The organism is Desulfovibrio litoralis DSM 11393 (assembly GCF_900143255.1).
GTDB lineage: Bacteria > Desulfobacterota > Desulfovibrionia > Desulfovibrionales > Desulfovibrionaceae > Frigididesulfovibrio_A > Frigididesulfovibrio_A litoralis.
Genome location: NZ_FRDI01000003.1, coordinates 1 through 230,686, shown reverse-complemented (window position 1 = coordinate 230,686; position 230,686 = coordinate 1). Strand labels below are relative to the sequence as shown.

The 230,686-nt window shown below is 36.9% G+C and carries 221 protein-coding genes, 3 tRNA genes, 1 other RNA gene and 1 riboswitch (1 of these 226 cut by a window edge); of the genes, 133 read left to right on the top strand and 92 right to left on the bottom strand.

Annotated features, from left to right (window positions below):
• Positions 1-861: the beginning of a UbiD family decarboxylase gene (locus BT999_RS03440; RefSeq protein ID WP_072696371.1), read on the bottom strand. Its footprint begins 1,005 nt before the window's first position; 861 of the gene's 1,866 nt are visible here — the first part of the coding sequence; the start codon lies at positions 859-861; the stop codon falls past the left edge of the window.
• Between the two features lie 49 nt (positions 862-910).
• Between BT999_RS03440 and BT999_RS03435 the strand changes: the two genes are divergently transcribed.
• The 3 genes from BT999_RS03435 to BT999_RS03425 all read left to right on the top strand — a co-directional run bounded on the left by BT999_RS03435 (position 911) and on the right by BT999_RS03425 (position 5,077).
• Entirely contained in the window at positions 911-2,107 is a 1,197-nt protein-coding gene (locus BT999_RS03435; RefSeq protein ID WP_072696370.1) for a lycopene cyclase family protein, read from the top strand.
• A 350-nt stretch (positions 2,108-2,457) separates the two neighbouring features.
• Positions 2,458-4,359, top strand: a complete 1,902-nt coding sequence (dnaK, locus tag BT999_RS03430; RefSeq protein WP_072696369.1) for a molecular chaperone DnaK — start codon at positions 2,458-2,460, stop codon at positions 4,357-4,359.
• Positions 4,360-4,507: 148 nt separating this feature from the next.
• On the top strand, positions 4,508-5,077 hold the full coding sequence (locus tag BT999_RS03425) for a hypothetical protein (RefSeq protein WP_072696368.1): 570 nt from the start codon (positions 4,508-4,510) through the stop codon (positions 5,075-5,077).
• A gap of 176 nt (positions 5,078-5,253) precedes the next feature.
• On the opposite strand, the gene era is transcribed toward BT999_RS03425, so the two are convergent.
• From era to fabD, 8 genes are all read right to left on the bottom strand, one after another.
• Positions 5,254-6,186, bottom strand: coding sequence for a GTPase Era (era, locus tag BT999_RS03420; protein ID WP_072696367.1), 933 nt, complete (start codon positions 6,184-6,186; stop codon positions 5,254-5,256).
• A 131-nt stretch (positions 6,187-6,317) separates the two neighbouring features.
• The gene (gene murI / locus BT999_RS03415) at positions 6,318-7,178 is read right to left on the bottom strand and encodes a glutamate racemase (RefSeq protein ID WP_072696366.1); all 861 of its coding nucleotides are present in this window, start codon (positions 7,176-7,178) and stop codon (positions 6,318-6,320) included.
• A gap of 13 nt (positions 7,179-7,191) precedes the next feature.
• Positions 7,192-7,863 carry a hypothetical protein gene (locus tag BT999_RS03410; protein ID WP_072696365.1) on the bottom strand — a complete coding sequence of 224 codons (672 nt, stop codon included), beginning with the start codon at positions 7,861-7,863 and terminating at the stop codon, positions 7,192-7,194.
• Between the two features lie 204 nt (positions 7,864-8,067).
• Positions 8,068-9,192, bottom strand: coding sequence for a pyridoxal-phosphate-dependent aminotransferase family protein (locus tag BT999_RS03405; protein ID WP_072696364.1), 1,125 nt, complete (start codon positions 9,190-9,192; stop codon positions 8,068-8,070).
• 97 nt (positions 9,193-9,289) lie between these two features.
• Complete coding sequence (locus BT999_RS03400) at positions 9,290-9,925, bottom strand: MBL fold metallo-hydrolase (protein WP_072696363.1); 636 nt, start codon at positions 9,923-9,925, stop codon at positions 9,290-9,292.
• Positions 9,926-9,996: 71 nt separating this feature from the next.
• Complete coding sequence (gene murA / locus BT999_RS03395; protein ID WP_072696362.1) at positions 9,997-11,247, bottom strand: UDP-N-acetylglucosamine 1-carboxyvinyltransferase; 1,251 nt, start codon at positions 11,245-11,247, stop codon at positions 9,997-9,999.
• Positions 11,248-11,600: 353 nt separating this feature from the next.
• Positions 11,601-12,299, bottom strand: a complete 699-nt coding sequence (locus BT999_RS03390; RefSeq protein WP_072696361.1) for an ABC transporter ATP-binding protein — start codon at positions 12,297-12,299, stop codon at positions 11,601-11,603.
• 75 nt (positions 12,300-12,374) lie between these two features.
• Positions 12,375-13,328 carry an ACP S-malonyltransferase gene (fabD, locus tag BT999_RS03385; protein WP_072696360.1) on the bottom strand — a complete coding sequence of 318 codons (954 nt, stop codon included), beginning with the start codon at positions 13,326-13,328 and terminating at the stop codon, positions 12,375-12,377.
• Between the two features lie 128 nt (positions 13,329-13,456).
• On the opposite strand from fabD, the gene BT999_RS03380 reads away from it, so the two are divergent.
• From BT999_RS03380 to BT999_RS03315, 14 genes are all read left to right on the top strand, one after another.
• Complete coding sequence (locus tag BT999_RS03380) at positions 13,457-14,149, top strand: 16S rRNA (guanine(527)-N(7))-methyltransferase RsmG (RefSeq protein WP_084650574.1); 693 nt, start codon at positions 13,457-13,459, stop codon at positions 14,147-14,149.
• Between the two features lie 88 nt (positions 14,150-14,237).
• Complete coding sequence (locus BT999_RS03375; protein WP_072696359.1) at positions 14,238-14,648, top strand: CoA-binding protein; 411 nt, start codon at positions 14,238-14,240, stop codon at positions 14,646-14,648.
• Positions 14,649-14,675: 27 nt separating this feature from the next.
• Positions 14,676-15,125 carry a YkgJ family cysteine cluster protein gene (locus BT999_RS03370; protein WP_072696358.1) on the top strand — a complete coding sequence of 150 codons (450 nt, stop codon included), beginning with the start codon at positions 14,676-14,678 and terminating at the stop codon, positions 15,123-15,125.
• A gap of 41 nt (positions 15,126-15,166) precedes the next feature.
• A complete protein-coding gene (locus BT999_RS03365; protein ID WP_072696357.1) occupies positions 15,167-16,030 on the top strand; it encodes a J domain-containing protein in 864 nt (287 codons plus the stop codon).
• A gap of 138 nt (positions 16,031-16,168) precedes the next feature.
• Positions 16,169-16,975 (top strand): ABC transporter substrate-binding protein, encoded by an 807-nt coding sequence (locus BT999_RS03360; RefSeq protein WP_072696356.1) that lies wholly within the window; start codon positions 16,169-16,171, stop codon positions 16,973-16,975.
• A 167-nt stretch (positions 16,976-17,142) separates the two neighbouring features.
• Positions 17,143-17,919 carry an amino acid ABC transporter permease gene (locus BT999_RS03355; RefSeq protein ID WP_072696355.1) on the top strand — a complete coding sequence of 259 codons (777 nt, stop codon included), beginning with the start codon at positions 17,143-17,145 and terminating at the stop codon, positions 17,917-17,919.
• A gap of 48 nt (positions 17,920-17,967) precedes the next feature.
• Positions 17,968-18,762, top strand: a complete 795-nt coding sequence (locus BT999_RS03350; RefSeq protein WP_072696647.1) for an amino acid ABC transporter ATP-binding protein — start codon at positions 17,968-17,970, stop codon at positions 18,760-18,762.
• Between the two features lie 149 nt (positions 18,763-18,911).
• Entirely contained in the window at positions 18,912-19,640 is a 729-nt protein-coding gene (locus tag BT999_RS03345; protein WP_072696646.1) for an amino acid ABC transporter permease, read from the top strand.
• 36 nt (positions 19,641-19,676) lie between these two features.
• Positions 19,677-20,717: a hypothetical protein gene (locus BT999_RS03340; RefSeq protein WP_072696354.1), complete on the top strand. Its 1,041-nt coding sequence runs from the start codon at positions 19,677-19,679 to the stop codon at positions 20,715-20,717.
• Complete coding sequence (locus BT999_RS03335; RefSeq protein ID WP_072696353.1) at positions 20,717-21,385, top strand: HAD family hydrolase; 669 nt, start codon at positions 20,717-20,719, stop codon at positions 21,383-21,385. Before BT999_RS03340 ends, BT999_RS03335 begins: the two co-directional genes overlap by 1 nt.
• Before the next feature lie 90 nt (positions 21,386-21,475).
• Entirely contained in the window at positions 21,476-22,438 is a 963-nt protein-coding gene (locus BT999_RS03330; RefSeq protein WP_084650573.1) for a bifunctional riboflavin kinase/FAD synthetase, read from the top strand.
• 54 nt (positions 22,439-22,492) lie between these two features.
• Positions 22,493-22,921: a Holliday junction resolvase RuvX gene (gene ruvX, locus BT999_RS03325; protein ID WP_072696352.1), complete on the top strand. Its 429-nt coding sequence runs from the start codon at positions 22,493-22,495 to the stop codon at positions 22,919-22,921.
• On the top strand, positions 22,918-24,546 hold the full coding sequence (gene mltG, locus BT999_RS12645) for an endolytic transglycosylase MltG (RefSeq protein WP_072696351.1): 1,629 nt from the start codon (positions 22,918-22,920) through the stop codon (positions 24,544-24,546). The genes ruvX and mltG overlap by 4 nt, the downstream gene beginning before the upstream one ends.
• 149 nt (positions 24,547-24,695) lie before the next feature.
• Positions 24,696-26,942 (top strand): ATP-binding protein, encoded by a 2,247-nt coding sequence (locus tag BT999_RS03315; protein ID WP_072696350.1) that lies wholly within the window; start codon positions 24,696-24,698, stop codon positions 26,940-26,942.
• A gap of 91 nt (positions 26,943-27,033) precedes the next feature.
• Here the strand turns inward: BT999_RS03315 and BT999_RS03310 are convergent, their stop codons facing one another.
• The gene (locus tag BT999_RS03310) at positions 27,034-27,228 is read right to left on the bottom strand and encodes a hypothetical protein (protein WP_072696349.1); all 195 of its coding nucleotides are present in this window, start codon (positions 27,226-27,228) and stop codon (positions 27,034-27,036) included.
• A gap of 426 nt (positions 27,229-27,654) precedes the next feature.
• Here BT999_RS03310 and BT999_RS03305 point away from each other — a divergent pair, with 426 nt between their 5' ends.
• The 7 genes from BT999_RS03305 to BT999_RS03275 all read left to right on the top strand — a co-directional run bounded on the left by BT999_RS03305 (position 27,655) and on the right by BT999_RS03275 (position 38,211).
• Complete coding sequence (locus tag BT999_RS03305; RefSeq protein WP_072696348.1) at positions 27,655-29,187, top strand: amino acid permease; 1,533 nt, start codon at positions 27,655-27,657, stop codon at positions 29,185-29,187.
• A gap of 84 nt (positions 29,188-29,271) precedes the next feature.
• A complete protein-coding gene (gene arcA, locus BT999_RS03300) occupies positions 29,272-30,522 on the top strand; it encodes an arginine deiminase (RefSeq protein WP_072696347.1) in 1,251 nt (416 codons plus the stop codon).
• Between the two features lie 100 nt (positions 30,523-30,622).
• Positions 30,623-31,120, top strand: coding sequence for a DUF1269 domain-containing protein (locus BT999_RS03295; protein ID WP_072696346.1), 498 nt, complete (start codon positions 30,623-30,625; stop codon positions 31,118-31,120).
• A gap of 110 nt (positions 31,121-31,230) precedes the next feature.
• Positions 31,231-32,187: a cation diffusion facilitator family transporter gene (locus BT999_RS03290; RefSeq protein ID WP_072696345.1), complete on the top strand. Its 957-nt coding sequence runs from the start codon at positions 31,231-31,233 to the stop codon at positions 32,185-32,187.
• A 73-nt stretch (positions 32,188-32,260) separates the two neighbouring features.
• Positions 32,261-33,844 carry a basic amino acid/polyamine antiporter gene (locus BT999_RS03285; protein WP_072696344.1) on the top strand — a complete coding sequence of 528 codons (1,584 nt, stop codon included), beginning with the start codon at positions 32,261-32,263 and terminating at the stop codon, positions 33,842-33,844.
• A gap of 95 nt (positions 33,845-33,939) precedes the next feature.
• Positions 33,940-35,076: an efflux RND transporter periplasmic adaptor subunit gene (locus BT999_RS03280; protein ID WP_084650571.1), complete on the top strand. Its 1,137-nt coding sequence runs from the start codon at positions 33,940-33,942 to the stop codon at positions 35,074-35,076.
• A gap of 24 nt (positions 35,077-35,100) precedes the next feature.
• Positions 35,101-38,211, top strand: a complete 3,111-nt coding sequence (locus tag BT999_RS03275) for an efflux RND transporter permease subunit (protein ID WP_072696343.1) — start codon at positions 35,101-35,103, stop codon at positions 38,209-38,211.
• Between the two features lie 103 nt (positions 38,212-38,314).
• Here the strand turns inward: BT999_RS03275 and BT999_RS03270 are convergent, their stop codons facing one another.
• Positions 38,315-39,892 carry an alpha/beta hydrolase gene (locus BT999_RS03270; RefSeq protein ID WP_072696342.1) on the bottom strand — a complete coding sequence of 526 codons (1,578 nt, stop codon included), beginning with the start codon at positions 39,890-39,892 and terminating at the stop codon, positions 38,315-38,317.
• A 507-nt stretch (positions 39,893-40,399) separates the two neighbouring features.
• Here BT999_RS03270 and BT999_RS03265 point away from each other — a divergent pair.
• The 8 genes from BT999_RS03265 to rplT all read left to right on the top strand — a co-directional run bounded on the left by BT999_RS03265 (position 40,400) and on the right by rplT (position 48,355).
• Positions 40,400-42,778, top strand: a complete 2,379-nt coding sequence (locus BT999_RS03265) for a DUF3536 domain-containing protein (protein WP_072696341.1) — start codon at positions 40,400-40,402, stop codon at positions 42,776-42,778.
• A 44-nt stretch (positions 42,779-42,822) separates the two neighbouring features.
• The gene (locus tag BT999_RS03260) at positions 42,823-43,842 is read left to right on the top strand and encodes a DHH family phosphoesterase (protein WP_072696340.1); all 1,020 of its coding nucleotides are present in this window, start codon (positions 42,823-42,825) and stop codon (positions 43,840-43,842) included.
• A 121-nt stretch (positions 43,843-43,963) separates the two neighbouring features.
• The gene (locus BT999_RS03255; RefSeq protein ID WP_072696339.1) at positions 43,964-44,719 is read left to right on the top strand and encodes a hypothetical protein; all 756 of its coding nucleotides are present in this window, start codon (positions 43,964-43,966) and stop codon (positions 44,717-44,719) included.
• A gap of 121 nt (positions 44,720-44,840) precedes the next feature.
• Positions 44,841-44,915: transfer RNA gene (locus tag BT999_RS03250), tRNA-Val, on the top strand.
• A gap of 110 nt (positions 44,916-45,025) precedes the next feature.
• Complete coding sequence (thrS, locus tag BT999_RS03245; protein ID WP_072696338.1) at positions 45,026-46,960, top strand: threonine--tRNA ligase; 1,935 nt, start codon at positions 45,026-45,028, stop codon at positions 46,958-46,960.
• Positions 46,947-47,501: a translation initiation factor IF-3 gene (gene infC, locus BT999_RS03240; RefSeq protein ID WP_072696337.1), complete on the top strand. Its 555-nt coding sequence runs from the start codon at positions 46,947-46,949 to the stop codon at positions 47,499-47,501. The genes thrS and infC overlap by 14 nt, the downstream gene beginning before the upstream one ends.
• A 143-nt stretch (positions 47,502-47,644) precedes the next feature.
• Positions 47,645-47,842, top strand: coding sequence for a 50S ribosomal protein L35 (rpmI, locus tag BT999_RS03235; protein WP_072696336.1), 198 nt, complete (start codon positions 47,645-47,647; stop codon positions 47,840-47,842).
• Between the two features lie 159 nt (positions 47,843-48,001).
• The gene (rplT, locus tag BT999_RS03230; RefSeq protein ID WP_072696335.1) at positions 48,002-48,355 is read left to right on the top strand and encodes a 50S ribosomal protein L20; all 354 of its coding nucleotides are present in this window, start codon (positions 48,002-48,004) and stop codon (positions 48,353-48,355) included.
• A 280-nt stretch (positions 48,356-48,635) separates the two neighbouring features.
• Here the strand turns inward: rplT and BT999_RS03225 are convergent, their stop codons facing one another.
• The 5 genes from BT999_RS03225 to ispE all read right to left on the bottom strand — a co-directional run bounded on the left by BT999_RS03225 (position 48,636) and on the right by ispE (position 52,509).
• Complete coding sequence (locus tag BT999_RS03225; protein ID WP_072696334.1) at positions 48,636-49,343, bottom strand: cell division ATP-binding protein FtsE; 708 nt, start codon at positions 49,341-49,343, stop codon at positions 48,636-48,638.
• 173 nt (positions 49,344-49,516) lie between these two features.
• Positions 49,517-50,125, bottom strand: a complete 609-nt coding sequence (locus tag BT999_RS03220; RefSeq protein ID WP_072696333.1) for a 50S ribosomal protein L25/general stress protein Ctc — start codon at positions 50,123-50,125, stop codon at positions 49,517-49,519.
• A gap of 83 nt (positions 50,126-50,208) precedes the next feature.
• Positions 50,209-51,147 carry a ribose-phosphate diphosphokinase gene (locus tag BT999_RS03215; protein ID WP_072696332.1) on the bottom strand — a complete coding sequence of 313 codons (939 nt, stop codon included), beginning with the start codon at positions 51,145-51,147 and terminating at the stop codon, positions 50,209-50,211.
• Between the two features lie 236 nt (positions 51,148-51,383).
• A tRNA-Gln gene (locus BT999_RS03210) sits at positions 51,384-51,460 on the bottom strand.
• 2 nt (positions 51,461-51,462) lie between these two features.
• The gene (gene ispE / locus BT999_RS03205) at positions 51,463-52,509 is read right to left on the bottom strand and encodes a 4-(cytidine 5'-diphospho)-2-C-methyl-D-erythritol kinase (RefSeq protein ID WP_072696331.1); all 1,047 of its coding nucleotides are present in this window, start codon (positions 52,507-52,509) and stop codon (positions 51,463-51,465) included.
• A 112-nt stretch (positions 52,510-52,621) separates the two neighbouring features.
• Here ispE and BT999_RS03200 point away from each other — a divergent pair, with 112 nt between their 5' ends.
• The 10 genes from BT999_RS03200 to BT999_RS03155 all read left to right on the top strand — a co-directional run bounded on the left by BT999_RS03200 (position 52,622) and on the right by BT999_RS03155 (position 61,940).
• Positions 52,622-53,614, top strand: coding sequence for an NAD(P)H-dependent glycerol-3-phosphate dehydrogenase (locus BT999_RS03200; RefSeq protein WP_072696330.1), 993 nt, complete (start codon positions 52,622-52,624; stop codon positions 53,612-53,614).
• Positions 53,615-53,643: 29 nt separating this feature from the next.
• Positions 53,644-54,477 (top strand): pyrroline-5-carboxylate reductase, encoded by an 834-nt coding sequence (gene proC, locus BT999_RS03195; protein WP_072696329.1) that lies wholly within the window; start codon positions 53,644-53,646, stop codon positions 54,475-54,477.
• A gap of 55 nt (positions 54,478-54,532) precedes the next feature.
• Entirely contained in the window at positions 54,533-54,970 is a 438-nt protein-coding gene (locus tag BT999_RS03190) for a Fur family transcriptional regulator (protein ID WP_072696328.1), read from the top strand.
• 3 nt (positions 54,971-54,973) lie between these two features.
• A complete protein-coding gene (locus tag BT999_RS03185) occupies positions 54,974-56,728 on the top strand; it encodes an ASKHA domain-containing protein (RefSeq protein ID WP_072696327.1) in 1,755 nt (584 codons plus the stop codon).
• 274 nt (positions 56,729-57,002) lie between these two features.
• Positions 57,003-57,425: a C40 family peptidase gene (locus BT999_RS03180; RefSeq protein WP_178139306.1), complete on the top strand. Its 423-nt coding sequence runs from the start codon at positions 57,003-57,005 to the stop codon at positions 57,423-57,425.
• Positions 57,426-57,452: 27 nt separating this feature from the next.
• The gene (locus BT999_RS03175) at positions 57,453-58,475 is read left to right on the top strand and encodes an asparaginase (RefSeq protein ID WP_072696325.1); all 1,023 of its coding nucleotides are present in this window, start codon (positions 57,453-57,455) and stop codon (positions 58,473-58,475) included.
• A gap of 35 nt (positions 58,476-58,510) precedes the next feature.
• The gene (locus tag BT999_RS03170) at positions 58,511-59,176 is read left to right on the top strand and encodes an LOG family protein (RefSeq protein ID WP_072696324.1); all 666 of its coding nucleotides are present in this window, start codon (positions 58,511-58,513) and stop codon (positions 59,174-59,176) included.
• 5 nt (positions 59,177-59,181) lie between these two features.
• Positions 59,182-59,697 carry a nucleoside deaminase gene (locus BT999_RS03165; RefSeq protein WP_072696323.1) on the top strand — a complete coding sequence of 172 codons (516 nt, stop codon included), beginning with the start codon at positions 59,182-59,184 and terminating at the stop codon, positions 59,695-59,697.
• 151 nt (positions 59,698-59,848) lie between these two features.
• Positions 59,849-60,928, top strand: coding sequence for a hypothetical protein (locus BT999_RS03160; protein ID WP_072696322.1), 1,080 nt, complete (start codon positions 59,849-59,851; stop codon positions 60,926-60,928).
• Positions 60,929-61,100: 172 nt separating this feature from the next.
• Positions 61,101-61,940 (top strand): hemolysin family protein, encoded by an 840-nt coding sequence (locus BT999_RS03155; protein WP_072696321.1) that lies wholly within the window; start codon positions 61,101-61,103, stop codon positions 61,938-61,940.
• 12 nt (positions 61,941-61,952) lie between these two features.
• On the opposite strand, the gene BT999_RS03150 is transcribed toward BT999_RS03155, so the two are convergent.
• The gene (locus tag BT999_RS03150) at positions 61,953-63,755 is read right to left on the bottom strand and encodes a sigma-54 interaction domain-containing protein (protein ID WP_072696320.1); all 1,803 of its coding nucleotides are present in this window, start codon (positions 63,753-63,755) and stop codon (positions 61,953-61,955) included.
• Between the two features lie 336 nt (positions 63,756-64,091).
• Here BT999_RS03150 and dpaL point away from each other — a divergent pair, with 336 nt between their 5' ends.
• The 5 genes from dpaL to BT999_RS03125 all read left to right on the top strand — a co-directional run bounded on the left by dpaL (position 64,092) and on the right by BT999_RS03125 (position 70,221).
• Complete coding sequence (gene dpaL / locus BT999_RS03145) at positions 64,092-65,309, top strand: diaminopropionate ammonia-lyase (RefSeq protein WP_072696319.1); 1,218 nt, start codon at positions 64,092-64,094, stop codon at positions 65,307-65,309.
• 40 nt (positions 65,310-65,349) lie between these two features.
• Positions 65,350-66,537, top strand: coding sequence for a YgeY family selenium metabolism-linked hydrolase (locus BT999_RS03140; protein WP_072696318.1), 1,188 nt, complete (start codon positions 65,350-65,352; stop codon positions 66,535-66,537).
• A gap of 7 nt (positions 66,538-66,544) precedes the next feature.
• A complete protein-coding gene (locus BT999_RS03135) occupies positions 66,545-68,005 on the top strand; it encodes a sodium:solute symporter family protein (RefSeq protein WP_245790979.1) in 1,461 nt (486 codons plus the stop codon).
• Positions 68,006-68,007: 2 nt separating this feature from the next.
• A complete protein-coding gene (locus tag BT999_RS03130; protein ID WP_072696317.1) occupies positions 68,008-69,600 on the top strand; it encodes an N-acyl-D-amino-acid deacylase family protein in 1,593 nt (530 codons plus the stop codon).
• A gap of 195 nt (positions 69,601-69,795) precedes the next feature.
• Positions 69,796-70,221, top strand: a complete 426-nt coding sequence (locus BT999_RS03125; protein ID WP_072696316.1) for a hypothetical protein — start codon at positions 69,796-69,798, stop codon at positions 70,219-70,221.
• 117 nt (positions 70,222-70,338) lie between these two features.
• Here BT999_RS03125 and rplS read toward each other — a convergent pair whose 3' ends face one another.
• The 4 genes from rplS to hslV form a co-directional block, all read right to left on the bottom strand.
• Complete coding sequence (rplS, locus tag BT999_RS03120) at positions 70,339-70,686, bottom strand: 50S ribosomal protein L19 (RefSeq protein WP_072696315.1); 348 nt, start codon at positions 70,684-70,686, stop codon at positions 70,339-70,341.
• Positions 70,687-70,721: 35 nt separating this feature from the next.
• A complete protein-coding gene (gene trmD, locus BT999_RS03115; protein WP_072696314.1) occupies positions 70,722-72,167 on the bottom strand; it encodes a tRNA (guanosine(37)-N1)-methyltransferase TrmD in 1,446 nt (481 codons plus the stop codon).
• Positions 72,168-72,324: 157 nt separating this feature from the next.
• The gene (locus BT999_RS03110) at positions 72,325-72,702 is read right to left on the bottom strand and encodes a cupin domain-containing protein (protein WP_072696313.1); all 378 of its coding nucleotides are present in this window, start codon (positions 72,700-72,702) and stop codon (positions 72,325-72,327) included.
• 42 nt (positions 72,703-72,744) lie between these two features.
• Positions 72,745-73,314: an ATP-dependent protease subunit HslV gene (gene hslV, locus BT999_RS03105; protein ID WP_072696312.1), complete on the bottom strand. Its 570-nt coding sequence runs from the start codon at positions 73,312-73,314 to the stop codon at positions 72,745-72,747.
• Positions 73,315-73,845: 531 nt separating this feature from the next.
• Here hslV and BT999_RS12490 point away from each other — a divergent pair.
• From BT999_RS12490 to BT999_RS03085, 4 genes are all read left to right on the top strand, one after another.
• A complete protein-coding gene (locus BT999_RS12490; RefSeq protein WP_178139305.1) occupies positions 73,846-74,010 on the top strand; it encodes a hypothetical protein in 165 nt (54 codons plus the stop codon).
• Between the two features lie 160 nt (positions 74,011-74,170).
• The gene (gene topA / locus BT999_RS03095) at positions 74,171-76,405 is read left to right on the top strand and encodes a type I DNA topoisomerase (protein WP_072696310.1); all 2,235 of its coding nucleotides are present in this window, start codon (positions 74,171-74,173) and stop codon (positions 76,403-76,405) included.
• 436 nt (positions 76,406-76,841) lie between these two features.
• Positions 76,842-78,260 (top strand): TolC family outer membrane protein, encoded by a 1,419-nt coding sequence (locus BT999_RS03090; RefSeq protein ID WP_072696642.1) that lies wholly within the window; start codon positions 76,842-76,844, stop codon positions 78,258-78,260.
• A gap of 129 nt (positions 78,261-78,389) precedes the next feature.
• Positions 78,390-79,106 carry a hypothetical protein gene (locus BT999_RS03085; RefSeq protein WP_072696309.1) on the top strand — a complete coding sequence of 239 codons (717 nt, stop codon included), beginning with the start codon at positions 78,390-78,392 and terminating at the stop codon, positions 79,104-79,106.
• Between the two features lie 58 nt (positions 79,107-79,164).
• Here BT999_RS03085 and ndk read toward each other — a convergent pair whose 3' ends face one another.
• The 8 genes from ndk to argH all read right to left on the bottom strand — a co-directional run bounded on the left by ndk (position 79,165) and on the right by argH (position 90,429).
• Complete coding sequence (gene ndk / locus BT999_RS03080; protein ID WP_072696308.1) at positions 79,165-79,581, bottom strand: nucleoside-diphosphate kinase; 417 nt, start codon at positions 79,579-79,581, stop codon at positions 79,165-79,167.
• 49 nt (positions 79,582-79,630) lie between these two features.
• Complete coding sequence (locus BT999_RS03075) at positions 79,631-81,118, bottom strand: TrkH family potassium uptake protein (RefSeq protein WP_072696307.1); 1,488 nt, start codon at positions 81,116-81,118, stop codon at positions 79,631-79,633.
• Positions 81,119-81,174: 56 nt separating this feature from the next.
• Positions 81,175-82,467, bottom strand: coding sequence for a M24 family metallopeptidase (locus BT999_RS03070; protein WP_084650569.1), 1,293 nt, complete (start codon positions 82,465-82,467; stop codon positions 81,175-81,177).
• Positions 82,468-82,500: 33 nt separating this feature from the next.
• On the bottom strand, positions 82,501-83,904 hold the full coding sequence (locus BT999_RS03065) for an MATE family efflux transporter (protein ID WP_072696306.1): 1,404 nt from the start codon (positions 83,902-83,904) through the stop codon (positions 82,501-82,503).
• 273 nt (positions 83,905-84,177) lie between these two features.
• Positions 84,178-86,361: a flagellar hook protein FlgE gene (locus BT999_RS12485; protein WP_072696305.1), complete on the bottom strand. Its 2,184-nt coding sequence runs from the start codon at positions 86,359-86,361 to the stop codon at positions 84,178-84,180.
• A 67-nt stretch (positions 86,362-86,428) separates the two neighbouring features.
• On the bottom strand, positions 86,429-87,133 hold the full coding sequence (locus BT999_RS03055) for a flagellar hook assembly protein FlgD (protein ID WP_072696304.1): 705 nt from the start codon (positions 87,131-87,133) through the stop codon (positions 86,429-86,431).
• A 33-nt stretch (positions 87,134-87,166) separates the two neighbouring features.
• Positions 87,167-88,870 carry a flagellar hook-length control protein FliK gene (locus BT999_RS03050; RefSeq protein WP_072696303.1) on the bottom strand — a complete coding sequence of 568 codons (1,704 nt, stop codon included), beginning with the start codon at positions 88,868-88,870 and terminating at the stop codon, positions 87,167-87,169.
• Between the two features lie 179 nt (positions 88,871-89,049).
• The gene (gene argH / locus BT999_RS03045; RefSeq protein WP_072696302.1) at positions 89,050-90,429 is read right to left on the bottom strand and encodes an argininosuccinate lyase; all 1,380 of its coding nucleotides are present in this window, start codon (positions 90,427-90,429) and stop codon (positions 89,050-89,052) included.
• A gap of 116 nt (positions 90,430-90,545) precedes the next feature.
• Between argH and BT999_RS03040 the strand changes: the two genes are divergently transcribed.
• Entirely contained in the window at positions 90,546-91,136 is a 591-nt protein-coding gene (locus tag BT999_RS03040; protein WP_072696301.1) for an HD domain-containing protein, read from the top strand.
• Between the two features lie 46 nt (positions 91,137-91,182).
• On the opposite strand, the gene BT999_RS12375 is transcribed toward BT999_RS03040, so the two are convergent.
• The 5 genes from BT999_RS12375 to BT999_RS03015 all read right to left on the bottom strand — a co-directional run bounded on the left by BT999_RS12375 (position 91,183) and on the right by BT999_RS03015 (position 94,859).
• On the bottom strand, positions 91,183-91,551 hold the full coding sequence (locus tag BT999_RS12375; RefSeq protein WP_143145485.1) for a hypothetical protein: 369 nt from the start codon (positions 91,549-91,551) through the stop codon (positions 91,183-91,185).
• A gap of 483 nt (positions 91,552-92,034) precedes the next feature.
• Positions 92,035-93,048 (bottom strand): class 1 fructose-bisphosphatase, encoded by a 1,014-nt coding sequence (gene fbp / locus BT999_RS03030; protein ID WP_072696299.1) that lies wholly within the window; start codon positions 93,046-93,048, stop codon positions 92,035-92,037.
• 100 nt (positions 93,049-93,148) lie between these two features.
• A complete protein-coding gene (locus tag BT999_RS03025; RefSeq protein ID WP_072696298.1) occupies positions 93,149-93,496 on the bottom strand; it encodes an Hpt domain-containing protein in 348 nt (115 codons plus the stop codon).
• A 183-nt stretch (positions 93,497-93,679) separates the two neighbouring features.
• The gene (locus tag BT999_RS03020; RefSeq protein ID WP_072696297.1) at positions 93,680-94,186 is read right to left on the bottom strand and encodes a hypothetical protein; all 507 of its coding nucleotides are present in this window, start codon (positions 94,184-94,186) and stop codon (positions 93,680-93,682) included.
• 49 nt (positions 94,187-94,235) lie between these two features.
• The gene (locus BT999_RS03015) at positions 94,236-94,859 is read right to left on the bottom strand and encodes an XTP/dITP diphosphatase (protein ID WP_072696296.1); all 624 of its coding nucleotides are present in this window, start codon (positions 94,857-94,859) and stop codon (positions 94,236-94,238) included.
• A 526-nt stretch (positions 94,860-95,385) separates the two neighbouring features.
• Between BT999_RS03015 and BT999_RS03010 the strand changes: the two genes are divergently transcribed.
• Genes BT999_RS03010 through BT999_RS03000 form a run of 3 tightly spaced genes read left to right on the top strand, consistent with a single transcriptional unit; the run spans position 95,386 to position 97,751 of the window.
• Positions 95,386-96,408 (top strand): ketoacyl-ACP synthase III, encoded by a 1,023-nt coding sequence (locus BT999_RS03010; protein ID WP_072696640.1) that lies wholly within the window; start codon positions 95,386-95,388, stop codon positions 96,406-96,408.
• Positions 96,409-96,420: 12 nt separating this feature from the next.
• Entirely contained in the window at positions 96,421-96,708 is a 288-nt protein-coding gene (locus tag BT999_RS03005) for a DUF503 domain-containing protein (RefSeq protein ID WP_072696295.1), read from the top strand.
• Positions 96,709-96,755: 47 nt separating this feature from the next.
• Positions 96,756-97,751 carry a DHH family phosphoesterase gene (locus tag BT999_RS03000; RefSeq protein WP_072696294.1) on the top strand — a complete coding sequence of 332 codons (996 nt, stop codon included), beginning with the start codon at positions 96,756-96,758 and terminating at the stop codon, positions 97,749-97,751.
• An 83-nt stretch (positions 97,752-97,834) separates the two neighbouring features.
• Here the strand turns inward: BT999_RS03000 and galE are convergent, their stop codons facing one another.
• The 8 genes from galE to BT999_RS02960 all read right to left on the bottom strand — a co-directional run bounded on the left by galE (position 97,835) and on the right by BT999_RS02960 (position 107,461).
• Positions 97,835-98,812, bottom strand: a complete 978-nt coding sequence (gene galE, locus BT999_RS02995) for a UDP-glucose 4-epimerase GalE (RefSeq protein WP_072696293.1) — start codon at positions 98,810-98,812, stop codon at positions 97,835-97,837.
• Between the two features lie 53 nt (positions 98,813-98,865).
• Positions 98,866-99,315, bottom strand: coding sequence for a hypothetical protein (locus tag BT999_RS02990; protein WP_072696292.1), 450 nt, complete (start codon positions 99,313-99,315; stop codon positions 98,866-98,868).
• Between the two features lie 315 nt (positions 99,316-99,630).
• Positions 99,631-99,816: a rubredoxin gene (locus BT999_RS02985; protein ID WP_072696291.1), complete on the bottom strand. Its 186-nt coding sequence runs from the start codon at positions 99,814-99,816 to the stop codon at positions 99,631-99,633.
• Positions 99,817-99,841: 25 nt separating this feature from the next.
• Entirely contained in the window at positions 99,842-100,420 is a 579-nt protein-coding gene (gene rbr, locus BT999_RS02980) for a rubrerythrin (protein ID WP_072696290.1), read from the bottom strand.
• 757 nt (positions 100,421-101,177) lie between these two features.
• The gene (gene pgm / locus BT999_RS02975) at positions 101,178-102,839 is read right to left on the bottom strand and encodes a phosphoglucomutase (alpha-D-glucose-1,6-bisphosphate-dependent) (protein WP_072696289.1); all 1,662 of its coding nucleotides are present in this window, start codon (positions 102,837-102,839) and stop codon (positions 101,178-101,180) included.
• A gap of 32 nt (positions 102,840-102,871) precedes the next feature.
• A complete protein-coding gene (locus tag BT999_RS02970) occupies positions 102,872-105,055 on the bottom strand; it encodes a hypothetical protein (RefSeq protein ID WP_072696288.1) in 2,184 nt (727 codons plus the stop codon).
• Between the two features lie 143 nt (positions 105,056-105,198).
• The gene (locus BT999_RS02965; RefSeq protein WP_072696287.1) at positions 105,199-106,191 is read right to left on the bottom strand and encodes a hypothetical protein; all 993 of its coding nucleotides are present in this window, start codon (positions 106,189-106,191) and stop codon (positions 105,199-105,201) included.
• 70 nt (positions 106,192-106,261) lie between these two features.
• A complete protein-coding gene (locus tag BT999_RS02960) occupies positions 106,262-107,461 on the bottom strand; it encodes a hypothetical protein (protein ID WP_072696286.1) in 1,200 nt (399 codons plus the stop codon).
• A gap of 409 nt (positions 107,462-107,870) precedes the next feature.
• Here BT999_RS02960 and BT999_RS02955 point away from each other — a divergent pair, with 409 nt between their 5' ends.
• Positions 107,871-108,815 (top strand): DnaJ C-terminal domain-containing protein, encoded by a 945-nt coding sequence (locus BT999_RS02955; protein WP_072696285.1) that lies wholly within the window; start codon positions 107,871-107,873, stop codon positions 108,813-108,815.
• Between the two features lie 31 nt (positions 108,816-108,846).
• Complete coding sequence (gene clpB / locus BT999_RS02950) at positions 108,847-111,444, top strand: ATP-dependent chaperone ClpB (protein ID WP_072696284.1); 2,598 nt, start codon at positions 108,847-108,849, stop codon at positions 111,442-111,444.
• 104 nt (positions 111,445-111,548) lie between these two features.
• Here clpB and BT999_RS02945 read toward each other — a convergent pair whose 3' ends face one another.
• Together BT999_RS02945 and BT999_RS02940 are read right to left on the bottom strand one after the other, a co-directional pair.
• Complete coding sequence (locus BT999_RS02945; RefSeq protein WP_072696283.1) at positions 111,549-111,830, bottom strand: hypothetical protein; 282 nt, start codon at positions 111,828-111,830, stop codon at positions 111,549-111,551.
• Between the two features lie 208 nt (positions 111,831-112,038).
• Positions 112,039-112,114 (bottom strand) — tRNA-Ile (locus BT999_RS02940).
• Positions 112,115-112,325: 211 nt separating this feature from the next.
• On the opposite strand from BT999_RS02940, the gene BT999_RS02935 reads away from it, so the two are divergent.
• The 23 genes from BT999_RS02935 (at position 112,326) to BT999_RS02825 (ending at position 134,557) form a co-directional block, all read left to right on the top strand.
• Entirely contained in the window at positions 112,326-113,165 is an 840-nt protein-coding gene (locus BT999_RS02935; protein ID WP_072696282.1) for a Nif3-like dinuclear metal center hexameric protein, read from the top strand.
• A 23-nt stretch (positions 113,166-113,188) separates the two neighbouring features.
• Positions 113,189-113,920 carry a zinc ribbon domain-containing protein gene (locus tag BT999_RS02930; protein ID WP_072696281.1) on the top strand — a complete coding sequence of 244 codons (732 nt, stop codon included), beginning with the start codon at positions 113,189-113,191 and terminating at the stop codon, positions 113,918-113,920.
• A 67-nt stretch (positions 113,921-113,987) separates the two neighbouring features.
• Positions 113,988-114,347: RNase P RNA component class A (rnpB, locus tag BT999_RS02925), an RNA gene on the top strand.
• 167 nt (positions 114,348-114,514) lie between these two features.
• Positions 114,515-115,261 (top strand): SAM-dependent methyltransferase, encoded by a 747-nt coding sequence (locus tag BT999_RS02920; protein ID WP_072696280.1) that lies wholly within the window; start codon positions 114,515-114,517, stop codon positions 115,259-115,261.
• 240 nt (positions 115,262-115,501) lie between these two features.
• Positions 115,502-116,620: an ATP-binding protein gene (locus BT999_RS02915; RefSeq protein ID WP_072696279.1), complete on the top strand. Its 1,119-nt coding sequence runs from the start codon at positions 115,502-115,504 to the stop codon at positions 116,618-116,620.
• 325 nt (positions 116,621-116,945) lie between these two features.
• On the top strand, positions 116,946-117,923 hold the full coding sequence (locus BT999_RS02910) for a 3-dehydroquinate synthase II family protein (protein WP_072696278.1): 978 nt from the start codon (positions 116,946-116,948) through the stop codon (positions 117,921-117,923).
• A gap of 1 nt (position 117,924) precedes the next feature.
• Positions 117,925-119,247: a prephenate dehydratase gene (gene pheA / locus BT999_RS02905; RefSeq protein ID WP_178139304.1), complete on the top strand. Its 1,323-nt coding sequence runs from the start codon at positions 117,925-117,927 to the stop codon at positions 119,245-119,247.
• 32 nt (positions 119,248-119,279) lie between these two features.
• On the top strand, positions 119,280-119,765 hold the full coding sequence (gene moaC, locus BT999_RS02900) for a cyclic pyranopterin monophosphate synthase MoaC (protein ID WP_072696277.1): 486 nt from the start codon (positions 119,280-119,282) through the stop codon (positions 119,763-119,765).
• Positions 119,766-120,020: 255 nt separating this feature from the next.
• On the top strand, positions 120,021-121,061 hold the full coding sequence (locus tag BT999_RS02895; RefSeq protein WP_072696276.1) for a rod shape-determining protein: 1,041 nt from the start codon (positions 120,021-120,023) through the stop codon (positions 121,059-121,061).
• Complete coding sequence (gene mreC / locus BT999_RS02890; protein WP_084650568.1) at positions 121,057-122,007, top strand: rod shape-determining protein MreC; 951 nt, start codon at positions 121,057-121,059, stop codon at positions 122,005-122,007. The genes BT999_RS02895 and mreC overlap by 5 nt, the downstream gene beginning before the upstream one ends.
• 3 nt (positions 122,008-122,010) lie before the next feature.
• Positions 122,011-122,502 (top strand): hypothetical protein, encoded by a 492-nt coding sequence (locus BT999_RS02885; RefSeq protein ID WP_072696274.1) that lies wholly within the window; start codon positions 122,011-122,013, stop codon positions 122,500-122,502.
• Position 122,503: 1 nt separating this feature from the next.
• The gene (mrdA, locus tag BT999_RS02880; RefSeq protein ID WP_072696273.1) at positions 122,504-124,378 is read left to right on the top strand and encodes a penicillin-binding protein 2; all 1,875 of its coding nucleotides are present in this window, start codon (positions 122,504-122,506) and stop codon (positions 124,376-124,378) included.
• A gap of 126 nt (positions 124,379-124,504) precedes the next feature.
• The gene (gene rodA, locus BT999_RS02875; RefSeq protein WP_072696272.1) at positions 124,505-125,614 is read left to right on the top strand and encodes a rod shape-determining protein RodA; all 1,110 of its coding nucleotides are present in this window, start codon (positions 124,505-124,507) and stop codon (positions 125,612-125,614) included.
• A gap of 177 nt (positions 125,615-125,791) precedes the next feature.
• Positions 125,792-126,190: a polymer-forming cytoskeletal protein gene (locus tag BT999_RS02870; RefSeq protein WP_072696271.1), complete on the top strand. Its 399-nt coding sequence runs from the start codon at positions 125,792-125,794 to the stop codon at positions 126,188-126,190.
• A gap of 192 nt (positions 126,191-126,382) precedes the next feature.
• Positions 126,383-126,832 carry a F0F1 ATP synthase subunit B gene (locus BT999_RS02865; RefSeq protein ID WP_084650566.1) on the top strand — a complete coding sequence of 150 codons (450 nt, stop codon included), beginning with the start codon at positions 126,383-126,385 and terminating at the stop codon, positions 126,830-126,832.
• A gap of 32 nt (positions 126,833-126,864) precedes the next feature.
• On the top strand, positions 126,865-127,434 hold the full coding sequence (locus tag BT999_RS02860; protein WP_072696270.1) for a F0F1 ATP synthase subunit B: 570 nt from the start codon (positions 126,865-126,867) through the stop codon (positions 127,432-127,434).
• Positions 127,431-127,982: an ATP synthase F1 subunit delta gene (gene atpH / locus BT999_RS02855; protein ID WP_072696269.1), complete on the top strand. Its 552-nt coding sequence runs from the start codon at positions 127,431-127,433 to the stop codon at positions 127,980-127,982. The genes BT999_RS02860 and atpH overlap by 4 nt, the downstream gene beginning before the upstream one ends.
• 4 nt (positions 127,983-127,986) lie before the next feature.
• Positions 127,987-129,495: a F0F1 ATP synthase subunit alpha gene (atpA, locus tag BT999_RS02850; protein WP_072696268.1), complete on the top strand. Its 1,509-nt coding sequence runs from the start codon at positions 127,987-127,989 to the stop codon at positions 129,493-129,495.
• A gap of 17 nt (positions 129,496-129,512) precedes the next feature.
• Complete coding sequence (locus BT999_RS02845) at positions 129,513-130,409, top strand: F0F1 ATP synthase subunit gamma (RefSeq protein ID WP_072696267.1); 897 nt, start codon at positions 129,513-129,515, stop codon at positions 130,407-130,409.
• A gap of 18 nt (positions 130,410-130,427) precedes the next feature.
• Complete coding sequence (gene atpD / locus BT999_RS02840; RefSeq protein ID WP_072696266.1) at positions 130,428-131,840, top strand: F0F1 ATP synthase subunit beta; 1,413 nt, start codon at positions 130,428-130,430, stop codon at positions 131,838-131,840.
• A gap of 12 nt (positions 131,841-131,852) precedes the next feature.
• Positions 131,853-132,260 (top strand): F0F1 ATP synthase subunit epsilon, encoded by a 408-nt coding sequence (locus BT999_RS02835; protein ID WP_072696265.1) that lies wholly within the window; start codon positions 131,853-131,855, stop codon positions 132,258-132,260.
• Between the two features lie 171 nt (positions 132,261-132,431).
• The gene (locus BT999_RS02830; RefSeq protein ID WP_084650565.1) at positions 132,432-133,421 is read left to right on the top strand and encodes an ArsR/SmtB family transcription factor; all 990 of its coding nucleotides are present in this window, start codon (positions 132,432-132,434) and stop codon (positions 133,419-133,421) included.
• Positions 133,422-133,456: 35 nt separating this feature from the next.
• Positions 133,457-134,557, top strand: a complete 1,101-nt coding sequence (locus tag BT999_RS02825; RefSeq protein ID WP_072696264.1) for a pyridoxal-phosphate-dependent aminotransferase family protein — start codon at positions 133,457-133,459, stop codon at positions 134,555-134,557.
• Between the two features lie 67 nt (positions 134,558-134,624).
• Here the strand turns inward: BT999_RS02825 and BT999_RS02820 are convergent, their stop codons facing one another.
• From BT999_RS02820 to gap, 3 genes are all read right to left on the bottom strand, one after another.
• Complete coding sequence (locus BT999_RS02820; protein ID WP_072696263.1) at positions 134,625-135,287, bottom strand: energy-coupling factor ABC transporter ATP-binding protein; 663 nt, start codon at positions 135,285-135,287, stop codon at positions 134,625-134,627.
• Positions 135,288-135,338: 51 nt separating this feature from the next.
• Positions 135,339-136,730: a Trk system potassium transporter TrkA gene (trkA, locus tag BT999_RS02815; RefSeq protein ID WP_072696262.1), complete on the bottom strand. Its 1,392-nt coding sequence runs from the start codon at positions 136,728-136,730 to the stop codon at positions 135,339-135,341.
• 243 nt (positions 136,731-136,973) lie between these two features.
• On the bottom strand, positions 136,974-137,990 hold the full coding sequence (gene gap / locus BT999_RS02810; RefSeq protein WP_072696261.1) for a type I glyceraldehyde-3-phosphate dehydrogenase: 1,017 nt from the start codon (positions 137,988-137,990) through the stop codon (positions 136,974-136,976).
• A gap of 410 nt (positions 137,991-138,400) precedes the next feature.
• Here gap and BT999_RS02805 point away from each other — a divergent pair, with 410 nt between their 5' ends.
• The 5 genes from BT999_RS02805 (at position 138,401) to BT999_RS02785 (ending at position 141,050) form a co-directional block, all read left to right on the top strand.
• Entirely contained in the window at positions 138,401-138,670 is a 270-nt protein-coding gene (locus tag BT999_RS02805; RefSeq protein WP_072696260.1) for an AtpZ/AtpI family protein, read from the top strand.
• Between the two features lie 89 nt (positions 138,671-138,759).
• Positions 138,760-139,212, top strand: coding sequence for a hypothetical protein (locus BT999_RS02800; RefSeq protein ID WP_072696259.1), 453 nt, complete (start codon positions 138,760-138,762; stop codon positions 139,210-139,212).
• 15 nt (positions 139,213-139,227) lie between these two features.
• The gene (gene atpB / locus BT999_RS02795) at positions 139,228-139,929 is read left to right on the top strand and encodes a F0F1 ATP synthase subunit A (RefSeq protein ID WP_072696258.1); all 702 of its coding nucleotides are present in this window, start codon (positions 139,228-139,230) and stop codon (positions 139,927-139,929) included.
• Positions 139,930-139,988: 59 nt separating this feature from the next.
• A complete protein-coding gene (gene atpE, locus BT999_RS02790; protein WP_072696257.1) occupies positions 139,989-140,330 on the top strand; it encodes an ATP synthase F0 subunit C in 342 nt (113 codons plus the stop codon).
• Positions 140,331-140,405: 75 nt separating this feature from the next.
• The gene (locus BT999_RS02785; RefSeq protein ID WP_072696256.1) at positions 140,406-141,050 is read left to right on the top strand and encodes a redox-sensing transcriptional repressor Rex; all 645 of its coding nucleotides are present in this window, start codon (positions 140,406-140,408) and stop codon (positions 141,048-141,050) included.
• Positions 141,051-141,066: 16 nt separating this feature from the next.
• Here BT999_RS02785 and BT999_RS02780 read toward each other — a convergent pair whose 3' ends face one another.
• A complete protein-coding gene (locus tag BT999_RS02780; RefSeq protein ID WP_072696255.1) occupies positions 141,067-142,662 on the bottom strand; it encodes an ABC transporter substrate-binding protein in 1,596 nt (531 codons plus the stop codon).
• Between the two features lie 598 nt (positions 142,663-143,260).
• On the opposite strand from BT999_RS02780, the gene BT999_RS02775 reads away from it, so the two are divergent.
• From BT999_RS02775 to BT999_RS02765, 3 genes are read left to right on the top strand one after another with little or no spacing between them, the layout of a single operon-like run.
• The gene (locus BT999_RS02775; RefSeq protein ID WP_072696254.1) at positions 143,261-143,473 is read left to right on the top strand and encodes a PLDc N-terminal domain-containing protein; all 213 of its coding nucleotides are present in this window, start codon (positions 143,261-143,263) and stop codon (positions 143,471-143,473) included.
• Positions 143,474-143,509: 36 nt separating this feature from the next.
• A complete protein-coding gene (gene ybgF, locus BT999_RS02770; RefSeq protein WP_072696253.1) occupies positions 143,510-144,349 on the top strand; it encodes a tol-pal system protein YbgF in 840 nt (279 codons plus the stop codon).
• A gap of 54 nt (positions 144,350-144,403) precedes the next feature.
• The gene (locus BT999_RS02765; RefSeq protein ID WP_072696252.1) at positions 144,404-144,877 is read left to right on the top strand and encodes an NIL domain-containing protein; all 474 of its coding nucleotides are present in this window, start codon (positions 144,404-144,406) and stop codon (positions 144,875-144,877) included.
• Positions 144,878-144,958: 81 nt separating this feature from the next.
• Here BT999_RS02765 and BT999_RS02760 read toward each other — a convergent pair whose 3' ends face one another.
• Together BT999_RS02760 and cutA are read right to left on the bottom strand one after the other, a co-directional pair.
• Positions 144,959-145,894, bottom strand: coding sequence for a PfkB family carbohydrate kinase (locus tag BT999_RS02760; protein WP_072696251.1), 936 nt, complete (start codon positions 145,892-145,894; stop codon positions 144,959-144,961).
• Between the two features lie 48 nt (positions 145,895-145,942).
• Positions 145,943-146,257, bottom strand: a complete 315-nt coding sequence (gene cutA, locus BT999_RS02755) for a divalent-cation tolerance protein CutA (RefSeq protein WP_072696250.1) — start codon at positions 146,255-146,257, stop codon at positions 145,943-145,945.
• Between the two features lie 117 nt (positions 146,258-146,374).
• On the opposite strand from cutA, the gene BT999_RS02750 reads away from it, so the two are divergent.
• Positions 146,375-147,724 carry a sugar transferase gene (locus BT999_RS02750; RefSeq protein WP_072696249.1) on the top strand — a complete coding sequence of 450 codons (1,350 nt, stop codon included), beginning with the start codon at positions 146,375-146,377 and terminating at the stop codon, positions 147,722-147,724.
• Between the two features lie 512 nt (positions 147,725-148,236).
• A complete protein-coding gene (locus tag BT999_RS02745) occupies positions 148,237-149,133 on the top strand; it encodes a flagellin N-terminal helical domain-containing protein (protein ID WP_072696248.1) in 897 nt (298 codons plus the stop codon).
• A gap of 262 nt (positions 149,134-149,395) precedes the next feature.
• Here BT999_RS02745 and larC read toward each other — a convergent pair whose 3' ends face one another.
• Positions 149,396-150,220 (bottom strand): nickel pincer cofactor biosynthesis protein LarC, encoded by an 825-nt coding sequence (gene larC, locus BT999_RS02735; RefSeq protein ID WP_072696246.1) that lies wholly within the window; start codon positions 150,218-150,220, stop codon positions 149,396-149,398.
• Positions 150,221-150,444: 224 nt separating this feature from the next.
• Here larC and BT999_RS02730 point away from each other — a divergent pair, with 224 nt between their 5' ends.
• The 5 genes from BT999_RS02730 to BT999_RS02710 all read left to right on the top strand — a co-directional run bounded on the left by BT999_RS02730 (position 150,445) and on the right by BT999_RS02710 (position 154,984).
• Positions 150,445-150,828 (top strand): desulfoferrodoxin, encoded by a 384-nt coding sequence (locus tag BT999_RS02730; protein WP_072696245.1) that lies wholly within the window; start codon positions 150,445-150,447, stop codon positions 150,826-150,828.
• 34 nt (positions 150,829-150,862) lie between these two features.
• Positions 150,863-151,021, top strand: coding sequence for a rubredoxin (gene rd, locus BT999_RS02725; protein WP_072696244.1), 159 nt, complete (start codon positions 150,863-150,865; stop codon positions 151,019-151,021).
• Positions 151,022-151,123: 102 nt separating this feature from the next.
• Positions 151,124-152,332, top strand: a complete 1,209-nt coding sequence (locus tag BT999_RS02720) for an FprA family A-type flavoprotein (RefSeq protein WP_072696243.1) — start codon at positions 151,124-151,126, stop codon at positions 152,330-152,332.
• Between the two features lie 164 nt (positions 152,333-152,496).
• On the top strand, positions 152,497-153,243 hold the full coding sequence (locus tag BT999_RS02715) for a class I SAM-dependent methyltransferase (RefSeq protein ID WP_072696242.1): 747 nt from the start codon (positions 152,497-152,499) through the stop codon (positions 153,241-153,243).
• A gap of 4 nt (positions 153,244-153,247) precedes the next feature.
• The gene (locus tag BT999_RS02710; protein ID WP_072696241.1) at positions 153,248-154,984 is read left to right on the top strand and encodes a YcaO-like family protein; all 1,737 of its coding nucleotides are present in this window, start codon (positions 153,248-153,250) and stop codon (positions 154,982-154,984) included.
• Positions 154,985-155,048: 64 nt separating this feature from the next.
• Here the strand turns inward: BT999_RS02710 and BT999_RS12480 are convergent, their stop codons facing one another.
• The 5 genes from BT999_RS12480 to BT999_RS02690 form a co-directional block, all read right to left on the bottom strand.
• Complete coding sequence (locus BT999_RS12480; RefSeq protein ID WP_178139303.1) at positions 155,049-155,225, bottom strand: hypothetical protein; 177 nt, start codon at positions 155,223-155,225, stop codon at positions 155,049-155,051.
• 135 nt (positions 155,226-155,360) lie between these two features.
• The gene (locus BT999_RS12695) at positions 155,361-155,486 is read right to left on the bottom strand and encodes a hypothetical protein (protein WP_281246530.1); all 126 of its coding nucleotides are present in this window, start codon (positions 155,484-155,486) and stop codon (positions 155,361-155,363) included.
• A 2-nt stretch (positions 155,487-155,488) separates the two neighbouring features.
• Positions 155,489-155,977 carry an ImmA/IrrE family metallo-endopeptidase gene (locus BT999_RS02700; protein ID WP_072696239.1) on the bottom strand — a complete coding sequence of 163 codons (489 nt, stop codon included), beginning with the start codon at positions 155,975-155,977 and terminating at the stop codon, positions 155,489-155,491.
• Between the two features lie 183 nt (positions 155,978-156,160).
• A complete protein-coding gene (locus BT999_RS02695; protein ID WP_072696238.1) occupies positions 156,161-157,453 on the bottom strand; it encodes a homoserine dehydrogenase in 1,293 nt (430 codons plus the stop codon).
• Positions 157,450-158,631, bottom strand: a complete 1,182-nt coding sequence (locus tag BT999_RS02690) for an aminotransferase class I/II-fold pyridoxal phosphate-dependent enzyme (RefSeq protein ID WP_072696237.1) — start codon at positions 158,629-158,631, stop codon at positions 157,450-157,452. The genes BT999_RS02695 and BT999_RS02690 overlap by 4 nt, the downstream gene beginning before the upstream one ends.
• Before the next feature lie 201 nt (positions 158,632-158,832).
• Between BT999_RS02690 and aroL the strand changes: the two genes are divergently transcribed.
• The 3 genes from aroL to BT999_RS02675 all read left to right on the top strand — a co-directional run bounded on the left by aroL (position 158,833) and on the right by BT999_RS02675 (position 161,588).
• Positions 158,833-159,381, top strand: coding sequence for a shikimate kinase AroL (aroL, locus tag BT999_RS02685; RefSeq protein ID WP_178139302.1), 549 nt, complete (start codon positions 158,833-158,835; stop codon positions 159,379-159,381).
• Between the two features lie 101 nt (positions 159,382-159,482).
• Positions 159,483-160,541, top strand: coding sequence for a chorismate synthase (aroC, locus tag BT999_RS02680; protein WP_072696235.1), 1,059 nt, complete (start codon positions 159,483-159,485; stop codon positions 160,539-160,541).
• 51 nt (positions 160,542-160,592) lie between these two features.
• Positions 160,593-161,588 (top strand): tyrosine recombinase XerC, encoded by a 996-nt coding sequence (locus BT999_RS02675; protein ID WP_072696234.1) that lies wholly within the window; start codon positions 160,593-160,595, stop codon positions 161,586-161,588.
• A gap of 10 nt (positions 161,589-161,598) precedes the next feature.
• On the opposite strand, the gene BT999_RS02670 is transcribed toward BT999_RS02675, so the two are convergent.
• From BT999_RS02670 to BT999_RS02635, 8 genes are all read right to left on the bottom strand, one after another.
• The gene (locus BT999_RS02670) at positions 161,599-161,820 is read right to left on the bottom strand and encodes a DUF4911 domain-containing protein (RefSeq protein ID WP_072696233.1); all 222 of its coding nucleotides are present in this window, start codon (positions 161,818-161,820) and stop codon (positions 161,599-161,601) included.
• A 6-nt stretch (positions 161,821-161,826) separates the two neighbouring features.
• Positions 161,827-162,648 carry a MinD/ParA family protein gene (locus BT999_RS02665; RefSeq protein ID WP_072696232.1) on the bottom strand — a complete coding sequence of 274 codons (822 nt, stop codon included), beginning with the start codon at positions 162,646-162,648 and terminating at the stop codon, positions 161,827-161,829.
• 12 nt (positions 162,649-162,660) lie between these two features.
• A complete protein-coding gene (locus tag BT999_RS02660) occupies positions 162,661-163,590 on the bottom strand; it encodes a GGDEF domain-containing protein (protein ID WP_072696231.1) in 930 nt (309 codons plus the stop codon).
• A protein-coding gene (gene prfB, locus BT999_RS02655; RefSeq protein WP_143145483.1) for a peptide chain release factor 2 occupies positions 163,574-164,684 on the bottom strand; the annotation gives its coding sequence in 2 pieces (ribosomal slippage) (positions 163,574-164,608 and positions 164,610-164,684; 1,110 coding nt in all). Before prfB ends, BT999_RS02660 begins: the two co-directional genes overlap by 17 nt.
• A gap of 38 nt (positions 164,685-164,722) precedes the next feature.
• A complete protein-coding gene (lnt, locus tag BT999_RS02650) occupies positions 164,723-166,402 on the bottom strand; it encodes an apolipoprotein N-acyltransferase (RefSeq protein WP_072696229.1) in 1,680 nt (559 codons plus the stop codon).
• A gap of 85 nt (positions 166,403-166,487) precedes the next feature.
• Positions 166,488-168,125, bottom strand: coding sequence for a DNA repair protein RecN (locus BT999_RS02645; protein ID WP_072696228.1), 1,638 nt, complete (start codon positions 168,123-168,125; stop codon positions 166,488-166,490).
• A gap of 29 nt (positions 168,126-168,154) precedes the next feature.
• Complete coding sequence (locus tag BT999_RS02640) at positions 168,155-168,547, bottom strand: EF-hand domain-containing protein (protein ID WP_072696227.1); 393 nt, start codon at positions 168,545-168,547, stop codon at positions 168,155-168,157.
• A 35-nt stretch (positions 168,548-168,582) separates the two neighbouring features.
• Positions 168,583-169,176 carry a hypothetical protein gene (locus BT999_RS02635; RefSeq protein ID WP_072696226.1) on the bottom strand — a complete coding sequence of 198 codons (594 nt, stop codon included), beginning with the start codon at positions 169,174-169,176 and terminating at the stop codon, positions 168,583-168,585.
• A gap of 282 nt (positions 169,177-169,458) precedes the next feature.
• Here BT999_RS02635 and rfbB point away from each other — a divergent pair, with 282 nt between their 5' ends.
• The 9 genes from rfbB (at position 169,459) to BT999_RS02590 (ending at position 178,676) form a co-directional block, all read left to right on the top strand.
• Positions 169,459-170,496, top strand: a complete 1,038-nt coding sequence (rfbB, locus tag BT999_RS02630; RefSeq protein ID WP_072696225.1) for a dTDP-glucose 4,6-dehydratase — start codon at positions 169,459-169,461, stop codon at positions 170,494-170,496.
• Positions 170,496-171,407 carry a dTDP-4-dehydrorhamnose reductase gene (gene rfbD, locus BT999_RS02625; protein WP_072696224.1) on the top strand — a complete coding sequence of 304 codons (912 nt, stop codon included), beginning with the start codon at positions 170,496-170,498 and terminating at the stop codon, positions 171,405-171,407. Before rfbB ends, rfbD begins: the two co-directional genes overlap by 1 nt.
• 127 nt (positions 171,408-171,534) lie before the next feature.
• Positions 171,535-171,723, top strand: a riboswitch (cobalamin riboswitch).
• A 310-nt stretch (positions 171,724-172,033) separates the two neighbouring features.
• The gene (locus BT999_RS02620) at positions 172,034-172,876 is read left to right on the top strand and encodes a sirohydrochlorin cobaltochelatase (protein ID WP_178139301.1); all 843 of its coding nucleotides are present in this window, start codon (positions 172,034-172,036) and stop codon (positions 172,874-172,876) included.
• A gap of 139 nt (positions 172,877-173,015) precedes the next feature.
• Positions 173,016-174,131, top strand: a complete 1,116-nt coding sequence (locus BT999_RS02615; RefSeq protein ID WP_084650562.1) for a FecCD family ABC transporter permease — start codon at positions 173,016-173,018, stop codon at positions 174,129-174,131.
• Complete coding sequence (locus BT999_RS02610) at positions 174,124-175,029, top strand: ABC transporter ATP-binding protein (protein ID WP_072696222.1); 906 nt, start codon at positions 174,124-174,126, stop codon at positions 175,027-175,029. The genes BT999_RS02615 and BT999_RS02610 overlap by 8 nt, the downstream gene beginning before the upstream one ends.
• Positions 175,022-176,047 (top strand): ABC transporter substrate-binding protein, encoded by a 1,026-nt coding sequence (locus BT999_RS02605; RefSeq protein WP_072696221.1) that lies wholly within the window; start codon positions 175,022-175,024, stop codon positions 176,045-176,047. Before BT999_RS02610 ends, BT999_RS02605 begins: the two co-directional genes overlap by 8 nt.
• Positions 176,044-176,805, top strand: coding sequence for a precorrin-2 C(20)-methyltransferase (gene cobI, locus BT999_RS02600; protein ID WP_072696219.1), 762 nt, complete (start codon positions 176,044-176,046; stop codon positions 176,803-176,805). The genes BT999_RS02605 and cobI overlap by 4 nt, the downstream gene beginning before the upstream one ends.
• Before the next feature lie 87 nt (positions 176,806-176,892).
• Entirely contained in the window at positions 176,893-178,050 is a 1,158-nt protein-coding gene (locus BT999_RS02595) for an MFS transporter (RefSeq protein ID WP_072696217.1), read from the top strand.
• 29 nt (positions 178,051-178,079) lie between these two features.
• A complete protein-coding gene (locus BT999_RS02590) occupies positions 178,080-178,676 on the top strand; it encodes a hypothetical protein (RefSeq protein WP_072696215.1) in 597 nt (198 codons plus the stop codon).
• A gap of 36 nt (positions 178,677-178,712) precedes the next feature.
• Here BT999_RS02590 and BT999_RS02585 read toward each other — a convergent pair whose 3' ends face one another.
• Positions 178,713-179,510 (bottom strand): DVU0298 family protein, encoded by a 798-nt coding sequence (locus tag BT999_RS02585; protein ID WP_072696213.1) that lies wholly within the window; start codon positions 179,508-179,510, stop codon positions 178,713-178,715.
• 17 nt (positions 179,511-179,527) lie between these two features.
• Positions 179,528-180,895 (bottom strand): alanine/glycine:cation symporter family protein, encoded by a 1,368-nt coding sequence (locus BT999_RS02580; RefSeq protein WP_072696211.1) that lies wholly within the window; start codon positions 180,893-180,895, stop codon positions 179,528-179,530.
• 222 nt (positions 180,896-181,117) lie between these two features.
• Between BT999_RS02580 and BT999_RS02575 the strand changes: the two genes are divergently transcribed.
• From BT999_RS02575 to BT999_RS02550, 6 genes are all read left to right on the top strand, one after another.
• A complete protein-coding gene (locus BT999_RS02575; protein ID WP_072696209.1) occupies positions 181,118-181,708 on the top strand; it encodes a peptidylprolyl isomerase in 591 nt (196 codons plus the stop codon).
• A 130-nt stretch (positions 181,709-181,838) separates the two neighbouring features.
• Positions 181,839-182,510 carry an adenylate kinase gene (locus BT999_RS02570; RefSeq protein WP_072696207.1) on the top strand — a complete coding sequence of 224 codons (672 nt, stop codon included), beginning with the start codon at positions 181,839-181,841 and terminating at the stop codon, positions 182,508-182,510.
• A 308-nt stretch (positions 182,511-182,818) separates the two neighbouring features.
• Positions 182,819-183,844 carry an SDR family oxidoreductase gene (locus BT999_RS02565; RefSeq protein ID WP_072696205.1) on the top strand — a complete coding sequence of 342 codons (1,026 nt, stop codon included), beginning with the start codon at positions 182,819-182,821 and terminating at the stop codon, positions 183,842-183,844.
• Positions 183,845-183,855: 11 nt separating this feature from the next.
• Positions 183,856-184,317 (top strand): acyltransferase, encoded by a 462-nt coding sequence (locus tag BT999_RS02560; RefSeq protein ID WP_072696203.1) that lies wholly within the window; start codon positions 183,856-183,858, stop codon positions 184,315-184,317.
• An 8-nt stretch (positions 184,318-184,325) separates the two neighbouring features.
• A complete protein-coding gene (locus tag BT999_RS02555; protein ID WP_072696201.1) occupies positions 184,326-185,420 on the top strand; it encodes a DegT/DnrJ/EryC1/StrS family aminotransferase in 1,095 nt (364 codons plus the stop codon).
• Entirely contained in the window at positions 185,401-186,384 is a 984-nt protein-coding gene (locus BT999_RS02550) for a glycosyltransferase family 2 protein (protein WP_072696199.1), read from the top strand. Before BT999_RS02555 ends, BT999_RS02550 begins: the two co-directional genes overlap by 20 nt.
• On the opposite strand, the gene BT999_RS02545 is transcribed toward BT999_RS02550, so the two are convergent.
• The 17 genes from BT999_RS02545 to BT999_RS02465 all read right to left on the bottom strand — a co-directional run bounded on the left by BT999_RS02545 (position 186,381) and on the right by BT999_RS02465 (position 200,434).
• The gene (locus tag BT999_RS02545; RefSeq protein ID WP_072696197.1) at positions 186,381-187,619 is read right to left on the bottom strand and encodes an efflux RND transporter periplasmic adaptor subunit; all 1,239 of its coding nucleotides are present in this window, start codon (positions 187,617-187,619) and stop codon (positions 186,381-186,383) included. The two genes, BT999_RS02550 and BT999_RS02545, sit on opposite strands and share 4 nt — an antisense overlap.
• 71 nt (positions 187,620-187,690) lie before the next feature.
• Positions 187,691-188,458, bottom strand: coding sequence for an exodeoxyribonuclease III (locus BT999_RS02540; RefSeq protein WP_072696195.1), 768 nt, complete (start codon positions 188,456-188,458; stop codon positions 187,691-187,693).
• Between the two features lie 37 nt (positions 188,459-188,495).
• The gene (gene obgE, locus BT999_RS02535) at positions 188,496-189,653 is read right to left on the bottom strand and encodes a GTPase ObgE (protein ID WP_072696193.1); all 1,158 of its coding nucleotides are present in this window, start codon (positions 189,651-189,653) and stop codon (positions 188,496-188,498) included.
• 338 nt (positions 189,654-189,991) lie between these two features.
• On the bottom strand, positions 189,992-190,258 hold the full coding sequence (gene rpmA / locus BT999_RS02530) for a 50S ribosomal protein L27 (protein WP_072696191.1): 267 nt from the start codon (positions 190,256-190,258) through the stop codon (positions 189,992-189,994).
• 48 nt (positions 190,259-190,306) lie between these two features.
• Entirely contained in the window at positions 190,307-190,615 is a 309-nt protein-coding gene (rplU, locus tag BT999_RS02525; protein WP_072696189.1) for a 50S ribosomal protein L21, read from the bottom strand.
• A 132-nt stretch (positions 190,616-190,747) separates the two neighbouring features.
• Positions 190,748-191,437 (bottom strand): aspartate/glutamate racemase family protein, encoded by a 690-nt coding sequence (locus BT999_RS02520; protein WP_072696187.1) that lies wholly within the window; start codon positions 191,435-191,437, stop codon positions 190,748-190,750.
• Positions 191,438-191,454: 17 nt separating this feature from the next.
• Complete coding sequence (gene rfbA, locus BT999_RS02515; RefSeq protein ID WP_072696185.1) at positions 191,455-192,339, bottom strand: glucose-1-phosphate thymidylyltransferase RfbA; 885 nt, start codon at positions 192,337-192,339, stop codon at positions 191,455-191,457.
• A gap of 41 nt (positions 192,340-192,380) precedes the next feature.
• On the bottom strand, positions 192,381-193,172 hold the full coding sequence (locus BT999_RS02510; RefSeq protein ID WP_072696183.1) for an MlaA family lipoprotein: 792 nt from the start codon (positions 193,170-193,172) through the stop codon (positions 192,381-192,383).
• 18 nt (positions 193,173-193,190) lie between these two features.
• Positions 193,191-193,844: an MlaC/ttg2D family ABC transporter substrate-binding protein gene (locus BT999_RS02505; RefSeq protein WP_072696181.1), complete on the bottom strand. Its 654-nt coding sequence runs from the start codon at positions 193,842-193,844 to the stop codon at positions 193,191-193,193.
• Positions 193,844-194,302 carry an outer membrane lipid asymmetry maintenance protein MlaD gene (gene mlaD, locus BT999_RS02500; protein ID WP_072696179.1) on the bottom strand — a complete coding sequence of 153 codons (459 nt, stop codon included), beginning with the start codon at positions 194,300-194,302 and terminating at the stop codon, positions 193,844-193,846. The genes BT999_RS02505 and mlaD overlap by 1 nt, the downstream gene beginning before the upstream one ends.
• Positions 194,303-194,331: 29 nt before the next feature.
• On the bottom strand, positions 194,332-195,186 hold the full coding sequence (locus BT999_RS02495) for an ABC transporter ATP-binding protein (RefSeq protein WP_072696177.1): 855 nt from the start codon (positions 195,184-195,186) through the stop codon (positions 194,332-194,334).
• Between the two features lie 9 nt (positions 195,187-195,195).
• Complete coding sequence (locus tag BT999_RS02490) at positions 195,196-195,993, bottom strand: MlaE family ABC transporter permease (protein ID WP_072696175.1); 798 nt, start codon at positions 195,991-195,993, stop codon at positions 195,196-195,198.
• A gap of 53 nt (positions 195,994-196,046) precedes the next feature.
• Complete coding sequence (locus BT999_RS02485) at positions 196,047-197,060, bottom strand: polyprenyl synthetase family protein (RefSeq protein WP_245790977.1); 1,014 nt, start codon at positions 197,058-197,060, stop codon at positions 196,047-196,049.
• Between the two features lie 50 nt (positions 197,061-197,110).
• Positions 197,111-197,374, bottom strand: a complete 264-nt coding sequence (gene xseB / locus BT999_RS02480; RefSeq protein ID WP_072696173.1) for an exodeoxyribonuclease VII small subunit — start codon at positions 197,372-197,374, stop codon at positions 197,111-197,113.
• A gap of 15 nt (positions 197,375-197,389) precedes the next feature.
• On the bottom strand, positions 197,390-198,340 hold the full coding sequence (locus BT999_RS02475) for a M23 family metallopeptidase (protein WP_072696171.1): 951 nt from the start codon (positions 198,338-198,340) through the stop codon (positions 197,390-197,392).
• A gap of 47 nt (positions 198,341-198,387) precedes the next feature.
• A complete protein-coding gene (gene xseA / locus BT999_RS02470; RefSeq protein ID WP_072696170.1) occupies positions 198,388-199,773 on the bottom strand; it encodes an exodeoxyribonuclease VII large subunit in 1,386 nt (461 codons plus the stop codon).
• Positions 199,774-199,819: 46 nt separating this feature from the next.
• Positions 199,820-200,434 carry a protein-L-isoaspartate(D-aspartate) O-methyltransferase gene (locus BT999_RS02465; RefSeq protein WP_072696634.1) on the bottom strand — a complete coding sequence of 205 codons (615 nt, stop codon included), beginning with the start codon at positions 200,432-200,434 and terminating at the stop codon, positions 199,820-199,822.
• A gap of 349 nt (positions 200,435-200,783) precedes the next feature.
• Between BT999_RS02465 and BT999_RS02460 the strand changes: the two genes are divergently transcribed.
• The 10 genes from BT999_RS02460 to BT999_RS02415 all read left to right on the top strand — a co-directional run bounded on the left by BT999_RS02460 (position 200,784) and on the right by BT999_RS02415 (position 208,904).
• Positions 200,784-202,265: a M23 family metallopeptidase gene (locus BT999_RS02460; RefSeq protein WP_072696168.1), complete on the top strand. Its 1,482-nt coding sequence runs from the start codon at positions 200,784-200,786 to the stop codon at positions 202,263-202,265.
• 151 nt (positions 202,266-202,416) lie between these two features.
• Positions 202,417-203,199 (top strand): DUF4198 domain-containing protein, encoded by a 783-nt coding sequence (locus tag BT999_RS02455; RefSeq protein ID WP_072696166.1) that lies wholly within the window; start codon positions 202,417-202,419, stop codon positions 203,197-203,199.
• Positions 203,199-203,756 carry a hypothetical protein gene (locus tag BT999_RS02450; protein WP_072696164.1) on the top strand — a complete coding sequence of 186 codons (558 nt, stop codon included), beginning with the start codon at positions 203,199-203,201 and terminating at the stop codon, positions 203,754-203,756. Before BT999_RS02455 ends, BT999_RS02450 begins: the two co-directional genes overlap by 1 nt.
• Before the next feature lie 53 nt (positions 203,757-203,809).
• On the top strand, positions 203,810-204,487 hold the full coding sequence (gene cbiM, locus BT999_RS02445; protein WP_072696162.1) for a cobalt transporter CbiM: 678 nt from the start codon (positions 203,810-203,812) through the stop codon (positions 204,485-204,487).
• Positions 204,488-204,519: 32 nt separating this feature from the next.
• Positions 204,520-205,311, top strand: a complete 792-nt coding sequence (locus BT999_RS02440; protein ID WP_072696160.1) for an energy-coupling factor transporter transmembrane component T family protein — start codon at positions 204,520-204,522, stop codon at positions 205,309-205,311.
• Positions 205,295-206,116 carry an energy-coupling factor ABC transporter ATP-binding protein gene (locus BT999_RS02435; protein ID WP_072696158.1) on the top strand — a complete coding sequence of 274 codons (822 nt, stop codon included), beginning with the start codon at positions 205,295-205,297 and terminating at the stop codon, positions 206,114-206,116. Before BT999_RS02440 ends, BT999_RS02435 begins: the two co-directional genes overlap by 17 nt.
• A gap of 45 nt (positions 206,117-206,161) precedes the next feature.
• Positions 206,162-206,941 (top strand): hypothetical protein, encoded by a 780-nt coding sequence (locus BT999_RS02430; RefSeq protein WP_143145481.1) that lies wholly within the window; start codon positions 206,162-206,164, stop codon positions 206,939-206,941.
• A gap of 27 nt (positions 206,942-206,968) precedes the next feature.
• A complete protein-coding gene (locus tag BT999_RS12265; RefSeq protein ID WP_084650559.1) occupies positions 206,969-207,769 on the top strand; it encodes a MogA/MoaB family molybdenum cofactor biosynthesis protein in 801 nt (266 codons plus the stop codon).
• 37 nt (positions 207,770-207,806) lie between these two features.
• On the top strand, positions 207,807-208,289 hold the full coding sequence (locus BT999_RS02420) for a NanQ anomerase/TabA/YiaL family protein (RefSeq protein ID WP_072696154.1): 483 nt from the start codon (positions 207,807-207,809) through the stop codon (positions 208,287-208,289).
• Between the two features lie 63 nt (positions 208,290-208,352).
• A complete protein-coding gene (locus BT999_RS02415) occupies positions 208,353-208,904 on the top strand; it encodes a DUF6144 family protein (protein WP_218587506.1) in 552 nt (183 codons plus the stop codon).
• A gap of 135 nt (positions 208,905-209,039) precedes the next feature.
• Here the strand turns inward: BT999_RS02415 and BT999_RS12260 are convergent, their stop codons facing one another.
• The gene (locus BT999_RS12260) at positions 209,040-210,536 is read right to left on the bottom strand and encodes an RNA methyltransferase (protein WP_084650558.1); all 1,497 of its coding nucleotides are present in this window, start codon (positions 210,534-210,536) and stop codon (positions 209,040-209,042) included.
• A 171-nt stretch (positions 210,537-210,707) separates the two neighbouring features.
• On the opposite strand from BT999_RS12260, the gene BT999_RS02405 reads away from it, so the two are divergent.
• Positions 210,708-212,510, top strand: coding sequence for a LysM peptidoglycan-binding domain-containing protein (locus tag BT999_RS02405; protein WP_072696153.1), 1,803 nt, complete (start codon positions 210,708-210,710; stop codon positions 212,508-212,510).
• A gap of 59 nt (positions 212,511-212,569) precedes the next feature.
• Here the strand turns inward: BT999_RS02405 and BT999_RS02400 are convergent, their stop codons facing one another.
• From BT999_RS02400 to BT999_RS02390, 3 genes are all read right to left on the bottom strand, one after another.
• Complete coding sequence (locus BT999_RS02400; RefSeq protein WP_342741864.1) at positions 212,570-212,827, bottom strand: response regulator; 258 nt, start codon at positions 212,825-212,827, stop codon at positions 212,570-212,572.
• 224 nt (positions 212,828-213,051) lie between these two features.
• Positions 213,052-215,832, bottom strand: coding sequence for a response regulator (locus BT999_RS02395; protein WP_072696151.1), 2,781 nt, complete (start codon positions 215,830-215,832; stop codon positions 213,052-213,054).
• A 99-nt stretch (positions 215,833-215,931) separates the two neighbouring features.
• A complete protein-coding gene (locus BT999_RS02390) occupies positions 215,932-216,687 on the bottom strand; it encodes a transporter substrate-binding domain-containing protein (protein ID WP_072696150.1) in 756 nt (251 codons plus the stop codon).
• A gap of 285 nt (positions 216,688-216,972) precedes the next feature.
• Between BT999_RS02390 and BT999_RS02385 the strand changes: the two genes are divergently transcribed.
• Together BT999_RS02385 and BT999_RS02380 are read left to right on the top strand one after the other, a co-directional pair.
• Positions 216,973-217,887, top strand: coding sequence for a phosphoglycerate dehydrogenase (locus tag BT999_RS02385; protein ID WP_072696149.1), 915 nt, complete (start codon positions 216,973-216,975; stop codon positions 217,885-217,887).
• A 3-nt stretch (positions 217,888-217,890) separates the two neighbouring features.
• Entirely contained in the window at positions 217,891-218,526 is a 636-nt protein-coding gene (locus tag BT999_RS02380; RefSeq protein ID WP_072696148.1) for an HAD family hydrolase, read from the top strand.
• A 150-nt stretch (positions 218,527-218,676) separates the two neighbouring features.
• On the opposite strand, the gene BT999_RS02375 is transcribed toward BT999_RS02380, so the two are convergent.
• The 5 genes from BT999_RS02375 to BT999_RS02355 form a co-directional block, all read right to left on the bottom strand.
• A complete protein-coding gene (locus tag BT999_RS02375; protein ID WP_072696147.1) occupies positions 218,677-221,577 on the bottom strand; it encodes an insulinase family protein in 2,901 nt (966 codons plus the stop codon).
• 29 nt (positions 221,578-221,606) lie between these two features.
• A complete protein-coding gene (locus tag BT999_RS02370) occupies positions 221,607-222,311 on the bottom strand; it encodes an ABC transporter permease (protein WP_072696146.1) in 705 nt (234 codons plus the stop codon).
• A 173-nt stretch (positions 222,312-222,484) separates the two neighbouring features.
• Complete coding sequence (locus tag BT999_RS02365) at positions 222,485-222,736, bottom strand: hypothetical protein (RefSeq protein ID WP_072696143.1); 252 nt, start codon at positions 222,734-222,736, stop codon at positions 222,485-222,487.
• A 125-nt stretch (positions 222,737-222,861) separates the two neighbouring features.
• Positions 222,862-223,266, bottom strand: coding sequence for a hypothetical protein (locus BT999_RS02360; RefSeq protein WP_072696142.1), 405 nt, complete (start codon positions 223,264-223,266; stop codon positions 222,862-222,864).
• Positions 223,266-223,523, bottom strand: coding sequence for a hypothetical protein (locus tag BT999_RS02355; RefSeq protein ID WP_072696141.1), 258 nt, complete (start codon positions 223,521-223,523; stop codon positions 223,266-223,268). The genes BT999_RS02360 and BT999_RS02355 overlap by 1 nt, the downstream gene beginning before the upstream one ends.
• Before the next feature lie 457 nt (positions 223,524-223,980).
• On the opposite strand from BT999_RS02355, the gene BT999_RS02350 reads away from it, so the two are divergent.
• The 7 genes from BT999_RS02350 to BT999_RS02320 all read left to right on the top strand — a co-directional run bounded on the left by BT999_RS02350 (position 223,981) and on the right by BT999_RS02320 (position 230,530).
• Positions 223,981-224,733 carry a S24 family peptidase gene (locus BT999_RS02350; protein WP_072696140.1) on the top strand — a complete coding sequence of 251 codons (753 nt, stop codon included), beginning with the start codon at positions 223,981-223,983 and terminating at the stop codon, positions 224,731-224,733.
• Positions 224,734-224,755: 22 nt separating this feature from the next.
• Positions 224,756-224,986: a hypothetical protein gene (locus BT999_RS02345; protein WP_072696139.1), complete on the top strand. Its 231-nt coding sequence runs from the start codon at positions 224,756-224,758 to the stop codon at positions 224,984-224,986.
• Between the two features lie 38 nt (positions 224,987-225,024).
• Positions 225,025-226,599 carry a cobyrinic acid a,c-diamide synthase CobB gene (locus BT999_RS02340; protein WP_072696137.1) on the top strand — a complete coding sequence of 525 codons (1,575 nt, stop codon included), beginning with the start codon at positions 225,025-225,027 and terminating at the stop codon, positions 226,597-226,599.
• A gap of 65 nt (positions 226,600-226,664) precedes the next feature.
• A complete protein-coding gene (locus tag BT999_RS02335) occupies positions 226,665-227,324 on the top strand; it encodes a precorrin-8X methylmutase (RefSeq protein ID WP_072696136.1) in 660 nt (219 codons plus the stop codon).
• A gap of 174 nt (positions 227,325-227,498) precedes the next feature.
• A complete protein-coding gene (locus BT999_RS02330) occupies positions 227,499-227,972 on the top strand; it encodes a hypothetical protein (protein ID WP_072696134.1) in 474 nt (157 codons plus the stop codon).
• A gap of 80 nt (positions 227,973-228,052) precedes the next feature.
• Positions 228,053-228,979: a cysteine synthase A gene (gene cysK, locus BT999_RS02325; RefSeq protein WP_072696133.1), complete on the top strand. Its 927-nt coding sequence runs from the start codon at positions 228,053-228,055 to the stop codon at positions 228,977-228,979.
• Positions 228,980-229,279: 300 nt separating this feature from the next.
• Positions 229,280-230,530 carry a molybdopterin molybdotransferase MoeA gene (locus BT999_RS02320; protein WP_072696132.1) on the top strand — a complete coding sequence of 417 codons (1,251 nt, stop codon included), beginning with the start codon at positions 229,280-229,282 and terminating at the stop codon, positions 230,528-230,530.
• Positions 230,531-230,686 lie beyond the last annotated feature (156 nt).

Sequence of the window (230,686 nt, the reverse complement as noted above, 5' to 3'; positions counted from 1 at the left end):
GGGGCCTTCGGGTTTAAGCATATTAGGCTTAATATAGCCGGTAATGGCAAAATCGGCTTCGGCAGGGATAGCTAATTCGCTAATAACCGTTCCATCTTTTTTAACGCTCCCGCCTTTAATTAAATCAATACGCCTTCCCGCTAACGCACCGGCAAATAAAAGTTCAGGCATTCCTTCGGGGAGTGGCATCACGGCGGCTACGGTTAAGGCAGGTGGACCACCCACAAAAATATTTATCCCTAAATTTTTATTTAAGGCTAAGGCTTCGGCATGATGACAACCAAGCCCCCGATGAATTTGGTAATGTAGCCCAATTTCTTTATCTTGTTCTAAATATTTACTGTTTAGTTGAATGCGATACATGCCTAAATTTGAGTTGTATATTCCGGGATTTTTTATGCTTTCGGAATAAACTTGTGGCAGGGTAATATAAGCCCCTCCGTCTTTCTTCCAAGATAGCAGTTGAGGCAATTTTGAAATTGTTGTAGAATTTTCGGTAACAGCTCCATCGTTTACAAAGCGTGGGCGAGTAGCCCATAAGGCTCTAGGTAGGGCTTTATATTGTAAGGGATTACGCAATAAATCTCTGGGGTCAAGCTTGAGTTTTAATAAAGCCTTTAAACCTTTTAAACTAGAGCGAAAGATAAAGCGTACCCGTTCTTTACTGCCAAATAAATTAGCGAGCATAGGAAACTGACAACCTTTTACGTTAGTAAAAAGTAAGGCGGGAGAACCTTTTTTTAAGGCTAAGCGTTGAATTAAGCCTAACTCTAAATAAGGGTCAACTTCTATATCAATACGTTTTAATTGACCATTTGCCTCTAAATCGTTTACACATTCTGTTAAATTACGGTGTAGCATTTATTTTTCCTATCATACTTTATAAAAAATATATTTCTCGATTAAATTTATGTTAAAAAATCAAACTTATGATGTTGTAATTATTGGAGCAGGACCGTCAGGGGCAACTCTCGCTCGTTTGTTGGATTCTAAATATTCTATATTATTGATAGATGCTCGTAACTTGACAACTGATTTTGAAAATATCAAGCAAAGCCAAGATATACAAGCTAAATGTTGTGGTGGTTTACTCGCACCGGATGCTCAAACGTGGTTGAATAAATTCAATTTAATTGTTCCTGAAAAAGTGAAAGATATTTATCAACCTGAATTTGTTAATACTATTGATTTAAGTACACACTCTGTACATAGTTATAAAAAGAATTATATTAATTTAGATAGAACTTTATTTGAAACTTGGCTTTTATCTTTATTGCCTGAAAACGTTCAGTGTTTGTTTAATAGTCGTTTACATGGATTAAAACATTTTAACACTAATGATCATTTCACTCAGTTAAGCATAAAAACACCAGCGGGTATTCAAGAAATAAAGACACGCATTGTAGTCGGAGCAGACGGAGCTTTTTCTGCCGTACGCCGAATGCTTGGCAAGGGAATTTCACAGAAAGATTGTTATCTTGCGATTCAGGATAAATATAAAGTTTTGGGATATTCCGATAAAAATTTGACTAAAACCCATTGGGCGGCTTTTGATGAAAGTTTAACTGATTTTTATGGTTGGGCTATTCCGAAAAAAGACAGCTATCTTGTTGGGCTTGCTCTGCCTTTAGATGCGAGTAAAAATATTTTGGCGACTAAGTTATTGGAACAAAAAGATGTAAAAAATAACGATAAAACATCTAATAGCCTAGCTCATAGGAAGTTGAATATATTTACCCAAAGGCTTATTGAACAAGGTTTAACGTTATCAAGTATAGAATATGATAAGGTCGAACGAGAGGGAGCTTTAGTCGTTCGCCCTAGTTTAAACCAAGTTTATTTAGGTAGAGATAATTGTTTTTTGATTGGCGAAGCCGCCGGGTTTATTAGCCCAAGTTCGGCCGAAGGTTTTAGTTATGCCTTTGCTTCGGCTTTTTATCTGGCTGAAGTCTTTAATAAAACTTTTGATCCTATAAAGGCTGAACAAAGTTACCGACGCAAAATCTTTTCATTAAAAGCCAATATCGCTTGGAAAAATCTAAAGGGCATAGGCATGTATAACCAAACCTTGCGGAATATGGCTTTAAAAGTCGGTTTAGGGTTTTAATAAGCTTTTAAAACAGGTATAAAAATACTGGTATTTAAAAAAAATATAAAAAAAATATATTTTAGCTCTGGACGAATTGAAAAAGCTGATTAATTTGTATTACAGAATGTGTTGAGCAATAAAAAATAATGCTTTAAGTCAACACTTCAAATACCAATTTATTCTCAAATACTTTGTATAATATTAAGTTTTTTCGCCACATTATTTAGCCTAAACAAAAGTGGCAATAACAAGTTTTTGGAATAATAACAGGTGTAGCTTATAGAATATATTTTAGATTTAAGTCTAAGAGTATATTATTTATGTTGAAAAAATAATTTTTATGTTAAATTTTAGGAGGACCTTATTATATGGGTAAAATTATTGGAATAGACCTTGGAACAACTAACTCTTGTGTTTTTGTAATGGAAGGCAAAGAAGCCAAATGCGTCCCTAACCCTGAGGGTGGGCGTACAACTCCTTCTGTTGTTGCTTTTACTGATAAAGAAAGATTAGTCGGTGATATTGCTAAGCGTCAGGCGGTTACTAACCCTGAACGTACTGTTTTTGCAATTAAGCGTTTAATGGGGCGTAATGCCGATGCTCCTGAGGTAAAACGTTGGGGTGAACATTCCCCGTATCGTATAGTTGGCGGTGCTAACGGCGAAGCTTGTGTAGAAATTCAAGGGCGTAAATATACGCCGGCTGAAATTTCTGCTATGATTTTAGCTAAGCTTAAAGCTGATGCTGAAGCTTATTTAGGCGAAACAGTAACCGAAGCTGTTATTACTGTTCCTGCTTATTTTAACGATTCTCAGCGTCAAGCGACAAAAGACGCCGGGAAAATCGCCGGGTTAGATGTTAAACGTATTATTAACGAACCTACTGCCGCTTCTTTGGCTTATGGTTTTGATAAAAAAGCTAATGAAAAAATCGCTGTATTCGACTTAGGTGGTGGTACTTTTGATATTTCCATTCTTGAAGTCGGCGATAACGTTGTTGAAGTTCGTGCTACTAACGGAGACACCTTCCTTGGTGGTGAAGACTTTGACCAACGCATCATTGATTGGATTATTACCGAGTTTAAAAAAGATAACGCAGGTATTGACTTATCAAAAGACCGTATGGCTTTACAGCGTTTAAAAGAAGCCGCCGAAAAAGCCAAAAAAGACCTTTCAACTTCTATGGAAGCAGAAATTAATCTTCCGTTTATTACGGCTGATAACACAGGTCCTAAACACTTAATGCTTAAACTTACTCGTGCTAAATTAGAAGATTTAGTAAGTGATTTGGTAAACCGCACTATCGAGCCATGTAAAAAAGCTTTAGCTGACGCTGGGTTAAGCACTTCACAAATCGATGAAGTTGTTTTAGTCGGTGGTATGACTCGTATGCCTTTAGTTCAGAAAAAGGTTTCAGAATTTTTTGGTAAAGAGCCAAACCGTTCAGTAAACCCTGATGAAGTTGTTGCTATGGGTGCTGCTATTCAAGGTGGTATTTTAGCCGGTGATGTTAAAGATGTTCTTCTTCTTGACGTTACCCCTCTTTCTCTTGGTATTGAAACCTTGGGTGGAGTAATGAGCCGTTTAATTGAACGTAACACTACCATTCCTACTCGTAAGAGCCAGACTTTTACCACTGCCGCTGATAATCAACCTTCAGTATCTATTCATGTTATGCAGGGTGAAAGACCAATGGCTAATGATAACATGACCTTAGGACGCTTTGACTTAACCGGTATTCCGCCGGCTCCAAGAGGCGTTCCGCAAGTTGAAGTTACCTTTGATATTGACGCTAACGGTATTGTTAACGTTTCTGCTAAAGACTTAGGTTCAGGAAAAGAACAAACTATTCGTATCACTGCGACTTCTGGTCTGTCTGATGATGAAATCAATCGTCTTGTAAAAGAAGCTGAGTCTCATGCCGACGAAGATAAGAAAAAACGTGAGTTAATTGAAGTGCGTAACCAAGCTGATACTTTGATTTATTCATCTGAACGTTCTTTGGCTGATCTTGGTGATAAGGCTGATGCCACTTTAAAAGCTGAGATTGAAGCAAAAAGCACTGCTCTTAAAGATGCTATGACAAAAGATGATGTTGATGCGATTAAAACCGCTATGGACGAACTCTCTAAAGTATCACACAAGTTAGCAGAACAGCTTTATGCTCAAAAAACAGAAGCTGGCGGTCAACAAGCCGGTGCAGCTGGTGCAGGAGCGGACAACAAAAAAGACGACGATGTTGTTGATGCTGACTTTACTGAAGTAAAGTAGTTTGAACGTAAACTGAATCTTTAATTAGATTAATATATAAAAGCTTCCGGAGTAAAATTTACTTCGGAAGCTTTTTTGTGTGGCGAAAGAAAAATATTTATAGTATGACCAAAGATAAACTGTTTTAAATATTGATTGAGGTATTATTATGAAATGTTGTAATCACACAACTATTGATGCCGTTGCTGCATGTAAGAGTTGCGGAAGAGGCTTGTGTTCTGAGTGTGCAGATGTATATGATATTCCAACTTGCCCAAAATGTTTTGCAAAACAAAAAGAGCAAGAGCTTTGTGAATGCAAGGATAATATTTCCAACACTTGTCAAGACATGAAATATGGTTCTATGCGTGCTCTTTTGTCTATTGTGTGGCATGGAATATTTCTCTCTTGGGGGTTATTGATCCTTTTTAATGCATTATATCACGGTAAAGTTGTTAATGGAGATGTCATCGGGAACATTATGATGGCTTGGGGTTTTGGTGGCTTACCTTGGGCTTTTAGTACTATATTGAAACGAGATGATAGTATAGAGGCTCAAGTCCGTAGAGCGACAGAGACTGCTGGGGAGGGTTGTGTAGGACTGGTATTTAAACTATTTTTTGGCATTGTGATTGGTGCCGTCGCATCGCCAATATTGTTCATTTATAATATTTATAAGTATTCAACTTGCAAGAAAAAAACATTGGAAGCTAAAGTTCAGTTAGATAATATGTCTTAGTTACAATGTGCAAATGAATTATCTTGTGTAATATAAAAGAGAAACCCCCCTTGTAATATCTATGATACACAAGGGGGTTTAATATTATTATCAATATAATTGGTGAAATAGTTATGTCAATTATTGATGCAACTTACCATCAATTTTAACGGGTTATATTTGTAGTATTAATATCTTTACATTTCGTGAGGGTTGCCAAGTCCGATAGAGTGTAAAAAGTTTAAGTCTTCTTGCCAATCTTCTCTTACTTTTACGAAGAGTTCGAGGTGGACTTTTTGGTCAATTAAAGTGGAAATTTCTTCTCTGGCGAATTGTCCGACTTTTTTTAAGTTTTGTCCGCCTTTTCCTATAACCATCGCTTTATGTGTTCCACGCGCAACATAAATTACGGCGTTAATAAAGGTAATTTTTCTTTGTTTATCTTCTTCCCAATTTTCTATATCGACGGTTGTGGAATAGGGCAGTTCTTGGCGTAAAGTATTAAACAGTTTTTCTCTGATAATTTCAGCCGCCATAAAACGTATAGGCAAAGTAGAGAGTTGGTCAGTCGGAAATTGAGGCGGTGCAATCGGAAGATGTTTCTTGATAAATTCCAAGAGAGCTTCTAAGCCGTTTCCGGTTAATGCTGAAATAGGAAAAACTTCGGCGTTAGGCCAGATTTGAGTAATTTTTTCTAATAAAGGCAGCATTTTTGACTTGTCTGCAAACATATCGATTTTATTGATAACAACCGCAACTGGGCGAGTTTCTTCGGCGATAGGCTTAAGCATTGGCTCAATATCTTTATCTAAAAACTCTGGGCGACGTATGTATAAATCACCATCAAGCATAGCAACAAGCACATCAGCACTCGCCATAGCCTGCCAAGCGGCTTGTAATAAAATACGGTTCATTTTTCCACGCAACTTATGAATTCCCGGTGTATCCATAAAAATAACTTGGGAATCTGGCTCTGATAAAATACCGGTAATTTGGTTACGTGTTGTTTGTGGTTTTGAGGTAACTATAGCAACTTTTTGACCTAAATAGGCGTTTAAAAGTGTTGATTTTCCGGCGTTTGGCGGTCCCATTAACGCTACCCAACCGCAACGATGTTTTTGTTCTGACATTAAGGCTCCTTAAATTTCTTTGGCTGTAAATTTATATTAATTAGTTATAATTATTGCGTGAATAATTCACGTATCGTGTTGTTTCTAGTGTTTTACTTGCTTGTTGCAAGGCGATTATAAGCGTTGTCTTTTTAAATATCAACCAGCGTAACATTTTTGCTGTTTAATTCAACTCCTAAAAAGCGTGAACCAATACGGGCAAAACGTTCCGTATCATCTGTGGTAAGAAAAGAGTAAGTTCCGCTTTGAGGGGGGCTTTGTTTGAGATAATTTTTAGACAAGTTGTTGTCTTCCAATGCTTTTTTTAAGGCTTGAGCACTTATTAAAGCCGAGTCGACTAACTTTACTTGCTCGCCGACGGCTTTTGCCACAGCCTTTTTTAAAAGCGGAAAATGCGTGCAACCAAGGACTATTGTGTCCGGTATGTTTGCTTTTACACTAAATATTTTGTCTAAATAACGTTTGGCAACAGCCTCGGCAATTTCGCCTTCGTGCCAACCTTCTTCGGCGAGCGACACAAAAAGAGGACAAGCAAGACCGTTAATTTTTGCCGTAGCGTTAATTTGTTTAATTGCTTGTTGATAAGCCCCGCTTCGGATTGTTCCTTCGGTTGCCAAAACACAAATATTTCCGTTTTTTGAAACTTGACAGGCGGCTTCGGCCCCTGGTTGAATAACTCCGATAACAGGTAAATCAGGATAGGTTTTTTGTAAATTTGTTAAAGCGGCGGCAGTCGCCGTGTTGCAGGCAATCACCAACGCTTTGATATTATATTCCAATAATTTTTGAGCGGCTCTTAGTGCATACCTGTTAACAGTTTCCGCACTTTTTGTGCCATAAGGCAGGCGAGCCGTATCGCCCAAATAGATAATATCTTCATCGGGTAAGAGGTCTTGCACAGCTTTAAATACGGTTAAACCACCAACTCCGGAGTCAAAAATACCAATAGCTTGATTGTTTGAAAGGCTTGTTTTGTTTGAAGTTGAGTGCAATGGGATAACCTTTTTATAAGTTCTGAATAAATTTTATTTTTTCGCTAAGTGTGTTAAGTGTTTTTATTTCTTTGGGTGGAGCGTTTTCGTCTTGGCTTTCTTGGGTTTGTTGCAAGTTAGGGACTGTGTTTTCTTCGCTTGGTGTTGAAATTGGTTCTAAACTGTTTTGAGTTTCGGTTAACTCATTTTTTTCTGGTGGGCTTGTTTTTTCTTGTTCTTCTAAAGGCTTTTGTTCTACTTGTAAAGGCTTGGGCGGAGGTCCAAAAGAAATTTCTTGTTTACTAGCGGGAGAAAGTTCAAAATTTCTTACATGCTGTAGTGGGAAAATTTGCATTGAACCATCAGGCAAGGTAACTTCCAAGGTGTTGTTGTTCGTGGTTTGATATTTGTTACACGCTAAAGACAAAACACCACCGCTGATAAAACGGATATTTAAGATTCGACCTTGAGCTTGGTGTGCTGCTTGGCTTTGTGGATTATAGTTTTGTGGTCTGGTGGCTTCTACTGTTACAACTGTTTTAAACGAGCTCAGCATAAGCTTACACCAATGATGTATGGCTTTTTTACGATTTTCGGGAGTATCATGCTTTTTACATAGTGCGACTTTTTGGCTGTCGGGAGAGGGAACAAAGCCCTTTATCCAGCCTGTTGACGCATCTTCTCCGCAAATAAAACAAGGGAGCATTCAATTCCTCCAATAGTATTTTATACTTTAATCGTATCTTTTTGAAAAAGCTTAATATATATCTTTAAATATGTGGTATTTTATTTCAAGAAAATTTAGTCATCGTTAAAAATCAGCCCATGTCAAAAAGCGTTTAAGTTTGAATAAAATGAAGGAACTTAAGCCGATTTTTTATAAACATGGGCTGACTTTCAATTTTTTTCTTTAAGATAAAACAGTTTTTAATGCGTTACAAAGAGTGTTAATGTTCTCTGTTCTGGCGGTATGCCCCATAAGACCAATACGCCAGATTTGACCGGCTAATGGTCCGAGCCCTGCACCAATTTCAATATTGTATTCATCTAAAAGACGTTTGCGGATATTGGCTTCGCTTTTTGCGTCGATAATTTTTTTAGGAATTTTAACGGCGTTTAGCATTGGCAGGCGAGCCTCAGGCGTAACAAGCATTTCCAAACCTAAAGCATCAAGTTTTGTTACAAGTTCGTTATGAGCTTTTTTATGGCGTTCATAAACAGTTGGTAAACCTTCGTTTAATATCTCGCTTAAAGCGGCGTCTAAGGCATAAAGCATATTAATCGGTGCGGTGTGGTGATAGCTTCGGTTTTGTCCTTCCCAGTAATTAATGATCATGGTTAAATCAAGATACCAGTTAGGAACTTTGGTTTTACGATTTTTCAAAGTTTCAACGGCACGAGCGGAAAAAGAAACAGGCGATAAACCCGGAGGGCAAGAAAGACACTTTTGAGTGCCTGAGTAAATAGCGTCTATTTTCCATTCATCAGTTAAAACAGGCATTCCGCCAAGGCTGGTTACTGCATCAACGAGAAATAAAGCTCCGCTTTTAGCTACGAGTTCACCAATTTCTTTAACAGGGTTGCAAACACCTGTTGATGTTTCGGCATGCACAACGGCAACGACTTTATAATTATTTTTTTTCAAAGCTTCTTCAACTTTATCAAGAAGAACAGGAGTTCCCCATTCAAACTCTAAAGCGTCAACCTCTGCACCAAGGCGAGAGGCAAGGTCTTGCATTCTTTTTCCAAAAACTCCGTTGATGAGGATTAAAACTTTGTCTTTTGGCTCTAAGAGGTTGACAAAACAAGTTTCCATACCCGCTGATCCGGTTCCTGACATAGGCATGGTCAGGTGGTTTTTTGTGCTCATAACAGTTTTAAGCTGTTCTTTTATTTCGTCCATAATACGAATGAAGTAAGGGTCGAGGTGTCCGAGAGTGGGCATTGCCAAGGCTTTATAAACAGCATCAGGCACGCAGGAAGGTCCGGGACCCATTAACAAGGTGGGTTTGATTCCTGATAATAAATTTTGCATTTTACACTCCTTAATAAAAATTGTTTAAAGTTAATATCTAATTCATTTTTTGCGAAAATGATTTCAAGTTTGGTTTAAATAACAAAGAAGCTTTGTTTTATATTCTTGCAAATTGTCCGTAATAAGGGTTATTTAGTTTTTCATCGCCAATATTTGTCGGGTCGCCATGTCCAGGATAAACATCGGTATTATCGGGTAGAGCAAATAAGACTTCTTTAATGCTCTGTCTTAAAACTTTAGAGCTTCCACCCGGAAAGTCAGTTCGTCCAACCGAGCGATAAAATAACACATCGCCAGTAAAAACGATATTCCACTTAGGAAAATAATAAGACAGGCTACCGGGAGTATGCCCCGGTGTGAGTAAAACTTTACATTCGGTGTTTAAAAGGGTTCTGTTTCCCTCACCTATATATTCAACTTTATATGGTTCTACTTTTTCAAAACCGTAAGCTCCGCCTAAACCCAATTCACTTTCTAATAAAACCGCATCTAATTGCCCGGCTAAAATAGGTACATTAAATTCTTTTTGTAGGGCGGCGTTGGCGTAACAATGATCAAAGTGTAGGTGAGTATTTAAAATACAGGTTAATTCAAGTTTTTTTTCTTTAATTACACTGCTGATTTGTTCAGCGTTTCCACCGGCGTCTATTGCGATTGCTTTTCCTTGGTGAGACAATAAATAGCAATTTACGTCCAAAGGGCCGACGGTTAAAGTTTCTAATTCAAAAGACATAAAATACTCCGTTATAACTTTATAAACACTAAAAAGTTTAAGCTAACTAACTAATTTGTTCAGTTAATTTTTTATTCAGGGACTCTTTTAATTTTTGCACCAACGGCGTTTAATTTCTTTTCTATTTGTTCATAGCCACGGTCTAAGTGATAAATGCGTTGTACTTCGGTTGTGCCTTTTGCGGAAAGACCGGCTAAAACTAAAGTAGCACTCGCTCGTAAATCAGAAGCCATAACCGGGGCACCATATAAACTTTTTACTCCGTGGATAACGGCTTGGTTGCCTGATAGCTTGATTTCTGCTCCCATACGCAAAAGTTCCGAAACGTGCATAAAACGGTTTTCAAAAATAGTTTCTTCAACCGTGCTTGTTCCATCAGCCAAACACATGAGACCCATGAGTTGAGCTTGCATATCGGTCGGGAAGCCGGGGAAAGGGCGGGTTATAATATCAACGGGTTTTAGTGTCTGTGTGGATTTAACAAAAACATCGTTGTCTCTTTTTTCTATATGCAAACCCATTTTGACAAGCTTGTCGATAACGGCGTGTAATTCATTGTATGGGCAGTTTTTTAAAAGTAATTCACCGCCTGTCATTCCGGCGGCAACCATAAAAGTTCCTGCTTCAATGCGATCAGGCATAACTGAATAAGTTGTGGTGTTTAGAGATGAAACTCCTTCAATCACAATTTCGTCTCCGCCATGTCCCGTAATTTTTGCCCCGGCACTGTTTAAAAAGTTTGCAAGGTCAGTAATCTCAGGTTCTCTGGCGGCATTTCGCAAGATTGTTGTTCCCTCGGCGAGAGAAGCAGCCATTATTAAATTTTCCGTTCCACCAACTGTTGGAAAATCAAAAGTAATATCCGCTCCTTTGAGTTTTTTACAGCGTCCGATGATATAGCCTGAGCTTAACTCAAAGACAGCACCCATTTTTTCCAAGGCTGAAAGGTGTAAATCTAAAGGACGTGCCCCAATTGCACAGCCACCCGGCAAAGCAACTTTGGCTTCGCCTCTTCTGGCGAGTAAGGGACCTAAAACCAACGCTGATGCACGCATTGTTTTAACCAATTCATAAGGGGCTTCCGTGCTTAGCGATTTGGGTTCTATTTTTACGCGGTTGTTGGTAAACTCACAGGCTATTCCTAAAATTGCCAATAATTTCAAGGTTGTGTTGATGTCGCGTAAACGTGGAACATTATGAAAAGTTACGGGAACTTCAAAAAGTATACTTGAGAGTAAAATAGGTAAAGCCGCGTTTTTAGAGCCGCTTATTTCAATAGTGCCTTTTAAGGGAGTACCGCCCTCTATAACTAGTTTTTCCATAGTTGTGTCCGTTTGTTTTTTATGATTCAATAAATAAGACCATTGCAAAACTCTGTTTTGCTTACTTTTGTCATCATTTTATGCTCTGTATGCACATAGCATAAAACGTCTTAAGTCACAAAACCCACTCATTTTACAGGAAAATTAAATTTTCCTTATTCGTGGTTTTTGGAGTGTCTTTCTGACGAAAGCCACTTTGAGCCTATTGTGCAATAGTCTCTAAATATTATATTGAATAAATTAAAGTTATTAACGAAAAAATATTTTATACTTTCTTATTATGCAATTCTCTTTGCCGGATGTAAAGAAAATCTGAAAAAATAATCTACGATTTTTATAATCTGAGCGGTTTTTTAAGCTGAGTTTCTGATATTTATTTCATCTTTTGTAATCAAACCGTCTGCCATAAAAATATGTCTTTTTGCCCAAGAGGCGGTTTCGGGGTCGTGAGTAACAACAACGATTGTTTTTCCGGTTTTGTTTATATCGTTTAAAAGTTGTAAAATTTCTTTACTGGTTTTTGAATCAAGTTGTCCTGTGGGTTCATCAGCTAAAATTAGAGGCGGGTTATTTAATAAGGCTCTTGCCATAGCGACTCTTTGTTGTTGTCCGCCCGAAAGTCTGTTGGGTTTAAAGTCCATACGATCTCCGAGACCGACTTTTTCTAATAAATCTTTAGCTCGCTCAAGACTTTCTTTTTGTGGTCTTGAGTTATAAATTCCGGGTAATAAAACATTTTCCAAGGCTGTGGCATAAGGAATAAGATAAAAGTTTTGAAAAACAAAACCCACAAAATTATTACGCAATCGGCTTTGTTCATCATCTGAAAGCGTTGAGCTGTTTTGTCCGTTTAAAAACAAAGAGCCTGAACTTGGACGGTCTAAAAGTCCGAGTATGTGTAAAAGCGTAGATTTTCCGCCCCCGGAACTTCCTTGAATGGCGACAAACTCACCGGCATCAATATTGAGATTAATGCCTTTTAAAATGGTGATTTCATGGTCAAACTGAGTAAAGGTGCGTGTTATATCTTTTGCTTCGATTAAAGTAGGCATAATTTTATCTTATTTTTTAAGTTATAAATTACTTGTGGTTAGGGCTTATTTAAAGATAAACTCCCAACCACTTTTTTATTGATTTGTTTTTAAATAAGCGTCCAAACTTTCGCTTGAACCGACAGAACAAGAGGTATAGCTAGTATTCTCTAAGTTTTTGGCGTCTAAAATTTGGCTTGTCATCTTGCTTAAAACGGCTTTTGGAGCAAATTCCAACCACTGTGTAACACCTGATTGCCATTGATTTTGAATGATGTCTATCCAACGCACAGGTCCGGTCATCTGCATTTTTAGAGCACTTTTTATTTGATCATGATCAGTGAGAGCTTGTGCTAAAACGTTGCTCCAAAGTGGAATTTTAGCATTATTAAAGCTAAGTTTATCAATGGCTTTGTTGAGTTCGTTAGAGGCTTCTTGCATTAATGGGCTATGAAAAGCTCCGCTTACTGCGAGCGGAATACTTCTTCCTTTTGCGGCTTTTGCCAACTCTCCGATAGCTTCAACGGCTTCTTTTTCACCGCTGACAACATATTGCATTGGAGTATTGTAGTTGGCGATATGTATAAATTTTCCGCTTTGTGTTTTCGCCTGTTCAACCAAGTTTTCAACTTCGGCTTGAGGTAATTTTACGATAGCCGCCATTGCACCTTTGCCACTCGGGTCGGCTTCTGTCATTAATTTTCCTCTTAGGCTGACGAGCTGTAAAACTTGTTGGCTGTTTAACGCTCCGCAAGCAACCAAGGCACTATATTCTCCGAGGCTGTGTCCTGCTGTGCAACAAGGTTTTAGTTTTGAAGACCCATAGAGCCAAAGACCTAAGGTTACAACAGTGAGTGCCGGTTGAAGATTTTGGGTTTTGGCTTGTTCTTCGGCGTTTGCGTCCCAATAAATATTGCGTAATTCAATTCCACTGATTTTTTCGGCTTCTTTCCATAAGTTCATAATTTCAGTAGATTTTTCGGCAAGTTCACGCCCCATATTGGGTTCTTGCGAACCTTGTCCGGCGAAGATTAAAGCTGTTTTTGTCATTTATGTAAAACTCCGTATTTTTTAATTTGTAAAAAAAGAAATATTATTATAGTTCAATGTAAACGAAGAGGCAAGAGTTTAAGTGTTATGATATTATTCGAGAATAAAGCTTAATAAAGGTGTTTTTAATGTTTAAACCAAATGATAACGTTGATTTTAGTGAAAGTGTTGAAATCAAAGAACTTGTTGATAAAAATGAGCTTGATACACTTTGCAAAACTTTTGGTTTTTCTTTAAAAGCTGAACGGTTAACCGCCCTGGCGAGTTATCTTAACTTTTTGTCGGCTTGGAATAAAGTAACAAACTTAGTCGGAAAAAATAACTGGCAAGATATGCTTAGCTATTTAATTACAGATAGTTTTTATCTGGCAACTTTCCTTTCCGAACTTCAAAAACAAAAAATATTGCCAACAAAACAAATTGAAACTTGGGACTTAGGTGCGGGAGCAGGGCTTCCCGGTATCCCTTTGCGTATGCTTTGGCAAGACGGAACTTATTATTTGATTGAACCGAGAACAAAACGGGTTTTGTTTATGCAGGCTTTTTTGTCTGCCTGCCCTTTACCTTCTACTTTTGTATTTAAAGGCAAGGCGGAAACTTTTTTTAAAGGGCGTAAGGCTGATTTAATTTTGAGTCGGGCGTTTATGCCTTACCCAGCGTTATTAAATTTGGTGAAAAATCAATTGAAAAAAAACGGAATAGTAATCGTTTTATCTAATGATCCGGCAGGGCAAAGCTTGGAAGGTTGGACTTTATTATCTCAATTTGAATATAAAATTTTAGAAAATAAACGTTATTTCTGGGCGTTAAGTTTAAATTAAGTCCTGATTGCCTTTTAATAAACTAAAGTATATAATTTAAAACCGAGATTTTTTGTATTCTTTTTAAAGAACGAATAGAGAGAGCTTTATGTTGTTTGATGAAACATTAAAAAATTTGTTTTTACAGAGCAAAAATATTGCAATTATAGGTGCTAAAGATAAGGCGGGGCAACCTGTTGATAACGTCGGGCGTTATCTTATTCAAGCGGGGTTTAGGGTTTTTCCTGTGCACCCCGTGCGTGAAAATGTTTGGGATTTAAAAACTTATCGTAATCTGAATGAAATTCAAGAACCAATTGATATCGTTAATTTGTTTCGTGCGTCTGAATATTGTCTTGCTCATGCACAAGAGGCTTTAAGGTTAACGCCTTTACCAAAAGTTTTTTGGATGCAACAGGGAATAAGCAATATGGAAGCAGGTAAACTTTTGGCGGCTCACGGTGTTAAGGTAGTGGAAGATAGTTGTATAATGGTCGACCATGCACGTTTACTGGCTTAAATTAAAGATAATAATTAGAGGTTTTGATTGGATAAGCGTAGCGTTTTTGAATGTAAACTCTGTGGTATTTGTTGTGAGGGTAGTGGCGGTATTGTTTTGTCTGAAAAAGACTTAAAGCGTATAGCTGAACACTTTAGACTTGATGAAAAAACTTTTTTATCAAAATATGCCGAATTTCATAATGCTAAGTGGAAGATTAAAACAGCGGAAGATGGTTTTTGTGTGTTTTTTAAAAAAGGTGTGGGTTGCGATGCACATATTGCCCGCCCCGATATTTGCAGAGCTTGGCCTTTTTTTAGAGGAAATATGATAGATAAAGAAAGTTTTGAACTCGCAAAAGATTATTGTAGGGGGCTTCGCAAAGATGCCACGCACGAAGAGTTTGTGAAAGAAGGTAGGGCAGAGTTGTTGAAAGAAGGGCTTTTGGCGAAAGACAGGCAAAAAAATGCCTGTGCTTTATGTTTGGACGATTTTTAAAAAAATAAACAGTTAATCTTAAGTAAAATGGCTGGTCATTAATGAATCGCAAAGAAGCTTTTGCTACATTTAATTTAAGCGAAGACGCAAGTTTGGAAGTCGTAAAAAAAACTTATCGTCGCTTAGCGTTTGAGATGCACCCTGATTTACACCCGGATAAACCGGAAATGGCACGTCGTTTTCAACTTTTAAACGAAGCTTATATTATTTTAACCAAAACAAACTCGAAAGACCGCTTTGCACAGGCTGATGCGGATACGGAAAAAGCAAGGGCTGATGCCAGCAAGGCTTATGCTGAGGCAAAAAGACGTTTTGGTGATGGTAGGGTTTTTAATAAAGGAACAAAGCCCAAAAGCGAAAATAGTTCAACGCAAGCAACGCAAAAAACTCAAGCAAACAATAGCTCAGCTAATCAAAACACTTCTCGCCCGAAAACGAGTACTTTTAAAACTCCCGAACAAAAAGAAGTTTTTAGACAAACCTTAAAAGACCCTTTTGCCCGTAGCGTTTTTAAAGAAATATATCAACAGCTTAAAGAAGAAAAAGGGCGTAAACATATCGGAGCCGCTTTAGAAAAAACTCCGGTTGGAAAAGTAACAACGGGTGTTGTTGGTGCTTTAAAAGGCTGGCTTAAACGCCAAATTGATGATACTCAAGACATATTTATTCCTTCGGCTATTTTATTGCCGGGCCAGAAGTTGCGTTTTCAAATTCGTCAAGGAATTTCAGGGGAACTTAAAACCATAGAGCTTGTACTTCCGCCTGATTATAACCCTGATAAACCCATACGTCTTAAGGGTTTAGGGAAAAAGGTCGGAGCATATACCGGCGATTTATATTTAAAGGTTTATCCACAGGCTTTGAATAGTAATACTTCTTCAGATTCCGACAACAAAAATAGCTAGTTAGCATTTTTTGTGTATATCTCTATTATATAGCCTTGCGACTTAAGAAGTTTTTTGTTAGACTTATAAACAGTAGACAGTTTTTAAGTTGCTTATTCTATTTAGTTGTTTTTATTAAAAATATTTTAGGAGAAAGAAATGTTGAAAAAGATTGTTCTGTTGTCTGTAATGGCAGTAATGGCGTTTGCCTCTTCGGCTTTTGCTGAGAAAAAAGAGTTGGTTAACGGTATTGATGCGAACTATCCGCCTTTTGCCTATATAGAAAAAAATGACCAAGCAACAGGTTTTGATATTGATGCAATGAACTGGATTGCCGACAAAATGGGCTTTAAAGTTGTTCATAAACCAATGGATTGGGACGGAATCGTACCGAGTTTGATGGCGAAAAAAATTGATATGGTCGCTTCGGGCATGAGTATTACTGATGAAAGAAAAGAAAAAGTAAACTTTTCAAACCCTTATTACACCATTAAAAAATATTTTGTTGTAAAAAACAACTCTAAATTAACTCCTGATGATATTCGTTCAGGCAAGAAAAAACTTGGTGTTCAAGCCGGAACAAACGAAGCAAAATGGCTTGAAGAAAATGCTAAGGCAAATAACTGGAACTATGAATTGCGTCTTTATAGTTCTCCGGGTTTAGCAATCGAAGATGTTGTAAACGGTCGTATTGATGCGGCGGCTATTGATTCCCCTCCTGCCGAAGATGCTATTAAACGTACTAAAAAGCCTATAAAAATTATTGGAGAATTCACAAATTCCGATCAGTTTGGTGTTGCCGTTCGTAAAGAAGATAAAGAACTTCTTGAAACCATTAATAAAGGTTACGAATTATTAATGGAAGACCCTTATTGGGTAACTTTGCACAAAAAATATTTTAATGCAGAACCAAGTGTTGTTACCCCGGTTAGCGACAATAAGGCTAGCGGAAAAAAAGCCAACTAAGATTAGTTAATGTTTTTTGATACTATTTTTTAGTTGTAATGTGTTAATTTCATGGGAGTTTATGTATCTCGCGTAAGCTCCCATTACTTTGTACTTTAACTTGACAAAACCAAACACGCGGAACTTAGTTTTGCAGTCGTTTTAAATGGTTTTGTGCCTTAAACAGCATGTATGACTTGTATGAACTTTTATTAGACGTGTTTCCCGCTATTTTAAACGGTAGCATCAATACGATTATTATTGTTTTTGTGGCTTTGGGTGTAGGCTTTTTATTAGGCTTGCCTATGGCTATATTTTACGTCTATGGTCCAAAATGGCTTTCTCCTTTTATTCGTTTATATGTTTGGTTTTTTCGAGGAACACCGGTTTTAATTCTATTATATTTGTTTTATTTCGGACTTTTTTCTCTGTTTGAACTAAATCTTTCCAATTTGGCATCTTCTTGTTTGGTCTTGGGTTTTACCAGTGCGGCATATCAATCACAAATTTTTCGCGGTTCTTTGTTATCTATTTCGGTCGGACAACTAAAAGCGGCACGGGCTTTGGGAATGAGCGACTTTCAATCGATTAAGTCTATTATTTTACCCCAGGCTTTAAGAATTTCCATTCCCTCTTGGACTAATGAATATTCAATTTTATTGAAAGACTCGGCTGTTGCTTTCGCTCTCGGAACCCCTGAAATAATGGCAAAAACTCACGCCATAGCTTCTCGAACTCAAGAACATCTGCCTATATACATTTTGGCAGGTGTTGTTTATTTTATTATTACTTTGATTGGGGTTGCTCTTTTACGTCGTTTGGAACATATGAGTTCTTATGCCTGTTGGTTGTTGCTATGTATTTTATTATTACTTTGGGCTGGCTTAGTTGTTTATGTTATTTGGGACATAAATTTAGTAATTCTGGCTAAAGACATATTTCTGACTTTATTAAGATTTAATTAGATATTTTGAAAGGTAGTTATGAACAGTTTTAATTCAAAAGATATAAATATGAGCCAAGAAATATTAAGAGTTGCCAATATTACTAAAACTTTAAATCAGCGTAAAATTTTAGATGATGTATCTTTAACTATCAACAAAGGTGAACTTAAAGTTTTAATTGGTCCGTCAGGTGCAGGAAAAAGTACACTATTACAATGTATTAATTATTTAATAGTACCTGAAGTCGGTGAGATTTATCTTGAAGGGAACAAAATAAACTTAAAAAACAGCGGTGAAGTTTATTTTTTACGCCAACAAGTAGGCATGATCTTTCAAGACTTTAATTTGTTTGACCATTTGACTGCGGTGGAGAATATTTCCATAGCTTTGATAAAAGTAAAGAGTTTCTCAAAATCAGCCGCAAAAAATAGAGCGATGGAAGAACTTGAACGAGTCGGCTTGTCTCGTTTTTATATGCGTTATCCTGCAGAATTATCAGGCGGACAAAAACAAAGGGTTGCGATAGCTAGGGCTTTGGCGATGGACCCAAAAGTAATTTTATTGGACGAACCAACGAGTGCGCTTGACCCTGAATTAGTCGGTGAAGTTTTGGCGGTTATTAAAGACTTGGTTAAGGGCGGAATGACCATGATTATGGCAACGCACCAAATGGATTTTGCCCGTGCCTTAGCAGACCAAATTTTGTTTATGGAAGCAGGAAAGATCATAGAACAGGGGTCGCCTGCTGAACTCTTGGCACCAAACGCAAATACCAGAACTCAAGATTTTTGTTGTCGTTTAAATGATTTGATAGAAGAAAAGGTCATAGAGACAATAGAAAAAGAAACAGGGGAACTTTTGTGAGTTTAGTTTATTCGCATTTTAGTTTTTTTGACTTTTTCATAAGTTATTTTGGTGTATTGAAAAATATTGTTTCTTTTAATACAGTTGCCGAGTTTAATATTTTTTCTAGTCTTGAATCTTTTTTTTCTGTGGATAAAGCATATTGGAATATGATTTATCATGAACTCTTGCCTACTTTAACTCGTGGATTGTTGAAAAGTGTTTTAATTATAGTGCCTTCTGCTGTTTTGGGCTTGATATTGGGCGTTGCTCTTGGAACGGCGAGAGTTTTTGGTTCTCCGTGGTTAAGGGCTTTTTGTAATGCTTATACGGCTGTGTTTCGTGGTGTTCCTTTGGTGGTTCAACTTTTTATCTTTTATTTTGGGTTAACAAACTTATCTTTTTTAATTCATATGTTTAACGGAACCCCGATAGGCGACTATTTTGCGAGTCGAGGTATTACACATTTTGGTATTTATTTAGAGCCTTATCAAGCGGCTATTTTATGTTTTGTGCTTTGTAGCGGGGCTTATCACTCTGAATATATTAGGGGGGCTTTGATTTCAATTAAACAAGGGCAAATTAAAGCGGCCGAAGCCTTAGGTTTTAGCAAGTTGGCAACAATTTGGAATATTGTTATTCCCCAAGCTTTTCGCCGTGCTTTACCGGGTTGTGGAAATGAGATAATTTACTTGATTAAATATTCGTCTTTGGCGTACCTTTTGACCTATATGGAATTAACGGGCGAAGCAAAGAATTTTGCCGCCAGAACCTATTATTTTACGGAAGTTTTTTTAATTACCGGAATTTACTACCTTCTTTTGGTAACTATTGCGGGAATAATTTTGGAATATTTGGAAAAGCGTTTATATATTCCCGGTTTTGGGGTCAATAAATAAAACAGTTGTGTTTATAATATATTAGGAGTTTGGGTTATGTCTAAAAAAGAGTTTGTTGTTATATCTTCTCTTTTTCCGGGGGCTTTAAAGTTTGGACAAAATATTTTATCAGAACAGGCGATAAAGCATTCTGGTCTTTATTGGATCAATCCAAATTTTTCAGAATCTTTTCTTAAACAAATTTTTGGGTTTTCTGAAAACCTGCTGACTCCTTCTGATTGTCTTTTAAATTCTAAAGAAGCAGAGCTGTTTTTTAAATCGTTGGAAGACGTTAAATCGCATTCTGAAAACGACTACAAACAACTTTTTGCTCTGGGTTTAATCTCTGAAGATGTAGAGCGTAAAGCAATTGAAGAAAAAGAAGAACAGCGCTTGCTTGATGCGTTTGTAAACTCGTCTGATGGAACTTTGGGAACAATCGATAATAAAAGCAAAACAGAGCTACAACAGGCAATAGAAAGCAAAAAACATCTCGATATTTTAAGTAATGCACAAAAATTTTTGATTTTAAGTTGTTTTCTCGAAAAAACTCAGAATGACATAAAAAAGATAATTCAACATCTTAGCGAAGCACGTCAAAAAATTAATAGTGCTATTGGTGAGTTGGAAGAAATCACTTTGAGCGATGAGAAAAGTTTACGAGACGAAGCCAAACAAAACCTTGCGGAATTACACTTGATGGCAGAAAATTTACCTGAAGTGCAAAACTTTTTAGGTATGATTAATAGTCCTGAAACAGGCGAAGAAAACAAACCCGACTGGAAACTTTTATTGTCAAATATCTTACCTTTTGTTTCTGATTCAGCTTGTTTAGTTATTCAAGATATTGAATTTTCCAACAGTTTAAAAGAGGTTGGTCTTTGGGATAAATCGCTTATTACCCCTGAACAACTTAAAAAAGAAGATAATTTGGTGATTCCCGAGAGTTTATGTAATATCTCAAATTCTATCGCTATTTTAAAATTATCATTGGCGGAAATTTTTAGTTTGACTAAGTTAAAAAATGCAACACATTGGTTAGATGATAAACGTATTTTTATAGTTTTAAGTGATGAAAAAGGCAGTCAGGGAAAATAATGTTGTCTAATTTAATTTATAAACTTTATCCTGAAAATATTCAGGGAATTATTTTTGATTGTGATGGAGTTCTTTTTGATTCTAAAGATTCAAATATAATGTTTTATAACAGGGTTTTGGAAGAGCTTGGTCTTAAGCCTTTAACCGAAGAAGAAGAAAGCTATGCCCATATGGTCAGTAGCCCGGAAGCCTTTAACAAATTTGTGCCGGAATCTTTGTTTCCTAAATTGGAAGCTGCTGTTATTGCTGTTGATTATAGAAAAAATATAGTACCTTTATTAAAGCCTATGAGTGATGTGTATGATTTTTTGGAATTGCTTAGTGCATATAAAATAAAAATGGGTGTTTCAACAAATCGTTCTAACTCTGTTGATTTATTGCTTGAACGTCATAAAATGGCACGTTATTTTTCACCGATTATGACAATAGACCGGGCGGAACCAAAACCTAGCCCCGAGCCTTTGAAAAAAATTATTACAGAATGGGGTTTTGCTCCTAAAGAAGTTGCTTTGATTGGTGATACTGCGGCAGATCAGGGAGCGGCGTTTGCTTCGGGCGTTCCGTTTTGGGCGTTTGATAACAAAACTCTTGATGCGGTGTTGCATACCCCTTCGTTTGCGGTTTTACACAATGCTTTAGATCGATATTTTGAAAAACAAAGCTCGTAATAATTTGTTTGATTAGTGTTTTTTACCTGTTGTTATAAACTTACGTTTTTAAGTTATTTTTATATTTTAAGCGGTTAATGGGAAGAGTGAATGTTAATTTTTGAAAATTGTAACGAACTTGAATTATATAAACAAAAATGTTTGCCTAAAAAGTTTGAATCTGTTTTGACTATCGGCAATTTTGACGGTGTTCACCTTGGACATAAATCATTAATTCAAAAGGTTAACGACAAGGCAAAGCTTTTGGGAGTTTATTCGGGGGCAATTACTTTTGACCCCCACCCTTTACACTATTTCCTTGGTTCTAACGCCTTGGCTTTAATTAATTCACGCAAACTTAAATTGGAATATTTAAGCCGTCTTGGCTTGGATTTTGTTTTGGTTTTAAAGTTTGATCAAGCTTTTGCAACCCTTGAACCTGAAGAGTTTGTTAAAAAATACCTTTGTCAGCTGTGTGCGGTTAAACATTTAATTATTGGTTATGATTACAGTTTTGGAAAAAACAGGCGAGGGAATTTTAGTTTGCTGGAAACGCTTGGTTTTGAATGTGGTTTTAGCATTGAAAAAATTGAAGCCTTTTCACTGAATCAAACGATAATCAGCTCAACTCGTATTCGTGAATGTTTGGAACAAGGTAACTTGTCGGAAATTAAAACAATTATGGGGCGTTTTTATGCTGTTGACGGAGAAGTTATACACGGCTTTAAGCGTGGGGCTTCTTTGCTGGGTTTTCCGACTGCCAATCTTAAACACCAAGGTCTTTTGCTTCCACAAGTAGGTGTTTATGCTTGTTTAGTCGAATATAACGGCAAATTGTTTCAAGCTGTTGCCAATCTTGGAAATAATCCTTCGTTTGATAATAAAGAACTTTCGCTTGAAGTACATATTTTAGATTTTGCAGAAGAGCTTTACGGAAAAACCCTGCGAGTGCATTTTGTCAGCTATCTACGTGGTGAAAAGAAATTTTCTAATCTAGAGGCTTTGGTAACACAGATAAAAAACGATATAGAACAAGCTCGTCCTATATTAAAAAAAGCTTTGGTTGAATTTTAAATAAACTTATATTATGCTAAGAAAGTTTTAATTTAACTTATATAAGATTTAAGTATGAAATATTTAGCTATTGACTACGGTCAAAAACGTATAGGTGTTGCTGCCTCTGATGATGGTGGCAACATTGCTTTTCCCCGAATTACCTTACATAAAACAACGAAAGATATGTTGTTTGCTCAACTTTTAGATTTAATTACAAAAGATAAAATAGAAGCTTTGGTTGTCGGTTTGCCTGTGCCTGATGATGGGGTTGAAAACTTAACGACCAAACAAGTGCGTAATTTTACCGAAAGTCTTAAAAGACGTGTTGAATTACCCATTTTTTTTATGCCGGAAACTTTAAGCAGTTTTGCCGCCGATCAAAGCTTGAGAAGTGCCGGTTTATATAGCCAAGACAGAAATAAATACTCTGATCAGGCGGCGGCGGTTGAAATTTTAAACTCATTTCTTAGCTTGCCAAGCGAGCGGAGGATAAAAGCTTGAATACAGAAGAAGATAAAAAAAATATCACGAAAGATGATTTTGAAAAAGAAGCGACCAAAGCCAACGTTAAAAACGAAAGTTTGACGGAAGAGCAAAACGACTTACAAAATCAAACACTTAATGCCAATGATACCGATGATACCGATGATACCAATGATGCAAAAAAAAATAGCGAAGCCGAAGAACGACCACAAGTAAAACCTAAAAAGAAAGGTGCTTTTTTACGTTTTATCTTTCGCACTTTTTTAATGATATTATTTATTTTGTTGTGTATTGGTGCTTATGTTGGTTATGATGCTTGGCGTTTTATGTCTACTCCTGCTGAAAAAGAAGGTAGAGAGGTGAGCATCTTTGTTGAACCGGGTACAACTCTTGATCAACTAGCAAAAGTTCTATTGAAAGAAAAAGTTATTAGCGATGCCTTTCGCTTTAAATTGTTGGCACAAATACAAAAGAAAAGCGGCTTGTTAAAAACAGGCGAGTTTGCCGTAAACAGCGCTTGGACTCCGGAGCAGGTTTTGAACCATCTTATTTATGGGAAACCTGTTTTACACCGCCTTGTTATTCGTGAAGGGCTGCCTTATTGGGAAGTTGCAAAGATTGTTGAAGAAGCCGGCTTTGCCAATGCCACTGATTTTATAGCTATAGTACAAGACAAACAATTTTTAAATAAAAATTATATTACTTTTCCAACAGCGGAAGGTTTTTTATTCCCCAGCACTTACTTGTTGCAAAAAAGACCTCAAATCAAAAAAGAAGATGCAGAAAAGCTAGCGTCTTTAATGATTAAAACTTTTTGGGAAAAAAATCTGCCTTTATTAAAAGAACTAGTGGCTCAAAAAAATAAAGAAGCTGGTTTGGAAATGACTAAAAAAATAGCAATCGAAACAGCGATTTTTCTTGTAAACACTGATTATTCCAAGGGGCAATTCAGTGGAACAAATTCTACAACCCCAGTAATCCCGATAAGCCCAATAAGCTCGGTTGATAATAATAATTCGTTAACTATTAATAATTCTAGTATCTTATCTGGTAATACGACTCAAAAACCCACAGCTCTTGCCTCAGGAGGCAATAACACGGCGAAAGTCATCTCGCCTTCTGTATTGTTTCAAGATAAAAATAAAAATGTTGTAAACTCAACTCCGGAAAAAACTCCTGAAAAAAATGCTATGAGCGTTGAAATTCAAGAAGTTATCAATGCAATTGGTGTTGAAAAGCTAAATGATCTTATTATCTTGGCGTCATTAGTAGAAAAAGAAACCGCAGTCGCCGAAGAACGCCCGAAAGTTGCCGGTGTGTATGCGAACAGAATAGCAAAAAAAATGACTTTAGATTGTGATCCGACAATTATTTATGGCGTTGGTCCCTCTTTTCAAGGCAGTATCACCAAAAAACAATTAAACGATGCACAAAATAGATATAATACATATCAACATGCCGGAATGCCTCCCGGCCCGATTTGTTCTCCGGGGCTTGCGTCTATTAAGGCGGCTTTAAAACCCGAATTACATAAATATTTATTTTTTGTTGCGACTGGTAAACCTGATGGTTCTCATACTTTTAGCGAGAATTATGATGATCACAAAAAGGCTGTGAAAATATACAGACAAACTACTCGTTGATTGGTTTTAAACTTTATTTTTTGCATGTATGTTTGAAATATTTGTTGAGTAATTTGATAAAAATGGATAAGGATATAGAAAGTATAAAAAAACTATAAGTTTTTTTTATTTCACAGGCTGATTATAAAACGTGTAACATGGTGTTTCGTATGCATATAGGTTTAAAACTCAAATTAGTTATTCCACTAATTATAATAGTAGCCCTAACTCTATTTATATCAATAGGTACGGTAGTTAAAGAAACCGAATCAACTTTGATTGCCGCCGGGCGTGAGCGAGTTTTGCATTCTGCCACCATCGTTGGAAACAGTATGGCGGCTCAAATAAACCGAGCAAAGACCGATATACGTTTTGCTGTTAATATTCCAAGTTTCATATATATTTTAAATAGTAATGACCTTAAATGGCACAAAAGCAGAGAAGATTTTGTTAAGTATGTAAACGCGTTGTTACAACGTATTGTCAGCTTTAGCAATGATTACGACAGTTTTTTTGTGGTTAACGACCAAGGTCTTATTATTTCAAGTTCAGAAAGTTCAGACGTAAATCAAGTTAATGTCTCTAAGGAAGTATGGTTTCAAGAGGTGATGAAGGGAGAACAGGTAGTGTTGTCTCTTCCTTTTCGTAAAGTAAAAAATGGTTCGCCTTTGGTTGCCGTTGCCGGTCGCTTGAAACATGAAGCTGGTTTTAATGGTGCAATAGTCGGTTTTATTAATGTTTCTCGTGCTACAAAAAATATTTTTGCCTCTAACTATAACGAAGGGTTTAATTCGGTAATCATTTCAAAAGATGGAATGGTGCGTGCCTCTTCCGCTGAAAGTTTAATCGGAAGCTTTGTTTATAAAGATAAAAAGTGGTTAGAACAAATTACTTCTCAAGATTCCGGTTATGTTGAAGTAAATGATATGGGCGTTAATAAGTTGGTTGCCTTTTACAAGTTACCTGATCTTGATTTTTATGCTTTAGAGTGTGTTAATATAGAGCATTTGCTTGAACCTGTGCGTTCTATTGAGCGCTTGGGTTGGATAGTTATGTTTATCGCCGTCTTGGGTGCATGTTTTGTTATTTATATAATAGCCATGCCGGTTGTTCGCGACCTGTTGTCTCTGGCGTCTTATGCTGATAAAGTCGGGGCGGGGCAGTTGGATGAAAAACTGAATATTGAGCGAAATGATGAAATAGGCGTGGTTAGTGTTGCCTTTAGCTCTATGGTTGTTCAGTTGAAAAACATGATCTATATGGCTGAGGCGGCAACTAGAGCCAAGAGTGATTTTTTAGCGCGTATGAGTCATGAAATTCGTACTCCGATGAATGCAATTTTGGGTATGACTTATATCGCTTTGCAAAATAATCCTAACTTGACGCAACGCAACAGTCTTTTAAAAATACAAACCGCAGCACAAAACTTGCTTGGTATTATTAATGATATTTTAGATTTTTCTAAAATTGAAGCCAATAAAATGGAGCTTGAGCTTACGACCTTTAGCCTATCCGGCATGTTAAAATCTATTTATGATTTGTTAGATTTAAAGGCGAGCGATAAAAAAATAGATCTTGTTTTCAGTCTTGATGAAAAAGTCCCTGATATTGTTGTGGGCGACTCTCTAAGATTATCTCAAGTTTGTATCAACCTTTGTAACAATGCCATTAAATTTACCGAAAATGGGTCTGTTACCTTGCACGTTATACAAGTGAAAGAAGAAAACCAAAAGGTTACTCTACAGTTTTCTGTTTCCGATACCGGAATAGGTATGCAAGCTGATAGTTTGGAGCATATTTTTGAAGCCTTTACTCAAGAAGACGGATCAACCACCAGACGTTTTGGTGGAACCGGCCTTGGGCTTGCTATTTCAAAGTTGCTTGTTGAACTCATGCATGGTAAAATTTGGGTTGATAGTACGGTTGGAGTAGGCAGTACGTTTTATTTTACCGTTATCTTAGAGTTTAAAGAAAATGCTGAACCATTAGAACAGGTTAAAGTCTGTACTGATGAATCAGAGTGTATATTGATAGAACAAGCAAGAATACTTTTGGTTGAAGATAACGAGGTTAACCAAGAAATCGCTTCTGAGTTGCTTCACGGGCTAATTAATATTTACCCTGATGTAGCTAATAATGGAGCTGAAGCGGTTGAACTTTGTCGTGAAAAAGAATTTGACCTTGTTTTGATGGATATTCAGATGCCGATTATGGACGGGCTTGAGGCAACTCAAAATATCAGAGCCTTAGAGGTTCCGTGGGCGAAGAAAATGCCGATTATTGCCATGACGGCAAACGCCATGTCGGGTGATAGAGACAAGAGCCTTTTGGCAGGTATGAATAATCATATTACCAAACCAATTAATGTGAGTGAATTGCAGTCTGTTCTTATGACTTGGTTGTTAAAGGCAAAATAGTGCTTTTGTAAAAAGTATATGTAAATATAATAGTTGATATAAAAAATATAAAAAGATAACCCCCTAATGATTTTTCACAGGGGGTCTTTTTTTATTTATTTTTAATTTTTTCTTTTGCTTGTTTTAATTTTTCTTCTTCTTGTGGATTGTTGGGACCGTAGGTAATTTTTCCCGAACCCATATCTATTGTAGCAATCTCCGGGTCTTTATCTTCGTTAATCACGGTGCTAACTGTTTTGCAACAACCACTATTCATTTTTACGGTAAGGTTTAATTTTTCGTTCATATGATACCTCTTTTTGAGTTTTTTATGTTTGTTTATTAGTTTGTCTATGAGAGTTTGAACCTTTGTATTATTAAATAGTATACACTAAAATATAGTAGTCAATATCTGTGTTGAGAGAGTAATATTATTTTTTATGTTTATAATAGCTTTTTGTTGTGCTATAACATCTGATTTTATATAATGCATAATATATATTTCTGCTTCTTTTGTTGTGTTATACTTAATTTTCTATTATACTATATTGACGTAACTCTTTATTAAGAGTATTATATCTTTAAAAGTATCTTATATATTCTTTGTAGTTAATAATAAGTTGCGTATCTGTGATAAGGTTTTTAACTAAATTTTTCTGTTGATCTGAATTTTTTAATTGAAATAGGCTAAGTGAATATTTTGTTGTAGTTACTATAAAAAAGAGGTGTATTTATGAGTTCATCAGCTCAAAAACTTTCATTAAACGCTTTAATTGCGTTAGTTGTTGGTTCTATGATTGGTGCGGGTGTTTTCTCTTTGCCTGCTACTTTTGCCAGAGCTACCGGTGTTGCCGGGGCATTAATTGCTTGGACAATCGCCGGTACCGGTATGTTGATGCTGGCTTTTGTATTCCAAACTTTAGCTCAAAGAAAACCAGACCTTGACTCCGGGGTGTTTTCTTATGCTCAAGCCGGGTTTGGAAACTATATGGGCTTTGCCGCTGCTCTTGGCTTTTGGGCGGGAAGTTGCGTAGGTAACGTTTCATACTTTGTTTTAATTAAATCTACGCTCGGTGGTTTTTTTCCTGATATTTTTGGAGATGGCAATACTGTTACTGCTGTTGTTATTTCTTCAATGATTCTTTGGGGTTTTCATGTTCTTATTTTAAGGGGTGTAAAAGAAGCCGCAACCATTAACACTATTGCTACTATCGCTAAAATAGTGCCAATTGGTATATTCTTATTAGTCGCTTTGTTTAATTTTAAAACAGGGATTTTTTCCGACAACTTTTTAGGATATTTTGCTGCTGCTATTACTCCGTCTGATGATTTGTTACTACACCTTAATGACTATGGTCATCTTGGTCATGCGGAAGCTGAGCTAATACGAGAAGCGGTTGCTACACCTACTGAATCTTTGTTTTCTCAGGTCCGCGGCACAATGTTGGTTACTGTTTTTGTATTCTTAGGTATTGAGGGTGCGAGCGTATATTCACGTTATGCTAAAGACAGAAAAGACGTCGGTGTTGCGACTGTTTTAGGATTTTTAGGCGTGCTTTTAACCTTCGTTTTAATTACCTTGCTTTCTTATGGAGTTATGACTCGTGCTGAGTTAGCCGGTTTACGCCAACCTTCTATGGCTCTTGTTTTAGAGCGGATGGTGGGAGCTTGGGGAGCTATTTTTATTAGCGTTGGTCTTATTATTTCTGTGTTAGGTGCTTATTTATCTTGGACTTTGCTTGCTGCCGAAGTATTGTTTTCAGCCGCTAAAAGCAAGGTTTTTCCCGCCGCTTTAACTAGAGAAAATGAAAATCAAGTGCCTGCCGCAGCTCTTTGGTTAACCAATATTTTTATCCAAGGGTTTTTAATCCTTACTTATTTTGTTGCTGATGCCTTTACTTTGGCTTTAGAATTAACTAGTGCTTTAAGCCTTATTCCATACTTTTTGGTAGCCGCTTATGGTGTTAAGCTTGCTTCTACTGCTGAAACTTATAATATTAACCCTGAAAACAGAAACAAAGACTTGATTATAGCTTGTATTGCTACTTTTTATTCTGCTTTAATGCTTTATTCAGGTGGAATGAAATACATTTTATTGGCGGCTTTAATTTATGCCCCGACTTCATTGTTGTTCTTTAAAGCGAGACAAGAACAAAAGCTTCCTATTTTTGCCACTGCATTTGAAAAAGCTACCTTTGGCGTGATTGTCGTAGGTGCTGTCGTGGCTATTTATAGTATAGCAACAGGGCTTATTCGCTTGCAATAGGTATAATATTTATTGTGAATAGTTTTTATCGTGAAAATATGTTGTGATAATTTGTAAAATAAACATTTTATAAAGGAGTTTGTTATGACTACTAATACTCAATATGGTGTGCATTCTGAAGTTGGTAAATTGCGTAAGGTTATGGTTTGTTCCCCGGGTTTGGCACATACCCGTTTGACCCCGACAAACTGTGATGAATTGTTGTTTGATGATGTTCTTTGGGTTGAAACAGCTAAACGTGATCACTTTGATTTTATCAATAAAATGCGTGAACACGGTGTTGACGTTGTTGAAATGCACAATCTTTTGGCAGAAACTTTAGAAAATCCTGCTGCCAGAAAATGGATACTTGATCAACAAATTGTCGTAAACGAAGTCGGTGTGGGTTTGGTTGATGAGATCCGTGCTTATTTAGACGAAATGCAACCTCGTGTTTTAGCTGAATATTTGATTGGTGGTTTATCTATCCATGATATTCCGGAAGGACACGGCGGAGAAATCTTTAAAGCGTTAAAAGAAGCCCCGGGCGTTGCACAATATTTATTGCCACCGCTTCCAAATACTTTATATACTCGTGATACAACCTGTTGGATTTATGGTGGGGTAACTCTAAACCCTCTTTACTGGCCGGCTCGCCACGAAGAAACAATTTTAACCACCTCTATTTATAAGTTTCACCCAAGTTTTAAAGATGCTAAGTTTGAAATTTGGTGGGGCGATCCGACTCAGCATCACGGCATGGCGACCGTTGAAGGCGGAGACGTTATGCCTATCGGTAATGGCGTTGTGCTTATCGGTATGAGTGAACGTACTTCTTGGCAGGGTATTAGCCAAGTTGCAGCCGGTTTATTTAAAAAAGGCGGAGCTAAACGTGTAATCATTGCGGCTATGCCAAAACTGCGTGCCGCTATGCACCTTGATACCGTATTTACTTTCTGTGATCGTGATGTTGTAAGTATGTACCCTGTGATTATGGATCAAGTTGAGACTTTCTCTATTTATCCAAGCGATAAACCAAGCGGAATTGAGCTGCGTAAAGATAAAGGGGTTTTCACTGATGTTGTTGCCTCTGCTCTTGGTCTTAAAAAACTGCGTGTTGTTGCTTCTGCCGGTAATGCCTATGCGACACAGCGTCAACAATGGGACAGCGGTAATAACTATGTTGCCTTGTCTCCGGGTGTTGTTGTTGCTTATGACCGTAATACAGCTAACAATACCTTGCTTCGTAAAGCCGGAGTTGAAGTAATTACCATTTCAGGTAGCGAGCTTGGACGCGGTCGTGGTGGCGGACACTGTATGACTTGTCCGTTAATCCGTGATGCAATTGATTTTTAATTAAGCTACTGTATTAGATTTATTTATAATATAAGTGCTTAATTGTATTATATTAAGCACTTATATTGGTTTGTGTAATATGTAAAGAAGGAGATTTCTTATGGCTTCTACTCTTATTGTTGTTTCTTACCCTGATGCTTTCAAAGCCGAAGAAGTTCGATTGACTCTTGAAAAGTTACAACTTAGCTATCTTATAGATCTTGAAGATGCTGTTGTTGCTGTTAAAGATAAAAATGGTAAAGTTAAACTACATCAAATTACTAATCTAACCGCTGCCGGTGCTGTATCAGGTGGTTTTTGGGGTATGTTGGTTGGTTTGATTTTTTTAAATCCCTTGCTTGGTGCTGCTGTTGGTGCTTCTGCCGGTGCGGCTTCTGGGGCGTTAGCCGATATTGGTATTAATGACAAGTTCATGAAAGACCTCGCTTCCACACTTCAAAATAATACTTCGGCTTTATTTATTTTAGTGCGTAGTGTTACCGTAGATAAAGTTTTACCGGAAATTGAAAAATATGGTGGAACTATCATTCAATCCTCATTATCTTATGAAGATCAAGCAAAGCTTCAAGCCGCTCTTGATTCAGCTAAAAAACAATAAATAGCTACAAAAGACCAAGTTTTTATACTTTGAATTGCTTGGTCTTTTGTTAAAGCTATAATTTTTTAGATTGGATACTTTTGTATAAAAGACTATTAAGTGAGTTGCATATGCCAAATTCTCAAACCTCCACACAAATAGCTCAATTACCCAAAGCCGAAGTTCAAAGAATAGAACAACGTACTTTAAAAATTTCTTTATATACTCTAGTTTTTTTAGCTGTAGGAAGTCTTGTTTACGGCGTATACATTAAGTCTAGCGTAGTTGTCTTAAACGGTGTTTACTCTATGGTCAGCCTCGCCGGTTCTTGGTTAAATTTATTTGGAGCCAGAATTGTAACTCGACCTGAAGACAACCGTTTTCAATATGGTTATGCTCATATCGAACCTTTAATTCATAGTGCTAATGCTTTAATTTTGTTGATTATTTGTCTTTATGCCTTTGTGAGTGGAATTGGAGGAATAAGAGCAGGCGGTGGAAAAACCGATACAGATCTTGTTATTGGTTTTACGATTGTTACAGGCTTGATTTGTTTTGCTATTTGGTTTTATGAAGTAATAGTTTCAAAGCAAATTAATTCACAATTTGTACGCAATGATGCTAAAGAATGGTTTATGGACTTTGTCTTTAGTTTTATTACTTTTATCGGTTTTGCTTTTGTCTTTGTGTTAAATGAACCGTTTCTCAGCCTTTGGGAGCGTTACGCAGATAGTGCTATGGTTGCCGTTATTTCTTTGTGTTTGTTGCCTCTGCCTATTCGAGTTTTAAAGCGGAACATTCCGGAAATATTGCTTATTACACATTCAGAAGATGTTATTTTTAAAAAAGTTAATGCAGCAATGTTGGAAATTTCAACAAGATATAAACTTCTTAAATATACAACCCACGTTGTTAAAGTTGGGCAATCATATTTTGTTGAAGTCAATATATTGGTTGAACCTGATTGTGATTTACAAACTATCGCCCAACAAGATGCCCTGCGTGAAGAAATTTGGAAAGCTTGTGATAAACCTTTAGAAGAATTATGGCTTTCTGTTTGTATTACTGCTGATAAGCGTTGGAATTAATCTGAATTTTTTCACTTTTTTTGTTTTTTAAGAGTATGTTGTATAATTTTATTGTTAATGCGGAGTTTAAAAAATGAGTTCAGAAAACACACAAAAACTTTCTCTTTATGCTTTAATTGCTTTAGTTATGGGGTCTATGATCGGGTCGGGGATTTTTGCTTTACCTTCAATTTTTGCTCGTAATACCGGTGTGTTTGGGGCGTTAATTGCTTGGTCTATAGCCGGTTTTGGAATGCTTATGTTAGCGTTTGTTTTCCAAAATCTGTCTAACCGAAGACCTGACCTTGATTCCGGTATTTACGCTTATGCCGAAGCAGGTTTTGGTAGTTATCTGGGGTTTTGTGCCGCTATGGGCTATTGGATAGGTTGTTGTTTTGCTGATGTTGCCTGTTTGGTTTTAATTAAAGCAACGCTTGGTATGTTTTTTCCTATTTTTGGCGACGGAACGACGATAGCCTCTTTGATCGGAGCTTCCTTTATTTTATGGGGTTTTCATTTTTTGGTACTTCGTGGAATAAAAGAAGCGGCAATGCTCAATACTATTGCTACTGCGGCTAAGATAATTCCTATTTTTGTTTTTATTTTTGTTGTCATTATGAATTTTAACTCTGAAATGTTTTCCTTAAACTTTTGGGGCGGGGAAGATACGAGCTTTTCTTCTGTCTTGCAACAAGTGCGTAATACTATGCTCGTTACTGTTTTCGTTTTTGTGGGAATAGAAGGTGCAAGCGTTTATTCTCGTTATGCTAAAAACCGTAAAGATGTTGGCGTTGCGACTGTTTTAGGCTTTTTAGGGGTGTTATGTCTCTTGTTTTTAGTTACAGTACCGGTTTATGGCGTTTTAAAACAACATGTCCTTGCCGGTCTTCCAACCCCGTCTATGAGTGCAATTTTTGAAATTATTGTTGGGCGTTGGGGTTCTGTTTTTATTAGTGTTGGTTTATTGATTTCTATTTTAGGAAATTATCTTTCTTGGTGTTTATTGGCGGCCGAAGTATTATTTTCCGCAGCCAAAGATAAGACCATGCCTGCTTTTTTAGCTAAAGAAAATAAAAATAAAGTACCTGTCGCTGCTTTATGGATTTCTAACATTTTAATTCAAATTTTTCTTGTGCTTACCCCTTTTGCCGATTATGCCTTTAGCCTCGCTTTATCAATGACCAGTTCCATGACTTTATTTCCTTATCTTTTGGTGGGTGCTTATGGTCTTAAGCTTGCTATTACCGGCGAAACTTATGAAGGTGGCGACAAAAAACGTAAAGGCGATTTAATTAAAGCTGCGTTAGCTACCTTATATGCTAGTGGTATGATTATCTCAGGTGGAGCATATTATGTAATGCTTTCATCGGTGCTTTATTTGCTTGGTTCAAGTCTGTTTTTTATAGCTAGAAAAGAGCAAAATAAAACTCTGTTTACAAAACCCGAAGCCGCTTTGTTTGCTTGTATTTCGTTGTTTGCAGTGTTTTCAGTCTATAGCTTGACAACAACAACAAGCCAAGAGCCTGATCTTTATAATAAAGAATATCATTTGTACGAAGAAGAAGCCGCTAAAATATACGGTGATGAAACACTTATTGATAAAAAACTAGAAGAACAACATCAATTACTTGATAAAATACGTCAAGAAGCAGAACAGTTTGAGAGTACACCACAATAACTTTAAAGTGCTTTTGTTCGTAAGATACTTATAAAAGCCAAGTTTAAACTTAACCAATAATTTTCTTTTTAATCGTGAATACGGAGGCTTAATATATGAAACTAAAACGCAATATACAGTACAGTTTGGCATTGTGTTTTCTTTGTCTTTTTGTACCCTTTAATTTGTTGGCTCAAGCACCTCCACCTCCGACGGTTACTGTAACTATTATTGAAAAAAAACCGGCAACTCAAACCCTTTATTATCTAGGGCGTGTAGAAGCCATTCACGCTGTTGATGTTTTAACCAGAACAGAAGGCTTTATTGAAAAAGTGCATTTTAAAGAAGGACAAATGGTAAAAGCCGGCGACCTTCTTTTTGAAATTAACCCTGATGTTCATTTATCCGAAATTGACCAAGCTAAAGCCAGATTAGCCAGTGCTAACGCTTCGTTAAATCTTGCGACTGTTACCTTTCAGCGTATTGATGCTTTAGCTCGAAGCCGTGCAACTTCTCGTGCGGACGCCGACCAAGCACAAGCAGACAGAGATGTTGCCCGTGCTAACGTCTTACAAGCCGAAGCCGCTCTTAGAGCCAGAGAGTTAATCTTAAGCTTTACTAAAATTACTGCTCCCGTTGCAGGACGTATAGGGCATACTCGTTTTGATGTAGGTAGTTTTATTAATTTAGCCTCAGGTTCGCTGGTCAATATTGTTCAGCTTGACCCTATTCGTGTTGTTATAGGTATTCGTGAGCGTGATTTTATTACTGCCAGTTCAGGCGGTAGCGATTTAAAACTGGATATTTTGGGAAAAGACTTTGCACCTAAGCTACGCCTTGCTAACGGTTCTATCTTCCCAACCAGAGGTGTTTTTGATTCCATAGACAATAGAATTAATACTCAAGTCGGCACGGTTGACGTTAGAGCCAGATTTAATAACCCCGATAATATTTTATTACCCGGTGGTGCGGTTGATGTTACTATAGATGCTCAAGAACCTCCTCTTGTTGAAGTTGTTCCTATTGTCGCTTTACAACAAGATCGAGAAGGTTTTTTTGTATTAGTTGTTAATGATGATAACTCATTTGAGAGACGTCGAGTTAAACTTGGCATTCAACTTGAGCAAGAATTTGTCGTACGTGAAGGTTTAAAAGTTGGCGAAAAAGTAATTATTGAGGGTTTACAGCGTGTTAGACCAGATGTACCTGTTAATCCAATTATTGCACCACTTGCACCAAGACTAGACCAATAAGGTTAGAACAATAAGGAAGTCCATATGTTAAACTTTTTTATCAGTCGACCTAAATTTGCTATGGTTATCTCTTTAGTGATAACGATAGTTGGGGCTGTGGCTTTAAGATTTATTCCGGTGGAACAATTGCCGGACATTACTCCGCCCGTTATTAGCGTTAGTGCTTTTTATCCGGGTGCAAACGCCAATGATGTCAGTGAAGCTGTTGCTGCTCCTATTGAAGCAGAAGTAAACGGCGTTAACGGCATGTTATATATGGAGTCAACGGCTTCAAATAACGGTAACTATGAGTTAAATATTACTTTTGCTCCGGGTACAAATCCTGATTTAGCGGCTGTTGAAGTGCAAAATCGGGTGGCACAAGTTAACGCTCGCCTACCTGTTGAAGTTATAGATCAAGGTGTTGAAGTTCGCCAGCGTTCTACGAATATTTTGCTCGGTGTAAGTATGTATTCGCCTGATGGTAGTCAAAGCCAGTTGGCACTAAGCAACTTTACCAGCATTAACGTTAGTGATTCTATTGCTCGTATTCCTGGCGTTGGGGTAGTTCAACTTTTTGGTGCTCGTGATTATAGTATGCGTATTTGGCTTGATCCAAGTCGCATGAACGCTTTAAACATTACAACCCCTGAGATTCTTCAGGCGTTAAGAGAGCAAAACGTTTTGGCGGCTGCCGGACAGGTTGGTTCGCCTCCAAGCTCCGAAACGCAACAACAAACATTAACGATTGTTGCCCAAGGGCGTTTAAGTTCTGCCGAGGGTTTTGGTAACCTTATTTTACGCTCAGATACAAACGGTGCTTTTGTGCGTTTAAGAGACGTTGCGACAACAGTGCTTGGGGCGGAAAATTATGTAATTAATGCGGCTACAAATGATACACCTTCAGTGTTTTTAGCAGTATTCCCAGCACCGGGGGCGAACGCCTTACAACTTTCTGACGCTGTTCATAAAGAGATGGAAAGGTTAAAGCCTACTTTTCCTAGCGGTATGGGCTATGATATAAAATATGATTCTACCGACTTTGTTTCGGCTACCATGAATGAAATAGTAATCTCTTTAACTTTAACTTTTATTGTAGTTTTAGCGGTTGTTTATTTCTTCCTGCAAAATGTTCGAGCAATTTTTATTGTATCTATTGTTATTCCTGTTTCTTTAGTAGGTACTTTTGCTGTTTTATATGCTTTTGGTTTTTCGGCAAATACGCTTAGTCTTTTTGCGATTATTTTAGCGTTAACCATGGTTGTTGATGATGCTATTGTTGTCGTGGAAAACGTTTCACGTTTAATGGACGAAGACCCGAATATCAGCAGTGTTGAAGCCACCAAAAAAGCAATGAAAGAAATAGCTGGTCCGATTATAGCCACAACTTTGGTACTGTTGGCTGTTTTTGTGCCTGTTGCCGCCTTACCAGGGATTACCGGTACTTTGTTTAGACAATTCGCCGTAACTATTTCGGCATCAATGGCTATTTCCAGTATTGCCGCACTAACTTTAAGTCCGGCACTTTGTGCTACTTTATTAAGACGCAACACAGGACAACCAGGAAAATTGTTTGTTTGGTTTAACAATTTTTTAGATAAGCTCAGAGATGGTTATGTGTGGTTGGCTACAAAGGTGAGTCGTTTTGCCTTTGTTGCGATATTAGGTATGGTTGGTGCAGTTTTAATTACCTGGTTAGGTTTTAAATTGCTTCCAACAGGTTTTTTGCCAAACGAAGACCAAGGTTATTTTATTGTTAGTATTCAGTTACCCGACGGAGCGTCTTTATCCAGAACTTCTCAGGTTGTTGAACAAACCAGACAAATCGTTAAACGCCAAGAAGGTTTTGAAGATATTATTTTAATTACGGGCTATAATTTACTCTCTGGTACAGCGGCCACAAACTCAGCTTTTGGGTATGTGGTTTTAAAAGATTGGAGCGAACGCCCGCATGTAGAAGATATTATAAACCGTCTACAGCCTGAGTTAAATACTATTCCGTCTGCTTTTATTATAGCACAAAGCCCTCCGGCGATTATTGGTCTTGGTAATGCGTCTGGGTTTGACCTGCGTATTCAGGCCTTAAGCGGGCAGTCTATGCAAGAGTTGTTTATGGTGAGTAGTTCTATTATCACATTAGCCAATCAACATCCTCAATTAACACGAGTGTTTACTACTTCAAGTGCGGTTGTGCCTCAAGTGGCGTTAGAGCTTGACCGTGATCGTGCGGCACTTTTTGGAGTTCCACCAAGTCGCATATTTGGAACACTTCAAGCGGCTTTCGGTAGTATAACCGGCGGAGATTTTAATTATCAAGGGCGTGTTTTTAGGGTAATGTTGCAAAATGATATGCCATATCGTGAACGTATTTCTCAGATTTCTCAATTAAAAGTACGCAACAATAATGGACAGTTAGTTAGTTTAGATAGTGTAGTGAAGGTAAGCCAAACTATTGGTTCGCCTTTTATTCAACACTTTAACCAGTTTAGAACAATAGCTATTAGTGGTAGTCCGATGCCGGGCGTGAGCAGTGGTGAATCCTTGGCAATTATGGAAGATATTTTAAAGAAAAACTTGCCTGATGGTTATGATCGTGCTTGGAGCGGAATGTCTTATCAAGAACAACAAGTAGGAAATCAGGCTGTTTTTATTTATATAGCGGCTTGTGTATTTGCTTATTTGTTCCTTGTTGCTCAATATGAGAGTTGGACTATTCCAATGACAGTTATTTTTTCGGTTATTTTCGCTATCAGCGGTGGTTTAATTGGTTTAGGTTTAGCAGGTTTTGCTAATGATATTTATGCACAAATCGGGCTGGTTCTGCTTATTGGTATTGCGGCCAAAAACGCAATTTTAATTGTGGAATTTTCAAAAATGCGGCGAGAGGAAGGGGCGAGTATCCATGATGCGGCTATTGAGGGTGCTAAAACTCGTTTTCGTGCGGTTATGATGACGGCTATCTCGTTTATTTTTGGGGTAATGCCGTTAATGTTTGCGAGCGGAGCCGGTGCCGCTAGTCGTCAGATTATCGGAACTACCGTTTTTAGCGGTATGTTGGCTGCCACCGTTGTCGGTATTATTTTTATTCCGGCATTGTACAAATGGTTGCAAACCATGAGTGAATGGAAGTTGACAAAGAAAGAAGCCCAAGAATAAAATAGAAGTTTATATTAATTAGAACTATAATAAAAAGCCCCATGAACATTGAGTTTATGGGGCTTTTATGCTTTGTGAGTGTTTTGCTTAGTTCAATGAAAACCTAAGGCGTTATTAACTTTTCATCATCATAATCTAACATTTTTTCGTATTCTTCACTACTCATTTTAGGATTAGGATTGGCGAATTTTTGAGTTTTTAAACTTTCGGGAACGTTTTCTTTTGTTATAAAAATCTTTTCTTCAATTCTTTCCAAGAGATAAGGAAAGAAGGGGTTTGATGAAATACGAAATAGGGAATCAACGCTGATGACTAAAGCACCGCGTTCGCCATGAGCGGTTATCGTTCCTAAATTTATTCCAAATTCATTTTTAGTCTCAGGGTCGGGCGTCATTCCGTAAAGCGGGTCATTCATCGGAAACGGCAGGGCAACATGAGATAGCGAAAAAATTTGAGGCGGATAAATTAAATCTAGGGGACGAATCTGTTCAGTTGTTTCTCCGGCAAGTATTGTGCGTTCGACAACATTTATGTTATGTGGGGCTGCGTTTGCAATTACGGTAATTTTATAAGGCTGTGGTAACTCAGGCAAGATACGATCAAGCGCACTTCCAAAAGTTGTTCGCATTAAAGAGGCAAAAGTTGTGGCTTGGTTTACGTCAAAAAGCACAAGCTCACTGCCATTAGGCGGTAAGTGGGCGTAAAGATGCGAAATAATCGCAGGCGTACTTACCGTATAATCAACAACAGACTGAAAGGTAAGAATAGGCGGAATGTCTTTTAGCGTCCCTTTTCTCGCCAGTTCTAAGATTTGATCTTGAATTTCCATTGTTAAACGGTGAGATTGAGTCGCTCCGTTCACAGGGAAAGAGTTAAATTTAAAAGGGTTAAACTCAGGAACTATGCCGAGCCATGCTGTTTTTTCAAACATGGGTAAAAAGGCGGGCAGTGAGAATATTCTGGCAAAACGGGCAAATCGAGTAATCCCGATCATTGGAGATATTAAAATTACACGATCAGGACGTGCCATTTGAGAATTTTCAAGGGCATCAAGGGTATATTTTACAGCCAAAGCACCACCGTTTGAAAAACCGACAATATGTAACGGAGCCTCAGGTCTACACAAACTTTTTGCTTCTTTTACTGCTAATTCAGTGGCGGCAACCCAATCTTGCCAATCAACTTCTCTTAAAGCGGCGGGAACAGTTCCATGTCCAGGCAGTCTTATTCCAAGAGCGATAAAGCCCATTTCGTTGTAACGCTTTGCAATATGACGCAAGCTATAGGGCGAGTCGGTTAAACCGTGTAAAAAAACAACCGCACCCTTAGGATTTTCTATTTTATTTAATGCATAAGACCTGTTCCAGTCTTGGTTAAAACTTGGTGGATAAATTCGACTGTTTTCATAATAACGGTTTAAGGGGGTCTTTTGGTCTTCCGGTAATTTTTCCGTAACTTTTTGGCGTACTTCCAAAAACAATTGTTCTTCTCTTTTTAAGTAATCATTCCAAGTTGCCTTATTTAACTCCGTTTCTTTCATCTCATTGGGAATAACAGTATGCCAAAGTTGTAAAGAAGGTCCACCAAGCACAAAATATGTGCGAATGGCAATAAGTGTGATTAATATAAAAAGACCGAATAAGATAATGCGTTTTGTACTGATAAGGATAGTTCTTTTCATGATTTATTTTGAACCTGTTGTGAGAAGTTAAATTTTTTTTATAATATTATGTATATGTTTAAATATCAATCATAAAATATCTAAGTGGCTTTTGTTAGAAAGACACTCCAATAGGCTGGCTTTGCCTGCCAGTGGCTTTGGGGTCTTCTGGGGTGAAACCCTCGAAATAATAGTCCACTAGGCTGGCTTTGCCTGCCAGTGGCTTTGGGGGCTTCGGGGGTGAAACCCTCGAAATAAAGGGAAAATTTAATTTTCCGGTAAATGAGTAGTTTTTGTGGCTTAAGACGTTTTATGCTGTACGCATACAGAGCATAAAACGATGATCAAAGTACGCAAAACGGAGCTTTGCAATGGTATTATATATGTTATGTTAAAGAATTGCGGTGTAAATGTCGATAAAAAGTATAGAGCTGTGTGCTGATAATTCGCTTGTCTTAGTTTACCTTATTTTTATAATATGATATTCTCTAATAAATATTTATATGTTGAGTCGGACGGAGGCATTAAATGCGTCAGGTATGTATTCACGGTCATTTTTATCAACCGCCGAGAGAAGACCCTTGGCTAGGTTCTATTTTAAGTGAAGCTAGTGCTGCCCCCGAGCGTTTATGGAATGAGCGTATTTTAAAAGAAAGCTATTTACCTCTTGCTTATGCACGTCGTGTTGATGCTGATGGTAAAATTGTAAATATTATCAACTGTTATGAGTGGATAAGCTTTAACTTTGGTCCTACTTTAATGAAGTGGATAGATAGGCGTTCTTCCGATTTATCAAAAAAGTTAATTGAAGCAGACCAAAAAAGTTTTGAGCGTTTTGGACATGGTAATGCCATTGCTCAAATTTATCACCATATTATAATGCCTCTCGCCTCAGAACTTGATAAAGAGTTGGAAGTCGCATGGTCTATTGCTGATTTTGAAAAACGTTATAACAGAAAACCCGAAGGAATGTGGCTTTCTGAATGTGCCGTTGATATTGCCTCTTTGGAAGTTTTGGCGAAATATGATATTAATTTTACAATTTTAGCACCAAGACAGGCAAAAGCGATTTCCTCTTTATCTTCGGATAGTTGGGAATATATTCATGAACAGAACCTTGATATTCGTTTTCCCTATTTTGTTGAATTACCATCAGGAAAAAGTATTGCGGTTTTCTTTTATAACGGACCTATCTCCCAAGCCGTGGCGTTTGAACAACTTTTAAAAAATGGCGAAAATTATTGGCAACGCCTTAATCAGGCATCAGGCGAAGGCTTGTTGGCGGTTAGTACAGACGGCGAAACATATGGACATCATTTTAAATTTGGCGAAATGGCTTTGGCGTATGTAATTGAACAGTGTGTTAATAATCGAGACGGAGTGGAGCTTTCCAACTATGCGTCTTTTTTAGCGAAAAATCCGCCAAAATTTAAGGTGTTGTTGCATGAACCTTCCTCATGGAGTTGCGTGCATGGGATAGAACGTTGGCGGAGTGATTGTGGTTGTACTGATGGAGGACACACGGGCTGGAACCAAAAATGGCGTACTCCGTTACGTTCATGTTTGGAAAAAGTAAAGGCAAAGCTAGATTATTTTTATTTTGAATATGGCAAAAATATTTTTAAAGATCCTAAAGAAGCCTTGATAAATTACGGCAAAGTTTTGGCCAAACCTGAATATGCCACAGAATATTTTGAAGGCTGTTTAAAAGATAAAAAAGATGCGGGTAAAGCGGAAATTTTATTGACTATGCAGGAACAAGGTTTAGCCTCTTTAGCCAGTTGTGCTTGGTTTTTTGATGATATTTCTCGACTTGAACCTTTAAATGCCTTGACCTATGCCTTACACGCCACTGATCTTTTAAAAAAACTTGGCGGTGAAGATTTAACCTCCTTGATAGAACATGAGCTGGCTTATGCTCAATCTAATAAGCCTGAAGTTGGAAGCGGTCTTGAACTTTTTAATGCAAAAATTTTGCCTCGTCGTGAAAATATGGCAAGCATTTGTTTGCAAGCACTTTCGGCTCTTATGTTAATGCGAAAAATTCCTCAAGATGATTATAGCGAAGCTTTAAGCGATAAAGTTCCCGTTACTATGTCTTGGCCTTATGTGTCTGTTGAGTTACTTGAATTTATTAGAAAAACAGAAAAAAGTGCTGAGGGTAAGGTAAGAGTACGCTTTTATAATGAAGAAAAGGGACAAGAATTAGCCTTTTATTGGGAATTTCCGCTTGATCCAAACTATGGAAACCACAATGTATATAAGAAAATAATTTTGAATCAGAGTGATATAAGTTTGTTGTTTCAAAGTTTTATCAAAGTCGTCAGGGAAAACGGAGTTGAAGAAACAACAGGTTTTAAAGACTTGGCGAAACATAAAATACAGGCATTAACCTTGATTATGCTAAGTAATATGGCAAAAAACAATAAAGAATATCTTTTGCCTGTTGCTCTTAATTTAGTCTCGGTTTTTGATAGCTTTGAAGAGGCACAATATGATCAACCTTGTTCCGAATTGTGGTCGGAAATAATTTGTTATATTCCTCTTGCTTTGGTTGTTTCTGATGATATGACTCAAGAAAGACGCAAAGAAATTATCAAATATGTTAAGAGTTTTAGTTTAAACGAAATTGTTTTAAAAAGAATAAAAAATATAATAGAGTTTGCCGTATTGGAAGTTTTGGGTTTTGAGGCTGATGAAGTTTTAAAGTTTGGGATAAAAACAAATAAAATCGCCAATAACCAAAAGATAGAGGAAAATTCAATTAAAATTGCAGAAAAATATATTGAAAGGGCCAACTCTCTTGAACTTGGAATTACTTGGTGGACTTTACAAAATAAAATCTATAACTTAGGAAATAAGAAAACGGAATTTTCAGGTATAGCAGAAAAAATTGGTTTTAAATAATTTTTTTATTAATTGTCAATCTTGCAAAATGGTAAAACAAAAATATGGCATATTTTAAACAGTTAGGTAACAAAGTAGAAAAACTTCTTGCTTTGTTTAAACGAGAAGAGCGTTGGTTAATCTTGATTAGTGCTGATCCTGATGCTTTGGCGTCTGCCTCTGCTTTAAAGCGTATTATGCTTCACAAAACGGGAGATGTCAGAATTTGTGCGATTAATGCGGTATCACGCCCGGATAATTTGGCGATGATACGCTATACCAATATTAAACTTTTGGAATATGCTCCCGAACTTTTAAAACAATTTGACCGTTTTGCTATTGTTGATTCACAAGCCTCACACAGCCCTTTGTTTAAAGATATAAACTTTTCGATTGTGATTGACCACCACCCTTTGTCCGAGTGTTCCTCTGTGTCTGAATTTTCCGATATACGCCCCGACTATGGTGCAACCAGCACCATGATGATGGAATATTTACATAATTTGGGAATTAAACCCAGTAAGAACCTTGCAACCGCCATGTTATTTGGAATAAAAACCGATACGGCAAGCTTTCAGCGTAAATTTTGTGATGCAGATATTAGGGCTTATCACTATTTAACAAAGTTTTCCGATCAGGTAACTTTTAACGCAATAAGTAAAAGCGAAATGCACTATCGTTGGCTTGCTTATTTTGCAAAAGCTTGTCAGCGTTTAAAAAAAGTTGGGACAGGACACTTTGTTTTTATCGACAGGGTTGATAACCCCGATGTTTTGGTTGGTATTGCAGACTTTTTTATGCGTGTTTATGAAATATCTTGGGTAAGCGTTGCCGGCGTTTATCAAGATAATTTGATTATAATTTTTAGAAGTTGTGCCGGAAGGCGTAACTTAGGGGCTTTTGCTCATAAAAAATTTGGCGATGTTGGGTCTGCCGGAGGTCATAAAACAATGGCACGAGCCGAAATTCCTGTTTCCGCAATTCCGGGTTTTAAAATAGAACGCTTTATTTTAAACCGTTTGTTACCCAAAAGCGTAAAACAAAAGAATGAATCTAAAATAGTCGAAGAGGCTGATAAAAAATAATAAGTTGTGATTACGTTGTTCTCGGCATATAAATTGCTAGACAGTAATTTTAAAATGAACGTTGTCTGTTTTTTGACATGTATAATTTTTTTTATCTTTACTGAAAGGTTGGGTGTTGTTTATGCGGTTGAATTATATAGTTTTATTGGTGTTTTCTTTCGTTTCTTTATTGGGGTGTGGTCCTGAGACACAACAACGAGTGCAAATTGATTTGGCTTCGCAACCTGTTATATTTGCTGATGAGTGGGTAAAACGTATGCCGCCGATGGTCCAGGTTTCTCCGATAGAACCGATTGATCGTCCGATTTCTGTTTTATTTGTACCGTTTAGAGTAACCCAAAGTATGCAACACGCCGATGAGTTGGGTTATGGAATTGCCAGTAGCGTTTGGCAGACTTGGCTTGCTGATCAAACCTTTGATACTATTGAGTTTTCACGAGGTTCACAACCTTATCGTCGCGACCTTGCAATTCAAGAAGCCAGAAGTAAAGGGGCAGATTTAGTTGTTGGTGGTTTTATTACTCACTATTTTGCCGGTGGAAATAACGCAGACAGCCGTGTTTCAATGATTATTGAAATTCATGATGCCAGAAACGGTGTATTAATTTGGTCTTTAGCTCAAACAGGCATTATTCCGAAACAAACATTTAACGATTACCTTTTGTTTGCTGTTAAAACAAGGCTTCCTTCTGATCCTGTTTTTGCAATAGTCAGCACAATGGCACAAGATATGTCAACTTTGATCAAAACTTGGCGTGGAAAAGGTGGCGGTTCTTCCGAAGACAAGATGCCATTTTCAGGGCGTAGCGTAGGTTCACAACCAAGTTTTTCGGGCGAGCAAAATAATGGTGCTTCTAATAGAGGTTCAAGTTTTTAAAGACGCAATGTTTAATCTTGCCCGTCTGACAATAGAATAGCAAAGTTTCAATGTGATAATATGATTTTTTTCTTGACCTTTGAGAAAAGCTTATGTAAATACAAGTCTACCTTGACATTGTAGGCGCGTAGCTCAGGGGTGGAGCACTTCCTTGACATGGAAGGGGTCAACAGTTCAAAGCTGTTCGTGCCTACCAGTATAAAATTAAAAAGAGGGAGTCAAACTCTCTCTTTTTTTGTTTGCATTGTTAAATATTTATAGTATTCATAAGAATATAGTCGAATTCTGGATAAAGAGGAATAAACCATGCATGTATCCATAGATAATCAACCAATAGAACTACCTGAAAATATTACGTTTAATGATGCTTTTAAGCTGTCTTTATCTGGTAAAAAATTTAAAAATGTGCTTGCCGGAAAGTCAGATAACCGTATTTATGATTTAAACAGCCTTGTTCCCGCCGATACAAAAACAATAGAGCCGATATATACGGAAAGTTTTGAAGGGTTGGAATTAATTCGCCATAGTACGGCACACGTCATGGCCGCTGCCGTGCAAAAACTTTTCCCCGGTGTAAAAGTTACTATTGGTCCGGCTATAGATAACGGTTTTTATTATGATTTTGACTCTGAGCGTGCTTTTACGCCTGATGATTTGCCTTTGATCGAAGCCGAAATGAAAAAAATCATTGATGCCGCTTTGCCTTTTGTGCGTAGTGAAGTAACAAGCGGTGAAGCTCGTAGCTTATTCGGTAAGATGGAAGAAGCTTATAAGCTTGAATTGATTGATGCTATTGGTGAAGATTCCGTTTCTTTATATAAAAGCGGTGATTTTGTTGATCTTTGTCGTGGACCTCATTTGCCGGATACAAGTTATGTAAAGGCGTTTAAATTGACCGGAGTTGCCGGTGCTTATTGGCGAGGCGACGAAAAAAATGCAATGCTTTCTCGTATTTACGGAACGGCTTTTGCGGATCAAAAAGCTTTGGATAAATATCTTAACCAGATAGAAGAAGCCAAAAAACGAGACCATCGTCGTCTTGGTCCTGCTCTTGATTTATTTAGTTTTCAAGAAGAAGCTTGTCCGGGAATGGTATATTGGCACCCTAAAGGTGCGTTATTGCGTACTATTCTCGAAGATTTTGCCCGTAAAGAACACCTAAAACGTAGTTACGAATTGGTTCAAGGTCCTCAACTTCTTAAACGTGAACTTTGGGAAAAATCAGGACACTATGACAATTATCGTGAAAATATGTATTTTACCGAGATAGATGAACAGGTATACGGCATTAAGCCTATGAACTGTTTGTCGCATATGTTAATTTACCGCAGTCATACTCGCAGTTATCGAGATTTGCCTCAAAGATATTTTGAACTTGGTGTTGTGCATCGCCACGAAAAAAGCGGTGTTTTACATGGACTTTTACGAGTACGCCAATTTACTCAAGATGATGCACATATAATCTGTATGCCTGAACAACTTGAAGCGGAAATTATGGACGTTGTGCGTTTTGCGGCTGATATTTTCAGTACCTTTGGCTTTGAATATAAAATAGCTATTTCTACTCGCCCCGAAAAATCAATCGGTACTGACGAAGACTGGGAAAGAGCTACCAACGCCCTCATTCAGGCTGTTGAAAAATTAAAATTGCCTTATAAAATTAATGCCGGAGACGGTGCGTTTTACGGACCTAAAATAGATATTCGCTTAACTGACGCTTTGGAAAGAGAGTGGCAGTGTTCAACCGTTCAATGCGATTTCACCTTACCGGAACGTTTTGACTTATCTTATATCGGTTCTGATGGTGCAAAACATCGTCCGGTTATGGTACATAGAGCCTTGCTTGGTTCTTTGGAACGCTTTATTGGTATTTTGATTGAACATTATGCCGGAGCTTTCCCTGTTTGGATAGCACCGGTACAAGCAAAAATTCTTACTGTTACCGAAGCTCATAACGAGTTTGCCGAACAAATACGCAAAGAACTGACTTCGCTCGGTCTTAGAGTAGAGGCAGATTTAAGAAATGAAAAACTCGGCTTTAAAGTAAGAGAAGCTCAATTGGCAAAAATCCCTTATATCCTTGTGATCGGGGATCAAGAAAAAGCGGCAGGAGGAGTAAACGTTCGCCTGCGTAACGGCGATAACTTAGGGTTTAAAACACCAACAGAATTAAATTTACTTATTCGTGAAGATGCCGCTAAACCCTTTAAAAATGGAGGTATGACCTATAGTTTTTCCTAGTCCAAGACCAAAACGTAATGAGCCTCAGGTTGATACTACAAGAAGAAATGAACAAATTCGTGCCAGAGAAGTTAGACTGATTGGTGCAGAAGGTGAACAACTCGGGATAGTGTCTCGCAATGATGCTCTTAATATGGCTAAAGAAGCAGGGGTTGACCTTGTTGAAGTCTCTTCTAATGCTGAGCCACCTGTTTGTAAGATTATGGATTATGGCAAATATCGCTATGAAATCCAAAAAAAGAAACAAGAGGCTAAAAAGAAACAAGTTATTGTTCAGATTAAAGAAATTAAATTTCGTCCTAAAACAGATGAACATGATTATCAAACAAAACTTAACCATATTCGTCGTTTTATCGAAGATGGAGATCGTTGTAAGGTAACTGTTTTCTTCCGTGGACGTGAAATTGTTCATAAAGATCGCGGGCAAGCCATGTTGGAACGAGTAATCGAAGAAACCAAAGATATTGCAAAGGTAGATCAAGAAGCAAGAGTGGAAGGGCGTGTCTTACATATGATGTTAGCTCCGCTTCCTCAAAAATAAATCTTGATTCTGTCAAGTTTTATAATTTTTTGTCTTGCTATATAAAAATACTTGCTTCTATTTTTATTTTGGTTATTATGCCAGTTCTTTCTGTGTGATTTTTTTAGATCATATAGTTTGAAATAACGATTAAGGAGTTGTAAATGCCTAAGATAAAAACAAGACGTTCTGCTGCTAAGCGTTTTGAAGTTACGGGAACAGGCAAGTTTCGCCGTCGCCGTCAAAATTTGCGTCATATTTTGACCAAAAAAAATGCTAAGCGTAGAATGCGTTTAGGACAAAGTGCTATTGTTGACTCAACTAACGAAAAAGCTGTTAGTCGTATGTTGCCTTACGCATAATGATAAAAGATAACTATCTTAATTAAAAGATAAAATATTTTTTATATAACGAAATTTTGGTTTACAGGCATCTTGCCTAAAGCCGATGTTTAACTCGGCTGTATTCACTCATCTGGCAAACTCTCGCCTCGGTGAGCAATAAATAATGGAGGCGTATCAATGCGCGTGAAGAGAGGGATGGCATCACATCGCCGTCATAAAAGATATTTAGATGCTGCTAAAGGTTTTCGCGGAGGACGTAGCGTTCTTTACCGTACAGCTCGTGAAGCTGTTGAAAGAGCCTGGGCAAACTCGTTTGTTGGTCGTAAATTAAGAAAAAGAGATTTTCGTTCTCTTTGGATTGTGCGTATTAACGCAGGAGCTAGAGAACATGGTCTTTCTTATAGCCGTTTCATGAACGGTTTGGCCAAAGCCGGTGTTAGCCTCGACCGTAAGGTATTATCTGCACTCGCTATTTATGACAAAGAAGACTTTGCTAAATTAGTAGAACTTGCGAAAAGCAAATTAGCTTAATTTTTTATAATTCTTTATTTTACACAAGAGACCGAAGTTTTAGGGCTTCGGTCTCTTATTTTTTATTGTTATTATATTTAGGACTATTACGTAATAGTCTCTAAGGGCTTTCTTCAGGAAGGCACTCCAAAAATACTAATAAGGAAAATTTAATTTTTCTTTGAAATGAGTGGTTTTTCTGACTTAAGACGTTTTATGCTTGCATAGATAGCAGAAAACGATAACAAAAGAACGTAAAACGTAGTTTTGTAACGATCTGATTTAATGAATGTTGTTGGGTTTAACCAAACGTTGGCTCTTCGGCACTGCGAAAAATTTCAGCTCCGGACCAGTTGGCATAAGTTATTTTTCCGTCTTCAAGTCGCATGATTTTGGCTTTAGGGTGTAACCTTAATAAGTCATGGCTGTGGGTTGCAAGGATAACGGTTGCTCCGTAAGCTTGAAAGCGTAAAAATAAGTCCATCAGACGTAAGGAAAGGTCAGGGTCGAGGTTTCCCGTTGGTTCGTCGGCGAGTAAAACTTGCGGATTTATGACAAAAGAGCGGGCAATCGCCGTGCGTTGTTGTTCGCCGCCTGAAATTTCACAACATTTAAAAAATAAGCGATTTTCCAAAGATAAGGCTCTGGCAACAGCCTTAACTCGCCGCTCTATGTGTTGATGACCCAGCCCGCGTATTTCTAAGGGAAGGGCAATGTTTTGATAAACAGTTTCGTTTGGTAAAATACGGAAGTCTTGAAAAACAACACTGACTTGGCGGCGTAAGTTTGGGATTTGGTTCTTTTTTATGCCGTCTAGGCGAAAGCCAGCAATTTCGGCTTGCCCTCGTTGCATGGCAAGGTCAGCATATAATAAACGCAATAAGCTAGTTTTTCCTGCCCCTGATGGACCAGATAAAAATAAAAAATCACCTTTATCCAAAGAAAAAGAACAGTTTTTTAAAGCCCAATGACTGCCAAAGTTTAAAGAAACATGTTTTGCTTTAATCATTTTATTTTTATTTTAAGCAGTTAAAAGATTGAATTAGATTATTTTTATATAAACTTCTTAAACTTACAGTTTTTCATCTTAATATATATATTTTTTATTTTCAAATGCTTTATCAGGTAGAAAAAAAGGGCGCTGAAACACGCCCTCTTTTTACACAAAAAAACTTTATTAAGTTATTTCTTTTTCTCTTTTTCTCCGCCTTCTTCATCAGCAGCGGCAACTTTAGAAATAACGCTTACGATAATGGCTTCTTTTGCGAGTTTTGCTTTAACGCCTTCTTCAAGTTTTAAGTCGCCAACTCTAACGTGTTGGTTAAGACCTAAGTCGTTGATGTCAATGCTGATTATTTTAGGCATTGATAAAGGCTTGGCAATGATTTGTAATTCTTCTCTTAAAACTTCGAGACTTCCGCCGAGTTTAGTGCCTTTGGCAACGCCGATAAATTCAAGAGGTACTTTTACTTCGATAGGACGTTCAAAATCAACGCCATAAAAGTCAACGTGGTCAAAACGGTTTTTAAACGGGTGGCGTTCCAATTCCCAAATTAATACGGGGTGAGTTGTTTTTTTGCCGTTATCGTCTATTTCAAGATTGATAACAGTAGTACGCCCTGCGAACATAGCCATTTTTTCCATGGCAAGGTGGGGCACTTGAACCGGAATGGTTTCACCTTTTGCATTATAATAAATACCAGTAACAAGACCCTCAGAACGTAGTCTGCGGTTTGCACCTTTACCTGTTTCGTTACGTTTAGTAACAGAAAGAACTTTAAGATTAGACATTTTTGACTCCTTCAAGCCATGACGTTAGGATAACGCCGTTGCCGTTACGGATCGTTTGGAAAAAAACCAAAAGCCTGATAAAATCAGACAAACAAAACGCTTACGGATGATTCAGTGTGAATGTTATGAATTGCCTTAGCCAATATGCTTGCGATAGAAACAACTTGAATCTTAGGGCAAGCTTTAAGTTTGTCGCCGAGAGGAACCGTATCGGTTACTAATACTTTTGTAAACGGAGAATCAGCAATACGTTCAATTGCCGGACCGGATAAAACAGGGTGAGTAGCCGCCGCAACAACTTCTTTGGCACCTTTGTCCAATAATACTCTGCTGGCTGCGACCATAGTTCCCGCCGTATCGATCATATCGTCTAAAACAAAGGCTACTTTGTTTTTAACGTCTCCAATAACGTTCATTGCCTGTGCTTGGTTGGGCTTATCTCTTCTTTTATCGATAATAGCAAGATCGGCCCCAAGGTGTTTAGCGTAAGATCTGGCTCTTTCAACACCGCCGGCATCAGGAGAAACGACAACAACGTCGCTGCCGTAACTGCGTAAATAATCTAATAAAACAGGTTGAGCAAAGAGGTTGTCAACCGGCATATCAAAGAAACCTTGAATTTGTCCTGCGTGTAAGTCTACGGTTACTAGACGTTGCATTCCGGCAGTAGTTAGAAAATCAGCTATCATTTTAGCACTTATTGGGGCTCTTGGGCTTACTTTTCTGTCTTGACGGGCATAACCGTAATAGGGAACAACAGCGGTAATTCTTCCGGCACTGGCTCTTTTTAGTGCATCAAGCATTAATGCCAGTTGTATAAGATTGAAATTTACGGGAGCACAAGTTGATTGTACAACAAAAACGTCGTCGCCCCTAACGTTATCTTGAATTTCTATACGAATTTCGCCATCGCTAAAGGTATCGCATAAAACAGGAGTTAACTGACAACCTAAGTGGGTACATATTGCTTGTGCAAGCACCGGATTGGAAGTTCCGGTTAAAATTTTAAGAGAGCCGTGCATAATAGATTAATCCGGTTTTTTGATTTAATATATTGAAACAAAATTTATTCAAAAAAGTCATACACAATTTTATGATAAAAAACAAGCTGAAAAGAACGCATATTATATCTGTTATCAAGATAAAATTTTTTGTTTTAACTTGTTTAAATGTTTATAGGCATGCTTATCAAGGTTGTTTTTTTTATAATAAAGAAAAAGCCCAGACGATAATCCCGTCCGGGTCTTTAATTTTTTACTGGCTGGGGCGGGAGGATTCGAACCCACGGAATGACGGGACCAAAACCCGTTGCCTTACCAGCTTGGCGACGCCCCAGTTTAAAGGCACTGCAAAAAAGTTGATTTATACGTTTTTGTAATGAGTTGATAAGCTTTTTCTGCGTTTTTATCAGAGTGAAACACTCCGAAAATACTGCTTCCGCTTCCGCTCATGCCTGCAAAGCTTGCCCCTATCTCGTATAATTGTTGTTTTAATTTCAACAAGTTTGGATATTCGGCAAACACTACAGTTTCAAAATCGTTAAAGCTCTTTATGCCTTGCGAGAAAAGAGAGATAGCGAAACTCTCTTCTTTTGTCAATACTTTCTTTAAAAAAAGATTATTTTTTTTAATGTTTTTTGAGCTTGAAAATTTTATTGTGTTATTTTTAAGGTTTTTGTCATATGCTTTATACGCCCAAGGGGTTGAAATTTTTATATCGGGATAAACCAAAAGTAAAAAAGTATTTTTTAAAGGGTTGTCAACGGGTTTGAGCTTTTCGCCTATCCCTTTAGCGAGGCTTGTTTGGTTAAATAAAAAAATAGTAACATCTGCTCCGACCGTTTCGGCTATTGTTACAAGCTCTTTATTGCTTAATGGTTTTAAGCCGAGTTTGCGTGAGAGCAATTCCAAAAATAAAATCAGAGTAGCCGCATTAGCACTAGAACCACCTAGCCCGGCACCTTGAGGTACATTTTTTTCAAGATGCAATTTTAAAGTCGATTGAGGGGTTTGCTCTAAGCTTGTTTGTTTTCTTATTTTTTGATAAATTGCAAAAGCTTTGGTGAGCGTATTGTTTTCATCGCTTAATCCATTATCTGTACTGCTAAATTGCAGTTTTGTCGGATAAGTTTTATGTTCTAATATAAAAGTTATTGTATCTTTTGGGTTTTTTAGAGGAATAAATAAAGTTTCCAAAGAGTGATAGCCGTTTTCTAAAATACCGGTAATATATAGATAGAGATTTATTTTACAGCCGCTTTGTATTATAAACGGTAAAGAAAGTTTGGGGTTTTGATACCATTGTTCAAAGTCATTCTTAAAGCTGAAATCAGGTTCAAAGACTTGTTGTTTAACTGTTTTTATTGTATTATCACGATTTGACATGGCTTTATGTTTTAATTTGTTAGGTTTAAGTTGTTATGTATATAAGAGTTGTTTTGAATCAGCTCAAGTTATGCCTTAATTTTATTAATATTTCAACAGAATAGGCAGATTTATGAAAATAGCAGTAATCGGAGGCGGAAGCTGGGGAACGGCGTTAGCACAGTTGTGTGCTAAAAATGGGCATAACGTCTGGCTTTGGGTGCGTAATGCGTCATTGGCAAAAGAGATGAACGCCAAGAGAGAAAATACTCGTTATTTGCCCGGCTTTAAATTAGCCGATAATCTTAATATTAGTTCGACCTTAGAAGCCTCTTTAAAAGGGGCTGAGTTAATTGTTTATGTTTCGCCGAGTCAGGTTTTGAAAGTTTTTTTACCCGAACTTTTACGGCTTGTTTCGGCTGATTGTCCTGTTGTTGTAGCAAGTAAGGGGATTGATTTAAAAACGCTTAAACCTTTATCGGTTTTATCTTTTGAACTTGTTCCTTCCGTGCGTCAGCGTTATGCTGTGTTGTCCGGTCCTTCTTTCGCCTATGAGGTTATGTGTGGTTTACCAACGGCTGTTTCTTTGGCTTGTGAAAATACGGAATTAGGCTCAAAGCTAAGAGAAGTTTTTTCTAATCAATCATTTAGAGTATATTCCAGCACTGACGTTTTAGGCGTTGAATTGGGCGGTGCTCTGAAAAATATTATTGCAATCGCCTCAGGTATCAGCGATGGTTTGGAGTTTGGTTATAATGCCAGAGCCGCCTTGATTACCAGAGGTTTAGCCGAAATAACTCGCCTTGGTGAAAAAATGGGGGCAAAAAGTAATACTTTCATGGGATTATCGGGAATAGGCGACCTTATGTTAACCTGTACGGGAGATTTATCACGCAACCGTCAGGTCGGTTTACGGTTGGCAAAAGGGCAAGATCTTGAACAGATTGAACGTGAAATGACAAATTTGGCAGAAGGGATAAAAACCACCGAAGCAACCTTTTCTTTGGCAAAACAGCTAGATGTCGAAATGCCTATCACTCAGGCTGTTTATTCGGTAATTCACGATAAAGTTCCGGCTATGGATGCTTTTAAACTATTGATGAGCCGCTCTTTAAAAGCAGAGTAAATCTAAAACAAGCGATTAGGAATATAAATATGTCAAGTTTACCTGTTTTGGGTGTTATTGGTTGTGGAAATATGGGGTCTGCTATTTTAAAAGGGCTTGGTTCTCTTGATCAAGCTTTGTTTAGTTTGGTTGCTTTTGATCGAAATCAACATAAACTTGAGGCGTTACGCCCTTTAGGGGTTAAAGGAACATCAAGCATGGCGGAACTTGTCAAAGTTTCTGATTGGTTGATTTTTGCAATTAAACCTCAACAGCTTTTATCTGTATTGGAAAGTCTTGGTGAATCTTTAAAAGATAAGGTAATAGTTTCTATTGCTGCCGGTGTTTCTTTAAACGCTTTGGAAAAAGCTTCTTGTAACAATACCGTCGTTTTTCGAGTTATGCCGAATACGCCGGCAACCGTAGGCGAGGGGGTTTTTGCTATTTGTTATGATGAGTCTAAAATTTCCGAGATACAAAAAAAGGTTATAGTTGACTTATTTAATAGTCTGGGGCGTGCCGTTATTTTGCCCGAAGCTAAATTTAATGCGTTTTCGGCGTTAATTGGCTGTGGTCCGGCTTATGTCTTTTATCAAATGGAGGCTTTGGTTGAAGCCGGTGTAAGTTTAGGGCTCAGCAGGGCAGAAAGCACCTTGATGGTTGTTGATTTGTTTTACGGTAGCGTTGTTTTGGCAAAAGAAAGCGGAAAGCATTTATCTGTTTTGAGAGAAGAAGTTTGTTCTCCGGGTGGAATGACAATTGCGGGAATCAATAAATTTGATAGCGACGGAATAAAAGGTAAGTTAATAGAAGCTGTCTTTGCTGCATATCAAAAAGGTAAAAAGATGGAAGAAGATTCAGCAAAAGAAAGCCAAAAAGGTTAAAGTTTGAAATGGTTATTTTTTTAAGATTAAATAATGCTTAATTTTGAGGTGTGAGATGAAAAAACTGCAAAAACGCTTTGATGATTTTATTGCCCTTAAGTCTTTAAAACATACACATCAGCGTAATTTAATCTTTGATGTTTTTTTAAATTCTGATGGACATTTAAGCACGGAAGAGCTTTATGAAAAAATAAAAAGCATTGATAGCTCAGTAGGACAGGCAACAGTTTATCGCACCATGAAATTGCTTTGCGAGGCGGGAATTGCCCATGAAATACATTTTGGAGATGGTCTTACTCGCTATGAAGTTGATGATAGCGGAAAAAAACACCATGATCACTTAATTTGTACGGTTTGTGGGAAAATTTTTGAATTTGTTGATGAATTGATTGAACAACGTCAAAAAGAGTTGGCAAAAAAATATGACTTTGATTTAACCTCACACCGTATGTATTTATATGGTGTGTGTGCTGATTGTCGAAAAAAGATTTAGGATATGACAGACTTAAAACTTGTACTTATTCCGAAAAACAAGGAAAATATCCAAAATATTAAGCTAGATAGGCAACTTTTGGAGACGGAAGAGTGTAATATTTTGCAAATAAAGGCCGATAAAGAAGAGTTTTTATCTCAGGTTATTTATTTATCAGGGTTGCTTGAACCTTTACCTTTATGTTCCGGGCTTGGCTCTTGTACTTTGTGTCGAATTCGCTTTCTTGAAAATCCGCCGAAACCCTTGAATCAAGAGCTAAATAAGCTGAGTGCGGAAGATATTAAAGCGGGTTGGCGACTTTCTTGTTTAAGAAAAATAGAAGATGAACCTTTATATCTTGCGTTGCCAAAATATGCACGTTTGGCAAGGACAACACACAAAGTAGCTAAAAATCAACTGGTTGAAGACCAAAATGTAACATTGGCAATAGATTTAGGTTCAACCTCTGTGTATTGGTCTGTAAACTCTCAAGATAATAATGCTAATTTGCAAAACATAAAACAACAAAGTCAACAGCAAAAAGTTGAAGGCGTTTTTTTAAACCCTCAAATGGGAGCAGGTGCAGACGTAATTTCTCGTTTGGCTTTCGCAAATACACTTGAAAAACGTAGGCAATTGCAAAATGTAACTTTGGATAGTTTTCGCCGAATTTTGAACGACTTGACCGACGAGGGTTTTCCTCGCCCCAAAGAATTGTGTTTGGCGGCGAACTCCGTGATGACTTATTTGACTTTAAACAAAGACCCGCAAAGATTGGCGGCGGCTCCTTATAATCTAACTTATCGGGGTGGGTGTTACGAATATCTTGAGGGCTTGCCGCCTATTTGGGTTGCTCCCTTGCTGAGTCCTTTTGTCGGAGGCGATATTTCGGCGGGCATTGCCTTTATTTTATTTGGCAAAGAATATGTCGATAAAAAAGAAAATTTTTTTGATGAAGCTTTGGTTAAACCTGAATATCCTTTTATTTTAGCAGACTTGGGAACAAACGGAGAGTTTGTATTGTGTCTTGGTCCTGATGATGCGATAATTAGCAGTGTGCCGATGGGACCTGCACTTGAAGGAATAGGGCTATCTTGCGGTGCTATGGCAAGCCCCGGGATAATTTCGAGTTTTAGTTTGAGTCCTCAGGGGCTTTTGGCTCATAAACTGCAACAAACAGAAATGCATTCAACAAGTTATGCGGTAAAAAAAGAAGGTTTAACGGCAACAGCCTATTTAAACTTATTGGCTCATTTATTACAGCTTAATATTATTGATGCAAACGGTTTGTTCAAAAAAAATAATGAAATATTTCACCCCTTGGCGAAAAAAGTTCTCTTGCAAAATGGTGAAGAACGCTTAATCAACGATCAGGTGAAAGGCACTTATTTAAAACTTGATGATAAATTATATTTAAGTTCTGTTGATATAGAAGAAATTCTCAAGGTAAAGGCGGCGTTTAGTTTGGCGGTTAAGAGCCTTTTAAACAGTGGCGGTATTCAGTTTAAAGACCTTAAACATTTTTTTCTTGCCGGGGCTTTAGGTAAATATATTGCTGTGGAAAACTTGGAGACTCTTGGTTTTTTACCTTTGGGCGGTGGAAATTTAGTAAAGAATATAGGCAACAGCTCGCTTAGTGGGGCAAAGTTGTTTTTGAAATATCCTGAAACCCGAGAGCGTATTTTAACTTGGATAACTAATATAAAAGAATTGGAATTAGCTAGGCAACAAGCTTTTATCGATGCGTATGTCGAAGATATGAAATTTAGTTTTTATTAGCTCAAAAAAATGTGGTGAATAGTTTTGTTTGGAAATATAAATTATAAACTTTTACTAAAGGATACCTATAGAAATTGCGTTCATGGCAGTTTTTAGATTTTTCCTAAAGAAAAAAATCTTTCAATAACCTATATTTTTTCTAGACTTCGTTTTTTACTTGTGTTATATTCCCAACATGAAAAAGAACTTTATATCCATAACGTGTTGTTTTAAAAGGCTTTTTATAAATAAAAACTTACTGCTGTTGGTTTTACTTTGTGTTCCAACTTTTTTGATGCAGGCAGGGTGTGCAAAACATCCGGCTTCGACTGCACCTATTATTGTTAAATCCAATACAAAAGGTGAAGCCGTGGTCAATACTGCCCGTAGCATGATCGGAACACGCTATAAACTCGGCGGTACCAATCCTAATGGCTTTGATTGTTCAGGTTTCGTCTGTTGGACTTTTGCCAAATATGGTAAAGATATGCCACGAACAGCGAGAGAACAGGGTGCTGTTGGTGATAAGTTAAACGTTAGCTCATTAAAACCGGGTGATGTTGTTGTTTTTAAAATACGACGCGGTTATCATTCCGGTATTTATACGGGAGACGGAAACTTTATTCACAGTCCAAGAAAAGGTGAAAGCGTTAGGGAAGACTCTATTTTCTCAAAATATTGGCAGAATAAGCTGATTGCGGCACGCAGGGTTTTATAGCAAATAAATTTTTGTGAATTGTCTATTATGTTAAATTGTATTGTTCAAGAAAAAAAACTTACAACAGCCAACAAACGTGTGGCTGTTTTTTTTACCGGTGGAACGATTGCAATGCGTAGTTTGCCTGATCAAGGGGTTGTTCCTGTTGATTTGGTTAATGAGTTAAGCCAGAGTATTCATAAAAATATTCCTAATCTACAGCTTGAATTGGTTCATTGGGGCGATCTTCCAAGCCCACATATAAGCCCTGAACATATGCTTGAATTGTCGTCTGAAGTGGCTGAAATAGCTAAGCGAGATGATATTTGCGGCGTTGTGGTTAGCCATGGCACTGATTGCATGGAAGAAACCGCGTTTTTGCTTGATGTTACTTTAAAGCTCGATAAACCTGTTGTAGTTACGGGGGCAATGCGTTCTTTTGATGAAGAAGGCTATGATGGTTTTAGAAATTTAATTATGGCGATAAAAGCCTGTTTGTTACCTTTACCGAAAGAATGTGGTGTGGCTGTTTTGATGGCTGATAAACTTTACTCGGCAAGAGAGGTAACAAAGGTACACTCAATGAGCATTAATTCGTTTGATAGCCCCGGAACCGGAGCAATCGGCGTTTGTGTGGGTGATTGTATCGCTTTAACCCGTATACCCGTGGCGTCTCCGACTTTAGAGGTTGAAAAAATTAAAGCTAAGGTTGAACTTATTGCGTTAGCTCCCGGAATGGACGGAAAGTTTATTGCGTGTGCTAGAGAAAGCGGGGCAGATGGTATCGTTATAGAAGCATTAGGGGCGGGAAATATTCCGATTTCTGCTTTGAGTGAAGTTGAAAAAACGCTTAAAGCCAATGTGCCGATCGTGTTAACCTCTCGCTGTATAGAGGGTGGGGTTTGGCCTGTTTATGGTTATCGTGGCGGGGCTGCGACTATGGAAAAACAAGGTATTATTCTCGGTGGAAGTTTGTCGGCACAAAAAGCCAGAATACTTTTAATGCTCGCTTTAAGTAATGATTTAAAATTAAATCAATTAAAAGAAATATTTCACTACTATATTCGTTAAAACTCTATAAAAGATGGGAACTTTGGTAAAGAAAAATGGAACCAATAAAAAACGACTGTAACGGAAATAACGCAATCGACTCTTTAAGCCTTGATTCTTGGCGTTTGTTTAAAATAATGGCGGAAATAGTCGAGGGTTTTGAGGTTTTAGGAAAAATTAAAGAGTCTTGTATTTCTATTTTTGGTTCGGCAAGAGTCAAAGAAGATCACCCTTTATACGAAGAAACAAGACAAATCGCCAAGCTTTTGGCAGAATCGGGTTTTGGAATTATCACCGGAGGTGGCCCCGGAATAATGGAAGCCGGAAATAGAGGTGCAAGCGAAGGTGGCGGCCAATCTATAGGGCTTCATATCTATTTGCCTCATGAACAAAAAACAAATTTTTTTATGAAAACCCAGCTGACCTTTCGTTATTTTTTTATTCGTAAACTTATGTTTATAAAATATGCGTCGGGTTACGTCGTTATGCCGGGGGGAATGGGGACTCTTGATGAGTTGACAGAAGCTTTTGTCTTGATGCAAACAGCAAGAATAAAACCTTTTCCTATTGTGCTTTATAAAAATGAATTTTGGGGCGGATTAATCGATTGGTTAAAAGATAAAATGGTGAGTGAAGGGTTTATGAGTCCTCATGAGCTTGATCTTTTGGCGATTAAAGATACCCCGGAAGAAGTTCTTGAATTTTTTAAAGCTCATCGTTAAAAAATATGATTTTAAGTGAGAATGAACGCTTTCCTAAGCGAATTATTCCCCAGCCTCCGCCTCCCTGGAAAACCTGGGAAGAGTTGATGGATCTTGCTTTAATAGAGGCAGAGTACAGTGCGTCTTTAAATGAAGTTCCTGTTGGAGCTATTATTGTTGATAAGAGTGGAGATATTCTTGCTAAAACTGGAAATAGGTGTATAAGCAATAATGACCCAACGGCACATGCTGAAATTTTAGCATTAAGGGAAGCCGCGCAAAGAATTAAAAGCTATAGACTTTGTGAATGTTATTTGATAGTTAGTCTAGAACCATGTTTGATGTGTTTGAGTGCAATTTTTAATGCTCGCTTAAAAGGTATTGTTTGGGGAGCAAAAGAACCTAAAACAGGGGCAATCAGTTCTCGCCTAAACGGTTTTGAGCTTGATTGTTTTTTGCATGATAATATTTGGGAGCTTGGTGGTATAAAAGAAGAAAAAAGCGAAGAAATACTTAAAGTTTTTTTTAAAAAGTGTAGATAAGATATAAAGTATGGTTTTAAGATAAAAAATGTTGAACTTTAGTAAAATATTGTGTAATAATGTCATAGTAAAATAAATTTTGAATATTGCAGTTTTTCGTATGATTAGTAGATTTTTTATTAATTAAATTTCTGTTCTCGGTAGGTTCGGCATGTTAGAACACTTGTTTATTCCGCTTAATCAGCTTAAAAGCACTGAAAGTGTTTACGCTCTTGTCAAAAAAACTTTTGAAGAAAGAAGTGTTTCTTACGCTAATCTGGGTGATATATTTTTTATATTGCTTGGAGTGATCGCCATTGCCTTACTCGGTATGGCAATAATTGCTTATCGTAATTCTCGCAAAAAATATATTCCTTATGATTGGATTATAAACCCCTCAGAGTTGAATAAAATTTTTAACGATTCTATTGATCAAAGAGCTCGTTATGAAATTACTTTCCCTGTTGAAGAAAACGGAACTCGTCGCCCCGGAATTGTAACAGCTTTAAGCTCTGTTGGTTCAGGTGTATTAAATTTTGATTGTGCTGATATAGAAAATCTTTCAAGTTCTTGGCTTGGAAGAGACGCTGAGTTATATTTTAAAGTAAAAAATGAAAATAAAAAATATGTCTTTTATTCTTTTCGCTCTGTAATTGACGGAATACGCAAGCTCAGAGACAGTACGTGGATGTTGAGTTTTCGCATTCCAAGCCACCTTGAAACTAAACAAAAACGCAATTTTTTACGCATTACTCCGTCTGTGGAGCATGTTATGGGTCTTGCAATTTGGCAAACTGACCCGATTACAGGTGCTTTACCCAGTGATATAAAACTTTGTGGTCGCCCTGTTTTAGCTTTGGTTCCGGGGCGAGTAAATCAAGTTGAACTTAAAGATATTTCCGCAGGTGGCGGACGCATCACGGTTCGCAAAGAAGATGCGGAAAACTCTTCATTAGAGTTTAATATCGGCGAGCGTTTGGTTTTATTGCTTGATTTGTTAGAGCCTGAACAAAATACCCGCTTAAGACTTTTGTTTCATTGTAAGGTTCAAAATCCTTTTATTGATTTTGCCAAGCAACATATCGAGGTCGGTATTCAGTTTATTGAGTGGGGAAAAATAAAAGAAGCAACTTCAAGCGAAATAGAGTGGTTTAAAATAGCAAAGCTTGGCGAAGTTGAACCCCTTGGAAACTGGATTATGCGTAGACACTTGGAGTCATATCGAGAAAACTCTTTGGTAGACGACGAATAAATTTACTTTATATTGTTGCTATATTTGTCATTTATTTTGATCTTGTCTTTTTTGCAATGACAAATTATAAGTAGTAACATAAATAAGTTGACTGAATGAACAAACTTAGTGTGATCTTCACAATCTGACGATTTTGATTGTGTTTTTATTAACTTTAACCTAGGAGTATGTTTTGGACGGAGGCACGGACAGTAGTCTTTGGCAACGAATTTTAAAAATTTTTCACTCAAAAAACTCATGTGAAAGCGTTGAACAAGCTATTTTAGATGCGGAAGAAGACGGCGATATTTTAGCTGATGAAAAATCAATGTTATTGCGAGTATTACGCCTTGATGAGCTTTTAGTTCAAGATATTATGACCCCGCTCTCAGACGTAACCGCTATTTCGTCAGAGTGTACCTTGAATGAATCAGTAAAGATCATAGTTGAATCAGGTCATTCGAGGGTTCCTGTTTATCAGGGAAACAAAGAAAATATTATCGGTATAGTTTACGCCAAAGATATGATAAAATATATCTATCAAAAGGCACCAAGTCATTCTAATATTACCGAATTTATGCGTGAACCTTATTTTGTTCCGGAAACAAAAAATGCCGCCCAACTTTTGCATGAATTTCGTGCAAGAAAAAATCATCTGGCGTTATTATTAAATGAATATGGTTCTGTTGTTGGAATAATCAGCATAGAAGATATTATAGAACAAATAGTCGGCGAAATCGAAGATGAACACGATATGCCCAAAGAAGACGATATTAAGGCATTAGATTCTACTCATTTTATTTTATCCGGGCGTACGACTTTAGAAGATCTTGAGTCAGAAGTCGGCCTAAAAATAGAATCGGAAGATGTTGATACTATCGGCGGTTATCTTTGTGAACTTGCGGGAAAAGTTCCTCAAGCCGGTGATGTCTTTGCACTAGATGCTTGTAGCTGTGAGATTGTTGATGCTGATAATACACAGGTACGCACAATCAAAATAGAGCTTTTGGAAAAAGCTGATGAACGTGAGTAATTTTTAACGAGTTTATTCCAAGTTATAGCTTTTTATTTTGCGATATAAAGTTGCTATTCCGATTCCTAAGGCTTGAGCTGCCAATATTTTTGAATCGGGTGAATCTTTGTATTTTTTTAAAGCGTTTTGAATAGCGTTTTTTTCTAATTCAACAAGAGGCAAAATAGTTTCTTGTTGAATTTTTTCTGTTTCGCTGTCTTTTGTTGATTGAGTAGGCATATTGTTTTGAACATTCTTATTATTTTCTGATAACGCCACCGCATTTAAGATTTTTGTTGGTAACATGCTGACTGTTGCCGAACCGCCGTTTGGAATAATATTAACCAAATATTCCATAATGTTTTCAAATTCTCTTACGTTTCCCGGCCAAGTATATTTTTGTAAAACGTCAAGCATTCTTAAAGTTGGACGTACTAATTTTTTAGAAAACAATATGCAGTATTTTTCCAGAAAAAAGTTTGCCAAGGCAGAAATATCTTCGATCCTTTCTCTTAACGGCGGAATTTTTAACGGAATAACATTTAAGCGATAATATAAATCTTCTCTAAACATACGCTGGCTTATAAGTTCTTGGAGAAGGTCGTTAGTAGCGGCGATGATACGCACATCAATCTTTATGATTCTATTTGAACCAAGGCGGGTAATGGTTCTGTCTTGTAAAAATCTTAAAAGTTTTACCTGAAGATAAATAGGCATTGCACCTATTTCATCTAAAAACAATACGCCTTGATGTGCCATTTCAAACTTTCCCATATGTCCCGAAACACTCGCGCCGGTAAAAGCTCCGCCAACATAACCGAAAAGCTCGCTTTCCAATAAATTATCGGGAATAGCTCCGCAGTTAATAGCAACAAAAGGCTTATCAGAACGATCACTTTCGGCGTGAATTGCTCTAGCGAACATTTCTTTTCCTGTTCCACTTTCTCCGGTTATCAAAACGGTTGAAAGGGTAGGGGCAATATTTATAACTCTTTGTTTTAATTCGAGTATTTTTCTGCTCTCACCAATGATTGAGTCTAAGTTGCTGGTTTCTTTATTAAAAACTATTTGTGAGAGTTGTTTACGATAAGCGGGAAGAGAGTCAAAAACTAAAGCGGAATTAAAAGTATCATCTTCTGAATTTAATTGAGATAAATGTCCGAGCATAACTAAAATGCGACCATCAACATTAATTTCAAATTCTTCCATACCGGAAAGGGTAACGCCTGTTTTTTTGATGGTAATATCTTTTAGTTGAGTTTGTTCTGTTATGTTTAATGATTTTTTTGCGGTGTTATTGAGGTAAGTAATCATTCCTTGGGTGTTTGTTGTTAAAATACCCCTATTATCCGTGTCTGTAATTTTTAAAAATGTGTCGAGCAAGTGTTCTGTTTGTTTCGTGTGTTGTTTTTCTGTAACAGCGAAAGAAACAGCATTCGCCATTTGTTCGACAAAGGCTTTATATACTTCTATTTTTTCTAAAATACGCTCTCTTTCTTCTTGAGTAAAGCAGATAATACTGATTACCCCTAAAACCTTATTGTTATGTTTAATCGGCGTACTGAGCGAGAGGGTTTCTTTACAGTTTTTGCGATTGGAACAGCCCAGACAAATTTCGTTTTCACGAGGGTTTAACATTATAATCGCTTCTTTGTTTTTTAAAACGTGGCGATATACTTGTCCTTCTTGCTTTATGCTTTGACCAACGCCTTGTGCATACATGCCCGTTCCGGCAATACGCACAAGATTAATGTCGGCAACCTCAACGTTAATATTGGTTACTGTGTTTATGAGCTTTGTATAACGTTCAACATAAGCGGAAATTGAGGATAGCATAACATTCCTTTTTTCATTACATGGCTGAAAAGCAAGTGGGTAAATAAACAATTTTTATCATAATGATAATAGGATTTATTTTATCAAAGTGATAATGTCTGTTAACATTTTTAAATATAATGTTTTTTTAGGTTTTTAATTGTTTTTGAGGTGATTCTCAAAATGATAATTTATCATAATGATAACGCATGAAAAAGTAAACAGTTATTTAAAATATAAAATAAATTTAGTTTTAACAGCATGTTATGTTGTTTGTTTGCATTGGAATATTAATTGCTTGTGAGATGATTATAACACAATAACTTTTGTATTACATTTGTTAAGGAGATTAAAATAATGAGTTCGGTTGAGTTTTTTAAAAATCCAAGGTTGAAAAAAGTCGGAGAAGGTGCAAGTTTAGAAGATTTTAGCACTAAGGAAGCGACACTTGTACGTAATTTTCATAAAAGTTTTCGTGAATATAGTTTAACTCCTTTGGTCAAGCTTAATAAATTGGCTGAAGACTTTGGCGTAGATAGTATTTTTGTGAAAGACGAATCTAAGCGTTTCGGCTTAAACGCCTTTAAGGTTTTAGGCGGTTCTTATGCTATTGGTCGTTTATTGGCTCAAAAATTAAATCGTTCAATTGAAAGTTTGACTCGTGATGAGCTTTGTTCTGATCAAGTTCATAAACAACTTGGTGATATTACTTTTGCTACTGCAACTGATGGTAACCACGGGCGTGGAGTGGCTTGGACAGCACAGCAATTAAAACAAAAAGCCGCTGTTTATATGCCTAAAGGTTCCGCTCAGATTAGAGTTGATAATATCAGAGCGACCGGTGCAACTTGTACTGTTACTGATTTAAACTATGACGATGCGGTCAGACTCGCTAATGAAAATGCTGAGAAACATGGTTGGATCATGGTTCAAGATACGGCTTGGGAAGGTTATGAAGACATTCCTCGTTGGATTATGCAAGGTTATATGACTCTTACTATCGAAGCCTTGGAACAATTGCGTGAGCAAGGTGTAGAACGCCCGACTCACGTTTTTTTACAAGCAGGCGTAGGCTCTTTTGCCGGTGCGGCTCTTGGTTTTATTGCTTCTGCTTTTGGTGATAATTTACCGATAACTACCATTGTTGAACCTGAAAAAGCAGATTGTATTTATAAGTCAATGGTTGCTGCTGATGGTAAACCACATAACGTAACCGGAGATTTAGATACTTTAATGGCCGGTCTTGCTTGCGGAGAGCCAAGTACTATCAGTTGGGGTGTGTTAAGAGATTACGCTGCTGGTAGCATTTCTTGTCCTGACTATATTGCCGCCAACGGAATGCGTATTTTATCTTCTCCATTAGGTGATGATCAAAGAGTTATTTCAGGAGAGTCCGGTGCCGTTACTTGCGGTATTCTTGAATATATTATGAAAAGCCCTAAAGGAGCTGAAATTCGTAAGGCTTTGGGCTTAGATAAAAATTCTAAAGTATTGTTGATCAGTACAGAGGGTGATACTTCGCCGAATACTTTTAAAGAAGTTGTCTGGCATGGTGCATTTCCTGAACCAAAATAAATTTTAAGTTAATAAAAAGAGTGAAAGAGGAATAAAAACAATGCTTACATCCAGTGAAGAAAAAGAAGTAAGAGAACTTTGTCAGGCACTAATCAAAAGCCAAAGCTTATCAGGGCATGAAGACGGTGTTGTAAAGATTCTCAAAGATTATATGGAAAAAAACGCTTTTGACGAAGTTTTTGTTGATCGTTACGGCAGTATAATTGGTTGTATAAAAGGTAAAAGACCGGGGTTAAAAATTTTATTTGATGGTCATATCGATACCGTACCTGTACCTGATCCAAGCGTTTGGAAGCATGATCCTTTTGGCGGAGAAATAGATAACGGTCGCATTTACGGTCGTGGAACTTCTGATATGAAAGGTGCGGTTGCGGCTATGTGTGTTGCGGCTGCTAAATTTGCCAGAGATACCAAGCGTGATTTTGCGGGTTCTGTTTATGTTGCCGGTGTTGTGCATGAAGAATGTTTTGAAGGAATAGCCGCTCGTGAAATCAGTGAACGAGTTAAGCCTGATGTGGTAATTATCGGTGAAGCTTCTCAACTTAACCTTAAGATAGGTCAAAGAGGTAGAGCGGAAGTCGTTATAGAAACTTTTGGCGTTCCTGCTCACTCTGCTAGCCCCGATAAAGGCGTTAACGCTGTTCATGCCATGATGAAACTTTCCGCCGAGCTTGAAAAAGTTACTCCAAAAGCAGACCCAATTTTAGGAGCAGGCGTTTCTGTTTTAACAGATATTATTTCAACGCCTTACCCCGGTGCTTCTGTTGTTCCGAGCCATTGCCGTGCAACTTATGATCGCCGTTTATTGGTGGGTGAAACGCCTGAAAGTGTAATTGAACCTTACAATGAAGCTATTAAGCGCGTGAGTGCTTCCGACCCTAAATTTAAAGCCAAGGCGAGTTTTGCTCGTGGACATGAAAATTGTCATACCGGAAATACTATTGAGGGCGAACGTTTCTTCCCGGGTTGGTTGTTTGAAGAAAAAGAAGAATTTATTCAAAAACCGTTGATTGCTTTAAAGGCCGCTGGTTTTAATCCTTCTATTTCACATTATTCATTTTGTACCAATGGTAGCCACTATGCAGGAGAAAAAGGAATTCATACCTTTGGGTTTGGTCCTTCTCTTGAAACTTTGGCTCACACTATTGATGAATATATTGAAGAAAGTCAATTGTATAGTGCAACCGAAGGTTACGCTATTATCAGCAACTCTTTATTAAAGGACTAGGTGAAATATGGAAACAACAGGTATGAATCCAACATTTTATATTGTTATAGCTTATATGGCAGTAATGATTGCTATAGCTTTATATGTATCTTTTAAAAAAGTAAAAAGCTCAGAAGATTACCACTTAGCCGGGCGTTCTTTAGGGCCTTTAATGATGGCGGGAACTTTAGCGGCTGCTGAAATTGGTGGCGGTAGCACTATCGGTGTTGCGGCTAAAGCTTATGGTTCTTGGGGCTTATCCGCCGGTTGGTATGTTGTTTGTGCGGGTATTGGTATTTTCTTAGTATCATTCGTCGCTCCGTTTTTACGCCGCTCAATGGCAACAACCGTTCCTGAAATTATTGGGCGACGTTACGGAACTCCCGCTCATATTATAACGACCTTTTTATCTTTGTGTACTTTGTTTGTGGCAACAGCCGCACAGATACAAGCCACTAGTGCGATTATTGAAACTATTTCCGGTGGCGACTTTGTTACGGTAACTATTATGGTTGCTATTGTTGTTACTCTTTATACCATGCTTGGTGGTTTAGTTTCCGTTGCTTTTACTGATATTGTTCATATTCTTTTTATTACTGTAGGTATGGCGATTGCTATGCCGATTATTTTACAAGGTGCCGGCGGTTGGGAAACTGTTAGTGCGAATATTGCTGCTACTGCTCCTCAAAAATTAGGCTTAACTGAGGTAGGTTGGAAGACGATCATTGGTCTTATCCTGATGTATTTTATGACCTTCTCGACAGGGCAAGAAGCTGTTCAACGTTATTTTGCGGCACGTGATATTAAAACTGCTCGCTTAGGTTCTTTCCTTTGTTCAGCATTAATGGCTCTTTATGGCTTTATCCCTGCTATTATCGGTCTTTGTGCTTTAGCTCACTTCCCAGATATTAAAGCAACCCAAGCTATGCCTATGGCGGCTATGAAGTTTGCTCCTATAATGATCGCTGGTTTAGTTATGGCTTCTGTTGTTGCCGCTACTATGTCTAGTGCATCAGGTAACTTAATCGCTTCTTGTACTTTGTTTACCAAAGACGTTTATCAAAAATATGTTAACCCTAACGCGAGTGATAAGACTATCTTATTTTTAAGTAAGGCTGTTGTTGTTGTGATGGGTGCATCTTGTCTTATTATTGCTTTAAACCCTGCTATCGGTATTATTGAATTGTTAGTATTCGGCTTTACCATGCGTTCTGCCGGTCCTTTCGCTGCCTTTATTTTTGGTTTTGTTTATAAAAATGCTACCGTACACGGTGGATTGGCTGCTATTATTGGTGGTTCTATCGCCGCCGGTGTTTGGCAGTATTATGGCGAACCTTATGGTGTTATGTCTCTGGTTTTTGGTTCTATCGTAAGTACGATTTTATTCTTTACTGTATCTAAGATCGAACGTAGCATGGGTGTTCCTGCTGCTCCGCCTGCTATTAGTGCTGAAAATATCGAACAAAACCGTCTTTCAGAGTTGAGATAGTTATGAAACGTATAATAATTAACGGTGTTATTATTGACGGTTCAGGTTCTGAAGGTTTTAAAGGTTCTGTTGCGATTCAAGATGGTGTAATTAGTGCCATTGGCAATGATATTTCCACAGATGGTTTTGATGATGTGATTGATGCCCAAGGTATGGTTATCAGCCCGGGGTTTATTGATACTCACAGCCATTCTGACCTTGAAGTTTTTAAACACCCGCATTTGACTCCAAAAGTTATGCAAGGTGTTACGACAGAATTTTTGGGTCAAGACGGTATTGCTTTGGCTCCGTTACCTATAGAATATATTAGTCCTTGGCGTAAAAACCTTGCCGGTCTTGACGGTGATAAAGATGATTTTGACTGGGAGTTTAAAACTACGGCAAATTATTTGAAATTATTGGAAAAGAACGGTTCTGCCACTAACCTTTGTTATCTTATTCCCCACGGTAACGTGCGAATGGAAGCTCGGGGTTTAGATAGCGGAATAGCCACGGAAACAGAACTGAAAAAAATGTGTCAGGTTTTACAGCGTGAACTTGATGCCGGTGGTTTTGGTTTTTCAACCGGCTTAATTTATATGCCTTGTGCTTATTCCGATACGCGTGAAGTTACAGAGCTTTGTAAGGTAGCCGCAAAAAATAAAGTGCCTTTTGTTATCCACCAACGTAGCGAAGCTGATTCTATTTTAGAATCAATGGAAGAAGTTATTTCTGTTGGGCGAGATTCTGGTGTGAATGTACATTTTTCACACTTTAAGCTCTGTGGCAAAAATAACGCACATTTGTTTGATAAGGTTTTGGCTTTGCTTGATAAAGCTAAGGCAGAGGGGATTAAGGTTTCTTTTGACCAATATCCTTATGTTGCCGGAAGCACTATGCTTGGCGTTATTTTACCGCCTTGGGTACACTCGGGCGGAACGGATAAATTGCTTGAGCGTCTTAACTCACCTGAAGATCGTAAAAAAATGACTGCGGATATTTGGAACGGTATTCAAGGTTGGGATAATTTTGTGGCTTTTGCCGGTTTAGACGGTATTTTTGTTACTGATGTTAAAACAGAAGCCAACAAAGATATTTTAGGCAAAAACTTGGTTGAATTAGGACAAATTCGTGGTAAAGAGCCTCTTGAAGCGACTTATGACCTTTTATATCAAGAATCAAACGCCGTGGGTATGGTTGATTTTTACGGGTTGGAAGAACACGTTAAAGCGTTTATTGCACGCCCGGAAATGAACGTTTGTACCGATGGTCTTTTAGGCGGAAAGCCTCACCCAAGAGTTTATGGTGCTTTTGCTCGTGTGCTTGGCAAGTATGTGAGAGAAGAACGGGTTATTTCTTTGCATGAAGCTGTGCGTAAAATGACAAGCAAGCCAGCAGAAGTCTTTGGTTTGAAAAATCGTGGTTTGTTAAAAGTAGGTTATTCTGCGGATATTACCGTTTTTGATCCTGCTACGATTATAGATAAAGGAACTTATCAAGAACCTCGTCAATATCCACTTGGCATTAAACATGTTTTAGTAAATGGAACTCCTGTTGTCAGGGATTCAAAACCGTTAACAGATCAGTTACCGGGAAAGGTTTTAAGAAGAAGCTAAATTCATATCACTTTGAATTTTAAACGCATTAAAGCGACGTTTGTATTTTATGATGCAAACGTCGCTTTTAATTTTATTATGACTCTGTTTTTGGCTCTTGACTCATCTATTTTAGGGAGATAGATTTATTTGGAGTCTTTGATGTATTAAATAAGAGTGGTGTTTTGAGATAACGTTATAAAAGAAGGAAGTAAAATGAATAATTCACAACAAGAATTTGAAGCCTTTTTGCAAGCTTGGGAAGAAGATCAGTTAAAGCTTAAACCTTATTGTCTTAAACTTTATGAGACTTTAAAACAAAACCAACAAATTATTTTTGATTATAAAGCTCGCCCTAATGTCAGCTATTCTTTAAGGGCTTCTTTTACTCAGGCAAAGGGTAAATTTAGCTCTCGTCCTTTATTCGTTTTGCTTGATATTATTGATGATGAACCCGAGAGTCGCTGGTTATCTGTTTGTTTTTATGCAGATATGATTAATGACCAAGATGAGCTTGGTGATTTTGTTCCTAAGGGCTTATTGGGTGAAGATGCTTTATGTTTTAACCTTGATGAAGAAAATGCAAACTTATTAGAGTATGTTGTAAAGCGTTTAAATGAGGCTATAAATAACGCGAAATAAACAAAATGAAACAGCTAAGACCGCTGTAAAAATATCTACAGCGGTCTAAATTTTTTTATCAACTTATGTTAACTAAAACTTTTGTTTGTATATATTAAAGACAAACAGCGTTTTAAATTACCAATTAGTTTTAGGCTTAATACGAGCGGCTTTACCTTTAAGGTTACGCAAGAAGTAAAGACGTGCACGACGTACTTTACCCTCAGTAATCATTTCTACCTTTTCGATAAAAGGAGAGTGTAAAGGGAAGATACGCTCAACGCCCACACCATCAGAAATTTTACGCACTGTAAAAGTAGCACTGGTGGTTCCGCGGTGGATACGGATAACGTTTCCTTGGAAAACCTGAACTCTTTCTTTTTCGCCTTCGATAATACGCATGTGAACCTTAACGGTATCACCTGATTTAAAGCGTGGAATATCCATACGCATTTGTTCACGTTCGATATTTTGAATAATATTCATTCCTAAACCCCTTTTTGAGAGTAATTTCTTTAATTTTAAAACCAATCACCAAGTATACGATCAAACATAATAGCAACGGCAGATCGTACGGAAAGGTGATTATAACCACTTGGTCGAATTGGTGGGAGCATAAAATTTAATTTTGCGATTAATTCTGAATGCAACCCGTGTCCTGTTCCAAAAACTAACAAGACAGGTTTTTGTTTTAACAAAGCTCTTAGTTCATTAAAGTTTATGTTTTTTGGATAAGCTATTTTTTTATTTTTTTGTTTTTTGGAAGGCAGCAACGCACTTGTCCCTATTAAAATCGGATATTCTCCGGTTTGTTGATAAAGGTCGTCGACTGCTCCCTCAATATAATCAACACATTTTACAAGAGCCAACGCCTTGGCACGATCGGGGTTTGCTTTAGCCCCGACCCCCCGGACCCAATGTAAAACAATATCGTCCAGTAGTTTCTGTTGGTCTTTTAATGGTGTTGAAATATAAAAATTTCTTAATCCAAAGGTGCATGAACTTCTTGCTATATCGTGAATGTCAAGATTTGTCAAAGAAACTGTGCATTTTTTTTTATCTTTTCCTGTGATAGGGGAATGAACCAAGGCACAGTGCAGGTTTCTGGCTAATTTTTCTTTTGCGACCTGAGCAATAACCTCAACGTCTTCTTTGTATAATTCTTGGTCTGTTAATAGTTCGGGTCGTGTTTTAAAGGTTTGTCGTAAAGATTCTTCTTTTCGCCAAAGGGCTATTTTTGCGTGATTCCCACTGCGTAAAACCTCAGGAACGCTGATTTCCTCAAAGTTTTCCGGTCTGGTATAGTGAGAATATTCCAATAAGCCATTGCTAAAACTTTCTTCATTGGCTGAATTTTCGTCTCCCATAAACCCCGGCAATAGCCTTGACACACTCTCAATAATTGCAAGGCTTGCACTTTCACCACCGTTGAGAACAAAATCTCCGAGGCTGATACTTTCAAGCTCAAAAAGTTCTTCTATACGAGCGTCAAAACCTTCGTAACGTCCACACAAAATAGTAACTTTTTCTTCTTTCGAGAGTTCTTGAGCCATTTTTTGCGTAAAGGGTTTTCCGCTCGGGCTAAGCAAAAGCACTTTTCCCAGTTGAGTAGAAGAATGTTTTTTTGCCCAAGTTTGTGTGGATTCCAGTGTTTTTTGTTTGAGTCCAAGCTTAATATTTTCTTTGTTTAACTCAGAATCTGTTTCAGAAACAGGCGGATTTCGCTTTATATAATTTTTATCGTCGATAGAACGTAAACAACGGACCAACGGTTCTAACATCATCACCATGCCGGAGCCACCGCCAAAAGGTTTATCGTCGACTTGATGATGAATATCAAAAGTATAATCGCGCGGGTTATGAAAAGAAAAGCTAACAAGTTGTTTTTCTTTTGCTTTACTCATTAAACCGATGTTTAAAGGACCGTTGAAAAAATCCGGAAATAAAGTGATAATATTAAAATGCATTCAGCTTATTTAAACCTAATTATTTGTAATGATAAAAGAATATTGGTGCGTTAATTGTTTTTGATCAGTTTTATAACTCGCTAAGATGATTGATTAAAAAGGCTTTTGTCTAGTTAAAAAAATGTTTTTATTTATAACAAAAGCCTTTTAAAATGAATTATTTTATCTCAGTCCAACTACGCATTGCCGTATAGTCGTTTGAAGGCGTAAAAATACAAAGGGCTTTTCCGGCTTGAGGATATTTATTGGTAGTTGAATGTTTTATGTTTTCAGGAACATAAACAATATCGCCGGGTTTTGCTTCGGCTGTTTCGCCGTCAACGGTAAAAGTTAAAATACCTTCGAGTACATAAATTACCTCAACGCCACCGTCGTGAATATGTTCAGGAACAACGGCATTTTGTTCTAAACGTAAAGTATTAACACTTAGTTTGGCGTCGGGAATATCTTTTTTGTCGAAAAGCGGTTTAACAATTCTGTTGTGAGGGCTTGGGTCGTGATATTCCGGCAATTCACTACTTTTAAAAATAAGCATATTGTTCTCCTGTTTATGGTAGTTTGAGTGAATATAAAAAAACTATGATGTAATAGGCTTTGGAGTTTCCGCTTGAGCAGGGATAAATTCAAAAGAAAAATGGTTGTTGGTATAAACACAAATTTCTGAGGCTATTGTCATTGATTCTTTAACAATTTCAAGCGGACTTAGAGAACTGTGGCGTGCCAACGCCCTGGCGGAAGATAAGGCAAAAGAACCGCCGCTACCGATTGCCGCAATATTATCATCGGGTTCAATAACGTCTCCCGTTCCTGATAATATAAGAATATTGCTTGGGTTAGCGACTAAAAGCATTGCCTCGAGTCTGCGTAAATATTTATCTTTACGCCAATCTTTAGCCATTTCAACGCTCGCCCTGACGAGGTTTCCGCGACTTTCTTCGAGTTTTGATTCAAAGCGTTCAAATAAAGTAAAAGCATCAGCCGTTGCTCCGGCGAAACCGGCTAAAATAGAACCTTTATATAAACGACGTAGTTTACAGGCGGTGTGTTTCATTACCATGCTGTTGCCAAAGGTTACTTGACCATCGCCTGCCATTGCGACCCCTGTGTCATCTTTAACGGCGAGTATTGTTGTTCCTCTTATTTCCATAACTACCTCAATAAATTATAAATATTTAAAACAACAGAGTGCAAGGTTGTTGTTTAAGTTTGTTGTCAGTGAAAAAGAATATTTGTTGTAATCTTGTTATAGCAATTTTTCAATACTATCAATATTTAATTGATGCTATTGCATAATAGTCTCAAAGTGGCTTTCGCTAGAAAAACACACCAAAAATCACGAATAAAGCCACTAGGCTGGCTTTGCCTGTCCGTGGACTGTGAGAAATTTTGGGGGCTTTGGGGGTATCACTTGAAATAAGGAGAAAATTTAATTTTTCTGTAAAATGAGCGGTTTTGTGTTTTAATTCGTTTTATGCTACGTGTATATAGAGCCTCAAACGTTGAAAAAAGCACGATCTTTAATTGAATGAGAAAAATCTAAAGATTATCTAAGTTTTTTATTGAATTGTCCGATAAGAATCGTATGCGAACTTAATCGTAAAAAAAAAATAAGCTTTACCTAAAATTTTTTTTAATGTAAAAGCAACTTCTCAGTTTTTATATGATAGGAATAAAGTTTATGACTAAGGTTAGAAATTACTTACAACATGTTTTAAATCCGTTGCATATCTATTGCAGATTGCGTTCTTGCGGGTTGGACACAAAAACAGCTCTTAGAATTTCGACTGTTTTTGAACGTTTTTTTTATCGTCCAAGTTGGTTAAGTAAAAATATAGATAATTAAAGCTTTTAATTTTTTATATAATTTATAATAATAAACTCTGATACAAAATAAAGTATCAGAGTTTATTGTTATAAAAGATAATAATTCTTGAATTATATTTTTCTGTATTGTATTTTTATATAACAATTGAGCCATTGAATTTATATCTAAGGAATCCTGCATGTCTAAAGACCTGATTATTGTTGAGTCGCCGGCTAAAGTAAAAACCATAAAAAAATTTTTGGGAAACAAATATGCCGTACATGCGAGCGTTGGACATATTAGAGATTTGCCGTCAAAAGAGCTTGGAGTAGACGAAAATAACTCCTTTGAACCTCACTATGAAGTAATTAAAGGCAAGGAAAAAATTGTCCAAGAACTTCGTCGTGCAGCTTCCGGGGCCGAAAATGTTTATCTGGCTCCCGACCCTGATAGAGAAGGCGAAGCAATAGCTTGGCATATCGCAGAATTAATTAAAGATAAAAATAAACATTTTAAACGTATTCAGTTTAACGAAATTACCGCAAAAGCTGTTAAAGAAGCCCTAGAACACCCAAGAGAAATCAACCAAAATTTGTTTCATGCTCAACAAGCCCGCAGAGTTCTAGACCGTTTAGTGGGTTATAAAATTTCTCCGATACTTTGGAAAAAGGTTAAAAGAGGAATCTCCGCCGGACGTGTTCAATCTGTTGCTTTGCGCATTATTGTTGAAAGAGAAAGAGAACGCCTTGCTTTTGTTCCCGAAGAATATTGGAATATCAGTGCCGAATTACTTGCCGCAACTCCGCCACCTGTAATGTTTGCTTTAAGTAAATATAAAAATAAAAAAGCAGTAATTTCAAGCGGGGAAGAAGCCGACGCACTAGAAGCACATATTAAAGGCAAGCCTTTTATTATTGAAAAAGTTGAAGAAAAAGAAAGAGAAAGGCAACCACAACCACCTTATATTACTTCTACTTTACAACAAAGTGCCAACCAACGTTTAGGTTATCCTGCTAAACGCACAATGAATATTGCTCAAAAACTTTATGAAGGTGTTGACCTTGGCGAGCGGGGGATTACGGCTTTAATTACTTATATGCGTACTGATTCCGTGCGTATTTCTGATGAAGCGAGAAAAAGTGCTGAAACTTTTATTATAGATACTTTTGGTGCGGAATATTATCCTAAAAAAGCCAGATATTTCAAAGGAAAAAACAGTGCCCAAGATGCCCACGAAGCCGTACGTCCTGTTGATGTAAATATTACTCCCGAAGAATTAAAAGGTCAGGTTTCTCCTGAACAATATCAATTATATAAGCTAATTTGGTCTCGCTTTGTTGCCTCTCAAATGGCGGCGGCTCGCTTTCATGATACTAATGTAACCGTAAAATGTAATGAAACGGAATGGAAAGCCAAGGGCGAGCGTTTATTATTTCCCGGCTTTTTAAAAGTTAACCCGCAAAAAGAAGATGCTGGGGTTTTACCCCCTTTAAAAGAGGGCGATGAATTAAAATTACAAAGCCTTAAAAAAGAACAAAAATTTACCCAACCTCCCGCGAGATATTCCGAAGCTTCTTTGGTTAGAGAGCTTGAAGAAAAAGGAATCGGTCGCCCGTCGACTTATGCAAGTATTATTTCTACTCTAATGGATAGAGAATATGTTTATCAAGACGAAAAGCACTTTGTTCCGACTGAGCTGGGTTATATTATTTGTGATAAATTAACAGGACACTTTAGCCAGCTCATGGATATTGAATTTACTGCCAAAATGGAAAATTCTCTTGACCAAGTAGCAGAAGGTGAAACTGATTGGGTGCAATTATTACAAAACTTTAATGCCGATTTTGTTCCGGCTTTAGCTTTAGCGGCGAGAGATATGGAGTCTGTGAAAGGCGGTGTTAATACCGATGTACCTTGTCCGCAATGCGGAAAACCAACTATGATAAAATTTGGTAAGGCGGGTTCTTTTTTAGCCTGTTCCGGTTATCCCGATTGTAGCTTTACCAGTAATTTTATCAAAGACGAACAAGGTAATATACAAATTCAAGAAAGAGAAAAGCCCCAACTTGAAGTTGTTGGAAAATGCCCTGATTGTGGTCATGATTTAGTGATCAAAAAAGCTCGAACCGGAAGTCGCTTTATCGCTTGCAGTAATTATCCGAATTGTAAGCATGCCGAACCGTTTTCGACGGGTGTAAAATGCCCGAATTGTGAAAAGGGTATGATTGTAGAAAAAAGTAGCAAAAAAGGTAAATTGTTTTACGCTTGCGACCAATATCCTAACTGTGATTTAGCTTTATGGGACTATCCGGTTCCTGAGCGTTGTCCTTTATGTGATAACCCTATCTTAGTAAAAAAACAAAGCAAAGCTAAAGGGCTTGTGATTAGTTGTCCGAACAAAAGCTGTCGTTATTCTCGCTCGGTTGAAGAGTAAACAATTAAAGGCAGAAGAGAGGGGGCTTGCTTTGAGGGCAAGTCGTCTGGATATTTGTTTACACGTATATAAAATGTTTTTTCTGGTAATTTTTTATTGTTTGTCCTAATATATCCTTATAACCGCCATAAAGACAAAAACAAAATTAAATTTCCCAAAGTAACGTATTTAAAAAACATAAGGTGCTTAAATTGTGCATTTTTATTTTTTTAGATATTCTCTTAAGTTTTTTTAGATTTATACGATAAGTAAGTTAGAGCTATTTTTATAATGCTCTTTGAATGTAAAAAATATCAATCTTACTTTTCCCTTATTGATTGACATTATTTTTATTATTCATTACATAATGAAAATAAAAAAAACATTGTGTTTATATTTGTTTTAGTATATAATGGAATTGTATCTCGAAAATTAAGGAGAGCTTACTGTGAAAAGTATGACTTTAAAAACGCAAGTGTTAGCCGTTTTAACACTATTTGGTTGTGTGGCGTTAGGAAATGTATATTTGCCACTTTCTGCTTATGCACAGCCTTCTAATAATGCTTCCTCTTCTACTCCTGAAAGCACAGGAGCTATTGAAGTAAAATCTTCTATATTGGCGACTATTGGTCATCACCCACAAATCAAAGCTTTGCAGGAAAATCGCCAAGCCGCAATTCATGATGTCAGCCGTGCTCGTAGCGGTTGGTTGCCAAGAATAGATGCCAGAGCCGGATACGGTGCAGAGCAAGTTAATGATTCGACTACTCGTAGCGTTACAGGACAAAAAACCAATACCTATTATGATAGAACAGAAGCCTCTTTAACGTTCCAACAAACTCTTTGGGACGGTATGTCTACTTGGAACAGAGTAGAGCAAGGGCAAGCTACTCTTGAATCAGTTGAAAGCCGTTTGTTGGATAATACTGAGGGGCTTTCTCTTGATGCAATCAGGGCTCATATAGAAGTTGCACGTCAACGCCGTATTGTTGCCTTGTCAGAACGCAATATTCAAAACCATAAAGATATTCTTGAGTCTCAAAAGCAACGCCAACGCTTAGGTGCATCAAGCCTTGCCGACGTTACTCAAACAGAAGGTCGTTTAGCCAGAGCCCAAGCTTCTTTGGCTGAAAACTATTCTACCCTTGAAATAGCTGTTGCCAACTATAAGCGTTTAACAGGTAAAGAGCCTACTGATTTATTGCCGGCTTCAATGCCTGCCGGTGCTTACCCAAGTTTAGATGCTGCTTTAGCGTCGGCTCGCACCAACAACCCTAAAGTTAAAGCCGGAATGGCAGATATTAAAGTTGCTGATGCACAAATAGAAATCGGTAAAGCAAACTTTCATCCTCAAATCTATATTGACGGCGGTCCTTATTATCGTTGGCGTGTAGATAGTAGCGAAACTTACGCTTGGGGCAATAGCGTTATGCTAAGAGCTAGTTGGAACTTGTTTGACGGTTTTTATGATTGGTATAACTTTAAAGGTAACCGTGCTCGTTTGCGCCAGTCTCGTGAAACCTTGGTTGATACCTATGAAAGCTTAGCAGAAACCACAGAAAGCACTTGGAGCCAATTAATTTCTGCTCGCGAACAAGCTCGTTATTTTTCAAATGCTGTTGAGTTTAATACTCAAACCAGAGATATGTATCTTGAGCAATTTAACCTGGGTGAACGTTCTTTGCTTGACGTGCTTGACGCTGAAAACGAATTATATAGTTCTTCTATTCAGTTAGTTACCGCCACACAAAACGAAATAGTCGCTCAATATCGTTTATTGGCTCTTGGTGGCGAACTGCTTAAAGAGTTTGGCATTAATCCTGCTCTTTATATGGTAGATGCTGATAAAAGAGCAAACGAAAGACAAGAAAGATAATAGCTATTAAATATTGTTTACAGAAAAGCGGGTTTTTTATAAGCCCGCTTTTTTTGTTGCCAACTTATTTATTTGGGGTAAAATTATATTGTTTTTCGCTCAAAATTTTTTATACCAACTTGAGATATTATGTCCGAATATTCTTTTTCTGCTCCCTTACGTCCTTTTTATCAAGGGCAACTTGATTTTTTTTGTGCAATTTATGCTGTTTTAAACGCTTTAAAAATCAGCTATGAAATTAATAATCAAGACGCTTTATTCTTGTTTAAAGAAACACTCAAAGATATTTCAAAAGAAGAAACATATTGGCAAGCCACTTTAAATAATCACACAGATTTTCACTGGTTGCCTTTATGGCTTTTATATCAATCTTCAGACAGATATCCGATAAGAGTTGAACAGCCTTTTACTGTTAAAGGCATTGAAAAATGGGCTTTTCATAAAAAAAATAAAACTCAAAAATTCCTTTCTGAGACAAAAGATATACAAACTGAAAAACTGATTACCCATTTACCTTTATTTTTACCCGAAGCTTGTTTAATCAAAAAAGATCGTTCACAAATGTTAGCACAGAAGATTGAAGAATGGTTGGCGAGCGGAATGTGTCGTTCGGTAATTTTACGCTTTCATCGTCATTTACCTTTTTCCGATAAGGCGCTTGTTTCCCATTGGACAACCGGCTATTATATGGTTGGAAATGAGCTGCGTTTATTAGATGCAAGCAAAGAAAAAAATGCTATACATAGTATTCCGTTAGATAATATTTGTACTCGTATTAAAGATATTTCCAAAGATAAATTAATACGTATCGAGCCGGAGTCTGTTTATTTGATTGAACCTTTATAAAAAAAACACATGCTTATTTAATAAACATGTGTTTTAAAAGGGTTGTAAGTTAAAGCTATTAGCAGTTTTCTAAACCAGAAAACATAAAAGCTGTTTCAATAGCGGCATTTTCAGGAGAATCTGAACCATGCACGGAATTTGCCTCTAAGTTTAAGGCATAAGTTTTTCTGATTGTACCTTGTTCTGCATTTTCAGGATTGGTTGCTCCCATTAATTCACGATATGCTTTAACTGCGTTTTCGCCTTCGAGTATTGCGGCAACGATAGGACCGGAGGTCATATAGTTTATTAAATCATTATAAAAAGGTCTTTCTTTATGTACTATATAAAAAGTGGCGGCTTGTTCTTTAGTTAATTTAAGTTTTTTCAATGCTTTTATTGTAAGTCCTTTGCCTTCTATCATGCTTAGAATAGCACCAATAAGGTTACGTTTTGTAGCATCAGGCTTAATTAAACATAAAGTACGTTCGATCATAAAAACTCCTAAATCTGATTAAAGATCTGTTGTTAAATGGTTTATATTTTTATTCTCGCCAAAACTCAGGGGTTATTAACATTAATAAAGCAAAAAATTCCAAACGTCCCAGTAACATACATAAACTTAAACAATATTTTGATAGATCAGGCAGGTGGTTAAAGTTTTCTGCCGGTCCAACTGTTCCAAGACCCGGTCCTACGTTTCCAATGCATGTTAAAACTGCTGAAAATGCCGTTAAAATATCAATATCTTGTAAGGTTAAAACAAAAGTGCCTATACTTGCAATCATTATATACAAGATAAAAAATGCAAAGACTCCGCTTAATACATCGGCGGAAACACTTTCGCCTTCTATCTTAATACGTCTGACAGCATGAGGGTGAACAGTAGTAAAAATTTCCTTTTTGGCAAATTGAGTCAATAAAAATAAACGGATACACTTTAAACCTCCACTGGTAGAGCCGGCACAACCACCAATAAAGGTAAGAAATAGTACTATAGTAAAAGTGGCTTGAGGCCATGTTTCATAATTATATGTGCTAAACCCGGTGGTTGTTAAAAGGGAGACAAGGTTAAACATAACTGTTCTTAAAGTTGGTTCAAAAGTATTTATAAGGTCAAGGTTTTGAAAAGACTTTGCTGCATAAATAATCAATATAACCAAAGTGGTACTTATTAGAATAGTATTTAAAAAAACTTTAAGTTCAATGTTTTTAAAGAATGCAGAAAATCTGCGTAAAACTAATCCTTTGTATAACAGTCCAAAGTTTATACCACCTAGTATCATAAATAAAATAATAATCCATTGAATATATGCACTGTCGAACGCTCCAACAGAAGCGTTTTTGGTAGAAAAACCGCCGGTTGCAACCGTAGCAAAGGTATGGGTTATAGAGTCAAACCAATCCATGCCGCCAAATAGTAAGAGGACAAAAAGGCTTATTGTTAAGCCAAGATATATCTTGACAAGGGTGAAAGCAGTATCTTTTACTCTTGGCTTAAGTTTGTCGTCGTCAATTCCCGTTGTTTCGGCCTGAAAAAGTTGTACACCGCCAACGCCTAAAAAAGGCATAATCAAGAGGGAAAAAACAACAATGCCCAAACCACCGAACCAATTTAGAAAGCCACGCCAAAATAAAATTGATTTCGGGAGTATTTCGATATCGGTTAAAATAGAACTTCCGGTTGTAGAAAAACCTGAGGCAGATTCAAAAATCGCATTGGCAACAGTAAAATCAGCTCCAATAATAAAAGGTATAGCCCCTATTATCGTGCTTAATATCCAACTTGTACCAACTATAAACATGCTTTCTCTATGATTTAAGTTGATTTGAGTAAAAGATTTTGATTTGCTGGCAAAATAGCTATAGGCAACTAAAATAAAGCCTGTTGATGCCGTAATTAATATTGCATGAATAAAATCAAGATATTGAGCTTCGGAATAGTGCAGTGCAATAAAAACAGGAAAAATAAGCGTAAAAGAAAACAAAAAACAGAGTATTCCCAAAAACGAAGTAATATTCGTAAGTTTCATAACGCAAGAGCCTCTTTTTTTATAATAAAAATATTCTTTTATACGTTAAACGAAGTTTATTCAAGACAAATAATGTCCATGGGCTTACGCTTTCCTGTAAGGCTTATTGCCCCTTGTTTCGTAATTTCGTAAGTGTCTTCAACTCCGACCATGCCATAACCAGAAAGACCGATTTTGGGTTCAAGGGCAATGGTCATTGCGTTTTCCAAAGGTTCGTCAAAACGTTTGGCAATCGCAGGATATTCGTCAACTTGCAGACCTATTCCGTGTCCTATAAAGGGTACTTGGCTTGATGATAATCCCATAAAACCTTGTTTAAAAGGCGTTTTCTCTACAAGTTCAAGGGCTTTTTCATATATTATGCTTGGTAATTCTCCGGCTTTTAACAAAGTTGAACAAGTATCTTCGATTTTTTGACAAAGTTCTTGGGCTTGTAAAACAGGTTTGGGAAGTTCACTTTTTTTCCCCATAAAATATACTTGAGTTCGGTCTGTAAGATAAGCTTCGTAACAAAAGCCAAAATCAGCATTAATTAAATCACCTTTTTGTATTTTGGCGTTTTTACTTCCCATATAAGGTAGGGCGGGGTGTTCACCTTGGTGCCCGATCGGACCGTTATAAAAGGTTGGGTAATTAGCATTCATACCGCGTGAAACAATGCCAAGCATCATGTTTTCCTCAGGTGCTTTCATGCGTATGGTTCCACCATGCCCAAGTTGAAAGACTATTTCCCAACTTTTGTGTGCTATTTCAAGCTCGCTCATACCTATTTTGATAATATTGGGCATTTCCACAACTTGAGCTTGGTACATGCGTTCACCACTCAAACGCATTTTTTTTAATTCCCATTCTGTTTTAACACTGCGACAAAGTTCTATAATGCGGTCGGCCGCCAAAATTTTTATACCGTTTAAGGCACTTATTAAACTTTCAGATAAGTTCCAAGGTAGCCAAGCTTTTTCAACAGCAATAGTGTTTCCAAACGGAACTTCAAAGTTTTTAAAAATATTCGGTAATTCTTTAAAAGATTTATATGTTCCAAACTTTGTTAAAGGGCTTTCAAGTTTTGCTCTATCTATGCCTTTTCTACTGGTTAAAATCGGTTCGCCTTCAAGCGGAATCCATAAACAACCGTTGGCAAAAGTTCCGGTAAAATAATAAATATGTATGCGAGAAAAGATGAGAACTCCGCTCGCTTCCGGCAAATAACGGTTTAATAAAGAGCGTAAACGCCCAAGCCTTAGTTCCATTTCTTCTCGAGTAAAGTCTTGATCATGGGAATAAGTTTTTTGGTAGTCTATATCAAAAAGTTCAGGCTTAAACTCACAGTTTTGCTTTTCTTTATTCATTTGTAATTACTCTAATTTTTAATGCTATATAAATTATTTCTTTTCGCTGGTGATTAATCGAATATTTTGCCATTTTTTACTTAAAAAACGTTTGCGAGATAAAAAGGCTAAGAGAAATACATAAACAGTAAAAATACTCCAATAAACATTAAGTTCGGCAAATCCAAAACGCTTTGCAAGCTCTAACCCGATTATTAAAAGAGTAGCGGAACAACTCATTAATATCATAAAAAACATAGTATCGCCAGCCCCTTTTAATGCTCCAAAATACACTAAATTACAGGCATCAACCAGAGAATATACGGCAATAAAAGCCAAGAGAATTTTGCCTGTTGCAAGCAAGTTGTTAAAAAGAACCATATCCATATCCTTAGGTTTAAACAAACCCAACAAAAATTCCGGAGCTAAAAGCATAAACATGGCAACGGGCAACATATAAGCAAAAGCTAAGTGCAGAGTATTTTCTGTGGCCCTTTCCGCTTCATCAGGTTTGTTACGCCCCATACTTTGTCCAACCAAGGTAGCGGCCGCCATATTTAAACCAAGCATTGGCACAAAGACCAAAGAGTTTATTGAAAAGGCGATGTTTGTTGCGGCTAATTCGAGTTTTCCCAATTGTCCCACGATAAAAACAAACCAAGTAACGGAAAAAAGTTCCAAAAAAAGATTTATACCGCTAGGAGTTCCATAACGCAGGATTTTTTTTATTAATTCGGCATTAAACTTATAATTGCTAAGTACTTTAAAGAGTTCTTCATTTTCTTTGGTAAAAATTAAAAATATAAAGAAGATAGTTCCGGCTAAAGCTCCGGCAACAGAGGCAAGAGCCGCCCCTTCAACCCCCAGTTCGGGAAATCCGAATTTTCCGAAAATTAATATATAATCAAGTGGAATATTTATAAAAGCCGCTAAAAGATTTGCCCATAAAACAGGTTTTGTTATCCCTCGTCCCGCATAAAAACCGCCTAAAACAGCGTTAAGCAAAAAGGGAGTTGCCCCAAGACAGAGTATCCGAAAATAAGCTATTTCAAGCATTTTTATATTTTGGCTATGGTCGCCAAAAGAAAATATTATATCAGCAATGAAATAACAAAGGGTAAATAGAGTCGAACAAATCAGACCAATCCAAATTCCTTGCCAAAGAGCCAGCCCGACTTTTTCTTTTTGCCCAGCCCCTGTATATTGTGCAATAAACACAGAGGAATAAGCACATAAACCCGTAAGCGTCAGCATTATGGTTAAATGTACAAGCCCCGCAGGTAAAGCGGCGGCTATCGCGTCTAAAGAATAATGGCTTAAAAAGAGGCGATCGGTAAAAAGTATAACGGTTACTGACGCCATACTTACCACGAGCGGAAGACCGACTCTTAAAACTTCAGCATAACCGCAGTTTCCGCCCCAGCGTTTTTTTAAGGTGTTTTTTATCTTTTCTATCATGTTTTTTACTTTTATTTAGAGTTAGGTTAAGGGTTAAGTTTGGCTAAATCGCTTGTGTGGGTATTGTGTATGGTGTATTTTATTTAATGTCAAAGATTTAAAAATTTCTTTTTTTGTTTTGTTTGTTTAATATTTTTTTATTACTTATGTTTTTCCAAAGTTTAGTGAAATATGGACTAAAACAATGATAAAAGCACGCAAAAAACAAAAAAACACCGAGGGTTAGTCGGTGTTTTTTGAGATAATGAGTTTTTCAGTATGTGAATTGATTTATTAACGCTTCATACCGATTACGGTTTCGAGCATGGTATCAACAGTGGTAATTCCTTTGCTGTTTGCTTGGAATCCACGTTGAGTGGTAATCATCTGAGTAAATTCACGAGACAAGTCAACGTTTGACTGTTCTAATGAGTTTGACTTTACTGCACCCATACCGTTGTTATTGGCAATACCCGGGTTAGATTCACCTGATTCACGAGTTTGAGTAAAGAGGTTTCCGCCTTCTCTACGCAGTTCGTGTTGGCTAACGAAGTCAAAAAGAGTAATTTGATATAGCTCTTTAATAACTCCGTTTGAATAACGTCCGCTAATAACACCCTCAGCAGAAACACTAACGTTACTTAAAAATCCGTAAGAATAACCGTCTTGTTTTTGTAAAATAGTCGCACTCGGAGAACCATAACTGGTACTAGGTGCTGAACTTCTTTCTAATGGGCTTAAGCTGTTATCCATACTTGGTAGTTTAGTAGCATCAATACCAATATGGGCGGCACTAGTTACACCGTTTGGCAAGTTCCACGTACCAGAAGTATTACGGATACCAAAGTTTATCGCAGTAGCAAATTCTAAAGAAGGAGCGTCAGTTGGGTTAACGAAGCTTTGACCTTCGCGTCCGCTAAAGTTAGCGGCAAATAAAGGTAAACCCGTATCAGATAATACCGCTGGTTTCCAGTTTTCTAAATCTGTCATGCCTGCTACAGTCATGCCACCGTCCGGAGCAAAAGCAGTAGAGTCTTTTAATTGACCTTTAGAGTCAAAGCTCATTGTTCCAGTCATTAATAAACCTGCATTTTTATTGCCGGATACTGAGTCAAATGGAGCTCCGGCTACACCACCATTAAAGCTACGCTTGTCGTCCGCTGGGTCCATAGTCACTATATATTCCCAAAGGATAGCACTTGGGTCGCCTCCGTTTACTTCTTGATTCATTACTCTATCAAAATATACAGTAACAACGTGGGCGGCACCACCTTCGTCGTAAATTTTTAAGTTTGTGGAGTATTCATAAGCTGTTCCGGCAAGAGTTGGAGTTTTATTTGCGTCCCATTTATTAAATAGAGCAAAGAATGGGGTGGAATTAGGAGTTTCAATAGAACTTACAGCACTTACTGTACTGCTTATTGATGGATCTGTTGGGTCAATGTTAGTAAGTGGAGGAAGAGAAATCTTAACAAGGGTATTATCTTTTAAGATAAAAAAAGGACCAGGGTTGGAACTATTAATTCCTGGGGATGGTAGGGTTACGCCATTTGCATCAACAAGATCGTGTTCCTTTCCATCTATTGTAACCTTAGTATAAGCTCCGGCAGCAGTTCCTATATTAGTTCCAACAAAGGTCGCTGAAATATTACGTGTAACAGGAGGGAATGAAGCAGTCATTGCTTGAGGTGCTGTCGCTGTATTGCCAGCACCAGGAAAAGCAGTAGCAGCAAAGGAAACATTGAGAATGTTACCGTTGTAAATAAAGCTTCCACTGGTAGCATGATTATCCACTGGCTCTATCAAATTATAAACTTTGCCATTAAAAGTTATTTTATCAAAAGCATTATTTGCCGCATTAGATGTAAGTACAGCACCCGGGTCTGTAACAGGGGCAGGTAATTCTCCCATGCTGACTGAGTTGCTTTTTCCATCATTATTTAGCTGAACGTTAAAAGTAATATTATTTGTATGCCGTGGGGAAACAGAAAAATCATCTAAACGAATATCTTTAACAGCTCCCGCACCTCTAAGGGCAGAACTAGAGTTCGAGCCAGCAATAGCTTGGTCTCTTGGAACTTCCCAACCTTGCAATACATAACCATGGGGGTCTGTAAGGTAGCCGTCTTTATCAAATCTAAAGTTACCGGCACGGGTATAATAAGCGTTTTCTGTTCCTTTTGGAACAACACTAAAGTAACCCTTACCAGAAATAGCAAGGTCAGTAACTTCAGTAGAAGTTTCTAACGCTCCTTGACCAAAGTCTCCGTAAATTGCACCAATCGAAACGCCACGCCCGATTTGTGAAAAACCGGAAGCACTACCTGTTTCTTGATAAACGAAATCCATAAAATCCATGCGTTGACCTTTAAAACCAACAGTGTTGATGTTTGCGATATTGTTACCAATAACGTTCATTTTTTCACCGTGGTTAATAAGACCTGATACGCTAGTCCACATACTGGCTGTTAAACTCATTTTTGCCTCCTTGTAAACGGGGTCTCAACCCGTATTAAGAATTTTTTATTTTTTAAAATTGCTTTAGTTAAGTTGTTGGATCTGCTGCTTCATCTTTTTTCTTAATTTGATCAGTAATAAAGTTAACGTCTGCTAAGGCGACCTGACGACCGTCTTCTAAGATCAGATAAGATTTACCTTGGAATTTTTCTATGCCACTGACTTTTCCGTCTATTGCTGTTTGTGCCATAACCGCTTTACCATCAGCATCTTCGAGACCGATAGCAACTGAGTAATAACCATCGGGTAGAGTATTGCCGTTGGTATCTTTACCTTCCCATGAATAATCATAGTTACCGGCGGTTTTTGATTTAAGAACTTCTGTGTAAACAAGGTTTCCGTCAACATCAAAGATATTGATAGAGCCTTTGGCAACGCCTTCACCAAGTGCATAGTAGATAGAACTTGATTTACCTTCTTTAAGAGTAAGAGTATTACCCGGAGCAGAAACGGTTTTACCAATATAGTTAACAGCAGAATACAATTGACCTTGTTGAGTAGTTTCAAGCATGCCGTCCATTCCTTTATTAAGGTTGGTAAGCTGTTCAAGGCTACTAAATTGTGCCAATTGGCTGATAAATTCTTTATCTTCGGCGGGGTTAAGTGGATCTTGGTTTTGAAGCTGGGCTACTAACAAGCTCAAAAAAGCATCTTTATCAAGGTTTGCACCTTTACTTTGTAATGCTGAACTAAAATCATCACTTGCGCCGGTAATTCCGTTTGTTGTAGACATCTTATACTCTCCTTGTTATTAAGTTGCTTTTCCTTAAGCAACTACATATAAACTTGAATTTTGGTGTATTATTTGGCGGGCAATTTCTGCCATATTCACATTAGTTTCAAGTTGATTATGCACATCTTGAGCCAAGGCGTTTTTGCCTAGTGCATTAAGCTTGTTCATTTGACGTAAAAGAGCTTCATGTCTTTCTTGACCGGAATTATGTTGTTCTAGCCCCTGCCAGTTTGATGCGTTATTGTTTGAATCTTGATTGCTCATTTGCGTTTGAACATCAAGCTTTTGTACTTTAAATCCTTGGCTTTCGAGTAAGGCCTGCATACGAGGAATTTGGTCCTGTAAGCTTTGAGCGGCTTCGGGGCTATCGGCTCTTAAAGTCGCTCTTACTTCACCTTGGTTAACTGAAACCAACAAAGTTACTTGACCAAGATCTACGGGATCAAGGTGTAAAACCATTTGGTTTGTTCCGTTTTGCATTTTTTGGAACAAGCCTTGTTCCACTTGGGAAAAAATTGCCTCATGAAACGCAGATTGTCTCATGCCTTCTTGGGTTTTTGATAAGTTGCTAATATTATTGTTTAAGCTTGTAATATTATTGAGGCTTCCCGCTGAAATATCTATTTTGTTAAATAATTCAGAAAGAGAGCTTTCGCTTTTATTTTTTGATTTAGCACTTAATTCGCTTAAAATATTTTCGGCACTCTTTGATTTTTTGGCAAAAGAATCTTTAAAAGATTGTTTGTCTTGTTCTTTGCTTGTTTCTTGTTCAAAAGAGTGGTTGTTTGCAAGAGTTGGATTTACTTGTTGAATATTTTTGTTTTGTTCGGTGTTTTGACCAAACAACTCTTTAATATTTGCCCCTTTACCTGTTGCACTATCTCTCATCAGGGCAATAGAGTTGTTAATTTCTCCGCTATCTCTTTTATCAGCACTTTTTTCTCTGGCTTGACGTTCTTTTATTTGATGAACGGCATCGTTCAAGACATTATTCAAATTTTTTGCAAGTTTAATATCATCTATATTCTTAGCGGCCATTTCAGTTGCCAACCCGCCAAAAGCAGTTTGTAAACCAAGATTATTCAAGTTAAGAGAAGAGTTTTCACCAAAGAATTTTTCCAAACCGCTTATAACACCCTTGGAAGCACCAAGCCCTTTAAACAAAGCTGCCATTTCATCAAAGTGAAGTTCTGAGCCACTACCTTCTTTGTTTAAGCTATTGAGCTTTTGGCTTATAACTTGCCAAGCTGTTCTGCTTTGTCCGCTTTCCATAAAGCTTAGGAGTTCTCCGGCTTCATCAGGAGTAAAATCAAGTTTTTGCAAAGCTGCCAGACCGTTTTGTTTTTCAGCATCGGAAAATTCTATGGGAACGCCACCATGACGCAAACTTTGAATTAATTGTCCAAGAGTTGGCATTGCGCCGCCGGCAATAATCTGATCGATTTGCTCGAGTCCGCTGTTGTTTACACCTTTTTTGCGTAAACTTGCACTAATTTGGCTGAGTTCAGCGGGAGAAAAACGCAAGTCTTTATAACCGGTAAGTTGACTTCCGTTGTCTCTTTGTTCTTGTATAGTACGCATTGCTGACTTTAACGGACCGTTGAGTTCGTTGGTTGCAGCATTCTTTTCTCTGGAAAAAATATTATTAAATAAATCATTCGCCGTATTAGTTGAATGGCTTTCGGAATGATTTTGATCATTTGAAAATAATTGATGTACACTAGGTAAAACTTGCATGGCAATTCTCCTTGAACAAGTATAAATACAAATCTTGTTCCAAAGAAAACATTCACGGTGTTTGGCGGTTTTTCGGCGATAAAAGACAAAAAAAAGAGGCAATAACTGCCTCTTTAAATAACTAGCGGAAAAGATTTCACTCAATATAAACTTAAAAGCTTGTAAGTATTATAATGAGATTATTTTACAAAACTTTTAAATATTTCCAGTTGGGCTTTGATTGATTTTTCTCCCGTTCCCCCCGGAGTATTTCTTCTGGCAACGGCGTTTTCAACTTTTAAAACCTCATAAACATCTGAATCGATTAAAGAACAAAGTGATTGTAGTTCGCTAAGTTGTAAATCTTCTAAAGTAAGATTTTTTTCTTCCGCCAAGGCGACGGCTGAGCCTGTGATATGATGTGCTTCTCTAAAAGCTATACCTTTTCCGACTAAATAATCTGCGAGTTCCGTGGCGTTTAAAAAACCTTGCTTAAGGGCTTTATACATTTTTTGAGGGTTAAAAGTCAGCTCTCCGATCATACCTGTCATCAACTGAATGGAATGACTGACGGTTTGGTTGGCATCAAAAAAAGGCTGTTTGTCTTCTTGTAGGTCTCGGTTATAAGTCATTGGTAAGCCTTTTAGGGTTGTTAAAAGAGCAAACAAATCTCCATAAACCCTACCAACTTTTCCACGCATAAGTTCGGCGACATCAGGGTTTTTCTTTTGAGGCATAATACTCGAACCCGTTGCATAAGCGTCCGGTAAGTTAATAAAACCAAACATAGGGTTTGCCCAAATAATTAAATCTTCACAAATACGAGATAAATGGGTCATGGTTAATCCGGCACAAAATAAAGCTTCGGCGACAAAATCTCTGTCTGAAACAGCGTCCATGCTATTTATAAAAGTTCCATACATCTTTAACTCGTCTGCTACGGCAAGCGGATTAAGCGGATAGGTTGTGCCTGCCAAGGCTGCTGCTCCTAAAGGCGAGATACGTGTTCTTTTATCACAATCGTTCATGCGTTCACTGTCTCGTTTAAACATGGCAACATAAGCGAGTAGGTGTTGAGCCAAGCTTACGGGTTGTGCCGGTTGCATGTGGGTGCAGCCCGGTAAAAGAGTATGAATATGTTGTTCTGCTTGGTTTATAAATACCTGACAGAGTGCTTTAAGCAGTTCTTGCCAATTTCTTAAACTATCTGACACAAAAAGGCGAAAATCAAGAGCTACTTGATCGTTTCGGCTACGTCCGGTGTGCAGTTTTTTTCCGGCTTCTCCGATCAGCTCGGTCAGCCTACTTTCTATATTCATATGTACGTCTTCAAGTTTTTGTTGCCACTTGAATTCGCCATTTTCTATTTCTTTTTTAATTTGAGCCAAGCCATTCACAATTTGCGTTGCTTCGTCTTGAGTCAAAACCCCTTGCTTTGCGAGCATTTTAGCATGTGCGCTTGACCCGGCTATATCTTGAGCGTATAAAAGGTAATCATAAGAAACCGATTCGGTATAAGCTTCCACCAAGCCTGCTGTTTGTTGGCGAAAACGTCCGCCCCACATTTTTGTTTCTGACATATTTTATCTCTTTATTTTTTGTATTATAATAAAAGTTATAGGGAGAAAATAATTTACTTAACTACAAACCTTAGTTTATCAATTTAAACAAATTTTAACAATAGCAAAGAAAAACAATGACAAAAAATAATAATGATTTGGTTGATTTTTTATTTGAAGCCGGAATGTTAAGACATACTCCTCGCTCCGGTTATGCGTTTTTGGGAAGCGGGAAAGAAAGCGTCGCCGACCATTCTTTCAGAGTTGCAATTATTGGACAGAGCATGGCGTTAAAGCTGAATGCCAACCCCTTACACACCATGCAGCTTTGTCTTTATCATGATTTTCATGAAGCAAGAACGGGAGACTTAAATTATGTCAACAAACTTTATGCAAAGATAGATGCTGATGCCGCTTTTAAAGATGCTGTAAAAGACCAAGACCTCGCCAAACATCTACTTCCGCTTTGGCAGGAACTGGTTGAGAATAAAACTCTTGAAGCACAAATTACCCATGATGCCGATCAACTTGACCTTTTGTTAAACTTAAAACGAGAAAAAGATTTGGGAAATACTTATGCAGAGGCGTGGGCTAAGTGTTGTATTGAACGTTTAAAGTTAGAATACAGCATTGAACTTGCTAAAGATATTATGCAAAGAGACCATAGTGCTTGGTGGTTTGAGGGGCAAGATATGAGCTGGTGGGAACGGAAAGGGCAAAGAGAATAAGCCTAATTTAATCTTTAAGTTAAGTCTTCATCGCTTAAAACTCTTTTTATTCTACGACCACCACATCACCAGCACAATTACGTTCTAGTTTTACAATAGGTTTAAAGTTTACAGTTACGTTACGAAAACGATTTGTATTAAGATGTAGCCAAGGTGTCTCAGTATTATATACTCCTTCTATTTCCTCGCCTGATTCTATATTGCGAGCTTTACATTGCAATATATCACCATAGGGATAGTCATCATCAGTACGCCATTGGGTGCAATCAATACTTGTATTTTCTTTTAGGCTCTTTTCTATTTCAAAGTCGGAATAAGGAAGGAAGAGAGTTAGTATCTTGTCCCATTTCTCATTTTGTCGAACTCTAAATACCTTTAAAGAGCTAAGTTTCCAGTCGCAGGAACCTTTATGCAATGTTAGTGGCACCTTATAAATATAGCTGTTATCTTTAGTCTCTGGGTAACTTCGATAATCCCTCTGGGCACGGTGAAATCCAGACTGAGTGGGGTGAAACATTGGTGCTGCATCCATGCATTGATCTGAGAGAGAAAGGTAGTTTGCATAAAAAAGTAGTTGCATTTCTGGCGGTTTTTCTCCAGATAGTGTTAACCACTCACTTCCTTCTGCTGCATAATCGGCTGGTTGAGCTTTGCTGTCGAAGTAGGTTTTCCCATAAAAGAATATTATAATCAGTAAGATACAAAGCAAAAACTTATATCTTGTTTTTATTTTCATCACTGTTCTTTTGATTTTGTGTTACAAGTGGGTTGTTAAAAGTGCAACATGGGCTATTAAATTATTGGGGAAGGTATTTCAAAAAACATTTCTAGATGTTGTACTTTTTATATATCTAGTCTAGTTAGTGTTTTATGTTATCTTTAAAACGTAACTAGTAATTTAATTTGAAGCTTTTTTATAATGATCAATACAAAACTGTACATCATTTTTTGAGCCAATAATCAAAGGAACTCTTTGGTGCAACATATCGGGTTTAATGTCCAAAATACGTCCAGAGCCATCTGAACCCAAGCCTCCTGCTTGTTCGGCAACCATTGATAGAGGAGAAGCTTCACACATCAAACGTAGTTTTCCCGATGGTTTATTTGGGTCTTTATGATCCATGGGATAAAGAAATATTCCGCCATAAAGTAAGGTTCTATGAAAATCGGCGACTAACGAACCGACATATCTTAAAGAATATGGTTTTCCAAGTTTATTTTGTTTGCTTCTGAAAGTTTCCATTATTTCTTTAGTCGGAGTATCCCAATACATTTGGTTACCTTCGTTTACCGAATAAATTTTACCATCTTCGGGAATACGCATATTGGGGTGGGACAATAAAAATTCTCCAACACTTGGGTCTAGGGTAAAGCCGTTTACACCTCGCCCGGTCGTATAAACCATCATAGTAGAAGGACCGTATAAAAAATAACCGGCGGCGACTTGTTCTACGCCTGCTTGTAAAATTTCAGACAAAGAAACCTCTTTATCGGAATTGTCTTTGCGTTTTAAAATAGAAAAAATAGTACCAACGTTAATATTAACATCAATATTTGAAGAACCGTCAAGAGGGTCAAAAACCAACATATAACTGCCGCGTTGAAATTTTTCGGGTACAGGTATCAGGTCGGCATTTTCTTCTGATGCCATAGCACATAAAACCCCGGCTCTTTTCATGCGGTGAATCAGGATACTGTTGGCAAATTCATCAAGTTTTTGAACTTGTTCACCTTGAACGTTGACTTCACCTGTTCCGCCTAAAACATCAAGAAGACCGGCTTTATTAACGCTTCGAGAAATAATTTTAGCGGAGAGTATTAATTCGTTTAACAAACTTGTAAAACGCCCGGTCGCAGATGCCGACATACTTTGGTGAGTAAGCAAATGTTCAGTAACGGTAACTTGACGCATAGGAAGCTCCTTGGTACTGTTTTTTAGACAAAAGCAGAGAAATATTTTTTTCTCAATATTAAATAGACGGCGACAAAAAGTCGATATGGATAAAAATATCTTAAGCTAAGGTTTGGCTAATAGATCGGCAGTCTTCTATTACTTGTTTTAATATGGGAGAAATATTTTTCGCCATAGTAACACTATCATCAATGCTTTGCCCGGCATGTAAAGCCGCTTCAAGCGTTGTGAGTTGTTCTCTAAAGTCGTCTGCACCAATGGTTCCGGCTAAGCCTTTAAGCGTATGAGTATAACGCTCTGCCTCGGCTATTTCGCCTTTTGTAAGGTGCTCAAGCAACACTTTGTCGGCTTGTTCATAGCCGTCAATAAATTTTATCATGACTTTATTTAACAACTTTTTATTGCCACCAAGGCTTTTTAAGGCTGCATCAATGTTTAACGTACTCATTTTATGGCTCTTTTTTTCGATGTTTTTAAGGAAGACGAGCTTATCCTGACAGTCTTTGTTCTAAAATACAAAAGAGTTGAAAATATTGCAAGCTAATCTCTAAAAAAAGTTTAAAAATATTTTTTATTTATTTTTTATGAAATATAAAGCGTTGATATATTTTCAGTGTTTATTAAAAAAGAATTATTTTTTTAATAAATAGTTATATTTTTGCGAAAGCCCGTAAGTGCGTTCGAGAATTTTTGAAACAAGACCCGATAAACCTTCAAGGTCTGTTGTTCCGACTTCACGTCCAATATAAAAACGTAGGGTGTTGCCACCTTGAGAAAATACCCAAGTAACGGAATAAACCGAACCGATATTAGGACGCTCTTCAAATTCCGGTGCGGTTGAAACTAAAATAATTATTTGCGGAGTTTTGTTGCCAAGTTCAAAAAGGCTACTGGTATTAAAGCTTTCTTTTAACATGAATGCCAATTTTGCACCGATATTGTCATTTCCCTCATGTTCTACAGAGATTGAAGCTCTGTCCTCTTTTATTTTATTGGGGTTGTCGGGTATGGGGCTTGGACTTGTTTCTTGAGGGGCTGGGGTTTGTTTGATATTTGTTTGAGCAAGGGCGGAAGATAAAGACGTAAACAAAATGGCTAGGGTTAAGACCGCAAAAATTAATTTATTTGTAGCTTTCATTTTTTTCTCCTAATTAAATATTAAGTTATGAGTTTTTACTAAGTGATTTTTATTTTTTTAGGTGTTTTTGAGCAAAGGCATTCCACTGTTCTTTAAATAAATTTAAGGCCTTACCTCTATGGCTGATTGCATTTTTTTGATCAGCGGAAAGCTCGGCCGCCGAACAGCCACACTCGGAAATATACATTAAAGGGTCATAGCCAAAACCGTTTGAGCCTTGTGGCGTTTCTAAAATTTGTCCTTCCCACTCGCCTCTAACCAACATTTCATCGCCTTTAGGTGTAGTAACGGAAATAACACAAACGAAACAAGCCGCTCTATCTTTTCCTTTTAATCCTTTAAGGGCGGATAAAAGTTTGGCATTATTTTTTTCTGTTGTTGCCGGCTGTCCGTTTTCGGCACTGTATCGAGCCGAATATACTCCGGGAGCTCCGTTTAACGCTTTTACGGAAATTCCGGAATCGTCTGCCAGTGCGATTAATCCGGTATATTTTGCCACAGCCCTCGACTTGAGTTTGGCATTTTCTTCAAAACTTGTTCCGGTTTCTTCAACTTCGGGTAGGTCAGGAAATTCATCAAGTCCGACTAACTCAAAGTCTGTATTTTGAAACATTTGTTTAAATTCTGATATTTTATTTTTATTGTGAGAAGCCAAGACTATTTTTTGTTTCATGTTAATACTACTGCTTATTTAATATTGTTAAGGTCTGTTTTTTTGTGGCTTAAGACGTTTTATGCGATTTTATACAAAGGATAAAACGATGATAAAAGCACGTAAAACGAAGTTTTGCAATGGTCTTTAACTTTATATAAATCTAACCTATTTGTAGCCAGAATTTTGTTTTGAGTCAATCATATTCAGGCAAATTCAGGTTTTACCTCTTTATTTAGGCGAGACAACAAAGCTCGGAAATAAACTTATGTTGACAGTAAATTTTCTTTATGTAAAAATTAATTTTTAATTTATTTGAGACTCTTGCACAATAGTCTCAAAGTGGCTTTCGCTAGAAAGGCACTCCAAACAATACGAATAAGGAAAATTTAATGTTCCTGTAAAATGAGTGGTTTTTGTGTCTTAAAACGTTTGATGCTATGTGATACAGAGCATCAAACGATAATAAAAGCACGCAAAACAGAGTTTTGCAATGGTCTTTATTACGAATTTGAATAAAAACATTTTAGAATACAATATATTGATTATGAAAAACAAATTTGCCAGAATAAAACATATAGAATCTTATAAACCGAAAATACTTTTAGATAATATCGAACTTAATAAGGCTTTTCCCGAGTGGAATGTTGATAAAATAGCCGCAAAAACAGGAATAGAAAACAGGTATATCGCTGATGAAAATGAAACCGCCCTCGACCTTGCGGTTGTTGCCTGTAACCAACTTTTTGATTCGGGTGTATGTAAAAAAGAAGATATTGATTGTTTGATTTTTTGCACTCAAAGCCCTGATTACGTTCTTCCTCCAAACTCTTGTTTATTACAAGACCGTTTGGGGCTTTCGACCAGTATTAAAGCTTTTGATTATACCCACGGTTGTTCGGGTTATGTTTATGGTTTACATTTAGCCAAAGCCTTAATTGAAAGCGGTCAAAGCAAAAATATTTTGTTTGTTACAGGTGATACTTACAGCCGTTATATAAACCCCAAAGATCGTTCGGTTCGCCCTTTGTTCGGCGACGGAGCAACTGCAACTTTTATTAGTGCGGAAGAAGCGGAAGAGGCGTTTATTGATCACTTTATCTTTTCAACAGACGGGCGTGGGCTTGAGGCTTTGCTTGTTCCTGTTAGTGGTACAAGAAAAAATCAAGTTGTTAAAGATAAGTTGCATGATAAAGTTTTGGAAGACGGAATGCGTACTTTAGAAAATCTTTATATGAACGGGAGAGAGGTTTATACTTATACTTTACGTTCTTTGCCTCCGCTTGTAAGTAATACTCTTGAAAAAGCAAATTTAATGATAAATGATATTGACCATTTTGTCTTTCACCAAGCTAACGCTTTTATGCTTGAAAGTTTAAGGCAAAAATGTGAAATTCCAAACGAGAAATTCCACTTATTTTTAAAAGATTGTGGGAATACGGGTTCTTCAAGTATTCCATTTTTGCTGGCTAATTATATGAAACAAGGACGCATAAAAGCCGGAGACAAGATGTTGCTTGCCGGGTTTGGAGTCGGATACGCCAGTGCTTTAGGAATTATAACAGTATAATATTAAATAATCATGTTTATTGGTGTATTAAACGTTGAATTTACCTTACATGGTAATGATTCTTTAAAAGGAAAAAGGCGTATTTCAAATAGCTTAAAGCAAAAAGTACGCAATAAATTTAATGTATCTGTTGCAGAAATTGATTCTCAAGATATTTTAGATCTATTATCTTTAGCCGTTGTGTCTGTGTCAAATGATCAAAGACACCTACGCAGTCGCTTGGATAAATGTTTATTGATGATGGAAGCGGTTTGTCCTGAAGAAATGACTTACAGCGATATTGAGATTTTTGGTGCTTAAACCAAGCGTTTTCTTTTTTTAACCTGTAATTTTTGAGATAAACACAAATGAAAAATAAATATCCCGAGCTTTTTCAAGCGATACAAAAATATAACAATATCATTCTTGTTACGCATTACTCTCCCGACGGAGATGCGTTGGGTTCAATGGCGGCTTTGGCTTATGCCTTGATTGCTCTTGGAAAGACTGTTCGTTTATATAACCAGAGTGTTCAACCTGAAAACTTTTCATGGGTGCCACTGCCTTGCGTATTGGACAATGAACTTAACAAGCTTAAAGATTTCCCGGCAGAATTGTTGATTACTCTTGATTGTGGAGATGAGTCTCGCACGGGCAGAGAACTTTTACCTTTGTTGCAAAATAAAAAGACATTGCCTTGGAAGGATATTGTTGTTGTAAATATTGATCATCACTTTGGAAATTCTGAATTTGGAGATCTAAATATTGTCGAATCCGACGCTCCGGCTACGGCATTTATCATTGGCGAGTTAATCGAATCCTTGGGTCTTGAATTGAAAGATGAAATAGGTATTGGAGTTTTTTTAGGAATTTATACAGATACCGGAGCTTTTGCTTATCCAAGCACAACCGCCAAAAGTCTTGAAATGGGTGCTCGTGTTATTAAAAACGGGTTAAATATTCGTGAATTTACCGAAAAGTTGAGTAATACATGGACCTTAAACCGTATGCAACTTTGGGGACGTTTGTGGCAAGAGTTGGAACTTTGCTCAGGCGGAAAAGTTGCAATCAGCAAAATACCTCATGCTTATTTTGAAGATACACAAACAACTTCGGAAGACCTTGAGGGATATGCGTCTTTCTTGCGACATTTAAAAGGTGTTAAAGCGGTTCTCATGATCAGAGAAAGAAAAGACGGAACAGTAAAGGCCAGTTTTCGCTCAGACGGGGTCATAAATGTTCAACAAATAGCCTTTGAACTTGGCGGAGGCGGACACAAAGCCGCCGCAGGTGTAGACTCTAATTTAGATATGCAAACCTTTGCCGGTAAAGCAAGAATTCTCTTAGAGCAGTATATTCGCTAAAATTAGCTAAAGCCTATTCTTCTTATCTAGTTTAGGGTAATTTTTTTATTCTTTTGCTTTCGTGAAACAATAATTTATATCAATTATTTATCTCTAATTTTTTCATACCACTTGGCAGCACCGATTAAAATATTTTCTAAATCCGAACGCTGTGGTTTCCAATCTAGTATAGTTTGTGCTTTGTCGCTTTGAGCTACTAAAGCGGCGGGGTCTCCGTCTCGGCGTTGCACAAAAGAATGGGGAATATTCTTATTTAATATTTTTGCTGTGGCATTTAAAATTTCTTGTACGGAATACCCTGTTCCCGTCCCAAGGTTAAGAGTTAAAAGCTCGTTGTTTTTTATCAATAAATTCATTGCCTTGACGTGTGCATCTGCCAGATCTTCAACGTGAATATAGTCTCTGATGCAAGTTCCATCAGGAGTAGGGTAATCGTTTCCAAAGATTTGCAATTCCGGAATATCGTGCCATGCCGCCATAATAACCCTAGGGATTAAGTGGGTTTCAGGATCGTGCCATTCTCCTGTTTCTTGGTTTTTATCAGCACCGGCGGCATTAAAATAGCGTAATGCAACAGACCCCATGCCGAAGGCTTTATAATAATCAGCCAACATATATTCCATAGTGGCTTTACTCGTTCCGTAAGGATTAATCGGTTTAACGGGGGCGGTTTCGGCAATTGGCGTTTCTTTTACCGCACCATATACGGAACAGGTACTTGAAACAACAATATGCGAAACTGCTTGTAAACGCATGGCTTCCAATAAGCTTAAAGTTCCTGCAACATTATTATAATAATATTTATTGGGTTCGTTAACTGATTCTCCAACAGTTGATAACGCTGCAAAGTGGATTACACCGTTAATTTTGTGTTTTTTAATAACAGTTTGTAACCTTGAGTTGTCTAAAATATCGCCATATTCAAAGACGCCCCATTTGACCAATTCTTTATGCCCGGTTGACAAGTTATCATAGGTTATGGGGTTATGCCCTGATAATGCCAAGGCTTTACAGGTATGCGAGCCTATATATCCGGCACCGCCGGTTACTAAAATATTCATTTTGTCTCCAAAGTAAAATTTCTGACTTTTTATCTAAAGCAATCTTAACTTAGTTATTTAAAAAAATTATCAATAAAGCCGTTTGGCTCTGCTAAACCATAAAGGAAAAGAGCGAAAATATATAAAATAAAGGCGTAAACGACTGTTATCCAAAGTAAAATTTCTGAGGGGGTAGCAAAGGCTATACCCAAGACAATTCCCAATAATATACAGGTAATTTGAAGGTTTATATGAATAACATATCGCCCAAACCCCTCAAGAAGGAATGAGATTTTAAATTTTTCAAACATTTTTGCAAAGCAAAGAAATAAAAAACCTAAAACCCAAAAAATAATCATTGGTTTAAGAGATAGCCAGTCTTGTATTTGTTCAAAGTTAAATTCTACAAATTTTGCAACAAAATAAAAAATAAAATAGATAAAAAGCCCTAAGATAACCCCGTAAAGATTTTCTGTCTTTTTTTCTTTAAGTAGCGGAGCAAAAAAAATAATAATTTCATTCATAAAGAGTGCCGATTTTTAAAATACAAAAAGGTTAAAGGATAAAAAACTAAAGTAAGACCATTGCAAAACGACGTTTTGCGTTCTTTTATCATCGTTTTATACTCTGCATTCACATAGCATAAAACGTCTTAACTCAGAAAAACCACTTTGAGTCTATAGTTCAATAGTCTCAAAGTGAATATTATTAAGTTCGCCTTGTTTAGTAAAGTGATAAAAGTTATTTTAAGTCTTTTTATAAAAAATAAATAAACTCAATAAAAAAAGTCGGTCAAAACCGAAGTTTCAACCGACTTTGAGAGTCTCTTTTGTTTGTTTTTAAAAATAGCGTTGTTCAAACAATTTTTTAGATGCACCGCAAACCGGACAAACCCAAGTTTCAGGTAAGTCATCAAACTCAACGCCTTTAGGGATTTTTCCTTTGCGGTCGCCACGTTCGGGGTCATAAAAATATCCACAGTTTGCAACCGGACAATATCTTAATTTTTTAGGATCTGTAGCCATAAAATTCTCCTATATAATTTGCAAATTAACAACAGCAGTTGTGAAGCAGTTGAAAATAGGCTTTATCATGATCGCAAGCAGGGCAACGATCGACAGCTTCCGTTCCTTCGTAAGTAAAGCCACAGTTACGACAATACCAAGTAGCTTTTTGTTCACACTTAAAGACGCGTCCTTCTTTAATGTTTTTTGCAAATTGGAGATAGCGTTTTTCGTGAAGTTGTTCGGCAACAGCAATATTTTTAAATATTTGTGCAATAGAACCAAAGCCTTCTTCTTCTGCAATTTTAGCAAAGCTTGGATACATTATGGTATGTTCATAATGCTCTCCGCCGGCCGCTTCAATCAGGTTGTCGTGAGTGTTGGTAATAATTCCGGCAGGGAAAGAACCGGTAATTTGAACTTCGCCACCTTCAAGCAACTTAAATAAGCGTTCGGCATGTTCTTTTTCTTGATCGGCGGTTTCCAAGAATAGATTTGATATTTGGACAAAGCCGTCTTTTTTGGCTTTACCGGCAAAAAAAGTATAACGATTGCGAGCCTGAGACTCACCTGCAAAAGCAGTCAGGATATTAACTTCTGTTTTAGTACCTTTTAGTGATTTCATAATATAGCTCCTTTTGATTAAAGTTAAAAAGTGAATAAAATGAATTTTAAAGCAACTTAACTTGTATCATTTTAAATTATTGCGGTTAGTTTGTACTAATTTGATTTGGTTTATAAATAATAGTTATTATTAATATAATAAGTTTTTAATTATTTTGCAAGTTATAAAAGTAAAAAACTTGCTCGTAAAGAAAAATATTGAATTATTACTTATAATTACTGATAGAAATTTTCTATGAAATATATTTTTAAACTCTTCGTCTTTCTCAAAATTAAAGTACATTTTGATTAAAGTTAAAAAGTGAATAAAATGAATTTTAAAGCAACTTAACTTGTATCATTTTAAATTATTGCGGTTAGTTTGTGCTAATTTTATTTAGCTTATAAATAATAGTTATTATTAATATCAGTATAATAAGTTTTTAATTATTTTGCAAGTTATAAAAGTAAAAAACTTGTCTATAAAGGAGAATGTTGAATTATTACTTATAATTACTGATATAAATTTTCTATGAAATATATTTTTAAACTCTTCGTCTTTCTCAAAATTAAAGTACATTTTGATTAAAGTTAAAAAGTGAATAAAATGAATTTTAAAGCAACTTAACTTGTATCATTTTAAATTATTAGGGTTTAATTGTTTTGTAAGTTTTAAAAGCAAAAACGTGCTTACAAAGAAATATATTTAATGATTCTCTATAATTATTTGTAAAATTTTTTGTGCATTATATCTTTTTTACCATTTTTATTTCTCAAAGTTAAAGCACACCGGCATTTTTAAAAGTTTGGTTGACTAGGGCTTGGGCTTCTTCTTGAATTTGTTTCAAGTGGGCTTGGTCTTTAAAGCTTTCGGTATAAATTTTGTAAATATTTTCGGTTCCCGAAGGGCGAGCGGCGAACCAACCTTGATCAGTTACTACCTTTAAACCGCCTATTGCGGCATTATTTCCGGGAGCTTTCGTTAAAATTGCCGTTATTTTATCGCCGGCGAGGCGTGTGGCTGTAACTAGCTTTGGGTCTAAATTGCTTAATACTTTTTTTTGCGTGGGGTTGGCAGGGGCATCTAATCGTTGATATATGGGTGTTCCAAACTTTTCGGTTAGTTCAAGGTAAAGTTTTGCGGGCGTTTTACCTGAAACCGCCGTTATTTCTGCTGCTAAAAGATTGAGTAAAATACCGTCTTTATCTGTTGTCCAGACAGTACCGTCTTTACGCAAAAATGAAGCACCGGCACTTTCTTCTCCGCCAAAGAGATATTCTCCGTTCAAAAGACCGGAAACAAACCATTTAAAGCCTACAGGCACTTCATAGAGCTTACGCCCCAGTGCTTTTGCGACTCGATCAAGCATGCTGCTACTAACTAGAGTTTTCCCGATTCCACTGTTTTTTGACCAAAGAGGGCGGTTTTGACATAAATACCAAACCGCAACCGAGAGGTAATGATTAGGGTTCATTAAGCCGTTTGGGGTAACAATTCCGTGGCGATCGGCATCAGGGTCGTTGGCAAAGGCAAGGTCAAACTTATCTTTAAGCTCCAAAAGCCCTGCCATAGCGTATTCTGAAGAACAATCCATGCGAATTTTACCGTCTTTATCAAGAGGCATAAAGGCAAAACGCGGGTCAATTTCTTTATTTACAACAGTAATATCTAAACCATAATATTCGGCGATAGGTTCCCAATAAGCCATGCTTGAGCCGCCCAAGGGGTCTGCTCCAATATGCAAACCGGAAGCTTTAACTTGATCGAGGTTGAGAATATTTTTTAAATCTTTGACATAAGGGCTGATAAGATCAAGCTCTTTTACTTGTCCGCTTTTTATAGCTTGTTTACTATCTTTTTGTTTAATTTTATTTGTGCCTGATTTGAGAAATTCGTTGGCTCTTTTTTCTATCCAAGCGGTAACGGAGGTATCGGCCGGGCCTCCGTTTGGTGGGTTATATTTAAAACCACCATCAGCAGGAGGGTTGTGAGAGGGGGTAATCACAATTCCGTCTGCTTTTTTTGTGCTGTCGGCAGGCAGGTTTTTGTTGTGTTGTAAAATCGAATAAGAAATAATCGGAGTTGGAGTAAAGTTGTTCCCTTGGTGAATACACACATTCACATCATAAGCCGCCAAGACTTCCAAGGTGGTTTTATGAGCAGGTTCGGAAAGGGCATGAGTATCCATTCCCATAAACAGGGGCCCTTCTATTCCGTTTTGTTTTCGAAATTCGCAAACAGCTAACGCCATGGCTTTAACATGGTCTTCATTAAAGCTTGTTTCAAAAGAAGAACCTCTATGCCCCGAAGTTCCAAAGCTGATACGTTCATTCGCTTGTTCGATATTTGGTTTTTTTTCGTAATAAGCGTTAATTAATTGTTCTGTATCAATCAACAGCTCTTGAGGGGCTTTGTTCCCGGCTTGAGTATGTTTTGTCATATTGCCTCTCTTAAAAAGATAACAGGCTAAATTTATTTAGTTTTTAACAAAATTGCCATACCTTGCCATGCACCTAAGCTTACGTTAAGTTGTGAGCCGTTTACGCTTGGGTTTTTGGTATTATCTTCAATATTTTCAGCCTTGATGATAGAACCGATTTGTTCTTTAAAGGGGCTTAAATTTAAAGTTTCATTTGTGCCTGTTCTGGAAAAGTTAGCTATTGTAATAAAATATCCGCCATTATCGGGAAGTTTGTGTAATACGGCAACGCTTCCTTCGCCTTTGGTTTCGATACGTCCTAAAGTTTCAGCCCTTGCCAAACCAAGGTTTGAGCGTACTTTTAAAAATCCGCCCAAGCGGTTAACCATTGAGCCTTGAGTATAAACTTGTTCATCTATTGAACTAAACAAAGTTTTTGTGCGTGCGATACCGTTTTTGGTTACAAACAAAGAACCGCTGGTACGCAATAAACCGTATGCACCTCGTGTTGCATAACCTTCGTCCCATTCTTCGACATGATCAACCATTGCTTGCCAATGTAGCGGAAGGGCTCCGACTAAGTCTTGACCTGAGACCATAAAAATCCCGGGTTGCATGGCTTTAAAAAAGTTCATTAAAAACAGACCTTTTTCGGCTTCTTTTTTAATTTCCGGTTTTAATTCTTCCGGGTTGCGAATATCAAGAGCCAAAAGAGCCAAACCTGCGGAAGTTGTTAAGAGTCTTTCGTTTTTAAAAGGTACTCTGTCTTGACCGTCTCCGGCTTTTTCTTTCATTTGAGAGATAACTTCTGCACGCAGGCTTTCAGCTTTGCTGCTTTGTTCGTTTCCGCTTTGAGCGTTATGATTTGCTAAATCAAGCAAATGTGGCATGGAGTAAGAAATGCCGTTATTATTTGGCGTTGTGTTAACTAAATGTTTAAAATTAATGTTTAAACGTAAGGCCTCGTCTATCATGAAACGCAAGAGTGTTGCATCTCCGCTTAAAAGGGCGTGTTCGGTCGCAGGGCTTAGAACGCTGTTATAAATAAAATCAGGGCCGTCAGCCGTAAAACTTGCGATATGTGAAAGAGGAAGTTCATCTCTTAAAAAAGTCCAACCTCCGTAGCGACGCACCTCTCTTCCTATGCTTGTTGCCGCCGATAGAGCTGGTTCTCCGGAATAAGCAGTAGAGGCTTCGGGTTCTAAACCTTGAAGCGGTTCGAGATTTAAACCGAGTAAAGCCGCACCAAGCATTCCGACTTCACGCACGGCACTACCGGAGAGAATTCTTTTAGCGGTGGCTGAGGGGTCTTCCCAGTTTATAACAACATGTTCGGGTGAATAGTAATAGCGATAAAGCCAGCGACGGTTTGCTCCGTCAATTCCGTTAATTAAGCCCGTAGCCGCCCAACCTCGATCAGCACCGGTAATTTCACCGTCTTGTTCAAGGGCGAAAGGGATAACACCTTTTTCGGAAAGCTTTTGAATTTGAGTTGAGTCTAAGGCTTTGCCTTTCCATTGAGATTCAACCGTTGGCAATAAATCCCAGTATGCTTTATCTACTTCAACCATTGAATAAACGCCGGCATAATCTTTGTGCCAACGAGCAGCCAAGAAAAAGTCTGGTCCCAAGCCTGTTGCCGCCGGAATCATGTCTAAACCCAGAAGGGCTTGATTTTTATTGGCTTGTGCTAACATTCTGCGATAACTTTCTTCTTTGCCTACTACATCAGAAAAAGTGTATTGGATAACGTCATCGCCGGTAGGGCTTTTTTTCTGGTCATAAGCCCAAACTGAACCGGCTGTGCTGGTTGGAGCGATAAATAAACCACGAAAGCCCGCACTGTGCATGGCACTCCAAAGTTGTGGGCTTGAAAGCTCGCTGAAAGTTCCTTTTCCGCCGTCTGATAAAAGGCTATAAGGGTGGATATTAATCCAGTTGTCTGCAATTTTTAACAAACCGTCAGGGTCGGGAGGAGAAGCGGGAGTTCGCCAAGATAAATTACTGCCTGAGACTATCCTTGCCATTTCGACTGATTGCCCAAGCATGGATAATTTTTCCAAATATTGCACATAACCCGGGTCTGCCCTTGAGAGCGGGTTAAAGCTTGCACTATAATTTGCACCGTCTTGTTCTTTATTTTTCTTTTTTGAGCTACAGCTTACGCTTATAAGGGTTATTAATAAAATAAGCAGAAGCAATATTGAGTTTTTGATATATTGAGAGTTGGCAGGCATAAAAACTCCGAGCTGGTATTCTTTTAAATTTATTTTAATATTTAACAATTTAATATTTAACAATGATGAATGTTTATTTTGTTGATAATATAATTATAGGAAAATGAAAATAGCTTTTTTGAAAATTAATTGTTATCTGTTTTTTACTGTTGTTGTTTTTCCATAAACCCTTTTATAAAGGTTGTGTTATTGCCATTTGGTTGAGTTTTATTTTGTTTGTCTTTTTGAGGCGTTGTCCAGTCTTGTTCCCCGGTTTTTGTCCATGCCTTTTGAGAAACTAAGAGGCTGTAGAGATTAGATTGGTCGCTTTCTGAAATTGCTTCATAATCTATTTGTCCGGGAATTTTATTGAAAATCAATTGGTGGTTTTTGTTTACAAGGTAAATGTTTTTATAAGGAGATAACACCTCGACCACAAATTTTTCTTGAGTTTGCTCTGAACCGAAATAGAGAATGCCTTCGACCCCTTTTTTCTTTTCAGGCTTAAGTAATAAAATGCGTACCGGTTCTTTGCTTACTTTTTGATCAAAATCATCGTTTTTTGTTTGTACTACTCTGATTAAAATAGAATTTCCAAGTGCACCCGTTCCGTCAATTTGCAAAATAATCGGGTTGAAAATTTCCAAAAAGACGAGACCTTGAAAATTGTCAAACACTATTTTATTGGGTTTAGCTATTAAAAAATCGTTTGAAGAATCACTTGGTTTTATTGCCTCTTGGGTTAAGCTAATTGAACTATTGAGTATTTCAGGGTATTTTTTAATCATTTGTTGTGTAGTTAAGTCGGCTGATGTTTTAGGGTCAAGCTTTATAACTTGGTTTTTTTGATCAAAAAGTACATTTTTAAAAGTTAGGTTGCTGTTGCCCAAAAGGTTGACCAAAAGTCTTCCGTCTAAAACACTTAGGTTTAAATGTCCTTGATTGTCGCTTGCGACCTTCATATTTTCTCTTACGCGCAAATTATCTTTGGCGTTAAGGTCTATTAAGCCAAAAGAATAAGTGGCGTTAACCGGTGGTGTTACTGCCTGTCCTATTACGGGATAAAGCTTGTCGAATCCACCTGTAGAAAATAAATAGATAAGTCCGATAGTTATAATTGTTAAACTGATCAGTAATATACTTAGCCATTTTTTCATAATATTCTCCGTATGCCGTTACTTGTCATTTTATAATATATTGTTACTTAAAAAAGATAAGGTTAATGTTTTAGTCTAAAACGACTTTAGTGAAAACGCTTTTATGTTCATCGGCAGTTTTAATGATACGTTTTAGGGTGTCATACATGAATTCATCTCGCAGAGCATCATAAGTAATATCACTTTTGTATAGCGGAAAGAAAAGAGGGTAAGCAAGATTTATTCCTAATTCTTCTTGTTTTTTTGAAACAGCCAATAATAATTTTCTTCTTTCCGAAGGTGTTTGAGCGGTTACAAAATTATGGTCGCTTTTAACAAAGCCGTTACTGCCAAAGCTGTTTTGTGTTGTTGCCAATATTGGAATGGGCAATGTCTTTTTATTATTTAACTCTGTTTTGAGGTTAGTTATATTAGTTGTTAAAAGTTCGGCATCTTTGACAGGTGTATAAATATAGTCAATTCCCGTCAAGCCGATCGGTAAGTTGTTTGTAGTATTGGTGGCGATAAGGCGATTTTGGGCTTTTGCTTCGCTGATTGCCGTAAAAACAAGTTCGGGGTTTTGCTCTAGCTTGCCTGCCAGGCCTTGAATAAAAAATGATTCAAAATCAAGCTTTTGGGTTAAGTTACGCATATGAGCCACGAGCTCTTCGGGACTTTTATAGTTATTTATATCCAAAACAACTTCAAAATAGGTTTTAGGGTTGTTTTGGCGTATTTTTCCTCTTATTTCTTGAAGAGTTTCTTGGGTTTCCGGGTCAGGTAGAGCATTTTTTTCAAAAAATACAAAGTTACTGACAAGACTCGGTTTTAAAGAAGCTATGGCTTTAGCCGCCATATCGTAATTTTTATGTTCCAACAACCATTGTGAACCGTTTTGGTTTACCTGATAAACTCTGGCTTGAATCGGGGTTGAAAAAACTTGGTTTAAAGGGGTTTGAGAATTTTTTCTATAAGCTTGCTCGAGCGGAATATCTTTAAGCGTGGTTGTGGTTATATTTTCTTGAGCGACTTGAGTTTTTTTACTGGATTTAGCTCTTGAATTCTTTGATTTTTTACTAGTTTTTTTCTTCTTTGAGCTTTTTTTCTTTTTTGAGTTTGTTTTCTTTTTAGAGCTTGTTTGTTTTTTGGAACCGGCTTTTTTGTTTGTTTTTTGTTTTTGAGTAGTTTTTTTAGTGTTTTGCTGTGCTAAGCTTTCGTTTGGATATGAAAAGCTAAAGAAAAGATTGAGACTTAATAAAATTATAATGAGTTTTTTTATATTTTTGATCATAATTGTTTAATCTACCTTATAATTATGTCTTTAGTGATTATATTTATTGTTTTTTTAGTCTGGGGTGTAGCTTTGAAGTTAATTCTGATAAAATGTTTGCTTGATCCAATAGCCATATTGCGGAAAAAGTTAAGATTAAAAAGATGGTTGGATCTTGACTAGTTTATGAGCGTATTTATATTTAGTTATAGCTGATTGTAACCAAATTAAATATCTGTATACCACTCTTAATAATTTCAGCCGTTAAAGAATAATTTAAGTATATTTAACACGTTCTTGTTAATGTTACAAGGTTTTGTTTAAATATTAAATTCAAGGTGTTATCCCTTTAAGAGACGTTTATTGTTAATGAGGTTATCCAAGCTTACAACAGCCATATTTTAATAAAGTAATTAGGAGCGTGTGTTGCATGGGAGTAGAATATAAAGATTATTATAAGTTGCTTGGGGTTTCGCGCTCTGCATCAAAAGAAGAAATATCAAAAGCTTTTAAAAAGTTGGCTCGTAAATATCACCCGGATCTTAACCCTGACAATAAAGAATCTGAGCAAAAATTTAAAGAGGTCAGTGAAGCTTACGAAGTTTTAAAAGATGATGAAAAACGTAAACTTTATGACCAACTTGGAGCAAATTGGCAACAAGGTCAAAACTTTTCTCAACAACCGGGGTTTGGTTCTTATCAACGTCAGCATTCGGGAAATTCGGATTTCAGTGATTTTTTTGAAAGCTTTTTCGGAAGCGGAGCCGGTGGATTTAACGGTGGATTTGGTTCTCAGGGCGGGTTTAGCGGTGGTTCTTCGTTTAATATGCGTTCTCGAAAGGGAAGCGATATAGAATCAGACCTCTCGCTTTCTTTGGAAGAAGCTTATAAAGGTGGAAACAAAAACGTTACTTTGCAAGATATGAATGCAAAACCTCGTTTGCTTAATATCAATATTCCTGCCGGGATTAAAAACGGCGGACGTATTCGCCTAAGCGGACAAGGCAACCATGGAATGGGAACGGGAAAAGCCGGAGATTTGATTTTAACAATTCATATTTTAGACCACCCTATATTTAAGCTTGAAGGAAATGATGTTATCTATGAGCTTAATTTGGCACCTTGGGAGGCGGCTCTAGGCGTAAGTGTGCGTGTTCCGACTTTAGATTCAAATGTTGAACTAAATATTCCGCCGGGGGTTAATAGCGGGGTAAAATTACGTTTAAAAGAACGTGGGCTTGGAAATATAAAAGATAAAACCGGAAAGGGAGACCAACTGGTTAAAATAAATATTAAAACACCAAAAGATTTAAGTGCTGTCGAAAAAGAAAAATGGGAAGAACTTGCGAAAATTTCAAGTTTTAAAGCACGCTAATTTTTTGTGTTAATGACGGAGGAAATAACTTATGGACTTAAATAAATTTACTGAAAAATCACAATTGGCGGTTGCCGAAGCACAAACTATCGCTGTCAGATTCGGGCAACAGCAAATAGAAAATGAACATCTTGCCTTAGCTTTAGTTGAACAAGAAGAGGGATTGGTTTCTAAAATCTTAGCAAAAGCAGGAATTGACTCTAATATTTATGCAGATAAACTGCGTGAAGCGATTCAAAAAATGCCCACAGTTTCAGGTTCAGGAGTTGATTCCAGTCAGGTTGGCTTAAGTCGTCAGACGCATGAACTTTTATTAAACGCTCATAATTGCGCTAAAAGCATGAAAGACGAATATGTCAGCGTAGAACATCTTTTGTTGGAACTTTGCGATGTTAAAAGTTCTACCTCTCTTGGAAAAATAAACAATGGGTTTGGAATTACGCGAGATAAAATTTTGGCGGCTTTACTTAGCGTTAGAGGAAATCAGCGAGTAACAAGCTCAAACCCCGAAGCCAGCTATGAGGCTTTGACCCGTTATGGGCGTGATTTGGTTGAAGAAGCCAGAAACGGAAAGCTTGACCCGGTTATTGGGCGTGATGCCGAAATTAGGCGTTGTGTGCGTATTTTGTCAAGGCGTACTAAAAACAACCCTGTTCTTATCGGTGAGGCGGGCGTTGGTAAAACAGCGATAGTTGAAGGTTTGGCACACCGTATTTTAAAAGGCGACGTTCCCGAAGGCTTAAAAGATCGTACTTTGTTTGCCCTTGATATGGGTGCTTTGATTGCCGGAGCGAAATATCGCGGAGAGTTTGAAGAAAGACTAAAAGCTGTTTTAAAAGAAATTGAAAATTCCGATGGGCGTGTCATTTTATTTATTGATGAATTGCATACTATAGTCGGAGCAGGAAAATCAGATGGGGCAATGGATGCAAGCAACTTGCTTAAACCTATGCTCGCACGAGGTGAACTGCATTGTATTGGTGCGACTACCGTTGATGAATATCGTAAATATATAGAAAAAGACCCGGCTCTTGAAAGACGTTTTCAACCTCTTTTAGTCAGTGAGCCGAGCTTGGAAGATACTATTTCTATTTTGCGTGGTTTAAAAGAGCGTTTTGAAGTTCACCACGGTGTGCGGATTTTGGATTCTGCCATTGTTGAAGCGGTTGTGTTGTCCAATCGATATATAACCGACAGGCAACTTCCCGATAAAGCGATAGACCTTATTGATGAGGCTGCGGCAATGATTCGTAGTGAAATTGATACGTTGCCTGCTAATTTGGACGAAGCTCAAAGAAAGATTATGCAACTTGAAATAGAGCGAGAAGCTTTACGCCGTGAAAGCGACAAAGCCTCTAAAGAACGCTTGGAAAAACTTGAAAATGAATTGTCAGATTTAAGGTCAAGTCAAGCCGGGCTGATGTTACAATGGGAAAAAGAAAAAGCTGCTATCGATAAAGTGCGTAAAATTAAAGAAAAAATAGAACGCACCAAGCTTGATATAGAAGAGGCGGAACGTAACTATGACTTAAACAAAGCCGCCGAGTTGCGCTATTCTACTCTATCAAAACTTGAAAAAGAATTGGCGGAAACAGAAGAGCTTGACCAAGGCACTCGCTTGTTAAAAGAAGAAGTGCGTCCTGATGATATTGCCGATATTGTGGCACGTTGGACAGGTATTCCCGTTACTCGTTTAATAGAGTCAGAAAAAGAAAAGCTCTTGCGTTTGCCTGAGTTGTTACATAAACGAGTTGTAGGACAAGATGAGGCGGTAAGCTCTGTTTCCGAGGCGGTTTTACGTTCTCGCTCCGGTTTATCTGATCCCAATCGTCCAATCGGTTCTTTTATCTTTTTAGGTCCAACCGGGGTTGGAAAAACCGAACTTTGTAAGACCTTGGCATCTTCTTTGTTTGATAGCGAAGATAATATGATACGCCTTGATATGAGCGAATATATGGAAAAACACTCTGTTTCCAGACTGATTGGCTCTCCTCCGGGTTATGTTGGTTATGATGAAGGCGGTCAGTTAACCGAAGCCGTAAGACGTAAGCCTTATTCCGTTGTTTTATTTGATGAAGTAGAAAAAGCACACCCTGATGTGTTTAATACCTTGCTTCAGATTTTAGATGACGGTCGCTTGACCGACAGCCAAGGGCGTACGGTTGATTTTAAAAATACTATTATCATTATGACTTCTAATATCGGTTCACATCGTATTTTAGAAGGTATAAGCAGTGGTGGTGTTTTAAAAGAAAGTGCCAGAGAAGCTGTTTTAATGGAGCTTCGTCAACATTTCAGGCCGGAGTTTTTAAACAGAGTTGATGATATTATTCTCTTTAAGCCTTTGTTAGAGGCTCAAATGAAAGAAATTGTAGAAATAATGTTGCAACGGCTCAAAGCTCGTTTGGCAGAGAAAAAAATCAGCTTCGAAATAAGTGAGCTTGCGAAAGACCATATTGCCAAAGATGCTTATGACCCCGCTTACGGAGCCAGACCTTTGCGTCGTTATTTGCAACAATATGTTGAAAATAGCTTGGCTCGCAAAATTATAAGCGGCGAAATAGTCGAAGGCGATACAGCTTTTGTTGACTTAGTTGATGGTAAAATTAACATTAGTTCCAAAAAATAAAGAAGCAAAATCAATCGCATTATTTGGTATTTTGATAGAAGCAACCTGTCTGTATAAACTACAGGCGGGTTGTTTTTTTATTGTTGAGCTTTATTTTATTGTGTTTACACTTTATATTTATATTCGGTTTTTACATCTGAACTTCCACAGTTCTTACATACTATAGATTTTAGTTTTGGTGTCGACGTTTTCCCTCTTTCCCTTGCCTCCCATGTCGTCTCAAATTTCATGAAGTGTGTCATTGAGTTCTGGGAGTGGTGGGAGTTTTGAGCGTTTTGATATGATGAGTGAGAAGAAGACGCCACCTTATCAAGGCTTGAAACTTTCTCAGAAGTTCCGCAGTGTAAACAGTGGGCATTGTAAATTTTTTTTTCTATAATTCCCATTTGATTTCCTCCTATTATACTTGATTTGCATAGTAAAAAGAGCGATGGTGTTATTTAACTCCAATCGTTTATTTATATAATATTTTTGATATAAATAAACAAGGTTTTTTTTATGTGTGGTTTTAAATTGTAAATTCATTAAGTTATAGAATAAAAAGCTTACAGCATAAAAAAAGGTTACAGAAAAAATCTGTAACCTTTTAAAATCTGGTGGGCCCACCAGGCTTTGAACCTGGGACCAACCGGTTATGAGCCGGTTGCTCTACCAACTGAGCTATAGGCCCGTTATGTATCGTATTGACTTTATTATAAAAAATAAGCCTACAATGTTTTTAATTCGCTTCAAAGAAGAATGAATTTATATTGCTTATTTTAAAACTTGTCAATATTTTTTTTACAAAAGCTTGACTTGGGCTGTGTTATTTGAAATAGACAAAAGAGGCTGTTCACCTGGAAGCCTTTTTTATTTATTCTTAATTTTTTATTTGGGTTTTTATGTATTATCAAGATTTAATTCGGCATATTGAAAAAACAGCTAATCCGCTTTGGGCGGCCGCTTGGGATAATTCCGGGCTACAACTTGTTGCGAAAAATCAAGAGATTAAAAAAGTTGCTTTGTGTTTAGACCCGTCTCCCATACAAATTCAAAGAGCGATTGAACAGAACGTTCAGTTTATTTTAAGCCACCACCCTTTATATTTAAAAAGTTTTAGTTTGACCGAAAATAATTTGATTGTTGAAAGTTTGCGTTTACTTTTTCCCAACGATTTGTGGCTTTATAGTGCCCATACCTCGCTTGATACCAACTTACAAGGACCTGTTTCCTGGTTGGCCGAAGAATTAAAGCTTAAAAACGTTAAAGTATTGGAAAAAACTAATAGTGAAGCCGAGTTTGAAAAAGGTTTTGGCTTTATCGGAGATTTGCCTTATACTTTAGACTTTGAAGCTTTTAGCATATTATTATCAAAGTTGCTTGATATTGACGCGTTTTCTTTTTGTGGAAATATTCCGAAAAATATTAATAAAATAGCTTGCTTGCCCGGTTCCGGTGCGAGTGCTGTTGAATTGGCAATTAGCAGTCAAGCCGATGTTTTTATTACCGGAGATGTTAAATATCATGCGGCTTGTGATTTAAAAAGTCGTTTGGAATTAGAACGACAAAATGGATTGAAGCAAGATTTTTGTGTGATTGATGTGGGACATTTCAGCTTGGAAGAAGAGATGATGCGTCGCTGGACTTATCGGTTGGCATCAGATATACCAGAGCTTGAGTTTATATTTTTAGAGTCAAAGAATCCTTTGGAATATAATAAAATAAATTTGTTAAGAAGATAGAAATAGAAGAGGAGTGTTTATTAATGAGTATATATTTAAGCCAGATAGCCCAACTTGTTGCCTTGCAAAAAGTAGACAATGAAATTTATGATCTAAATAAAGAGCTTGCCAAAGGTCCTTTAGAAGTTGAAAAACTGCGTACAGAGCTTGAAACCGTTGAAAAAGAAAAAAAACATTTGGAAGAAAAGCTCGAACATATCAAAGAACAAGCCAAGCGTCTTGATATTGCCATTGATGATGACGGAGCCAAGCTTGAAAAAAGTAAAAGCAAGTTAATGCAGGTTGGCAGCGAAAAAGAATATAACGCTGTGATCAGCGAGCTTGATGTTTTAGAAAAAAACACTCGTGGACGTGAAGATGAAAAGAAAATGTTGCTTGACGAATTAAATCACCAATCAACAAGATATGCTGAAGTAAACGAGCGTTATGAATCTTTATTGGCTCAATTTAATGAAAAAAGTGAAAGCTTACAAGAAGTTGTCGATAAATGTAATAAAAGGTTGGCTGTTTTAAATGAAGAACGTAAACACTCAGGCTGTGAAATTCCCGAACCTGTTTTACAACGTTATGAATTTATTAAAGGAAGATTGGAACATCCGGTTATTGTTTTTGTTAAAGAGGCTGTTTGTTCCGGTTGTAATATTAGTGTTCCGCCTCAAATTTTTATTGAATTACAAAAAGGCACTCAGATTTTAAGTTGCCCTAATTGCCAACGCCTGATTTATTGGTGTGAACACTTTCATCGTCCGGAATAATTTATTATATAATTAAATCAAGTAAGTTATGCTTATAATATAACTGACCTTTTTTTATTAAGTTTCGAGAGTTAGACAGATTGTCGCCGCCACTTTGTGGGGGAGGAAAGTCCGGGCTCCATAGGACAAACGCCGGGTAACCCCCGGGAAGAGCGATCTTTAGAAAGTGCCACAGAAAACAGACCGCCGTGAAAACGGTAAGGGTGAAACGGTGGGGTAAGAGCCCACCAGCCGTTATGGCAACATAGCGGGCTAGGTAAACCTCGTTCGGAGCAAGACCAAATAGAAGGGCGCACCACAGCTTGTCCGGCTGATGCCCTTGGGTAGGTTGCTTGAGGCTTTAAGTAATTAAAGCCCTAGAGAAATGACAATCGTTTTTATAGCAATATAAAAAAGACAAAACCCGGCTTATCGTTTAACTCTCGTTTTTTTCATGATTAGCTGTATAGTTTGGCAGATGCTTTAATCTGTAGTAATAAAGCTAAGAAATTGTAAACCAACTGGCATCCTTATCCTCAACTCAAAACGTTGGGGTTTGGGTGTTGTTTAAAGCTATTATCTACTTGCGTAGATTTTGTAAAAGGAGTTTTTGTTTTGGATATTCCACGTATTTTTAATATTACCGAAAGTGCTCACCGTATTCATAACCCGTTCACACCAGAAAAGTTTGCTACTCTTGGTGCGGTGTTGCGTCTAAAATCAGGAACTCGTATACTTGACCTTGGTAGCGGTTCTGGCGAGATGCTTTGCACTTGGGCTCGTGATTACGAAATAACTGGTGTTGGCATTGATATGAGCCAGTTGTTTTCAGAGCAAGCGACGCTCCGTGCTAAAGAACTTGGAGTCGCCGATAGGGTTAAATTTATTCATGGCGACGCTACTGGCTATGTTGCTGATGAAAAAGTAGATGTAGCGGCCTGTGTTGGTGCTACGTGGATTGGCGGTGGAGTTGTTGGTACTATCGAGCTTTTGGCGAAGAGTATTAGCCCCGAAGGTATGATGCTTATTGGTGAACCTTACTGGCGGCAGTTACCCCCTACGGAAGAAGTTGCTAAGGGTTGCTTTGCTGGTTCTGTTTCCGACTTTCTCATGCTTCCAGAACTTCTCGCATCTTTCAGTGAGCTTGGCTACGACGTTGTGGAGATGGTTTTAGCTGATCAAGAAGGCTGGGATAGGTACGAGGCTGCTAAGTGGCTCACCATGAAACAATGGCTCAAAGCGAATCCAGATGATGACTTTGCGAAAGAGGTTCGAGCCAACTTAACTTCTGAACCTAAACGTTACGCTCAATACACTCGTGAATACCTCGGTTGGGGTGTGTTTGCATTGATGGCACGATAATACTGTTGGCGAGATATTTGGCTGATTATCAATATTAAATACGGAACACCTAAGCAATTACTCAAAACGTTGAGTCAAAACGTTGAGGCTTGGGTGTTCTATTTAATAGACTTCGCTGGTAAATCTAATTTATCTATTTAATAAATACAAAAATTCAAGCTTTAAGATATAAACTAATCTTATTTTATCTATTAAACTAAAAAGCGTATTGACGGTAAGGCCTCACTAAGGAGAAAGACAATGCTTATTTTTAATATTAATACAAACGATTCAGTTTTTTCGCCAAAAGAAATTATAAAATTTGCCGAAAGCTCAGCCGTTACCACAAATGTTACAAAAGAATATGCTATAATGCTTCTTCTTAAAGACAAAAATGTACTTTCTCAAATATGCGAACAGAGCGAAAACGTTGGAGAAAGTCTAAAAAAAGCCGCGTTAGCAGACTTAAGAAAATTAATGGAATATCTTAAAGAGCTAACTATTAAAAATTATATTCCCTCTATTAAACGCACTCTTTTTTTTAGTGATTATCAAAAATCTATAGAAGACCTTGTTGAAGAAAGTTCCACAGAGAAAATATTAGAAAAATTGATTTGCCACTATAAAAAATTTGGTGGCGGTGAGCTGGCTCAATATATCGCTTTTTATTGGCGAGGCGGTCTTTGCGGAGTAAGTAGCCCTGATGATATTAAGTTAGATGAGCTGTTTTGTGTGGAAGCTCAAAAACAAATATTAAAACAAAATATCAAAAGTTTTTTACAAGGAAACCCCACTAACAACGTGATTCTTTATGGTAATAGCGGCGGTGGAAAATCGTCAATCGTTAAGGCGTTACTTAATGAATATTACACAGAAGGTTTGCGCTTGGTTCAGATATTCAAAGATGATTTAAGTGAATTAACGCAACTCATGAGTGAAATTAAAAATAAAAGCTTTAAATATATCATTTTTTTAGATGATTTATCTTTTGAAAGTAATGAGTTGGGCTATAAAAACTTAAAGGTCTTGTTAGACGGAAATATAGAAAAACAGCCACAAAATGTTTTAATTTATGCAACTTCAAATCGCAGGCATTTAATCGGTGAAACTTGGAATGAGCGTCAAGGAGAAGACGTGCATGTGAGTGATACGAGAAATGAAAAGATGTCGTTAGCCGAACGCTTTGGTCTGCGGGTATATTTTGGGTCTTTGAGTCAACCAGAATACCTTGAAATAGTTAAGTCGATTCTTTTAAAACATGAAGTCAGCATGACAGAAGAAATACAGGCAAGTGCCATAGAATGGGAGCTTGATTATAATGGGCGTTCGGGTAGAACTGCGATGCAATTTGTCAAAAATTTATTAAACAATAAGAGTTAGGTTTATCGCAATTTTTTTGGGTCAAACAGTAGAGCATTTAACTTTTCAATACTGAGTAACGTTGTTGCGTATTGCTATTGCTATATCGTAACAGCCCTTTACTTCTTAACAAATTGGCTTTTACTCCATAACAAGTTGGAATTTCCTCTTGCATTTGAAATAAACAGAGTATAGACTTAACTACTAAAAATAAAATTTATACGAATGATTGTTTCAGACAAAATTCAATCTCATTTTATCTCGCTTTTGGTTTATTTAACCATAAACACCAACTCTTTAACTTATTCAAAATTTACGCAGTTTTTTACTGCTTATGAGGGTCGTCATGCCTAAGATTTTATTTAAATGTGTGCCTTTTGATAAATCAGCTCTCACTTTAGCCTTGGAGTCAGGCGTTGACGGCTTGATTCTTCCTAAAAATGCCGTTGAAGACTGTAAGGGCTTGGCTCGTTGTCAGATTTTTGAGGCGGAAAGTTTTAGTTTTATAAAATTAAATTCCAAAAAAGACGAAGAAAAAGCCGTTGAACAATTAAAAAACGGTAAAAAAGTTGTTATTTCTCATGGTTGGGAGATTATTCCAATCGAAAATTTATTGGCTCAATCATCACAGGTGGCAGTTGAGGTTCACTCTAAAAGCGAAGCTTTGTTGGCTGCCGGAATTTTAGAAGTGGGAGTAGATACCGTGGTTGTTTGTCCTGAAGCTGTCGGCGATTTAAAAGGCATTATTGCCGATCTTAGTATTTCACAAGGAAAAATAGAGCTTGTGCGTGCTACTTTAACAAAAATTGAGCCTGTTGGACTTGGTCATAGAGTCTGTGTTGATACTATGAGCATGTTGCAAAAAGGGCAGGGTATGTTGGTCGGAAATTCCAGTGCCTTTACTTTTTTGGTGAATGCAGAGACAGAACACAACGATTATGTTGCGGCAAGACCTTTTCGCATTAACGCCGGTGCTGTGCATGCTTATGCAATTTGTCCCGGTGATAAAACTCGTTATCTTGAAGAAATTAAAGCAGGCGACGAAGTTTTGATTGTTGATCATAACGGAAACTCCAAAAAAGTCGGAGTCGGGCGTGCTAAAGTAGAACAACGCCCCATGCTTTTTATTGAAGCCGAGATTGGAGCCGGTGGGCCTAAAGGGGCTGTATTTTTGCAAAATGCCGAAACAATTCGTCTTGTAAACGCTAACGGAGAGCCGGTGAGTGTTGTTCAATTAAAAGTTGGCGATACCGTGCTTTGTCATACTGATATGGCAGGTAGACACTTTGGTATGCGTATCGTTGAAGATATCATCGAGGCATAAAGTGAAAAAGAAGACTAAATCACAGTCTCAAGACGTAGAACATATTGATAATATTGAGCTTGTTGCAAGTCATTTAGACCAAAAAGCTCAAATTGACAAACTTGATAATCTTAATGAAGTTCGCAATGCTATCGACCAAATAGACGAACAGCTTTTAACTCTTTTAAACCAACGGGCTTTAATGAGTTTGGCGGTTGGTTCCATAAAGGCTAAACAAAGAGAAAAAGACGGTCTTGATGCCGGAACCGGTGGGCAAATTTTTCACCCGGAAAGAGAACGAGCTGTTTTAGACCATTTAACGAGTTTTAATTTAAAACAAAGTGGTCTTTTGCCTAACGCTCATATTCATGCAATTTGGAGAGAAATTTTTTCTTCGTCTCGAAGTTTGCAAGCTCCGCAAACCGTGGTTTGTTTAGGGCCTGAGGGAACTTTTTCTCATGCGGCGGTCTTATCTTGTTTTGGACAAAGCGTTAATGTGAGTCTAAAACCTGACTTTGAAACTGTTTTTCGGGCGGTTTATGATAGACAAGCGTCTTTTGGACTTATTCCTCTTGAAAATTCCTTGCATGGTTCAGTAGGGCAGAATTTTGACTTGTTTTTAAGATATCCAGTTAAAATCATTGCGGAAATTTATACAAGGATTCACCTTTGTCTTTTGAGTAAAGAGGTGAAACGCAAGCAAATTAAAGAAGTTCACTCTCACCCTCAACCTTTAGCACAGTGTGATTCTTGGCTTACTCAACACCTTCCCGGGGTTGTGCGTATTCCGGCCGAATCTACTGCTGCTGCTGCCAAGCGTATTTTGGATATACCAAATGCCGGGGCTATAGCTAGTCGTTGTTTGGCTGATATGTTAGGTTTAAATATTGTTGACGAAGGGATAGAAGATATGCCTGATAACTGGACTCGCTTTGTGGTTATCAGTCTTGATGCGGAACAAGGACATAAGGCATATAATCAAAATAGTATTGATAAAAACCTTATTGAGCCACCTTTAATCGAGAAAACAGATTATGAAGATAAAAGAAAAAATATAATTCCGCAAAAAGAAGGCATGAAAACCTCTGTTTTATTTACAACAAAACATAAACCCGGAGCTTTGTCTTTCGTTTTAAACGGGTTTGCCGAAGCGGGAATTAACCTTGTTAAGCTTGAGTCGCGCCCTTCTAAAGGGGAACAGTGGGAATATGTTTTCTTTGCTGATCTTAGCGTTGATTTAACTTTGGATATTCACTCCAGGTTGCGTAATTATTTAGATCAACATTGTGCAACTTGGCGTATTTTAGGGGTTTATCCCGCCGCACAAAATAAGTATATTATTTAATCAATATATTTTAACCTTAGAGTAATAAAAATATGAATAAGCCTAAATTGTCTCATCTAGACGAAAACGGTTCCGCCTGCATGGTTGACGTGGGCAATAAAGAAGTTACACGCCGTGTTGCCATTGCCGAGACTACCGTTTTAATCAGCGAACAAACCTTAAACTTATTGAAAGAAAAGGCACTTCCTAAGGGTGATGCTCTAAATACTGCCAAAGTAGCCGGAATATTAGCCGCAAAACGCACGGCAGAGCTTATTCCGCTATGTCATCCTTTACCCTTTGATTTTTGTGATATCAGGTTTAAAATTCAAGAAACACCGCCGTCTGTCTTGATTGAAGCAGAAGTAAGAACAAGCGGGCGTACGGGAATAGAAATGGAAGCCTTAACAGCAGTGCAGGTTGCCGCTTTAAGTATTTATGACATGTGTAAAGCCGTACAAAAAGATATTAAAATTACCAATTGTCGTTTGCTTTTTAAAAGTGGTGGAAAAAGTGGAACATATAGGGCAATAGACTAAATATTACGCTAAATTTTCACTTGTTTGTTTATAAAAAATAATTGTAAAAAAAATAACTAAGTGTTTATTTTGTGTTTGTTACCACTAGTATTTTTTTTTTACTTGTGTTAAGCCTGAAAGATAGCTTGTTGAATGTTGTATGCGTTTTTTACTTTAATCAAAAAGCGTTTATTTTACGTTTTTATCAAGCTTTTTTAAGTAACTATAAAACATAATTCATAATATTTAACAAATTTTTAAAGGCAAAGAAGCTTCATGGCTAAAATATTGGATCATCTATTAGGTTTTTTTTCTAGCGACTTAGCAATAGATCTTGGAACAGCCAACACTTGTGTTTATGTTAAAGGGCGTGGTATCGTCTTGCGTGAACCCTCAGTGGTCGCAGTAAAAAAAGATTCTCGCGGTTCTAATGTCGTTTTGGCGGTTGGACAAGATGCAAAGCGTATGCTTGGTCGTACTCCCGGAAATATTCAGGCTATTCGTCCGATGAAAGACGGAGTTATTGCCGATTTTGAAATTGCTGAGGCAATGATTAGCCATTTTATTGCTAAAGTACATAAATCTCGCCGTCCGGTAAGACCAAGAATAATGATCTGTGTTCCTACCGGAATAACTCAGGTTGAAAAAAGAGCGGTTAAAGAAAGTGCTCAAAGTGCCGGAGCCAGAGAGGTTTATTTAATCGAAGAACCCATGGCGGCGGCTATTGGTGCTAAACTTCCAATCCAAGACCCTACTTCCAATATGGTTGTTGATATTGGCGGCGGAACTACCGAAGTTGCGGTTATTTCTCTTTCGGGTATTGTTTACTCAAAATCTATCAGAGTCGGCGGAGACAAAATGGACGAAGCCATTATGCTCCACGTTAGACGCAAATATAGTATGTTGATTGGTGAATCAACCGCAGAAGAGATAAAAATTAAAATCGCCTCGGCTTACCCTTTAAATCCTGAGATGCCTCTTGAAGTAAAAGGGCGTGATTTAGCAACGGGTATTCCTCAAAACATCATCATTACCTCTGAAGAAATTCGTAAGGCTATTTCAGAACAGGTTGACAGTATTGTTCATGCCGTTCGTACGGCTTTGGAACAAACTCCGCCCGAACTTGCGGCCGATATTGTTGATCGTGGAATTGTTCTTACAGGTGGGGGAGCTTTGTTGAAAGGACTTGATCAACTATTAAGAGAGGAAACCTCACTGCCTATAACCGTAATTGACGACCCTCTTTCGACCGTAGTAATAGGAACGGGCATGGCGTTGGATAATCTGAATATCCTCAAGGAGGTATGCATAGATTAACGCTTTATTTAAACGCTTTTTTGTCATTGTTGTCGTTGTCTTGATCGTATATCTTGGTTTATTTACTTGGAACCAACGCACTCATCATTTTGATTATATTTCTGAGCAAAGCGGTTTGTCTTTTGTCGGAAGTCTTTTTACGCCTATTTTGTGGATAAAAGATGAGGCTTCTTCTTTTTATAGTCAATATATAGACCTAAAAGACGCTAAAGAAGACAACCTTAAATTGATTAAAAAGATTCAACAACTTGAAGCCGAACTTTCTCATAATGTAGAAGAGAGGGCTGAACTTAAACGTTTGCAAAACCTTTTTGCTTTTAAAGATCAAGAAGCTTGGGTAAGGGTTGGAACGCGTATTCTTGCCGTGCGTTTTGGTCCTTTTTCGGCTCAAGAAACGGTAATGATCGATAAAGGCTCTGCTGACGGTGCTGTTCCTAATACTCCATTAATTACGGCAGAGGGAGTTTATGGAAAGGTTTTACGTTCGGCGGCTCATACTTCTACTGTTCTTTTATTAAGCGACCCGGGTTTTCGGGTTTCTGTTATCAGTCAAGAAACAAGAACTCCGGCAATTTTGTCCGGTGCCGGCATTAATAAGCCACTTGAACTTCATTATGTTGCTCAAAACGCACAGCTTAAAGAGGGTGAACTCTTAATTACCTCCGGAGTTGCCGGTGGTTTTCCTAAGGGGATTCCCGTGGCTAAGGTTATAAGTGTACAACCGGCGGGTAGCACTTTGTTTTTATCCGTGCTGGCTGATGCTGTAGTTAAAACCAATAAAGTCGAAGAAGCTTTACTTATCTTTCCACCATCTCGTAATATTCCTCTTGGTTTTTTACCGCCTCAAGATTCCAGTGTAGAAATGGAGGCCGAAGTGCATAAAATGGAATACGGCGATGCACCGCCTTCAGGTTCTGTTGAAAATCAAGAGCAAAACACAGAGTAATTTATGTGGTTACTAAATATTCTTTGGTGGTGTTTTTTTATTGTGATCGGCGTTTTTATCCAAGCGTTTATTCCGGGTATTGACGCTCTTGTTCCGGGCGTTATTGTTTCTTTATATGAAAAACGTTGGCAACAAACCTTTTGGCTTTGTTTGGTTTTTATTTTAATTCAAGAAGGGACGAGTTCTCTGGTTTTCGGGGCTGCTCCTTTATGGTATATTACAACAATTGTTATGTTTATTTTGGGACAGCGCTTGTTTAATGCAAATAATTTCTTTTTCATTTTATGTTTTGGTGCTATTTTGTCTCTTGTCCGTATTTTGATTGTTCTTTTGATAATGCAGGTTGGTACGGATAATCAAGACTATAAAATGTTTTTTAATGATGCAATTTGGCAAACTTTTATTTTTTCTTTGGTTTGGTGTGTTGCAAGCCGTCTGAGAAAGATATTGCCACAAACCAAGAAGACAGACAACTTATATACTTTAGGTAATTGATATGCGTTTAGAGGTAGAATCAAAAGGTTATCAGCCAAGACGCGGTGGTCTGATTTTAGTACAGATATTAGTCGCTCTCTTGTTTTGTATTTTTATCATACGCTTTTGGTATTTACAGGTTTTATCAGGTGAAGAGCTGGCTCGCCTTGCTCACAATAACCGTATTCGCTTGGAAAGAATTTTTGCTACTCGTGGGCTTATTGTTGATGATAAGGGGCGTTTGCTCGCAGAAAACCGCCCGGCGTTTTGTATAGCGATTAACCGCGAAGATTGCCCCGATATTAATGCCACTTTAGCTCAAATAAGCAAGTGGATGAATGTTCCGTATCAAAGTATCGTCAACAGTTATAAAAAAGAAGTTGATATAGCCAAACCTTTTGATCCCTTAGTTTTGGCAACAGATATTTCTTTTGAACTTTTGTCGGAAATTGAAAATGATTTAAGACTTTGGCCGGGTGTTCAAATTGTTATTCGCCAAAGAAGGCATTATCCACAGGGTGAATTATTCGCTCATATTATCGGCTATATGAATAAGCCGAACCGAGAAGAATTAGAAGGCGACAAAGATTTAAGTCCGGGTGATACTGTTGGTAAAACAGGTTTGGAATTTGCCTTGGAAAAAACCGCCGTTGCAACACATAAATTAAATGGCATAAAAGGTATGCAAGAGCTTCGTGGCATAAAAGGTATGCAGGAAGTAGAAGTAGATGTAAAAGGGCGTCAGTTAAATAAAATGACAACTAAAACTCCGATCGGAGGAGATATTGTACGCTTGTCTCTTGATATTGATATTCAAAAAGCAGCCTTTGATGCCTTGGGCGATTATTCGGGTTCTGTTGTAGTAATGGATCCGGATACGGGAAAGCTTAAAGCCCTAGTTTCAAAGCCTTCTTATGATAATAACACTATTCAAGAAAGAAAAACTTGGGCGTTAGTGGCTCAAGACCCAAGACACCCTTTGTTCCATAGGGCCTTACAAAGTACTTATCCTCCGGGTTCTGTTTGGAAATTATTAATGGCGGCTCTTTTACTTAAAGAAGGCGTTGACCCGAAACAAACGGTTTTTTGTTCAGGGGAAACAAAGCTTGGAAATCATACGTTCCGTTGTTGGAAAAAAGGTGGGCATGGAAGTGTTAATATGCTTAGCTCTCTCGTAAATTCTTGCGATGTTTACTATTATGAAATGGGAAAAAAAATGGGAATAGACCGTATCTCTGCTTATGCAAAAGAAAATGGATTCGGTCAACCAACAGGGATAGAACTTAATAGAGAAGCTTCCGGGCTTATGCCATCAAGAGAATGGAAGAAAAAAAAATATAACGCAGATTGGCAGGGCGGCGAAACTCTTAACGTATCTATTGGACAGGGGTCTGTTATGACAACTCCTTTACAAATGGCAAATTTTGTTTCTTCATTATTTAATGGTGGTCGAATTTTAAGACCTAGTGTTTTAGCTGATACTCCGCCTTTTGAAAAAAAACTTTTAGACATAAAACCGGAACACTTAGCTATAATACTAGAATCTATGCGAATGACTGTTGAAAGCGGAACTGCGAGAGTTTTAAAGCGTTCTGATGCTGTTATTGGCGGAAAAACAGGAACAGCCCAAGTTGTAAAAATAGGTGAAGTGCGTTTAAAAACCCATCAGTTGGCGTATGAACATAGAGACCACGCTTGGATAGTTTCTTGGGGTGAAAAAGAAGGCAAACGCTATGTTGTTATTGCTATGGTAGAACATGGCGGCGGCGGTGGTGCTGTTGCCGGTCCTATTGTAAAACGAGTTTATGATTACTTGTTTGGCGAATATATGAATATGCAAAACAAAGAAGAGCCGGTTTTAGAAACTGCGTTAAAGAAAAATGAAGAAACATTATAAAAAACGCTATAAGTAGTTTTTGCCAAATTAAGAAAGGTATGATAATTCATTTTTTTTATAGTGTATCGTAAGAGAGATATAATATTTTATAATACTAAGGGCTAAGTTTAGGGTATAATTTTAAAGATGGATAATCATAAACTCTCTCAAATCAATTGGGGTTTGATTTTAATGACCCTAATCCTTTTTACTATTGGTATGGTAAATTTATATTCTGCCAGTGCTTATCGCAATCTTGACGGAGTGATTGAGCTTGCAAGCTTTTATCAAAAACAAGCCCTCTGGAGCGTCGGCGGTTTTATTTTGATGTTTCTCTCGACGGTTATTGATTATCGCCACTTTAAAAACTTTGCCGTACCAATTTTTTTGCTCACTATAGTTTTGTTGCTTGCCGTTCCTATTATAGGAACAACAATAAATAATGCCAAGCGTTGGATAGATATTGGATTTTTTAGAATCCAACCTAGTGAATTGGCTAAAATTAGTACAACTATCTTAATTGCCAAGGTTTTGTCTTCAAGTAAAGAGCCTTTGGGGTGGGGTGGTTTATTTCAAGTTTTTTTGATTATTTCCGTACCTGTTGTTTTGATTTTAAAACAACCAGACCTTGGAACAGCCCTTAATATTGTTATCCTTGTTGGGGGGATTATTTTATATCGTGGGCTAAAACCTTGGGTTTTTAGAATATGTTGTTTATCTGTTCCTTTATTGCTTCCTCTTGGTTGGCAATTTATGAAACCTTATCAAAAAGAAAGGGTGTTTACCTTTTTAAACCCCGAACGTGCCCCGAAAGATGAAGGTTTTCAAATTATTCAGTCTAAAATAACCATAGGTTCCGGTGAAATTTGGGGAAAAGGCTTTTTAGCCGGAACTCAAAGTAAGTTACGTTTTTTACCGGAAAAACATACCGACTTTGCGATTGCTGTTTTTAGCGAAGAGTGGGGTTTTGTTGGAACGGCTCTTTTAATTTTATTCTTTTGTCTTTTTTTGTTGTGTATAATTAATACGGCGACTGATGCTAAAGACCGTTTTGGAAGTACGCTGGTTGTTGGTGTATTTTTCTATTTTTTTGTTCAGATTGTGATTAATATAGGCATGGTTACAGGTATGTTGCCTGTTGTTGGAATGCCTCTTCCCTTTATAAGTTACGGCGGAAGTGCGACGGTTGTAAACTTTTTTTTAATTGGCTTGGTTTTGAATGTTTCTATGCGTCGTTTTGTTTTTAGATTAAATTAAGCCCATTTTTATTGTTTTCAAGGGGAAAGTGTGAAATAAATCACTAAGTTGGTGTGTTTAAGTAAACAGCAACAAAATAAATAACTTGCAAAACAATTTAAAAATGTTAAACTATTTTTGGTTTGAATAATCGGTATAATTGATTAATCTGTAAATATATACTTAAGCTTGAGGTCAATGATGAGTAAAGATGAATTTAATGCATTCCTTGGGACAGGCACTATATATGAAGGTCATCTTAACTTTTCCGGTGCTGTGCGTATTGACGGTCAGTTTAAAGGCGATATTGAGTCAGACGGAACTTTAATTCTTGGAAAAGATGCAAAAGTGCAAGCAACTGTTCACGTTGGTCAACTTATCGTTTCCGGTTGTATTACCGGAGAAATGAAGATAGCTAAAAAGACGATTATCCATAAAACAGCAAGATTGATTGGAACTCTTAATACTCCGGTTTTAGTGATGGAAGAGGGTGCTGTTGTTCAAGGAACAGTCAATATGTTGCAAGGCGATGCTGCTATTCAATCTGTTGGATTAGTTGGTGAATTATCAGAAGGCAAAGTTGAATTGATTGAATAAAAATAAAGTTGGGAAGTTGAAACTTTAGACCGCTTCTTTAATGTTATGTGTTTTCTGTTTATATAAGGTGTTTTTTTCTTGTTTGATGTGTTTAAAAAGTTTTTGACACTTTTTATTTCATAGTTTATAATTCAAGTATGTATTGGTGTAAATTTTCACAATGTTGTTCCAAACCCTGAGGTAGGAAGTTTTATGGTTGACCCTAATGTACCTGTGCCCGGAATGATTGAAATTAGTTTGCCGCTGATATTGATTCAGCTGTGTAACTTTTTAGTAGCGTTGGCGTTTTTGAACTATGTTTTAATTAAGCCCGTTCGAGATATTATTGCTGAGCGTAAGGCAAAAATGGCAGGGCTTTTGGATAGTGCCGACGATTTTAACAAGGCGGCAGATCTTAAGCTTAAAAACTATGAGTCTGAACTTGCTAAAGCTAGAGTGCAAGCAGTTTCTCAGCGAGACGACGTTAGAGACAGCGCTCTTAAAGTCGAAGCTGATATTCTCGGGCAAGCAAACTCTGATGCACAAACTTTTATTCAAGATGCTAAAGCTCAGATTAAGTCTGAGGCAAAAAAAGCTATGTTGACACTAAAGGATCAAATAGATGCTTTATCTGTCAAAGCTGTTGACCGTATTCTAAGTTAATTTTGTTAACTTGAAAAGTTAAGGAGGGGGCGTTGAAAAAAGACAAAGTTTTTCTGGTGTTATTGGCTCTTGCCGTTGTTAGCTTGGGTGCCGGATTAGTTCATGGCATTGGAGAAGCTAACCAAAGTGCCGTAACAAACTTATTTTTCAGATTGGCTAACCTATTTGCTTTTGCCGGAATTATTTGGTATTTTGGCGTAAAGAAAATGTTGGTTGCTCTTAAAGCTCGTCGTTCTACAATTGAACAAGAGTTGAAAGACCTTTCTCAGCGTAAGCTTGAAGCTGAACAAAAACTTGCTGAAGTAGAAAGGCGTATAGCTAATATAGCCTCAGAAAGAGAAGCCGTTTTTGCAGAGTATAAAGCTCAAGGTGAGATGATTAAAAAGAATATTATTGCAAAAGCTGAAGCAACCGCCAAACAGATTACCGAACAGGCTAAACTTACGGCAGAAAACGAACTTGCCTTGGCAATAGAAGAAATTAGATCAGAAGTTGCCGATCTTGTTGTTGAAAACACCGAAAAAATGTTAAAAGCCAAGCTTAATTCAGAAGCTCAAGAAAAAATTATCGATAACTATATAACTAAGGTGGTGCTCAATTGATAAATTCTATTGTCGCACGCAGGTATGCAAAAGCCTTGTTTGATTTTGCCTTTAAAAAAGGTAAAGACGAGCCTTTCCGTTATGGTGAAGAGCTTGGTGCTTTAGCTTTTATATTGGCAAACTCAAAAGAATTGGAAAATTTTTTCAGTAACCCTGTTTTTTTAAAAGAAGAAAAAGAAAAGTTGCTTGTTGTTCTTTTGGAACAGGCTAAACTTGGAACAGAAGTAAAAAGTTTTTGCAACATTTTACTCGATAAAGGTCGTATTACCTATTTAAAAGACATTAGTGCTTTTTATAATGTCCTCCTTGATGAAGAACGCGGCGTTATTCGCGGCGAACTCATAACGGCTGTGGAACTCAAAGAACCAAAGCGTAAAAAAGTTCAAAGTCGGCTTGAAAAACAAACAAATTACAAGCTCGACCTAACCTACAATGTCAATCCATCTATTTTAGGTGGCATTGTGCTCAAGATTGGCGATCAGGTCATGGACGCAAGCCTAAAAGCACAATTGGGCATGCTCAAAGACAACATAAAGAGGGGTGAGTAGAGCCATGCAGATCAAAGCTGAAGAAATCAGTAAAATTATTGAGGATCAGATCCAAAATTACGAAAGTCGCGTAGAAATGAGCGAAACCGGTACCGTGCTTTATGTCGGTGATGGTATTGCCCGTGTTTATGGTGTTAGAAATGCCATGTCTATGGAGCTTTTGGAATTTCCCGGTGGATTAATGGGAATGGTTTTAAACCTTGAAGAAGACAACGTTGGTGTTGCTCTTCTTGGTGAGGATACTGGCGTTAAAGAGGGCGACCTTGTAAAACGTACGGGAAAAATATTCTCCGTTCCTGTTGGTGATGCTGTTATGGGGCGTGTTTTAAACCCTCTTGGTGAGCCAATTGACGGTCTAGGACCGGTTAATGCGAGTGAAACCAAGCCGGTTGAAATTAAAGCTCCCGGTATTATTGCCAGAAAATCCGTTCATGAACCTATGCCTACCGGTATTAAAGCGATTGACGCTATGACCCCAATCGGACGAGGTCAGCGTGAGCTTATCATCGGTGACCGTCAAACCGGTAAAACCGCTGTTTGCCTTGATGCTATCTTAGCTCAAAAAGAAACAGGTATTCACTGTTTTTATGTGGCGATTGGTCAAAAAAGGTCAACCGTTGCCCTTGTTGCCGATATTTTACGCAAACATGGTGCACTTGAGTATACAACTATTATTTCCGCAACCGCCTCTGAACCAGCTCCGTTACAATTTATTGCAGCTTATTCTGGTTGTTCTATGGCAGAATTTTATCGAGATAATGGTAAGCACGCTTTAATTATTTATGATGACTTATCTAAACAAGCAACGGCTTATCGCCAGATGTCCTTGCTTCTTCGTCGTCCTCCCGGTCGTGAAGCTTTCCCTGGAGACGTTTTTTATCTTCACTCTCGTTTACTTGAAAGAGCTGCGAAGATGTCTGATAAGCTTGGAGCTGGTTCTTTAACAGCTTTACCTATTATCGAAACTCAAGCTGGCGACGTTTCTGCTTATATTCCAACTAACGTTATTTCTATTACTGATGGTCAGGTTTATCTTGAGCCAAACCTCTTTAACTCAGGCGTTCGCCCTGCGATTAACGTTGGTTTATCAGTTTCTCGAGTTGGTGGTGCCGCTCAGATTAAAGCAATGAAACAAGTCGCAGGTACTATGCGTCTTGATATGGCTCAATATCGTGAACTCGCTGCGTTTGCTCAGTTTGGTTCTGATCTTGATAAAGCGACTCAGGCTAAATTAAATCGTGGTGCTAGATTAGTAGAATTATTAAAACAACCACAGTTTGAACCTATGCCAACCGCTGAACAGGTTGCTTCTATTTGGTCAACAATTAAAGGCTATATGGACGATATTCCTGTTAGTGCTGTACGTAAGTTTGAAAAAGAATACCTTGATTTTCTTAAAGCTTCTCGTCCAGATATATTAAATGATATTAAATCCAAACAAGCTCTTGATGCTGATTTGGAAAAGCGTATGCAGGCAGCTTTAGAAGATTTTAAAAAAGGCTTCAAAGCTTAATACTCCGGAGGTGAGGCATGGCATCGCTTAAGGATGTAAAAGTAAAAATAACAGCTGTAGGAAAAACCAAGCAAATTACAAAAGCAATGAACATGGTTTCATCTGCTAAGTTGCGTGGTGCTCAACAAAGGATGGAAGGTTTTCGTCCTTATGCTGAAAAATTCTACAGTATGCTGACAGATTTATCAGGTAAAACTTCAGGTGTTGCTAACGCCTTGCTTGAAGAACGTCTTGAGTCAAAAAATGTCGGCATAGTGTTAATGACGGTTGAAAGAGGTTTATGCGGTAGTTTTAACGTTAACCTTATATCCGAAGCCATAAAATTAGCCGAAGAAGCAAAAGCGGCTGGTAAAGGTGTAAAGTTTTGGTGCGTTGGTCGTAAAGGTCGAGATGCTATCCGTAAACTTAATTATGAACTTGCAAACGGTTATATAGGCAGGATAAATAACCTTAATTTTAACCTTGCCTTAGAACTCGGTAACGAAGTCATAAATTCTTTTGTCGCTAAAGAAGTAGACGAAGTGATTGTGGTTTATGGTCGGTTTATTAACGTAGCTAACCAAAAACCAACTCGCTTAGCTCTTTTACCTGTTAAATCAGACAGCCAAAAAGCTGAAAATGATAAAAATACACAAAAAACTGCCAGTCTCGCCATAGAATACATTTATGAGCCTGATGCTTCTGTTTTATTATCTGAATTACTTCCTAAATTTGTTAGAGTACAAATTTATCGTGGTTTATTAGATACAAGAACAAGTGGACACGCCGCTCGAATGACAGCTATGGATAACGCCACTCGCAGTTGTAACGATATGATAAGTGCTTTAACCATGCTCTTTAATAAGACAAGGCAAGCGGCTATTACTAGAGATTTGATGGACATCGTCGGCGGCGCTGAGGCGCTCAAAGGATAACAAGGGAGCGTAGAAAAAATGAGTACTAACGTTGGTAAGATAGTACAAGTAATCGGCGCTGTTGTAGACGTCGAATTTGAAACAGGCAAGTTACCTAATATTTTGTCTGCTATTATTATAAAAAACCCAAATAACCCAAATGCCCCAGAGTTAATCTGTGAAGTGGCACAGCATCTTGGTAACAACATAGTGCGAACTATCGCTATGGAAGCTACAGAAGGTCTTGTGCGTGGAATGGAAGCTGTTGATACCGGGCACCCAATTATGGTGCCGGTAGGAAAAGCTTCTTTAGGGCGTATTATGAACGTTGTTGGTCAACCTGTTGATGAAATAGGTCCGATCGACGCAGAAAAGAAACTGCCTATTCACAGAGCGGCTCCTGCTTTTACTGAACAAAACACAAAAGTAGAACTTCTTGAAACAGGTATCAAAGTTGTTGACTTGCTTATTCCTTTCCCTAAGGGCGGAAAAATGGGTCTCTTCGGCGGTGCTGGTGTTGGTAAAACCGTTATCTTAATGGAAATGATCAACAACATCGCAAAACAACACGGCGGTATTTCTGTATTCGCCGGGGTTGGTGAGCGTACTCGTGAGGGGAATGACCTTTACCATGAAATGAAGGATGCCGGAGTTTTAGAAAAAGCAGCCTTAGTTTATGGTCAGATGAATGAGCCTCCGGGAGCTCGTGCTCGTGTTGCTCTAACCGCTTTGACTTGTGCTGAGTACTTTAGAGATGAAGAAAACCAAGACGTTCTGCTCTTCGTTGATAACATCTTCCGCTTTACTCAAGCAGGTTCTGAAGTATCTGCTTTACTTGGTCGTATGCCGTCTGCGGTTGGTTATCAGCCAACACTCGGAACCGACCTTGGAGCATTACAAGAGCGTATCACTTCAACAAATAAAGGATCTATTACTTCTGTTCAGGCTGTTTATGTGCCTGCTGATGACTTAACTGACCCTGCTCCGGCGACTACCTTCTCTCACCTTGACGGAACTTTGGTTCTTTCTCGTCAAATTGCAGAGCTTGGTATTTACCCTGCTGTTGACCCGCTTGACTCTACTTCTCGCATCTTAGATCCTCTCGTAGTTGGCGAAAAACACTATGCTGTTGCTCGTCAAGTTCAGATGATTCTTCAAAAATATAAAGACCTTCAAGATATTATCGCTATTCTTGGTATGGACGAACTGTCTGATGAAGATAAAATCACAGTTAACCGTGCCAGACGTATTCAGCGTTTCTTATCTCAGCCTTTCCACGTTGCGGAGACCTTTACCGGTACCCCTGGTGAATATGTAAAGCTTGAAGATACCGTTAGAGCTTTTGAAGGTATTTTAAATGGAGAATATGACCAGCTTGCAGAATCTGATTTCTATATGGTTGGTAATATTGATATGGCTTTGGAAAAGTATAAGAAACGTACAGCACAATAAGGAGCGACCGCTATGGAAAAAATGCTCCAAGTTGAAATTGTTACCCCTGATCGTCTTGTTTTAGACGAAAAAGCAGATTATGTAAGTGCTACTGGTATAGGTGGCGAGTTTGGTGTTTTGCCAAATCACGTTCCCTACTTAACAGCTTTAAAAATTGGTTCACTTTATTATAAAGCTAACGGTAAAAATCATTATGCTTTCATATCTGGTGGTTTTGCCGAGGTTTCTGATAATAAAGTTACAATTCTTGCTGAATCTGCTGAATTAGTTGAACAAATTGATTTAGAGAGAGCCAAGAAGGCAAAAGAAAGAGCGGAAAAACGTCTTGCTTCAAAAGAAGATTATGACCAATCACGAGCTGAAATTGCTTTACAAAGAGCAATTATCCGTATTTCTTTAAAAAGTTCAAATGGTTTGTAGTTCCTTTATTTCTTATAGATAAAAAAGAGGGTAGGGTTTTCTCTGCCCTCTTTTCTTTTTAATAACTGATTGTATTAAATTGGATAATTTTTCCTGTGCGATAAAAAACTTGTGTTATCCGAAGAGCTTGATAATATATATCACGTTATACTGATTAATGGTGGTGCTTTTATGTCTTATTTGTCCTCAGAACAAAGCTATGAACTGAACGAAACGTCAGATATTCACACGCTTGATGAAAATACTCAACAATTATTGGAATTTTGCAAAGCTGTTGCTGACCCTATTCGCTTGCGTCTTATTGCCGTTTTGCAAAAGTATGAGTTAAATGTCAATGAACTGGTTCAGCTTTTTGATATGGGGCAATCTCGCATTTCAAGACACCTTAAAATATTGAGTGCAAGCGGTTTGTTGTTGTTTCGACGTGAGGGGTTATGGGTTTTTTACAGCAGTAATAAAAATGGTACGGCAAGTAATTTTATTCAAGCTTTAAAACCGTTTATGCAAAACAATATCAGTTTGAACAAAGACTTGATAAAAGCCAAACAGTTGCTTGATCAACGCAGTTTAAACACGAAAATGTTTTTTAATCATATTGCTGATGACTGGGATAAATTAAATAAAGAAATTTTAGGACAGTTTAATTTAGGGCTTGCCGTTGCCGAACGTATGCCAAACTGTACTTGTGCCGTTGATTTGGGTTGCGGAACCGGTCAATTGCTTTTAGCCATGCAAGATAAGTGTAAAATATTGATTGGTGTTGACGGCTCTGCTCGAATGTTGGAATTGGCAAAAAAACAAAATTTTGCCTCAACAGTTCAGGTTTCTTTAAGAATAGGCGATTTGGAACATTTACCTTTAAAAGATGCCGAGGCTGATTTTGTTACTGTGAACATGGTTTTACACCATCTAAACGCCCCTTTTAATACTTTAGAAGAAATTAAGAGAATTTTATCTGCTGACGGATACTTGCTGATTACTGACTTTGCTCATCATAATCAAGAGGATATGAGAGTCCGTTACGGAGATTTATGGTTGGGGCTTGATTTTAATGAGTTGGAAAAAAGGTTGAAAACGCTTGAATTTGCTATTGTGGAACATTCAAGTTTTTCAGTGGAGAAAAATCTTCAGCTTAGATTGATTTTGGCTCAAAAAAAATAATTGGCTTTTACTTTTTAATCTAAATAGGTTTCACTATGCAAAAATATATTAATATTCCTATGGTTGCCGGTCCTGTTAGCTTACACCCCAATGTTTTAAAGGTGATGAATAAAGATTATGGTTCCGGGCAAATAGAGAAAGATTTTATTCCTTTTTATTCGGAAACAGCGGATATGCTTGCTGAAATTATGCAAACTAAAAATGAAGTTGTTTTGATGACCGGGGAGGGAATGCTTGCTCTTTGGGGGGCTTTAAAAAGTTGTTTGAAAGTTGGCGATAAAGTTTTAAGTATCGGCACGGGCGTTTTTGGTGATGGAATTGGCGAAATGGCTAAGAGTTTGGGCTGTGAAGTTACAAGTATTTCACTACCTTATAATCAGACGATTGATAATATGGCGTTAGAGCTTATTGAAGAGGCTTTAAAAAAAGATTGCCCAAAACTTATCAGCGTTGTGCATTGCGAAACTCCCTCAGGTACGTTAAATCCGCTAGATGGTTTAGCGGCTTTGAAAAATAAATATAAAGTGCCTTTATTATATGTTGATGCTGTTGCCAGTGTGGGCGGTGCTGCCTTAAATGCAGATGCCTTGTCCATTGACCTTGCTTTGGTTGGCTCTCAAAAATGTCTGTCGGCACCACCAAGTATGTCGATTGTGAGCGTAAGTTCTAAAGCCTTTGAAATTATGGAAGAAATTAATTATCAAGGTTATGATTCCCTATTGCCTTTTAAGAATATTAAAAACCAAACTCGTTGTCCTTATACTCCATATTGGCATGGTGTTGCCGCCTTAAATGCTGCTGCCAAAGTGTTGTTGGACGAAGGAATAAATTCTGTTTACGCAAGGCATAATGCAGTGGCGGAACAATGTCGCACAGGAATTGAAAAACTTGGTTTAGAACTTTTTGTTGAAGCTGGTTTTGTCTCTTCCCCTACGGTTACGGCGATAAAAGTTCCGCAAAAAACAAACTGGGAAACGTGGAAAAAATTGCTTAGAGCTGAAGGGCTAGTTGTTTCAGGTAGTTTTGGACCAATGCAAGATAAAGTATTCAGGCTTGGACACATGGGAACACAGGCCGATGAAAAGCTTATGTCTGAGGCGTTAAAGGCGATAGAAAGATCGCTTAAGAAAATTTAAGCTTATTAATGTAAATGTTATAAAAACCTCCGAAGCTTTTTTGTTTCGGAGGTTTTTTATTTTGAGATTATTGTTGAATTTTTCCCTGTTTTAAATAAATGACGCTGTCCGAAACTTCTTTAAGCCAGTTAAGATCGTGAGAAACAATAATAATTGTTGTATTATCTGTTTCACGGCTGTTTAGTGCCGCTTTACAGATAAGTTTTGTACTTTTCTCATCGAGGCTGGCCGTTGGTTCATCAAGTAGTAAAACTTCAGGTTTTAAGATCAGGCGTGTGGCGAGGGCAACTCTTTGGGTTTCTCCTCCGGAAAGTTCTTGCCAACTGCGTTTTAAATAAATATCCGGGTTCATTCCAACCGCTTCTAAAGCTTGACACTTTGCTTCATAAATCGCATCTGAACTAAGCTTTGTTCCACGTATCTTTAAACCGTATTCAAGGTTTTTGGAAACGCTACGTTTTAAAAGATAGGTTTCTTGGGTTAATAGGGTTACCTGTCGCCTGAGTTTCCAGAGTATGGTTTCTTTGGTAACTTCTTGCCCTTTGAAATATAAAGACCCGCTGTCAGGCAGGTCTAAAAAGGCTAAAATTCGCATTAAAGTAGACTTTCCGCTACCGTTATGACCGGCTATTCCAATAATGCTTTGAGCTTTTATGGTTAAAAGATCAAGATTAAGGGTTGTTTCCGAATTGCGAATGCGTTTTATTTTATCCAATAAATATAGATTCATAAAGTTTTAGCCGATTAACCGCTTTTTTATTTAAGACAAATAGAGAATAGTTTATTGATTTTCGCTGGCAAGAGCTTTTTCAAGTTCCGGCATAGCCTTTCTTGTTGTAAGTAACAAGACGCGATCTTGTGTTTTAATAATAAAGCCACCTTTAGGAATAAAAACTTCGTCTTCTCTAATAACGGCTAAGAACAATACACCTTCAGGCATTTTTAATTCTCTGATCGGTGTGTTGGTAATTTCAGAATTTTCCAGAGCGATAAGTTCTAATATTTCCGTATCATCACCCCTGAGAGACATAGCAGACAAGATTTTTCCTTGTCTCATACCTCTCAAAATAGTATCTACGGCGGCAAGTCTTGGGTTAATCGTGTGATCGACCCCGACCGTTTCGCTTAACTTTTGATAAACGCTTGAATTTATCTTGGCTACCGTTTCTTTTGCCCCTAAAGATTTGGCTAAAAGACAAGTTAAGATGTTATATTCCTCATCTCCGGTGGCGGCGATTACAACATCTGCTTTATCAATGTTTTCATCGGTTAAAAGCTTTGGATCAGCACCAACGCCATGCAATATCAAGGTTTTTTCTAAGTGTGAGGCTAAATATTCACAGCGTTTTCTGTCTTTTTCTATCAATTTAACATAATATTTTTTAGATTCAAAAAACTGAGCAATACGCATTCCTATATTTCCGCCACCAATAATTAGGGCTTGTTCAATGGTGCGTTTTTTACAGTTTATGGCTTTTAACAAGTCTTCGCTGGTTTCTTCGGTATAGATAAAATAAACAAGGTCGCCTTGTTCTATGTGGGTGCTTCCGTTTGGAATGATTAAAGTATCATTGCGTGAAATTGCCGCAACCAAGACCGCTTCTACTCCGACTATGCTTTCAAGTTGGCGTAAGGGTTGATTAAGTAAAGGTCCATTTTCAACCACCATAGCAACCATTTTAATACGCCCTTCGGCAAATTCACCCACGTCAACAGCCCCGGGTAAAGAAAGCATACGGTCTACGGAATGGACAACTTCTTGGTCGGTGTTAACAATCATTCCGATATTAAGAGCCGAACCTTTAAAAAGGGTGTGATAGTTTGCAAAATTTTCATTTCTGATACGTGCGATTTTTTGTGCTTTTGGGGCGATATGGTTTGCAAAAAGACAAGAAAGAATATTAATTTCATCGCTATCGGTTACGGCAACCAAAATAGACTCATTACTCATACCTGCTAACTCTAGGGTTAGAGGGTCTGAGCCGGAACCGTTTAAAGTTTGGGCATCAATATTTTCTGAAATCTTGCCCAAAGCTTCTTCGTTAGTATCGATTACAACAACTTGACGTTCTTCGTTGCTTAAGCGTTTCGCCAGATTAAAGCCAACTTCACCCGCACCGATAATAATTATATTTAATTTTTTTGCAGTATTTTTTTTGTTAAAAAACCACACGGTATAATCCTTTTTTTGAAATGTGTTTGATATATAATTTATACCATGCTCTTAATTTTTATGCAATTATTTTGCATTATGCATACTGTTAAATCTGTTTGAGCTAAGGTGTTTAGGGTATATTGAAAGTTTATTTAAGTTTTAAGATTAATTGACCTTATAGATATTGGTTTAAACAAAAAGCTAAGCTTAAACAGACGAAATGTTGTTTAAACTTAGCTTTGTTTTTATTTGGGGTGAAAACTATAAACCTTTTGTTCCCATATATGCGATAAGGTCTCCGAGGCGACAAGAGTATCCCCATTCGTTGTCATACCAAGAAATTACTTTCGCAAGGGTACCTTCTTGTACGGTACAGTAAGCTTCATCAATAATTGATGAATTTGAGTTTCCTCTAAAATCAGAAGAAACAAGGGGTAGGGTGCTATAGCCCAAGATACCTTTTAATTCATTTTCAGAGGCATGTTGTAGAACTTTTTTAAGTTCTTCCGTTGTTGTCGGTTTATTTAAAATTGCAATAAAGTCAATAATTGAGACTGTTGGAGTTGGAACTCTTAAAGAATATCCGTTAAACTTTCCTTTAAGGCTTGGAATTACTTTGGCAACGGCTTCAGCGGCACCGGTTGAGGTGGGTATAATATTACCTGCGGCGGCTCTAGCTCTTCGTAAATCGCTATGAGGTAAGTCAAGGATACGTTGGTCGTTTGTATAAGAGTGTACGGTTGTCATCGTTCCAAGTTTTATCCCAAACTCTTTTTCCATTATTAAGGCGATTGGAGCAAGGCAGTTTGTGGTGCAAGAAGCGTTGGAAATAATATTGTGTTTAGCAGGGTTATAATCATTTTGATTTACCCCCATAACGATGGTAATATCTTCTTCTTTCGCCGGGGCACTAATTATAACTTTTTTTGCCCCATTTTTAATATGTATTCCTGCTTGCGGTGCTTTTTTAAAAATTCCGGTTGATTCTATTACAACATCAACTCCGTAATCTCCCCATTTTAAATTGCTTGGGTCGCGTTCTGAAAAACAATGAACGTTCCAATTTCCTACTTGAACATTATCTCCGTTTTCAACAATTTGTGGCTCAAAATGACCGTAATATGTATCAAATTGTAGCAGGTGAAAGTTTGTTTTGGTATCACAAAGGTCGTTAATGGCGACAACTTCTATTTGTCCTTGGTATCTTTTATATAGGCTGCGGAAGGTTTGTCTTCCTATGCGTCCAAATCCGTTAATACCAACTTTTATAACACTCATATTTTTCCTCTCTCTTTTTTACAGATTGTTTTTTATGGTTATATACGTCCATAATTAATTGTTAATTAACTGTTCTTTTGATAGCTCTTGTATTGTATATTAAACAAACATATTTATCAATATTTGAATTATACAAAATTTCATTTTTTGGTATTATAATTTGATTGTTTTTTCATTTCTTTAATTATAGCATAAAATGCCTATAAAAAGCTAGTGATTCTTTTCACTGATTTGATAAGAGTTTACCTTAATCTTTTTATTTTTTATTATAGATAGCAGGGAATTTTGGGGATAGAATTGAAGTTAATAATAAAGAATTCTTGACCTTATAAATAAAAAAAATTATCTTGTTTGAAATGGTAAATACATTTTGTTATGTATTTTTTTGTAAAACGAAGGTAGCTTTGGTTATGGGCTTAAAAAAATGGTTTGATTGGGATAAGCAATCTTCAGATGCTCTGACGTATGCCGGCGTTATTGGTTTGCATTTGGTTTCGGGAACTTTAGTCGGCGGTGTGATGGGATATTTTTTAGATAAGTGGCTCGGAACCGGCCCTTGGTTTTTTCTGATTATGCTTGTTTTTGGTATAGTTGCCGGGTTTAAAAATGTTTTGTTTGATACAAAACGTTTATTAAGAGCCGGTGAAAAAGCTGATCAAGAAAGGTTTAATAAGAAATAAATTTTATAACCTCACTTGGCTTGATATAAAGTTTTTTGTAAAATTTTATATAGCATGTGATAATTTTTACTTGAACAGATATAATTATTATGTTATTAAAAAAACGACTTCGAGTTTTAGAGTGTAAATTGCTTAAAGAAGGTATTTTTAGTCCGGAATTACGTTTTTTTTTAGCTCGGGCTATTTTGTGTTTAGATGTTGTTTTGGTTGTTTCCGTATTAACTTTTATGTTTGATAGCCACTTGTTTTGGTTTAGTATGGGTTTATTGTTGGCGACGTATAACTTTAAAATTCTTTGTTCGTCTGTTCAAAATATAATAAGCCAACAATATAATCCAAGACTTATATTAAAGCATTTTGTTTTTTTTAATCTTAGAATATTTGTTACTGCTATCATATTGGTTATTGCTATTTTTAAGTTTTCTGCTCCTGTTTGGACTTTGATTTTAGGTCTCTCAGGTGTCGTTTTTATGCTTGCTTATTGGTGTTTTTTATATTACAAAAAACAAATATTGTTTTCAAAAACTTTGCGTATCAGCTAGCGGGAGGCTAAGAGAATGTCTGCACAACTAGAACATCCGTTGTTATTATCAACTTCACTTAAACTTGATATGGTAAATATCGGTGGACATTGGCTTGAATTTAGACCGATTTTTTATACATGGTGTGTGATGGCGTTGCTTGCTGTTGTGGCGTTATTTATACGCAAGCGTTTAACTCTTATACCTAATAGCGGTCAGAGTTTTTTTGAAACGCTTATCGGCGGTCTGGAAGATTTTGTTGTTGCCAATACTGGTGAGGAAGGAAGAAAAATTTTTCCTGTTCTTTGTGGTATCTTTATCTTTATAGCCGGAATTAACCTTATCGGTCTTGTTCCCGGTTGTGATGCTCCGACGGCAAATATTAATACTAATATAGCAATGGCTTTGTCGGTTTTTGTTTATTATAACTATGTAGGTATTGCTAAGTGGCGTGCTCATTATGTTCATCACTTTATGGGTCCTATGTTGCCACTTGTTCCACTTATGTTACCTCTTGAAATTATTAGCCATACTGCTCGTCCGCTTTCTCTTACTCTTCGTCTTTTCGGTAACATCAGAGGTGAAGAAATTGTATTGTGGCTCTTGTTTATTTTAGCTCCTTTATATTCTACCTTGCCTTTATACTTTTTGTTCTTTATAGCTAAAGCCCTTCAAGCCTTTATTTTCTTTATGCTTACTATGATTTATTTAAAAGGTGCTATAGAACCGGCACACTAATTTACTTTGTTGGGAATGGTCTTTTGACCGCAAACATATAACATTATAGGAGTTTTTAGATGCGTAAATTTTTTATGATTGCTTTAAACACTGTTGCATTGGTTGCTCTTGCTTCTGTTGCTTTTGCTGCTGAAGCTGCTGCTCCGGCTGCAAGACTTGATTCTGCCGGCCTTGCTTTGGTTTGTGCTGCTGCTGCTATTGGTATGGCAATTGCCGCTGCCGGTTGTGGAATTGGTCAAGGTCTTGGCTTGAAATCAGCTTGTGAAGGTATTGCTCGTAACCCAGAGGCTAGCGGAAAAATTACTGTTAGCTTAATTTTGGGCTTGGCTTTTATTGAATCATTGGCTATTTATGCTTTGGTTGTTAACCTTATCCTTCTTTTTGCTAACGGCTACGTTTAACCTAAAGCGTTTTTTGTTAAATAAAACTTTATATTAGAAGGAGGTTTCTTAGCCTCCTTCTTTGTGTTAAAACTTATGTATACAGACAATAAAAATAAACATATTCCTAAAATCAGCATTCAACGCCTTGCTGTTTATTTACAGGTGTTGGAAAGCTTAGATGTCGATGGGGTCGAGGTTATTACCTCTGAACCTTTAGCCAAGGCTTGTGATGTTAACGCTTCCCAAATCCGCAAAGATCTAACTTATTTTGGCGAATTTGGCGTTAGGGGCGTTGGCTATAATGTTAAATCTTTGATGGCTTCTATTTCTGAAGCGTTGGGGATAAACCGTGAATGGCCTACTGTTTTGGTCGGTGCCGGAAACTTGGGGCGTTCTTTGGTTGGGCATAACGGCTTTAAACAAACTCGTTTTAAAATAGTTGGCGTGTTTGACTGTGATCCTTTTAAAATAGGTGAAGAAATTGCCGGGCTCGAAGTCGTTTGTACCCAACGTTTAAAAGAAAAAATTGCCGACTTAAAAGTAGAAATCGGTATAATTGCAACACCACCGGAAAGAGCCCAACGTGCGGCTAACCATTTAGTCAGTGCCGGAATTAAGGGCATATTAAACTTTGCACCAGCCAGAATCTTTGTTCCGACTTATGTTAATGTTGAATATGTAGATTATTTCCATTATCTATATTCTTTGGCATTTCAAATTACTCACGATAAAAGATAAAAATTTTGCAACTATCTTAATCGGCAATTTTCAAAAGTACCTTTCCGAAATAAATTATGTTGGAGCGATTTACAATATCTTCTGCATTCAATACATCTTTATTGGTGCTCCAGATAAATGGTGCATAAACTATTGGTATAAACGCCATATCATTATAAGCAATTTGAGTTGCTTCTTGTAAAAGCTCTTTGCGTTTTTCTTGGTTTTCAGTATTCATTGCATGATTTATTAATTGATCAAGTTCGTGGTTACAATATTTTCCAAAGTTAAAATCGCCTCTACTGGGGTTATTTTTATCTTTACACATGAGTAGATGTTGAAAATAATCGCTAGAATCTTCAGTATCGGGTTTCCAACTTGTGAATAACAAGTCCGCATCACTTTTAAGTTTGCGAGCATTAAAATATTCTATTTCAGACAATGGAACAATAGTAATATGGATATTAATTAGTTGCATCATGCTGACGAAAGAAGAGACAATACTCTTTTGATTTTTATCGAGCGATTCTAAAACAACCATAGTTAATTCGAGTGGTTTGTTTGTATTATACCCGAGTTCTTGCATTAACTGGTGTGCTTTTTTAAGGTTATAACGAGGATCTAAGTTTTCAAGGTGTCCTAATTGAGTCGAAATTGCAAACTGTTGTGTTGCTAACTTTTCATCAAAGAATATATCTTTGGCAATCGCTTGGCTATCTGTTGCAGAGATAATCGCTTCTCGAACTTTTGGATTTTTTAATTCGTTATTTTTATCAAAGTTAAATTGTATTATAAATATTTTTGAGTTTAATGTGCTATACAAGTTAATATTTGGTACGCCTGAAATACGAAAGGCATCAAGTGGAGGAATTTGTAAAATGCAATCAACTTTGTCTGAGATTAGCGAAACGGTTGGTTTTGCAGCTTTTGTATTTTTTGTGATAATTAAATTTTTAATATTGCCACGTTTTTTCCAGTATTTATCAAAATTTTTCAACTCCAATCTGTTGTTGGGAGTAAATTTGTAAAGAGTAAATGGTCCTGAGCCTGAAACGTGAGTCCAGGCAAAAGGAAAAGGGTTCATTGTTGGTTGTACATTTAGAGAGCTTACGACTTTATCCTTAGGAATGCCGTATTCATCAGTGCCTTGATAAAAATCTTTATCCATAACAAAGAGGTAAGTTAAGCGTTGGGGCATTAATATTGTTGGATAGATGGTGGTAAATTCCATAGTAAGAGAATCGACAGCCTTGATTTCTTTTATATTGGCAAAAATATAAGAAAAGTTTGGAGACATTTTTGCCCTCTTAAAGCTCCAAATTATTTCTTCGGTGGTAACCGGTCTTCCGGAATGAAAAAATAAGTTTTCCCTCAAAGTTGCACGCCATTTAAGATTATCAATTTTTTTCAGGTCTTTTAACAAATGATTTTCGACAGTAAAATTTTCCCATCTGGTTAAGCTGTCAAACAAGAGATTTGATAGCTGAAGGCTTTCTTGATTAATCTGAGAATAGGGGTCAAGAGAGAATAGCGAATAATTTGTACCAACCGTTAGAGTTCCTTGCTCTTCCGCTTGGGCTATATTAAAAAGGCTTAAATAAAGAAATATTATGAAGAGAGTTTTTTTTAACATTTTGTATATCCCCAAATAGCTTAGATAAACTTGCTGTTATATATTAAGATATTTTGAATGTTTTATCTAGTATAAGCTATAGTATATAAAGTTTTGATAAAAAGCTAGTATATAATAATATAAGTTGAGTGGATTGTAATAATTTTATAACCTCTATATTTTATTATTATGTATAAAGCTGATTTAAACAAAAAAATAGTTTTATTTTTTATCTTTCATCTAATGAAAGATTATTGCAAAGCTTAATTTTACGTGCTTTTTCATTGTTTTATATTCTCTCTATAATATAGCATAAAACGTCTTAAGGTATAAAAACACTTAGTTGAAAGGGGAAATAACTTTTATCTTTGTTTCGAAGAATGCCCCCGAAGCCCCGCCAAATTTCTCAAAATATACTGGTCGGCAAAGCCAATTTGTACTTTATTCATGTTTTTTTGGAGTGTCTTTTGACGAAAGCCTCTATGAAACTATTGTGCAATAGTCTCAATTAAGATAGTTATATTATAAATTTTATACTGCGGATTAAAATTAACTATTAACTTTTTTATAGTTATGGGTTAAAGAAAGAAAAGTATCTTTTATTGTAGGAGCTTGTTTGATGTCTACCCTTCTTTGGATTGTTTTTATTACTATTCCGGCGTTACCCAATTTATGGTGTATATGGCATGCGTATCACCATGAGTTTGATTCCCCGGTAACTCGTATTATCTGGATAATGGTTGGAATTTTTATTCCGGTGATTGGTGGCATTGCCTATTTCTTTTTTGGTCGCCCTAAGGCGAAAAAAGCAATAAACAAAATATCAAATTAAAATAACCTTATATATTAATTATTTTAGGAGTATTGAATGAAACTACGCCTTTTGACCGTTTTGGCTTTAATGTCTTTGTCTTTAACCGCTTGTGTAACAGGTGATAACAACAATGTTAACGCTCGTCTTGATGAACAAGACAGAAAAATTGCCGCTATCTCAAATCAGGCAAGAGAAGTTGACCAGATTTTACCGAGCCAGGCGGAAAGTTGGTCGCAAATTCAGGCGATGCGAAACGATATTGCCAGAATTAACGGACAGTTAGATGATATTAATATGCGTACTTCTCAAATTAATGATGCCGGACAGTTGCGTACGGAAGTCGCAAATTTAAGTGCAGCAGTAAGACAGATGGCAGCCCAGCTTGGCGTTGAAGTTTCAAGCTTAAATGCGGTTACTCCACCACCAAGCGATATGAATACAGGTATTGGAACACCACCAAGCACGTTTACTCAGCCCATAACCCAGCCTCAAACCGCTCCGCAAACGCAGGTAAATAGTGATACTGCAAAGGTTTTATATGATTCCGGAACTCAAGCGTTTAGCGAAAGACGTTATAAAGATGCCATTAAAATTTTTGATGATTTCAATAAAAACTTTTCTAAACATCAGTTGGCAGGAAATTCACAGTTTTGGCGCGGTGAGTCTTTTTTCCAATTAGGCGATTTTGCTAATGCCGCTTTGGCGTATCAGGAAGTTATTTCTAAATATCCGTCAAATCAAAAATTGCAATCAGCTTATTTAAAACAGGGAATGGCTTTTTATCGTGTGGGTAAAAAAGACGCCGCTAACTTACGTTTTAATGAGTTGATCAAAAAATATCCAAATAGCCATGAAGCTGCCAGTGCCAAAAAATTTATGGCAAGCAACAAATAAGCAGGGCGTTTAGCCTTTTGTCAACTGTATATTTTAAACTAGTAAGGGTCTGTTATGTCTAATCACAAAGACGCAAAACAAAAAAAGGTTGTATCAAATAACCCCACTTATTCTAAAATTGTAGAGCTATTTTTTCCGCCTGAACTTGCAAATAAACCTTTGGTTTGTATGTTGGTAAAGCGTTTTGATGTTACTTTTAGTATCTTAAAGTCTCGTATTAATCCAAAACGAGAAGGATATTTGATTTTATCAATTGACGGAACGGAAGAGCATTGCACTCTTGGGCTTGAATATCTTCAGGAACAAGGCGTGCGTGTTACTTTTGTTTCAAAAAGCATTGTTAAAAACGAAGAGTTGTGTATGCATTGTGGTATGTGTATTGCCCTTTGTCCTGTTTCGGCTCTTTCTTATGAACAAAGCACACACAAGGTTGTTTTTGACCCTGAGCGTTGTATTGGGTGTCGTGCTTGTGTTAAAGTTTGTCCTGTTAAGGCTATGTCTAAAGATAATCACGACGACGAAGATTAAAAAAAACTTTTTTGATTGTTGTAAACAAAAAACCTCACTGTATTTTATATAGTGAGGTTTTGTTTTTTAGCGAGGTTTTTTTTAATTAAAAGCTTTTTCGTAACGTTGTTGAAACTCTTTGAGTGTAAAAACGTGTTCTTGTGTTCCGGCACACTCAACGCAATAAGCGGCACAAGTTGCCCCGAACGCTGCTGCCTTTTGAATACTTGTTTTTTCACTCAGACCAAACAACAAACCGCTACGAAATGCATCGCCGGCACCTGTTGGGTCAACAACCTGAGAAACGGGAACGGCCTTTACGGCAAGTGGCGTTTGATAATCTTTTTTGTCTTGAATTACCGAACCATTTTCGCCGAGGGTTGTGATTATACAATTTCCGAGCGAGAGCAATTCTGCTTTTGTTTTTTGGGTGGATTTGCAAATCATTTCAAGTTCATAGTCGTTGCTGACTAAAATTTTAGAGTTGGCGACTCCGTCTAATAATTCATCAGCCGATAAAACGGGAATTTGTTGACCGGGGTCATAAATATAAGCTACTTTTGCCTCGGCATATTTTCTTACTAAAGTTCGCATATCTTCCATATTTCCCGGAGAAATTACTGCTAAATCTTTAGAGGCATCAAGTTGTTGAAAACTATGATCGCAAGGTTCTAATAAAGCAGAGGCACAAAAGGCGGTTAATTGGTTGTTGTGAGTATCAGTATTAATATAGGCGGCGGCAGTAAACTTGTTGTCTACACGTTTAATTCCTTTTAGGCTTAAGCCAAGGTTAATCATAACTTTTGCATAGCTATCAAAATCTTTGCCTGCGGCTGATAAAACTATAGGGCTTTTACCCAAAAGAGCTAAGCTATAGGCGATATTTCCCGCACAACCACCGCGTTTTTCTTCTAAATTTTCCACAAAAAATGAAATATTCATATTATGGATTTTATCCGGTAAAATAGAATCTGAAAATAGACCTTTAAAGTTCATAATTCTGTCAAAAGCTAAAGATCCTGATACATATATTGCCATGTTTGCTCCTTCGATTGAGGTTGTTTCATATTTTAATAATAATAATTTTTATTTTAAGCTGTTATCTATCCATGTTAAAAAATCTGAAGAACCACAATAGATAGGTAAACAGACAATACAAGGAGTTTCATAACTGTGCAACTCTTTTATTCTTTTCTCTATCTTGTAATAAAAAGCTTGTTGAGTTTTAAATATACAAGGAATTTCAACAGCTTTTTCTTGTTGAGCGTTCCAAGTATAATATGAAGTCATTTCAGGCATTATATTCGCACAGGCAATCAGTTTTTCTTGTAATAAGGTTTGAGCTATTTTTTCCGCTTCCATTTTGTTTGCAAAAGTAACGTAAATCATGCAATAATCCATATAAGCTCCTGATATAAATTGTAATCATTTAAAATTGTTCTTTATTATTCTGCTTGATTCTAATAAAATAAAGCTTATTATAAAAACTTGCAATTCATAAAAAGCGTGGAGGCTTACATGGACGGTTCACGTAAGTTTTGGTTTATTCTTCTTGATATTTTTTGTATTTTATTTGCTCTTGAAATTGCGGCGGTTTTTTTATTGCCCCAAGATTGGAGTCTGTTAACCGATTATACCGGTGCGACTACTTTTACTGTTTTACTGTTTATGTTGTCTTTTTATATTATGGACTGTTATAATATAGGACATGAAGATGTAAAAGACAGTATGATTCGCTTAGGTATGGGAATTTTTATCGGAACGCTCTTAACCACGGGTTTATTTTATTTTTTGGATAACTGGCGTTTCCCTCGTACTTTGTTTTTAATCCAAATGTTTTTAAATATGCTCTTTGCCGGGGTTTGGCGTTTAATATACATACACTTTTCAAGTAAACTTTTAAAAAAACAACGAGTATTACTTTTAGGTGTATCACAAGCAGACAGAGTGGCGGGTTTATTGAAAAAATATGCCCCTGATGCCGAGTTGGTCGGCTATTTGGGTGCTGAATGTATTGATGATGTGAATGCCGGGCAACACTTGGGTTCGGTGAATGATGTTTTAAGCATTATTGAACAACGCAAGGTTACAAGAGTTATTATGCTTGATGAGGGGTTACTTTCTCCTAAACTGGCAAAAGAGCTGTTTAACGCTCGTTTGAGTGGTTTGGGGGTTGATGATATGTTTAGCTTGTATCAGCGTTTAACTAAGCGTATTCCCGTTGATTTAATCAATGATAATTGGCTATTGCATCAAGACGGTTTTAATTTAAACGTACATAAAACGGCAAGACGTTTTAAAAGGGCGTTTGATATTTTGATTTCTACCTTTATGTTTATTCTCTTGTTGCCTTTTTTGGCGATTGTGGCTTTGATTATTCGCCTTGAAACTCCGGGTTCGCCTATTTATACTCAAAAGCGCGTTGGCTTACAGGGTAAAATTTTCACAGTGTACAAACTTCGCTCTATGGGGGTTGATGCAGAAAAAGACGGGGCAAAGTGGGCAGAAAAGTCCGACCCTCGTGTTACAAGAGTAGGGCGTTTTATTCGTAAAACGAGAATAGACGAACTTCCCCAGCTTTTTAATGTTTTAAAAGGCGATATGAGTTTAATTGGTCCTCGTCCCGAGCGCCCTGAATTTGTTGCCGAGTTAGAAAAACAAATTCCTTATTTTTATGTAAGACATAGCGTTAAACCCGGAATTACCGGTTGGGCTCAGGTGTTATATCCTTATGGCTCAAGCTTGGAAGACGCAAGGTATAAACTTGAGTATGATTTTTATTATATTAAATACTTGTCGACCTTATTAGAGATAAAGATCATCTTAAAAACTATCGGGGTTGTGTTATTTCCTAAAGGTGCAAGATAAAAAGATAAACAATTTATATCAACAGAGACGGTTATCAAAAAATAAATTTTGGTAGCCGTTTTTTCTTTGTTTGTAACAAAAACATCAGTTAATTCTTTGTTTTGAGGCTATCATAATAATAGTTGTAAGATATTTTCTGCAAAACACAAAATAGAACACTCATATGTTTTTATTTGATAGTGAACTTTATGGTTTTTGTAACTCAGAATGTATAAAATTAAAGTTAATCTGACTTGCAATGAGCTTTTTTTCCGGCTTTAAACTTTTATACCATGAATTAGCGGGTTATAAAATTATGACAAAGAACTCAAAAAAGGGTTTTGTAAGAGTTTTGTTTTAGCCTAAAGAGGTGTTGTGAAGGAAAAAAAGTCTTTATTTAAAAATAAAACAATAAATAAGATAGGAAAAAGTTGCATGGTTGTTTTGTAACATATTGAAATAATATATAATTTTTTCGTTGGCATTCCACTTGCTTTTATTCTCGTAACAAACAGCTCAAGGAGGAGTCCAATATGGCTTTGGTCATCAATCACAACTTAATGGCAATGAACGCTACTCGTAACCTTAATAATGCATACAGTAGCCTTGCAACTTCAACTCGTCGTCTTTCATCAGGTTTACGCATAGGTACAGCCGCTGATGATGCTGCCGGTTTGGCAATCAGAGAATTAATGCGTGCTGAAATTGCCGCTATGAACCAAGGTGTTCGTAACGCTAACGACGCAATCTCCATGATTCAGACCGCTGACGGTGCTTTACAAATTATCGATGAAAAACTTATTCGTATGAAAGAGTTAGCGGAACAAGCCGCAACTGGTACTTATAACTCTACCCAACGTTTAATGATTGATTCTGAATATCAAGCAATGGCTTCAGAAATCACTCGTATCGCAAACGCAACAGATTTTAACGGTGTTAGCTTGCTTAACGGTAACCTTTCCGGTGTTAATAACCACGACGGTTCCGGTCTTGTTTCAAAAGGTGAAATGAAAATTCACTTTGGAACAAGCAACAGCTCAGCAGAAGACTATTACTACATTAATATGGGTAATGCTACTGCTTCTGCCTTGGGTGTTGGTAACCAATCTAACCCAGCAGACGGTGGACACAGCGTTTCTACTCAAGCAAATGCACAAAAAGCTTTAGATGCGATTAATTCCGCGATTATTTCTAAAGATAATATTCGTGCCGCTCTTGGTGCTATGCAAAACCGTTTGGAAAACACCGTATCTAACTTGCAAATTCAGGCTGAAAACCTTCAGGCCGCTGAGTCTCGTATTTCTGACGTAGACGTTGCTTCTGAAATGACCGAATTTGTTCGTAATCAAATTATGACTCAAGCAGCAGTTGCTATGTTGTCTCAAGCTAACTCCCTGCCACAAATGGCAATGAAGCTCATAGGCGGCTAATCCGCACTTTCCATCGGCAGAGGATGACCAAAGATTTTAGCCGGGGAGTTTCCCCTCTCCGGCTAACACTTGGGGTATCTTTAATAAAAGCTGTTGGTAAATTTATAAAATACAAGCAGTTATTATGTCAAATTGATATAAAACTCTTATATGTTGGACTTATTTATATAGGAACCAACAGTAGAAAACAATCTTTTGTTAATTGGATAGTGCGGCAAGGCTTTATGGCTTTAGCCGCTCTTTCTTTTTTATAATCAATTTTTTATATCAAATTGCCTAAAGCAAAAATCGCCCCGTTTGGAACGTTTGGAAAATATCTGTTTCCATAAACCAGAGCCGTGCTTTTAACCTTCATGGTGGACCATTCGCCGAATGTTGCACCTAAAGTTTTTATTAAAGCCAAGGCGGTTGGTGTTAACGTTTCTCCGCTAGAATTTAAACCTTTAACAGCGACGCCGGGCAATAACGCCAAAACAGCAGGAGCAGGAGACCCTAAGGTTCCGTGAGCACAATTAATAACACCATCACATAAAGGCAGGGGAGATAAAATAAAACTTTTTGGATCTAAATAGTCAAATAAGGCACAAACAAGGCAAATATCCAAAATACTGTCTAAGGCTCCAACTTCATGAAAGGCTAAGCTTTCAATATGACAACCATGTACTTTTGCCTCGGCTTCTCCCAAAAGGTTAAAAGTTTGAGTTGCAAGTTTTTTGGCTTGATCGCTAAGCTCGCTTTTATTGATCATTTCCAAAATTTCTGAAAGATGTCTATGATTATGTGAGTGATCAAGGTTTGGCAAAGATATTTCCGCTTTAAAGCCCGAGATGTTGTTTAAACTATATTCTTTTATTTTAACACAGTTTTCCAACTCTTTAATTTTTAATTTTTTTATCAAGTCTTCTAACTCTATTTCGCCTAAATTTGCTAATTTTGTTAAGCCGGTTAATAAAATATCGCCGGATAACCCTGTGTATGCCCGAATAGTGATAGCAATATTATCAGATTTTTTTGATTCACAATCGTGATGATTGTGGTTATGATGATTATGTTCATGGTGATTTTTTTGATGGCTGTCTTTGTGCATATAATTTCCCCCATATTTATTTTTAGTATCAGCTTATTTTTTTTTTGAAAAGTACTTGCTATTTTATTTAATAGTAATTAATATTAATAACAGATCGATTGTTGATTAAAAAATGATTGATTTATGTAGTATATTATTGTATATAGAGTTATGCTTAGTTTAAGATATTCTAACATTTAAAACCATTTAAAACCATTTAAAATTTGGTGATAAGGAGACTTGAAATGACTAAGATGCTTGAAGTTTATAAATGTGAAGCTTGTGGTAATATTGTAGAAGTATTGCATGCCGCTGGTGGTGATTTAAACTGTTGTGGTCATCCTATGAAATTGATGAAAGAAGGAACCACAGACGGAGCTAAAGAAAAACACGTTCCTGTTATTGAAAAAATAGAAGGTGGATTTTTAGTTAAAGTTGGTTCTGTTGCTCACCCTATGGAAGAAAAACACTGGGTTGAGTGGATAGAGTTGGTTGCCGACGGAATAAGCTATCGCAAGTTTTTAAAACCCGGTGATACTCCTGAAGCTAAGTTTAAAGTTTGTTGTTCTTGCAGTGAAAATGCTTATGCTCGTGAATATTGTAACCTTCACGGACATTGGCGTTCATAATTAATTTAATAAAATAAAACGGTAGGATAAAATAATGAAAAGTTATGTATGTACAGTTTGTGGATATGTTTATGACCCATCTGAGGGCGACCCTGATAACGGCGTTGCCGCAGGCACTAAATTTGAAGATGTTGATCATGCTTGGACTTGCCCTGTTTGCGGTGCCGGCAAAGATGCTTTTGAAGCAGAATAGTTTTTTATGATTAATTAAACTTGTACTTTAGTTCTTTTGTAATAACTAAAGTACAAGTTTTTTATTTGAATTTTTTATTTATAATTTAATCGAGAGAAAAAAATGCAACCTTTAGAAATAAAAAAAGATATATTTTGGGTTGGTGCCGTTGATTATAATAGCCGTGATTTTCACGGTTATTCACTTTCACCTCAAGGCTCAACTTATAACGCTTATTTAGTTAAAGACGAAAAAAATGTACTTTTTGATACGGTTAAAGCAGAATCAGCCGATACCATGCTTTGTCGTTTACAAAAAGTCATTGATCTTGAAAAAATTGATTACATTGTTGTGAACCATGTTGAACTCGACCATTCCGGTTCTTTACCCAAGTTAGTTGAACTTTGTAAGCCGGAAAAGATTTTTTGTTCCGTTATGGGTAAAAAATCAATGGAAGGGCATTTTAACATAGAAGGTTGGCCTATTCAGGTTGTTAAAACCGGCGATGTTGTTAATATTGGTAAACGCAACATTCATTTTGTTGAAACCCGTATGTTACACTGGCCGGATAGTATGTTTTCTTATCTTGCCGAAGATAAACTCGTAATTTGTAATGATGCCTTTGGACAAAATATTGCCTCATCAGAGCGTTTTGCCGATGAAATTTCAAGATCAGCCTTAGATTTTGCAGTTAAAGAATATTATTACAATATTGTCTTACCTTTTTCGCCTCAAGTATTAAAAACCCTTGAACTTGTAAAAGAACTGAAACTTGATATTGATATGCTTGCCCCTGATCATGGTTTAATTTTTAGAGGTAAAGAAGAAGTTCAATATATTTTAGACCGTTATAAAACCCTTGCTGAACAAAAACCGCAAAAACGTGCTTTGGTTGTTTATGATACTATGTGGAAAAGTACAAAAAAACTGGCTTATTCTATTGCCAGTGGCTTTGAAGATGCGGGTGTTCCCGTTCAGATTATGGACTTAAAACAAAACCACCATAGTGCTGTTATGACTGCTTTAGCTGATTGTGGTGCTTTAGTTGTTGGTTCTCCTACTCATAATAATACTATTTTACCAACAGTAACAGGCTTTTTAAGTTATATGAAAGGATTACGCCCTCAAAATCGCATAGGTGGAGCGTTTGGTTCTTTTGGTTGGTCTGGTGAGTCTGTAAAAATTATTTCAGAATGGCTTGAATCAGCACACTTTGAACTGCCGGTAGAGCCTGTAAAATGTCAATTTGTTCCAAAACACGAAACTTATAAATTAAGCCACGCTATGGGTAAAACTCTTGGCGAAGCTTTAATTAAAAAATGCCAAAATTAATATAATCAATTAAACATGTTGTATGCTGTGTGTTTAAAAATAAGCTAACACGATAAAATGATTTGTAATTATTGAAATATCATTGTAGTTATTAACAGCTACAATGATATTTTTTATCTTATGTTTAAGAATTATATTTTTAACTTTTAACTTGTGATGCTTTTATGAATGCTACTTCTTTATTACCTAATGGAATACTCAACTCTGATAATCTTGATGAACTGATGGCTTGTGCCTCTTCTCGCTACAATGTAGAATTTGAAACTGTTAACGCCGGCGATATTAATCTTGAAGTTTTACAAATTACCAATATGCAAAGCGTATTGGACAATATGATTAAACAAAATAAAATTCATAATGCAATTAAAGATTTACCTTTATGGGCTAAAATTTGGCCGGCAAGTATTGTTTTGGGCTTTTTTTTGCGTCATGAACAAAACAAAGAGACCCAAACTCTATTGGAGCTTGGAGCAGGTTGTGGCGTTAGTGGGCTGATTGCCGCTAAATTAGGCTATAGCCGAGTAACAATTTCCGATATTAACGAAGAAGCTTTGCTTTTTGCTAAGATTAATGTTTTGAAAAACCAGCTTAATGATAGGGTTCAAGTAAAGTTTACAGATGTTGCCAAAAGTGTTTTAAACGAAAAATATGATATGATGATTGGTTCAGAGCTGCTTTATCTCGAAGAGTTGCACCGTCCGATAGTACGTTTTTTTTCAAGATATTTAAAAGAAGATGGAAGGGGCATATTAATTGCTGATTATCGCAGAAAGACAAAACATTTTGAAAAACTCGCCTCTCAATCTTTTAAACTTGAACAAGGACATATCGGTATAAAAACTAAAAATTCTGATGAAAATACACCCGATAAACAATTGTTTTCTATTTTAACCCTTCAACATAAAAGCTAAGATTATGATGAAACTGCAAACTTGTTTAAAAACTTATTCCAAAGATCAGGATAAAGCGATTTCTCCGCAAGAAACCATTGGCAGAGTGAGAGAAAAACTTTCCGGTTTAAATATGAAAATACTTTCCTCAACGGGGCGTGTTGATATTGACCGCTTGGGAATTCCGGTTTTTATTAGTGCTTGCGGGGCTGATGCCAGAGCTATTATGCCGACCAGAAAACAAATGGGTAAGGGCGTAAGCCTTGAACAGGCGGAAGCTTCGGCGTTAATGGAATTAATAGAGCGTTTTAGTTTCTTTTCATTTTTTGAAAATCAGGCTCCGACTTTGGTTTCAACTTGGACGGATGCCAAAAAAATATCACAAGAAGGTAAAATTTTACCACTGATTGATATTCAAGAATTAATTCGTTCTGCTCACGATAACATTGAGGCGGAAGTAGCGGAAAAAATTCTTGATTTAACAGAACTTGAATTTTATCCGGCTATTCGTATTTTAGACGGAAAGGAACTGCTTGTTCCTTTAGATTGGTTTAGAAAACTTGGCGAGTTTAATGGTTCTTCTGCCGGAAACACTGATGTTGAATCTATTTTACAGGGTTGTTCTGAGTTGGTTGAGCGTCATGTTTCTTGTATTGCCGATCGCACAAAACCTATTCTTCCAACTATTGATTTAGATAGTTGCACAAACCCCGTCTTAAAAGATTTGATCAAGAAATTTCAAGACAACAAGATAGTGCTTTTATTGAAAGATATGTCTCTTGGTCAAGCTCTTCCAACTGTTGCGGCTTTGGCTTATGACCCTGCTACTTTCCCAAAAACGTCAGAGATTGTTTTTACGGCGGGAACAGCCAGCTCGCCAACTAAAGCCGCTATTAGAGCGATTACCGAAGTTGCCCAATTAGGCGGCGATTTTGCTACCTCTTCTTGTTACGAAGCGTCGGGGTTATCTAAATATATGTCTCATGAAGAGCATGAATGGCTTGAAAAGGGCGAACTTGTTGCTCTTAATACGTTACCCTCTGTTGAAAATAACGATATTTATCAAGAACTTTTAGAATTTTGTAAACAATTAAAAGAAAAGCAGGGCTTAAACTTATATAGCCTAAGCACGACAAACCCTTTGCTTGATATTTCGGCAAATTATTCTTTTATTCCCGGTTTTAAATTTAGAGAAAGAGACGTAAACGCCTCGGTTGGACTTTTTATCGGTAGGTTAATAGTTGAAAGATACCTGCCGGTTGAAGCGAGAAAAAAAATAAAAAAATTGGCAGAGTTACAGCCTAATGCCCATTATTTAAAGTTTTTCAATGCCTTAATTAATTTGGAAGAAAAAAGTTCGGTTGAAGTCGCCGAAGAGTTTATTGCCGCACAATCTGAACAAACAGATAACGAATCAAAAGCCTTATGTGCTTTTTATGCCGGTTATGCTTATTCTTTGGTTGATGAATGGAAAAATGCAAAAAAACATTTTTATGAGGCTGTTACTCTTGAACCCACAATGAAGGAATATTGGCACAGACTGGGAATTTGTTTCTTTAAATTGGGAAGATACGAACAGGCGGCACAAGCCTTTCAACGTATTTTAAAAGATTTAGACAAAGGCTCGGCGTTAGATTATGCCAATTTGGGGATCTGTTTGGCGAAACTTGGGCAAAAAAAAGAAGCAATCGATAACTTAAGTATCGCCTTAACTCTTGACTCAAGTCTTGATTTTGCCGCTAAGGCGTTAGAAGAGTTATAGGATTAAAGTTGATAAAGGTAAAAAAGCAGTACTATTATGTTACTGTTTTTTTATTTGTATAATCTTATACCTTTCTGCAAGTATTACAAATTGTTTCAATCAGCTTAATTAGATCATTCATGGGAGTTTTATTGAGTAGCTTTAAAGAGGCTTCTTCCGAAGATTCTTTTGCTTCTTTTTTGTCTTTGTTTTTATATATATGGTGTAATAAATAACTTAAAAGTAAAGTGGGAACAGCCATTGACACAGTTCCTAGAATAGATAACCAAGGAGAAGCTTTGCAAAAACCTACAGCAATCACGATTAAACTTATAATACCACTAGCAAAATAAAACATTTTTTTAATTGTTGTAAGAAGATACTCAAACAGTTGAACTTATCTTTCATGCCTTTGTATCTCGTGTTGTAGTGTTTCGTCGTTCAATTTACTTTTGTGTTCATCAGAGCTACTAAGTTTGTCTACTGTGTCCTCTGACATTGGTCTCATTTTATCTGTATCCATCACTATAATATTCCTAGTTTTTCTAGTCTTATTTGCATAGCGATTTTTGAAACATCAAAATATTTAGCTAATTCTTCAACTGTATTGATACCATAAACACGAATAGCAAATTTAACAATTTCTTCTGGCATTAAAAGTTCTGCTGCAAAATTATTCGCTTGAACTTCTGGAATTTCATAGTTATGTAAATGGAAGTTAGCAGCACCATCTCTTTTTCTTGTGTCATGTAAAAGACAATAATGTCCTAGTTCATGAGCAACAGTAAACCGCATTCTTTGAGGAGATTTTACTAACGACTGGTTCACAACAATGCTAGGAATGTTGTTGTCGTCATAAAAAAACTCTCCCTCAATGCTGTTATTTTCTTCACGAGTAAAAAGACGTATGCCCATTTTTTGGGCAATTGCAAGCGGATTAACAGGTATTGATTCACCCCAATATTGTTCTAGCACTTCGTTTGCACTAAGGGGGCTGGTTAAAATAGTGTTCATATTATTGCCTCCTCTTTGTTTAAAAGTAATCATTATGAAAAAGAAGTCTACTAAAAACTATTATGAAAAATAGAATGTCATTAAGTAAATAAAAAGTCAACTACGTAAAAAGCTAGAGAAGCTTTAAATATAATTCTCTAGTTTTTTACGCAGTAATACATGATTTAAAAAAATCATTTTAGTTTATTCTATAATCCTACAATGCAGAGGTTCTGAATGTAGGATACCTGCTTTTTTGATTTGTGTTAAAGCACGTTTTACGTCGCCAACGGTAGCTTCATGAGTCATAAAGACTAAAGGCACGGCAGAATCGTCGTTTGTTGCACTTTTTTGAATAGCCTGAGCCACGCTAATATTATTGTCTGCCATAGCGGCAGCGACATCTCGCAATACTCCGGGCTTATCGCTCACCATAAAGCGGAAATAATGTCGTCCTTTGGCTTCTTCATTTGGAAGTATTTCGGCTTTTTGGATATTGTCTTCAACAAAACCCATGTTGCTAGCATTTGTCCCTCTGGCAATATTGACCAAGTCTGATAATACCGCACTCGCCGTTGGTAAAGCTCCTGCTCCTTTTCCGTGGAAAAATAGAGAGCCTGAGGCGTTTCCTTGAACATGCACGGCATTAAACGCACCTTCAACACTGGCGATCAGCATTGTATTTCTGACAAGAGCAGGGGCGACTTCGGCTTCAAGTTTTCCGTCTTGAATGCGGGCTTGTCCTAAAAGCTTAATGCGATAACCAAGTTCTTTGGCAAAATGAATATCAATACTTTCTATTTTTGATACTCCCGCAACAGGTAGCTTCGCATAAGGATAATGCACTCCCCAAGCCAAACGTATTAAAAGGTTCAGTTTATGAGCCGTATCAAAGCCTTCAATGTCAAGAGTCGGGTCTGCTTCCGCATAACCCAATTCTTGTGCTTGTTTTAAGGCAGACGCAAAATCAAGCCCGTTGTTACTCATTTCTGAGAGTATATAGTTACTGGTGCCATTCATTATTCCGGCAATAGATAAAAGCTGATTCCCGGCGAGGCTGTCTCTCAAAACTTGGATAATCGGAATAGCCCCGCAAACGCTGGCTTCATAGCCAAGTGTCAAGCCTTTGCTGTTTGCAAGGTCAAAAAGCTCCGTTCCGGTTTCTGCCAAAAGGGCTTTGTTGGCGGTAACAACGTGTTTGCCATTATTAAGAGCCTGAGTTATTAGTGTGCGTGGATATTCTATTCCGCCGATTAACTCAACAAAAACGTCAACCTCAGGATCGCCGATTAAAGTATCGGGGTTTGTAGTTAGCTTTGTTTCGACAGGCAATTTAACGGAACCATATTTATCAGGGTTACGCACCAAAATATATTTGATACTGATTTCTCGCCCTAAACGTTGAGTGATCCACTGTGCATTTTCTTGTAGAGCTTGCACCAAACCACCGGCAACAGTTCCTAACCCGGCAATGGCAATAGTTAACTTTTTACTCATGAGCCTGCTCCGGAAAGGACTTTTTTAATGCCACGAAGAGCTTGTTTGCTTCTATGATGGTTTTCGATTAACGCAAAGCGTACATATTCATCGCCGTTATAGCCAAAGCCAAGTCCTGGTGAAACCGCGACGTGTCCTTCACGCAGTAGTAATTTAGAAAATTCGACGGAACCCATTTTTCTAAATTCTTCAGGAATATGAGCCCAAAGGAACATAGTACCTTTAGGAGGTGGAACGTCCCAGCCAATGCGTTGTAAACCTTCGCATAAAATATCTCTACGTTGGCGATATATATCACAAATTTCATGCACGCATTCTTGTGGTCCGTTTAAGGCAACAGTTGCCGCTATCTGAATAGGTTGGAACATACCGTAATCGAGATAACTTTTTATACGAGCTAATGTGTTTATCAACTGGCGATTGCCTACACAAAATCCAACACGCCAACCGGCCATAGAATAACTCTTAGACATAGAGAAAAATTCTACGCCAACGTCTTTAGCTCCCTTTGCCTGCATAAAGCTTGGGGCAACATGACCATCAAAAACTAAATCAGCATAAGCTAAGTCATGGATAACGTATATTTTATGTTCCTTAGCAAAATCAACTACTTTTTGGAAGAATTCAGGAGTCGCTATTTCGGTCGTTGGGTTATGGGGATAACTTAGCAACAATAACTTTGGTTGAGGCCAAGTTTCACGAGTAGCCGTGAGCAAATCTTCAAAAAAATCACGACCCGGTCCAATAGGAATACGTCTTACGGTAGCTCCGGCGATAATAGGGCCATAAGTATGAATAGGATAAGTAGGATCCGGTGCAAAAACTAAATCTTCAGAAGTGAGCATACCTAAAGATAAGTGAGCAAGACCCTCTTTAGCACCCATAGTCGCAATAACTTCGGTCTCAGGGTCAAGATAAACGTCATAACGTCTTGCGTACCAATCCGCCATGGCTTTTCGTAAGTTTGGGATACCCTTGGAGACAGAATAACGATGATTCACCCCTTTTTGGGCGGCTTCAGTCAGCTTATCGACAATATGTTGTGGGGTTGGAATATCAGGATTACCCATTCCAAGGTCAATAATATCAATGCTTTGCCTTCTTAACTTCATTTTAAGTTCGTTAACAGTAGCAAAAACATAAGGGGGTAAACGATGTAGACGCGGAAATTGTTCCATTGTTAGCCTCCAAGGCAAAATTTACTTCTATTTTTCTATTGTATATAGCTTGTATCTTAGTGTAAAGACTTAGAAGCAAGTTTGTTATATTTTTTTTGTATTATTTTTCTTGAATGTGTTGTTGGTTTGTAAAATATTTATTTTCAATATTATAATTACATGCGAAATAAAAGATAAACTATATTTATGAATGGAAGAGTGATGGATAAAACTATTTTTCTTATCGGGTTAAGGGCATCGGGAAAAACAAGCTTAGCGAACTTTTTCGTTGAAAACTCTGAATATTTATCAATAGATACAGATGTTTTGTGTCAAGCAAAGGCGGGAATGAGTATTGCTCAATTGGTTGAGTCAAAGGGGTGGGAGGCTTTCAGAACGTTAGAGAGTGAGGTTTTGGAAAAAATTATTTGTGAACAAAATATCAATAAAGACAAACAACCCCATTTAATTGTCTCAACGGGTGGGGGCATTATTCTTTCGGAAAAAAATAGAGAGTTGTTAAAAAACAATGGTTTTGTGGTTTATCTTAAGGCTGAACCTGAAGTATTGTATCAGCGTTTAATTTTAAATCCGGGGGCGGAACAAAGACCAAACCTGACGAATTATGATTTACTCGAAGAGTTAAAACAAACTTTGCAATGTAGAAAAGAATTTTATGAAAATTGTGCTGATTTAATTTTAGATGCATCTCTTAACCATAGAATTTTATTTGATAAATTGATATCGGCTTTGCAAAAAACTAAAAAGTAACCCTTTACAATCAATATGATTAGCCTATATAATTTGAAATGACCTTATTTCACGTAGGTTTTATTTTAATTAAGAGTTAGTTTTGATAGCGAGGATCATATATGTTTGGTAGTACTTTTGGACATTTATTTAGACTTACAACTTTTGGTGAATCTCACGGTGTGGCTTTGGGTGGGGTGATTGACGGTTGCCCTTCCGGTATTATGCTTGATGAAAATATAATACAAACAGAACTCGACTTAAGACGACCGGGAACTTCTCTTGCCTCAACTACTCGCAATGAAGCCGATAGGGTTGAAATTTTGTCCGGTGTGTTTAACGGTATGACTATGGGCACGCCGATTGCTTTTATGGTAAGAAATAAAGACCATAAATCAGACGCTTATGATAATTTAAAAGAAATTTTTCGCCCGGGACACGCCGACTATACTTATACTGCCAAGTATCATTATAGAGACCATAGAGGCGGCGGGCGTTCATCGGGGCGTGAAACATTATCTCGTGTTGCCGGTGGGGCTGTTGCACAAGCTTTTTTGAATACTCATGATATTAAACTTCAGGCATATACTGTTGAGCTTGGTGGAATTGTTGCAGAGCGTATTGATATTTCAAGGTCTTTTGAACGTCCTTATTTTTCTCCTGATCCAAACGTTTTGGTAAAGTGGAATGATCTGGTTACAAAAACCCGTGGAGAAGGGGATTCTTTGGGCGGAGTTGTAGAAATTGTCGCAAAAAATGTCCCACCGGGCTTGGGCGAACCTGTCTTTGCCAAGCTTGATGCAATTATCGCCGCCGCTATTATGTCTGTTGGTGCGGTGAAAGGCGTCGAAATTGGCTCTGGTTTTGCTGCTGCTCGCATGAAAGGCAGCGAACATAATGACCCGATTACAAAAGATGGCTTTCAAGGCAATAACTCAGGCGGAATTTTGGGCGGAATAAGCTCAGGGCAAGATATTGTCGTTAGGGCGGCAATAAAGCCGATTCCCTCTATTTCAAAAGAACAAGAAACCATCACCCGTAATGGAGTTAAAACATCTTTAAAAATAGAAGGACGCCACGATATTTCGGCGATACCGCGTATTGTACCGGTTTTAAAAGCTATGCTGGCTTTAAGTTTGGCTGATGCTTTATTAATGCAAAAGAGAATGTCGGAAATATAAAAAGAGACTTTTTCGCTTGAATATTTTATCAACTTTTAGTTGTAAAGAACAATGAAAACAAAAAAAGACAGTATAAAACAAGGAAAAACACAAAGCAATATTCCGGAATGTGTTGAAATGTTTTTAGCTCATTTAGAATATGAAAAAGCCTATTCTGCTGATACGCTTAGTGCGTATACACTTGACCTTGAACAGTTTGAAAGTTTTTTACAGACTAAAAATTTAACCTTAAACAAGCTCGAACAAATCAGCCCGAAAGAAGTTAAGGGTTTTTTAAGCGAATTGCATCGTCGGCAAGTCAGTCGTACAAGTATGGGGCGTAAGCTTTCTACTTTACGTTCTTTTTTTAAATTTATGGCGCGCTTGGGTAAGGTTGAGAAAGTTCCGACTCTCGGTATTGCGAACCCGAAACAAGATAAACGCCAACCGAAACATTTGAATGTTGACCAAGCTTATGCTTTGCTTGAAGTAGATAAAAAAAATACATCAGATAACGAGCCTAGTAATCAAAAGATACTTGCTTTGGGAACAAAAGAAACACAAGCCATACATGCCAGAGATTTAGCTTTAATAGAGCTTCTTTACGGGTCGGGTTTGCGTATTTCGGAAGCTTTAAATTTAAACCTTAAAGATTATACTCAAGGGGCAAAAATAATTAAAGTCCGTGGAAAGGGGAATAAAGAGCGTCTTGCCCCTTTAACCGAAAAAAGCCAAGAAGCTTTAGATAAGTGGCTTAATTTAAAAGATTGTATTCCGGCGGAGTCTGAGGCTTTATTTATTGGAGTTCGAGGCGATAGGTTACAGAGAAGACAGGCTCAGCGTGTTTTAGAAACTTTATGCAAACAGGCAAATTTATCCGAAACTGTTTCGCCTCATGCCTTACGACATTCTTTTGCTACTCATCTTTTGGAATCAGGTGCAGATTTACGCTCGGTTCAAGAGCTTTTGGGGCATTCAAGATTAAGCACGACTCAGCGTTATACCCATTTAAACTTGGCAAAGTTGGTTGAAGTTTATGACAAAGCTCACCCAAAGTCAGATAACTAAGGTTAATCTATTAAAGATCTTGTTTTATTTCCAACGCCAAGCTTTCTTTTATGCCGTTTAAAAACAACAACATTTCTTGTTTTTGGTCTTCGGAAAAGCGTATTTTCAGCCATGCGACTCTTGGGTCGACTACGCTCATAAGCCCCAAATTTTCATGGGCTTCAAGCAAAAAGCGAAACATAGCAATATCTTGTTTGGCTATTTTAACGTACAACTTAGCTGAATAAGGCATTATTGTTTAGCTAAACTCTTTAGGTAGGGGCATAAGCACGCTTGAACTTGCCAGTTGTGGCAGCATAGTCAACCTTATACTTCTTAAACGTGAGGCGAGAGCGTTAAAGTTTTGTGCGGCAAGCGAGTGTGGGGCATATTGCATCAATGGTTTTTGACGGCGTACAGCCTCAGAAACTAAACGATCCGTACGAATTCCGCCTAAAAATTGTGGTTCTATTTTTAAAAACTTTTGACATGCTGCGTGCAAACGGTCAAACGCCTGAACTTCTTCTCTGTGGTTATCGGCTTGGTTAACCACGACATAAAAGTCAGTAACTCCGTATTTTTTTGATAAAACCTTCATCAGAGCATAGCTGTCTGTAAGAGAAGTTGGTTCAGGAGTAACAACAACAAGACGTAAACGGCTCATTGCCGCCATCGCCAAGACTGTAGACGAAATACCGGCTCCAAGGTCTAAGAAAACAAAGTCGTAAGCCGGAAAGAATGATTCGAGTTTATCAAAAAGTACATTACGAATATCTGTATCAAGTTCAACTAGTTCAGGCATTCCGGAAGCAGCAGGAATAAAGTCTAAACCTTCGCTAATAGGTATGGCGACTTCTGCCGGGGTTGTGTATGGCAAAAGTAGGTCTTGCAGAGTTTTTTCCGGGGCAAGACCCAAAAGAACATCAAGATTGGCAAGACCAAGGTCGCAATCCATCAAGAGTACCTTTTCTCCGGCTGAGACGAGGCTACACCCCAGATTAAGGGTGATGTTGGTTTTTCCAACTCCGCCTTTACCGCTTAATACTGATACACAGAGGGTTGTGGTTTGATTATTAGACATGAACGTTACCTGCTATTCGATACCTGAAAATAGAAATTGTTTTTCGTTTGAGTGAACTAAAGTTGCGCGATCTGAGTGTGTGTCTGGTTTTACGTTAGAGAGAATTATAGTGTTTCCACCTTTTAGTTGAGCGGTACGCAGGGGAAGGTCTGCCATACAGATTGCTTCTTCAACAGTCGGAACGGTTAATCTTCCGCCATAGGTAGCTATTCCTGCTGAAAAAGTAAATGAAATTGGGTGAGAGTCTGTGGGGCGAAAAACTTCTTCTCTAAAATTTGATAAAAGTCGACCTATCATAATTTGTGCTTTTATTGCCGAAGATGCTGGCAAAATAATAGCAAAACGGTTTTCGTCAAGCCTTGCAGCGGTTTCGTAATTTCTTAATTGAGCGATACAGTGTTCGGCAAATTTTCGATAAATTTCGTTAATCTTTATTGTTGAAGGTTGAGCCGGGTCATCAATTTCTATTAACGCAAGGCTCATTTCTGTTCCCGCACGAGACGCTCTTTGTAGTTCGTGAGACAATTCGCGGATAAAAACGGTGTTATTGGCTAAGCCTGTTGTTGGGTCAACGGATTTGCTATAAATTTGCCCCTCTATACTGTCTAACATGGCTTTAAGCGAATAGTTTGTAGGGCTTGAGAGTTCTAACGCGAGCCAACCGCTAAGGTCGTGTTGCTTAACTAAATCGTACCAATCTTCAAGGTCTAAGTGATCAACCAAATGAAAGATCGCCAAAATATTTTTTCTTTGTTTTACAAAATTTTGAATTGATGCATCGCCGGAGTTATTTTTTAACCCTATGGTTTCTCTCATTGCTTGAGCAAGGTTTGCCAAGTCAAGACCTAAAGTATTATCCACACAAGAGGACGATACAGTTTCGGATTTTGAGATTGAAAACGGAGCTTTTCCCATGGTGTGGTGGTTATTTTTTTTGTCCATAGATACGGAGTAATTGTTCTTTTATCAGGGTATCAAGTGAACCGTCTAAAACGGCTTCAACATCGCCAATTTCGGTATTAGACCTATGGTCTTTTACCAGCCTGTATGGTTGCATAGTATAGGTTCGAATTTGGCTGCCAAATCCTATGGCATTCTTACCGGCATACTGTGCTTTTTTTTCGTCTTCAATTTTTTGTAACTCTAATTCATAAAGCCTAGATTTCAAAATTTGTAAAGCACTTTCTTTATTATGGTGCTGAGATTTTTCATTTTGACACTGTGCGACTATACCTGTTGGTATATGTGTTACTCTGACTGCCGAACTTGTGGTGTTAACACTTTGTCCGCCGGGGCCGCTAGAACGAAAAACATCAATTCTAAGGTCGGTTTCTTTTATATCAATTTGTATATCTTGTCCAACATCAGGCAAAACGTCAACGGAGGCAAAAGAGGTATGGCGTCTTCCCGAAGAGTCAAAAGGCGAAATTCTGATAAGTCTGTGAATGCCTTTTTCATGTTTCAAAAAACCATATACATTATGTCCGCTTATTCGTAAAGTAACACTTTTTATACCGGCTTCATCTCCTGATAAATAGTCTAAATATTCTGTTTTAAAGTTATGTCGGTCTGCCCAACGCAAGTACATTCTCAACAACATTTCCGCCCAGTCTTGAGCTTCTGTTCCGCCCGCTCCCGGGTGAATTTCAAGTAACGCGTTAAATTCGTCTTCTTTATTGGAAAGCAAAAGAGCCAGTTCCATCTCGGCTATTGCATCATTTAACTTTTTTATCGAACTGTCAAGGTTAATTAAAATTTCATCATCATCATCTTCAGCCAGATTTAACCAATCTTCGAGATCTGTTTTATGAGAATAAAGAGCTTTATAGTCTGATAATTGTGTTTCAATATGACTTTTTTCTTGTAATATCGGAGTTAGTTTCTCGGGGTTTTCCCAAGCATCAGGCAGGCTTATTACATTGTCGATTTCTTTTAAGCGTTTTTCCAATTTATCATTGTCAAAGTCGACTCCATAAGGCATTAAATCGTTCTAATACTGTAGTGCTTTGACTTTTTAATTCAGGTAGTTGTAACATTAAAAATCACCGACGCGAAAAAAATTTTATATAAAAAACTAAAAAATATTTAACCAATTTGATATATTATGATAAAAAGTATTGCGATTTATCAGTTCTACTTCGGCATGGATAAATTCTGTTTTAAATAGAGAGCTATGGGTTATAATTTGACCTTTATCATTAACAACAGCCGAAATCCCACTATTGGTACAACGAACCAGATAACGCCCTTGTTCAACGGCTCTTAAAGCGGATAAATATAAGTGTTGTATCGGGGCGGCACTTTTACCGAACCATGCGTCATTACTGATATTTATTAACAAGTTTGCCGAAGAGGCTCGTTTTGTTGCAATATTTGGAAAGATAGACTCATAACAAATGAGCATACCCATGTCAAGTCGTGTATTGTTTCTAAGCTGTATACTATTGAATTTTTGATTTATATCGCCGGGGATAAAAGTTCCGACCCCTTGTAAAATACCTTGAAAAACTTCATAGATAAATGGTATTCTATCAATATAAAAGGGTATGTATTCGCCAAAGGGAACTAAATGTGCCTTTGAATAGCTTCCTAAATATTCGCCATTGTTACTGATAATTCCCGCTTGATTGCGTGGGTGATTAAACAAATAATCGCCTTCATCAAAAGAAATATGTCCAAATAACAATAAAAAATTATTGTTTCCGACAAATTCTTTTAAGTCTTCAAAAAAAGATACGCCCGCCTTTGTATCAAACGGCATTGTTGTTTCCGCCCAAATTACCAAAGGAGGGTTTTCGGGGTTTTGATGTTTTGAAAGTGCTTCTAAACTGAGCTGTTTGTGGGCATTAATTGTTTGCAGAAAATATTTTCTATCCCATTTTTGGTCTTGGGAAATATTTGCTTGTACTAAAATTACTTCTAATTTGTTATTTAAGTTATCAATTTTGTTTGTTTCTTGTTTAAAAGGGCTAAACATTTCTGTTAGTGTATTATCATTTTTTAATTGAAGATAGCCAAAGCCGAGCCAAGAACTTAAAAATATGGCTAACAAGGAAAAAATAGGTAAGCTGACTTTAAAGTTTTTTTGTTCTTGATTGATAACAATCAGGAAACTTTGAAAAAATAATAAAGCTATTCCGGCGATTATTCCGGCTAAAAAATAAGCTCCACAAATTGATACAAGCTGGATACAAATTGTCCAAGGTACAAACGCCATGCTTAAATTAAGCCAAGGAAAGCCCGTAAACATTAAAGAACACAATACTTCTTGAAAATACCATAAAAACGTGGCGATAAAACATAAGATAGGGCTGTAAGGTTTAAACCTTGTCAAAGTTATTTGGAAAAGCACTGAAAACAAAGCAGGGTAGAGAGCTAAATAAGCCCCGACCAAAAGTACGAACGGAATTGTAACAAAAACAGGTAAACCGCCTTGGTTGCTTAAGGGATAAGCTAACCAATATAATGAGGCGGAAAAAGCTAAAACTGAGGTTAACCAACTATTTTTAAAGGCTTCAAAGCGAGAGTTGGCACTAAATGAAAAAATACTTAAACACAAGGGAAATAAAATCACCAAAATAGGCAAGGCTGGCAAAAATCCGCCAATTCCAAAATCTTTTGTCATGAAATTGGGCATTCCTAAACAAAACCCTAAAATTCCAATAATACCACAGAATATTTTTTGTTTGCTTGAAAGATTTATTTGTGCGGCTGTGTTTGGGTGAGCCTGTAGCTTTTTAAGAGTATTTTTCATTAGTTACTTGATTGATGTTTGATTATGAAAACAAAATTGTAGACTTAAGCCTTGGTTTTTTATTGATAAAGCAACAAGAAACGCTTTATAAGCTTTTAAACAGCTCATCAGCCATGGCTTTCCCTTCGTCTCCGCCACCTGCCATACGAATAATTTCTTCGTGGCGTTCTGCCTTGTCGAGCCGACGACAGAGAGTAAAGGTTTTTCCATCAACAACTTTTTTCTGTACGAAAAAGTGTCTTTCTCCGTGAATGGCAAGACGTGGCCAGTGGGTAATAAGAAGAATTTGTCTTGCCTGTGAGAGTTCTTTTATACGTTCGGCAAGGGCATTTAAAGTAATTCCGCCAACCCCTGCGTCAACTTCGTCAAAGATTAAGGTGGCTTGTTCATCGTTTTGTTGTTGTTTTACACTGACGCCGACCAAAGCAAGTAAGAATCTCGATAATTCACCGCCCGAAGCGATTTTATCAAGAGTTTTCGGGGTTTGTCCGGGGTTTGGAATCCAGAGTAGATGGGCTTTATTTTCAATACAGGCAGAAATGTTTCCACAAGCAGGGTATAGTTCGTGCGGGCTGAATTCAAAAGTCAGTTGCAAGTGTTCGGAAAAGCCCAAGCCTTTTAATTCGTTGGTTAAAGCCTTAGTGAAAATCTCAGCGGTATCGGCTTGAAGTTTATTAATTTCTTGAAGCAGATTATATAATTTTTCCGCCAATACTTCTTCTTCTTTACTTAGTTGTTTTAAATCAAGAGCACAACTATCTAAAAAATCTAAATTTTCTTTAATCTCTTCACTTAAAGCCAATATTTCGGGAAGACTGCGTTTTAGTTTGCGTTTTAATTGAGCCAACTCGTATAAACGAGATTCTATATCTTCGGTATTTTCCTCAGAATTTTTAGTTAGGTCTATCTTACGAACTTTGCTTTCGAGTTGATAAAAGACATCTTGTGCTTGGTTCAATAGGTCATTTTCTTCGTCTAACTCATCGGTAAATTTTTTTAATGCTTCTATGCTGTTCATTAATTTTGAGATTTGTTCACTGATTGCAGGATATTCTCCGTAACCCTTTAAAAGTTGGATTACGTCATCTTTTGCTTCTTTCGCCGCTTCTTGATAACGCAAGGCGAGACGTTTGTTTTCCAAATCTTCTTCTTCGCCTTGTTCGGGTTTAACTTTATCTATTTCTTTTTGTTGATGTTCGAGCAATTCTCGTTTGTCTTCAAGATGTTTTGCTTTTTCAATAAGCTGTTGACGTTTTTTATTTAAGTCTTTTAAACTGAGCCAGAGTTGTTCTTTTTCGTTAAATAGACTTGGATTATTGCAGAATCTTTCTAACAATTTTGCCTGAAAGGCGGGTTGAAGAAGTCTTTGCTGCTCATGTTGACTGGTATGAAGAATTAAAGAGCTTTTTAATTCTTTTATACTATCTTGAGAGCTGAGTTTATCGTTTATAAAAAAGCGACTACGCCCGTTTTCTCCTGATAATTCGCGGCGAATAATCAGTTCTCCATCGGGTAATATAAAAATTCCTTCAACAACGGCTTTTTCTTCTCCGGGGCGAACTAAATCAGCCCCGAGTTTTTCTCCGGTCAAAAAAGCCAATGCTTTCAGAATAAAGCTTTTTCCCGCACCTGTTTCTCCGGTTAAAACATTTAAGCCTTTAACAAATTCAAGCTCCATGTCTTCGATGAGGGCGAGGTTGCGTATTCTAAGATATTCAAGCATATTAATTAGTTAAGTTCATTGTTTTGTTATTATTTTTTTGGTGGTGTAATCATGCTTGGAACGTCGTTTTGTTCTTTTTGCATCGTACCGCTTGGCATTTTTGAACCTGAGGTTTCCATAGCATGACGCATTTTAAACTCCAACCATTCTTTTTTGCTGACCAAATCGTTTTTGTCTGAGTCCATTGCTTCAAAGGCAGGTTTTTGCATTTTTGGATAGGCGTTTTGAAACTCTTCCCAGTTCCAGTTTCCGTCGTTATTGGCATCAGAGCGTTGAAATTGTGCGTCTAATTCTTCGTGTCCGGCTATTGTTTTTTCTGATTTTGCCATGCCGGGGTTGGCTTGTGCTGTGTTTATATTATAAACGCTAAAGCCAAGGCTTAAAATTGAAAAGCATATTAACGCGAGAGTTTTGTTTAACATAACGTGTTCCTTTTTATGAAAATTGTTTAGTAGATTTATTGTTTAAAACGGTTAAATTTTTCGATAATTTTTGCTTTTTCTACTTCTTTGTCAATTCTTTTTCGCTCTTTGTCAACGATAATTAACGCAGGCGAATAAGTAAAGGTTAAGGTAGTATTTCTATTTTCTCCAAAACCCACCGGGTCATTGAGTAATGAAAAGTCTGTTTGCTTGTTTTGCCAAAAACATTGGTCTGCAAAACCTTGAGTTTTACAGTCTTGTATATCAAAATATGGAGTGGTGTTTAAAATTTCCTTCCATTTTTTGAAAAGAGTTCCGTCGTCTTTCCATGAAATCGTTACTTTATATAAATAACCGTTTGGATCAAAGTCAAGCGTTGCAAAACGTAAAGACCCTTCGAGTGAAAACTTTGCGTGGCGTAAAATTTGGATACTGCGTAAGGTGTTATAATCTTGATAGCTGATATTGTCGCTAAAAGTTGCCCCTCTTTCTCTTAAATCTTTGCGTATTTCCTCGAAGTTTTGTTGCCCCGGCCTAAACCCAAAATAAGGATCAAAGGCAAAAGCCTGAGTAGTAATTATTAAATTTATCAATAAAGATAAAACAAAAAACTTTATAAAACGTCGCATGTTGGCTGTCCTAATTATTTTTTCAGTCGTCTAAAGCAAAAGTTTATAAATGCAAATAAAAAATTTTTAGATACTTTTATGTAATATAGCGTAAATTAAATAAATAATAAAGAGTATCATTCACTTTATTTTTAAAGATGGATAAAATTATAGGTCAAGGATTCTTGACCCATTCATTTTAGCAGTATATATTGAATATTGTATTTATCTGAAAAATCTTAAAAATTATTTTAATATAAAATTGGTTGATACAAACCAAAACTTGTTAAGAGGCTGAAGACAATGAGAATAATGGTAACCGGTGCTTGTGGTTTTATTGGTGCTAATTTTTTATATTTTTTATTTGGGAATAATGGAGTTTTGGATAACGCCCCTGAACTTGTTGTAAATTTTGATAAGCTGACTTATGCGGGAAACCTCGATAATGTCAAAGCTCTTTCCGATAAGTTTGCGGATAAAAAACAATATGTGTTCGTCCATGGCGATATTGCAAGTAAAGAACAAGTTGAACAAACTCTAAAAGATTATCAGATTGATACGGTGATTAATTTTGCCGCCGAAAGCCATGTAGATCGCTCAATTGATGACCCGACTCCGTTTATTCAGACAAATGTTTTGGGAACTCAAGTTTTGCTTAGTGCTTGTTTAAAGTTTGGAATTAAACGTTTTGTACAGGTTTCGACCGATGAAGTATATGGTTCTTTGGGTAAAGATGGTTTATTTACTGAAACAACGCCTTTAGATCCGTCAAGCCCTTATTCGGCTTCCAAGGCGAGCGCCGACCTTTTGGTTTTGGCTTTTGGACGCACTTATGGCTTAGATGTAAGAATTACACGTTGTTCAAATAATTATGGACCTTATCAATTTCCCGAAAAGCTGATTCCTTTAATTTTTCGTAAGGCGTTGGCAGGAGAAAAACTGCCCGTTTATGGCGACGGCTTGAATGTAAGAGATTGGATTTATGTCGAAGATCATTGTTTAGGGGTTTTATTGACCTTAGTTAAAGGTAAGGCGGGCGGAGTTTATAACTTTGGCGGAAGTGCCGAGCGTTCTAATATTGAAGTTGTAAAGCTGATTTTAAAAGAGCTAAACCAACCCGAGAGCTTAATTACTTACGTTAAAGACCGTCCGGGGCATGACAGACGTTATGCAATGGACTGGGCTTTGGCTCATAAAGAGCTTGGTTACACACCACGTTGGACTTTTGAAAAAGGTATTAAAGCCACTTTAGATTGGTATAAAAAGAATACTGCGTGGTTAGAATCGGTTGAAAGCGGTGCTTATCTTGAGTTTATGTCAAAATGGTACGGAGAACGCTAATGGTAACTCTTCAGGAAGATAAAGATCAAGCTTCTAAGGTTTTGATTTTAGGCGGAGACGGCGGTTTACTCGGTTCGGCTTTGGTTTGTGTTTTTAAAGCTGATGGTTGGAAAGTTGATGCAACAAAAAGAAAAGATTTTGACCATCTTGATCCGGTAAGATTAAAAGAAGTAATCAGCGCTTCCAAGCCTGATTTAATTATTAATACCATAGCTTATACTCAAGTTGATCAGGCAGAAGACGAACCGCAACAAGCTGATAAAGTTAACCGTATTTTACCTTTGACTTTAGGTGAAATTGTAAAAAAGCTAGGTATAAAATTAATACATTATAGTACAGATTTTGTATTTTCAGGTTCAAAAAAGAAGCCTTATCTGACGACTGATGAACCGTCTTCTGAATCTGTTTATGGAAAAACAAAGCTAGACGGTGAAAAAACCCTTTTGGCGTTAGATTCAAAAGATATTTGCATTATCCGGACTGCTTGGCTGTTTGGACCTTCAAAGAAAAACTTTGTAGCAACGATCTTAAAGCTTTGTGAAACCAAAAAAGAACTTAATGTTGTTTTTGATCAAATAGGTTCACCGACTTATACCGTTGATCTTGCTGAATATAGTTTAGCTTTGGCAAAAAAATTAATGCTTGGTCAAGCCTCGGGAATTTATCATATCGTAAATTCCGGTCAGGCGAGTTGGTGCGAACTTGCAGCGGAAGCCGTTCGTTTATCACAGTCTGACTGTAGAATTTTGGCGATTAGCTCTGATCAATATCCACAAAAAGCAAAACGCCCGCCTTATTCCGTTTTGGATACTTCTCGTTTTACCGAATTAACCGGAGTTACTCCACGCCCTTGGTTAAAGGGTTTGAGCGATTTTTTATATAGAGAAGACAAAAACCAAGTTTGTAAATAAGTTTTTTGATACGAAATAATATTATTTGACTTAACTCAATAAATTTTATGCCTATTTTATTTATATTGACAAAAAAATATTCTTGAATAGACTTAAAAAATCGGGTGTAGAAGTTTTAGCGTTTAGCTTATAAATTTAACGATTTATAAAAAACTCTCAAACAACTCTTAAAAGGGAATCTTGTGAAAGACAAGAGCGGTTCCCGCCGCCGTAAAGTTCTATAAGCTTTTATTGAGGTAAGCCACTGGAATAACATTCTGGGAAGGCAAATAAAAGCGAACTAAGCCGGAAGACCTGCCCACGCTGTGATTTTAAAGAGTTTTTTGTTTGAATAAAGATAACTCTAAAAAATTACAGTATATTTATCATTCTTTTCAGACAACGGGCTAATTGTCGTGAAAAGTGAGAAATAGCTATTAAAGACGTAATACGGAGTCTTTTTGCCTTTTAAAGCTTATGAGCTTTGGGTAAAAAGACTTTTTTTGTGCAAAAAAATCAGCCCTAATTTGCGTAATTATTCAAAATAGTTATGGGAGAGTTTTATGTATTGTTTGTCGAAAAAAATATCTAAAACAGTTTGTTGTTTGTTATTTTTTATCTTTAGTCTGATAGCTGTCAATCCGTGTATGGCAAATAAGCCAGTTGTGCCTGATACTGTGATTTTGGTTGGTTTTGGTTCTGCTGTGCCGTCCGCCTCTATGACTTATCAAAAAGCAATTGACGAATTAAATGAAATATTGAATCGCGAATCACAAATGAAGTATGCGGTTGTTAGAACTGCGTTTACTTCTCGCTTTTTTTTAAATAGCCCGGAAGGTAGAGAGCAAAAAGCCCAAAGTTTAGAACAAGTTTTGGCTTCGTCTACTGTTCAAGGGGTAAAACAAATATATATCCAGTCCTTACATGTGAGTGCGGGGCAAGAATTTAATGATGTGCAAAAAATTTCTCAAGCGTTTGAGGGTTTACCTAAAGGGATAAAAAAAGTGTATATTTCCAGCCCGTTAATTGCTAGTGCCGAAGATGCCCAAAAACTTGCTCAAGTATTAATTACAGAAGAAAAAGCCAGTCAAGATGAAGTCGTTTTGTTTGTGGGGCATGGCGGAAAAGCCGATGGTGCTAGTTTAAGTTTATTAGCATTGCAGGGTGCATTATGGAATTTAGCTCCTAACTATTATGTAGTGTCGCTTGAGTCAGAGCCAAGTTTTGACTCCGCTTTAGTTTTTTTAGAAAAAATGAAAGCGAAAAAAGTACGTTTAGTGCCACTCATGACAGTGATTGGTGATCATGTTTTAAATGATATAGGCGGAATGGATAAAGCTCATGACTCGGCTGAATCTTTGTTTGCTCAGTTAAATGCTAAAGGTTACCAGTGTGTTAGCGTTAAAAAATCCTTGTTTGAACGTAGAACCGTATTAAAACTTTTTGCTGAGAAACTTGTTGCTGTTATGCGGTCAACAAAAACCAACTAGAAAAAACGAAAGGTTAATCTTAAAGCGATTTTTATTATAAAATTATGATGAAAAAAATTAAGATATTGTTTTGTAATAAGTTTAGATACTTGTTTAGAATATAAATAATTTCAATCTATTAAAAAATATATTTTTCCATATGTTAAACTCCACTCAAACATTCAATTTATCTTTACCAAAATCAATAGCTAAAACTTTTTGGTTTAGTCTTCTATTGCTTATTTTGGTTTCTTTTGTTTTGGCTTGTATGAGTGGGGTTATGGAACTTAGCTTTAATCAGGTTTTAGGTGTTTTTTTTAGTGTGTTTAGTGGCGAAAATACCGATAAAACACATTCTTTGGTCATTTTAAATTTACGTTTTGCGAGGGCTGTGCTTGCGTTTTTTGGCGGGGCGGCTCTTGGAGTAGCCGGTTTGATTTTGCAAAATGTTTTACAAAACCCTTTGGCTGATGCTTTTACCCTTGGCGTTGCAAGCGGCTCAGCGTTTGGAGCTGTTTTAGCGTTGGTTTTGGGGTTGCCTGTTTTTGTTTATGTTTTCGGGGTGCAAGTTCCTTTGTTGAGCTTTATGGCGTTATTCGGAGCTTTATTGGCTTTAATCTTTGTATTTTTTATTGCGTTTAATACTCAAAAAAAAGCTCGGTCTTTAGCTTCGGAAACTTTAATTTTAGCCGGAGTAATTTGTTCAAGTTTTTTAGCTGCTTTGATTTCTTTGCTCAAAGCCTTAAATGAAGATGCCGTTCCCGGGATTGTTTTCTGGATTATGGGCAGTTTTCAAGGAAAAAGTTGGACGGAATTTCAACTTATGTTGCCTTTAAGTGTTTTGGGTTTTGTTTTGATTTATCTTTTTAAACGTCCGCTTGATCTTTTAAGTTTGGGAAATATTCAGGCAACACAGCTTGGAGTTTCTACTCGCAGTATTCGTTTAGTTTTAATTTTAGGGGCGAGTGCTTTGAGTGCGGCGACGGTTTCCGTAGCAGGTATTATCGGATTTGTCGGTTTATTGGTGCCTCATTTTGTGAGACTTTTGTTTTTACGCTTGGGTTATAGTGTTTTGCCTTCAAAGTTAATTTTACCTACCGCTTTAATTGGCGGTTTGTTGCTTCTTTGGGCAGATGTTTTAGCTAGAAGGTTGTTAAGCTTTGGTGTTTATTTGGGTTTTAACAATTTAAGCGGGGTTGATTTACCTGTTGGAGTTGTAACGGCTTTAATCGGTGTTCCTTTTTTTTGTTGGATTTTAAAGTATAGATATGAATAAAAATATTCTTTTAAAAGCGGAAGATTTATATCTAAGCTATACAAATAACAAGGGTGTAAACGCTCAAAGTTCGGTGTTAAAAGGCGTTTCTCTTGAGTTGTTTTCCGGAGAAATTGTGGGTTTGCTTGGTCCAAACGGAGCAGGTAAAAGCTCTTTGTTATTTGCTTTAGTTGGTTCTTTGGCTTTAAACGCTGGCAAAGTTTTTGTATCTCCCGTTCAAAATGTTTTTAAAGAGAGCGAGATTGCTAATAAACAAACACAAGATTTATCAACAAAGCTGGAATTATCAGCTCTTAGCACCAAAGAAAAGTCTCGTTTAATCGCTTGTTTAAATCAAAAAAATACTTATGTGCCGAGTTTGAGTGTTGCGGAATTTGTTTTAATGGGGCGTTATGCAAACGGTGGTTTGTGGGCTGATTATAGTCAAGAAGATTATGAGATTGTTTTGGAAAGTTTGAAAGAATGCGGAATTGAAAAATTACAAAGCAAAAAAATGTCCGAACTTTCAGGCGGCGAGTTACAACTTTCTTTTTTGGCTCAAATTTTGGCAAAACAAACTCCGCTTATTTTGTTGGACGAAGTAAGTAGCTCTTTGGATATTAATCACAGTATTAATATTTTTAATATCTTAGAGCAAAAAAAGAAGAAAGGTGCGAGTATTTTGGCGGCTATACATGATATTAACCTCGCCGCACTTTATTGCGATCGTCTGATTTTTATACAAGACGGAAGCATAAAATATTTTGGTCGTACTGAAAGTTTATTTAATTCGGCTGTTTTTGCCGAAATATATAAAGTGAACGTGGAAATATTTTATAACTCTCAAGGTAAGCCCCAACTTTCGTTTTTGCCCAGTTCTGTCATTAATAATAGTGGCGACGGAGTTGATAATGATTAAAATAAAAGGAATTTGTTATTATTGCAGTGTATTCTTGTTTGTTATGTTTGTCTGTTCCGCTCAAGCAGAAGAGAAAAATATCCAACTAGGCGATATAAATAATCAATTCACTATTGTTGATGCAACTCAAACTCAGGTTATTTTAAATAAGCCTGCTCAAAAAATAGTTATTTTATATGCGGGTTTTGAATCTTTGTTACGTCCGTTAAATAAGATGAATTGCGTGATAAATAGAACAGATACAACAAGTATGGAGTTAAAAAACTTACCAAGTATCGGGACGCACATGCACCCGAATTTTGAACAAATTATTGCCTTAAACCCTGATCTTGTTTTACAACTTTATTCAGAGCGTCCGGAAAGTAAACAAATTGTTAAACAATTAAGAGGCTTTGGTTTGAATGTTGCTGTTTTTAAACTTGAAACTTTTGAAGATATTTTTACAAGCTTAAAACAATTGGCTATTTTGTCAGATGCAAAAATGTCCGCTAACGAATTAGATAGTTTATGTCGGTTAAATCTTTCTACCGAATCTTTAGATGAACTTGAAACAAGTAAAAATCTTGGGGCGTATATTGCTTATAAGTTGCGGAATAAATTAGCTTTACTTGACGATGTATTAAAAAAATACAGTCTTTCGCTTAAGCCAAGGGTTTTTGTTGAGCTGCGTTATCCAAATTTATTGGGAGCAGGGAAAAACTCATTGCAACATGAAATTATTTCCAGAGCGGGCGGGCGTAATGTTTTAGAAACTTATTCGCAACGCTTGGTTAAACTTGATGAAGAGACGCTTTTAATGCTTGACCCAGAGCTTGTTATTATGCAACAAGGTGCGATGTATCAAGAGCCTGTTTCCTTGTCTGAGCGTCCTGTTTTAAAAGCTTTGAACAAAAGTAAAACTTTGGTGGTAAATTCTTTGGCTTATTCTCACCCGAGTTTAGCTAGTATTGATGCCGTCTTTGAACTGGCAATCTTTTTACATCCTGAACTATCTGAAACAATTAAGAGTATAAAATGAATAAATTAGGTATATTATATGGAGTTGGCGTTGGTCCCGGAGACCCTGAACTTTTAACTTTAAGAGCTGTTAAGACTCTTTCCAAGGTCGATGTAATTTTAGCGGCCGCCTCGTCAAAAAATGATTATTCCATCGCTTACGAAATTGCAAAACCACACTTGTCGGAACATATTGAAATTTTGCGTTTAAACTTTCCTATGACCAGAGATAAGTTGGAATTACAAAAAGCTTGGGAAGAAAATGCGCGCCATAGCGTTGAGATTTTGAAAAAGGGTAAGAATGTTGCCTTTTTAACCTTGGGAGACCCTTTAATTTTTAGCACTTTTGGTTATTTATTGACTGAAATACTGAAAATATTGCCTGAGCTTGAACTTGTTATTGAGCCGGGGATTACTTCATTTCAAGAAGCGGCGGCGGTGAGTAAAACAATGCTTTGTTCGGCGGGCGAGAATTTTCTTTTACTTTCGGGGATCAATGAACGAGAAAAGTTGCAAGAGGCTTTAGCTATTGCGGATAATTCAGCTATCTTAAAGGCTTATAAAAACTTACCGACTTTGCTTGAAACTATAGAAGAAAAAAGAGAGAGTATACAGGATCAGACAGGTTTAACCCAACGAAAAGACAGTGTTTTTGTGTCTCGTTTAGGTTTTTCTGATCAAAAAGTAGAATCAGACCTTGAAACTTTGAAAAACTTAAACACACCACCTCATTATTTATCTTTATTGTTATTGGGAAAAAGATTTAAAACACGTTTTTAAGTTTTATTACACTTAGCAATTTACATTTCAACTTCTAAGGTTTATTATCGGACCTTTCATAATTCTTTTAAATAAATCAGGTGGATAATGTTTTTAGAAGTCGTAAAAAATATAAAAAACAAAGAAATGTTTATTTACCTCATCTTGTTAAGTATGAGTGTTGCGATCGGCTTTCAGGGTTGGTCAACTTTAATAGTAAACTTTTCTATTGATGCCGTTGGTTTAACGCCCGCTCAAAACGGCTTGTTACAATCTGTGCGTGAATTACCGGGGCTTTTGACCGTTGGGGTTGTACTTCTTTTATTATTTGTAAAAGAAGAAAAGTTAGTATTTTTTGCGGCTCTTATTAGTGCGATTGGGGTGTCATTAACCGGATATTTTCCTACACTATCGGGTTTAATCATTACTTGTCTTATTGCTTCTTTTGGTTTTCATTATTTTGAAGGAACAAATCAGTCTTTAACTTTACAATATTTTAGTAAAACAGAAGCCCCGATTGTTATGGGTTTGTTGCGTAGTGCCAACGCTTGCGGAAACTTTGTTGTGGGACTTTGTATCTTTATTGCGGGTGATTTTTTTTCTTATAAACAAAATTTTCATTTGGCAGGCGGCTTGGCTTTAATCGGTATTGCCGTTGCGTTTTATTTTCGTCCTAAAACTGTCGTTGCCTTGCCTGTTCAACGCAGAGGCGTAGTTATAAAAGCACGTTATTGGTTATTTTATTTGTTAACTATTTGTTCCGGGGCGAGAAGGCAAATGTTTGTTGTATTCTCTCTGTTACTTTTAGTTAAAAATTTTAATTTTACCGTGCGAGATATTGCCTTACTCTTTTTAATTAATAACTTAATTAACTGGTTTTTAAACCCTTTAGTCGGGCGTATGATTAATAGCATTGGCGAGCGAAAACTTTTAACAATTAAATATGTTTGTTTGAGTTTGATTTTTTTCGCTTATACAGAAATCTCAAATATTTGGATTATTGTTGCTTTATATATTAGTGAGCAGTTTTTCTTTAACTTTACTTTAAATATTCGTACTTATTTTCAAAAAATTGCTCACCCCGAAGATATTGCACCGACTATGTCTTTTAGCGTTACTCTTAACCATATTGCGGCGGTAATTGTGCCGTTTGTCGGTGGAATGCTTTGGATGTATGATTTTAGATTGCCATTTTATATGGGAGTCGGCTTTGCTATAGCGTCATTGATTTTAACTCAGTTTATGCGAATTCCTGACGCTGATTAAGCGTAAGGGAATAAAAGGAGATTGTGAATATGGGAGTAGATCGAAACCTCTTGCCTGAATATTATCCAACTCATCAGCAGTCATCAGAGTTTTGGGAACATCTTGGACGAGCTGTTGCTACATTTGGTTTTCTTGAGGAAGTCTTAAAAAGAGCTATTTTCAACCTTACTGGCAGTAAGAGGGTTAATAAGCTTAATCATGATGGAATAAAAAGAAATGAAGATGAAATCAATATAGAACTTGTAAATTGGGCAAATAAAATTGAAAAAGATTTAACTAGCCAACTTTACAGCCTTGCAGAAATTTTTGGTAAGGCTCATCGTAATATTCCCAACAAAGAAGGCTACAATTATTCAGATGAGTTAGTGCAAGAAATCAAAAAAGCATCAGAAATACGCAATGTTTTATGTCATGGTTCATGGAGACCATCTGACTCATTGGATAAGTCGCTACCATTATATTTTAAGAAGAAGAAAGGACTGGAAGCTTTTGATACTAATATAGATATAGAATGGCTCAAACAAGCTCAAAAATATACTACAGAATTAGCGTGTAAGGTTATGGATTCAGTTACTCTCAGAGGGATAGATTTTCCAGGAACACAACAAGCAAGTGATAATGACTGATAATATATAAATGAAAAAGCTTATTTTTTTACCTAGCTAAACTTTTAGTCTTGTTGTTAATAATTCTTGAGCATTATACTCTGTTATTTGAGTCCAATTGGGTGCATCAAGCAAAGTAATATGAATAGAATTACTTTCTAGTGCTGTGTGATTTTCTTTTTTAAACAACAACAAGGCGTTATGTATTTCATTATTTTCTGTTGCGTTTAAATCGAAAACCGCCTTTGCTTGAATTAACGCCCAGAGTGCAAAAAGACGACAAGTATAATCTTCATCTTTTAAGCCTGCGATTAAACTAGCTAAACACTTTTTTGCTAAAGAAGGATACGCCGAGCAAAAACGTCCGTTACCCCAAAATGCTCCTTGGCGTAGGGGGGCGTGTTCGCAAAAATTATCTTCACTTCCCGTATCTAAAATATAAGAGTGTAAGAGCTTGGCATATTCATGTGCTAATTTTGCAGACTGTTCTTTTTCTTTTGTGCTGAATTTACCCAGCTCCCAGTGTTTACTTTGCGAGGCTGTATTTGATAAAACAGAGGCAAAGGCTTCGGGAATGCCCCAACCTAAGTTGCCCGATTCTTCGTTTAACTGCCACATTAACTGACGCATGACGATGCGTGCTGTGTCTATGTCTTTTGCCGCTAATTGAGCCACAACGGCACCAAAAATGTTTATACTGTACCATTTTACGGTGCCGTCATGACAAAAGAATGAAATAAGCGGAGCTATGGCTTCACGCCCTTCTAAGGCTAAAGCTTGTTTCAATACTTCTTCTTGTTGACCGTTTAAAATTAAGGTCTTCCAATTAGTTTTTAGTTGTCTGAAGCTCGCCATTTTTGCTCCTGAAACAGTTAATCTTTTTTATAATTTACTGCTTCTGTAATACGTTCTTGGGCTAATCTAAAGACGACCGGGCTTAACATTAATAAGGCAATTAAGTTTGGTATCGCCATTAATGCGTTAAAGGTATCAGAAATAAGCCATACAAAATCAAGGCTGGCGACTGCTCCAAGCGGAACAATTATTGTGTATATAATACGATAAACTATTGCCATTTTATCTCCAAAAAGATAAATAACACAACGCTCGCTATAAACGCTCCAACCTAAAATTGTAGTAAAAGCAAAAAGGGCTAAACCTATCGTAACGATATGTGATCCTAAAACAGGTAGGGTAGTAGAAAATGCACGAGTGGTAAGTTCCGCACCTTTAATTGTTCCAATTTCCCAAACGCCACTGGCGACAATTACCAATCCTGTCATTGTACAAACAACGATAGTATCTAAAAAAGTTCCGAGCATACCGATTAAGGCTTGGCGTACAGGGTTAGACGTGATTGCTGTTGCGTGAGCGATAGGGGCACTTCCCAAACCGGCTTCGTTAGAAAAAACACCACGTGCAACGCCGTAGCGTATCGCCATAATCATTGTTGAACCAACAAATCCGCCGGTAACAGCTGTTCCGTTAAAGGCACTATCAAAAATAGTGGCAAAGGCACCGGGAATTTTATCATACATAAATGCAAGAGCTAAAAGAGCAGAGGAAATATAAAAAATTGCCATAAATGGAACAACTTTTCCCGCAACATCTCCAATACGCTTGATTCCGCCTAAAAGTACAGAGGCAACCAAAACAACTAGTATGGCGGCAGTTGCGTATTCAGGTATCGCATAAGTCGATTTTAAAGCTGCCGCAATAGAGTTTGCTTGTACGGTATTTCCTATTCCGAAACCTGCGATAGCACCAAAAAATGCAAATAAAGTTCCGAGCCATTTCCAGTTAGCACCTAAGCCATTTTTAATATAATACATAGGGCCGCCGACGTAGCTTCCTTTATCGGAAACTTCTCGATAGTGAACGGCAAGTGTAATTTCGCTAAATTTTGTTGCCATACCGACGAGAGCGGTACACCACATCCAAAATAAAGCCCCCGGACCACCTAAATATATCGCTGTGGCAACGCCAACTATGTTTCCTGTTCCGATAGTTGCCGCAAGGGCGGTCATAAGGGCGTTAAAAGGGCTTAATTCGCCTTCTTCACTTTGTTTGGCTTTTCTTCCGTGCCATAAGAGTCTAAAGGCACTGGACAGCCTGAGTAACGTTAAAAAGCGTAAACCGAGAGTTAAATAAAAGCCTGTTCCAAGTAATAGAGCAAGCATAATAGGTCCCCAAACTATGTCGTTTAGTTCTTTAACATATCCTGTGATTGTTGCGAGCATACATGACCCTTTTGGTTTAAGGTTTACTAATTTTTAGATTGTTCTCCGCTTAAAGTTGGTTTTTTTAAATAACGTCATTTAAAGAAAATATGCAAGTTTATTTTTTATTTAAAATAGCGTTTAATAAAGTTTGTACTTTTTAGCTTTAATGTAAAAGCCTATTGCGTAATATATGTTTTTATTGTAGTTATAAAATATAATTTTGAGTTTTTAGGAGTGGTTATGAAGGGGAAAAGTTTTATTTTAAATGCTTTAATCTGTGGGTTATTGCTTGTATTTTTTAGTTTTGGTTTCGCCTTGGCGGCTGATAATCCAAGGGTAAAGTTTGAAACTTCTATGGGTGATTTTGTGGTTGAACTTTATCCCGATAAAGCTCCGCTTACTGTGGAAAACTTTTTGCAATATGTAAACAGTGGGTTTTATAACGGCACTATTTTTCATAGAGTTATCGAAAAGTTTATGATTCAAGGCGGTGGTTTTACTACTGATATGAGACAAAAAGAAACCACTCCCCCTGTTAAAAACGAAGCAAACAACGGGCTTGGTAATAACGCCTATACTATAGCCATGGCGAGAACTAATGCTCCGCACTCTGCCACTGCACAGTTTTTTATTAACACTGTTGACAATGATTTTTTAAATTTTAAATCAGAAACTTCTTCCGGTTGGGGATATGCCGTTTTTGGTAAAGTTGTTGACGGTAAAAAAGTTATTGATAAAATTAAAAAAGTAGGGACAAGAAACTTGATGGGACATCAAAACGTTCCCGTTGAACCGGTTATAATTAATAAAGCCTCTGTTTTAACAAAATAAAATAATTTTAAGTCTTTCAAAAAGTTTTTGAATAATATTGGCTGGTTATTGTTTTTTCTTTGTGTTGACAACGCTATATTAACAAGCTTATAGTTGTTGTTAGTGAAAATTATAACTTGGAGGCTTTAAGGTGAACGTACTTATTTTTGGACCCAACGGCAGTGGTAAGGGAACGCAAGGTTCTTTGGTAAAACAAAAATACAATCTTGCACACATTGAATCCGGTGCTATTTTCCGTGAACATATAGGTGGTGGAACAGAGCTTGGTAAAAAAGCCAAAGCCTATATTGATCGTGGAGATTTAGTGCCTGATGATATTACTATCCCCATGGTTTTAGAAACTCTAAAAACCAAAGGTGCAAACGGTTGGTTGCTTGATGGTTTTCCGCGTAATATAGTTCAAGCGAAAAAGTTATGGGAAGCTTTGGAATCTGCCAATATGAAGCTTGATTACACAATAGAAATACTTTTGCCTCGTGAAATTGCCAAAAAGCGTATTATGGGTCGTCGTTTGTGTGTTAATGATAATAACCACCCAAATAATATTTTTATTGATGCAATTAAGCCTAATGGTGATAAATGCCGTGTTTGTGGTGGCGATTTAAAAACACGTGCTGATGACCAAGATGAAGGTGCTATCAATAAGCGTCATGATATTTATTATGATACCAAAGAAGGTACTTTGGCCGCCGTTAATTTCTTTAAAGACCTTGCTAATAAAGGTAAAAGTACGTTTATACAACTTAATGGCGAAGGTAGCATAGATAGTATTAAAGAAACTTTATTAAAACAAATGAAGTAATTTCGTTATTTTTATTTAGTTAACATCATAATTGAAGAGTGTTTTTTTGCTTTTTCTTTAGCTTGTAAAGTATAAGGCAAAAAAACACTTTTTTATGTTGATTGATTAGATATGAATATTATATTATTAAAAAACAGAAGATATTTAGCGATAGATTTAAAGTAATAAATTTTGATACTGTTGCTAACTAGTCTCAAAGTGGCTTTCGCCAGAAAGAAACTAGTATAAAAAGATGATAAAATAATGCAAAACTCAGGTTTGCAGTGGTCTTATTTCAGAAAAAATCTCTATCAAGTTAGTGAGTATATATGCAAAATTATCAGCAAGTTAAAGACACTTTAAAAAAACAACCCAAAACTTGGCTTATTACCGGTGTTGCCGGATTTATTGGTTCTAATCTTTTAGAAGCCTTGTTGAAACTTGACCAACGTGTTGTCGGGTTTGATAACTTTAGTACGGGTTATCAGCGTAATTTAGATATGGCTTTAAGTGAACTTAGCCCTCAACAACAAAAAAACTTTAAATTTCTCAAAGCGGATATCCGAGATTTAAAGAGTTGCCATGAACTTTGTGTTGGTGTTGATTATGTTTTACACCATGCGGCTTTGGGGTCTGTTCCTCACTCTATTGATGACCCTTTGCTTGCTAACGATTGTAATATTACAGGTTTTTTAAATATGCTTGTTGCCGCCAGAGACGCTAAGGTTAAAAACTTTGTTTATGCGGCTTCTAGTGCGACTTATGGTGATGAGCCAACTCTTCCTAAAAAAGAAGAGCTAATTGGAAAACCCCTTTCCCCTTATGCTTTAACAAAATATGTAAATGAACTTTATGCGGCTGTTTTTGCTGATGCTTATGGGTTTAAGAGTATTGGCTTGCGTTATTTTAATATTTTTGGAAAACGCCAAGACCCAAAAGGGGCGTATGCGGCGGTTATTCCTTGTTGGTTTAGTGCTTTGTTAAAAAACGAAACTGTTTATATTAATGGCGATGGTGAAAATACTCGTGATTTTTGTTATGTTGACAATGTGATTCAAGCCAATATTTTAGCGGCGTGTACAGAGAATAATAACGCCTTTAATACGGTCTATAATATTGCTTTGGGGCGTAGTACAAACTTGAATGAATTGTTTGAAATGATAAAAAAAGAGGTTGTGGCCTATAATCAAAAGGCACAAACCGCACAAGCAGTGCATAGGGAATATCGCTCGGGAGACATAAGACATTCTGTTGCTGATATTAGTAAAGCACAAAATGCGTTGGGTTATATGGCTGAGTATAGTGTTGAAGACGGTTTGGCGCTTGCTGCAAAATGGTATGCGGAAAATTTGTAAGGGTTAATGCCATGAAAATTCATCATCTTGCAGACGTGCAAAGCCCCAATATCGGCAAAAATACTCAGATTTGGCAATTTTGTGTTGTGTTGTCTGGTGCCGTAATTGGTGAAAATAACAATATTTGTGCTAACTGTTTTATTGAAAATGACGTTGTGATTGGCAATAATGTTACCATTAAATCTGGGGTACAAATCTGGGACGGAATTACTATTGAAGATAATGTTTTTATAGGACCAAATGTAACTTTTTCTAATGATAAGTTTCCACATTCAAAAGTTTACCCTCAAGAATTTTTAAAGACAATAATAAAAAAAGGGGCATCTCTTGGAGCGAACGCCACGATATTACCGGGTATTGTAATTGGTGAAAACGCTATGGTGGGAGCAGGGGCGGTAGTTACAAAAAATGTTCCGGCGAATACTACTGTTGTTGGCAACCCCGCAAGAGAAATCAAAAGAGATAAGGAATAGTCATTATTATGATTAAATTTTTAGATTTGCACGCCGTTAATAAACCTTACCAAGCTGAAATTGAAGCAGGCATAAAAGAAATTTTAGACTCTGGTTGGTATTTGTTGGGTAAGCACAACGAAGAGTTTTGTACAAATTTTTCTAGTTATTGTGGAACAAAATATGCTCTTGGGGTTGCTAACGGGTTAGATGCCTTAAATTTAATCATTAAAGCCTATGGTTTTGGTGGCGGTGATGAGATTATTGTTCCCGCAAACACTTATATTGCAAGTATTTTGGCGATATCTCAAAATGGTTGTACGCCCGTATTGGTTGAACCTGACCCCGCTACTTATAATATTAATCCAAACCTGATAGAAGAAAAGATTACGGCAAAGACCAAGGCTATCTTGCCTGTTCATCTTTATGGTCAGGCGGTTGAAATGCAAAAACTTTGGGAGCTTGCGGAAAAATATAATCTGAAAATTATTGAAGATGCCGCTCAAGCACACGGAGCATATTACCAAGATAAAAGAGTCGGCAACTTAGGCGATGCGGCGGGTTTTTCATTTTATCCGGGTAAAAATTTGGGTTGTCTCGGTGATGGGGGGGCGATTACTACAAACGACGAAGCCTTATATTTAAAACTTAAAGCTTTGGCAAATTATGGTTCAAATGTTAAATATGTTAATATTTATCAAGGTGTTAACTCAAGATTAGATGAAATTCAGGCGGCGGTTTTAAATATTAAATTAAAAGGGCTTGATGCGGATAATGCAAAAAGGCGAAAAATTGCAACATATTATCAAAAAAATATTACAAACCCCTTAATTGTAACGCCTTGTTGTATGATTCCTGAGACTCATGTTTGGCATGTGTTTGTTGTAAGAGTAAAAAACAGAAAAAACTTTATGGATTACCTGGAAAAATCAGGCGTGCAAACCCTTGTGCATTATCCTATTCCGCCGCATAAACAACAAGCTTATGCCGAGTGGAATAGTCTAAATTTGCCGATAACAGAACAAATTCACAATGAAGTGGTCTCACTGCCTATAAGTCCCGTGCTTTCAGACGATGAGATGCGAACTGTCGTTGAGGTGGTTAATGCCTATAAAGTCACCTAAAATCTCTTTATTGGCTCCGACTTATAACCATGAACAATTTGTCGGATTTTTTATTGAGAGTGTTTTAACGCAAATAGAACAAGATTTTGAATTAATTATTGTTGATGATTATTCACAAGATAATACCATAAAAGAAGTCGAAAAATTTAACGACAAGCGTATAAAACTTATAAAACACCCTTACAATCAAGGTATAAACAGCGGTTTAAACACAGCTTTTAAAGTAGCACAGGGTGAATTTTGTGTTTTTATCGGAACTGATGATTTTTTAGATAAAAAACATTTAAAATTTACTTCAAAGTTGTTGGAAAAAAATCCTGAATTAGCTGTGTTATATTGCGGCATGCAGGAAATTGACGAACATAATCAGCCGACCAGACAAAAATATATACGCAAAAATCGCTCTAAGTATAAAATATTATATGATAGTTTTATGTTGCATAATGTATTGTTTTCTCCCGGCATGGTGATTAGAAAGAAAGCCTTGGAAACAATTATGCCGTTAAACCAGGCGTTGTTTCAATTTCAAGATTACAGTATTCATGTTGAATTATTGTTAAATTTTAACTGCTATCTTATTGAAGATATTTTAGTTTCTTATCGTTATAGACAAGACGGGCAAAATGCTTGTGCAAGAAATAGTGCGACTGTTACCAGAGAACAACTCGAACAAACGTTTTTAATGGATAAGTTTTTGAAAATTAAAGACTTAGAACTGTTAAAGTCTGTTTTTGGAGAACAGCTCAAAAAATTTGGTGAGCCAACGATAGAAACAATACCATATTTTTTAGGAAGACTGGCTTTAACTAGCAATGATTATTCTAAAAAAGCTTGGGGTTATCAAACTATTTTAAAATTTATTCAAGACGGTAAACTTGATTTGCTCAATAAGCTTTATGGTCTTCAATTTAAAGATGTTTTACGGTTAGCAGAGTCGTTTGATCAACCTATTAAGGATAATTAATCTTTTTTACTTTTTGGTAAAATAAGCTTTGTCGCAACTTCGGTTCCTTCGGGAAGATCAAGCAATAATTCGCTGCGTTCTGTTCCGACTAAACCCAGTTCAGGTTTTAGCTCTGTAATTTTTCCGTTTTTTTCTTTTATAAAAAGAACTTGTTTTCCGTCGACCCATTTTAAGGCGTTATTTGGAACAGACAACACGTCTTTTTTTTGTTCTATCAAAACCTTGGCGTGAGTGGTCATTTCAGGTCTTAAATGTCTTGATTCTTCGGGGGTTAAAGTAACTAACGCCCGATAATAAATTATATTATCTTTGATTTCAGGTTCGGGATATATTTGTGAGATTAATCCGGAGAATTTTTTTTGCGGTACTGAATCAACCCTAAATTCAACAGTCATACCTTTTTGAATTTGACCGACATCGGTTTCGTCAATATAAATCCACATTTCAAGACGGCTTGGATCAAGAATTGTAATCAAGTTTGCAACTGAAAGTCCGGTAACGATAGTTTCGCCTTCTTGAGTCGTAACATCGCTGACAACTCCGTCAATCGGGCTGTAAATTGTGCTGTATGAAAGGCGTATTTCGGCGGTTTCAAGAGTTGCTTTGGCTTTATTAACGTTTGCTTCTGCTTTTGCAAGTTCTTGTTCAAATTCGCTTTTTAAACGCATTAAGGTTGCTTCTCGTGCGGTAACAAGGCTTTTGCTTGTGCTTGCTTTTTGTTTGGCGGAATCAAGGTTATCAATAGCGTCTAATTTTTTTTTCACTAAAGTTTGGGTGCGTTCTGATGTAAGCTTACTATAATCATATTCAGCTTTAGCGGCGTCTAAGTTAGCTTGGGCTTCGGCGATTTGAAGAGGGAAAACGGTTTTTATTTTGTTTAATTCGGCTTCGGCAACTCGCAGTTGTGCTCTGGTATCATGAACGTTAGATTCAAGCTCTCGATTATCAATAACGGCGATAAGTTGAGATTTTTTAACATCATCGCCAACTTTAACCAACATCTTTTCAATAACTCCGGTAGTTCTTGAACCTATTTTGACAATAGCACCCACCTCAGGCTTTATTATGCCTGTTGCTTCCAGCATTTTTGAAACGGTTCCACGTTTAATCGGTTCAGATTCAAGGATTTGTATTTTTTCATTTTTTGGCGAAAAAAAATAAACACCGCCAACTATGATTAATAGAATGCTTAAGATTATGGCTATCTTTTTTTTACTTATAGAAAGTTCTTTCATCGTAATTATATCACTTTTTATAACAGGTTGTTCACGTATGCACTTAAAGTCGTTGTTTGAGACTTGATTGTTTATATATCCAATTCAAGTCCGACAGGGCAGTGGTCAGAACCAAAAACGTTGTTTTCAATCCATGCATCTTTAATATTGTCTTTTAATTCGCTAGATACAAAAAAGTAATCAATTCTCCAGCCAACGTTTCTGGCTCTGGCTTTCATGCGATAAGACCACCAAGAATATAACGCTTTTTCATCATTTCTTACTTGCCTTAATGTATCAATATAACCACAGGCGGTAAATTTGTCGAGCCAAGCCCTCTCTATAGGTAAAAATCCGGAAACACCTTCGTTTTCTTTGGGGCGAGCTAAATCAATGGGGCGGTGAGCTGTGTTAAAGTCTCCACAAACCACAATGGGCTTGTCTTTACGCAGTTTTTCCGCTTGTTCCAAAAACGCATCATAATAACCCAATTTATAATTTAAACGAGTTTCATTTTGTTGACCGTTTGGAAAATAGACATTAAAAAAATGAAACTTTGGATATTCAAGGTGAATTAAACGTCCTTCACCTTGCCACTTAGCGTCTGGCAATTCAAAGGTATTATTCAAAGGTTTTTGGCGTGAAAAGACTGCAACGCCGGAATAGCCTTTTTTTACATGCGAGGCTTGCCAAAAAGCAGAAAATCCTTCGGGGTTGCGTTGCGTTTCATCAAGTTGTTCGGGGTGTACTTTGGTTTCCTGTAAGGCGATAATATCCGCATCGCAGGAATTAAACCATTCCCATTCCGGTTTTGCACTGATTGCTCTAAATCCGTTTACATTCCAAGATACAAGTTTCATGAATTATCCGTTATATTTTAATACGATAAAATTATTTTTAATATTTTTCACGTACCCAGTTAACTTCAACACCGTCTTCATAAATTGTTTCGATGCCGTTGTTGTGAGTGTGTAAAACTTCCGGTAAATTTGGCTCTTTAATATAAAGCGGAACTTCTTTAAAGCGAACCAAGGCTTCACCGGGTTTAAGGCTTTTATATAAACGCCAAAGTTCGTCGGTTAAAGGTTCGAGACCGATGTTTTGTTTAGCAGAAACAAAAAAGATTTTACGCCCGTCTTTTTCGGCTAAGACTTTGAGCTGGTTTAGTTTTTCTTCTGAAACTAAATCAATTTTATTAATTACTTCTACTTGATGTTTATTAGCAAGTTCAGAGTCAAAAAGTCTTAGTTCCGTATTCAACAATTCAAACGCCGCCCAAGGGTCTTCGTAGTTAATGTCTTCAATGCTACAAATATGGACTAAAAAACGATTGCGTTCAATATGTTTTAAAAATCTATGTCCTAATCCATAGCCCGTATGAGCCCCTTCGATTAATCCGGGAATATCAGCAATTACAAAACGTTCGCCCGGATCATATTCGCTGATTACTACCCCTAGGTTTGGCTCTAGAGTCGTAAAGGGATAAGCGGCAATTTTGGGTTTTGCGGCTGAAAGTTTAGAAATAAGTGTTGATTTTCCTGCGTTTGGTAAGCCCAATAAACCCACATCAGCTAAGATTTTTAGTTCCAATCTAAGACTTTTTTCTTCGCCGGGTTCTCCGGGTTGGGCGAAGCGAGGCGTACGCATAGTTGCACTTTTAAAGTGTTCGTTTCCTTTTCCGCCAATACCACCTTGAGCAATGATCACTTCAGAGTCTTTTTCGGCTAAGTCGGCTAATAAAACTTCACCATCAGGGGTCATTTGGTATATTTGTGTTCCAACAGGTAGCTCTAAGATTAGGTCTTGTCCTTTTCGTCCAAAGCACTGGCTGCCTTGTCCCGGTTGACCGTTTTCGGCTTCGTAACGTCTTTTTAAACGAAAGTCGTATAAGGTTAAGAGTTTATCAGAGGCTTTTAAAATAATGCTTCCACCATTTCCGCCATCGCCACCATCAGGCCCGCCTTTTGGCATAAACTTTTCACGGCGAAAAGAAACAGCCCCTTTACCGCCTTTTCCGGCTTTAACCGAAATCATTGCTTCATCAACAAAACGCATATTTTCACCTTAAAATTCTTTGTATATATTATTTAGCTATAACTAATTATAAAAGAAAAAGTTAATTTTCCTGTAAAATTAGTGGCTTTTGTGTCTAAGACTCTCTATGCTGTGATACAGCACATAAAACGATTCAAAAGAACGCAAAACGGAATTTTGCAATGATCTTCTTTTAGTTAAGTCTCTTTTTGATTAATTCAAGTATTAAATGTACAAAGTATATTTTAAACTTATTTACAGAAAAGACAAATAAAAAAAGGGTACAATCTCTGTACCCTAAAAATTATTATCTCAGCCTGATCAAATAAAAATTTAATTCATGCTAAAAAGCTTAAAAGTTAAGCATTAGCGACTACGTGTACTCTTACGAGTTCTTTATTTTTGCGATAATATTTTTCAAATTTTACAACGCCGTCAACAGTAGCGAAAAGAGTAAAATCACGTCCCATTCCTACGTTTTGACCGGGGTGAATTTTAGTTCCAACCTGACGTACAAGGATATTCCCTGAGATTACGGCTTGTCCGCCAAAGCGTTTAACGCCACGTCTTTGCCCCTGACTATCGCGACCGTTACGAGAACTCCCGCCAGCTTTTTTTGTTGCCATGAGCTTTGCTCCTTAAAATAAGACCGAAGTCTTTTTTATAATCAATATTTAAGCAGTGATGCTGCTAATACGTAAAGTTGTATAATCTTGTCTATGACCCTGTTTTTTGCGAGAGTCATTACGACGCCATTTTTTAAACACAACAATCTTTTCGCCTCTACCGTGTTCGACAACTTCTGCTTTAACAGTAGCGTTCGCAACATAAGGAGTGCCTACAGCAAACTGCCCACCACCAAGCATAAGCACTTTATCAATGCTAATTTCAGAACCGGCATCAACAGCGAGTTTTTCAACGCGCAATTTTGTGCCTTCTTCTACTCGGTATTGCTTGCCACCTGTTTCAATAATAGCGTACATTTATAAATCCTCCAACATAAAGAAAAGATTATTTACCACGCTTTTAAAAAAAGTCAAGGGCTTTGTTTGTTGTAGCAAAATAATTTTAAGATTTATGATTTGTATTAAAAATTGTTTAAAAAATTAGTTAGGTTAACTTAAAGCTAGATCAACAGCCGCTTCAGCATGAATAATCGTTGTATCAAACAACGGCATTGTCGTATCGGCTTGTTTTATCAAAAGTCCGATTTCAGTGCAACCAAGAATAACGCCTTGGACGCCGTCTGATCTAAATTTATTGATTAAATCTAAAAATAATTTTTTTGAAGTCTCTGTAATTATGCCTAAACAAAGTTCTTTAAAAATTATATGATTAATAAAATCACGCTCTTTTAAGGCAGGGGTAACAACTTCAATTCCTTTATTTTCTATTATTTTGGAATAAAAATCTTGTTCCATCGTATATTTTGTGCCGAGTAGGGCGACTTTTTTTATGTTTTTTGACAAGATATTATCGGCGGTTACGTCGGCGATATGAATAATTGGTATTGTCAATTTTTCCTGTATCTTATCCGCAATTTTGTGCATTGTATTTGTGCAGATTAATAAAAAATCAGCACTGCCCTTTTGGACATTTAAGGCTGCTTCTGTCAGTATTTGGGTGTTTTTGTCCCAATCACCTTTTGAAAAGTTTTCTTCGAGTTCGTGAAAATCTACGCTGTATAAAACACACTTGGCAGAATGAAAACCGCCTAAGCGTTGTTTTACAATGGTGTTGATAATATTATAATATACGCTGGTGCTTTCCCAGCTCATGCCGCCTAATAAGCCAATAGTTTTCATTACAGTTGCCTTTAACTTTAAAAATCATGTTTGTCGTTGTCATTCACTAAATCTAAAAGATATTTACCATAGTCATTTTTTTTCATGGGTGTTGCTAATTTTATGAGCTGATCGGCGTTAATATAGCCCATTCTAAAGGCAATTTCTTCAATCGCTGAAATTTTTAAGCCTTGTCTATCCTGCACAGCCCTCACAAAAGAAGAGGCTTGGTGCATAGATTCAAAAGTTCCGGTATCAAGCCACGCCACGCCACGACCTAAAAATTCTACTTTTAACTTGCCTTCTTCTAAATAAAGTTTATTTAAGTCAGTTATTTCCAACTCTCCACGAGAGGAAGGTTTAAGCTTTGCGGCGAGTTCTGAGGCTCGCCCATCATAAAAATATAAACCGGTTACAGCATATTTTGATTTTGGCTGTTGTGGTTTTTCTTCAATGCTTATAACTTCTTGGTTGGCGTTAAATTCAATTACTCCATAGCGTTCTGGGTCTTTAACTTTATAGCCAAAAACCAAAGCACCGTCAGTAATTTTTGCACCATTTTGTAATGATTGCCTAAAATTACCACCATAAAAAAGGTTGTCTCCTAAGACTAAACAAGAAGGTTCACCATTTAAAAAGTCTTTTGTGAGTAAAAAAGCTTGTGCCAATCCTTCGGGTTTTGGCTGTTCTATATAAGATAGTTTGAGTCCTAAATGACTGCCGTCATTAAACATTTCTTTAAAACGTGGTAGGTCTAACGGGGTTGAAATTATTGCAATTTCTTTAATGCCCGAGAGCATAAGGGCAGAAAGCGGATAATAAATCATCGGTTTATCATAAACAGGTAAAAGCTGTTTACAAACCGCAGTAGTAATTGGATAAAGGCGAGTGCCTGAGCCTCCCGCTAGAATAATACCTTTCATTTTTTATCCTTTATCTATGAATTAAATTAACTTTAAGCTTGTTATTTTGCTATTTGAGCCCGTCTTCTTTGAATATATGCGTTTCGCATTGCAGAGTAAGGGTCAACAGACATTTCATTTAAGGTGTCAAACTGTTTAATTATTTCGCCTGAGTTATTGACATTTTTTAAGACATTTGCACCGGTTCTTAGTTCCCAAGGATCAACATAATTCACGGGGTCTAAGAAAAAGTCTCCAACTTTCCCAACGGTATCCCTTGGAGTCGAAGGCCCGAGCAAAGGCCAAACGATATAGAAACCTTCGCCAACGCCCCAGTTTCCGAGGGTTTGACCAAAATCTTCGTCATCAGTCTCGACAATGGCTTTTTTATCAGCCGCCGGATCAAAAAGACCGCCGACACCATAAGTTGTATTTAAAACAAAACGCGACATTTCAACACCGGCTTGTTTAAATTTAAACTGTAATAATGAGTTTACAAAACGCACGGGGAACAAAATGTTGTGAAAAAAGTTTCCGACCGAGGTTTGAACAGGGTCAGGTGTAATAAAATCATAAGTTTTATATACAGGTCTTACAACATAATCGACAGCGTAGCTGTTAAATTCAAACCAAAAACGGTTCCAAGGGTAAATTGGATCAGGAATTCCTGTTTCAATATCAGACTCATCAGACTCGTTTAATTGTGGACTAGCTCTTAAAGGTTTTGAATCTTTATCCATTAACTCTGGTTGATTATTTTTTGAGGCACAAGCAGAGAGCAGGGTAATTACGATAAGTAAAACAGTTAAAGATAAGTTTTTTAATCTTAACTTTTTTAAATTATAGCTTTGCATACGGCACTTTTTAACCCTTTAAGAGATATTTTTTTTGTTATTGGCTTCTTTTACTTTTTTGGCTTGTTCGTATACTTTTTGAGTTAATTCTTTAGGTGTCATACCTTTTTGGATCAACTCACGAAACTGTGAGCGATAGTTTTGGACGAGACTTACACCTTCTACAATTATATCATAGACCTTCCAACTATCTTTTTTAAGCATCAGATAATTGATCAGTACATTTTTGTTTTCAGAATTAATAGCGGTCTGAACTTCTATTTTATCACCTTTGCTTGAAGCTATTTCACCTAAATAATTAACTTTTTCGCCTCGATATTCATCAATTTTATCAAGATAAGTATTACGCAACAAAGCGGCAAAAGCGTTATTAAACTCAATCTTTTCTTCCGGAGTAAACTCTTTCCAGATAGAACCTAAAGTGCGAGCAGAAAATTCGTTAAAGTCAAAAATTTCTTTAATATATTCTTCGGCCTTATTAACAAAGGCTTCATTTGTATCTTTTTGTCTAAACCCCGGCTGTTTAATTAGCTCTACAACCTTATTTATGGTAGTTTCCAGCGCTTGTTTTGCATCAGAACGTGCATCAGCTAAGGCTTGAGTCCAAATGAAAAGCACAATAAAGGCGATAAACATTAACCATTGAATTAAAGAATTTCTTGAAATAGACATTATTTTACTCCACCAAAGACATATTTACTTATTAGCGATTCAAGATCAACAGCAGACTCGGTTTGTTCAATTTCATCGCCGTCTGCTAAAATAGTTTCAGAACCGCCGGGGTCTATAGATATATATTTATCGCCAATAAGTCCACTAGTCTTTATAGATGCGATAGAATATTCTGTAAGTTTTATACCTTCTTTTAATCTAAGCTCAACATAAGCCCGACTAGAGTCTTCTTTTTGGATCAAATGAATAGCAGTAACCCTTCCAACGCTTACTCCGGCTATATCTATGCTTGCACCGACTTTTAAGCCTGTTGCCGAGTTAAAAAACGCTTTTACCGTATAGCCGTTATTGCCTATTATTTCCATTTTTCCAAGGCGTATGGTTAAATATCCGACACACAACAGACCGATAATTACAAATATTCCTACTGCGGTGGTTTCTTTTGAATAATTTGTCATAATATATCTCTCTTTTTACCTTCTAAGCGTTATTGTTCTAGCCATTGGTCTATACGTTTTTTTATTTCAGGGTTAATGTTGAGCGGTTGCCCTTCGCTTTGTTTGATTTTTTCAAGGTCAAACTTACGGTTTAAAAATTGGACAATATATTCATTTGTGCTGTTTTTTAAATTATCTTTGCTACCTTCAAAAACCAAGGTTTTATCTGCCAAAAGTAAAACGTGGTCGGCAATTGCCTCCATGCTTGCAAGGTCATGACTTACGACCACAATCGTCATAAAAGGAAATTGGGCTTTTAAACTAAGTAAAAGTCTATCCATTTTTGCCGAGTTAATTGGGTCTAAGCCAGAAGTTGGTTCATCACAAAGCAAAATTTGAGGGTTAACAACTATGGCTCTGGCTAAACCGGCACGTTTTTTCATTCCGCCTGAAAGTTCGCTGGGGTAGTGATTTCCAAAGTCTTCAAGCCCAACAAGCTTAAGTCTTTGAGCAACCAACTCGTTGATCAAAGGTTTTTCTATTTTGATATGTTCGGTAAGAGGCAGGGCGATATTTTCAGCGACGCTAAGCGAACCGAGTAAAGCACCGTCTTGGAACAATACGCCCATGTGCCTGCGTAAACGTTTAAAGTCTTTGTTGGGTAAAGAGAAAAAATCTTGATTTCCCAAGAAAATAGAACCAGAGAGCGGGCGTTTAAGACCTATGATATGGCGTAACAAAGTTGATTTTCCACAACCTGATCCACCAAGAATCATTGTAATTTTTCCCGCCGGAATGGTCGCATTGATATCGTTTAAAACAATATGCTCTCCAAACCCTATAGTAAGTTGTTTTAACTCAATATTCCAAGCTTGTTTTGTTGTGTTTGATATATCTGAACTCATTGGTTTATCCTAAAGCGTAAACGAAGTAATAACATAGTCTGCGATAAGTATCATTACGCAAGAAATAACAACAGCGGAAGTTGTGGCGTTGCTGACTGCCTCCGGTCCTATGCTGTCTGTGCGTTTATGAGTATAATAGCCTTGATAACAGCTGATTGTTGCAACAATCAAAGCAAAAACGATGGATTTTAAAAAGCCGTCGCTGATATCTTTCATATGGACGCTACTTTCTATTTTTGCAAAATATATACCTTGGTTAATTCCGAGCAAAATAACGCCCGTGATGTAACCACCGATAATTCCGATTACGTTAAATAGAGCCGTTAAGAGCGGAAAGGCGATAAAGGCGGCGGAAAAACGTGGTGCGACCAAATAGCCTTTAGGGTTAATATCCATGACTTCCAGTGCGTCAATTTGGTCGGTTATTCGCATAACCCCAATCTCTGCGGCTATTGCCGAACCGGCACGCCCGGTTACCATAATGGCAGTTAAAACAGGGCCGAGTTCTCTAATTAAGGTTAAAGCGACCGCAGCACCAAGTAAACCTTCCGAACCAAATTGCACTAAAGTGTAATAACCTTGTAATCCCAAAACCATGCCGGTAAAAATTCCGATTAAACTGATTACAAACAAAGATTTTGAGCCAATAAAATAAAGTTGATGCAAAAATTTGGGCAGTTGCCTTTTGCCTGTGAACATAAGCCACAAGCCTTCACACATAAACATAAACATTGAACCGGCTTCGTTTATGTAATGAATAGTGGCTTGTCCGACTTTATTGGGGATATATAAAAGAGTTTGTAACATAATAATTTGTTTGTAAGAGTTAAAATTAAAAGTTAAAGTTTGTTGAAGGCATGTTAATTTATGCGTACCAAAATATATTCTGCCATTGAGCGTAAAAACTCAGCGTCTTGCCCTTTATATTCTTGTAGGGCGTTTAAGGCTTTTTCTGTTTCTTGTTTTGCTAAGGCTTCGCTTTTTTCCATGCCGATTAAAGAGGGATAAGTTACTTTTTGGTTTTTAAGATCGCTGCCTGCGGGTTTTCCCAAAACTTCGCTTGAGCTTTTAATATCCAAAAGGTCGTCGGTTATTTGAAAACTTAAACCGATTGCTTCGGAGTAGGTAATAATATTTTTTATATCGTTGTCTTTTGCCCCTGCTAAAATAGCTCCCGAAACACAGGCGGCTTTTATTAACGCACCGGTTTTCAAAGCGTGCATTTGTTTTAGTTCTTCAAAAGAAACCTTGTCTGTTTGTGCTTTTATCTTATTGTTTTTATTTCCATAACCTGTGTATTGCATGTCCAAAACCTGTCCGCCGACCATGCCCGAAGCTCCGATTGCTTGAGCGACACAGGCAAGGGCGTTTAAAAGCAGAACAGGGTTTAACTCTTGAATATTGGCAGACATAAGAAAAAAGGCTTCGCTTAAAAGTCCGTCGCCTGCCAAAATTGCCGTTGCTTCATCAAAAGCTTTATGATTTGATGGTTTTCCGCGTCTTAAATCATCGTCGTCCATTGCGGGAAGGTCATCGTGAATTAGAGAGTAAGAGTGAATTAATTCAAGGGCGGCGGCAAAAGGCAAAACTTTTTCCGAGCTGAGTCCAAACAAAGAGGCACAGCTTAAACAAAGTATCGGGCGTATTTTTTTTCCGTTTCCCAAAAGGCTGTATTCCATTGCTTCTTTTATTCTCGGCGGAATAAAAGTTTTTGGGTTTTGCAATTCCTTAGTTAAAAATATAGATTTTGCTTGAGGATAGCGTTCGTGATTATTTGAGCTGTTGTGAGCTTGTGTTTCAAAAACAAGAGAAAGAAAGCTGTCTATCAGCTTTGTTTTTTCTTTTAAGTTTTGTTTAAATTCGCTAACTTGCACAATAACCTCTATCTTTACTTGATATTCAATGTTTTCTTTTTCTTTAAAAGTTAAGATTCATCAGCTTCTGGATCGCCGGGTTCATCAACTTTAAAAGATTTAAAGCCTTTTTCGGTCAAAATTGAAATTTCATTTTCCGCTTTATCCAAACGCTCTTTACAGGTTTGAGACAAAAACAAACCTTCTTTATATAATAAAACAGCTTGTTCAAGTGGTAAATTGCCTGTTTCAAGGGTTTTAACCAGATCTTCGAGACGTTTTATTCCGCTTTCAAAATCTGTTACTTCGTCAAATTCAGATGATTTCTTTTTCAAAATAAACTCTCTTTATTATAGATCAGGCATAAAAGGGGCGGGGTTTACTGTTTCCCCTAAGACGGTAAAACCAAGGTGGAGGTGTGGACCTGTTGAACGTCCCGTGCTTCCGACCAAGCCGAGAGTTTCTCCTCGTTTAACTATTTGCCCTTCTTTAACAAGAGGTTCGGTCATATGTAGGTAATAAGTTAAAATACCTTGACCGTGGTCTACGAAAACACAACGTCCGGAATAAAAAAAGTCTCCGACCAAGACGACTTTTCCGTCCATACAGGCTAAGATTTTTTCATTTTTTGGGGCACTTAGATCAACGCCTTTATGTGGGTCTTTTTCTTGGTTATTAAAGAAACGACGTAAACCGTAAACACTTGAAACTCGTCCTATTGTTTCCTCTTCTGTTTTTATATATGGAATAGGGCGAGATAAAGGTAGATCCCAGTAACGTTCCGTGCTGACTTTATTGAGGGCGGCTTTAATGATTTTTGCTTCTTTTTTGATGCGTTCTTGTTCTGCTTTATTTGGGCTGACAAATTTTTTGGAAACGGTCAAACGCTGTTCGGGATATTCTTTGTGTTCAACAGCAAAGCTCGCATGGTATGTTAACTTTTTAGAATTATTATCAGCAGTTAAAGTTAAGTTGCGTTGAGTTTCTTTTGTTTTGAGAGGAACAGATAATAAGACTTCTGCGGTTTTTTGTCCGTTTTCATCTTTAAAGATTGGGTTTAGGCTTCTGTTATTCCAAGTTACTTTAACGTTTTGTACGGAACTTTGAGTTGTGAGTTTTATTAAAAAAGGTTCTCCGGCATATACGGTTTGTGGGGCATCAATTTGAACGAGTTGATTATTAGTTGGTTGAAGGTTTTTATCGCTTGTTTTGGCACACGCCGCTAACGGTAGAGCGATAGAAAACAATAAGATCAAAAGATTAAAAGATTTGGGTGTTAAATATTTTTTTAAGGTTTTCATGAAAATATCCGGTATGTTTTTGGGGTGAGTGTTGAATATCTTGTTTTTTATTTTACGACAACGTCAAACTTTCCATCATAAAGTTGAACGTTTAAGGCTTCTCCGCTGTGTACGTTGTTTATGCTTTTTATATAAACTCCATCATTTTTTTGAAGTAAAGCATATCCTCGTTCAAGCGGGGAAAAAGGATTTAAAGATTCCAATTTTAGATTTAATATTTTGAGTTGAGTTGATTTTTGAAGACAATACCTATCATAAAGTTTCGTAAAGTTCAAAGATAAAAACGAAAGTTTTTCTTTGTCCGAGTGGTAAGTTTGAGCGGACAGGCTTTGTTTTAACCGTAGCTCAAGCCAGTGAAGGCGTTGTTTGTGATATTTAAAATTTTGCAGGCAAGCAGAATGTAAACTTCCGCTTTTTTGGCTTATAAGGGCGAGTTTGTTTTTGTTTCTAGTCAGATTTTTTTGAGGTGAAAGCCAAGAGAGTGCATTTTTTAAAGAGTTAAGCCTTTCTTTTTTGAATAAAAATATGTTTTGATGTTTTTGCTCTAAGCGAAGTGTCAACTCATCTAGGCGCTGCATCAATTCATGTTTGTCTGTCCATAAAAGTTGTGCGGCGTGGCTTGGGGTTGAGGCTCTTAAGTCGGCACTCATATCAAACATTGTAAAGTCCGGTTCGTGTCCTATTCCCGCTAAAATAGGAAGTTTGCTTTGAACCACACTTTCGGCCAGTGTTTCATCGTTAAAAGCCCATAAATCTTCTAACGATCCTCCGCCACGGATAACTACGATTAACTCAGCCCATGCTTCTTTATTAACTTTTTCAATGGCTTGTTTTATTTGTGTGGCGGCTTCGTTACCTTGTACCAAAACGGGATATAAACGTATTGTCGTTCCCGTTCCTCTGTTTTGGCTTATACGAAGAAAGTCTTGCAAAACCGCACCCGATGGGGAAGTTAACAAAGCGATTTTTTTTGGGTTTTTGGGAACATTGCGTTTTCGGTTTTGATCAAAAAAACCTTTGCTGGAAAGTTTGCTTTTTAAGCGTTCAAATTCTTCATGTAATTTTCCAATACCTGCCTCTTGAACATATTCAACATTTACCTGATATTGTCCACGAGTTCCGTATACTGCCAGTTTTCCCGCACAAATAAGCTCTTGTCCGTTTTGTATTTTTGACGCTGTATCGGGGGCTTTGCCTTCTTCAAATACTTCGCCGGTAACCAAGTCAAACTTTGGGTTAACGTATCGTTCTTTAAACCAAACCATGGCAATACTTGAGTTTTCGTCTTTCAGAGAAAAATATATGTGTCCGGAAGCGGGGCGAGAGAGATTGGTTACCTGTCCTTTCACCCAAACTATAGGAAAGTTTGTTGTAAGGGCGAGGCGAATCTTGTCGGTTAGTTCGCTTACGCTGAAAATATTGTTGAAATCCATGATTTTTTTTTTGTCTGCTAAGGCTAAATTTTTGGGTTAAGTTTTTTTACCAACCGTGATTGCCAATAAGTTCAACAAAAGAGACTTCACCAAAAGTTTCTTTTGTTATTTCTCCGTTGTTTTTATGTAAAAGAATAAAGTTTTGTTTTTGTCTGTCGTTGCCAATAGGCATAAGTAAGAGACCTTGGTCGGCAAGTTGTTCGAGTAAAGGAGGAGGCACCACGGGACCACCGGCAGTAATCATTATCCTGTCAAAGGGGGCGGCTTCTTTCCAACCTAAAGTTCCGTCAGAAAGTTTTAATAAAGTATTAGAAGTATAACCGAGCTTTGCCAAGCGTTGTTTAGCCGATTGGTGTAGTTCGGGGATACGTTCTATTGAAAAAACATTTAAACCAAGCTCAGCCAAAACAGCCGTTTGATATCCGCAACCTGTTCCTATCTCCAATATTTTCAACCCTTTTTGCGGTTGTAAAATTTCTGTCATCCAAGCCACGACAATCGGACGTGAGATTGTTTGACCCGAACCAATAGGCAGGGTAAGGTCTTCGTATGCTTGCGAGGTAAGTGCTTCTTGCACAAAAAAGTGTCGCGGTACTTTTTGCATGGCGTGTAAAATAGCTCTATTTCTGATGCCGTTACGCATAAGCTGTTCGTGTACCATGCGTTCGCGACTTTTTTTCTGGTAATCTGTTAACACGGCTACGGACTTTCCTTATTTATATAATGTGGTTAACATAGTTATTTAACTTTTATAAAATTCAACTTGAATTATCTAAATAAATGTGAGAATATTTATAGAGTATTTCTTTTGATATGACAATTATCTTTTGCAAAATAATATTTATGTTTTTTTGTTGTGTTTTATTAAAAGGTTAACTTGCTTGTTTTATTTGTATAATTCCAGATGGTTACTTTGTTTTATCATAAAAGAAAAAAGTTTTTATATATTGATACAATTGTTTTTAAACGTGTTTAGCTTTTAGGTTTAATTAAAAATTAAGGGTTGTTTTATGTCAAGATCACGTCGTGGCGGTTTCGCTTCTGTTTTAATCGGGCTTTTTCTGCTTGTTGTTTTGGGTATTGTAGTTTTCCTTATGTTTAAAGATAATACGATTCCCGAGGTTAGTTTAACGCCAAAAACCGCTTATACTTCTCCGAAACAAGAGTTTACTTTAAAAGTAAGCGATGTTGATTCTGGCGTTCAGTCTGTTGTTGTTACCGTTAAAAAAGGTGATAATATTTCTACTGTTTTAAATCAAGTATTCAGCCCTGCGGTAAAAAGTCAAGAACTTAAATTTTCTTTGGCAGACACAGGTATAAAAGACGGTAAGCTTGAACTTGAGGTTGTTGTTAACGATAGTTCTTATGCGGGGTTTGGGCGTGGAAATAAAAACATAATTAAACTGCCTTTAACAATAGATATGACTCCTCCTCGTTTTGAGGTTAAAACAATGCCCCCTTATATTAGAAAGGGAGGAACGGCGTGTGCTGTTTATAGCGTGAATAAAGATACGGCATCAACAGGAGTTAAAGTCGGAGATTATTTTTTTGAAGGCTTTAAACAAGCGAACGGAGACTATTTGGTGTTTTTTGCTTTTCCTTATCATATGACTCCAAATGAGTTTTCTCCCCAGTTGATCGCAGAAGATTTAGCGGGCAATATCGGAAAAATTCCTTTGGCGGTTAATCGTATAAATAGAGAGTTTAGAAAAGACAATATCCCAATTACAGATAATTTTTTAGATACCAAGATGCCTGAATTTGAACAGGATATTCCCGGAGAAATGACTAATCTTGAACGCTTTTTAAAGGTAAATAGTGAACTTAGAAAGGCAAATCAAGATACAATTAGAGCTTTAGTTTCCAAGACAAACCCCGAACCATTATGGACAGGCGTGTTTTTACGTTTGCCCAATGCGGCAACCAGAGCCGGCTTTGCAGATCATAGAACTTATATGTATAACAATCAAAAAATTGATGAGCAAACCCACTTGGGTCAAGACTTGGCTTCTTTGGCTCAGTCTCCGATTCCTGCGGCAAATAACGGTATAATCGTCTTTGTTGGTTCGCTTGGTATTTATGGACATTTAGTCGTTATTGATCACGGTTGCGGACTTCAAACTTTATATTCTCACCTGAATGATTACAGTGTTGAAGTAGGGCAGGCGGTAAAAAAAGGCGATATTATCGGACGTACTGGAAAAACAGGTATGGCGGCCGGCGATCATTTGCATTTTGGTGTTACTGTCGGAGGAATAGAAGTTATGCCGCTTGAGTGGTTTGACCCTCATTGGATAAAAGATAATATTGTCGATAGAGTAAACAGTGCCGGCGGGTCAATGCAACCTATTACCGTTTTGCCTGATATTTATGCGACTCCGACTGCTCCGCCTGCAAACTCTGATAAAAAAGCAACAGATAAACCAGATAAAAAAGCAAAGAAAGCTACAAAAAAAACTACAGAAAAGAAAAACAAGAAAGCAACCAACTAGTTGATAATATACTTGTTTGCCTTTTGTGAACACAGTTTAAACAAAAACCTTGTAAGTAAAAAAATACTTATGAGGTTTTTTGTTTGACAAAAAAACGCTTTGTGTTACGTTTTTGAAAAATAGTAACACGATGTTTGTTCGGGAGGTTTTTATGCGTTCTTTTAAGTTAGGTTTATTATTATCTTTAGTTTGTTTATTTAGCTTTTCAGTGCCAGCTTTTGCTCATGAATTTATTATTAAACCTGATAACTTTTCTCCAAAAAGCGGAGAAGAAATAAAGGTAGAAGTGCAGGCGGCTCATGTATTTATGGAAAGTGAAGAAGCCGAACCTTTAGAAGATGTTGCGGTTTATTTATTACAAGACAAAAAAGAAACGCCTATATCTTTTAAAGAGAGTAAAGACGGACATTCCTTAGTAGGCACGTTTAAGTTGCCCGAAGATGGAGCCGCTATTTTAGTTGGGCATCGTACCAGAGATATTGTCAGTAAAACAACGGAAGGTTTTTTAGACGGCGGGCGTAAAGAACTAGAAGCTCAAGGCAAGACGGTTTTATCTGTAAATAAATATGAAAAATACGCTAAAACTTTTTTAAATACTCAAGTAAAAAGTGAAATGTTTTCTCGTGCTTTGGGTCAAGAACTTGAAATTGTTCCTGTTAGTGATTTAAGTATGTTAAAAGTTGGTGATTATCTAGAGGCTAAACTACTTTATAAAGGAAAAGCTTTAAGGTCGCCGGTTTGGGCAACTTATGACGGTTTTACTAAGGAAAGTAATACTTACGCCTATTATACCGAATCAGAAAAAGATACTTTTAAAGTTAAAATTACTCACCCCGGTATTTGGATGATACGTTCTGAACACACGGCAAAACAAACAGGAAAAGACGCTGAAAATCATGTTTTGCGTACTGTTTTAGTGTTTGAGGTGCGTTAATGTTTGCTTGCGTTAAGTTTAAACTGGTTTTGATGTTCGTTGTGTTATTTTGTTTGGCCCATACTCCTAATGTTTTGGCGCATGGTATAGGCTATACTCGTTTAACGGATCAGAATGTTGTGAGCCTTGAATTTAACTATTCTTCATCAGAACCGGTTTCTTACGCAAGTATTAAAATTTATCCTCCTAAAGGTTCCGGTTTAGTTCCGGAACAAGAAGGGACAGGCGGAGCAGGCGGAGGCGGGCAAGAAATTGAATTTCAAAACGGGCGTACAGACGCTTTAGGGCGTTTTAGTTTTTTGCCTCCTGTTGACGGAACTTGGACAGTACGCTTAAAAGATGGTCAGGGACATGCGAGCGAAGTTGTTTTAGAGATAAAACGTATGGAAGAAAATGAAAAAAATGTTTCAGCACAAGTGCAAGAGACTGAAAATAATAAGAATATTTCACCTTATAAGATATCGTTTAGAATAGCAATTTTTGGTTTAAGCTTGTTTTTAAATCTGATGTGTTTATATTATTTTATTAGTTACATTATTAAGCGTAAAAAAACTTAACGCCAAAACTTGATTTATCTAAGGTTATTGACTGCTTTTCGTTTGGAGAAACAATGCATATCAGCGAAGGAATTTTATCTGCACCTGTGTTGGCAGGAGGGTGGGGAATAAGTATAGGTCTTTTGGCTTATAGTCTGAAAAAAACTGAACTTAAAGACCTACCGAAAGCGGCGGTTTTTGGCAGTGCCTTTTTTATTGCCTCTTTAATTAAAGTGCCTATAGGTGCGAGTTCGGCACACTTTGCCTTACTGGCTTTAATGGGGCTTACGCTTGGTTATGCTGCTGTTCCTGCGATTTTTAACGCATTGTTTTTACAGGCGATTTTATTTCAATTTGGTGGTCTTTGGGCTTTGGGGGTAAATACGGTTATTATGGCTGTTCCGGCTTTAGTGAGTTTTTGGTTATTTCAAAAACCTTGTTTAAATTATTTGGCAACTCACTCTAAAAGTTCACAGCCTCTTACTTTTAACTTAAATACGGTTAAAGGTCTTTTTTGGGCATTTTTTGCGGGTTTTAGTGCGGTTTTTTTCGCTGTTGTTTTAGTGTTCTTTATGCTACTTTTTAGTAATGAATTATTATTAAAAACAGCTTGGCTTTTTGCTTTTAGTCATTTACCTTTGGCTTTCTGTGAGGGGTTGGTTACAGCCTTTGCGGTGGGTTTTTTGGCAAAAGTTTCACCGAGTTTGTTGTCTACTTCCAACTTTGAAAGCGTTACTGTGAAAGGTTTTTGATTTAATAGCTTGTATTTTATAAATAAAAGATTATGGAACTAAACGAAAAAATATTTTGTACGCCTCAAGCGTCTTTTTTATTAAACTTTGACCCAAGGGCAAAAATTTTAGCAACCTTGTTTTTAAGTTTAGCCGTGGTTTTTTCGGTGCGTTTGAGTTTTTCGGCGGTTCTTTTGGCTTTGGCTTTTGTTTTGGCGTTCTTTTGTTCTGTTAATTTTCCGCGTTTATTTAAGATGTTGTTGACTGTAAATTTGTTTTTAATTTTTACTTGGTTGACTCTACCTTTTTCTTTTTCTGAGATAAACGGAAATATTCACTTGTTTTCATCTTTATACCTTGACTTAAATGGTTTTTATTTTTGTCTTTTGACAACGTTGAAAGTGAATGCGACGGCAGTTTTTTTGTTTGTTTTTACTCAAGGCTTAGATTCTGCGACTTTGGCGAGTGCGTTACAATCTTTAAGGGTTTCACCAAAATTATGTACTGTCTTTGTGATGATGTGTAGGCATGTTATTATTTTAATTGAAGAATTTATATGCTCATTAAGAGCTTTACGTTTACGCACGAAGCATGATAGTTTGTCTTTGACTTTTGTTAAAAGAATAAAACGCAATCTTAAAACCTATGCTTTTTTTATTGGTTCTGTGTTGGTTCAATCTGCCAATCGTGCCGAAAAAGTACGTTTTGCTATGTTAACTCGTGGTTATACTTATATTTTTAACCCTTATCTTAAACTTAATTGGGGTATAAAAGAGAGCTGTCTTGTTGTAGGCAGTTTGATACCATTTTTAAGCATTATTTATCTCAATGTCGCTAACTCATAATTTAAACACACAAAAAACAGTATTAGATGATAAGCTTTTAGCTGTAAAAGATTTATGTTTTTCATATAACGGAAGCTTAAACTCAAATACTTGTCCTAACAACTTAGCTCAACATTACGGCGAGTTAAGCAATATAAGTTTTAGTTTGAAACGTGGAGAAAAAGTTGCCTTGGTGGGTGCAAACGGTTCGGGTAAGTCTACTCTTTTATTGCTTCTTTCCGGTTGTCTACACCCTCAACAGGGTAGCATTATTTTAAACGGAGAAGATGTTACTTCTCAAGTTCACTTGGCTCGCAAGCATGCCGCTGTTTTGTTTCAAGACCCTGATAATCAACTGTTTATGCCGTCTGTGCGTGAGGAGTTATTGTTTTCTTTGGCTCATTCCGAGCTTGAAGATAAACTTGACAAAACCCAGAAAAAACAGGCTGTTGATAAAATTTTGGAAAAACTTGGTATTGAACACTTATCCGAACGCCCTCCGCATCATTTGTCAGTCGGAGAAAAAAAACGTGTTGCCTTAGCGAGTTTATTAATTACAGACCCCTTATTGTTGCTTTTAGATGAACCGAGTGCGGCGCTTGACCCACGTTCAAGGCGTAAGCTTTTGGAAACTTTAAAAGAGTTAGATACCGCTTTATTGATGGCAACTCATGACCTTGATCTGGCGTTGGAGTTAGCTGATAAAGTTATTGTTCTGCATGAGGGAAAAATTACGGCTGAGAGCAAAATTCCCGGAATATTGGTTGATGCTGTTTTTTTGGAAAAAAATGCTTTGGAATTACCTTTATCTTTGTTAAAATCTTGATTATCATCATACGGGATCATCAATATGTTTTATAAAGGGTTTGTTATGAAAAATTTATTTATTTTTTTATTTATGTCGTTATCTTGTTTTTTAGTTTTAAAAGAAAATGTTTATGCTACTGAAAGTGTTAAAGAACAAAGTGGAACGGCAAATAAAACTTCTGGTGAAAAAGAGATAGATTCTAAAACTCAATCGGCTTTAAATATGTTTAGCGATCTTTATGTTGATTGTTTAAAGGCTGCCAACTTTTCTCGTTATTATGTTTCCGATAAACTTTTAACGCCCGAAGAAGCTGATAAAATGTGTGGAACTATCATGGATAAAGCACAAGAAGCACTTGCTTTTTCAGCATTTTCTATGGAACAGATAAAAAGTATTTTAGAAGATACCAAGGCAAAAGCCTTTGAACTTTTTCAAAAAGAACAAAAGGCTGAGCAATTAAAAGAAAATAAAAATCAAGATAAAAGTGGAATAGAAAATAAAAGCTCCGGTGAAAAAGAGATAGATCCTAAGACTCAATCGGCTTTAAATGTGTTTAGCGATCTTTATGTTGATTGTTTAAAGGTTGCCAACTTTTCTCGTTATTATGTTTCCGATAAACTTTTAACGCCCGAAGAAGCTGATAAGATTTGTGGAACTATCATGGATAACGCACAAGAAGTTCTTGTTTTTTCAGCATTTTCCATGGAACAAATAAAAAATATTTTAGAAGATACCAAGGCAAAAGCCTTTGAGCTTTTTCAAAAAGAACAAAAGGCTGAGCAATTAAAAGAAAGCGGTGAAAAGACTAACAACTCTACCAAAGATGATACTGTAACACTCTAACTTAACTATAAAAAGAAGATAAAACTTATGTATGATTGTTATTGTTACACGACAAATAATTTGATTAAAGGACACAGTCTTTACTTGACTGCCGTTCCGTATAGTGAAGATATTTTAAGCGTGAATTGCCCTCTTGAGCTGATTAATAAGACGAGCATAGGAGATATTTTGGTTTTTCAGGATATTCCTCTGTTTCGAGTTTTGGCAAAAATTTGGCATAATGCTTCAGATAATATTTCACGCCTTGTTGTTTTGGTTGAGATTTTGGTTGATTTTCAGTTTAATTCTCAGGTCGAGTCGCCGACATCTTTGACTTTAAGTATACAAAAAAACGGTTATAGTCTTGCTGTTGTAACTCTTTCCGATAAAGGGGCAAAGGGAGAAAGAGAAGATACAAGCGGACCTCTTATTGAAAAATTAGTACAAGACAAGTTGCCGTTACGCCATTCAAAGGGTTATATTTTAAGCGACGAAAGCGAGTTGTTAAGAGTTTTGCTTAGTGATTTGGCGTTAATTCAGAGATATGACTTGATTATTACAACCGGAGGAACAGGCGTAGGACCGAGAGATATTACGCCTGAAACCATGAGTAAAGTTTTGGATTGTGAATTGCCGGGCTTTTCTGTTTCTATGTTGGTGGCTTCGCTTAGTAAAACGCCTCATGCCGCTATTTCTCGTGCAAAAGCCGGCTTGATCGGTAAAAGTCTCGTAATTAACCTTCCCGGTTCGCCAAAAGCGGTTGAAGAAACTTTGAGTGTGGTTTTACCGGCAATAAAACATACTATTGATAAGGCGCAAGGCGATCCAGCCGATTGTGCCGTAAAATAAGGTTTTCACGTATTATTTTATACTGACGGGGGTTTTTATGATTGTTGGATTTTTAAATAACTGGCAGGCACACAAACACTTTTATCCCAAACTGTTTGATGTGGCATTTCAATTTATCGAATCACAAGATGTGTTTAAACTGGCAGATGGTAAACATCAAATTATCGGTAATGATTTTTTTGTTATTCGAGACACAGTTAGAACTGCTGATAAGATTCATAAAAATAGCGAAATACATAAAGACTTTATTGATATTCAGGTTTTGTTGAGCGGAAAAGAAAGCCATATATATTGCAGTCAAACACCGTCTATTCCAAGTTTAGACGATCAGTTTGAAGCAAAAGACGTGGCGTTTTATTCTCATGACCCACTGGCAAACGTTATTAACTTAACAGCGGGGCAGTATGTTATTTATTTCCCCTATGAACAACACGCACCTTGTTGTAGTACGGAAGATTCGGAAGCAATTCATAAGCTTATCTTTAAAATACGGGCTGATTTAATTAAAAGAGACGAATAAAAAGGTGGTAGCATAAAAACTCTACCATTAAATATTACTAAACATAGGTGGATTACAGTAGGTATGGTGTCTGATAATAGAAAAATTCAAGAGCAGCTTATATTTAAAGCTGTCAAATCAGCAAGCGATGAGTTAACGGCAACAGAAATTGTACACGGTATACAAGGGCAACATTCTTTAGAGGATGATAAAACTTGGGTAAAGTCCACCATGAGCAGGCTAGAGAGCAAGTTTGACAAACCTACCGTCAAACATATCAGAATGAATTGTCAGTGTGGACAAGAGATGGATAAAAACTTGGCACTAGTACAAGAATTGTTTGAATCATCGGCTAGTTTGGATGAATTTGCCAATCAAGAAAAAGCAAAGGCAGCTGGACTATCGGCTGTAAATGGAGAGCTTTACCTCCAATTTCCATTTTGTCCTTGTCCGATACTTGCTGACGTGGAAAAGCTTGATACGGATACCTGGTGTCAATGTACCACGGGGTACAGCAAAGTTCTTTTTGAGAAAGTCTTTGGCTGTGAGGTCATGGTTGAGCTATTGAAAAGTGTCAAAATGGGCGATGATATATGCCTTATGAAAATCATCCCAAGTGCATCTATTTGGAAGTAGACAAATAGAAGACGAATTGATAAACCTACATAAAACTCATATTACTCAACAATATATAAAAAATAATAGTATTGCAACGAGCTCTAAAAAGATGGTATTAACACCACATTTTTAGAGCTTGTTAGATTACGTTGTTTAACTGAGTTTATTCGCTAAAAACTGTGCGGCGATAATTGCTCCCGATTGTGCGACGTTTAGCGAGTCGATTTCTTTGAGCATTGGGATAGAAATTAGGTTTAAACAGCGAGCTTCAACGCTATCTCTCATGCCTTTTTCTTCATTTCCTAAAACTAAAATTGCAGGTAAATGCAGTTTTGCTTTAAAAATCGAAACAGCCTCTTTGTCTTGTGTTGCTCCGTAGATATTAAAACCTTGTTTTTCGGCCTCTTTAAGAGCTTGTTTTAAGTTTCCGACTCTTGCAACAGGTAACATCGCCAAGGCTCCGGCAGAGGCTTTTAAAGCGGCGTAACCTAAAAAAGCACCATTATGTTTGGGAACAATAAGACCGGCTCCGCCAAAAGCATAAAGGGTACGGGCTAAAGTTCCGATGTTTCCGGGGTCTTGAACTTGATCAAGGGCAATCAGTAAAGGTAACTCAGCATCTATAGTTTTGGTCAAGAGTTCTTCAAAGTCAACGAACCCTGTTGGGAATAATCTAGCTATAACACCTTGATGGCGAAAGTTTTGTGGCGTTCTTACTTGTCTATTATTCTGTGGATTTTCTTGCGTATTTTTACTTTGCAATAAACGTTCAAGGGTTTTATCGTCCACTAAAGAAAAACGCACTCCACCGCTACGACATAAATCAAGAATTTCTTCGTGTTCCGGTCTGCGTCTACCTTTTAAGACAAACACAGAATCAACCTTATTAGGTTCTGTCTTTAAAATATCTAAAACCGCTCTAGGTCCAAATAACAAAATAGCTTCTTCTGCTTCTTGTTCTTGAACTGTTTCTTTATTGTCTTTTGTTTTGGCTTTGGTTGTATTAAATTTATCTGTGTTTTGGGTTTTAAAAACAGAAAAGCTACTTTCGTTGTCTGAACCAAGATTAGGGTCAGCCTGTTCAGGGTTTGAATATTCTACGTTTAAAGAATTTCTTTCGGGTTTTTTACGAGTAAAAGTACGTTCTTTCCATGCTTGTTTTCTGTCTTGAGGCGATGAGTTTCTTGTTGGCTTATCATCTCGCCAATTACGTTCTTGAGATGATGAGTTTCTTGTCGGTTTATCGTCTCTCCAATTACGCTCTCTGTCGTGAGACGAAGAACTTTTTGGCGGTTTATCATCTCGCCATGCACGTTTTTTGTCATGCGATGAATCATCTGCTGGTTTATTTTCTCTCCAAGTGCGTTGTCTGTCTTGAGAAGAAACATTTCTAGTTGGCTTATCATCTCGCCAGCTACGTTCTTGAGGCGAAGAACTTCTTGTTGGTTTATCGTCTCGCCAAGGACGTTCTCTGTCGTGAGGCGAAGAGCTTCTTGAGGGTTTATCGTCTCGCCATTTTTCGCCTTTAGACTCAGAATCATTGGGGTTTTCTTTGTCGGAAGAAGAATATTGTCTATAACCTTGTTTATTTTGTTGAGATTTTTTGAACTCTGGTCTATTTTGTCTTTGTTTTGTTCCGAAGTTTTTCATGTTTTGACCTTGTATAGTGAGATATTAATTAAGCTGTTAGCTAGGTTTATTATGTTTTAGTAATGACAAAATAATAAATTCTGCATTATTTTAGACATAAACTGTGTTTATAGTATTGCAGGAATCATAAAAAAAGTAAAATTAATCTTTTTTAAGATAATGAGAATATAAATGTTAAAAAAAATATTTGGTTTAAGCTGTAAAAATACCTGTAAATATATTTGTCTTTTTTGTGTGTTATTCTCCTTAGCTGCTTGTTCAACAAAAAAAAGCAAAGAAGATCTTCTCGATTTAGAACGTAAGGCAGGATACAATAATGTTGATGATATTGTTTTCGTGCCTGATTTACCTGATGATGACGAAACGCCGCTTTCTGCTATTGATAAACAAGTTTTAGGAACAGGTAGCGAACTTGGACAGCCAATCAGTGATGAAGATTGGAAAGACGTAGTTTTACATTATAAATATTTTACACGTAAAAAACGTGATTCTTTTGACCGCTTTATTGAACGTGGTGAATTGTGGTTGCCACATATTAGAAAAATATTTAAAGACAATAATGTACCTGAAGAAATTGCTTATTTGGCGATTGTTGAAAGCGGTTTTAACCCGACCGCCGTTTCAAGGGTTGGTGCAACCGGAGTTTGGCAGTTTATGCCATATACCGGAACAAAATATGGTTTAACTCAAAATGCTTGGATTGATGAACGCCGTGATACTTATAAAGCAACAAAAGCCGCCGCCGCTTATTTAACAAAACTTTACGGAGATTTTGGAAACTGGTTTTTGGCGATAGCCGCCTATAATGCGGGCGAGGGTAAAATTTCTCGTGCTTTGGAAGGCACAGGCGGAGCAGACAATTTTTTTGATCTCTCACGCAAAAATTATATGCTTCAAGGCAAAACCCAGCTTAAAGATGAAACAAAACAATATGTACCACGCTTTATTGCTGTTAGTAAGATTATGAAAAATCTTGACCTGCTTGGTTTTAAAAAACCTAATCCAAATGCGGCGTTAAAAACGGAAACCATTGAAGTAAAAGGTGGAACCGACCTTGTTGGTTTAGCTAAAAGCATGGGTATGCGTTGGGAAGACTTTGCGTTTTTAAACCCTGCGTTTAGGCGTCAAATTAGCCACCCCAGAGAATTAAACACAGTTTATATTTTATCGGAAGGCAAAGACAAAGCCTTGGCGTTTTTAGAACGTCAAGAGTCAAGAGCTTTTGCCGGTTGGAAAGATTATACGGTTAAAAAAGGTGAAAGTGTTGCTTCTTTATCCAAAAAGTTTTCTGTTCCCGTTCTTATGCTTAAAAAAGTTAACCCTAATTTAAGCGATAGACCAAAAGCGGGAACGATAGTTATGGTTCCAAGCAGTAAAGCTGCTTTGCGTGAAACGTTAGATGTTACTCCGGCTTTTGAAGCAAGCTCAAAATCTAAAAAAGACAAAACTCGAACAATTGCAGAAATTAATACAAAAGGGCGTTTTTATACTGTTTCAAGCGGTGATACTTTATATTCTCTTTCTCGCGCTTGGGGAACAACGCCGGATCTGGTCAGAAAAGCCAATAAAATGCGAGATGATGAGCTTATAAGAATAGGTCAACGCTTAGTTATTCCCGGTGATGTAGAATTGCCCGACAACTATGAAGTTCCGCCTGTTACACGGAAAAAAACGCTTAAATCAGAACAAGAGAGTTCTTCTAAAACCAAGAAAATTGAAACAGTAAAAAAACAAGATAAACAAGAACCAGCAGTAAAAGAAAATAAGAAAAAAGATAAACAAACTACAAACGCAAACTCAGAGCTAAAAACGAATAATACTACAAAAAATAAGAGCTATACAATAGTTAAAGGAGATACCCTTTATTCTTTGGCTCGCAAAAACAAGACAACGACAGATGCGATTTTAAAATTAAATAATTTTAAGTCTGCGAATGATATAAAAATTGGTAGAAATATTAAAATTCCACAATAAATTAAAGATGATATTGCGTTAGTATTGATTATAGTTAATCTAAATTTTGCCTGATAACATTACTGCATTCCCGCCTCCATGCTTTTTTTAATGTCTTCTTGCATGGCGTGTGCGGTCATTGCAATAATAGGAACGGTTTTTAGATATTCAACACTTGAGTTGTGTAAGTTTTTTGTCGCCGTTAATCCGTCCATAACAGGCATTTGTATATCTAAAAGAATACAATCAAAAGTATCTTTATTGGCAAACTCAACGGCTTCTTGACCGTTATCCGCCAGTGTTATTTTAATTCCAAAAGCTTCAAGCAAGGTTTCTATACTGTAATGTATCGCCAGTTGATTATTTTACTTTAAAAAACGCATTAAACATTTTTTTAGTTCCGCGACATTAATTGGTTGAGGCTATTGCACAATAGTCTCAAAGTGGCTTTCGCTAGAAAGACACTTCAAAAATCACGAATAAGGAAAATTTAATTTTCCTGTAAAATGAGTGTTTTTTGTGTTTTAATCAGTTTTATGCCATGTGTATTATTTTGATTATTTTACTTTAAAAAACGCATTAAACATTTTTTTAATTCCGCGACATTAATCGGCTTGGTTAGGTGGTCGTTCATTCCCGCCTCCATACTCTTTTTAATGTCTTCTTGCATGGCGTGTGCGGTCATTGCAATAATAGGAACGGTTTTTAGATATTCAACACTTGAGTTGCGTAAGTTTTTTGTCGCCGTTAATCCGTCCATAACAGGCATTTGTATATCTAAAAGAATACAATCAAAAGTATCTTTATTGGCAAACTCAACGGCTTCTTGACCGTTATCCGCCAGTGTTACTTTAATTCCAAAAGCTTCAAGCAAGGTTTCTATAATTTCTTGGTTGATCATATTATCTTCTGCTACAAGCAACTTTTTACCTTGTAACAGGTTTTCATCGTATTCTTGGTTAACGATTTCAGCATCTTTTACTTTTTGGTTATCTTTAAGGCAGGTTATGGTGAAATAAAAGGTACTGCCTTTATTTAGTTCACTTTTTATATTAAGAGAACCGCCCATTAATTCGACCAATAATTTAGAGATCATTAAGCCAAGACCGGTTCCACCATATTTGCGCGTTGTTGAACTATCGGCTTGAACAAAAGGTTGAAAGAGATTTTTGCATTGTTCCGGGCTTAGGCCTATGCCTGTATCTATAATTGAAAATTCAAGACTAAGTTTTTCTTTGTCTTCCTCAATTGTACGCACCTGAACATTAACAGAGCCTGATTCTGTAAACTTAATTGCGTTACCGGTTAGATTTAATAAGATTTGTGAAAGGCGTAAAGAGTCGCCGATAAGGTTTGTTTTTGCTGTTTTTTCATTATCGTAAATGATATTAAAGCCGATATTTTTACTTTGTGCTTGTTGTTCCAATAAATCTTGCATTGTATTCAAAATATTTTCAAGGGAAAAACTTGTATTTTCAAGGGTGAGTTTTCCGCTTTCTATTTTTGAAAAATCTAAAATGTCATTAATAACGCCCAATAAAATTTTTGCTGATGATTGGATTTTGGTTAACAAGTCTTTTTGTTTTTCAGAAGGTGAACTTTGCAAAGCGATATGGGTTAAACCCAAAACTCCGTTCATTGGTGTTCTGATCTCATGGCTCATACGGGCTAAAAAATCACTTTTGGCTTGAGTTGCGACTTCGGCTTGATCTTTAGCTATTAAGAGGGCGGCTTCGTTACGTTTTTGTGTTCTTAAGTCTCTGATATAAGTTAAGACACAAGGTTTAGCGTGGAAAACAATAGGAAGGTGGGTTGTTTCACAAGGAAGAGCTTCATTATTGGCAGTAGTTAACGTTATTTCATCTCGGAATACTTTTTGTGTGTTTACTACTTCTAAAACCTTGAGCAAATAGTCGTGGTTAAAGCCAAAATCATGCCAGCTTTTGGTAAACTCGTGATCGTTTGGGGTTTCCAATAAAGTTAAAGCTGCCGGGCTTATTGCTTCTACTTCCTCTATATTCCAAACAACATAACCGTCTAACGAGGCTTTAAAAACAGCTCGCATGACTTCTTCGAGGTCGTGTTTAATTGCAACATCTTCTGCTAGTTGGTCTGCGTGTGAATATAACTCTGAAAGATGAACGCTAAAGTCTTCTAATAAAAGAGCAATTTCTGATATTTCTTTAATATATATTGGCGGAATGGTGGTATCGAGTTTCCCTTTTTTTATATCCAAGAGTTTTTGGGCTGTTAAGCGTATTGGTTGAACCACCAAGATATAGAAAACAATAAAACAAAAGAAAAATAATAAAACTAAAGAAGAATACATGGCTATTGAGATGAAATAGCTTTTGTTTACAGTATCGTTTATTGAACTTAAAGAAGAAACAATAGAGTTTTCAGAATCAGTCCTGACCGAATCTCGCAATGTTCTTACTTCAAAATCTATTTTTTGCCATATTTTTTGAGCTTTATTAACGTCTTTGGCGATAGCCTGTTCCAGTTTTTGCATGTTGAAGAAGCTACGTTCTGTTTCTTGAATTATGCTTCTAACACTTTTTCCTTTATATTCTTTATGAGTATCATTTTCAAAGCTTGCAATAATTGTGTGTGAGATATTTTGAATGCGATTAAGTTCGATAATATCTGAGGTGAATAATATTAATTGAAACAATATTGGTTTTAATGAACTTTTTTTTAGACCAATTTGCTTTATGCTTTCATTTGTCATGCTAAACATATTTAACTGGTTGGGGTCGTTCGTTTGTGATTCGATACTTAGAAATATATCATATAAGAGGCTTGTGATATCTTGTTGTCTTTTTGAAGACAAGCGTTTAATGCTGTTTAAATAGATATTATAGGCTTCGGGTTGATTGGTTATATAATATAAAAGAGTTGCTAAGTTAAGGTTATATGATGAAATAAGCTCTTCAAGTTTTGCCTTGTCGTTGTTTATAGACTCTTTTAACTCTATAAGCTTTTCAATGTCAGTAGAAATTTGTTGAGAGGTTGATTTCAACTTAGGGTTTACCATGAAAACTGATTCGTTGATTAAAGCGTGTGCATCAAGCTGGGCATTGCGTCTGGCTTTGGGGTTTTCGGTTTCAAAAATAACTTGAATTAAACGACGCAGGTTGGCAATATTAGAGAGGGTTTTTTGACTTTCAACAAACTCTATTACTTTCGTTTTTTTTATTTGGTCTGTAATAACGTTAATTGTTTGGATATTTTGTAGCTCTCTTCCGCCAACAACGGCGATAACGATTACCATAAAAATAAATATGCACACTAAAAAGCTTATGCTACTGAACTTTATATTTTTGTGTGCTTTTTTATTCATAATATTAATATCCTAAATAACTTATTGAAATAAATTAAATACAGCCAAAAATATTGTACTGTATTTAATGAGTTTTGTATTAAAATTTATTTTAAGCTGTTAGTAAATATTAAAGTCAAAATACTTTCTGTTAATTTTGTCATATTCGCCGTTTTGCCTTAAGGCTTGAATTGCCTGATTAATTTTTTCTACCATCTCGGGGTGTCTTTTATTGACGGCGATTAAAGAGTCGCCTGTTATTAGTTCTATCGCCCCGCCGACAACAGATAAGCCACTTCCGTCTTCTGTTTTAAGTATGGAATAGCCCGGAAGACCATCGACAAAGGCAAGGTCTATTTTTGACTCTTGTACTGCATGAATTAAGTCGATGATGCTGTTCATTCTGATGATTTCAACAACGTCTTTATAGTTTTCTTTAATGTATTCTTCCTGAAGGCTATCTATTTGAACTCCGATTTTTTTACCTTTTAGGTTTTCAGCTGAGATTGTTATAGTCTTTTGTTTTCCGATAAAAATGCTGTATGAGCGATAATATCTATCTGTAAACAAAGCTGATTTTAAACGCTCCGGGGTTGTTCCCAGACCTGCTACGGCAATATCAAGAGTGTCGTCTTTTAGCTTCGGTAAAATATTGTCAAAGGGAATGACTTGGATATCACATTTTATATTCATTTGCTGGCAAAGAGCGTTAGCAATATCAACGTCAAAGCCCGTCAGCTTTCCTGTTTCTTCATCTTCATATGCAAAAGGAGGATAAGGAGAATCAATACCTATACGCCAGATTTTTTCTTGTTCCGCATTGGCAGGTAAAATAAAGCAAAAAACAAGTGATAACACTAAAAGTGATTTATACATTTTATATCCTTAGTATCTTAGTCTCAAATTAAGTTAATATAAATATCCAAAATATTCATAATTATAGTATAAAATATTTTTTTTAGCAATTTAAAATGTATTTATGTCTTTATATAAATGCTTAGTTGTTGGTTTGACTTTTAGAGACAGTTATTTTTTTTAAACTTGCTAAGTCGTGTGCAATTCGCTAATATTAACTATTAAAACAAGTTGATGATATAAAATTATTTTTTTAGTTTTGATTAGAATCATGATTTTTATTAAATAAAAATATGGAGTTTTTTTATGCAGGTTGGAATAACAACGTCATCTTTTGCCCAATATGACAATAAGCCTTTGGAATTATTAAAAAATAACAATTTAAAAATAGTTTTAAATCCTCATGGTCGCGAACTTAGCGAAGATGAAGCTATTGAATTGTTAAAAGATTGTGTTGGGGTTGCCGCAGGAACAGAACCTCTTAACGCCAGAGTTTTAGAGGCGTTGCCAAAGCTTAAAGTTATCTCGCGTTGTGGTGTGGGAATGGACAGCGTAGATATTAAAAAAGCAGAACAGCTTGGCATTGTTGTAAAAAGTACGCCTGATGCTCCGACTCGTGCGGTGGTTGAATTAACCTTAGGCTTAGCTCTTGATTTGTTTAGACAAGTCTCATTTATGGATAGAGAGTTAAGAGCGGGAGTTTGGAAAAAGCGTATGGGAAGCCTTTTGGAAGGCAAAAAACTTGGTATTATCGGATATGGCAGAATCGGGCGTGCTGTTGGAGCGGCGTTTAAACCCTTGGGCGTTGAAGTTGCTTTTTATGATCCTTTTGTTAAAGACGATAGTTCTTATAAAGAGTTAAATGCCTTGCTTGCTTGGTCTGATATCATTACCTTACATTGTTCTAAGGGTAAAAGCGGCGTTCCTGTTTTGGGCGTTAACGAGTTTAAACATATTAAAACAGGTGCTTATATAATTAACTGTGCTCGTGGTGGTTTAATCGACGAAGTAGAATTATGTAAACAGCTTAAAGACGGAAAAATCTCCGGTGCGGCGTTAGATGTTTATTCTTCCGAGCCTTATAAAGGGCCTCTGACCGAGTTAAATAACGTAATCTTATTGCCGCATGTTGGTTCTTATGCCAAAGAAACTCGTATTAATATGGAAAATCAAACCATAAATAATTTAATCAGCGGACTCAAAGAACAAGGACTTTTATAAATTATGAGCATTAAAGCAATAATCTTTGATTGTGATGGTGTGATAACAGAAAGCGTTGAGGCTAAAACAGAGGCTTTTGCCATTTTATCAAAACGTTGGGGCGAAAAAGCCTCAAAGGCTCTTTTAGACTATCATCATTTACACGGAGGAGTCAGCCGTTTAAAGAAACTTGAATGGCTTTTTAAAGAAGTTTTAAAACAAGAAATTACTCAAGCCGAGTTGAATAGTTTGGCGGAGGAATTTGCTCAAATTTCCTTAACTCAAGTTTTAAATTCTAAGTTTGTTCCCGGTTTTGAAAAAGTTTTAGACTATTTTTATGGAAAAATTCCGCTTTATGTTGCCTCAGGGGCTCCTCATAATGAGCTTGGTCAGGTTTTAAAACATAAAGGCATTTATGATAAATTTGTTAGTGTCTTGGGTTCTCCGCCCGATAAAGCGACCTTGCTTGGCAATATTGTTAAACAAAGCGGTTTGTTGCCTCAAGATTGTTTAATGGTTGGAGACAGCCAAACTGACCTTGATGCCGCAAATATAGTCGGAACTCTTTTTTATGGAAGAGGGTTACACTTTAAAGCTCAAAACCAAGTTTGTGCTGAAGACTTAAGCGGTTTGATAGAGTTTGTTGAGTGTATAAAGTAGCCGTAAGTAATTAGCTTAAGGCCTTGAGATAGTTAGAGGTTGTTTTATTAAAAAAAGACATGGAATTTTTATTTTTTCCATGTCTTTTTTAATAAGAATACCCCCGGCTACGCCGGGGGATATTTTACTAGAAGGGGGTTTTATATTTGTTTATAAGACCTTGGTTTGAATCCAGTTTTGAGCCGTGGCAAGTTTTTTTACTTCTTCTCCGCCAAGGGCAACCGTATGACTTGTCTTTACGCTTTTCATGATTTCGCCTAATGCGTTAAAGTCTTTACTGGTCGTAGAGAGTATTTCATCACGCATTTGTTGTCTTAAACTGTTATTATCGCCTGTTAATGTGCGGATAAAAGAGCTGTAACCTTTGGCATCGGGCAAAAGATAAGTATCAAGTTCGCCAATTGCACCAATAATACTCTTTGCCAAATCGTCTTGGCTAAGTTTTAAGCTTGCTAAATATTCCGCTGATGCATCAAAAACGTTTATTGTATTCGGTACGTTAGGGTCTCTATATGAGGCCTGAGCAAAAACTCCGTTAGCCCTGTCAAAAGTACAAAACGCACCGTAAGCACCGCCTTGCACCCTGACTTTTTCCCAAAGCCATGAAGTACGCAGGTGTTTAAGAATAACCTGCATTGAACCGTGATATTTATAGCCCAGTTTAAATAAATCAAAACCTTTGGCAACATAATTTACCTGAGCCGGAACAAGCAGGGCTTCTTGAGTCGGAAGCTGTTCACTTGTCCAGTTGTCGAGCGTCAAGTTTTGCTTTGTTTTTGGCAGGTTGGCAATAAACTCTCTTGTGATTGTTGTAAGTTTGTCTTTTTGTTCTGCTTCGGCGGTGATGTTTATCGCCATTCCCGGTGTTTTTAAGATAGTTTGTAATAATTCTTTTAAGCTATTGACTAAGCTAGTTGGGTTATTGTTGGTCATCTGACGTAATTTAAAGAGATAGCTAAGACCAGAGGCTTGGTCTTCAAGCCAGCCTTGAGTGCTTAATCCGGCTTTAACTCTATTTAAAACAGCGATATGTCCTGATGGAATTAAGGAATGTTCTTCTTTGGCTTTTTCTTCAAGGAGCATACGCCCGAGCAACTCGGCATCATCGAAGTTTGGTTCTGTTAATAATTCTTCGATTAATGCGTAGAGTTCTTTAACATGGGTTAAAGTTGCTTTGCCTGAAACAATAAAATATGGTTGCTGTGCTTTGTTGTTTAAGTTGGTAAAGAAACTTGCACCGGCGTTTATTCCGCCTGTTTTTGAAGCTATATCAAGGTTAAAGTCTAAAAATGAGCGTTTTTTTGTTCCCATTTCGGTTAAAGCCCGCCCTAAAATCGTTAAAAGCGGAATTTGTTCGGCTTTAACGCCGTTCAGCTTAAAAGCGATATTTAAGTAGACAATCCCTGAACTTGGTTGTGGGTGAAAGTAAAGCTCTATGTTACTGTCGTTTTGTGATTGAATAACTATTTCTTTGTTTTTTAAAGGAAGGTCGGCTACGCTCAATCTTGGTATTTTCGCCAGATCGGCTTCGTTATCCGGTGTTTCCTGTAGTATTTTCAGGTGTTCGGCGTCTTTGGCAACTTTTTCCAGGTCTTGGCTTTTAAGTTTTTCCGCTATTTTTTTTAAGCGTTTTTCTTCTTTTTCCTGAACACGTTTTAGATATTCTGTATCAGGCAAGAGTAAAACAGTAGCATAATGATTGTTTTCTAAAAAATACTCTTTAATAAGCCCTTCAAAATAACGAGGATCACTGTTTAGTTTCTGTTTGATTTTATTTAGATGTTGTTCATATTCCAAAGGAGCGAGCGGGTCTTGGTCATAAAGCCAATTAGTTAAGCTTTGTAACATAACGGCTAAACCAACGGGGAAACGCCCTGTGTTTTTTTCTCGCAAAGAAAATTCTATAGTATTAAAAGCGGCTTCTATGGCTTGTGTGTTTATTCCTTCTTCGGCGAGTTCGGCTAAGGTGTCCATAATTAAAAGTTCGACCTCGGAGGCTTTGTTTGGATCTATACCTTTTAAGCCCACCGAAAAACAAAGTTGACGCAGTTCGGTTTCCAAACCGTCATCAATTACATCTTCACCCAAACCTGATTCCAACAAGGCTTTTCTGAGAGGAGAAGCGGGCAGGCCGAGCAAAATATGTTCTAACATTCTTAAGGCAAAATTAAGTTCCAAGTTGCTAGTGTTTGCTAAAAGCCAGTTCATTGAGACAAAGGCTTTGTTGTTGTCTGCGTTATCTGGTTCAACAGCATAAGAAGATTCGATTAAACGAGGCGTTTTAAAGTGCTTTTGTAGCGGAATATGAGAGTCAACGCTTTGAATATTGAATTCTTTTAAAAGATTATCAAGCAGTTCCAAACGTTTATCTTCGTTATCATCACCCCAAAAATAAAAGCGAGCGTTACTTGGGTGATAATAACTTTCGTGAAATTCTTTAAATTGTTTATAAGTTAAGTCGGGAATATTTTCAGGGTCTCCGCCAGATTCAACTCCATAAGGCGTATCGGGGAAAAGGGCTTGTTGGGCCTGACGAGAAAGCAAGCTATCAGGAGAAGAAAAAACGCCCTTCATTTCGTTATAAACAACGCCTTTATATGAAAGATCTTTGGTTTTTTCGTCTACTTCCAAATGCCAACCTTCTTGTTTAAAAATATCTTCGCTGATGCGAGGATAAAAAACAGCGTCTAAATATACATCAACCAGATTGTAAAAATCAGCAAGGTTTGTAGAAGCAACAGGATAACAAGTTTTATCGGGGTAAGTAAAAGCGTTTAAAAAAGTTTGTAAAGAACCTTTTAACAATTCGACAAAAGGTTCTTTAACCGGATATTTTTTTGAGCCACATAAAACAGAGTGTTCCAAAATATGTGGTACTCCGGTACTATCTTTTGGCGGTGTTCTAAAGGTAACGCCAAAAACTTTGTTTTCATCACTATTTTGTAGAGAGAGTAATTCAGCTCCGCTTTTTTTATGTTTCCATAAACGAGCAAGACTGTTTATTTCAGGAACTTTGCGTTCAAAAATAAGCTCAAAACCATGTGTATTCATTGTAACTCCGTATGTTATTAAAATAATAATTATATTTTTATTTGTTCTTTATCTTTAAGTTGTAATAGCGATATGGCAATATTGATAATTAGAGCGATGAATAATAAAACAATTCCAAGTGCCAAAGCCGTGGCGAAATCGCCCTTTCCCGTTTCCAAGGCGATAGCTGTAGTCATTGTTCGGGTGTGCCACTTGATATTTCCACCGACCATCATGGCTATTCCTACTTCGGAAATGAGCCTTCCGAAGGTAGCAATAAGAACCATAGTTAAATTAAAACGTAACTCCCAAATATAAGTAAAAAGGGTTTGTGTCGGGTTTGCCCCTAATGTTAAAATTGTAAGACGTAGCCGAGAATCGGCAGTTTCAACGGCGTTTGCGGTTAAAGAAACTATAAGTGGCAACCCTAAAATAGCTAAGCCTATACTGACTCCGTATACTGTAAAAAGAAGATTTAAGGCAGCAAGCGGACCGGCGTTTGATAAAAGCATATATACAATTAAACCGGTTACAACGGTAGGAAAAGACAATAAAGTATTGACCAAGGCTTTTACGGTTCTTTTAGCTTTAAAATTATAAAAACCCAACAAAAAGCCCAAGGGTAAACCCAATAAAGTACAAATCAGCATAGCCAAAGAAGAGCTAAACAACGTGGCTATAATAGCCGAGGCTGTTTCGGGTTCGAGGCTAAAAATTAAGGTAAAAGCTTTTATAAAAGTTTCGCTGTAGGTCATTTTATAAGATATTTTGTTTAAGTTGCATTGCAAGATAATTTGAAAGTTTTAAAATAATATCAGGCTTTTTTTGATTGTGCAACGAGATTAAGGGGCTGTGGATTTGTGATAATTAAGATATAATTCTTTGATGGTTATCTTCGTTTGCAAAAAATGATTTTTTATAAAACAAATTAATTTTGAATATTATTTTCTTTGTCGACATATTGTTGAAACCAATGACGTATTGTTTCGGGTTCTGCCCGATATATGCCGTCGGAATAACGCTTTGCGGGAAAACCTTCGTTTTTTATCCAACGTCTAATTGTGCCTTCTCCTGCTCCTACTGCTTTTGCAATATTTGATAAGCCAACCAATACTAGGCGAGTTTGTGTATGTTCCCTATTTTGCTTTAAACCAAGCTGTTGAAAAAGATGATTGTTCATTTTTAATCTCCTTATTTTTTTATAAGTTGTTATAGCTTGTTAGATGCTTTTATGTTGCGTTTTATTGAAACAAAAAAGAAAGCTTGTAAATAATTTTTGTACAAAATGTGCTGGATAAATTTTATTTAAAAGCCAAGATTAGGGTCAGGTTGGCGAAAATATTCCGTTTCTTCAACGATAAAGACAGGGGCGAGAGGTTCTGTTCCATTATTGAATAAATAATTGCATTGTGCAGAACAAAATAGCTCTGTAATATTTTTGCCGTAAAAAATTTTATTGCACATACGACATTTTTTTTTGATATTTCCGTTCAATAATTTGGCTTGAGCCGCACAAGATTTAGAACAGTATAAGCGGCTTTTTCTCTTCTGATTGTTTAAAATTTTTCCGCATAATTTACAGTATACTATTGTTGTTTTTTTTCGAGATTGGCTATAGCATTCTTTTGAACAGTAAACACTTTTCCCGGATAGGTATTTTTTTGGCGTTGTGGTAAATTCGGCGGAACAGTGAAGGCATTTGACCTGCATTATATTTCTCCTGCGAAAAAACGATTACAGGCTTTTAGGGCGCTTAACGGTTCTTTGGGAAAATGTTCGTTGTTTTGTGTACAAGATGTATAACAAGCGTAATAAAGGTTTAATAAAAGCTGGTGTTCTTTTACCTCTATAACGTTATAATATGCACCTTTAGCGTTAGATTCTCGTAATATTTCATCTCCAAACTGATTAACTGAGCGCACTAATATTTTATTTTCGTCTGTTTTTTTGTTAGATGTATTATTCATGTTTTTCTCCTGCTATAATAATGTGTTATTTGTGAATTACCGTGAACAAAATCTATAAAAAAAATCTAGAAAATTATATTTTAATATGTTAAGCTATATCTATTGACTGAACATATATGTCATTTTTTGTACAAAAAGGTCAAGTTTTTTATTGTATTTTTTTTATTTATTAAAAGAATTAATAAAATTAAGGCTTTAATCTCTGTGTTTGTACAAAAATGTTTTTGTTGATATTCTTGCTTTGTTTAGGTTGATTTATTTTTTTCTCAGTATTTGTTTATTTATATGTGTGGCGTGTTTTTTAATTGTAAAAAATGTTATAAAACCAAATTACTATTTTTCTGTTGTGGTCTGTTAGGTGTTTGAATTAAGATACTTATATAACAATATTAATATTAGGTGTTGTGATGAATTTGTATGGTATTGTATTAGGCGATAAATATATAAAGGATTAAGTATGCAGTATATTAATATCAGCAAAAAAGAGCTTGGTTCTCATAAAAGTAACTTGTTTGAGAGTATGAATTGTGTGGAGTTGGTAGATAAGGCAATCAGTGTTGTCGGCGGAATAAAAGAGTTTGCCAACTTGATTAAGGTAAGCGAGCGTACTATTTATGCTTGGAAAAAAGGTAGCCGACACCCTAAACGCTTAAACATGATAACAATTTATGATATTTTACAACGCCACGTTGGTGGAAAAGACAAAAAAAGAACACAGCCATCAGATAAAAATAAAAATATATCAAACTCTTACTTTGGATTTGACGCTGACAATCATAAAGAAAAATATATGCCGAGTGTAGAAAAAAGTTCGACTGTACCAATTGAAAATCATCTTTTACAACTTAATGGTGAGCATATTTCAAAAGTTGAATGTCCTTTTAATCTTGGTTGGATACAGCAAGCTTGTTTTAATCTTGATGCGTTATGTTTGTTTTCTGTTTTTGGACGGTCTATGTCTCCGGTATTTAGTCCGGGAGATACCTGTCTTGTTGATATGCAAGATGTTGAATTAATTGATGATAAAGTTTATTTACTAAAGGTGAAAGATTCTTTATACTTAAGGCGTTTCTTCCAGACTCCTAAAAGTTTATTGTTTAGAAGTGATTGCAGAGACTTTGATTATCAAGATATTAGTCTTAAAATGCAGACCAAAGACCAAGACTGGGAAATTGTTGGAAGAGTTGTTTGGGTAATCAAAAAAATTTAACCTAATGAAATAAGAGAGCCGTATGCGTTATATGATTTTTAAAGATTTTTCAGGAAAATCAATACCATTTTTGTTTCCCGATAAAGTTGAATACGAAGAAATGAGAGAACAACTTCCTTATTCAACAGTGGTTTCGGCAGGCAAAGTGATTTTAAAAAATGGTGTGTTTGAATGTAGTTCTCAGGCTAATTCCCTGTCTGTTGTCGCTACTGAGGGTGATGCTGAAATTATTACGGCATTTTTTAATAAATAATATTTTTTCTCTAAATCTAACTAGTTGATACTTATTTTATGAATGTTTCACAAAAAGCCTGTGGATCAAATTCGGATTTTTTTTCGGGTTTTATGATAGCAGGCACAAGCACAAACAGTGGCAAGACAAGCTTGGTCTTGGCGTTTATGACGGCCTTAAAGCGTCGAAATTTTCAACTGTTTGGTTTTAAGTCTGGTCCTGATTATATTGATCCGCTTTTACATTATTTTGCCTCGGCTAATTTAAGCTATAATTTGGACACTTGTTTAATGTCTGAAGATAGTTGCAGGCAGGTATTTTATTCAGAAAGAACGCAAACAAAGATTGCAGATAACTTGTTTTCCGGACTTATTCCTTTTCAAAGAAAACCTGAAAACCAAACGCAAAAGCTTGGTTCCGTACATATTGTTGAAGCGGCAATGGGTTTGTTTGACGGTGTTTATGGTGGTGCAAAGTCTTCTTCCTCTCCAAGAGGGTCGGCGGGTTTTTTAGCGAAAATCCTTAATATTCCTATTGTTTTGGTAGTTGATGCAGCCTCGTATGCACATTCGATAGCAGCAATGGTTCAAGGTTTTGTCAACTTTGACCCCGAATTGAACTTTTTAGGGGTGATTGTCAATAAAGTTGCAAGCTTAAAACATAAAGAACTGATTCGAGAAGCTTTTGAGGTTTATTGTCCGCATATTCCGTTATTGGCTCTTATTCCTAAAGAGTCAAAGCTTGAACTTAAATCTCGATATTTAGGGTTAAATTTTGAAGCTGTTGCGGAAGAAAGTTACTTTGATTTATTAGCTGATAGGCTTGAAGCACACTTAGAAATTAATCTTATTGATTTTGTTCAATCTTTACCTCGGTTTAAATATACTCAAAACTTAGATGAAAAAGATGATAGAGCCAAAACTTCTTTGTCTTGTCTTGGTTCAAAGCCTGTGGAAAAAATTCATAAAGATAAAGTGAGAATAGGAATAGCCGCAGACAAGGCATTTTGTTTCCATTATGCTTTAAATTATCAGGCTTTAATGAAAGCAGGGGCAGAGTTGGAATTTTTTTCTCCGCTCAATGATAAAAACATTCCTCATAACCTTGATGCCCTGTTACTTGGTGGTGGTTATACCGAAGAGCATGCAAAAGATTTAAGCTGTAATATAAATATGTTACACAGTATTAACGAGGCGTTAAATAACGGCGTTTCTGTTTGGGCAGAAGGCGGCGGATTTATTTATTTGGGAAAAGGTCTTTATATTCAAGGCAAAGATTTTTTTTCGTTCGCCGATTATTTCCCATTAAGTTTTTCTTTTGAACAAAAGCGTCAGGGGCTTGGCTATGTAAACGCCGAGTTTAAAAATTCCACTCTTGTTGCTCAAAAAAATAGCTGTTTAAGCGGACACTTGTTTCATTATTCCAAAGTTTTGGAAACTGAGTTTCCACTTGGTTTTATACCTCTATATGCTTTAACAAATTATAACGGAACTCAAGTAGAAGAAAAAAAGATTGTAGCTTGTGTTAAAAGCGGAACGTATAATGCAGGTGGTTTTATGCACTTAATGTGTAATGAAAAAGACAATATTGCGGAAAATTTTGTGCAATTGTGTAAAAAAACTGATGTTTTTTAATATGTTGTATGATTTTTTGTTTAACGAGACGGATAATCTTTTAATATATAAGTAAGTAGTTTTTTATGATGAAATTTCAACCATTTACCACTCCAAGTTCTATAGAAGAAGCTTCTTTTGCCATTATTGACTCTGAAGTAAACCCAAAACCTTTCCAGGGTGCGGCATGGGAAATAGCCAGAAGGCTTATACACAGCACGGCTGATTTTGATATTTTGAACCACTTGGAATTGCCTGATCTTGCGATTAAAGCGGGAATTAACGCTTTGAAAAGTGCTTGTATCATTTATACCGATACAGAAATGGCAAAGGTTGGTATGTCTCGCTTTCGCCTTGATCGCCTAAATGTTAAAGTTGAGTCAATTTTATCTTTGCCTCAGGTGGTTGAAAGAGCGAAAGAGTTAAACTCTACTCGTTCTTGTGCGGCGGTTGAGCTTGCTTGGCAAAAAACACAGATTGAAAAAAATCAAAATGTTATTTGGGCAATAGGTAACGCACCGACAGCTTTAATTCGTCTTGTTGAGCTTATTAACGAAACGTCGGAAGATAATTTGCCTCGTTTAATTATTGGCTTGCCCGTGGGGTTTGTTAACGCTTCTGAATCAAAAGAGTTTTTATGCAAACAAAATAAAGTTCCCTATTTAACGCTTAAAGGACGCAAAGGGGGATCGACGCTTGCAGCTGCAACGGTAAATGCACTTGCCGAACTTGCACTAAGAGGTTAAAACAATTTTTGGCTAAAGGTATTTTCATACTTTTTTTATAAAGACTTGCACTTTATAAACGAACTTGCTACTCTGCGAGACGCAGCTTTGAGATGTAAGTTGTGGTAATGAAAGCTGTTTTTGTTTGTTTTTTGTGTTTATAATATTTTCTAGTCTATTATGGGGTTTAGTTGAATGATGCAAGAAAGCGTCAACGTTGAAGTTTGTCATTCTTATGATTGCAGTGATTTGTCAGATCGCTTTCAATTATTGCTTGAAGGGCTTGATTTTCATGTGTTGATTGACAGCTTGAATATTTCACGTTGGAATATTTTTAAACGCAACAAAGCAAAAACTGAATTTTTTGCTCTCGCTGTTATTTTATGGAAACTGGCATTGGAACAATCTTTTCCTACAATTGCCGAACATTGCTTTGAGTCTTTTACAGAACGCTTGCAAAGCGATATGTCTCAAAATAAAGTGATTCTTGAACGTATCCAAGTATATAATGAAATACTCAGTCATAAAAAGAACAACGATTTTTATGAAGTGGCAACTTATTTGGTTGATCTTTTTACTTTGGGCGATGGCGATCAAAAACGTTATCGTTTGCAAGTTTCGTTAGATATTAGAAAGGTTTATAATATTATTTTTGATAGGCTAATTTAGAGAGTTCGTTTAAAGTTTTATATTAAGTTGATAATCAGATTAAAGTTTGGTTAAAAAATATAAATATTTCAGGAGTATTCATGGCTGTTTATAATAATATGCTTGAGCTTATTGGTAAAACACCTATGGTTCAGATTAATCAACTATCAAAAGGTCTTGATCAAACTAAGATATTTGCTAAGCTTGAATATTATAACCCGGCTAATTCCGTTAAAGATCGTATCGCACTTGGCATGATCGAAGACGCAGAAAAAAAAGGACTTTTAAAACCTGGTGATACAATAGTAGAACCGACAAGTGGTAATACCGGGATAGGGCTTGCTTTTGTTGCCTCTCTTAAAGGTTATAAGCTGATTATTGTTATGCCCGAACATATGAGTAATGAGCGTAAAATCTTAATGAAAGGGCTAGGAGCCTCTTTATTTTTGACTCCGGCGGAACATGGTGTCAATGGTGCTATTAATAAGGCGATAGAGCTGACTAAAGCGATACCTAATGCGGTTATGTTAGATCAATTTAATAATCTTTCCAATTCGATGACTCATTATTCAACCACCGCAGAGGAAATTTGGCATGATACCGAGGGAAAGGTTGATATATTTGTTAGCGGAGCAGGAACAGGCGGAACAATTAGCGGTATTGGTTTACGCTTAAAAGAGCTTAACCCCAATATAGAAATAGTTGCTGTTGAACCTGCGGAATCTGCTGTTTTATCAGGCAAAGGAGCAGGACCTCATAAAATTCAAGGTATAGGTGCGGGGTTTATTCCAAGTATTCTTGACCGTTCCTTGCTTGATGATGTTATTGCCGTGCCGAGTGATATGGCTATTGAATATGCCAAACGGCTTATGTTGGAAGAAGGAATTTTAGCGGGAATTTCAAGCGGAGCCAATATGTTTGCGGCTTTAGAGTTAGCTAGACGCTATAAAGATTTACATAAAACAATTGTGTTTATTGCTTGTGATTCCGCAGAACGTTATTTATCCACTGAGCTATTTGCGGTGTAATTTTTTTATATTTGAAAGATTTTTTGAAAAATCTATTGTTTGTAACGGGAATAAATTTTGTATTGTTTTTTATTGGTTTTATGTATTGTATAAATACTTATTATTCTCCTTTTACGCCGTATTTATATACAATTTTACAGATTCCGTAACTATAGGATTTACTAGAATATTTTTTGATTTATAAAAGCTTGGGTAAAGAGTGATGTTTTTTAGTTTTATTGAAACTTATTTTTGTTCTATTCTTAGCTTATATAATAAAGATAAAACAGTTAAAATTATAGATATTTAGGGTTATATTTTATGAAAAAAACTTTTTTTAATGTAATTTCAGTACAGGCATGTCAAAATATTTTGGAAACTTTTCCTCAACTTGATTTTGTTGAAGATGATTTTAAAAATATTTTAACTTGTTACTTGGCGGAAGACCTTTATGCGAGCGAAGATTTACCTAAACTTGCCCGTTCTTCGATGGACGGTTATGCGGTTAAGGCTCAAGATGTTTTTGGTGCAAGCGAGTCAAACCCGGCTTATTTAGAAGAGGTTGCAAATATTGCAATAGCTCAAGTGCCTGATTTTACATTACAGTCCGGTGAGTGTGCAAGTATTGTAACGGGCGGTTATTTGCCTCTTGGTGCTGATGCGGTTGTTATGGTTGAACATACCCAAAATATGGGGGCGGGAACTATTGAAATACGCCGTTCGCTCGCTCCAAACGATAACATAATGTTACAAGGTGAAGACGCTAAAAAAGGCGAATGTATTTTAAAACAGGGTACTTTGTTGCGTCCGCAGGAACTTGGTTTTATGGCTGCCCTTGGTTTAATGAAAGCGAAAGTTTATAAAAAACCAAAAGTGGGAATTTTATCCACGGGAGATGAGCTTGTTGCCGCAGGTCAACCACTTAAAGTAGGGCAAATCAGAGATGTAAATAGTCCGGCTTTGGTTGCGTTGGTTAACTCTATTGGAGCAGAAGCCAAAGAGCTTGGAATTGTGCCTGATAACCTTAACTCCTTACGTTCGGCTGTTTTAGATAACTTAAACTCGCATGATGTTTTGATTTTATCGGGAGGAAGTTCTGTTGGAACACATGACTATACGGTTGAGTTGCTTGCCGGTTTGCCAAATTCCGAAATTTTGGTGCAAGGTGTGGCGATGAGTCCGGGAAAACCCTTGATTGTTGCGAAAATCGTTACATCAAAAGGAGTCAAGGCTATTATTGGTTTACCCGGTCAAATTACTTCGGCGCAAGTAGTCATGCATATTTTAATTCTTCCTTTTTTACGCCATTTATCAGGAGATTTAAAGGCGTTTAAGGCTGAAAACAGGCTAACTCGTAAAGCTATTCTTGCAAGAAACGTTGCCTCTCGTCAAGGGAGAGAAGATTATGTTAGAGTGCGTTTTGAACAAGATTCAAACGCCTTGCTCGCTTATCCTCTTCAAGGAAAATCAGGTTTAGTCAAAACTTTAGTCGAAGCACAAGGCTTATTACGCATTCCTGCCGAACTTGAAGGGTTTGAGCAAGGTAGCGAACATGATATTATTTTGTTGTAAGTTCGTTAAAAATAAATTGTTTGAAAAATATAAACACTGATATTTTATTGTGAACATATACAAATAGTTATCTGGATTTTTCCCAGGGTGGCGATTGTTAACTAACTTTTTTGTTTCTAAACCGCAATTATTTACAAGCCCATTTTGCGAGATGAC

What these genes read in the sequence shown, in the direction of transcription:
- rd (WP_072696244.1), top strand. Translation starts at nt 150,863, where the DNA reads ATGAAAAGTTATGTATGTACAGTTTGTGGATATGTTTATGACCCATCT.
- BT999_RS02745 (WP_072696248.1), top strand. Translation starts at nt 148,237, where the DNA reads ATGGCTTTGGTCATCAATCACAACTTAATGGCAATGAACGCTACTCGT.
- BT999_RS02595 (WP_072696217.1), top strand. Translation starts at nt 176,893, where the DNA reads ATGTTTTTAGAAGTCGTAAAAAATATAAAAAACAAAGAAATGTTTATT.
- obgE (WP_072696193.1), bottom strand. Translation starts at nt 189,653, where the DNA reads ATGCGTTTTGTTGATGAAGCAATGATTTCGGTTAAAGCCGGAAAAGGC.
- gap (WP_072696261.1), bottom strand. Translation starts at nt 137,990, where the DNA reads ATGAGTGTTATAAAAGTTGGTATTAACGGATTTGGACGCATAGGAAGA.
- mrdA (WP_072696273.1), top strand. Translation starts at nt 122,504, where the DNA reads ATGCGTTTAGAGGTAGAATCAAAAGGTTATCAGCCAAGACGCGGTGGT.
- BT999_RS03165 (WP_072696323.1), top strand. Translation starts at nt 59,182, where the DNA reads ATGATTTTAAGTGAGAATGAACGCTTTCCTAAGCGAATTATTCCCCAG.
- BT999_RS03170 (WP_072696324.1), top strand. Translation starts at nt 58,511, where the DNA reads ATGGAACCAATAAAAAACGACTGTAACGGAAATAACGCAATCGACTCT.
- BT999_RS02365 (WP_072696143.1), bottom strand. Translation starts at nt 222,736, where the DNA reads ATGAACAATCATCTTTTTCAACAGCTTGGTTTAAAGCAAAATAGGGAA.
- BT999_RS03055 (WP_072696304.1), bottom strand. Translation starts at nt 87,133, where the DNA reads ATGTCTACAACAAACGGAATTACCGGCGCAAGTGATGATTTTAGTTCA.
- BT999_RS02775 (WP_072696254.1), top strand. Translation starts at nt 143,261, where the DNA reads ATGTCTACCCTTCTTTGGATTGTTTTTATTACTATTCCGGCGTTACCC.
- atpA (WP_072696268.1), top strand. Translation starts at nt 127,987, where the DNA reads ATGCAGATCAAAGCTGAAGAAATCAGTAAAATTATTGAGGATCAGATC.
- BT999_RS03150 (WP_072696320.1), bottom strand. Translation starts at nt 63,755, where the DNA reads ATGCTATCCTCAATTTCCGCTTATGTTGAACGTTATACAAAGCTCATA.
- BT999_RS03180 (WP_178139306.1), top strand. Translation starts at nt 57,003, where the DNA reads ATGCAGGCAGGGTGTGCAAAACATCCGGCTTCGACTGCACCTATTATT.
- BT999_RS02615 (WP_084650562.1), top strand. Translation starts at nt 173,016, where the DNA reads ATGTTAAACTCCACTCAAACATTCAATTTATCTTTACCAAAATCAATA.
- BT999_RS02585 (WP_072696213.1), bottom strand. Translation starts at nt 179,510, where the DNA reads ATGGCGAGCTTCAGACAACTAAAAACTAATTGGAAGACCTTAATTTTA.
- BT999_RS03295 (WP_072696346.1), top strand. Translation starts at nt 30,623, where the DNA reads ATGGCTTCTACTCTTATTGTTGTTTCTTACCCTGATGCTTTCAAAGCC.
- xseA (WP_072696170.1), bottom strand. Translation starts at nt 199,773, where the DNA reads ATGGATTTCAACAATATTTTCAGCGTAAGCGAACTAACCGACAAGATT.
- BT999_RS03070 (WP_084650569.1), bottom strand. Translation starts at nt 82,467, where the DNA reads ATGAATAAAGAAAAGCAAAACTGTGAGTTTAAGCCTGAACTTTTTGAT.
- BT999_RS02640 (WP_072696227.1), bottom strand. Translation starts at nt 168,547, where the DNA reads ATGTTAAACAAAACTCTCGCGTTAATATGCTTTTCAATTTTAAGCCTT.
- BT999_RS03280 (WP_084650571.1), top strand. Translation starts at nt 33,940, where the DNA reads ATGAAACTAAAACGCAATATACAGTACAGTTTGGCATTGTGTTTTCTT.
- dnaK (WP_072696369.1), top strand. Translation starts at nt 2,458, where the DNA reads ATGGGTAAAATTATTGGAATAGACCTTGGAACAACTAACTCTTGTGTT.
- BT999_RS03360 (WP_072696356.1), top strand. Translation starts at nt 16,169, where the DNA reads ATGTTGAAAAAGATTGTTCTGTTGTCTGTAATGGCAGTAATGGCGTTT.
- BT999_RS03305 (WP_072696348.1), top strand. Translation starts at nt 27,655, where the DNA reads ATGAGTTCATCAGCTCAAAAACTTTCATTAAACGCTTTAATTGCGTTA.
- aroL (WP_178139302.1), top strand. Translation starts at nt 158,833, where the DNA reads ATGGATAAAACTATTTTTCTTATCGGGTTAAGGGCATCGGGAAAAACA.
- BT999_RS02490 (WP_072696175.1), bottom strand. Translation starts at nt 195,993, where the DNA reads ATGTTACAAACTCTTTTATATATCCCCAATAAAGTCGGACAAGCCACT.
- pgm (WP_072696289.1), bottom strand. Translation starts at nt 102,839, where the DNA reads ATGACAAAACATACTCAAGCCGGGAACAAAGCCCCTCAAGAGCTGTTG.
- BT999_RS02885 (WP_072696274.1), top strand. Translation starts at nt 122,011, where the DNA reads ATGTGGTTACTAAATATTCTTTGGTGGTGTTTTTTTATTGTGATCGGC.
- rfbB (WP_072696225.1), top strand. Translation starts at nt 169,459, where the DNA reads ATGAGAATAATGGTAACCGGTGCTTGTGGTTTTATTGGTGCTAATTTT.
- BT999_RS02665 (WP_072696232.1), bottom strand. Translation starts at nt 162,648, where the DNA reads ATGTCTAATAATCAAACCACAACCCTCTGTGTATCAGTATTAAGCGGT.
- BT999_RS03265 (WP_072696341.1), top strand. Translation starts at nt 40,400, where the DNA reads ATGCGTCAGGTATGTATTCACGGTCATTTTTATCAACCGCCGAGAGAA.
- BT999_RS02370 (WP_072696146.1), bottom strand. Translation starts at nt 222,311, where the DNA reads ATGACCTACAGCGAAACTTTTATAAAAGCTTTTACCTTAATTTTTAGC.
- BT999_RS03255 (WP_072696339.1), top strand. Translation starts at nt 43,964, where the DNA reads ATGCGGTTGAATTATATAGTTTTATTGGTGTTTTCTTTCGTTTCTTTA.
- BT999_RS02435 (WP_072696158.1), top strand. Translation starts at nt 205,295, where the DNA reads ATGTCGCTAACTCATAATTTAAACACACAAAAAACAGTATTAGATGAT.
- BT999_RS02550 (WP_072696199.1), top strand. Translation starts at nt 185,401, where the DNA reads ATGCCTATAAAGTCACCTAAAATCTCTTTATTGGCTCCGACTTATAAC.
- BT999_RS03260 (WP_072696340.1), top strand. Translation starts at nt 42,823, where the DNA reads ATGGCATATTTTAAACAGTTAGGTAACAAAGTAGAAAAACTTCTTGCT.
- rplU (WP_072696189.1), bottom strand. Translation starts at nt 190,615, where the DNA reads ATGTACGCTATTATTGAAACAGGTGGCAAGCAATACCGAGTAGAAGAA.
- BT999_RS02605 (WP_072696221.1), top strand. Translation starts at nt 175,022, where the DNA reads ATGATTAAAATAAAAGGAATTTGTTATTATTGCAGTGTATTCTTGTTT.
- BT999_RS02350 (WP_072696140.1), top strand. Translation starts at nt 223,981, where the DNA reads ATGCAGTATATTAATATCAGCAAAAAAGAGCTTGGTTCTCATAAAAGT.
- BT999_RS02335 (WP_072696136.1), top strand. Translation starts at nt 226,665, where the DNA reads ATGATGAAATTTCAACCATTTACCACTCCAAGTTCTATAGAAGAAGCT.
- BT999_RS02805 (WP_072696260.1), top strand. Translation starts at nt 138,401, where the DNA reads ATGGGCTTAAAAAAATGGTTTGATTGGGATAAGCAATCTTCAGATGCT.
- aroC (WP_072696235.1), top strand. Translation starts at nt 159,483, where the DNA reads ATGTTTGGTAGTACTTTTGGACATTTATTTAGACTTACAACTTTTGGT.
- BT999_RS03365 (WP_072696357.1), top strand. Translation starts at nt 15,167, where the DNA reads ATGAATCGCAAAGAAGCTTTTGCTACATTTAATTTAAGCGAAGACGCA.
- BT999_RS02375 (WP_072696147.1), bottom strand. Translation starts at nt 221,577, where the DNA reads ATGAATACACATGGTTTTGAGCTTATTTTTGAACGCAAAGTTCCTGAA.
- BT999_RS02865 (WP_084650566.1), top strand. Translation starts at nt 126,383, where the DNA reads ATGGTTGACCCTAATGTACCTGTGCCCGGAATGATTGAAATTAGTTTG.
- BT999_RS03290 (WP_072696345.1), top strand. Translation starts at nt 31,231, where the DNA reads ATGCCAAATTCTCAAACCTCCACACAAATAGCTCAATTACCCAAAGCC.
- BT999_RS02405 (WP_072696153.1), top strand. Translation starts at nt 210,708, where the DNA reads ATGTTAAAAAAAATATTTGGTTTAAGCTGTAAAAATACCTGTAAATAT.
- BT999_RS02380 (WP_072696148.1), top strand. Translation starts at nt 217,891, where the DNA reads ATGAGCATTAAAGCAATAATCTTTGATTGTGATGGTGTGATAACAGAA.
- BT999_RS03350 (WP_072696647.1), top strand. Translation starts at nt 17,968, where the DNA reads ATGAGCCAAGAAATATTAAGAGTTGCCAATATTACTAAAACTTTAAAT.
- BT999_RS12695 (WP_281246530.1), bottom strand. Translation starts at nt 155,486, where the DNA reads ATGGATACAGATAAAATGAGACCAATGTCAGAGGACACAGTAGACAAA.
- BT999_RS03110 (WP_072696313.1), bottom strand. Translation starts at nt 72,702, where the DNA reads ATGCTTATTTTTAAAAGTAGTGAATTGCCGGAATATCACGACCCAAGC.
- BT999_RS12480 (WP_178139303.1), bottom strand. Translation starts at nt 155,225, where the DNA reads ATGGCTGTTCCCACTTTACTTTTAAGTTATTTATTACACCATATATAT.
- BT999_RS02475 (WP_072696171.1), bottom strand. Translation starts at nt 198,340, where the DNA reads ATGAAAACCTTAAAAAAATATTTAACACCCAAATCTTTTAATCTTTTG.
- BT999_RS02715 (WP_072696242.1), top strand. Translation starts at nt 152,497, where the DNA reads ATGAATGCTACTTCTTTATTACCTAATGGAATACTCAACTCTGATAAT.
- BT999_RS02675 (WP_072696234.1), top strand. Translation starts at nt 160,593, where the DNA reads ATGAAAACAAAAAAAGACAGTATAAAACAAGGAAAAACACAAAGCAAT.
- BT999_RS02990 (WP_072696292.1), bottom strand. Translation starts at nt 99,315, where the DNA reads ATGAATGAAATTATTATTTTTTTTGCTCCGCTACTTAAAGAAAAAAAG.
- ruvX (WP_072696352.1), top strand. Translation starts at nt 22,493, where the DNA reads ATGAAATATTTAGCTATTGACTACGGTCAAAAACGTATAGGTGTTGCT.
- BT999_RS02520 (WP_072696187.1), bottom strand. Translation starts at nt 191,437, where the DNA reads ATGAAAACTATTGGCTTATTAGGCGGCATGAGCTGGGAAAGCACCAGC.
- cysK (WP_072696133.1), top strand. Translation starts at nt 228,053, where the DNA reads ATGGCTGTTTATAATAATATGCTTGAGCTTATTGGTAAAACACCTATG.
- galE (WP_072696293.1), bottom strand. Translation starts at nt 98,812, where the DNA reads ATGAATATTTTAGTAACCGGCGGTGCCGGATATATAGGCTCGCATACC.
- rpmI (WP_072696336.1), top strand. Translation starts at nt 47,645, where the DNA reads ATGCCTAAGATAAAAACAAGACGTTCTGCTGCTAAGCGTTTTGAAGTT.
- BT999_RS02360 (WP_072696142.1), bottom strand. Translation starts at nt 223,266, where the DNA reads ATGCAGGTCAAATGCCTTCACTGTTCCGCCGAATTTACCACAACGCCA.
- BT999_RS03355 (WP_072696355.1), top strand. Translation starts at nt 17,143, where the DNA reads ATGTATGACTTGTATGAACTTTTATTAGACGTGTTTCCCGCTATTTTA.
- BT999_RS12260 (WP_084650558.1), bottom strand. Translation starts at nt 210,536, where the DNA reads ATGAAAAACTTCGGAACAAAACAAAGACAAAATAGACCAGAGTTCAAA.
- BT999_RS02565 (WP_072696205.1), top strand. Translation starts at nt 182,819, where the DNA reads ATGCAAAATTATCAGCAAGTTAAAGACACTTTAAAAAAACAACCCAAA.
- BT999_RS02575 (WP_072696209.1), top strand. Translation starts at nt 181,118, where the DNA reads ATGAAGGGGAAAAGTTTTATTTTAAATGCTTTAATCTGTGGGTTATTG.
- BT999_RS02970 (WP_072696288.1), bottom strand. Translation starts at nt 105,055, where the DNA reads ATGCCTGCCAACTCTCAATATATCAAAAACTCAATATTGCTTCTGCTT.
- atpD (WP_072696266.1), top strand. Translation starts at nt 130,428, where the DNA reads ATGAGTACTAACGTTGGTAAGATAGTACAAGTAATCGGCGCTGTTGTA.
- BT999_RS02610 (WP_072696222.1), top strand. Translation starts at nt 174,124, where the DNA reads ATGAATAAAAATATTCTTTTAAAAGCGGAAGATTTATATCTAAGCTAT.
- BT999_RS03375 (WP_072696359.1), top strand. Translation starts at nt 14,238, where the DNA reads ATGTTGTTTGATGAAACATTAAAAAATTTGTTTTTACAGAGCAAAAAT.
- BT999_RS02345 (WP_072696139.1), top strand. Translation starts at nt 224,756, where the DNA reads ATGCGTTATATGATTTTTAAAGATTTTTCAGGAAAATCAATACCATTT.
- BT999_RS03020 (WP_072696297.1), bottom strand. Translation starts at nt 94,186, where the DNA reads ATGAAAGCTACAAATAAATTAATTTTTGCGGTCTTAACCCTAGCCATT.
- BT999_RS02780 (WP_072696255.1), bottom strand. Translation starts at nt 142,662, where the DNA reads ATGTTAAAAAAAACTCTCTTCATAATATTTCTTTATTTAAGCCTTTTT.
- BT999_RS02730 (WP_072696245.1), top strand. Translation starts at nt 150,445, where the DNA reads ATGACTAAGATGCTTGAAGTTTATAAATGTGAAGCTTGTGGTAATATT.
- BT999_RS02870 (WP_072696271.1), top strand. Translation starts at nt 125,792, where the DNA reads ATGATGAGTAAAGATGAATTTAATGCATTCCTTGGGACAGGCACTATA.
- BT999_RS03160 (WP_072696322.1), top strand. Translation starts at nt 59,849, where the DNA reads ATGTTAGAACACTTGTTTATTCCGCTTAATCAGCTTAAAAGCACTGAA.
- BT999_RS03285 (WP_072696344.1), top strand. Translation starts at nt 32,261, where the DNA reads ATGAGTTCAGAAAACACACAAAAACTTTCTCTTTATGCTTTAATTGCT.
- rbr (WP_072696290.1), bottom strand. Translation starts at nt 100,420, where the DNA reads ATGAAATCACTAAAAGGTACTAAAACAGAAGTTAATATCCTGACTGCT.
- BT999_RS03015 (WP_072696296.1), bottom strand. Translation starts at nt 94,859, where the DNA reads ATGAAACAAAAAATAGTCTTGGCTTCTCACAATAAAAATAAAATATCA.
- clpB (WP_072696284.1), top strand. Translation starts at nt 108,847, where the DNA reads ATGGACTTAAATAAATTTACTGAAAAATCACAATTGGCGGTTGCCGAA.
- BT999_RS03315 (WP_072696350.1), top strand. Translation starts at nt 24,696, where the DNA reads ATGCATATAGGTTTAAAACTCAAATTAGTTATTCCACTAATTATAATA.
- BT999_RS03340 (WP_072696354.1), top strand. Translation starts at nt 19,677, where the DNA reads ATGTCTAAAAAAGAGTTTGTTGTTATATCTTCTCTTTTTCCGGGGGCT.
- BT999_RS02820 (WP_072696263.1), bottom strand. Translation starts at nt 135,287, where the DNA reads ATGAATCTATATTTATTGGATAAAATAAAACGCATTCGCAATTCGGAA.
- BT999_RS02985 (WP_072696291.1), bottom strand. Translation starts at nt 99,816, where the DNA reads ATGGCTACAGATCCTAAAAAATTAAGATATTGTCCGGTTGCAAACTGT.
- lnt (WP_072696229.1), bottom strand. Translation starts at nt 166,402, where the DNA reads ATGAAAAATACTCTTAAAAAGCTACAGGCTCACCCAAACACAGCCGCA.
- rplT (WP_072696335.1), top strand. Translation starts at nt 48,002, where the DNA reads ATGCGCGTGAAGAGAGGGATGGCATCACATCGCCGTCATAAAAGATAT.
- BT999_RS02710 (WP_072696241.1), top strand. Translation starts at nt 153,248, where the DNA reads ATGATGAAACTGCAAACTTGTTTAAAAACTTATTCCAAAGATCAGGAT.
- BT999_RS02915 (WP_072696279.1), top strand. Translation starts at nt 115,502, where the DNA reads ATGCTTATTTTTAATATTAATACAAACGATTCAGTTTTTTCGCCAAAA.
- BT999_RS03085 (WP_072696309.1), top strand. Translation starts at nt 78,390, where the DNA reads ATGTCCGAATATTCTTTTTCTGCTCCCTTACGTCCTTTTTATCAAGGG.
- BT999_RS02560 (WP_072696203.1), top strand. Translation starts at nt 183,856, where the DNA reads ATGAAAATTCATCATCTTGCAGACGTGCAAAGCCCCAATATCGGCAAA.
- BT999_RS02825 (WP_072696264.1), top strand. Translation starts at nt 133,457, where the DNA reads ATGCAAAAATATATTAATATTCCTATGGTTGCCGGTCCTGTTAGCTTA.
- BT999_RS03335 (WP_072696353.1), top strand. Translation starts at nt 20,717, where the DNA reads ATGTTGTCTAATTTAATTTATAAACTTTATCCTGAAAATATTCAGGGA.
- BT999_RS03090 (WP_072696642.1), top strand. Translation starts at nt 76,842, where the DNA reads ATGACTTTAAAAACGCAAGTGTTAGCCGTTTTAACACTATTTGGTTGT.
- BT999_RS02945 (WP_072696283.1), bottom strand. Translation starts at nt 111,830, where the DNA reads ATGGGAATTATAGAAAAAAAAATTTACAATGCCCACTGTTTACACTGC.
- BT999_RS03275 (WP_072696343.1), top strand. Translation starts at nt 35,101, where the DNA reads ATGTTAAACTTTTTTATCAGTCGACCTAAATTTGCTATGGTTATCTCT.
- rodA (WP_072696272.1), top strand. Translation starts at nt 124,505, where the DNA reads ATGGATAATCATAAACTCTCTCAAATCAATTGGGGTTTGATTTTAATG.
- BT999_RS02590 (WP_072696215.1), top strand. Translation starts at nt 178,080, where the DNA reads ATGGGAGTAGATCGAAACCTCTTGCCTGAATATTATCCAACTCATCAG.
- BT999_RS03190 (WP_072696328.1), top strand. Translation starts at nt 54,533, where the DNA reads ATGAAAAAACTGCAAAAACGCTTTGATGATTTTATTGCCCTTAAGTCT.
- ndk (WP_072696308.1), bottom strand. Translation starts at nt 79,581, where the DNA reads ATGATCGAACGTACTTTATGTTTAATTAAGCCTGATGCTACAAAACGT.
- BT999_RS03200 (WP_072696330.1), top strand. Translation starts at nt 52,622, where the DNA reads ATGAAAATAGCAGTAATCGGAGGCGGAAGCTGGGGAACGGCGTTAGCA.
- rfbA (WP_072696185.1), bottom strand. Translation starts at nt 192,339, where the DNA reads ATGAAAGGTATTATTCTAGCGGGAGGCTCAGGCACTCGCCTTTATCCA.
- BT999_RS02545 (WP_072696197.1), bottom strand. Translation starts at nt 187,619, where the DNA reads ATGAAAGAACTTTCTATAAGTAAAAAAAAGATAGCCATAATCTTAAGC.
- BT999_RS02750 (WP_072696249.1), top strand. Translation starts at nt 146,375, where the DNA reads ATGGACGGTTCACGTAAGTTTTGGTTTATTCTTCTTGATATTTTTTGT.
- rpmA (WP_072696191.1), bottom strand. Translation starts at nt 190,258, where the DNA reads ATGGCAACAAAAAAAGCTGGCGGGAGTTCTCGTAACGGTCGCGATAGT.
- BT999_RS03010 (WP_072696640.1), top strand. Translation starts at nt 95,386, where the DNA reads ATGAAAAACAAATTTGCCAGAATAAAACATATAGAATCTTATAAACCG.
- BT999_RS02440 (WP_072696160.1), top strand. Translation starts at nt 204,520, where the DNA reads ATGGAACTAAACGAAAAAATATTTTGTACGCCTCAAGCGTCTTTTTTA.
- atpE (WP_072696257.1), top strand. Translation starts at nt 139,989, where the DNA reads ATGCGTAAATTTTTTATGATTGCTTTAAACACTGTTGCATTGGTTGCT.
- BT999_RS02510 (WP_072696183.1), bottom strand. Translation starts at nt 193,172, where the DNA reads ATGCAAAGCTATAATTTAAAAAAGTTAAGATTAAAAAACTTATCTTTA.
- BT999_RS03405 (WP_072696364.1), bottom strand. Translation starts at nt 9,192, where the DNA reads ATGCAAAATTTATTATCAGGAATCAAACCCACCTTGTTAATGGGTCCC.
- BT999_RS02660 (WP_072696231.1), bottom strand. Translation starts at nt 163,590, where the DNA reads ATGGACAAAAAAAATAACCACCACACCATGGGAAAAGCTCCGTTTTCA.
- BT999_RS02430 (WP_143145481.1), top strand. Translation starts at nt 206,162, where the DNA reads ATGAAAAATTTATTTATTTTTTTATTTATGTCGTTATCTTGTTTTTTA.
- proC (WP_072696329.1), top strand. Translation starts at nt 53,644, where the DNA reads ATGTCAAGTTTACCTGTTTTGGGTGTTATTGGTTGTGGAAATATGGGG.
- rfbD (WP_072696224.1), top strand. Translation starts at nt 170,496, where the DNA reads ATGGTAACTCTTCAGGAAGATAAAGATCAAGCTTCTAAGGTTTTGATT.
- mlaD (WP_072696179.1), bottom strand. Translation starts at nt 194,302, where the DNA reads ATGACAAATTATTCAAAAGAAACCACCGCAGTAGGAATATTTGTAATT.
- BT999_RS03270 (WP_072696342.1), bottom strand. Translation starts at nt 39,892, where the DNA reads ATGAAAAGAACTATCCTTATCAGTACAAAACGCATTATCTTATTCGGT.
- BT999_RS02415 (WP_218587506.1), top strand. Translation starts at nt 208,353, where the DNA reads ATGGTGTCTGATAATAGAAAAATTCAAGAGCAGCTTATATTTAAAGCT.
- BT999_RS03075 (WP_072696307.1), bottom strand. Translation starts at nt 81,118, where the DNA reads ATGAAACTTACGAATATTACTTCGTTTTTGGGAATACTCTGTTTTTTG.
- BT999_RS02395 (WP_072696151.1), bottom strand. Translation starts at nt 215,832, where the DNA reads ATGAATAAAAAAGCACACAAAAATATAAAGTTCAGTAGCATAAGCTTT.
- moaC (WP_072696277.1), top strand. Translation starts at nt 119,280, where the DNA reads ATGAATAAGCCTAAATTGTCTCATCTAGACGAAAACGGTTCCGCCTGC.
- larC (WP_072696246.1), bottom strand. Translation starts at nt 150,220, where the DNA reads ATGCACAAAGACAGCCATCAAAAAAATCACCATGAACATAATCATCAT.
- BT999_RS02760 (WP_072696251.1), bottom strand. Translation starts at nt 145,894, where the DNA reads ATGGCAATATATGTATCAGGATCTTTAGCTTTTGACAGAATTATGAAC.
- BT999_RS03310 (WP_072696349.1), bottom strand. Translation starts at nt 27,228, where the DNA reads ATGAACGAAAAATTAAACCTTACCGTAAAAATGAATAGTGGTTGTTGC.
- BT999_RS03220 (WP_072696333.1), bottom strand. Translation starts at nt 50,125, where the DNA reads ATGTCTAATCTTAAAGTTCTTTCTGTTACTAAACGTAACGAAACAGGT.
- BT999_RS03400 (WP_072696363.1), bottom strand. Translation starts at nt 9,925, where the DNA reads ATGTCTTTTGAATTAGAAACTTTAACCGTCGGCCCTTTGGACGTAAAT.
- BT999_RS03125 (WP_072696316.1), top strand. Translation starts at nt 69,796, where the DNA reads ATGAATAATTCACAACAAGAATTTGAAGCCTTTTTGCAAGCTTGGGAA.
- cutA (WP_072696250.1), bottom strand. Translation starts at nt 146,257, where the DNA reads ATGGATTATTGCATGATTTACGTTACTTTTGCAAACAAAATGGAAGCG.
- BT999_RS02385 (WP_072696149.1), top strand. Translation starts at nt 216,973, where the DNA reads ATGCAGGTTGGAATAACAACGTCATCTTTTGCCCAATATGACAATAAG.
- BT999_RS02580 (WP_072696211.1), bottom strand. Translation starts at nt 180,895, where the DNA reads ATGCTCGCAACAATCACAGGATATGTTAAAGAACTAAACGACATAGTT.
- BT999_RS02455 (WP_072696166.1), top strand. Translation starts at nt 202,417, where the DNA reads ATGCGTTCTTTTAAGTTAGGTTTATTATTATCTTTAGTTTGTTTATTT.
- BT999_RS02555 (WP_072696201.1), top strand. Translation starts at nt 184,326, where the DNA reads ATGATTAAATTTTTAGATTTGCACGCCGTTAATAAACCTTACCAAGCT.
- BT999_RS02670 (WP_072696233.1), bottom strand. Translation starts at nt 161,820, where the DNA reads ATGCCTTATTCAGCTAAGTTGTACGTTAAAATAGCCAAACAAGATATT.
- BT999_RS03025 (WP_072696298.1), bottom strand. Translation starts at nt 93,496, where the DNA reads ATGAGTACGTTAAACATTGATGCAGCCTTAAAAAGCCTTGGTGGCAAT.
- BT999_RS02340 (WP_072696137.1), top strand. Translation starts at nt 225,025, where the DNA reads ATGAATGTTTCACAAAAAGCCTGTGGATCAAATTCGGATTTTTTTTCG.
- BT999_RS02835 (WP_072696265.1), top strand. Translation starts at nt 131,853, where the DNA reads ATGGAAAAAATGCTCCAAGTTGAAATTGTTACCCCTGATCGTCTTGTT.
- BT999_RS02635 (WP_072696226.1), bottom strand. Translation starts at nt 169,176, where the DNA reads ATGCGACGTTTTATAAAGTTTTTTGTTTTATCTTTATTGATAAATTTA.
- BT999_RS02460 (WP_072696168.1), top strand. Translation starts at nt 200,784, where the DNA reads ATGTCAAGATCACGTCGTGGCGGTTTCGCTTCTGTTTTAATCGGGCTT.
- BT999_RS03050 (WP_072696303.1), bottom strand. Translation starts at nt 88,870, where the DNA reads ATGCAAGTTTTACCTAGTGTACATCAATTATTTTCAAATGATCAAAAT.
- BT999_RS03410 (WP_072696365.1), bottom strand. Translation starts at nt 7,863, where the DNA reads ATGCTCCCTTGTTTTATTTGCGGAGAAGATGCGTCAACAGGCTGGATA.
- BT999_RS03330 (WP_084650573.1), top strand. Translation starts at nt 21,476, where the DNA reads ATGTTAATTTTTGAAAATTGTAACGAACTTGAATTATATAAACAAAAA.
- BT999_RS02700 (WP_072696239.1), bottom strand. Translation starts at nt 155,977, where the DNA reads ATGAACACTATTTTAACCAGCCCCCTTAGTGCAAACGAAGTGCTAGAA.
- BT999_RS03005 (WP_072696295.1), top strand. Translation starts at nt 96,421, where the DNA reads ATGTTTATTGGTGTATTAAACGTTGAATTTACCTTACATGGTAATGAT.
- BT999_RS02620 (WP_178139301.1), top strand. Translation starts at nt 172,034, where the DNA reads ATGGCAAATAAGCCAGTTGTGCCTGATACTGTGATTTTGGTTGGTTTT.
- BT999_RS03435 (WP_072696370.1), top strand. Translation starts at nt 911, where the DNA reads ATGTTAAAAAATCAAACTTATGATGTTGTAATTATTGGAGCAGGACCG.
- cbiM (WP_072696162.1), top strand. Translation starts at nt 203,810, where the DNA reads ATGCATATCAGCGAAGGAATTTTATCTGCACCTGTGTTGGCAGGAGGG.
- BT999_RS02450 (WP_072696164.1), top strand. Translation starts at nt 203,199, where the DNA reads ATGTTTGCTTGCGTTAAGTTTAAACTGGTTTTGATGTTCGTTGTGTTA.
- BT999_RS03065 (WP_072696306.1), bottom strand. Translation starts at nt 83,904, where the DNA reads ATGATAGAAAAGATAAAAAACACCTTAAAAAAACGCTGGGGCGGAAAC.
- BT999_RS03380 (WP_084650574.1), top strand. Translation starts at nt 13,457, where the DNA reads ATGTTTAAACCAAATGATAACGTTGATTTTAGTGAAAGTGTTGAAATC.
- BT999_RS02845 (WP_072696267.1), top strand. Translation starts at nt 129,513, where the DNA reads ATGGCATCGCTTAAGGATGTAAAAGTAAAAATAACAGCTGTAGGAAAA.
- BT999_RS02965 (WP_072696287.1), bottom strand. Translation starts at nt 106,191, where the DNA reads ATGAAAAAATGGCTAAGTATATTACTGATCAGTTTAACAATTATAACT.
- BT999_RS03135 (WP_245790979.1), top strand. Translation starts at nt 66,545, where the DNA reads ATGGAAACAACAGGTATGAATCCAACATTTTATATTGTTATAGCTTAT.
- BT999_RS02960 (WP_072696286.1), bottom strand. Translation starts at nt 107,461, where the DNA reads ATGATCAAAAATATAAAAAAACTCATTATAATTTTATTAAGTCTCAAT.
- BT999_RS02955 (WP_072696285.1), top strand. Translation starts at nt 107,871, where the DNA reads ATGGGAGTAGAATATAAAGATTATTATAAGTTGCTTGGGGTTTCGCGC.
- era (WP_072696367.1), bottom strand. Translation starts at nt 6,186, where the DNA reads ATGTCAGAACAAAAACATCGTTGCGGTTGGGTAGCGTTAATGGGACCG.
- fbp (WP_072696299.1), bottom strand. Translation starts at nt 93,048, where the DNA reads ATGCGTCAAGTTACCGTTACTGAACATTTGCTTACTCACCAAAGTATG.
- ispE (WP_072696331.1), bottom strand. Translation starts at nt 52,509, where the DNA reads ATGTCAAATCGTGATAATACAATAAAAACAGTTAAACAACAAGTCTTT.
- BT999_RS03130 (WP_072696317.1), top strand. Translation starts at nt 68,008, where the DNA reads ATGAAACGTATAATAATTAACGGTGTTATTATTGACGGTTCAGGTTCT.
- trmD (WP_072696314.1), bottom strand. Translation starts at nt 72,167, where the DNA reads ATGCATTTTAATATTATCACTTTATTTCCGGATTTTTTCAACGGTCCT.
- atpB (WP_072696258.1), top strand. Translation starts at nt 139,228, where the DNA reads ATGTCTGCACAACTAGAACATCCGTTGTTATTATCAACTTCACTTAAA.
- BT999_RS02935 (WP_072696282.1), top strand. Translation starts at nt 112,326, where the DNA reads ATGTATTATCAAGATTTAATTCGGCATATTGAAAAAACAGCTAATCCG.
- BT999_RS12485 (WP_072696305.1), bottom strand. Translation starts at nt 86,361, where the DNA reads ATGAGTTTAACAGCCAGTATGTGGACTAGCGTATCAGGTCTTATTAAC.
- BT999_RS03425 (WP_072696368.1), top strand. Translation starts at nt 4,508, where the DNA reads ATGAAATGTTGTAATCACACAACTATTGATGCCGTTGCTGCATGTAAG.
- BT999_RS02690 (WP_072696237.1), bottom strand. Translation starts at nt 158,631, where the DNA reads ATGGAACAATTTCCGCGTCTACATCGTTTACCCCCTTATGTTTTTGCT.
- BT999_RS03185 (WP_072696327.1), top strand. Translation starts at nt 54,974, where the DNA reads ATGACAGACTTAAAACTTGTACTTATTCCGAAAAACAAGGAAAATATC.
- cobI (WP_072696219.1), top strand. Translation starts at nt 176,044, where the DNA reads ATGAATAAATTAGGTATATTATATGGAGTTGGCGTTGGTCCCGGAGAC.
- BT999_RS02320 (WP_072696132.1), top strand. Translation starts at nt 229,280, where the DNA reads ATGAAAAAAACTTTTTTTAATGTAATTTCAGTACAGGCATGTCAAAAT.
- argH (WP_072696302.1), bottom strand. Translation starts at nt 90,429, where the DNA reads ATGTCAGAAACAAAAATGTGGGGCGGACGTTTTCGCCAACAAACAGCA.
- BT999_RS02765 (WP_072696252.1), top strand. Translation starts at nt 144,404, where the DNA reads ATGTCTAATCACAAAGACGCAAAACAAAAAAAGGTTGTATCAAATAAC.
- BT999_RS03175 (WP_072696325.1), top strand. Translation starts at nt 57,453, where the DNA reads ATGTTAAATTGTATTGTTCAAGAAAAAAAACTTACAACAGCCAACAAA.
- arcA (WP_072696347.1), top strand. Translation starts at nt 29,272, where the DNA reads ATGACTACTAATACTCAATATGGTGTGCATTCTGAAGTTGGTAAATTG.
- BT999_RS02355 (WP_072696141.1), bottom strand. Translation starts at nt 223,523, where the DNA reads ATGAATAATACATCTAACAAAAAAACAGACGAAAATAAAATATTAGTG.
- BT999_RS03215 (WP_072696332.1), bottom strand. Translation starts at nt 51,147, where the DNA reads ATGCACGGCTCTCTTAAAATTTTAACCGGAACTTCCAATCCGGTGCTT.
- BT999_RS03000 (WP_072696294.1), top strand. Translation starts at nt 96,756, where the DNA reads ATGAAAAATAAATATCCCGAGCTTTTTCAAGCGATACAAAAATATAAC.
- BT999_RS02540 (WP_072696195.1), bottom strand. Translation starts at nt 188,458, where the DNA reads ATGAAACTTGTATCTTGGAATGTAAACGGATTTAGAGCAATCAGTGCA.
- BT999_RS02420 (WP_072696154.1), top strand. Translation starts at nt 207,807, where the DNA reads ATGATTGTTGGATTTTTAAATAACTGGCAGGCACACAAACACTTTTAT.
- BT999_RS02645 (WP_072696228.1), bottom strand. Translation starts at nt 168,125, where the DNA reads ATGCTTGAATATCTTAGAATACGCAACCTCGCCCTCATCGAAGACATG.
- BT999_RS12490 (WP_178139305.1), top strand. Translation starts at nt 73,846, where the DNA reads ATGACTAAGGTTAGAAATTACTTACAACATGTTTTAAATCCGTTGCAT.
- dpaL (WP_072696319.1), top strand. Translation starts at nt 64,092, where the DNA reads ATGAGTTCGGTTGAGTTTTTTAAAAATCCAAGGTTGAAAAAAGTCGGA.
- BT999_RS02830 (WP_084650565.1), top strand. Translation starts at nt 132,432, where the DNA reads ATGTCTTATTTGTCCTCAGAACAAAGCTATGAACTGAACGAAACGTCA.
- BT999_RS02330 (WP_072696134.1), top strand. Translation starts at nt 227,499, where the DNA reads ATGATGCAAGAAAGCGTCAACGTTGAAGTTTGTCATTCTTATGATTGC.
- BT999_RS02495 (WP_072696177.1), bottom strand. Translation starts at nt 195,186, where the DNA reads ATGAGTTCAGATATATCAAACACAACAAAACAAGCTTGGAATATTGAG.
- BT999_RS02505 (WP_072696181.1), bottom strand. Translation starts at nt 193,844, where the DNA reads ATGTCTATTTCAAGAAATTCTTTAATTCAATGGTTAATGTTTATCGCC.
- BT999_RS02390 (WP_072696150.1), bottom strand. Translation starts at nt 216,687, where the DNA reads ATGTATAAATCACTTTTAGTGTTATCACTTGTTTTTTGCTTTATTTTA.
- BT999_RS02720 (WP_072696243.1), top strand. Translation starts at nt 151,124, where the DNA reads ATGCAACCTTTAGAAATAAAAAAAGATATATTTTGGGTTGGTGCCGTT.
- BT999_RS02800 (WP_072696259.1), top strand. Translation starts at nt 138,760, where the DNA reads ATGTTATTAAAAAAACGACTTCGAGTTTTAGAGTGTAAATTGCTTAAA.
- BT999_RS03345 (WP_072696646.1), top strand. Translation starts at nt 18,912, where the DNA reads ATGATTTATCATGAACTCTTGCCTACTTTAACTCGTGGATTGTTGAAA.
- thrS (WP_072696338.1), top strand. Translation starts at nt 45,026, where the DNA reads ATGCATGTATCCATAGATAATCAACCAATAGAACTACCTGAAAATATT.
- hslV (WP_072696312.1), bottom strand. Translation starts at nt 73,314, where the DNA reads ATGGAAATAAGAGGAACAACAATACTCGCCGTTAAAGATGACACAGGG.
- BT999_RS03390 (WP_072696361.1), bottom strand. Translation starts at nt 12,299, where the DNA reads ATGCCTACTTTAATCGAAGCAAAAGATATAACACGCACCTTTACTCAG.
- BT999_RS03225 (WP_072696334.1), bottom strand. Translation starts at nt 49,343, where the DNA reads ATGATTAAAGCAAAACATGTTTCTTTAAACTTTGGCAGTCATTGGGCT.
- BT999_RS02895 (WP_072696276.1), top strand. Translation starts at nt 120,021, where the DNA reads ATGGCTAAAATATTGGATCATCTATTAGGTTTTTTTTCTAGCGACTTA.
- ybgF (WP_072696253.1), top strand. Translation starts at nt 143,510, where the DNA reads ATGAAACTACGCCTTTTGACCGTTTTGGCTTTAATGTCTTTGTCTTTA.
- BT999_RS02465 (WP_072696634.1), bottom strand. Translation starts at nt 200,434, where the DNA reads ATGGTACACGAACAGCTTATGCGTAACGGCATCAGAAATAGAGCTATT.
- topA (WP_072696310.1), top strand. Translation starts at nt 74,171, where the DNA reads ATGTCTAAAGACCTGATTATTGTTGAGTCGCCGGCTAAAGTAAAAACC.
- BT999_RS12265 (WP_084650559.1), top strand. Translation starts at nt 206,969, where the DNA reads ATGTATGATTGTTATTGTTACACGACAAATAATTTGATTAAAGGACAC.
- BT999_RS03040 (WP_072696301.1), top strand. Translation starts at nt 90,546, where the DNA reads ATGACAAAAAATAATAATGATTTGGTTGATTTTTTATTTGAAGCCGGA.
- BT999_RS02785 (WP_072696256.1), top strand. Translation starts at nt 140,406, where the DNA reads ATGTATACAGACAATAAAAATAAACATATTCCTAAAATCAGCATTCAA.
- BT999_RS03140 (WP_072696318.1), top strand. Translation starts at nt 65,350, where the DNA reads ATGCTTACATCCAGTGAAGAAAAAGAAGTAAGAGAACTTTGTCAGGCA.
- BT999_RS02695 (WP_072696238.1), bottom strand. Translation starts at nt 157,453, where the DNA reads ATGAGTAAAAAGTTAACTATTGCCATTGCCGGGTTAGGAACTGTTGCC.
- rplS (WP_072696315.1), bottom strand. Translation starts at nt 70,686, where the DNA reads ATGAATATTATTCAAAATATCGAACGTGAACAAATGCGTATGGATATT.
- BT999_RS02910 (WP_072696278.1), top strand. Translation starts at nt 116,946, where the DNA reads ATGCCTAAGATTTTATTTAAATGTGTGCCTTTTGATAAATCAGCTCTC.
- murA (WP_072696362.1), bottom strand. Translation starts at nt 11,247, where the DNA reads ATGGAAAAACTAGTTATAGAGGGCGGTACTCCCTTAAAAGGCACTATT.
- fabD (WP_072696360.1), bottom strand. Translation starts at nt 13,328, where the DNA reads ATGACAAAAACAGCTTTAATCTTCGCCGGACAAGGTTCGCAAGAACCC.
- BT999_RS02930 (WP_072696281.1), top strand. Translation starts at nt 113,189, where the DNA reads ATGAGTATATATTTAAGCCAGATAGCCCAACTTGTTGCCTTGCAAAAA.